Genomic DNA, 224,268 nt, shown 5'->3' with positions numbered 1-224,268 from the left:
AAGGCGCGTTGTCCCGAAGTTGAGACGCATCTTGCCGACCAGATCATCGGTTTCGTCCAAAAACTGCGCGAAGAAGAGCTGGAGAAAACGCCGGGTATTGCAGAGACGCTCGATTTCGCAGCCGCTCTGATGGGCTTGGGTATTGCTGATCTGACGGACGACCCTGCGGTGTTACAGTCGACGTTGACGACATTGCTGAAGACCCAAAGCGATCAGGCGCATATCACGCCTGAGGTTACTGGGCGCATCGCGGGCAAAGCGGCATGAGCCGGATCACCAAATTTGCCGCCCGTGATCCTGGGCCATTGGCACGGGTCGCAGGCTTTGTCGCACATCTGCGCGAGAACGGGTTACGGCTGGGCGTGGCAGAGGCAGAGGTTGCCATGGCGGCCTTGGCCGAGGTAGAGGCCATTCACCCCGATGATAGCCGCCGGGCTTTACGGGCCGTCTGTACCGGGTGCAAAGACGAAGCAGAACGATTTGACGATTTGTTTGACAGCTATTGGATGGACATGGGCCGGGTCAGACAGAAGGTTGTACCGTCCCCATCAAGTACGATCAGTGATGACGTCCATTCATCGCGCGACGCCAAGGGCGAAGATGCGGGGGCATCTGGCAATGCAACTGCACCTGACACCGAAGAAGGGGCAGCAGACAGCGATGGCACTGGCAAACTGATCGCAACCCAGCAGCGTAATCTGACGCGCAAGGATCTGCGTGATCTGGTGCGTCCTGCGGAAATTGCAGAGGCCGAAGACGTGGCCCGCCGTATCGGTGCAGCCCTGCGTGACAAACGATCACGGCGCAGGATCGCCGCGCGCAAAGGCGACCGGCTGCATTTCCGCAAGATCATGCGTCAAAGCCTTGCAACAGGGGGCGAACCGCTGCGCCTGTTGCGCAAAAAACGCCCAGACCGGACACGTAAGATCGTAGCGTTGTGCGATGTATCGGGCTCCATGTCTGTCTACGCGCAGGTGTTTTTGGCCTTCCTTGCGGGACTGCTGCGTGCAGATACGGCAGCCGATGCATATCTGTTTCACACCCGTCTTGTGAGGATCACCGAAGCGCTGCGCGACAAAGACGCGATGCGTGCGATTGGGCGGATGTCGCTGATGGCCGATGGGTTTGGCGGTGGCTCAAAAATCGGGCCATCCCTGATGCGCTTTGCTGATACCTATGCCAAACGCTTTGTGGATGGGCGCAGTGTCGTGCTGATCCTGTCGGATGGGTATGATACCGAACCGCCTCAGATGATTGCAGCAGCGCTGGAAAAGCTGCGCAAACGGGGCTGCAAGGTGATCTGGCTCAACCCGCTTAAGGGCTGGGCGGACTATGCGCCGGTGGCCGAAGGAATGGCAGCGGCCTTACCCCATCTTGATGCATTCAAAGCGGCGAATACGCTGGCCGATTTGGCGGCACTGGAGCAGGAGTTGGCGACGTTATGACCTCTGCTGAAATCCTTTCTGACGATTTGGCCGAAGCGGTGCAAAAACTGCGCGCCAAAGATGAACCCTTTGCCTTTGCTACGATCGTACGCACTGCGGGGTCAACAGCAGCCAAGCCCGGCGCCAAGGCGTTGCTCAGTGCAGATGGCACGATCTTGCAAGGTTGGCTGGGCGGTGGGTGTACCAAAAGTGCGGTAAAACGTGCGGCGTTGGAAGCGCTGCAAAACCGGACCCCACAGCTTGTCTCGGTCGCACCAGAAGAGTTGCTGGCCGAGAAAGGTATCGCGGCTGGCGATGAGGTTGATGGGACCCGCTTTGCCCGGAACGGCTGCCCCTCGCGCGGCACCGTTGATATTTTCATAGAACCATGCTTGCCAACCCCGCAGCTGGTTGTGATGGGGGCTTCGCCTGTGGCCCAGGCGCTTGGCGCATTGGCGCCGCAGTTTCATTGGGCCGTTACGGCAAGCGCAAGTGCTGCAAAGCCGCATCAACAGCGTTTTATCGTGGTGGCCACCCAAGGGCAGGGCGACCTTGATGCGCTGAAAGCTGCACTTGCGGCAGAGCCCGACTATGTGGCCTTTGTGGGCAGCCGTCGTAAATATGCGGCGCTTGCGGACAAACTGGCAACGGCGGGAGTGGATGCGGCGAAGATTGCCGCTGTCCAAGCCCCGGCAGGTCTTGATTTGGGCGCCGTAACGCCAGAAGAAATCGCCCTGTCAATACTCGCGCAACTTGTGCAGGAACGGCGCGCCGCCGTCAAATCATCCGATGGCTGATGTTGCAGCAATCATATTGGCCGCAGGGCTGTCGCGCCGCATGGGCGCGCGTAATAAGCTGCTATTGCCCCTTGGGGGTGTCCCAATGATTCGCCATATGGTGGACGTCTATGCGCGGGCGACAACGCATCCTGTGCTTGTTGTGACTGGTCATCAAGCGGATGCGATCGAGGCGGCCATCGCAGGCAGTTTTGCCATAACGGTTTTCAACGCGGACTATGCGCAAGGGCAACCCACGTCTGTGGCTTGCGGTTTGCGCGCGGCGTGCGATGCTGCGACGATGCTGATCGGATTGGGTGACCAGCCCCTGCTGAAAAGCCACGACCTGCATCTTTTGCTCGAGACGCATCAGGCCGGTGATCAGACCCGCATCTCCATTCCAGTAAGGGATACGGACCGAGGCAATCCGATTGTCGTTCCCGCCAGCCTGCGCGCGCAGTTGTTAGAAGACCCCAAATCGCCGGGGTGCAAACAATTTACGCGCGCGCATCCCGAACACGTCGCATTTCTGACCCTTTCGGCTCCCGGATTTTATGCAGACGTTGACACCCCTGACGCTTACAGCGCTTTGATGCAGCATAAACTTGAGGAAACGTCATGAAAACGCTCAAGCAGATCATCATGCGCCTGCGCCGTAAAGCGGCGCTCACCCCCGAACAGGCCGAGATATTGGCCACCATCAAATTCCCCTGTTGCTAAAAGGACATCCCATGGAACTGGCAGACGAAATCATCATCAACGCATCCAAAGAACGGGTCTACGCTGCACTCAATGATCCTGAAATTTTGCAACAATGCATTCCCGGCTGCGAAGAATTGATCAAACACTCTGACACCGAACTGGAAGCCAAGGTCGTGCTGAAGGTGGGTCCGGTGAAGGCCAAGTTTAAGGGTGATGTGCAACTGGACACTGCCGGTGCGCCGGATGCGTTTTCGCTGACCGGACAAGGCAATGGCGGCGCTGCGGGGCACGCCAAAGGTGGGGCGGATGTGACACTGACGGCAGATGGCCCTGATACAACGATCCTGCGGTACGAGGCCAAGGCAGACATCGGCGGCAAGCTGGCGCAATTGGGCAGCCGGTTGATCCAAAGTACGGCAAAAAAACTGGCAGCCAAATTTTTCAAGTCTTTCGCTGATGTGGTCAATGAAGACGCCACTGCCTGAACGTCTGATTTATGCTGAACACGCATCTGATATTATTGCGCAAGGGGCCATGCTCGCGCGTGAGTCACAGCCTTTTGCGTTAGTGACGTCTCTCGCGATTGAAGGTGGCGCGGCGCGCGAGGTCGGCTCGCTTGCGCTGGTGGATGCACAGGGCGGGATGACAGGTTATCTTTCAAATGGATGTATTGACCGCGATATTCAGCATCACGCAATGGACGCCCTGCGCTTGGGGCAAAAAAAGCTGATCCGCTATGGCGATGGATCGCGGTTCGCTGATCTCAAGCTGCCTTGCGGTGGTGCTTTGACCGTCTTGATTGATCCTGAGCCAGATACAAGCGCTATCATTGATGCCTCTGCCAAGTTTGCAGCGCGTCAGCCTGTTTCATTGGCTTTCGATGGGCAGGATGAGATGGGTACGACGTTATCGCAGACGTTCACATATACCCCGCAGCACCGTTTGGTTCTGGCCGGTCGCGGCGCCATCTTTCGGTCCGTGGCGCAGATTGGTCATGCAACGGGCTATGACCTGCATCTGATGTCGCCCGAGACCGAAGACCTTGCCGCGATTGGACATCTGTCTCGTGCACCAGCAACGCATCTTACCTCACCAGAGAGTGACATATCGCTGGATATGCTTGATGCTTACGCGGCGTTTCTTACCCTGTTTCATGATCATGACTGGGAACCCGGTCTGCTGCGTGCTGCGTTGCAAACACCTGCGGGCTTTATCGGCAGTTTGGGTAGCCGCAGGACACATGCTATGCGACAAGAGGCGCTGCGAACGATGGGCTTGTCAGAAGGTGATTTGGCCCGGCTGCACGGGCCGATTGGTTTGGTGCCTTCGCTACGCGACGCATCGTCTATCGCGGTTTCGACCCTTGCCGAAATCGTGGCAGCATTTCAGGACAGCGCGCGACAGTAGGATGCGCTGTCCTTGGACGCCTATAAACACCCGGCAAGCGCTGTGGCCATATTCCTGATCAGTTGCGGATAAAGCGTGGGACCCGGTTCCAGATCAACGCCCAAGGGGTCAATCACTGCCGTTTTCGCTTCGGTCCCATCAAGGACAGTCGTGACCAGCCCTTCATTGAACTGGGGTTCAGACAGCACGCATGTGATGCCTTGGTCGCGGATACGCGCCTGGACCTCGGCGATCCTTGCGGGGCTTGGATCTGTCGCGTCGCTCAATGAGATGGCACCCGAAGCTGGGAAATCGAAATCGGTTTCAAAATACTGATAGGCGTCGTGGAAGACGACAAAGCTTTGACCGCGGACGGGGGCCAGTATCTCGGTCACTTCGGTTGACAGCGCCTCAATTTCGGTACCGGCTGCTGCGGCGTTGGCGAAATAAGTGCCTGCGTTGTCAGGGTCAACCGCCGATAATTCTGCTGCAATCAGGTTGAGCCATGTTGCCGCATTTGTGGGCGACAACCATGCGTGTGGGTCATGTGCGCCATGATCATGCCCGGCATGGTCATCGTCATCGTGCTCATCATGCGCGTGTTCTTCGTGGTCGTGATCGTCATGATCCTCATGCGCAGCTGCCTCGGCGTGATCATGTTCATCTTCAGCATGGTCGTCATGGTCAGCATGGTCGTCATGGTCATGTTCATCTTCCGCATGTTCATCATGATCGGCGTGGTCTTCATGATCATGCGCCTCAAACAATGCGTTCTCGCGGAACTCCAGCAGTGTGGTTTCTTCCTCCTCAAGCAATGTCATCACGCTGGCATTGGTGGCTAGTGTTGCGACGGCATCTTCCATCCAAGGGGCCAGATCTTCGCCCATCCACACCACGATATCAGCGTCCTGCAATGCCGTCGCCTCGGACGGGCGCAGGCTGTATTCGTGGGGCGACGCGCCGGGTGGCAGGATCAGGTCGGGCGTGCCGACGTCTTCCATCACGCGGGCGACAAGGGAATGCACCGGCGCGATATCGACGGCCACATTGGGGACGTCTGCGATGGCCGTGCCACCCATCAAAGTAGCAATAGCAGTAAGTGAAGCGCGTGTTCTGGACATCTGACCCTCTGTGTGATTTTATAACGTTACGGGTGTCATAAATGATATAGAATAACATGACAAGAGAGGCATGCGTCATGTCTGAAATAAATGCGGCCCCAGTTGGGTTCGAAAAGCATGATCACACTGCCTGCGTGGTGCAGGCGTTGACGGCGGCAGAGACCCGCTGCGCGGCCAAAGGACTGCGGTTGACACCTGTACGGCGCAAGGTGTTGGAGCTGCTGTTGCGCGAACATCGTGCGCTGGGGGCATACGCTATTCTTGATTTATTGCGCGACGCGGGCTTTGGCTCTCAGCCCCCCGTCGCCTATCGGGCGTTGGATTTTCTGGCAGAGAACGGCTTTGTTCACAAGATCGAGCGATTGAACGCATTTGTTGCCTGCGCCCATCCCGGTGAAAGCCATTCGCCTGCCTTCATGATTTGCAGGCGGTGCGATGCTGTGGTCGAGGCCCATTCAACCCCCGCCAAAGGTGCCTTGGGTGATGCTGCACGGGCAGCCGGGTTTCAGATCGAAAAGACTGTTGTTGAGGCCGAGGGTGTTTGTCCGGCTTGCGTCGATAAGGTTGACGCATGAACCTGATTGATGTGAAGAACCTGCATGTCGCCTATGGCGCGAACACCGTTTTGCGGCATGTGGACCTGCATCTGGAACAGGGTGAGATTGTCACGATTGTCGGACCGAATGGATCAGGCAAGACCAGCCTATTGCGTGCCATCATCGGGGCGACAAAGCCCGTGAGCGGAGATATCCACCTCAAGCCCGGCCTGAAAATCGGCTATGTGCCGCAGCGCCTGCATATCGACCCAACACTGCCAATCACGGTGGAACGGTTCATGCGGTTGACCGGTGGTGTGTCAAAGGCGGCTTGCCGAACAGCACTTGAAACGGCGGGTGTGCCCGATCTGCTGAAGCGGCAGATGACGAAGCTTTCGGGCGGCCAGTTTCAACGTGTCATGCTGGCACGCGCATTGATCAACCAACCCGATGTTTTGCTGTTGGATGAGGCTACGCAAGGCCTTGATCAACCTGGCTCTGCGGCGTTTTACCAGCAGATCGCACAGGTCCGGCAAGAAACGGGCTGTGCCGTTTTAATGATCAGCCACGAACTGCATGTGGTGATGAGCGCCTCTGACAGGGTGGTCTGTCTCAATGGGCATGTCTGTTGCGAAGGGGCACCGGCGATCGTGGCCTCGGCCCCGGAATACCGTGCACTGTTCGGCACGGGTACGGGCGGGGCCTTGGCACTTTATCGGCACGACCATGACCATGATCACACCCATAGCCATGAGGCCGCAGAATAATGCTTGATGACTTTATGACCCGCGCCATGCTGGCCGGGGTTGGGGTGGCCTTTGCCGCCGCCCCTTTGGGCTGTTTTGTGGTCTGGCGGCGCATGGCTTATTTTGGTGATGCGACAGCACATGCCGCTATTCTGGGGATCGCATTGGCGCTGGCGCTTGAGGTCTCGATCTTCGCCGGTGCGATGGTAGTTGCGCTGATCATGGCGCTGACGGTGACGTTTCTGACAGGGCGCGGCTATGCGATGGATACGATTTTGGGTGTGTTGGCGCACTCCGCGCTAGCCTTTGGACTGGTGGCGGTGTCGTTTCTGTCGGGCATCCGGATCGACCTGATGGCTTATCTGTTCGGTGATATCCTTGCGGTTTCCAAATCGGATCTGATTGTGATCTGGGGCGGGGCCACACTGGTGGTGGCACTGATCCTGTGGCGCTGGTCGGCGCTTTTGATGTCAACCCTGAACGAAGAACTGGCCTATGCCAGCGGTTTGCACCCCAAACGCGAACAGCTTGTCCTGACCATCTCATTGGCGATCACTGTTGCGGTGGCGATCAAGGTTGTCGGGGTGCTTCTGATTGCCGCAATGTTGATCATCCCAGCTGCGGCGGCACGAGGCCTTGCCCGCACACCGGAAGCCATGGCGGGGATCGCGGGGGCGATTGGGGCTGTTTCCGCAGTTGCCGGGCTTCAGGGTGCCTATGTGTTGGACACGCCCGCCGGTCCCTCAATTGTATGTGTAGCGGCAATACTCTTTGCGGGGCTTAATCTGGTTGGGTGGCGCAGCAAGAACGCGATGTGAGCCTGTGGGACAAGTTCGGATAGTATTGGCATCCTGGTGGAGGTAGGTCGCCTTGATTGTTGCGATCTGCGCTGGCGTCAGCCTCAATCTGTGTTCGTCAAACTTGCGATCAACCCTGACTGCTTCGATTCGCACCCTTCGAAGCGCTTCTGCATGATCGCGCGTCCTCAGGGAGAACGTCTCTTCCCGCTTTCCGTAGGTGGCAACGATATCTTGGGGAACGACAGCGCGGTGGTAGTAAACTGCTCCGCGACGATACAAGCGGGTGTGGCCAGACATCTTCTCAAGGGTCCTCACTGTAACACCTCAGCGTGACAGTCCCCTAAAAATACCAATCCAGATCAGTAACTTATTGTTATCGTTAGCATGTATGTGGGTTTGGTGGAGCCTAGGGGAGTCGAACCCCTGACCTCTTGCATGCCATGCAAGCGCTCTCCCAACTGAGCTAAGGCCCCATCCTGACAGCATTGCGCTGTCCAACGGCTGTCTATGCAGCGCGCCGGGCGAGATCAAGTGAAAATCGCGCCCGGTATATTGTTTTAATCGTCGTCGCTTGCGGGCACGTCGGCGAGTTCGTCCAATGAGACCGTATCATCGTCGTCGTCATCTTCCAGCACGTCATCGCCCAGATCAACGTCATCGCCGTCATCGTCATCGTCGAGAACCAGATCGTCTTCTTCCGTGCTCTCTTTGCTTTTGGTGGTCTGCGCGTCTTCGGCATCCGCAACCATGGTGCGGGTTTTGGACGTATCGACGGCGACTTCATTGCCGGTGTAGGGGCTAATGATTGGTGTCGCGTTCAGGTCGTAAAAGCGTTTGCCGGTTTCGGGGCAAAGGCGCTTTGTGCCCCACTCTTCCTTAGGCATAGGCTATCCCTTCAAAATCCTAGTCTTCCCTTGCGGGTGATCGGTGCCAACTGCCATAAGCAGGGGGGCGTGTCAAAGCCTTTGGCACATGAATGATAAGAAGTTGGATATGGGCCGTCATACACTTGAAGGCAACCCCCCCATAGACGTGATTTTGCGCCATTCGGCCCGCGCCAAGCGTTTGTCGCTGCGGATTTCGCGTCTGGACGGGCGCGTGACGCTGACATTGCCCCGCCGTGCGCCTGAAAGGGAAGGAATCGCCTTTCTACACACGAAAGAGGCTTGGTTGCGCAAGCACCTGCAAGACGTGAAGCCTGCAACCATTGTTGCCGTCGGTCAATCCGTTCCCCTTCGCGGGGTTCTGACGCCAATTTTGACCGGCAGCGACAAGCGGGCGCAGATCAACGCGGACCATATCGCCGTTTCTGAGGCATTACCGGCTGCACCGCAGATCAAGGCGTTGATGCGTCACGCGGCGCGCGATGCTTTGGCACGGGCATCCGACACATATGCAGCACGGCTTGGCAGGCATTATACGCGCTTGTCCATCCGTGATACCCGGTCACGCTGGGGATCTTGTTCAAGCGAGGGTGTTTTGATGTATTCATGGCGCCTTATCATGGCGCCACCTGCCGTACTCGATTACGTCGCTGCGCATGAGGTCGCGCATCTGGTGGAAATGAACCATCAACCCGCGTTTTGGGCGGTTGTTGCACAGCTATGCCCAGAGTTTGAAACGCACCGGCAGTGGTTGCGCAGGGAAGGGGATCAGTTGCACCGGATCGTCTTCGACGATTGACCACGGCGCATTTCGTGATCACAAAAGGGCCGATGATGATTCAGCCCCGCCCCCAAGACAGTACAACCGCCGCGCATGAGCGTGTGTACCGGGCGTTGCGGACCAAGATCATGCATGGAGAGATTGCGCCGGGTGAGGCGTTGACACTGCGCGGTATCGGCAAAACCTACAATGTGTCGATGACCCCCGCGCGCGAGGCTGTACGGCGTCTGGTCGCAGAGGGTGCATTGTTTTTGTCCTCCTCCGGGCGTGTGTCGACCCCTGCCTTGTCCAACGAGCGGATTGAAGAGCTTGCGACGCTCCGCGCGCTGCTAGAACCGGAACTGGCATCGCGCGCCCTGCCGCGGGCCCACTTTGCGTTAATTGACCGGTTGGAAGCCATCAATCAGGGCGTCAATCAGGTGATCGCCCGGCATGATGCAACTGGCTATATCCGCATGAACCTGGAATTCCACCGCACACTTTACCTGCGCGCGCAAGCACCTGCGATGTTGGCGATGGCTGAAACAGTTTGGTTACAACTCGGGCCGACGATGCGGGCGCTCTATGGGCGATTGAACCGGACGGAGCCACCTTATCATCACAAGCTGATCTTGTCGGCGCTAAAGGCTGGTGATGAGCCAGGCCTGCGGCTGGCGGTGCGGGCAGATGCCACCCAAGGGTTGCGGATGCTGAAAGGTTAGGCCGCCATTGGCTGATAGACATCAAGGTCTTCAAGCGACAGGCTCATCACCCGCCGGAAATCTTCGCCGGGCATCCCGATACCATGGGCAAGGTTTGTCAGGAATTCATATTCTGGCGGGATGATCCGACCGCTAGACAGTGCGACAAAGAAGGCACCACGCATCATGGCGTCTTTTTCAGAATCGCGCAGGCCCTTGCCGAAATCCAGAAAGTCCTGCGGTGTCAGGTCCATGTCAATGTGATCAGCAATCCGCACGACGTCGGTTGACAAAATGTTCTGGCGGGTCAGGCGGCTTGCCGCTTTGGTGATTATCGTAATCTCGTTCGATGCAACAATACCGTCGGCTTTAGCCATATAACACATCGCGGTCAAAATGCGCTGCGCTGCCTTTTTCCGCATCGGGGAAGAGGGGTCCAGACCCATCAACGACTTTACCCGGCGCATGATCACAGCCAGCAGGGCAAGGCAAAGCGCCACCCAAATCCCGTAATTCTGGATCGTCCGCTGCAAGCTATTGCTGGCTTCGGATGGTAAACTTGCATCAATCAGGCCAAGCGACTGCGCTGTTTCCATCTGTTGGGGGCTGAATGGGCGTTCTGCTTCGCCGGTACATTGATCGACGGCCAACACATAACCCGTGATGTTGCGCGACAGGTTGAACCCCAAAATACGCAGATCGCGTGTTTGGTGACATAGGGATAATGGCGCGCCGCTTGGGGCGGTGATTTCAGTATCTGCCACATATTCCAAGCCTGTGAACATACCTGAGTCGGCTGTGAACGCCAATGCCGGGCCAGAGGCCAATACACTTATTAATAAGGCAACTATGAAACGCTTCATTGCAATTTTCTCGGGTTGGATCATTAACGTTGTCGTCAAAAATACGCATAATCGTGGCACAACTATGATGATATGGCCGCCAATGGTGAAAATAGCGGGTTTTAAGCCAGACAATGTGTTGTTTTTACTACAACTGTTTTCAAGCGGTCACAAAGAATAAACGGCCTGTCATTCATGACAGGCCGTTTGGGATGACTGCGCACCAGCGATTTCGCAGGTTATGCGTGAATAGCGCCATCGCCACAGGCCAGTGCAGCTTCGCGGACGGCTTCGGAGTATGTCGGGTGGGCGTGACATGTGCGCGCAAGATCTTCGGCGGCGGCACCGAACTCCATCGCGACGCAAATTTCGTGGATCAGATCGCCTGCCATGGGGCCGATAATATGCGCGCCGAGGACCCGGTCTGTTGTTGCATCAACCAGGATTTTGACAAAACCGTCGCCCGCAAAATTTGCCTTGGCGCGGGCGTTGCCCATGAAGGGGAACTTGCCGACCTTATACTTACGGCCTTGTTCTTTCAGGGTTTCTTCGGTCTCGCCCACATTGGCGACTTCCGGGTGTGTGTAAATCACACCGGGGATCACGCCATAGTTCACATGTGGGTGCTGGCCTGCGATACCTTCGGCGACGGCCATGCCTTCGTCTTCGGCTTTATGTGCCAGCATTGGGCCCGCGATCGTGTCGCCAATGGCGTAGATGCCTGCGATATTGGTGACGTATTTGTCGTTCGTTTTGATCTGTCCACGCTCTGATATCTCAACGCCGAGGGCGTCAAGGCCAAGGCCATTTGTATAGGGTTTGCGGCCTGTTGCGACCAGAACGGTGTCAGCTTGCAGTGTATGTTCGCTGTCATCCTTGCGCATTTTATAGGTGACGGTTGCCTTGTTGCCCTTCACCGTGACGCCCTGCACGGCAGCCCCAAGGGTGAATTTAAGCCCCTGCTTTGTCAGCATTTTCTGGAACTGGCGCGCGATTTCCTTGTCCATGCCGGGGGTGATCGCGTCGAGGAATTCGATGACCTCAACCTCAGCCCCTAGGCGGGCATAGACCGAGCCCAGTTCCAACCCGATAACACCAGCGCCAATCACCGCAAGCTTCTTCGGTACCTTGCCCAATTCCAGCGCGCCGGTGGATGTGACAACTGTTTTCTCATCGACGTCGACACCGGGAAGGGACGATGCCTCGGACCCGGATGCGATCACGATGTGCTTGGCATCATGGACCTCATCACCGACTTTGACTTTGCCTGCTTCGGGGATGGATCCCCAGCCTTTCAGCCAATCTACCTTGTTCTTTTTAAAAAGAAATTCGATGCCGCCGGTGTTCTGGGCAATCGTTTCGTCCTTATACGTCAGCATCTGCTTCCAATCGACGGAAGGTGCTTTGCCTTTCAACCCCATGGTCGCGAAGTTATGTTCGGCCTCATGCAACATATGTGTCGCGTGCAGCATCGCCTTGGATGGAATGCAGCCCACGTTCAGGCAGGTGCCGCCCAGCGTTTCGCGGCCTTCCACGCAGGCCACTTTCATACCCAGTTGGGCGCAGCGGATCGCGCAGACATAGCCGCCGGGGCCGGCACCGATTACGATGACATCATAGCTGGACATGGGGTCTCCTTAAGCGAGCAATATTGCGTACATATTCTGTACAGAACCTGTACGTACGGGTTTGTCATATTACGGCTGACACTATCATCAGCATGGTTGAGAGAAACCCCACAAACCAGATTAGCGACCGCCAGGGCGTGAGGCCAAAATAATAGGCGGGGATATAGAGAATGCGGGCACCCAGATAGGTCCAAGCACAGGCGGCACTGAACCCGGTGCCTTTGTCGCCCAACGTGATGACAACGACGGCGATGGTAAAAAGGATTAGCGCCTCGAAATGGTTGTTCATCGCGCGGATCAGGCGGCCGGTCTTGTCGCTGACCTGTTCGACCATGGGTTTGCCCATCCGGCTGGTGTCGCGGGGGGACAGGGTTTTGCCAACGCCGAGTTCGATATTGGCAGGGATCGCCATGAGGCAGAACTGGATGCCTTGAAGGAGGGCTGCGAGAGCGAGGACTGTGAGTTCGGGGGTCATGCGCTGATACCAAAGACTGCGACTAAGTCCAACCTGGTGAAAACAATGAAGGCTGCCGCCATCATTAAGAACGTGTACTGCAGGTTACTAAATAGTTTACTTCGCCTAAGCATGTAATTGGAAAGAGCATCAGATCTACTGCGAAGCTCTTCTTGTGCGGAGGGCCCTTCATTTTGTGCGGCTTGCAATTGATTTGGCATCATCGAAAAGCTTCCCACAACTATCTTTAAATCAACTATCTTTTTGTGCCCAAATACAAAGCTAAGGGCCCAACAAACCAGGGACATAAGCAAGAGACGTGATTGTGTGATGGACATGTCAGGTTGCATTGTCGCTAGGGAGTAACCAATCCCGGCCCCTGCAGCACTCATCAAGTAATAAGTACGCTTCTCATCCATTCTCCAAATTTCGAAGATCGTTTCATCGTAGACACTCATTTATGGTGCCGCCCGGCTTGCCGGGCAGCGCCCGGACCTCCCCCATGGGGAGGGCGCTTTTGCAGCGTTTCAGATTGATCAATGGTCAGCATCTGTGTTGATCTTTTGCAAATATCGGGTGTCGCAGCGCCCGCCCCGAGGTCCGGGCGCTGCCCTGTGTTGGATTGGACTTGCATTGCCGCAATGTCGCGTATGCGCGTGGGTTTCGCCCACACTACGTGGGGCGTAATCCAAGCTAGATACTCTAATTGAGAGCAGGTCATACGCAATTTAGGCTTCCTTAGGTCGCGTCGGTATCATTCTTGATATGAACCAAACAATTGGGACAGTCAGCAACAACCCACCGGTGAACACATCAAGGCCGCCCCTGAATTCTGGGCATAGTGAAACCACAACAATCGATCCGGACAGTATAAACACGGTCCGGATCGGCCGCGTTAACAACTCAAAGTAAAGGCAGAAAAGCCCGCTTCCGACAAAAATTGCCCCAGCCAATAAGGAAATAGGCCACGCCACAAGCGCCACTATTGGGGCTATTCCGGTTACAAGTAGTACGACGCCAGAGACTGCGATAGACCAGCGAAGTCTTGTTACCAGACGTTTGTCTTCGTCATCCTCCAATGATCACAAATCCATCAACAACCGCCGTGGATCCTCGAGCGCTTCTTTCACCCGCACAAGGAACGTCACCGCCCCTTTGCCATCCACGATCCGGTGGTCGTAGGACAGCGCGAGATACATCATGGGCCGGATCACGACTTCGCCATTGATTGCCATCGGACGGTCCTGGATCTTGTGCATCCCAAGGATACCGGACTGTGGCGGGTTCAGGATGGGGGACGACATCAGCGAGCCGTAGACCCCACCGTTGGAGATGGTGAAGGTGCCGCCTTGCATTTCGGCCATGCTCAGCTTGCCGTCGCGCGCTTTGGCGCCTTTTTCGGCAATTGCTTTTTCGATGGTGGCGAAGGACATCTGATCGGCGTCGTTGATGACTGGCACCACAAGACCCGTTGGCGTACCCGCCGCGATCCCCATGTTGACGTAGTTTTTGTAGACCACATCGGTGCCGTCGATTTCGGCGTTGACCTCTGGCACTTCGTTCAGGGCGTGCACGCAGGCCTTGGTGAAGAAGGACATGAAGCCCAGCTTCACGCCATGTTTCTTCAGGAACAGGTCTTTGTATTCGTTGCGCAGCGCCATCACCTCGGTCATGTCGACCTCGTTATAGGTGGTCAGCATCGCGGCGGTGTTCTGGCTGTCTTTCAGACGCTTGGCGATGGTCTGCCTTAGCCTTGTCATCTTGACCCGTTCTTCGCGTTCGGCCTGATCAGCGGCAACCGGGGCCCGTGGGGCGGCAGCTGGTACAGGGGCGGGGGTGGCCAGCGCGTTCAACACATCTTCCTTCATGACGCGACCGTCTTTGCCGGTGCCTTGGACATCGGTCAGATTGTTTTCGGCCATCAGCTTTTTGGCGGATGGTGCGTCTTCGACGTCCTTGGCTGCGGCTGCAGGGGCCGCCTCTGCCTTTGGTTCTTCCTTCTTGGCCGCCGGTGCGGGGGCTGCATCGCCTTCGGTGATCTGTGCCAGCAGCGCATCAACGCCAACGGTTTCGCCTTCGGCGGCAACAATCTCGGACAATGTGCCAGCCACGGGGCTGGGCACTTCGACCGTCACCTTATCTGTTTCCAGCTCGCACAGCATTTCATCAACGGCAACGGCATCGCCGGGCTGTTTGAACCAGGTGGCGACAGTGGCCTCTGTCACGGATTCGCCAAGGGTCGGGACGCGGACTTCGGTGCTCATTACTTTGTTCCTTTGATGGTCAGCGCATCGTCAACGAGGGCTGCTTGTTCTGCTTTATGCTTGCTGGCCAGACCCGTGGCAGGCGAGGCGGAGGCGGCGCGCCCGGCGTAGACAGGTCGCGTGTGTTTGGCTTTGATCCGGGTGAGGACCCATTCGATGTTGGGTTCCATAAATGCCCAGGCACCCTGGTTTTTGGGTTCTTCCTGGCACCAGACCATTTCGGCGTTTTTGAACCGTTCCAATTCGTTCACCGCCGATTGGGCCGGGAACGGGTAGAACTGTTCAAAGCGCATAATGTATACGTCTTTGATCCCGCGTTCGTCGCGTTCTTCCAGCAGGTCGTAGTAGACCTTGCCGGAACACATCACGACCCGTTTGATCTTGCTGTCGGCCACCAGTTTGGTGTCGGAATTGCCCTGCTGGGCGTCATCCCACAGCACACGGTGGAAGGATGATCCGGTGGTGAATTCTTCCTTCGTCGACACGGCCATTTTATGGCGTAACAGCGATTTTGGCGTCATCAGGATCAGCGGTTTGCGGAAGGTCCGGTGTAGCTGACGCCGCAGCAGGTGGAAATAGTTCGCAGGTGTCGTGCAATTGGCCACGATCCAGTTGTCGCCGCCGCACATGGTCAGGAACCGTTCCAGACGTGCGGAGGAGTGTTCGGGCCCTTGCCCTTCGTACCCGTGCGGCAGCAGGCAGACGAGGCCGGACATGCGCAACCATTTGCTTTCGCCTGAGCTGATGAACTGGTCAAACATGATCTGCGCGCCATTGGCAAAGTCGCCAAACTGCGCCTCCCAAAGGGTCAGCGCGTTGGGTTCGGCCAGCGAATAGCCGTATTCAAAGCCCAGTACCGCATATTCCGACAGCATCGAGTCGATGACTTCGTAGTTCGCCTGACCTTCGCGGATATGGTTGAGCGGATAGTACCGATCTTCGTTGTCCTGATTGATCAGGCCAGAGTGGCGGTGGCTGAACGTGCCGCGCGTACAATCCTGGCCGGACAAGCGCACAGGGTAGCCTTCGGTCAAGAGCGAGCCGAATGCGAGTGCTTCGCCCGTCGCCCAGTCGATCCCTTCGCCGGTCTCGAACATCTTGGCTTTTGCGTCCAGCAAACGGCCCACGGTCTTGTGCAGCGGGAAGTTTTCTGGCGCTTTCGACAGCGCTTCTCCCACCGCATTAAAGGTCGCTTCTTCAATCGCAGTCACGCCGCGTTGATAATCTTCGTCCTTGCGGTCGAGGTGGGACCACTTGCCGTCCAGCCAATCGGCCTTGTTGGGTTTGAAGTTTTTGCCCGCTTCAAACTCTTCATTCAGATGCGCCTGGAACGCGGCCTTCATATCTTCGATTTCGCCTTCTGGGATCAGCCCGTCGCGGACCAGCCGTTCGGTATAAAGCGTCAGCGTGGTCTTCTGCTTTTTGATCTTCTTGTACATCACCGGGTTGGTGAACATCGGCTCGTCGCCTTCGTTATGCCCGAACCGGCGGTAGCAGATGATATCCAGCACCACGTCCTTGTGGAACTTCTGGCGGAACTCGGTCGCGACACGGGCGGCGTGCACAACCGCCTCGGGATCGTCGCCGTTCACGTGGAAGATCGGTGCCTCAACCATCAGCGCGATGTCTGTGGGGTAGGGGCTGGAGCGGCTGAAGTGCGGTGCGGTGGTAAAACCGATCTGGTTGTTCACGACGATATGCATGGTGCCGCCGGTTTTGTGACCTTTTAGACCGGACAGACCAAAGCCCTCGGCCACAACACCTTGGCCTGCAAAGGCAGCGTCGCCGTGCAGCAGCACACCCATGACGCGGGTGCGGTCTTCGTCATTCTTTTGGTCCTGCTTGGCGCGGACCTTGCCCAGAACGACGGGGTTCACTGCCTCTAGGTGGGAAGGGTTCGCCGTCAGTGACAGGTGCACGGTGTTGTCGTCAAAACTACGGTCCGAGGATGCGCCGAGGTGGTATTTCACATCGCCCGATCCATCGACATCTTCGGGCTTGAACGACCCGCCTTGGAATTCGTTAAAGATCGCGCGGTAGGGTTTTTCCATCACGTTCGCCAGCACCGACAAACGGCCACGGTGGGGCATGCCGATGATGATCTCATCAAGGCCCAGCTGACCGCCGCGCTTGATGATCTGCTCCATCGCGGGGATCAGGCTTTCGCCGCCATCAAGGCCGAAACGCTTGGTGCCCATGTATTTGACGTGCAGGAATTTTTCGAAACCCTCGGCCTCGACCAGGCTGTTCAGGATCGCTTTGCGCCCTTCTTTGGTGAAGGCGATTTCCTTGCCGTAGCCCTCAATCCGTTCTTTCAGCCAACCGGCCTCTTCCGGGTTGGAGATGTGCATGTATTGCAGCGCGAATGTGCCGCAGTAGGTGCGCTGCACGATGGCGATGATCTCGTTCATCGTCGCCATTTCAAGGCCAAGGACGTTATCGATGAAAATCGGGCGGTCCATGTCTTCGGGTGCGAAGCCATAGGACTTCGGGTCAAGCTCCGGGTGCGGCGTGTTCTCGCGCATCCCCAGCGGGTCAAGATCGGCAATCAGGTGGCCCCTGATCCGATAGGCGCGAATGATCATCAGCGCGCGGATAGAGTCGAGGACGGCGGCGCGAACCTGTGCTTCGCTTAGTTCCACGCCCTTCTCGGCGGCTTTTTCCTTGATCTTCTTGCCAGCGGCTTCCGGCTCGGCTGGCCACTGACCATCGAGGGCGGCAGTCAAATCATCGGCTGGGGCAGGGGGCCAATCGGCGCGTGCCCAAGAGGGGCCTGCGGCCTCTGCCTTGGCATCTAGGGGTGCATCGCCCAAAGACCGGAAGAACGTTTGCCAACTCTCATCGACCGCGCCGGGGTTATCGGCGTAGCGGGCGTAGAGTTGTTCGACATACTCCGCGTTATGCCCTTGCAGGAAGGAAGAGGCGTGGAAGACGTCGTTGGGGGAATGATCGTTCATGGATTTGCTCCTACTGACGCGGTGTAGAGATTAAGAGAGTTACGGGTTTGAAACGATGTGCCCAATCAGACTCTATTTCTCTTTTAAGATCTCCGGTCAGGGCTGCGACTAAAGGTTGGATGGAATCATCTCTGACATACAGTTGCACTTCCTGATCGCCGATAGACGTTTCAATCTTGCGTCTGACAGGCGAAAGAGAAGGCTGTGGTTCAATGCCAAGTCTTTGGGTGATAAGTTTTTCCAGTTCGGCAGGGCCGGAGAGAAGGCAATATTGTTGCATACTACCGTCAACGTATTTCAAGTTTATGTCTGAAACATAAGCATCCCTGTATGCAAATGCTGACTGATCAGGATCAATTTCTGAGAGTTCTACGACTCTCAATGTAGCATAGATGGTGGTTCCAAAAACGAATTCTGCGTGACGCTCGGAGTATTCAGATTCGTTGCCATACCAATAATTGCTGATGCGCCTAGAGAACCAAGTTGTAATCAATGCTTCTGAGTCGACTTGCCAATTGGTTTCAAGAAGTCCTTGAACCTCAGAAGTATTGTCGATTTCGGGATTCTGACAAAACTTGAGCGCAGTATCGACTTGCATCGAGTAGTCTGCGGCCTCGGCCTGCACACTATCCGGAAATAGAGTCAGCGCCAGAATTAGAGCCATCACTGCAAAACAGCCCCGTTCTTGTTCGGAAAAATCATTCCTGATGGCGTCAAGCGGTCCCATAGCGGGGTCCTGTTTGAGGTCCCGGATCAAACCCGGGACAGCGTTGCATTGTTTGCGAAGTCCCGGACTTGATCCAGGACCTCCACGTTTCGTTACCCAATCGCTTCCAGCACAGCTTCACCCAGCGTCGCGGGGCTGTCGGCTACCACGATCCCTGCGGACTTCATCGCCTCGATCTTGCTTTCCGCGTCACCTTTGCCGCCTGCGACAATCGCACCGGCGTGGCCCATGCGGCGGCCGGGAGGGGCGGTGCGGCCGGCGATGAAACCGGCTGTTGGCTTCCAGCGCCCTTTTTTCTTTTGGGCGGTCAGGAATTCGGCGGCTTCTTCCTCGGCGGATCCGCCGATTTCGCCGATCATGATCATGGAATGGGTTTCATCGTCATCAAGGAACATATCCAGCACGTCGATATGCTCGGTCCCCTTGATCGGGTCTCCGCCGATGCCCACGGCGGTGGATTGGCCCAGCCCGCTGTCGGATGTCTGCTTGACCGCCTCATAAGTCAGCGTGCCAGAGCGGGACACAACGCCGACTGACCCGCGCTTGTGGATATGGCCGGGCATGATGCCGATTTTGCATGCATCGGGCGTGATGATTCCCGGGCAGTTGGGCCCGATGAGGCGCGATGCAGAGCCTTCCAGCGCCTTTTTCACGCGCATCATGTCGAGGACAGGGATGCCTTCGGTGATGCAGATGATCAGTTCCATTTCGGCGTCGATGGCCTCCAGGATCGAATCCGCGGCGAAGGGCGGCGGCACGTAGATGACAGAGGCATTGGCCTCGGTCACGTGTTTCGCCTCATGCACCGAGTTGAAGATCGGCAGGTCCAGATGCGTCTGCCCGCCTTTGCCGGGGGTCACGCCGCCGACCATCTTGGTGCCATAGGCAATGGCCTGTTCGGAGTGGAATGTCCCCTGCGAGCCGGTGAGGCCTTGGCAGATGACGCGTGTGTTTTCGTTTACGAGAATGGCCATTTAGCCCTCTTTTTTTGAGTGTTTTGACTGAAGTCAGATCCGACTACTGGAAGTCGCTCCGTTGTTTTTGCTGATCAGCGATACAAACCGAGACCAGTTTTCCTTTGTATCGAATTGGTCTTCTGAAAGGGTGATGGGCGCCCATTGGCGGTTGTCAGCATCATCTTGCTCTGATGCGCCTCTAGCGCACCCAGCGAAATCAAGTGAGATATAGGTCTTACCCTTAAACTTTTGGGTGCGACAAACAACATCTTCCCAATGAATCTTCTTAGTGAATCTCCAAACGTCCTGAAATGTCTCAGTCGTGATTTTGTATCGATACAGGGGTTTGTAGAGAAGCTTGAATGAGTTCAACAGGACAAGTCCAATCCCAACGACAATGAAGAGGCCTGACCACAGATTGTCGAAGAAACCTAGGCCCATAGCATCCTTATAGAGAAGGCCCACGACCCCTGAGAAAGTAAAGAATACTCCCGTCGCTAGGCCAATCCAATAGAATGATCGGTCACCTTTGACATAGATGGGAGAGTGAAGAGGCCCTACATCCATACCAATTTCTTTCTTGTTTGGCTCATTACCCCTTCACCGCCTTCACGATTTTCTCGGCACCGTCCTTCAAATCATCAGCCGCAATCACATCAACGTCGCTTTCATTGATGATCCGCTTGCCTTCTTCGACGTTCGTCCCTTCGAGGCGGACGACGAGTGGTACTTGCAGGCCGACCTCTTTCACCGCGGACACAACGCCTTCGGCGATCACGTCGCAGCGCATGATGCCGCCGAAGATGTTTACAAGGATGCCTTTGACCTGCGGGTCAGAGGTGATGATTTTGAACGCCTCGGTTACTTTTTCTTTCGTTGCACCGCCGCCGACATCGAGGAAGTTGGCAGGTTCGGCCCCGTAAAGCTTGATGATGTCCATCGTCGCCATGGCAAGGCCCGCGCCGTTGACCATGCAGCCGATTTCACCGTCGAGCGCGATGTAGTTGAGGTCAAACTTCGATGCGGCGAGTTCCTTGGGGTCCTCTTCCGTTTCGTCGCGCAGGGCGGCGACATCGGCGTGGCGGTAGACCGCGTTGCCGTCGAAGGCGACCTTGGCGTCGAGCACTTTGAGGTCGCCACCATCAGTGACGATCAGCGGGTTAATCTCCAGCATCTCCATGTCTTTTTCGACGAAGGCTTGGTACAATTGGTCCATCAGTTTCACACATTGCTTGACCTGATTGCCGGTCAAGCCAAGCGCGAAGGCGACGCGGCGGCCGTGGAAAGGCTGGTAGCCTGTGGCGGGATCAACGGTGAAGTTGAGGATTTTCTCTGGCGTGTTCTCGGCCACTTCTTCGATGTCCATGCCGCCTTCGGTGGAGCAGACGAAACCGATGCGGCTGGTCTGACGGTCAACCAGCAGGGCGAGGTACATTTCTGTCTCGATGCCGGAGCCGTCTTCAATATAGATGCGGTTGACTTGCTTACCCGCAGGGCCGGTCTGGTGCGTGACCAATGTGCGGCCCAGCATACGCTTTGCTTCTGTCGCTGCCTCTTCAACCGATTTGGCCAGACGCACACCGCCTGCTTCACCGGCGTCGGCCTCTTTGAACTTGCCTTTGCCCCGGCCACCCGCGTGGATTTGCGCTTTGACCACCCAAAGGGGGCCGTCCATTTCGCCAGCGGCGGTTTTGGCGTCTTCGGCGCGGGTCACTGGGCGACCGTCTGAAACGGGCGCGCCATAGCTGCGCAACAAAGCTTTGGCCTGATATTCGTGAATGTTCATGGGGACATTTCCAATGTGGCTACGGTTGCGTCTAGCTAAACATGGAAAAAATCGGGTTTCTAAGGGAAAATCACCAAACCACCCGAAATTCGCACATTTGTGATCACAGAAATTTTGAGTGTGATCACAAAAAAGGAAATAGCGCCAACGCTATCAAGTTTAACTGGTTTTTTAAGATTCGCGAAGATGATAGCAAGGACAGTATGACGAAGAATACACCAACCTGGGCCGTGGTTGCGACGGTGGATGAACCGCCAGCATTGGTTCAGGCGTTTGTGGCCTGGTACCTATCCTTGGGGGCTGCCCGTATCTTTATCTACTGTGACAAACCTGGTGATCCTGTGGGGTCCGTGCTGCGTCATTTGCCGCAAGTGACTGTCTTGATGTGTGATGATGCGCACTGGCTGCGCGTCGGCAAAAGCCGACCGCGCCGACATCAGGTGCGGCAGGTGCGCAATGCGCGCGATGCTTACGCGCAGATGGAAGCCGACTGGCTGATCCATTGCGATGCGGATGAATTTCTTTGGCCACGCATGCCCGTGGCCGAAACATTGGCTGGCGTTGATGACGGGGTTGATGGCCTTGTTGTACAGGTGGCCGAGCGCGTGCATGCCGCGAGGTCGCCCACGCAGAACATCTTTGAAGGTGCCTTTCGCAGGCCCTTTCGGGAGCCTGCTGCGCGGGGTCGCCGAATTTTTGGCCTGGATTATGATCTGACGTATCGTGGTCTGACCGGGCATTCGCAGGGAAAGGCGTTTGTTCGCAAAGGGCGTGCGTTAAACATGTCGATCCATCGTCCGCGTCCGGTGCGATCCGATCAGGAGGTAGCCTTGGAAAGAGCGCATGTTGATGCGCTGGAATTACTGCATTTCGATGGTCTCACAACGGCATTCTGGACTTATAAGCTGGCCCGCATGGTGTACGCCTTGGAGAAACGCGATGGGATGCCGCCTTCGGATCATCGGCGCAAGCAGGCGGATGCTTTGATTGCTGATCCTGACGGGGCAGAGGCGCTTTATGATCGCTTGAAGCGACCGGATGCTGCGTTGATTGATTTGCTGAAAACTATGGGGCTGTGGGTGGAGCCATCATTTGACCCATCCGAGCCCATTGCACGATGGTTTCCTGATCAACCTGCCGATCTGCGACCTGATGTGTTGGATGCTTGGTTGCAGCGCAAGAAGGCACATGTGCTTAAGTTTTTGCGCGCATAAGTCGAAAGCGAAAGGGCCGTCCCCACGGACGGCCCTTTGTTTTTAGATACGGGGTGCGCCTTTAGGCAAGGCTATCGTCGATGCCTTTACACGCTTCAACGAGGCCCTTCACGGCGTCGACAGATTTGTCGAACATCGCTTGTTCTTCTTTGTTCATCTTGATCTCGACCACGCGCTCAATACCGCCCGCGCCGATCACGGTTGGGACGCCGACGTAGAAGCCGTTCAAGCCGTATGCCCCATCGACATGGGCCGCACATGGCAGCAGGCGCTTTTGGTCTTTGAGGTAGGCTTCTGCCATTTCAATGCCAGAGGTCGCGGGCGCATAGAAGGCCGAACCGGTCTTCAGCAGGCCCACGATTTCGGCGCCGCCATCGCGTGTGCGCTGTACGATCGCGTCGAGTTTTTCTTGCGTGGTCCATCCCATATCCACCAGATCCGGCAGAGGAATACCGGCCACTGTGGAGTAGCGCGTCAGTGGCACCATCGTATCGCCGTGGCCACCCAGAACGAAGGCGGTCACGTCGCGCATGGAGACGTCAAATTCTTCAGAAAGGAAATGACGGAAACGCGCGCTGTCCAGAACACCGGCCATGCCGCAAACCATATGGTGGGGCAGACCAGAAAATTCACGCAGTGCCCAAACCATCGCGTCCAGCGGGTTCGTGATGCAGATGACGAATGCGTTTGGCGCGTGAGCGGCGATGCCTTCGCCAACGGATTTCATGACTTTGAGGTTGATGCCCAGCAGATCATCGCGCGACATGCCCGGTTTGCGTGCGACACCGGCCGTGACGATGCAAACGTCCGCGCCAGCGATATCTTCATAGCTGTTGGCACCTTTGAAGCTGCCGTCGAATTTGGCTGCGGGGCCGCTTTCGGCGATATCAAGCGCCTTACCTTGGGGGATGCCTTCTGCGATATCGAAGAGAACAACATCGCCGAGTTCTTTGACGGCTGCGAGGTGTGCAAGCGTGCCGCCGATTTGTCCGGCGCCGATAAGAGCAATCTTGGGTCTGGCCATGAAACAGGTCCTTTGGTGATTTTGGCTTTCGGCGCTGTGGGTAAGGGTTTGCGGCCCGACGCGCAAGAGTGCCGCATCGCGGCATTGATCAAAGTGCTGTGGTCAAGCGGGCCTCAAACCGCTAACGAAAGGTGAATGAAGGACAAATCGGTACATCCAAGTGACTGAGTTCGGATGGCAATTTTTTGCAGTCGGCATCCCCGCGATCATCTTTGGCGGGATCTCAAAAGGTGGTTTTGGGTCTGGGGCTGCATTCGTTGCGGGTGCGATTCTGGCGCTTGTGGTGCCGCCGGGGACTGCTTTAGGGATTGTGCTGCCGCTCTTTATGTTGGTCGATGCGGCTGCATTAAAACCTTATTGGGGCAAGTGGCATTGGCCCTCTGCCAAGGGTTTGATGATCGGGGCCGTGCCGGGATGCATCATAGCGGCGTGGCTTTATGCAATTGTCGACGCTGATGTGTTTCGTCTTTTGATCGGTGTGATTTGTCTGGCGTTTGTCGCCTTCCAGTGGAGCCGGGCACGCGGTTGGCTGACGATCAAGGGGATGCCATTCCGTGCGCCTGTGGCATGGTTTGCGGGTATGGTCAGCGGTTTCACCAGCTTTGTCAGCCATGCCGGTGGGCCGCCTGCCGCAGTGTTTTTGTTGTCACAAGGCCTGAGCAAAACTGCGTATCAGGCGACCACTGTTGTTGCGTTCTGGGCGATCAACTGGATGAAGGCGGTGCCCTATGCATTTCTTGGTATTTTTAGCTGGGATACGGTGATGGGCAGTCTTGTCCTTGCACCTTTTGCGCTGTTGGGCGCGTGGATCGGTGTAAAGGCGCATCATTTGGTGCCAGAGCGGTTGTTCTTTGGGCTGACCTATATCCTGCTCGTCTTAACGGGTGTCCGGCTTATCTGGATTGCGCTGGTATAAGCCGGACTTTGACGTCAGCTTTGGCTGTCGAAGTTTGCCAGAGGTTCATTGAGGTATTGATAGGCTTGGCCTGCGGCGACCAAGCAGGTCGGCCCGCCGGGGCGGGTGACCGTGATGGTCCAAGAGCCTGTGTCCATTGAGGCAAAAACCTCTACCACCGCATTATCACTGCCCAAACCGATGGATTGGCGGCTTTCGCCGTAAGCTTGGGCCAACCGTTCGACAACGATGTCATGTTCCGCGCAATTGTTTGATTGCGCTTGCGTTTGTTGTGCCGCGATCATCATCGCGCCGATCCCGAAGGACATCAGAAAGAATGTGCGTTTCATTTGGTTCCCCTTTTCCGCTGGGCCACAGCGGAGGGCTGTGACCGTGCAAGTGGATCAAATTGTCCGACTAACTTCCGCGAAAATGGTTAACACACCGTAACGATGGCTCTGGTCGCTGCGTCGCGGCAATTTGGTCTTGAATGATCTGCTCAAATCTGGCGTTGTTTGCGCAACTTTATTGCGAGGAAGATTCGATGCATGACCGTCCTTACCGTTCCGCCCTCTATATTCCGGGGTCCAAGGACCGCGCATTGGACAAGGCGCGGGGGTTGCCTGTCGATGTGATCCTGTTTGATCTGGAGGATGCGGTTACGCCCGATGCCAAGGTCGCAGCGCGCGATACGCTTTATGCGGCTTTGGCTGAGAACGGCTATGGCGCGCGGTTGAAGATCGTACGGATCAATGGGCTGGATACGGAATGGGGGCGCGCAGATGCTGCAGCGGTTGCAGCGATGAATTGCGATGCAATCTTGTTACCCAAGGTGAATGGCCCCGCTGATGTGGATGCGTTGGCGGCTTTGGTGCCTGACCTGCCCATCTGGGCAATGATGGAAACGCCGCAGGGGATACTGAATGCCGAAAGCATCGCCGCCCACCCGCGCATTGCAGGATTTGTGCTGGGAACGAATGATCTGGCCAAGGACCTCAATTCGCGCAGCCGTGCGGCGCTTATGATGTCATTGCAGCACTGCATGTTGGCTGCGAAGGCTGCGAGGATTGTGGCGCTGGACGGTGTCTATAATGCCTTCAAGGACGAAGACGGCCTGCGTGCGGAATGTGAAGAGGGCCGCGATATGGGCTTTGACGGCAAGACGCTGATCCATCCGGCTCAGATTGCGATTGCGAATGCCGCTTTTGGTCCGACCGAAGCCGAGATTGATCTCGCCCGTCGTCAGATTGCGGCGTTCGAGGCAGCAGAAGCCGAAGGGCAGGGTGTTGCTGTCGTCGATGGGCGCATCGTTGAGAACTTGCATATTGTGACAGCCCGCGCGACCTTGGCGAAAGCTGACGCCATCGCCGCATTGGAGACGACATGACACTACTCATTGCAGGCGTTGTCCTTTGGTGGGCGGCGCATTTCTTTAAACGGGTGGCCCCTGGGCCACGGGCGAAACTGGGTGAGCCGGGCAAGGGGTTGGTCGCGGTTCTGATCGTTGCTTCCATCGTCTTGATGGTGCTGGGCTATCGTGCCGCCGATGGTGCGGTGTATTGGGGGCGCGAACCGATGTGGGTTGGGATCAACAACCTGTTGATGGTTCTGGCATTCTATTTCTATGCGGCCAGCGGCGCAAAGGGTGCGAAAATCTGGTTAGGGACCAAAATCCGGCATCCACAACTGACCGGGTTTTCGATCTGGGCTGTGGCGCATTTGCTGGTGAATGGTGATACGCCGTCGTTCATCTTGTTCGGCGGATTGCTGATCTGGGCAATCCTGGAAATCCTGTTGATCAATGCGCAGGACGGCGCGTGGGAGCGCCCGCCGCGGGCACCATTCAGGAAAGAGATCGTGGCGATTGTCATCACATTGGTTGTGGTCTGCGTTGTCATGGCGATCCACTATGCGCTGGGTGTGACACCTTGGGGGTAAGATCATGAAAATCTACAGAATGCTGACCGAAGATGATACTTCGCAGTTTTGCCATAAGGTATCTGAAGCGCTGTCCAAAGGCTGGGAGCTTTATGGCGACCCAACCTATGCCTTTGACCATGCCAATGGTGTTATGCGGTGCGGACAGGCGGTGACGAAAGAGATCAATCAAGCCTATTCCCCGGACATGAAGTTGGGACAGCAATGACCAAGACAAATGCTGGTCGGTTCTTTGAGGATTACGCCGTTGGCGATGTAATCACCCATGCAGTCCCGCGCACGATCAAGATGGGCGAGCGCGCCTTATATCACGCGCTTTATCCCGCACGCCATGCACTGCACTCGTCCGATCAGTTTGCCCAAAGCTGTGGTTTGCCTTTCAGCCCGTTGAACGACTTGGTGACGTTCCATACAGTATTTGGCAAAACCGTCCCGGACGTGTCGCTGAATGCGGTGGCTAATCTTGGGTATGCAGAGGGGCGGTGGATAACCCCGCTTTGGCCGGGTGATACCATCACCTCGACCTCTGAGGTGATTGGGGTCAAGCAGAACTCTAACGGGAAATCGGGTGTTGTCTGGGTGCGGACGACGGGGCGCAATCAGCATGATGAAGTGCTGATGTCCTATGTGCGCTGGGTGATGGTGCGCAAACGGGGCGATGGTGAGGCGCCTGAACCGATGATCCCGGAGTTGGCATCTGCAGTTTCGGCGAACGACTTGGTTATTCCGCAGGGGCTGAACTTCACAGGTTATGACTTTGCACTCGCAGGCGAGCCGCACCGCTTGGCCGACTATGCTGCGGGCGAGGTTATCGACCACGTTGATGGTGTCACGATCGAAGAGGCTGAGCATATGCTGGCTACGCGGCTTTGGCAGAACACCGCCAAGGTACACTTTGATGCAACGAACCGGCCTGATGGCAAGCGGTTGATCTATGGCGGGCATGTCATTTCCTTGGCGCGGGCGTTGTCTTTCAATGGCTTGGCGAATGCGCAGATGATTGTTGCACTTAATGGAGGCGCGCATGCCAACCCTTGTTTCGCAGGCGACACTGTGCGGGCGTGGTCTGAGGTGCTAGATCTGGCAGAGACCAGCGCACCGGGTGTTGGCGCAATCCGGCTGCGGTTGGTTGCGACCAAGGGGGCGGCCGGTGTCTTGCGTGGTGACGACGGCAAGTATCACCCTGATGTACTGCTTGATCTGGACTATTGGGCATTGATGCCACTTTAGACAGCATCGGCATCAGGTTTGTGATCACAGTTTTAAAAGCTGTGATCACATCTGCGTAAAACAATGTATATCGCGACCTTTTTTCACGGTCTGATCCGTCTGCGGTACGTGACTCTCACAAAATAATGGTGCAATAAGAGGTTAAAGGCGCCGTCTTGCCGGACGGCATGAAGCCAACGAAGGGAACAGTTATGGCCGACGTGAACCGGGGCAATCGCCCGCTTTCACCGCATTTGACGATCTATCGTCCGCAATGGACGTCGATGTCCTCAATTCTGGTTCGGATCACGGGAAACGCACTGATTGTCGCAGCGCTTATGATCGTCTGGTGGTTTGTTGCGGCGGCGGCTGGGCCAGATGCGTTTGCAACAGCGAACGGATTTGTCACGAGCTGGTTTGGTGATCTGGTTATGACATTATCAGTTCTTGGGCTTTGGTATCACCTGTTGGGCGGTCTGCGACATTTGGTTTGGGACAGCGGACGGATGCTTGATGTCGATAAGTCCGAATTAGCAGCGCAGATGATGATGGTTTTGGCAGTCTTGCTGACCATTTTCACTGTCATCGTTGTATAAGGGGCCCACACCATGGCATTTTTAACTGACCGTAAGCGCGCCTCGGGCATGGGTTCTGCAAAGACCGGGACCGAGCATCATTGGCAGATGATGGTGACCTCTGTTGCTTTGCTGATCCTGACACCGCTTTTTATCTTTACCTTTGGATCAATCCTTGGATCGTCCTATGACGAGGTGATCGCCTATTACCAACGCCCATTCCCCGCAGTGGTTGCGATCCTGACCATGTTGGTTGGCTTCTTTCATTACCGGTTAGGTGTACAAACCCTGATCGAGGATTATGTTCACGGGTTCGCACGCAAGGCGGCGATCATCGGCATGATCTGCGTGTCCTATGCAGCGGCGGCCTTTGCGATTTTCGCAATCATCCGCATCGCCCTTTAATTCTTCGGAGCAACCTCAAGATGGCAGCCTACGAATACGAAACACATACCTATGACGCGATTGTTGTAGGGGCTGGTGGCGCTGGGCTACGGGCCACTTTGGGTCTGGCCGAACAGGGCTTGCGCACCGCCTGTATCACCAAGGTTTTCCCGACCCGGTCTCACACTGTGGCCGCCCAAGGTGGCATCGCTGCATCGCTGGGCAACATGGGCCCGGATAGCTGGCAGTGGCATATGTATGACACGGTCAAGGGCTCTGACTGGTTGGGTGATACCGACGCGATGGAGTATCTGGCCCGCGAGGCGCCCAAGGCGGTTTATGAGCTGGAGCACTATGGCGTGCCGTTTTCGCGCACCGAAGAGGGCAAGATTTATCAGCGCCCGTTCGGCGGCCACACGACCGAGTTTGGTGAAGGTCCGCCTGTGCAACGCACCTGTGCCGCCGCCGACCGGACTGGCCACGCCATTTTGCACACACTCTATGGTCAGTCACTGAAGCAGCAGGCTGAGTTCTATATCGAATACTTCGCGCTTGATCTGATCATGTCGGACGATGGCATCTGCCAAGGTGTGATCGCGTGGAAGCTGGATGACGGCACCATGCATGTCTTCAATGCGAAGACTGTTGTTCTGGCGACAGGCGGTTATGGTCGTGCGTATTTCAGCGCCACCTCTGCCCACACTTGTACAGGTGATGGTGGCGGTATGGTGGCCCGTCAGGGTCTGCCGCTGCAGGATATGGAGTTCGTGCAGTTTCACCCCACTGGGATCTATGGTGCGGGTTGCTTGATTACCGAAGGCGCGCGTGGCGAGGGTGGTTATCTGACTAACTCTGAGGGTGAGCGGTTTATGGAGCGTTACGCGCCCAATTACAAAGACCTTGCCCCCCGCGACTACGTTAGCCGCTGTATGACGATGGAAATCCGCGAAGGCCGTGGCGTTGGTGCCAATGGCGACCATATCAGCCTGAACCTGAACCACCTGCCGAAAGAGGCTTTGGCCGAACGTCTGCCGGGTATTTCAGAAAGCGCGCGCATCTTTGCAGGTGTAGACGTGACAAAAGAGGCAATCCCGGTTCTGCCGACCGTGCACTACAACATGGGCGGTATTCCGACGAACTATTACGGTGAGGTGTTGAACCCGACCAAGAAGGACCCGAACGCCGTTGTGCCGGGTCTGATGGCTGTGGGTGAAGCAGGCTGTGCGTCTGTGCATGGCGCCAACCGCCTTGGGTCCAACAGCCTGATCGACCTTGTGGTCTTTGGTCGCGCCGCTGCGATCCGCGCGGGCGAGGTTGTGGACCGCGATGCACCGAACCCCACCTTGAACCAAGCCTCTGTCGATGCTTGCTTTGACCGCTTCGATGGGCTGCGCCACGCGAAAGGCACTGTTGGGACTGCGGAGTTGCGTCTTGAGATGCAAAAAGCGATGCAGGCTGATGCAGCCGTGTTCCGTACCGACAAGACGCTGGGCGAGGGCGTCAAGAAAATGACCGCCATTGCGGAAAAGATGGATGATCTCTCTGTCACTGACCGCAGCCTTGTCTGGAACAGCGACCTGATGGAAACGCTGGAACTGACCAACCTGATGCCAAATGCTTTGGCCACGATTGTAGGCGCCGAGGCACGCAAGGAAAGCCGTGGTGCGCATGCGCATGAGGACTATGCGACGCGTGACGATAAAAAGTGGCGTGTACATACGATCAGCCACGTTGATGCGGCGAAGGTGAAGCTGAGCTACCGTCCTGTGATCACCGAAGGGTTAACGACCGAAGCTGAAGGTGGGATTTCGGAAGCCAAAATCGCTCCGAAAGAAAGGACCTTCTGATGCGTGTGATCGTTTCTCTTTTTGCGGGGGCAATGGTGCTAGCCGGTTGTATGCAGGACATTGGCACGACGGGCGATGTTTTGGTGCGTGATACGGCCAAAGGCGTGGTGAACACCGCAGTTCAGGCCCGTTTCCCTGGTGTCGATGCGGAACCGTTTACCGATTGCATTATCGACAACGCATCCTCTGCCGAGATTATACAGATCGCCGAAAGCGCGATTGTTGGAACCAATGCGGCAACCACCAATCTGATCGCCGAGATCGCAGAACGCCCTGATACCGTGCGATGCGCGGTCAATAATTCACTGGGTCTGAATATATGACACGATTGACGGTCATATTGGGTGCTCTGCTGGTAAGCGCATGCACGCCAATGACGCCAGAGCGCGCCGCAGATATCTGCGAAGAGCGCGCGCAGGCGGCACAGGGCCCTGATGTGGGTGTGGCTGTTGGGGCCAATAGTAACACTGGTCCGTTTGCGAGTGCGGGGATCAGCATCAGCCTCGATGCGCTTCGTGGTCGGGACCCCGTTGCAGTTTATGACAGCTGCGTTTTGGATTTGACAGGCGAGGCGCCTATTCGGCCTGCGCGACTGCGGGCGATATAAAGATTGAAGGCGCGCGCCTTGAACGGAAGGAATGACAAATGGTACAACTGACACTTCCCAAGAACTCTCGCATGAAAGTGGGCAAGACCTGGCCCAAGCCGGAAGGGGCGACCAACCTGCGCAAGGTGCAGATATATCGTTGGAACCCGGATGATGGGCAAAACCCGCAGCTCGATACCTATTTCCTTGATATGGATACCTGTGGCCCGATGGTGTTGGATGCACTCATCAAGATCAAGAATGAGATTGATCCGACGCTGACCTTCCGCCGCTCTTGTCGCGAGGGGATTTGCGGATCCTGTGCGATGAACATTGACGGAATCAACACGCTGGCCTGCATCTATGGGATGGATGAGGTGAAGGGTGATGTGAAAATCTATCCTTTGCCGCATATGCCTGTGATCAAGGATTTGATCCCCGACCTAACGCATTTCTATGCCCAGCATGCCTCTGTCATGCCATGGCTTGAGACAAAGACCAACCGCCCTGCGAAAGAGTGGAAGCAATCGGTTGACGATCGTAAGAAACTTGATGGTCTTTATGAGTGCGTGATGTGCGCGTGTTGTTCGACATCTTGCCCATCGTATTGGTGGAACGGTGATCGGTATCTTGGACCCGCTGCGCTGTTGCACGCCTACCGCTGGATCATCGACAGCCGTGATGAGGCGACGGGTGAGCGTTTGGACGAATTGGAAGACCCATTCAAGCTATACCGCTGCCACACGATCATGAATTGCGCCAAGACCTGTCCGAAGGGGCTGAACCCCGCCAAGGCGATTGCGCATATCAAGGGGATGATGGTCGAGCGGGTTGTCTAAGTGACCGGCACACCAAAAGTATTTGTGATCGGGTTTAGCAAAACCGCGACAACAACGATCCACAAGTTCTTTGCGCAAAACGGATATAATTCTGTCCATTGGAGCTTACCAGATGGGCGGATGCTCGCTGGTGTATTGGTGACAAATGTCCTTAGTGGTCGCCCCATTCTGGCCTCGATCGACAATTTTGATGTTTACTCAGAATTTAGCTTTGCTGATGGTGCCCTTTACCTTGAAGCTAATTATTTCTTTCGTGAACTATATCATGCGTATCCCGATGCATATTTCCTGTTGAATACCAGAGATACAGACCGTTGGATTGAATCGCGCAACCGGCATTTCGGACGAAACGCAAAGGGTCGCGGATCGCTGGCCGAACGCATTCAGGGCGCATACAGAGCGACGCCCGTAGAAACAGAACAGATTTGGCGCGACTATCACGCTCCCTTTCACCAAGAGGTCAGAACGTTTTTTGCGTCTTATCCTGATGCACGGTTCCTTGAGTTTCCAATTGAGACTGGTTCTGCCGAGCAAATTGTCGATTGGGTGAAGGCAGATTACGATCTTGATCCGGCGCTTTGGGCTGCGGCGAATGTCACTGTTGAACGCGAGCAAAGCAGAAAGCGGCGGCGTAACCCGTTCACACGCGTATTCGACAAGCTGCGCAAAAACAGGCGTTAGGCAAACGCGGCCGTTAGCGCGATTTCAACCATGTCGCCAAAGGATCGTTCCCGGTCTTCCGCTGGTAAAGCTTCGTGTGTGATCAAGTGGTCACTGACGGTCAGCACCGCCAAGGCGCGTCGTCCGTGCCGGGCGGCGAGGTTGTAAAGCTCGGCTGCTTCCATCTCGACCCCGAGGATTCCATGCCGGATCATTTGCTCGTTCAGGTCGGGACGTTCGTCATAGAAGACGTCAGAGGAATAGATGCCGCCGACATGGGTTGGCACACCCTCTGCCTTGGCTGCGTTATGAGCTGCTGCCAATAGTCCGTAGTCAGCGCAGGGGGCAAAATTCAGCTCTTTGAAGATACCCCGCGATGGGGTTGAGAGCGTTGAAGCCGTCATCGCAAGGATCACATCGCGGATACCGACGTTTTCCTGCATACCCCCGCACGAGCCGATCCGGATCAGGGTTTGTACGTTATAGTCCTTGATCAACTCATTGGCGTAGATCGACAGCGACGGCATTCCCATTCCTGAGCCTTGGATCGTGACCGGATGCCCGTTCCATGTCCCGGTAAAGCCCAACATGCCACGCACTTCGTTGATGCAGCGCGCGTCTTTCAAGAAAGTCTCTGCCGCCCATTTCGCGCGATAGGGATCACCCGGCATCAAGACGGTTGGTGCAATGTCGCCCTTGTCGGCGCCGATATGGATTGTCATGGCTGGACCCCTCTTTGCGTTACACTCAGTTTAGGCGGTGTTCCGAAGGGGGGGAAGCTAGATTTCCATGGCGTCAGGGGACGTTCCAGATTTGATCGCGGCTTTGAACCAGTCTGGCTGACGCCCTTTGCCGGTCCAGGTTTGATCGGCGTTGGCCGGATTTTGGTACTTGGGCACCGAGGCAGTTTTTGGGCCCGCTTTCCGTTTGCGGACCGCCTTGGGTGCTGTATCGCCCGTCAACTCAGCCAAAGAGAACCCATGCGATGCTGCGGCTTTTTCGGCGGCGGCCCGTGCGGCCTTTTTCTCTTTCTCGGCCAATTTCACCAATGCTTTCTCAACATTGGTCTTCAGCTTTTCCAGCTCTTTACGTGTCATTGATTTCAGATCGGGTTTCATTTGCTCACTCCCAAGTAATTTAGGGGGCATAACACTGATCGAATTAATAATTCACCCCCTAACTCTTGCATGGCTGTACAAAAGCGCAGGATATCGCCGCCTATTCGGCAGCAACTAACCTTGGGTCAACCAATGTGACGATATCGCCCATGATTTTGTTCAATTCAAAATCTTTGGGTGTATAGACCCTTGCAACACCCATGGCGCGTAATTCATTTGCATCGTCATCGGGGATAATGCCACCTGCAATGACCGGGATATGAGCGATCCCTGCAGCGCGCAATCTGTGCATCACGTCTCGAACAAGTGGAATATGCGACCCCGAAAGAATAGAAAGCCCGATCACGTGGCAATCGCCATTCTGTGCGGCTGTGACGATTTCTTCTGGTGTCAGACGAATACCCTCGTAATCAATATCCATCCCGCAATCGCGTGCCCGTGCAGCGATTTGTTCGGCCCCGTTTGAATGTCCGTCCAGTCCCGGTTTGCCGACCAGGAACTTCAGGCGACGGCCGAGTGCCGTGCTGACCAAATCAACCTGTTCGCGCAGGTCTTCCAACCCTTCCGTGCGGTTGGATGGGTTGCTGCTAACGCCCGTGGGCGCGCGGTATTGTCCAAACACATTGCGAATGACGTCAGACCATTCGCCTGTTGTCACCCCGGCGCGCGCGCATGCAATTGAAGGCGGCATGATGTTGCTGCCATCTTGGGCGGCGGCGCGCAAAGCGGCAAGTACCTCTTTCACGGCGGTGTTATCACGGTTGGCCTTCCAGACGTTGAGGCGGTCAAGCTGGTCGGCTTCGGCTTGCGGATCAGCAACCATGATGGCGTCGTCACCGGCGGTTAGCGGTGAGGGTTCGCCAGTTTGCCATTTATTGACACCTACTACAGTGGTGTCGCCTTTCTCGATCCCAGCAATGCGTGCCGCATTGCTTTCGACCAAGCGCGACTTCATATAGGTAATCGCACCAACTGCGCCGCCCATGCCGTCAATTTGCGCGAGTTCGGCACGTGCGCCGTTTTTGAGTTCATTTACTTTGCGATCTATTGCCGGATTGCCATCGAAAAGATCGTCGAATTCCAACAAATCGGTTTCGTAAGCCAATATCTGTTGCATCCGGAGTGACCATTGTTGGTCCCAAGGACGGGGAAGGCCAAGCGCTTCATTCCATGCAGGTAATTGCACAGCGCGTGCGCGGGCGTTTTTGGAAAGCGTCACTGCGAGCGTTTCCAATAGAATACGATAGACGTTATTCTCAGGTTGCTGTTCGGTCAGCCCTAGTGAATTGACCTGTACCCCATAACGGAAGCGGCGGTATTTGGCGTCTTCGACGCCATAGCGGTCAGCACAAATCTCATCCCATAATTCGACGAACGCGCGCATTTTGCAGAGTTCAGTGACGAAACGGATACCGGCATTCACGAAAAATGAAATGCGCCCAACCATGGCCGGAAAATGCTCGGCCGGGACTTTTCCTTTGAGATCATCCAATACAGCGGTGGCCGTTGCCAACGCAAATGCCAGTTCTTCTTCCGGCGTCGCGCCTGCCTCTTGCAGGTGGTAGGAACACACGTTCATCGGGTTCCATTTGGGCAGGTGTTCGCGCGTGTAGGCAGCTACGTCGGTGATCATGCGCAAGGATGGTTCTGGTGGACAGATATAGGTCCCGCGCGAGAGGTACTCTTTAATGATGTCATTTTGCACGGTACCTTGCAGCGCGCTTATGTCCGCGCCCTGTTCCTCGGCCACCGCGATATAGAGGGATAGCAACCAAGGTGCAGTCGCGTTGATCGTCATCGACGTGTTCATCTGATCAAGCGGGATATCGTCAAAGAGTGCGCGCATGTCGCCAAGATGGCTGACGGGAACACCGACTTTGCCGACCTCGCCTTTGGCAAGTACATGATCGCTGTCATAGCCCGTTTGCGTGGGCAAATCGAAGGCGACGGAAAGACCGGTCTGCCCTTTGGCAAGGTTTCCACGATAGAGTGCGTTGGATGCCGCTGCAGTCGAGTGACCTGCATATGTGCGAAACAGCCAAGGGCGGTCTTTCTGCGGGTGCGGCATGGGCGGATCTCCTGAATCACTTTGCGTAATTTAATTACACGAATGGATGTCTATATGACATTTTATGGCGCTGTCAATTCGCTGCGTCGCGGCATGACGGGATTTACGCGAGATCTTTTCCCTGTCACGCTCTGGCCATGACGCAAACGATTTCAATGCCGATCTGGGTGTTCGTCCTTATGGTCCTGTTCGCCGCAGTGACCTTTGCATCGCATTTTCTGTTTCCATCCGTACGCTGGTTTTTCCGTAAGCGCGCTGAACGTGTGATCGCGCGGGTCAATGAACGGTTGCAGCGTCCAATCGAGCCATTCAAGCTCGCCCGCCGCTATGACATGATCCAACGGCTGATCTACGACCCGGAGGTGACGCAGGCGATTGTTGAGCATGCGCACAAGGAAAAGATCCCAGAGAATGTAGCCTTTGAACAAGCGCGTCGTTACGCGAGAGAGATTGTACCGGGGTTTTCTGCGACTGCTTATTTTAGCATTGGTATCCGCTTGGCGCGTTGGCTGTCGAAGTCACTTTACCGGATCAAGCTAGGCACGTTCGACCGTAAGCGTCTTGAAGAGATTGATCCTGATGCGGCCGTGGTTTTTGTGATCAATCACCGCAGCAACATGGACTATGTGCTGGTCACTTATCTGGCCGCCAATGCAGGTGCGCTGTCTTATGCTGTAGGTGAATGGGCACGGGTTTGGCCCTTGTCTGCAATCATTCGCGCAATGGGGGCCTATTTTATCCGTCGCAGGTCGCGGGGTGCGCTTTATCGTAAGGTTTTGGCGCGTTATGTGCAAATGGCGACGCGCGGTGGTGTCAGCCAAGCGGTGTTTCCTGAAGGCGGGTTAAGTCTGAATGGGTTGTTGGCCCCGCCGCGGATGGGATTGCTCAATTACATCGTTGACGATTTCGATCCTGAGGCACGCGAGGTGATCTTTGTTCCGGTCGCGGTCAATTATGATCGCGTTTTGGAAGACACGATCCTAATCGCCGCCGACAAATCGGGGACGCGCAAGTTTAAGCCGCCGCTGTTAGGTGTGCTCCTACGGGTTGCCCGCCATGTGGGTCTGCGGCTGACAGGCCGCTTTCGTGGCTTTGGTGTGGCCTCCGTTAGTTTCGGTGAACCGCTTGAGCTATCCAAATTCCATGCCGATGGTAGCGAAGACCTGACCGAGCAGATCGCCAATGAGCTGATGAAACGGATTGCGGATGTTACGCCCGTTGTTGGCGTGCCATTGGTCGCGCGGCACATTTTGCAAACGGCCCCGGTTAGCTTGCAGGCGTTGGAGGCATCGGTTGGTCGTTCAATCGCGTTGCTGAAAGATCGCGGGCTTCCTTCACCAAAGCGGGACGCGCACGATGTTGTTCATGATGCGTTGAGCCGGTTGCGGGCGCGCAACTTGGTGACAGCATCCGACGAAAATATTGCGGTCACCGCACTGGGACAGAATATCCTGACCTTCTATGCGAACTCCATTGCGCATCATTTCGATGCAGTTGCAGCAACAGAGAGCGATTTTTCTGCAGTTGCAGAGTAATTAAATTACAAAATATGACTTATTAAGGTTGCAAAGTTACTTTCATGTGGCGTATTCAATCTCCGACCCGACCGATTCTGCGGTGCGGCAACACTGGAACCTGAGTGATGGAGACTGAGATGGCCCTGGACCAAACGGCTTACACGGCACCTGAAAAAGACCTGTATGAAGTGGGAGAGATGCCACCAATGGGTCACGTACCCGCGCAGATGCACGCTTGGACTATTCGCCGCGAGCGGCATGGTGAGCCGGACAAAGCGTTTCAGTTAGAGGTTGTTGATGTACCAAAGCCGGACAGCAATGAGGTTCTGGTCCTCGTGATGGCCGCTGGCGTGAATTACAACGGTGTTTGGGCCGGGCTGGGCGTTCCGATCAGCCCCTTTGATGTTCATAAAGCCGAGTTCCATATTGCGGGGTCCGACGCGGCCGGCATCGTCTGGGCCGTGGGTGACAAGGTCAAACGCTGGAAGGTGGGCGATGAAGTTGTCATCCATTGCAACCAGGATGATGGCGACGATGAACACTGTAACGGTGGCGATCCGATGTATTCGGAAAGTCAGCGGATTTGGGGGTACGAGACACCTGATGGATCCTTTGCGCAGTTTACCTGCGTGCAATCCCAGCAGTTGATGCACCGTCCGCAGCACCTGACATGGGAAGAAAGTGCTTGTTATACGCTGACGCTTGCCACTGCATATCGCATGCTGTTCGGGCATGAGCCACATGACCTGAAGCCCGGTCAAAACGTTCTGGTCTGGGGCGCATCTGGCGGTCTGGGGTCTTACGCGATCCAATTGATCAACACGGCAGGCGCAAATGCGATTGGTGTAATCAGCGACGAAAGCAAGCGTGAGTTTGTCATGTCGCTGGGTGCTAAAGGTGTCATCAACCGCAACGATTTTGATTGCTGGGGCCAATTGCCTACAGTGAACACGCCTGAATACAACACATGGCTGAAAGAGGCGCGTAAGTTCGGCAAGGCGATTTGGGAGATTACCGGCAAAGGCGTCAACGTTGACATGGTGTTCGAACACCCCGGCGAGGCGACCTTTCCAGTTTCATCACTGGTCTGCAAAAAGGGCGGCATGGTTGTGATTTGTGCAGGCACCACCGGGTTCAACTGTACATTTGATGTTCGCTATATGTGGATGCATCAGAAACGCCTGCAAGGCAGCCACTTTGCCCATCTTGCGCAGGCCAGTGCCGCCAACAAGTTGATGCTTGAGCAGCGTCTAGATCCATGCATGTCCGAGTGTTTTGATTGGGGTGCTATCCCTGCGGCCCATACCAAGATGCGTCGGAACGAACATAAACCCGGCAATATGTCTGTGTTGGTGCAAGCTCCAAAGACAGGGTTACGCACGTTCGAAGATACGCTGGAGGCATCACGCGACCGGTAAAGCGCCGCAATCCCCAAGCACGGCGCGGTTGGGCACAACCGCGCCCTTTTTTATTGCGAAAAACACGAATTTTCGTTACACACGTATAGGTTGTTAAGCATTCTTTAAGGAAATATGGGGACGGTGGCGCATGGGACGAGATTGGATCATCGATGTGCTGGCCGATCTGCGCAGTTTTGCGCGTGACAATGATTTGCCGCTCCTCTCTGCGCAATTGGAAGAAGCGGGGCTTGTCGCAGAGGTCGAGATTGCCTCGCATTCTGATGCTTCTGTTTCGCAAAAGCGTGGTGAACAGGATAGCGTTCTTGGTATCCCGACCAAACTGGGCATGATCCGCCGCACCTGATACCGCGCCTGTTGCGAATGCGCTAGCGGCCCATGTGTCGTATAGATACAGTCGCAAGCATGAATGCACCCACTATCACATTTTCTGAAGATCAGGCCGAAGCCTGGGATACTGTTGCTATTGCCCTGCGCCAATCCGGTATTGATCTTGATGATAGCCTGCTGCAACCGCCGCAGTCTGATACGACATCTGTGATGGCGGTCATCGGCAAGGCGGGTTCCGGCAAGACGATGTTGCTGGCCAAGCTGTATCACGCGCTGGATCAGGCAGGTGTCGATGTCATTTCTGGCGATTGGGAAGGGCGCAAACGCAAGGACCGGCGGACCTTGGCGATTTTAGCACCGACCAATAAGGCGGCCAGCGTATTGCGCAACCATGGTGTGCCAGCGACGACGATCCACCGTATTCTTTATACGCCGGTCTATGATCCTGAATATGAAAAGGTTGCTGAATGGTTGGCCGGGCAGGGCGAAAAGCCCGAAATTGAGGGGCTGACTGAAATCGCCTTGGACCGGGCTTTTGCATCCTATCAGGCCAATAAGTCGGTGCCTGCCGCTCTGGCTGCGGCAGGGCTGCGGGGGAGCGATTTCATCACCGGCTGGAAACGGCGTGAAGAGCCGCTGGATATTGGTTTTGTCGATGAAAGCTCGATGCTGGATGAAAAACAGTTCGAGGATCTCAAAGAGATTTTTCCCACGCTTTTGTTGTTTGGTGATCCGGCACAATTGCCCCCCGTCCAATCATCAGGCGGCATGGTGTTTGAAACACTGCCTGCACCACGGGTCCTGACACTCAACCGCATTCACCGGCAGGATGCAGGCAACCCGATCCTTGATCTTGCCCATGCGCTGGCCGATCCGCAGCTGGATTTTTATGCCTTTGAGCGAATGGTAGAAGATGCATCGAAAGCCGACGAACGGGTCGTCATGGCCCAGCGGGTTGAGGCAGATTTGATGGCGCGTTCCCCTTGTCTGGTCTGGCGCAATGCCACCCGGATCAGATTAATCCATGCCTTTCGTGCTGCATTTGACGCGCCGGGGGATGAGTTGCTGACAGGTGAGCCGCTGATTTGTGACGGCATTGAGCTGCCGCTCAAGCACCGCAAAAAGCGGCTTGATCTTGAAGCGCGCGGACTGATCAAAGGCGCGCAGGTGATCTATCTTGGGCCGGGGCGTAAGCCGGGGTTTTCGCGGCTGCATGTGATGGGTGCCGAAGACCCGCAAGTAAGTGCGGCAAGCATTGTGAAGATTGAACAGGAGGGCGATGAAGAACCCTTTATCCCTTTCGCGGCAAGGATGGGTGCTACCTTTCTGCATGGAGCGGCGGTGACCATTCATAAAGCACAGGGATCGCAGTGGGACACTGTGCAGGTCTTTGCCCCGGATATCTATGCAGCGTCGCGTATGGGTCGGGTAGAGGCCGGGCAACCGCTCTGGAAGCGATTGGCTTATGTCGCGATCACGCGGGCGGAAACGCAGCTGCGTTGGGTTGTCCGAAACCGCCTTGCGCGTCCGCAGGGTGCGTTGCGTGTGGATGATCTCGAAGTGCCCGCAGCGCCGTTAGAATTGAAGAGCGAAGAGATATGAAATCAATCATTGTCACCGGTGCAAGCAGCGGCATTGGCCGCGTCACGGCGGAGTATTTTTTGACCCAAGGTTGGCGTGTTGGCCTCATCGCGCGGCGCGCAGATGCTTTGGCAGAGGTCACCCATGAGAATGCGGTCTTGATGCCTTGCGATGTGACGGATGAGCACGCAGTTGATAGGGCCTTTGCGGGTTTTGAGCATTTGGACGTGCTCTTTAACAATGCTGGCATGTTCGGTCCGCAGACAACAATTGATGAGGTTGCGCTGGATGATTGGAAGCAGGTTGTCGATGTGAACCTGACCGGTATGTTCCTTTGCGCCCGTGCCGCTTTTCGCCAGATGCGCAGGCAAAACCCGCAGGGTGGGCGGATCATCAACAACGGTTCGATTTCTGCGTTTACCCCACGTGAAGGCTCTGTCTGTTATACGGCGACAAAGCATGGTGTGAGTGGGCTGACCAAGACGCTGTCTCTGGATGGCCGCGCCTTTGATATCGCCTGCGGACAGATTGATATTGGCAATGCACGCACCGATCTGGTGTTGAACCTTGAAAAGACCCGCGCGGCCCAAGGGCTTGATCCGCTACCAAGCATGGCGGTTGAAGATGTGGCGCGATCTGTCTTTCACATGGCCACGCTGCCACCAGAGGCGAATGTCCAATCCATGATGGTGATGGCGACAAAGATGCCGCATATCGGGCGCGGTTAACGGCGGAACACACTAAACGCGGCAGAAGCACCCCAACCTGCTGCAATCGCGATCGACAGTGACATCAGACCGTAAAGAAACGGGTTGTCATGGGCGAGGTTATAGAGCCAGCGTTCCAATCCTACCTTTTGAACGGGGATATCGGTCACATAGAAATCGACGATCTCGCGCCCCCGTGTCAGGTAAATTTCGGCCTTGTAGTCGCCCTCAGTCAGGTTCGCGGGCAGTGGGATCAGCGTGCGAAACAAGGTGTCTTCCACAACTGATACGCCTGTCGGTAGGGTCTGATAGAGCCCCTGTTGTTCGCGAATGCGAATAAGGGCCTCGGTAAAGTTTTGCGCGCTATCTACGGTCGCACCCACGGACCGGATCGCGCGTGCGGTACTGATCCGGGTGTTCAGGTCTTCGGTGAAGGTTAGGATTTCCGACAATGGTCGGTTCGTGGCGACAGCATAGAAGGTGGGGGCCACATCAACGTCGACGGATGCGCTATTCACCCAGATGCCGAAACGCCGGTCTTTTTTGCGCACGGTCACTGGTTCATCGGGGCCGGCCACGGTGACAATGACGCCAAGATCCCCCTCTGCCTGAACCGGTCCGTCACGTTTGATCGCACCAAAGATCAGGATTTCAGAGCCCTCAAAGGTCGCGGTGATCGAAACCTGATCCCGGCTGAGGCCCAGCACGATCTCTTCGGCGCTGGCGGGCAGGGCAAGCATCACGAACAGGGCGATGAGGCGGATCATGAGTGGCCTCCTGTGCCCAGCGAATAGAGCTCGGATGGCATGACCAGCAAGTCAAAGGCGAGTTTGCCGCAAACCGCGAGAACCATAATCGCAAGCCAGATGCGCAGTTGTTCGGCCTTCATTTTGACGCCAATGCGTGTGCCGATCTGTGCGCCGATGACGCCACCCACCAGCAAAAGAACAGCAAGTACTACATCAACTGTGAAGTTGGTGGTCGCGTGCAGCATTGTGGTGAAGGCGGTCACGAAGATGATCTGAAACAGCGATGTACCGACAACCACTTTTGTTGGCATGCCCAGCAGGTAAATCATTGCAGGCACCATGATAAAGCCACCGCCAACACCCATGATCGCCGCCAGAACACCGACAAGGACACCAACCATAAGTGGCGGAATAACCGATATATAAAGACCCGACACCCGAAACTTCATCTTGAAGGGCAGGTTGTGTACCCAGTTGTGCTTGCGGCGCTTTGGGACGGAACCACCGGGTTTAGAGGCGTTGCGGATCGCCTTGAGGCTTTCGATGAACATCAAAGAGCCGATCATGCCCAAGAACACGACATAGCAAAGCTGTACCAGCAGTTCGACCTGCCCCAGCGATTTGAGGTAGTTGAAGAGGATAATACCAAGGCCAGAACCGATCAGACCACCTATCAACAGGACGGTTCCCATCCTGAGATCAACCGTCTTGCGCTTCAAATGGGCCAGCACACCGGAAAAGGACGAGGCTACAATCTGGTTCGCTTCGGTCGCAACAGCGACCGCTGGTGGAATGCCAATGAAGAACAAAAGCGGTGTCATCAAAAAGCCACCACCGACCCCGAACATGCCCGACAATATGCCCACGATTCCGCCCAACCCCAACAAAAGGAAAATATTCACCGAGATTTCGGCGATGGGGAGGTAAATCTGCATGAACTAAATCCGGGCGCTTGTGCCTCTGGCGTGCACCAAAAACCTATAAGGCGTTTATGTCAAATGATGTGAGGGGAAATATGCTGCGAACGCAGCATTTCCGCAACGTGGACTTATGGGTGCGAAAGCATTGGACTTACGAAATCGACCGCAGATAGTGTCGCAAGACCTTTTCCAGCTTGGCGGCCCCAATGGGGGCCATCGCTTTAGTGTGTTCGTGGCTGATCGACTCGTCACTCATACCAGCCGCCATATTGGTGATGGTTGAGATTGCGGCGGCCTTGAGGCCAAGGAACCGTGCAAGGATGACTTCGGGAACTGTGGACATGCCGACGGCATCTGCGCCTAGCATTTTGATTGCCCGGATTTCGGCCGGGGTTTCAAACGAAGGGCCGGAGTACCAAGCGTAAACGCCATCGGCCATATCAACATCGGCTGCTTTTGCGGCGGCACGTAGCCCTTTGCGGACCTCGGGATCGTATGCGTCTTTCATTGGCACAAAGCGCGCGTCCGTGAGTTCGCCGATCAGAGGATTCAGCCCTGAAAAGTTGATATGGTCAGACAGGCACATGATTGAGCCTGTTGGCATATCGGCCTGCAGGGATCCTGCAGCATTGGTTGCGATCATCGTATCAACGCCAAGTTCTTTCAGAACCTCTAGCGGCAGGCGCATCGCATCACCACGTCCGCTTTCGTAGTAATGTGACCGGCCTCCGAAGACGGCGACACTGACACCTTCAAGGTTACCAATCACGAGGTTTGGGTTGTGGCCAGATACGCCAGCGTGCGGGAAACCCGGCAGGTTATCATAAGGGATCGCCACACCATCGACTTCGTTCGCGATATGCCCAAGGCCAGAGCCGAGGATGAGGCCAATACGTACCGGAGCACCGCCAGTCGCTGCTCTGATCTGTGCCGCGAGGTTTTCAGCGTTCTTTGACATAAGGCTCGCCCCCGGCGCGTGGCGGGATCGCCTTGCCGACGAAACCGGCCAGAATGACGACGGTTAGGATGTAGGGCAGCACATCAAGGAACTGGCCGTTTACCTGGAAGCCTACAACGCCTTCGATCACGTCTGAGCGCAAGGACATGGCTTGCAGAAAACCAAAAAGCAGGCATGCGTAAAGCGCATACCACGGCCGCCACTTGGCGAAGATCAAGGCGGCGAGGGCAATAAAGCCGCGACCTGCGCTCATATCTTTCACAAAACCGGCTTGTAGCGCGGTGGCGAGGTAGGCGCCAGCAATGCCACAAAGGATGCCGCAGATACCGACGGCCGCGAAACGTAGCCAGATAACGGAAACACCTGCGGTATCAACGGCAGCTGGATTTTCACCCACAGCCCGCAGGCGCAGGCCAAACCGGGTCCGAAACAGAATCCACCATGTCAGCGGCACCATAAGAAGGGCGACATAGACAAGAATCGTATGCCCCGAAATCAGTTCGTAGTAGATCGGGCCAAGGATTGGCACGTCTTGCAACGTCTCGGCCAAGGGCAACTGGATGGGGTTGAAGCGGGCGTCGCCGGTCAACTGCGGTGTTCGCCCACCTTGAGCGAACCAGCTTTGTGCAATAACAACTGTCAAACCCGCCGCCAGAAAGTTAATCGCCACCCCAGAAATCAATTGATTGCCGCGGAAGGTGATTGAGGCCAGCCCGTGCACGGCGGACAGGATCATAGACGCGCCGATGCCCGCCAAAAGCCCCAGCCAGACGCTGCCAGACACGGCAGCGATGGCGGCTGATAAGAAGGCGGCTGCCAACATCTTACCCTCTAGCCCGATATCAAAGATACCGGCCCGCTCGGAATAGAGGCCTGCAAGGCAGGCCAGAAGAAGCGGGGTTGCCAGACGCAGGGTTGCGTCCAGCATCTGCAAAAGGGTTGCGAAGTCCATTTAGGCAGCTTTCTCCGACAGAAATGGGAAGAGGGTAAAGAAGCGATCCGCAACCTCTGGATTGCGGTTGAGGGCTGCTTCGGCCTCTGCTTGGGTGATATCAACAGCCTGCGTACGATCGTTACGCAGGAAAAACTGCAAACCCAGCATCGCATCAAACCGCTCATCCGTGATGAAAGGGTCGTGTGGAACCCTGGCCATCACGTTTTCGGCGGGCATCAGCACGCTGGTTGGTTTTTGTAACGCCAGTAGTGCGACAAGATGCGGTGGTACATCGCCTGCTGGAGCCTGATCAATGACATGATGCACCCATTGGTGCAGTTCTTCCATTGTGATCATGCCGAGTGCCAGACAACTGAGCACAAAGCCCAGGTCTGCGCCGGTGTCATCTTCGACACCCACTTTATACTGTCCTGCCATCATTTTTTGCTCTCCTCAATGATAGAAAAAGCCGCTCAAGCGGCATGCGCACCATATTGTCCAGTGCGCCCGTGAAGAGGATTACCAATGCCTGTATTACGATAATCAGCTCACGGGGGATCGACGTCCATAGGGCGAGTTCTGCGCCGCCTTGATATAGAAAGCCGAAAAGAAGGGCCGCCAGTAACACCCCGAAAGGATGGCTGCGCCCCATCAGTGCGACGGCGATGCCGATAAAGCCCGCCCCCTCCACTGCGTTCAGGACCAGCCGTTCGGCCTCGCCCTGTACGTTGTTGATGGCCATCATGCCGGCAAGAGCGCCTGAGATAAGCATGGCAACCATGATAATTTTAGTCGGGCTGATGCCCGCGTATTTGGCGGCTGTTTCCGAATGCCCGAAGGATCGGATTTCATAGCCAAGTCGCGTTTTCCAGATCAGCGCCCAGAGGGCGACGCATGCGGCCAGTGCGACAAAAAAAGTGATGTTGGCGGGTGCGCCACGAAAGAACGTGGTTTCGCCGAAATTGAACATATCCTGAAAGGACGGAAGATGCGTGGCCTCGGGGAATTTAGCCGTTGCAGGCTCCATCCCCGGGGCTTTAAGCGCGCCGATGAGGAAGTAGTTTAGGACAGCGGCTGCAATGAAATTGAACATGATCGTGGTAATCACGACGTGGCTACCGCGCTTGGCTTGCAGGAAGGCGGGGATGGCGGCCCATGCTGCGCCAAAAAGTGCAGCGCCAATGGCAGCACCAAGCAATGCAAACGTCCAGTGCGGCCACGGGATGAAAAGGCAGATGATTGCAACGCCTAGGCCGCCGATCAATGCTTGCCCTTCGCCACCAATGTTGAACAGGCGCGCATGAAAGGCGATAGCCACGGCCAAGCCCGTAAAGATGAAGTTTGTTGCGTAATAAAGCGTATAGCCCCAGCCGTAGGTCGAGCCCAAGGCCCCGTCTACCATCAGCTTGAGCGCCTCCCAAGGGTTTTCACCAATGGCGAGGATCACAAGCGCCGATAAGATCGCAGCTAGCAGGATAGAAATCACAGGGATCAGGACAACATCGGCCCACTTTGGCATTACGTCCATGACCTACACCTCTTTGCCGGCATCACCGCCAGCATGCGCAAGCTGTGCCTCGACAGCCTCGTGCAGGAGCCCACGCGGTTCGGTCGTCATACCCGCCATGAGAAGCCCGAGCTCTTTTTCGTCTGTTTTATCAGGCATACGCTCGCCCATTATTTTTCCGTCAAACATAACGGCAATGCGGTCCGAGAGCGACAAAATTTCTTCTAACTCCACGGAAACTAACAAAATAGCTTTGCCCTGATCCCTAAGTGCAACAATCTGCTGGTGGATAAATTCGATCGCGCCGATGTCCACACCGCGTGTTGGTTGACCGATCAAGAGCAAATCCGGGTTCTGTTCAATCTCCCGTGCAAGCACGATTTTCTGTTGGTTTCCGCCGGAAAAGCTTTTTGCTTCTAGTGTGGGGTCGGGCGGGCGCACGTCGAAACGGGCCATCTTTTCTTCGGTATCCTTGCGGATCGCTGCGTTGTTCATGAACAGTTTAGAACGCTGGTACTCTGCGTCATGGTGATATCCAAACGCGGTGTTTTCCCACGCGTGGAAATCCATAATCAAACCCTCGCGTTGACGGTCCTCTGGCACATGGCTGATCCCGCGCGCGCGGCGGCTCTGCCCGTCTGACTTGGCGCCGGTCAGGTCAATCTCTTCACCGTTGATCTTGACCAAGCCGGTGGCCCTTTCGTACCCACCCAGCACTTCCAGCAGTTCGGATTGCCCGTTCCCTGCCACGCCCGCGATCCCCAAAATCTCGCCTGCATGCACGTCAAAACTGACGCCTTTCAGGCGATGCACGCCCTTGTCGTCGGTGACGTTTAGGTCTTTGACTTCAAGAATTTTCCGGCCGATCTGTGCGGGCACTTTATCGACGCGTAGCAGCACCTTGCGGCCCACCATCAGCTCGGCCAGTTCAGGTGGGCTAGTCTCTGACGTTTTGACGGTCGCGGTCATCTCTCCGCGTCGCATCACACTGACGGTATCGGTGATTTCCATGATCTCGCGCAGCTTATGCGTGATCAGGATGATGGTTTTGCCTTCGCGTTTGAGGTTCTCCAAAATACGGAACAGGTGGTCGGCCTCAGCTGGCGTCAGTACGCCTGTCGGCTCATCAAGGATCAGGATATCGGCTTTGCGGTAAAGCGCTTTGAGAATCTCAACGCGCTGTTGCATGCCCACGCCGACCTCTTCAATCAGGGCGTCAGGATCAACGTTGAGCTCGTATTCCTCAGCAAGGTTTTTCAGTTCGCGCCGCGCGCGTGACAGGGAGGGGCGTAGCAATCCGCTGTCCTCGGCCCCTAGAATAACGTTTTCGAGAACCGTGAAGTTTTCAACCAGTTTGAAGTGCTGGAACACCATTCCAATGCCTGCCGCAATCGCGGCCTGGCTATCAGGAATTGCAGTTTTGCGACCAGAAATGAAGATTTCGCCAGCGTCAGCCTTATAAAACCCGTATAAAATCGACATCAGGGTCGATTTGCCCGCCCCATTCTCTCCGATGATCCCGTGGATCGTGCCGGGCATCACGCGGATGGAGATATCTTTGTTCGCTTGAACAGGGCCGAAGGCTTTGGAAATGCCTTTGAGTTCAATGGCGGGGGCTACGTCGGACATTGGGACACCTGTTGCTTTTATGCAAAAGGCCGCGCGGATTTCTCAGCGCGGCCCTCTATCATGTTGGCCTTAGCGTTGTTTTAGAAGCTGAGCGCTGGGCAGGTTTCGTCGGATGTGTAGTCGTGGACGGCCAGCGTACCCGCCGCCATTTCCGCCGCCGCTGCGTCAACGGTTGCTTTCATCTCATCGGGGACAAGCTCTGCGTTGAATTCGTCAAGCGCATAGCCCACACCTTCGTTCGCAACGCCCATGACGTTAAAGCCGACCTCAAGGTCTTCGCCTTGCGACATGGCTTCATAAACCGCGTTATCCACGCGTTTCATCATGGATGTCAGCACCTCACCCGGGTGCAGGTAGTTTTGGTTGGCGTCCACACCAATCGACAAAATGTCCTGATCCGCTGCCGTTTGCAGAACGCCAACACCTGTACCGCCAGCCGCCGCAAACACAACGTCAGAACCCTGGCTGATCTGTGCTAGCGTCAGTTCGGACCCTTTCACTGGATCGTTCCAAGCGGCAGGCGTTGTGCCTGTCATATTCGCGATTACGGTGACATCTGGGTTCACTGCCATCGCACCTTGGGCGTAGCCACATGCGAATTTGCGGATCAGTGGGATGTCCATGCCGCCGACGAAAGAGACTGTCCCGCTTTCGGATGCCATCGCCGCCATCATACCAACAAGGTAAGAGCCTTCATGCTCGTTAAACACAACAGATCGGACGTTTGGCGCCTCAACAACCATGTCGATGATTGCGAATTTGGTGTCAGGATAGTCGGCTGCGACCTCTGCCAGTGGTGTGGCCCATGAAAAGCCTGCCATGACGATTGGGTTTGCACCAGATTCAGCAAAGCGGCGGATCGCCTGCTCGCGCTGTGCGTCGGATTGGATTTCAACTTCAGCGTAAGAACCGCCAGTTTCTTCGGCCCAACGCTGGGCCCCGTTATAGGCGCTTTCGTTGAAGGATTTGTCGAACTTGCCGCCAAGATCGAACAGGATGGCAGGATCTGCAACGGCAGTTCCGGCTGTCAGCGCCAGTGCGGCAGATGCGCCAAGGAATTTGTGCATAAGTGTCATTGATATTTCTCCCAGGTCGTTACGCGAGGTCTTTTGCGGGCGATACAGGCCCCCTCAGTTAAGGTCTGAGCCGATCTTAGGTCGGTCATCAATTGATAAGGCCTTGCCTTGCAGGGAAGATCAACTGCTTTTTGGCCATAATCGTTTGCCCAGCGGCCAAAATGCAGTGTTATCCACAACCTGACGCAGGGTCAGGTTGTTGTAAGTGACTTGGCGAAGACCAAAGCGGCAATAGGTGCCCCATCTTTGGGCATATAGTAACCCGGACGGCGCCCGATTTGTGCATAGCCGGTGGATGTATAGAGGCTGATGGCGCTTGTGTTGTCCTCGGCCACTTCTAGGAAAACCTTTGTAGCGCCTTGCGATTTCGACTGTGCTTCGCTTTCGGACAGCGTTTTGCGCGCCAATCCCTGCCGCCGTTTTGTAGGGTGTGTTGCAATCGTCAGTATTTCAGCTTCGTCCAGAACGATGCGGAGTAGGGCAAAGCATTGACAATCTCCCTTCACGAGGGTGCCGGGGTGGGCGAGGAGATCGTTGAATTCTGCTGCTGACCAAGCCCGTGTTGTGCTGAATGCAACGGCATGCAGGGCGGCCATATCATCGGGTGTCATGGGAGCAGTACAGGGGCTGGATCACGCGGCGGTGCGGCATCTGCGCTGCGGATGTAGAGCGGGGCGGGGCGCGCGGCTTCATCTTTCAGGCGTGATGCGGCGATGCGGGCGACGGCTGCGATGAGGTTGGCCGCAGGTTTCTGGAGGCCTGCCGGTTGGTCTATCTGCGCAGGGTCCGCTGTGTCGTCTGCCTGAAATGCCTGAACGTAGGATTGGTCACGCGGTGCTGGAATCGTTGCCGTAAACGGCAGGTCTTCACCCAATGCTCGCGCCTCAAATCCATTCACACCGATCGCTGGTTTGCCAAGCCCGAGGGCCAGTCCGCGTGCTGCGGATACCGCAATGCGGATGCCGGTGAAGTTGCCGGGACCGACACCGACGCCGATCCCATCGAGGTCGCGCCATGTCAGATTTTCACCTGCCAACATCTCTTCCAACATGGGCATCAGGTGTTCGGCTTGCCCCTTGGCCATTTCGTCTACGCGGGTCACAACACGGTCGCCCAACAGCAAAGCGGCGGCGCAATGCGCCGCCGATGTATCAAATGCCAGGACGGTTGGTTTAGGCTGCAACGGGCCGCACCTCGACCACCTCTGGGATGTAGTGGCGCAGCAGGTTTTCGATCCCCATTTTCAGGGTTAGCGTGGATGATGGGCAACCAGCACATGCGCCTTGCATGTGCAGATAGACGATGCCGCGCTCGAATCCGTGGAATGTGATATCGCCACCATCTTGCGCCACCGCAGGGCGTACGCGTGTGTCGAGCAGTTCTTTGATCTGGCCCACGATCTCACCGTCTTCGCCGGTATGTTCTGCATGGCCGCTGGCGGGCTTATGATCTTCTGCCATGACCGATTGGCCCGACTGATAATGCTCCATAATCGCGCCCAGAATGCCGGGTTTGATGTGGTCCCATTCTACGTCATCTGCCTTTGTGACCGTCACAAAATCGATGCCGAAGAAAACACCAGTCACACCGCCAGCCGCGAAAACGCGCTTTGCAAGGGGTGAGCTTTCTGCGGCTTCAAGGCTTGGGAAATCAGCCGTGCCGACCTCCAACACGTTCTGGCCGGGCAGAAATTTGAGCGTTGCAGGGTTTGGTGTTGATTCAGTCTGGATGAACATGGGGCCAACCTTTTTTGTCAGGCTTTAGATATGCGCCTCGCGCGCCCAAGTGTCAAGGGTTTGGAATGATTCTAAACTGTATGCACAGCTTAGGTAATTGCTTCGAGCCGTTCTTTCGATAGATCACCGGGTACAATCGTGACCGGGATCGGCAGGCTGCCGGATTGCTTGCTCAGTTGGGTGACCAGTGGGCCCGGCCCCTTGTTGTCATCGCTTGCGCCAAGAACAAGAACGCCGATTTCGGGGTCTTCATTCACATGGGAAATGATTTCGTTCAGCGGTTCACCTTCGCGGATGATCAGCTCTGGATCGACGTTTTGTTTGTCACGCATCCACTTGGCGAAGACTTCGAAGTGCACTTCAATGCGTTCGCGCGCCTCGGCGCGCATAATCTCGCCCACACCGATCCAGTGGTTGAATTCATCCGGTGGAATAATGGCCAGAACGGCCACGCCACCGCCTGTATGCGACGCGCGCATTGCGGCAAAGCGCATGGCGTTCAAGCACTCGCGGCTATCGTCCAATACGACCATGAATTTACGCATATTGGTCTCCCTCTGGCCCAAGTGTGGCGCATCGCCGGGGCCGTGGCAACGACAGATTGTCGCGCAGCTTTGCTGCGGTTCCTAAGCGGTGCTTGCTGCCCAATCCCAATACATCTCGCGCACCTTTCGCGTGACGGGTCCTACCTGATATTGGCGATCCTCAAAGGCGGTGACGGGCGTGACCTTGGACATGTTGCCAGAGAGGAACACCTCATCCGCGCCGCAAAAGTCGTCAAAGCTCAGCACAGTTTCGTGCACCGTAACTCCATCGGTCTTGAGGTTTGCGATGTGGCGCGCGCGGGTAATCCCTGACAGGAATGTGCCGTTCGGGATGGGCGTGAAGACTTCGCCGTCCTTGACCATAAAGACGTTCGCCGTCGCCGTTTCAGCCACATTGCCCATGGCATCCGCAACCAGCGCGTTGCCGAAACCTCGCGCCCGGACCTCTGCCAGCATGCGGGCGTTATTGGGGTAAAGACAGCCTGCCTTTGCATTGACGACGGCATCGTCGATCACAGGACGGCGGAATTTGGTCCGCCCCAAGGTGGTTGATGCCGTATCGGGGGCAAGTGGGATTTCTTCAAGGCAGATTGCAAATCCGGTGGCTTCAGGACTGGGCACGATGGCTGTGGGGTCGCCGTGGATTGCCCAATACATTGGGCGTATATAGACGGCAGCCCCTTGCGGGTACTTGGCCAGACCCTCTTTGGTGATCGCGATCATGTCTTCGGTGCTGACCGTGGGCTTGATCATCAGCGCCTCGGCGGAGCGGTTCACGCGGGCGCAATGCAGGTCCAGATCGGGCATCAAACCATTCACAAAGCGCGCACCATCAAAGACGGTTGTTCCTAGCCACGAACCGTGATCCGCCGCGCGCATCACAGGTACGTCGCCATCGTGCCAAGCGCCTTCGAAATAGGTGCGGATGTTTGTCCCGGTGGCCATAACGTGCCCTCCCTTTGCGCAAACAGTAGGCGCGCGTTTTGACAAGGTAAAGAAGGAGCGACGTCCGATGCCGGGGAACATCGGACGCCAGGGTATGCCAAGGTGACGAGTGGGACGAAGACCACCGTGGCTGGCTGGCAGAGCGAATCTATGCCGCGCACCCAAATCGTTTCACCTAAGGGATTCAGTTTTGTGACGGTGGCTTGGCCCGCACAGAGTAATTTATCGTAAGCTGATAGGACCTAAGACCGCAGTAACCCCACAATATCATAGGTGTCGTGCAGGATTGGGTCGGCGATGGCCCGCGCTTTTTCGGCACCGGCACCCAAGATACGGTCAATCTCTGCCGGGTCTGCCATGAAACGCGCCATTTCATCCGAGATAGGGGCAAGTTTTGCGACGGCTAAATCAGCCAATGCAGGTTTGAACGTGCCCCAACCAGCACCGGGATAAGCGGCGATCACGGCCTCTGGCGTCATGTCGGACAGGGCTGCGTAGATTTCGACCAGATTGCGCGCCTCTGGTCGGCCTGCCAGCCCTTCGACAGTTTCAGGAAGCGGTTCAGGATCTGTTTTGGCCTTCTTGAACTTCTTGGCGATCTTATCGGCATCATCGGTCATGTTGATGCGTTCCATGTCGCTTTCACCCGATTTTGACATCTTCTTGGTGCCATCGCGCAGGTTCATGATGCGCATGGCGGGGCCTTCGATGACCGGTTCGGTCAGCGGGAAGAAATCGGACTTGAAGTCATGGTTGAACTTGGCCGCGATATCGCGCGTCAGTTCAACGTGCTGTTTCTGATCTTCACCCACAGGGACGTGGGTCGCGTGATAGAGCAGGATATCGGCTGCCATCAGGGCCGGGTATGCGTAAAGGCCCAGCGACACTTTCTCAGCATTGCTACCTGCCTTGTCTTTGAACTGGGTCATACGGTTCATCCAGCCGACGCGCGCGACGCAATTGAAAATCCAACCCAGTTCAGCATGGGCTGCAACCTGGCTTTGGTTGAACAGGATCGACTTGGCAGGATCGAGGCCTGCTGCCAGATAGCCTGCGGCCACTTCCCGCGTCATATTTGCCAGCTCTTTGGGGTCCTGCCAGACAGTGATCGCGTGCATGTCGACGACGCAATAGACGGTCTCCATCTGGCCTTGCATGCCAACAAAGCGCTTGATGGCACCCAGATAGTTGCCCAGCGTCAGTCCGCCAGAGGGTTTGATCCCTGAGAAAACGCGCGGTGTGAAAGATGTCTGGCTCATGGTGCAATGTCCGGGGTGGATTTCGGGGCAGGCGTCGCATACCCATGCCAGACAGACTGGTCAACTTCAACTATACAACGAGACGAACATGAAGCCTGAAAGCCCGTTTAACGCTTTGCCGCCGGTCGTGGTGATGCTGACCCTGTTGATCGTCGGGATCGAAGTAGTCTTTCAATTGGCGAACTACGGGATCATCGGCGGCCCGCGCGGGGTTGGATGGCGGGTCTCGGCCATTAACGCCTATGGGTATTCGCCGGCTATTTTAGACCGTGTGCTGGTCAACGGAGACTATTCCTTTGATATGCTCAAACGGTTTGTGACCTATACGTTCATCAATGGGCAGCTGACGCAGGTCGCCTTTTGCGGGGCGCTGACTTTGGCTTTGGGTAAGTTCACGGCAGAGTATTACGGATCGCTCAAAGTGATGTTTCTTTATCTGGCCACCAGCGTCGCAGGGGCAATCGTTTTTGGTCTTTTTGTTGAAAGCCACTATCCGCTGATTGGTGGGTTCACCCCCGTATACGGGCTGATCGGGGCCTATACATATGCGCTATGGTTGCGGTTGGGTGAGGCAGGCGAAAATCAGATCATGGCATTTCGACTGATTGGATTTTTGTTGATGCTACAACTGGCGTTCGGGCTGATTTTTGGCGGCAACAATCAGTGGATCGCAGAGTTGACGGGCTTTGTGACAGGCTTCTTGCTGGCCGTTGTTCTGGCACCCGGTGGGTGGAACAGCCTTGTTTCGCGCATGCGAGAGCGGTCCTAGCCGCGGCGCAGGTTGCGGCGGAACTCCGACAGTTTGAACGCGCCAATCAGGTGGCCAATCCCAAAGTAGCTGACAATGCCGATGATCACGAGGATCAGCAAAGCCAGATAGCGTTGTATGCCGGTGCCAAAGAAGGGTGTCATTGCGGTTGCAGTGAGCGTGAGGATTACCCCCATCCCACATGACGCCAGAACGATCCGGCCTAAACGCTGCTTGAAACGGCTGTCGAATTTGCCTGCATCGCCCATGGTGCGCGCGCCGCGTAGCAGCATCAGCACCATCGCCCAGCCAGTGAGCGATGTGCCGATTGCGGCAGCAGCAAAGCCGATAACCGGCGAAAGCCCAATAGCAAGGGCGGCATTCAGCACCATCGCGATGAGCGCATAGTAGAATGGCCGCTTGGTGTCTTCGCGGGCAAAGAACAGTGGCTGCAGCGTCTTTTGCAATACAAAGGCAGGCAGCCCCAACCCGTAGATCGCAACAGCAAGTGCAGTGGCTGCGGTATCATCGCTGGTAAAGGCCCCCCGCTCGAACAGCACGCTGACAAGCGGGAGCGGGATTGCGAGGAGAGCGACCGAGGCCGGGACGGTAAGCGCGAGGCTGATCTCGGAGGCGCGGTTGAAGGCATCACGCCCGCCACTTTCATCACCCGCCCGTAAGCGGCGCGACAGGTCGGGCAGTAAGACGACGCCAATTGCGATGCCGACCACGCCCAAAGGCAGCTGATAGAGCCTGTCGGCATAGCTGAGCCAAGCAACCGCGCCATCAAAGAAACTGGCCACTTGCCTTCCAACAAGCAAATTGATCTGCACAACTCCACCCGCAAGGGCGGCAGGGGCTGCAATAATAGCCAGCCGTTTAAGTTCTGGTGTGATCTTGGGCATACCGATGCGCAGCGCATATCCGGCCCGTTTTGCTGCGATCCAGACCACCGCGAGCTGAGCGAGACCGGCCACGGGCACGGCATAGGCCAACGATTGGCCGATGGTGGTCTGCCCCTCTGGCCCTGCGCATTCACAGGTTAATCCGGCGATGATCAGCGTTGCAACAAAGATGACGTTCAAAAGGATCGGGGCGGCGGCTGCGGCGGTAAAGCGCCCTGTGGCGTTCAAAACGCCCGATAGCAGTGCTGTCAGCGAGATAAACAGAATATAGGGAAAGGCGATGCGGCCGTAATAGACGGCAAGATCAAAGCGCTCGGTTCCGATAAACCCACTGGCCATGATTGTGACCAGCGCGGGCATAAAAATAATGCCCACGACTGTAAAGACTGTCAGAATGCCCCCCAGCCCGACAAAGGCGTCCTGGGCAAAGCGGTGCGGGTCGTCATCGCCTTCCACCTTTTTGGAAAACATCGGCACGAAGGCCATGTTGAACGCCCCTTCGGCAAAGAACCGGCGAAAAAGGTTGGGGAGCGAAAAGGCGACCAGAAATGCCTCTGCCACGGGGCCTGTACCGAGATATGCCGCGATCATGATGTCGCGCACAAAGCCCATGACGCGGCTGAGTAGCGTCCAGAGGCCCACTGTGAAAAAACCGGACATGAGGCGGATGGGTTTCATGCGCAGCGTCCCAAAGTTTTTAAAAACTTTGGCCCAATTTTTTCGAAAAAATTGGCACGCAGCATCGTGGTCACCCCGCAACCGCGCGTTCGGCGCCTTGCGTAATCGCTTCGCGTAGTTTGCGTTCCAGCCCGGCGCGCTTGCTTTCGGAGAAATACTTCAGACCGACGATATCCTTGACGTAGAACGTATCTACCACCTGCTCTCCATATGTCGCGATAACGGCTGAGGCGATGTAAACGTGACTATCAGCAAGAGTTCGTGTCAAATCGTAGAGAAGTCCAGGACGGTCGCGCGTGTCGACCTCGATGATGGTGTAAATTTCGGACCCTTCGTTGTCGAAACTGATGTTCGTTGGCACCTTAAATGCGCGTTCGCGTTTCTTGATCTTATCCTTATCTTTCAGTGCTTCTTTGGCGACCACTTCGCCGCGTAGCGTCCGCGCGATCATCTTGCGCAGGCGCGGCAGCCGCGCGGCCTCGTAAGGATTGCCATCATTGTCCTGTATCCAGAACACAGCCGTCGCATAGCCATCGTTTGAGGTATAGGTCCGGGCGTCCACCACATTCGCCCCCACCAGCGCAAGCGCGCCGGTCATACGGCTAAAGAGCCCGGCATGATCAACCACCGCAAAGCAAGCCCGTGTTGCGTCGCGGTCTTCGTCCAGCATCAGGTCGATCTTGATCTCATCATCTGCAATATCGCGCAGCAGTTTGGCAAACACGGTCTGCGCGGCCAGCGGGAGCCCCTGCCAGTACGGGCCGTAATGCCGGCCCAATTCAGTTTTGAGCGCCTTGTTGTCCCAGTCGGACAACGCTGCGCGCAATGCACGTTTTGCCTCTGCTTCGCGTGTTTCGCGGTTGAGGTCTTCCAGACCGGTCTCGAGCGCTGATTTCGTGGCCTTGTAGAGGTCGCGGATCAGTACAGCTTTCCAATTGTTCCACGTCCCCGGACCAACGCCGCGGATATCGCAAACGGTCAGGGCGGTCAGCAAGTCCAGACGTTCGGTGGATTTCACAGCCTTGGCAAAACCACGTACCGTGCGTGGTTCTGCAATATCGCGCTTTTGCGCCACATCCGACATCAGCAGGTGATAGCGGATAAGCCATTCAACGGTGTCGCAATCTTTCTTGTTCAGTCCCAGACGCGGGGCGACTTTGCGGGCAATCTGCGCACCAAGGATTGAGTGATCCTCATCGCGCCCTTTTCCGATGTCATGCAAAAGCAGCGCCACATAAAGCACCTTGCGGTTCACCCCGCGTTCCAGAATGCCGGACACGACAGGCAGTTCTTCGATCAGTTCCTTGCGTTCGATCTGAGCGAGGTTGCTGATGCACTGGATCGTATGTTCGTCCACGGTATAGTGGTGGTACATATTGAACTGCATCATCGCGACGATCGGTGCGAATTCGGGGATGAACGCAGAGAGCACCCCAAGTTCGTTCATTCGCCGTAAAGCCCGATCCGGGTTGCCATGTTTCAACAGCAAATCAAGGAAAATCCGTTGTGCTTCCTTGTCCTCACGCATCTCGGCATCGATTTGATCAAGATTGGCCGAAATCAGACGCATCGCATCGGGGTGCAGCAAGGTGCCAGTGCGCAGCGCCTCTTCAAATAGGCGCAGGATGTTCAGCTTGTCCGCCAGAAACGCTTTTTCATTGGCAACCGTCAGCCGGTTTTGTTTAATCGCATAGGGTGGCTTTGCCTTTTTGCGCCGTTTGAGCAGGCGCACCAGCATTGGGTCTTGCTTGGTATGGTTCGCCTCAAGTGCGGTGAGAACAATGCGGGTCAATTCGCCAACATGAGTGGCTTGCCGGAAAAAGGCTTGCATGAAATGTTCCACCCCGCGCCGGCCGCCGCGATCCGTATAGCCCATAGCCGCGGCCACTTCGACCTGCATGTCAAAGGTCAGCTGATCTGTTGCCCTGCCCGCAATCAGATGGATGTGACAGCGTACGGCCCATAGAAAATCCTCTGCTGTAACGAAGGTTTCGAACTCTTCTGGTGTAAAGACGCCCAGATTGACCAGCTCGGCCGTATCTTTGACCCCATGCACATATTTGCTGATCCAAAACAGAGATTGCAGATCACGCAGCCCGCCTTTGCCTTCTTTGACATTGGGTTCGACCACATAACGCTGCCCGCCTTGCTTGCGGTGCCTTGTTTCACGTTCGGCCAGCTTTGCTTCGATAAAGTCGCTTGCGGTGGATTTGAACAGGTCCGACCAAAGCCGCCCCCCCAGATCGTCTGCCAGTGCCGCATCGCCTGCTAAATGGCGGTATTCCACCAGCGACGTGCGAATGGTGTAGTCGTCCTTTGCCAACCGCAGGCAATCTTTGACAGTGCGGCTTGCGTGCCCGACTTTCAGCTTCAGGTCCCACAGCATGTACAGCATGGATTCGATCACGCTTTCCGCCCAAGGGGTGATTTTGTAGGGCGTCAAAAACAATAAATCGACGTCGGACTGTGGTGCCATTTCTCCGCGGCCATACCCGCCGACAGCGATCAGAGAAAGCCGTTCACCTTCGGTTGGGTTGGGCAGCGGGTGCAGATGTTTGATTGCCACATCGAGGACAGTTTTAACAATCTGATCTGTCAGCCAGCTATAGGCCCGTGTCGTCGGGCGCGCGGCGAAAGGTTGCGCCTGAAATGCGGCAGCGATCCGTGCCATGCCTGCGCTTCGTGCTTGCGCCAAGGCCGCAACGGTTGCCGCCCTGATCGCCTTTTCTGATGATGCCTCCGCAATGGCGACATTGATGCGCGCGGTGACAGCCTGCGCGTCAAAAATAGCAGACGCCGGACAGATCAAACCGTCCGGCGTGCCATCGTCCTGCGGTGAGCTGCGGTCAGAGGCCGGGGCCACCAAAGCTTCTTGGGGCTTGTTCAAGGATCACAACCTGTTTGTTTTGAATGGTGGCAACGGCAAGCGCGCGCTGGTTAAGGCCGTTTGGCAGCAGGCGGAAGACGCCCGATGTTCCACGAAAGCCCTCTGGCTGGGTGAGGGCTGATTTGGTCAGGGCTTGTGTATTGCCTGAAGCGGCAAGCGCGCCGATTGCCGCGATCGCGTCATAGGCTAAGCCAGCCAGCGGGTGTGGTGCCCCGCCATAAGTTGCAGCATAGCGGTTGGCAAATAGTGCTGATGTACCCGGATCAGGCAGTGCAAAAAGCCCACCGTCAAGCCCGGGCAGTGCTGCGATTTGTGGTAGTGCGTCCCAGCGGGTCAGACCGACAAACCGACTGCGGTTGATGTCCATCCCGGCATCTGGCAGGGCCGTTGCGATGATCGGCAAATCGGCATTTGCGCTGGCTGTCGTGAACACTGCTTGCGCCCCGGAGTTGCGGACACTTGAAAGGATGCGGTTGGTCGCACTGAAAATGCCCTGCTGCGATGCTGGATAGCTTTCGACAGCAGCAACTTCGCCGCCGTTGCCTTGCACGGCAGAGGTGATTGCATCCCGCCCTACGCGACCAGACAGATTGTCGGCATGCACAACGACGTAGCGGTTCACCCCTTGGCGTGCCCCAAACCGGACAAGGCGCTCCGCGGTATTGTCGAAGGTCGAACCAAGAATAAAGACGTTCCCCCCCGCAAAGGCACGGTTGTTGGTAAAGGCCAATACATTGACGTTGCGCCCGGCGACGGCCACGCCAGCTGCGTTTGCCGCCTCTCCGAAAAGCGGGCCAATGATGATTTTGGCCCCTTCATTCACGGCTTGTGTTGCGACGGCTGCGGCTTGCTGCGGATTTCCGCCTACGGTGTTGTAAACCCTTAGATTAATCGTGACACCGTCAAGATCAGCAATAGCAAGGCGCGCTGCATTTTCAAAGTTTTGCGCAAGCTGATTATCATTTGCCTGCGCCGATCCGCCCGGCACCAACAGGGCAACTTCGATAGGTTCAGTCGGGTCAATCTGGTCGCCGACATTGGCATCTGGCGCAAGCGGTACGGTGCAGGCGGCAAGCCACAATAGTGCGGTAAACGCGAAAAAAGGAGCCAGCGGCTTGCGGGCATTGCTGAAACAAGCAAACATAAGTGGTATCCCTCCTGTTTCGCGGTTTGAACAGTTGGCACAGTCCCGACGTTCCCCCGCGATGTCGAGAGGCATCATAAAGCAGGGGGCGGGCGGGTCCAGAGATGAATTTCACAAGCAAATCGTTGTCCGCTGGCCTTTATTTCGTGGCGACACCGATCGGGTCTGCGCGGGACATAACATTGCGGGGCCTTGATGTACTCGCATCCGCTGACCTGATCGCAGCAGAAGATACACGCACAGCACGTAAACTGATGGAAATCCATGGCATTGCGTTGGACGGGCGCAAGGTGGTGGCGTTTCACGATCACAGTGGTGAGGGTGCCGTCGCGCGGTTGGTTGCGAATATGAAGGATGGCAAATCAGTGGCTTATGTCTCTGAGGCGGGAACGCCCTTGGTGGCTGATCCCGGTTATGAGTTGGGACGAGCGGCAATCGCAGAGGGGCTTTCCGTGACATCTGCGCCGGGCGCATCGGCGGTGCTGGCAGCGCTGACAGTTTCGGGGCTTGCCACAGATCGTTTTGCCTTTATCGGGTTTTTGCCGGCGGCCAAAAAACAACGCGAGAGCGAGATCGCAGCGCTGCGGGATGTGCCCTTTACGCTGGTTTTTTATGAAAGCCCAAAACGCGTTAGGGAAATGTTAGGCGACTTGCGTGATATTTTGGGAGCAGCGCGGGAAGCTGTTGTTTGTCGTGAGCTGACAAAGAAGTTTGAAGAGGTGACACGCGGCACACTTGGGGATCTTGCCACTGATTTTCAGGGACGGTCCGTGAAAGGTGAAATCGTTGTTTTGGTTGGACGTGCTGGAGCGGTCGAGGTTGCGACAGATGATATTGATACAGCATTGCGCGAGGCGATGAAAACGATGCGCGTGAAGGATGCTGCGACTGTTGTTGCCGGTGCGTTGGGCCTGCCGCGCAGGCAGGTTTATCAGATCGCCCTGCGTTTAGGAGATTCAGAATGAGCGGAACCGTCGGATATTATGCAGGGCTTGCCGCCGAGGATATTGTTGCCAATGACTATATCAAACGCGACCATGAAATTGCGGCACGCCGGTGGCGCAGTGAGGCCGGTGAAATTGATCTGATCGCGCGCGAAGGCGACACGGTTGTTTTTGTCGAGGTCAAGAAAAGTCACAGTTTTGCAAAGGCAGCGACGCGTCTGGGCCGCAGGCAAATGGACCGTATTGTGGCAAGTGCGGGTGAATTTTTGGCAGGCGAACCGCTGGGCCAATTGACGGACGTGCGTTTTGATCTGGCGGTTGTGAACGCCATGGGTGGGCTAAACGTGATCGAGAATGCATTTATGGAAATGTGACGGCCCATTGCACATAGGCCAGTGCTGGGCCATCTAGTGGCAGAGTATTCTATGCACGAGGCCTGTTATGTCGCTCAAGATCGCTTTCCAGATGGACCCCATTGGGCCGATAGATATTGATGCCGATAGCACCTTTCGGATTGCGGAAGAGGCGCAGGCGCGCGGGCATGCGCTGTTTTATTACACGCCCGATAAGCTCGCCTATGATCAGGGCCGCGTAACAGCCAAGGGTTGGCCACTGACCGTGCAGCGGGTGAAAGGCGATCATTTTCGCCTTGGCGCAGAGCAAATCGTCGATCTGGCTGATTTTGATGTGGTTTGGCTACGTCAGGACCCGCCCTTTGACATGGGCTATATCACGACCACGCATATTCTGGATATGGTGCATCCTGAAACGCTGGTGGTGAATGATCCTTTCTGGGTCCGAAATTATCCCGAAAAGCTCTTGGTGCTAAACTTTCCCAATCTCACGCCGCCAACGATGATTGCCCGTGATCTTGAAACGCTCAAGACATTTCGTGCGCAGCATGGTGATGTGATCCTCAAGCCGCTTTATGGCAATGGCGGCGCCGGTGTGTTCAAGCTGAAAGCCGGCGACAGCAACCTTGCCTCGCTGCATGAATTATTTGCGGGCATCAACCGGGAGCCGCTGATCATGCAGCAATTCCTGCCTGATGTTTCGAAGGGCGACAAACGGGTCATTCTTGTTGATGGAGAGCCTGTTGGCGCTATCAACCGTGTTCCTGCTGCGGGTGAAACCCGTTCAAACATGCATGTGGGTGGGCGCCCTGAGAAAGTGGCGCTGACAAAGCGCGATCGTGAGATTTGCGCGCACATCGGGCCGCTTCTGCGCGAGAAAGGCCAGATATTTGTGGGCATTGATGTGATCGGTGACTGGTTGACCGAAATTAACGTCACCTCACCCACAGGCATTCAAGAGCTTGAGCGCTTTGACGGCGTGAATATCGCCGAAAAGATCTGGCAGGCGATTGAGGCGCGGCGCTAGGATCCTGACCCTAGACCTCTTTCGCCATGGCAAGCCGGTAGCTGACCGCTTCGGCGACGTGGGGGTGGCGCACCTCTGCCGCCCCTTCGAGGTCCGCGATAGTGCGGGCGACGCGCAAAACCCGGTGATAGCCCCGCGCGGAGAGCCCGAACCGTTCGGCGACTTTCACCAAAAGTGCGCGTCCGTCACTGTCGGGCGTTGCGATTTCTTCCAGTAGATGACCTTCCATATCCGCGTTCACACGGGCTTGGGGATGATCGGTGAAGCGTTTGGCTTGCATCTCGCGCGCCTGATGCACGCGGTTCGCCACATTGGCAGAGCTTTCCCCTGCCTCGGGTAGGTCGAGGTCGGTGAAGGCGACGGGAGGCACCTCAACGCGCAGATCGAACCGGTCCATCAGGGGCCCGGAAATGCGGCCCATATAGTCTTCGCCGCAAATGGGTACGCGTGCGCAGGCCCGCGCCGGGTCTGCAAGGTAGCCGCATTTGCATGGGTTTGCGGCGGCAACAAGCATGAACCGGCATGGATAACGCACATGCGCATTGGCGCGCGCGACAACGACTTCGCCAGTTTCAATAGGTTGGCGCAAGGTTTCAAGAACGGTACGCGGAAATTCGGGGAATTCATCCATGAAAAGCACACCGTTATGCGCAAGACTAATTTCGCCGGGTTTGGCGTTCCGCCCGCCACCCACAATAGCGGCCATGGAGGCCGTGTGATGTGGCTCGCGGAAAGGACGTTCGCAGTTGATCCCGCCTTCATCCAGCAGCCCTGACAGCGAATGGATCATGGATGTTTCAAGCGCCTCGGTTGGTGTCAATTGCGGCAAGATGCCGGGAATGCGCGCGGCCAGCATTGATTTGCCTGATCCGGGGGAGCCGACCAAAAGCAGGTGGTGCCGTCCGGCGGCTGCGATTTCCAGCGCGCGTTTTGCGCGTTCTTGGCCTTTGACCTCGGACAGATCGCGTGCGCCGGCATGCCCCACGACCTCACCGGGTTCTGCCGGTGTCAGGACCGATTGTCCGGTGAAGTGTCGTACCATATCAGCCAGCGTACGCGGTGCGATTACATTGACTGCGCCGACCCAAGCGGCCTCGGCCCCGCAGGCCTGCGGGCACAAGAGTGTGCGGTCTTCCTGTGCGGCAGCCATGGCCGCTGGCAAGGCCCCGACAACGGGGACGAGCGTGCCGTCCAAAGACAGTTCACCCAATGCGACGGTTTGGGCGGCTTCGTCATGCGGGATGATTTCGAGTGCGGCCAAAAGCGCTAGCGCGATGGGCAGATCAAAATGTGACCCTTCTTTGGGCAAGTCTGCTGGCGATAGGTTTACCGTGATCCGCTTGGACGGCAGCGCAATGGCCATCGCCGTCAGCGCTGCGCGCACCCTTTCCCGCGCCTCCGAGACTGCCTTGTCTGGCAGTCCCACGATAGAGAACGCTGGGATGCCCGGCGTCACCGCACATTGGACTTCCACCAAGCGCGCCTCGATCCCTTCAAATGCAACTGTATAGGCCAGCGCGACCATTGCGATCCCCCGTTTATGGTTAACGGGTAGGGTGCGGGTCTTTAAGAAAGGTTAATTTTCGTCACCGGGCCATGGTCGTTTATCCAGCGATGGCTGTTGATAGGGGAAAGGGTCATGCACCTCCTCCAACGCGGCCTTGCGCCATGCCAGAAATGCAGGGTCATTCAGATGGGTGTCTACATAGGCACGCGATTGATCACTGACCTGCAAATTGTAGGCCGTGATGCGCATAGCCACAGGCGCGTAGAACGCGTCAGCCAGCGAGTAGTCGCCAAAGAGCCATGGGTCATTTACGCCGTGCCGCGCACGGGCAAGGTGCCAAAGTTCTTCGATCCTTTGCAGGTCATCTTTGACCGCTTGCGTGGGCGTGAACCCGTCCCAACAAAACCCCAGCATCATGGGACAGGCACCGCGCAGGCCGTGAAACCCGCTATGCATCTCTGCTGTGATAGAGCGGGCAAGTGCGCGTGCCGCCGGATCAGTGGGGTAGAGGCCCGCATCGGGGTGATTCTCTGTCAATGTTTCTGCCATGGCCAGGCTGTCGGTCAACACGTGACCTTGCGCGGTTTGCATCGCGGGCACCGTTTTGGCTGGCGCAAGATGTGCCAAATCTTCCTGCATCGTGCCGGAATAAAGCCCAACCATATGCGCCCGATAGGGCAGCCCAAATTTTTCCAGCATCAGCCAGCCACGCAAGGACCAGCTGCTGAAGGTACGATCACCGATATAGAGGTTATAAGTCATGCTTAGCCTCTTATCTGATCATGGTTCCAACATGCTAACGATCATCTGTGACGCGGCCCATCATGGGTTGTGATTGATATGCTCTACCGTCCAGCCGTCGGTATCGAGGAGTGTAACGGAGAGGTTATCGATACGGTGGCTGAAGGCCTCATATGCTCCAATGCCAAGCGCGCGCTGCACTTGGGTCAGGATCACGCCAAAATGCGCTACGATAATCAGGTCCTTATCGTTGTTGGTCAGATGCCGTTCGATTGCGCGATCAACACGTTGCCGCACAGCATTCCAGCTTTCACCATTGGGTGGGGCCACATGGCCGGGGGTTTCCCAATAGGCGCGAATGCGGTCGGGGTCTTCTGCCTCAACCTCGCTGAATGTGCGCAGTTCCCAGTCACCGAAATTGATCTCACGCAGGTTCGGGTCGTGTGGCAGCCGTATTTTCGGATTGAGCGCATCGGCAGTACCTGCCGCACGGATAAGGTCAGATGATACCACCGGCGCATCAGGCAAGAAATCCCGTAAGCGGCTGATCGCTGCGGTGTCGGACAGATCGGCGGGGATATCCGACCACCCCACCATGGATTTCGCATGGGTTGGGCCATGGCGTACCAGCCATAGCTTGGTCACGCGAGGCTGCCTTTGAGCGTGAGGGGCAGTCCGGCCATGACGGCCACGACCAGATCAGCCTGAGCCGCGAGCCTTTGGTTCAGCCGTCCCTGCGCATTGCGGAACCTGCGCGACAAAGCGTTGTCGGGCACGATGCCTTGGCCAACTTCGTTTGAGACGATCATGACCGGCCCATTGCAATGCGCCAATGCCGTGATGAGGGCGTCAGTCCGTGCAACGACATCATGTTCCCCCAGTATCAGATTGGTCAGCCAGAGCGTTGCGCAATCAATCAGGACAGGCTGACCCTTTGCGACCTGTGCGAGTACCCCTGTAAAATCGACCGGTTCCTCTATTGTATGCCACCCCGTTCCACGCATTTCGCGATGTTTTGCAACTTTATCTGCCATCTCATCATCAAAAATCTGTGCAGTGGCGATATAGATCGGTGTGCCGTTCCCGCCTTGCAAAACAAGGTGTTCGGCGAAGGCAGATTTGCCCGATGCCGCGCCGCCTAGGATAAGAGTGAGCTTGGGCAATGCCATATCAGTAACTTTTTGTGATCCATTTTGTTTAACCCTGCGTACCCATTTCAGACAACAAAGTTAATGCATCACAGTGCAACCTAGGAGAAATACAATGGGCGTTACCGGTTTTTCTGATCAAACTTTGTCTCGGACGGCGATGAAGGCGGAACTGCTGGATGCCGAGACTGAGCTGGCGCTTGCTTACGCCTGGCGTGATGAGCGTGATGAACAGGCTTTGCACCGTTTGATTACAGCCTATATGCGCCTGGCGATTTCGATGGCGTCCAAGTTCAAGCGCTATGGTGCGCCGATGAACGACCTTATTCAGGAAGCGTCTGTCGGTTTAATGAAGGCCGCTGACAAGTTTGACCCAGATCGCGGTGTTCGTTTTTCCACCTATGCAGTGTGGTGGATCAAGGCATCGATCCAAGACTACGTTATGCGCAACTGGTCCATGGTGCGTACTGGATCTACCTCCTCACAAAAGTCATTGTTCTTTAACATGCGCCGCGTGCAGGCCCGGTTGGAGCGTGAAGCGGCCGCAGAGGGTCGGGTGATGGATAAGCATGAGATGCGCGAGTTGATCGCCATCGAAGTCGGCGTGCCGCTGCATGATGTTGAAATGATGGAAGGTCGCCTGTCGGGCTCTGATTTTTCACTGAATGCGACCCAATCGGTCGAAGACGAAGGCCGCGAATGGATTGACGCGCTGGAAGATGACGGCCCGCAGGCGGCTGAAACAGTTGAGCATACACATGACAATGACACGTTGCGCCAGTGGTTGTTGACAGCACTGTCAGGCCTGAATGATCGTGAGCAGTTCATCGTGCGGGAACGCAAACTGCGCGAGGACCCACGCACTTTAGAAAGCCTTGGCACAGAGCTGGGCCTTTCAAAGGAACGTGTCCGTCAGTTGGAAGCTGCGGCCTTTGGTAAAATGCGCAAAAGCCTGGAGTCTCAAAGCTCTGAGGTGCATGCATTCTTTGCATAGCTACTGGCGTTGTCTTTCCGGTCTGATCTGACCTAGTGTCAGACCACTATGGCCGGGGAAAGCGCATGCTCACAAATAAGCATATTCTCTTGATTGTTGGAGGCGGCATTGCCGCCTTCAAGGCGTTGGACCTTGTGCGCAGGTTGCGCGAACAGGGCGCGCAAGTGACGCCCGTTTTAACCACGGCAGGGGTAGAATTTGTAACACCATTGAGCCTGTCGGCTTTATCGGCATCCAAAGTCTACCAAGACCTCTTTAACCTCACAGATGAGGCAGAGATGGGGCATATCGAGTTGTCCCGCGCTGCCGATCTGATTGTTGTGGCTCCTGCCACGGCTGATTTGATGGCGAAAATGGCTTGTGGCCTCGCCAATGACCTTGCCTCAACCTTGCTTTTGGCCACTGACAAGCGCGTTTTGATTGCGCCGTCGATGAATGTACGGATGTGGGAACATCCGGCGACCCAGCGCAATCTTGCGATATTGCGGGGCGACGGTATTTTGGTGGTTGGCCCGAATGAGGGCGACATGGCCTGCGGGGAATACGGACCGGGCCGTATGGCTGAAGTGCCAGAAATTGTCGCGGCTGTAGATGCCGCTTTGGCTGACGGCCCGCTGAAGGGTCGCCGTGTTTTGGTGACCTCCGGCCCGACACATGAACCCATTGATCCGGTGCGCTATATCGCGAACCGATCCTCTGGCGCGCAGGGGACCGCGATTGCGCGGGCCTTGGCTGCGCTGGGCGCGGATGTGACCTTTGTAACCGGGCCTGCAGATGTGCCGCCGCCGATGGGTGTGACCACGGTGAAGGTCCAAACGGCGCAAGAGATGCGAGAGGCCGTACATGCCGCAGGTTCCGTCGAGGCTGCTGTTTTTGCCGCGGCTGTCGCGGATTGGCATGTGGCGAATGCAGGGAACAGTAAGATTAAGAAGGACGGATCTGGCTTGCCGCAACTGACTTTCGCCGAGAACCCTGACATCCTTGCAACTGTTGCACAGATGGATGTGGGACGCCCAAAGCTTGTGGTCGGTTTTGCCGCCGAAACCGATGATGTGATCGCCAATGCAACGGCGAAACGCGAACGCAAGCAATGCGACTGGATCGTGGCCAATGATGTGTCGCCTGAAACTGGGATCATGGGTGGATCAGAGAACGCGGTGACGTTGATCACGGCGACAGGCGCGGAAAGCTGGCCACGTATGTCGAAAGACGCGGTCGCGCGCATGTTGGCCCAACGTATTGCCGAGGCGCTGACGTAACGGTGGTGATCCAGTTTCATCTTGCTTACCGGATACTCACACCTAGACTACCCTAAATTCCTTTGAATGTGAGCGGTATGTCCGAATCTGCTAATCAAGACCTTCCCCAAATCCTTGAACGGGTATCACAGGTGATCGATACCGCCAGTGGACAGCTTGTCGAACGCCGCCTGTTGTTTGAACTGGTGGTTCTGGGCATTGTCACGAAAGAACATGTCCTGTTTGTCGGCCCGCCAGGCACGGGTAAGTCTGCCGCAGTCAAGGCCGCGGCACAGCAGTTTTCAGGCAAATATTTTGAATATCTGATTGGTCGCTTCACAGAGCCGAGCGAGCTGTTTGGCGCTTTGGATCTTGCTGCCCTCAAGGATGGCAAAGTTCGGCCTGTGGTACAAAACATGCTGCCCGAGGCAAACATTGCTTTTCTTGACGAAATATTTTTGGGTTCCACCGCGATTTTGAATACTCTCTTGGGTGTCTTGAATGAACGGATTTATCGGCGCGGCACATTTGAATGTGATGTCCCACTTTGGAGCTGTGTTGCTGCCTCAAACGCGCTGCCTGATGACCCTATGCTACAGGCCTTTGCCGACCGGTTTTTGCTGACCAGCTTTGTCGCGCCTGTCAGCGAAGAAAGCCTGACGGCGTTGTTATCGGCGGGATGGCAGCAGGCGAAATCCGAACTGCAATCAGCGTCTGATACTGCCCCAGCAAAGCTTTCGGCGGCTGATTTACAAATGTTGACCAAAGCCGTCTCTGATGTGGATTTGACCCAAACGCTGGAACCCTACGTACATATCGTGCGCAAGCTGCGGGTAGGTGGTTTGGCGATGTCGGACCGTCGCTTGGTCAAAGGTCAAAAACTGATTGCCGCGGCGGCTTTGTTGGGTGGCCGGACCCAAGCAACCCTCGCGGATATGTGGCCTATTATTTACATGGTGCAAGACCCTGCGCTGCAAGCCGAAGTAAAGGATCTATTGGCAGCTGAATTGTCCAAAGGTGAAAACACTTTGCTGCGCGAAAGCGTTAAGCAAAGCAGTTTTGGCCCACAAGCACTTGCCGTGGATCTGGTGAACTATGGCCAAGAGTTGCTGTCGCAGAAACCTGCGCTGGCCTCTGATCCGGGGTTTGAGGTCTGGCAAGTCAAACTTGAGTCATTGCTGACCCGCATTGATGGGGGTTTTTCGGTGGATGATATGCCACCCACGTTGTCAGTTCTGCGCACCGGGCTTGTTGCTGCAGTTTCATCGGACGATACGCCTCGCCCAGAGGTATCGGACCAAACCTAGATGCCAGCGTTTGCTTTGCACCCAACGCAAACGCGCGCCGCTGTCGCTGCCCTTTTTGTGCGCGGGGCCTGCCAACGGGCTCTTTTCGCAAAGCTGCAGGCGCGTGTCGTGCATTATGACCAGATGTCTTTGGCCGTGGGTGATGATTGGTCGGTACTGTTTCCAGACGATGACATCGAAGACCCCAGCCTGCCATGGTTAGACGACAAACCCGTCTTCTTGTATCAATTGGGTCGCGGGTGTTTGTGCGAAATGGGTTATTATCCCAATGTGCCGTCTCCACTTATCGATGGGTTCATCGCCAAGCTGCGACAAACCTATGATATTCGGGGCGCTGTGGCTTTGTTGTCAGGTCAGCCTGACGCCCAGGTGTTGGATCTGTCGCAGGCACGCAAGCTTGCGCAAATCGATCTGGGAGGTCTGTCATGACAGACAAAAAGATCGCACGGATGCCGAAAGCCTATGATGCCTTTGGACCCCTTTTTGCGCAAATGGATGCGCCCTTGGTGCGGGTCATTGGCGGTGTATTGCGCGCGCTACCAGCCAGATTGGAAACGGCCGGTATCTTTGACAACCAGCCTGTTGGTGACTTTGTTGGATATGACGGTTTGGAAAACCAAGGTGCGCTGTCACAGCTGCTTGAAACAGAGTGGTTACTACGCGAACTGGACCCGGACGATTTCGTCCGCCGGATCGCTGAAGGCGAGGTGCTGTTTCGCAAACGTAATTTTCAGGACGCAGGTAAGCGCAACACTTTGGCCGTCATCCTAGATTCTGGCCCTTGGATGTTGGGACGTAACCGGCTTGTTGGACTGGCCGCCCTGTTTCATCTGGCGGTCAGGGCCGAACGGATGAAGGCCGATCTGGTTTGGATCGTGCCTGGTTCGCAAGATCGGGGCTGGCGCGAAGGTTTGAGCCGTAAAACCATTCAGCGCTATCTGAGCCAAATTGTGCAAAAGCCGCTTGAACAGGATAAAATCGATGACGTTCTGGCGCGCCTTGATGTCAGCGGACGGCTGGATTGCTGGTATGTCGGTTCACATCAAACCGCGCATATGGCAGCGCATCCTGATGTGGCCGGGGCGATGATCGTCAGGTCACATCATGGTGCAACGCAGACCAATACTGCTGAGATTGCCATTAAACATCGCAACCGCACGCTTGGCCGCGCTGAGATCACTTTTGAGGACGATAACACCTGTGTGACAGCCCTGCGGCGGCCCTTCAAGCCAGAGGTCAGGGCCAAAAGACCTAGTAGCGCACGTGCCGGTGATGACGGTGTTTTAACGACGTCGCCGTTTCAAACCGGTTGGTTGTTTGACCGGCTCAATCAGGCTGCACAAATTCACACGGATGAAGGCGTGTTGTGGCAACCGCTGCTTCCTTCACAGCACGCGACGGGTATCTGGCTCCCGGTCAAGGGTGATGATGTATTGCTTGGTCTGCAGGTCGATGCGAAGAAGCGCTTGTCTGCGATGATCGCCACCCCGTCAAAGCCGAACAAACAAGGTCCGCAACTATGCGAGACGGCCTTGTATGAGGTTGATCTTAGTCGCGGCTCCACTGCGCCGAAGGCGCGTGCCAGAGGTGTTGTCACGATTGATCCTCTGCGCTTTGCCGGGCATCCGGTTGGCAATCTGCATGTGTCACCGCAAGTGTCCATCGTCCGCAACGACGGTACGCGTAACATATTCGAAATCACCGATGAAGGCAGATTGAACGGCCCCAGACGCGTTGATCACCGCGTTTTGCTGACCAATGAAACCTACCGCGTTCAAATCGAAAGATCTGCCCGGCCGAAGATCGAGGTTATCAGCATCAATCGCGACAACCTGATGATGCATGCGCCTTTGATCAATGCTGACAGGCACCTCACAAAGGCGCCGCGGCATGTCCTTTATGCGCCGCATACGAAGGTGGTGGCGATGTCTTTTGATGGGCAGGACTACGAAGTTTACGGTTTGGGGAAACCCTTCAATCAAACCATCCCTGATGGTCTGACGCTTTTGTATCTGGACAATGCGTCACAAGCGCTTGCCTGGAATGCTGAACATGCCGAACTGATCAGACTTTCGTTTCATCAGGGCAAAATACGGCAGAATGCGGTAAAGCAATATCACGGCCCGCGCACGCAGGTGCCACGGCATTGCGCGATGACCGGCGTGACCATTGCCCTTCAGACAGACGAAAACGGACGGCCAGAATATGTTGTCCCGATCCACGCCAAAAAGGGGTGGCGCAATGTAACGCCTTTGAAGATCAATGATGCGATCGAAAGGGCGCGGACGGTATGGTTAGACAGTTAAGGCCAAGCCCCCTTCCGGAGCGGGTCATCCCGCCAGCCCCGCTGCGCCACTGGCTGTGGGCGGAAAAACGGCCGTATGACGGGGTTTTGGTCCCCCGTGACAAGCCGGACGCCTTACTGCCATATTTGCAGCACAAAGGCATGTTGCGCCAAATCAATGACCTGTATTGCTTTGCCTTTGACGCGCCTGTCACGCTGGACCCCGCACTTTTAGGGCCAGTGTTGCCTTTGCGGGCGGTCGGACAAACGACGCTGGCCAGCTATGATCTGAGCCACATCGTCCCTGCTGATCGTGGTATGAACCGCCTGCATGTTGTTCGACATGGGCAGCCGGTATCATATGACTTATACGCCGCCATGCCGGTGGACCCGCTTGTGTTCTGGGACTTCGAAGGGCTGGGTTTTTTACGCTCAATGCCATTGCCGAAGCCTGCCACCGTGCCACCGTTCACGCCAAAACCGCAGCCTCAGACGCCACGCGAAAGCGCTGTGTTGCAAGAAATCAAACAAGCAGAGCCGATTTACGGGGATATTCGCGATGCGGTTGATGCAGCCAAATCCTATGACGTTATGGATTACGTCCGACGCGGCGGCAGGGCTTTGCGTGGTTTGGCAGCCACCCTTTTGCTGATTTGCCTTGGCATGATCATCGCCTTCGGCAGTTTGGGCGTGCTCACCCTTGGGGCAACAAGTGGTTTGTTTGGCCTATTCGTCGCATGCTGCATCGTGTACGGGTTATGGCTGCTATTTACTGGCTCCCAAGTCATCGGCGGTAAGGGGAGCAACCGCGCGACCAGTGCCCGCGCCACCAACCGAAGTGCTGTCCCACCAAGGTATCGCGGGCCTGGTATGTTTGACCGGCTTAAGTCATGGGCATTGTGGAACACCCACTTGGGCGACAAATTACGTGCAGACCTTTCTCGGCACATCAATGAAGTCAGCCGGATGATTGAAAACGGTGAGATTGACCGCGCCCTCAAACGTGCTTTGGCGCTTGGTGCAGAGCAGGCTGCCAAGGACAACAGGCGCAACCATGGTCCTGCGTCACTACCCAAACCACGCGCGACGTTGGACATGGATTTGTCCGGCCTCGCGCGCCCGACCGCGTCCATTCTGAACGATCGGTCTTTTATTCAGATGGCCGCACAGTACCGCGATCTTGCGCAGAAACTATCGGCTGATGGTGATCATCGGCGTGCCGCGTTTATCTATTCAGAGCTTCTTAAAGATATCCCCAAAGCACTGTCAGAGCTTGAAAGGCTGAAGGCCTTTGAAGATGCGGCGAAATTGGCGACGGCACGCAAAAGCCCCGGACATATCACAGCGCGCCTTTGGTTTTTAGCGGGTAAGAAAGAGATCGCTTTGGCTTTGGCAAAACGTCATGATGCGATGGAATACATCGCAAATATCTCAGAAAAGAGTGATCCGGAGTTTGCGGCTTTTGTGCGGGGACATTGGATCAAAGATCTTATTACGGCGGGTGATCTGTCCGGCGCGGTGATGCAGAGTGCGGGCAGGCCGGCCTTGAAAACGTTGCATATTGCTGTGACGAAACAAGCTGTTCTGGCTGGCCTTCTGAGTGAAGCGCCGGTCTTGGTTGCTGCGACCATCGCGCTTGATTGGCGACCCGTTGCGCTGAACGATGATTTTATCGGCACGGCCGAGAACAGCATAGAAATACTGGAAACCTACCTGCACGACCTGATTCATGGCGCTGACCCGGTAGACGCCCCGGCACGACGGGCCTTGCTTGCGGGGCTTGTCGAACAAAAGCCCAAAAAACAATCTGGCACCGATCCGTTTTGGATAGAGCGCGCGCCGCTGCTTGGCGATGCTGTCATTCGCGCGACGCTTGCCTATGATGCGGACCACCCCGCTGCGGCACCGCTGGCAGAGCTGCGGCGGGCTGCAAAGGAAATGAACGTCACCGTGCTGGCCGAGGATTTGCGTCAAGTCGTACGGTCAAAACCTAAAACAACACCGCAAAGGCGCAGTTTCGCACTGCCCTCTGCCGCGCTGACGGTGCAGCCGCACTGGACCATGATCGCATGTGTTGGCAATGGTCACACGCTGGTTGGCGCAAAGACCGGTGAGTTGACGCTTCTGGATGCAAACGGCAAACGTCGTTGGACCGATCAGATGACTGGATTGGTGGGGATCGTCCCGATTGGGCCGGGTAGACTGGTGATTCTGATACAAGCGGATGGTGCTGAAAAACAGCTTACACTCTTGGATACGGCGCTCCACTCTTACCGCGCATTGGGACGCATCGCGCTGGTTGCCTGGCATCAGAATATGAGTGCAGCGGCATGGGTGGTTCAGACGCCACAGGCAATTGGTGCGTTTGATGTATCTGTCCTTTTGGATGATGTGCCACGCTTTGATTTCCTGTGGTCAATCACGCAGACCGTTCCCATTGTTGTTCTTGGGTTTCACGTAGGCAAAAACAGGGTCCAATGGGTGTCGCAGCGTGTCAATGGCGGCGCACCCGGCCTGATCGAAACCTGGTGGTTGAGCTTTACGAATGAGAACCTGAACGTCAGCATCGTTGATCCTGCAGGTGAGGAGGCGCGACTGGTGTATCAGACACGGCATCTATGGACCGCGGCAAACCAATTCTGGCCTGCAACACAGGCGATTTCGCCGCAATGGCAACCAAAGGGCCGGGCGCTGCGGTTGGTTCCTTATGACTTTGCGGAAGAACAAGAAGTGATGTCCAACAATGCTGCATTTTTTGACACCCTCACAGATTTTGCGCAGGTGATCGGCGTACCGGAAGAGGGTGCCTGCGTGATCAACAGCGACGCCTCAGGCGCGCCGCGTTTCGTGATGTGGCAACAGAAAAAGCAGCCCTTTGCCATACTGGAGGGCGCGACATGCGCCATGTCATCCAATCATAGCGGCAACCGCAGGCTGGCTTTGATTGACGACCATCAACGTGTCATCATTTGTGACTTCGATCTGGCAACCGTCACATTTGGGCTGCTTTAGTGATTGTCCACAAAACGTAGGACGAAAACGACGCGTTTAGTCCAAACCCGTTGACCCAAAGCCGCCAGCGCCGCGGTCGGTTTCGGTCAGCGCAGTCACTTCGATGACCTTGGGGCGGAGAACGGGTGCAATGACTGCTTGCGCAATCCGTTCACCATGCGACACCGTGAATGGATCATGGCCGTAGTTCAACAAAGCGATTTTCACTTCGCCTCTATAGTCGCAATCAACGGTTCCCGGGCTGTTTGGCACCAGAATTGACGCACGCGTTGCCAACCCGGATCGCGGTCTTATCTGCAGTTCCGTGTCTGCGGGGAGTTCAATCTGAAAACCAGTGGGCACCGCGACGGTCGTGCCGGGTGCAATGATCATTGGCCCTTCTGGAAGGCAGGCCCGCAGATCCATGCCGGCAGCACCAGGTGTTTCATATGCGGGCAGGGGCAGATCATTTTTCGGCAAACGCAAGAATTTCAAGATCATTTCTGTAACCCTGTCCATGTTGTTCATTCTATTAATGCCGTGCCTGAGTAGACCCGTCACAGTTTGATGCAACTCTTTTGATTGCACAATAAAGCTGGCTAATAAGCATTGGAGGTCGTCGTTTGACATGGGCGGGGCAATGAATAACCGTATTGGCCTTTTCATCAGGGATGGGTGACGTAGATATATAGTGAACAAAGCAGCCACGCCCTGTCACAGAAAGAAGTTTGAGTTATGTTCAGTATGACGCGAAGGGGCGTTACTTATCATCAGATCCAACAAAGCACCCCGTTGGGGCGGGCCACACTTGGGGCGATCAGCCAATGATTATGGTGGGCACCATGGCCATCACCCTTTGGGTGATTGGGTGGCTGATGAAAGCACCCTATGCAGTGCGCTGGAACATGATGGCGATACTTTTGGTTGGCGTTATGATGATTCATGTGATCTTGCCCAATGGTCATCCTTTACGCATGGCAACAGGCGGGGATGCGCGGCTTTGGGCGATTTTCTTTGGATTTGGTGTTCTGGTGTGGCTTTACCGCAAGTTTTTGGGCGTGCTGAAAGCGCGGGTCAGACAACCGCAAACGCCGCCTGTCAAATCCGAGAGCTTTTCCCCGACCGAGCTTGACCGCTACGCCCGCCATATCATCCTGCGCGAGGTTGGTGGTCCGGGCCAGAAGGCACTGCGCGATGCGAACGTCTTGGTTGTCGGGGCAGGGGGCTTGGGTGCGCCTGCGTTGGAGTATCTGGCCGCTGCAGGCGTTGGCACAATCGGTGTCGTTGATGACGATGTGGTCGAGAATGCGAACCTGCAACGTCAAGTGATCCACCTTGATCGTAACATCGGGATGCCCAAGGTCCATTCCGCGGCCGAGGCGATGAAGGCCCAGAACCCCTTTGTCACGGTGCGCCCCTATGCACGCAGACTTGAAGCGGACATCGCGGCGGATCTTTTTGCTGATTACGATCTGATCCTTGATGGCAGTGATAATTTCGAAACCCGCTATCTGGTGAACGCACAAGCGGTCGCGGCGGAAAAGCCGTTGATTGCCGCGGCTCTCACCCAGTGGGAAGGGCAGATCAGTGTTTACGATCCGGCCAAAGGCACACCTTGCTACGCTTGTGTCTTCCCGCAGGCACCTGATCCTGCCTTGGTCCCCAGCTGCGCCGAAGCCGGCGTTATCGGACCCTTGCCTGGCGTGATTGGGGCGATGATGGCGGTGGAAGCGGTGAAGCTGATCACCGGTGCGGGCGAAAGCCTCGGCGGGCGTTTGCTGATCTATGACGCGCTTTATGCCCAAACGCGTACGATTGCTGTAAAATCGGATGGGAGTTGTAAGGTCTGCAAGGGCAAGGGCTTGCGCTAGGCCTCTGGTGTTTCCGCCATCATACACTACCTATCCCTCAAAGGAGACTTGCCATGACAAACCCGCTGCTTGCTGACTGGACCACACCCTTTGGGTTGCCGCCCTTTGATTTGATCTCGGATGATGATTTTGCCCCTGCGGTTGATGCTGCATTGGTGGAATCACGGGTGAATATTGCCGCTATTGCCGACAACCCTGATGCGCCGGATTTCGTAAATACGATTGAAGCCTTAGAGCGTGCGGATGAGACGTTGGGCCGCGTGCTAGGCGCTTTTTATAACGTTGCAGGTGCTGACAGTAACCCTAAGCGCGAAGCATTGCAGCGCGATTTTGCGCCGCTGTTGAGCGCCTATGGCTCTGAGGTATCTGAGAACAAGGCGCTGTTCGCACGGGTCGAGGCGGTTTGGGAAAAGCGTGATCAATTGGATCTTACGGACGAGCAACAGCGCGTGTTGATGCTGACGCGCCGCGGCTTTGTCCGTTCCGGTGCGCAGCTGGAAGGGAAAGCGGCAGAGGATTTACGCGCCGTGAAATCGCGGCTGTCGGTTCTGGGCACGGAGTTTACGCAAAATCTGCTGGCCGATGAACGGGAATGGTTCATGAAACTGGATAAGGATGATCTGATAGGCTTGCCTGATTTCGTGGTGGCGACAGCCAAGGCCGCTGGTGAAGAGAAAGAGGCGGACGGTCCGGTTGTCACCTTGTCCCGGTCCCTGATCGTACCGTTTTTGCAGTTTTCAGAGCGGCGCGATTTGCGCAAGAAAGCCTATGAAGCCTGGGGTGCGCGTGGTGCCAATGGCGGCGCGACTGATAACCGCGGCATTGCGGCCGAGACCCTAAAACTGCGTGAAGAACGTGCCAATCTGCTGGGCTACGACACTTTTGCGGACTTCAAGCTTGAAACCGAAATGGCCGGCGCACCGAGTGCGGTGCGAGATCTTCTTATGAAAGTGTGGAAGCCTGCGAAGGCTGCGGCCGAGAATGATGCTGCCGTCCTCGAACGTATGCTGCATGCCGAAGGATTTGATGGCCCTTTGGAGCCGTGGGATTGGCGTTTCTATGCGGAAAAGCGACGCAAGGAGTTGCATGATCTCGATGAGGCAGAGCTAAAGCCATACCTACAACTGGACCGTATGATCGAGGCCGCCTTTGCCTGCGCCAACCGCTTGTTTGGGCTTGAGTTCGCGGCCATCGAAGGACCGGCCTATCACCCTGATGTGCGCCTGTGGGATGTCACCCGCGATGGCGTGCATGTGGCGGTGTTTATGGGTGACTATTTTGCGCGCGGGTCCAAACGGTCGGGTGCTTGGTGCTCTGCCATGCGATCGCAACAGCGATTGAGCGGCGATATTCGTCCGCATGTGGTGAACGTTTGCAATTTCGCAAAACCCGAGGCGGGGAAACCTGCGCTTTTGTCCTATGATGATGCGCGCACGTTGTTTCATGAGTTTGGTCATGCCCTGCATCAAATGCTGTCTGATGTGACTTACGAAAGCATTTCAGGCACCTCCGTTGCCCGTGATTTTGTTGAACTGCCAAGCCAGCTTTATGAGCACTGGCTTGAGGTGCCGGAAGTGCTGGCAGAGTTTGCGACGCATGCCGAAACGGGCGAGCCGATGCCAGAGGATTTGTTGCAACGGATGCTGGGCGCCGCGACTTATGACATGGGGTTTCAGACCGTCGAATATGTCGCCTCAGCCCTCGTTGACCTAGGTTTTCATGATGGCCCGGCCCCGTCCGATCCAATGCAACGGCAAGCGGAAATCCTTGAAGAGATCGGGATGCCACACGCCATTCGTATGCGCCATGCAACACCGCATTTCGCGCATGTCTTTGCGGGGGACGGGTATTCCAGCGGATACTACAGCTATATGTGGTCCGAGGTCATGGATGCAGACGCATTTGCCGCCTTTGAAGAGGCTGGAAATCCCTTTGATGCGGACACAGCCAAACGGTTGGAAGAAACCGTTCTTTCATCTGGTGGATCCGTTGATGCAGCGGACCTCTATACTGCTTTTCGTGGTCGTTTACCGGGTGTCGAAGCGCTGCTGAAGGGGCGCGGTTTGGACAAGGCCGCCTAGTCGCGGATTTCGGCGTTCGATACGCCCCATAACGCGGTTTTAAGCGCCCAACCTTTGTAGCCGCCCGCAGTCAGTTGGCACCATTCGGGATTGCAATCACCCAGCCGGGCAACGACGCCCGGCTCCAACATTGCATTTTCGAGTGCGCCCGGTTCGGGGCGGCTGCGCAGAACGGTTTCTGGTTCTTCAATCACAACTGTGCGCGCGCCAGAGAGCATGCGGTAATGCACCCAGCCACCTTGCCCATCGCGGTCGATGACCCGCCGCCAATGGCCGTATTCAGCGATCACTTGCAGTGGCATACTTTGGCGTTGAAAGACCCAATCGATCCGATGAGACAAGGATGGGCCACGACGGACGTTCGCCTCACTCGCGCGCAGCGAGACATAGCGCGGCAGGGGCAGGTTGGTTTCAGGGCCGATGGCAGGGCCTTCGTCGCCTTGCTGCGCGTACATTGCGCCCGCACCAATCATGACCGCGAAGGCTGCGATGTTAAAAAACCGAAACCAAAGTGCAACTGCACCCATTGTTGACCCTTACTGCTCTTTTTGCTGCGCGCGGTTCTTGTGCTGCGCGTCCCTTTCGCGCAACCTGCCATGACAGGCTTCATTTGAAAACCCGTGGGAGGGGATTGCATGTCAGGTAAGCAGCTAAGTGTTGTCGTGACGCGACGGTTACCTGAGGTGGTGGAAACCCGCCTGAAAGAGCTTTTCGATGTCGAATTGCGCGAAGACGACACGCCGATGACGACCGAGCAATTGGCCGAAGCGATGGGGCGCGCCGATGTTCTGGTTTGTACGATCACTGATCAGATTGACGCGAAGCTATTGGGTCGCGCGGGTGATCAGCTCAAACTGATTGCCAATTTTGGCGCGGGTGTGGACCACATTGATGTGGCGACCGCCCGTCAACGCGGCATCCATGTATCCAATACGCCGGGCGTGGTGACAGAAGATACAGCTGATATGGTTATGGCTTTGATTTTGGGTGTCACCCGCCGGATGGCCGAAGGGTTCCGCGTGGCCCAATCTGATAGCTGGGGTGGCTGGGCACCCACCGCTATGCTGGGCGGGCGGATCAAAGGCCGCCGTCTTGGCATTCTGGGTATGGGCCGGATCGGTCAGGCCGTGGCGCGGCGTGCTGCGGCATTTGGCATGCAGGTACACTATCACAACCGCAAACGGCTACGTCCCGAGATCGAGGCAGAGTTGGACGCGACATATTGGGAAAGCCTTGATCAGATGGTGGCGCGCGTTGATATCCTGTCGATCAACTGTCCGCACACACCTTCGACGTTTCATTTGATGAACGCCCGGCGGCTCAAGCTGATGAAGCCCGAAGCAGTGATCGTGAATACCTCACGGGGTGAGGTGATCGACGAAAACGCGCTGACACGGATGCTGCGCGCAGGTGAAATAGCGGGTGCTGGTCTGGATGTGTTCGAGCGCGGACATGAGATTAACCCGCGTTTGCAAGCGCTCCCCAATGCGATTTTGCTGCCACATATGGGATCTGCCACCCTCGAAGGCCGGATCGAAATGGGCGAGAAGGTGATCGTGAATATCAAGACTTTTGCCGATGGGCACAGGCCGCCTGATCTGGTGGTCCCGGCGATGCTTTAACCACCCCAGGTTTCGGGCAAGGTTTTGAATTTATTGTCCTCTTCGATGATGTCGATGTAGTGCCGCATCGAATGCGCGAAAAGCGTTTGATGCTTTGCTGATTTGAACAGTTTTGTTTGGCCCATGTGGTGATAGGTTGAGGGCACCTTTGGCACGGGATCGTCGGTGCGGTTCACCAAAAGGCAGCGCCCATCTCGAACAACGCCGTGTTTGCTCCACTTTGGGCGTGGGGCGGCAAAGCCGATGGCGGGGGCGTTGTAGGTCTTGGACAAAATTTGCGCGGCAGCCGCACCAAGTGAATGCCCTATGATATAGTTTGGACCCACGTTCTCTGTCTTCAGCCACTCAAAAATCTCAACTGCATAGCGCAAGAAGCCCTGATGCCATTTCGTGCCAGACGCCCCTTTTTCGCTGTCGGTCGCGTGCTTTAGCACAAACTGCTGACCACCTAACCGCAGTGGGCGGAGGTTGAATTTCACGTAGTCCCGTACCGAATTTGATCCGGGCAACAGTAAGATATTGCCGTCCAGCAGATGGGCTTGCACATCGTCGTGGTCCAGAGACTTGATGACGCGGGGGCTTACAATCCGCCCCGCTTTGTAGCTGGCTTCGGCCAGCGTTGCGGCATCTTTCAGTCTGTAAATCGTCATCACAATACCTCCAAATGGTAAAAGCGAACCATGATTGGTGCTTTCTGCCCAGTCGGGAAACCCTGACCCTTGTCGGTTTTGCGCCGTATCCGGTCGGCTGGTTCTTTCTCTCGGCGGCGGTTTCGCGCAAATTAGCGCCAAGGATGCCAAGGGGAATCGTCATCATGAAAACGCAAGTCAAAGCATTGGTCGTCGGTGGTGGCGCTGTTGGCACATCGATTGCCTACCATCTGGCCAAGGCAGGCTGGGACGATGTGATGCTGCTTGAACGGGATGAGCTGACGTCTGGTTCGACTTGGCACGCGGCGGGCCTGCTCCCCTTGTTCAACATGTCCTTTGCAACGACACATATCCACAAATACTCGGTCGATTTTTACAAGTCGCTTGAGGAAGAAACGGGTCTGAACGCCGGTTTTGCCGTGGTTGGCAATCTGCGCATGGCGCAGACACAGGAACGGATGGATGAATATATGCTTTATGCTTCCACAGCCGAGACCTGCGATGTGCCTTACGTCTGGATGACACCGGATGAGATTAAGGCGAAATGGCCTTTGATCCGCACAGAGGATTTGAAGGGCGCGCTTTACCACCATACTGACGGCTACATTAACCCTGCAGATGTCACGCAGGCCATGGCCAAGGGCGCGCGCCAGCGTGGTGTTATGATTGAGCGGAAATGGCAGGCGGATGCCTTTGAATGGACCGGTGAGGCTTGGGAAGTCACCTGCACGAAGATGGTCGAGAAGGGCGGCAACCTTGTGCCCTCGGATGAGCAGATTGTCATCACCGCAGAGCATGTTGTGACCGCATCGGGCAACCATGCGCAGACGACTGCCAAGAAGCTTGGCATAAAGATCCCCGCGATCCCGGTGGAACACCAGTTTATCGTCATGGACAAAGACCCCGCGCTGGAAGCGTTCCGCGCTGCCGGCAATGTGGAACATCCTGTTGTGCGCGATGCTGATGCACAGTCTTACGTGCGCGAGGAACGTGGTGGTTGGATTTTGGGTGTTTATGAAAAGGGCGCGCCAGCGGTCTTTGAATATGGTGTGCCTGATAGTTTCCGTGCTGATCTCTTTCCGCTCGATCTGGAGCGGATTGAAGAGCAATATATGGCGATGATCCACCGCATTCCCTCTTGCGAGGACAGCGGGCTGAAGGACGATTTCAACGGTCCAATTTGCTACACGCCCGATGGTAATCCACTTGTTGGCCCGGCACCGGGGCTTAAGAACATGTGGCTGGCCGAAGGTTTTTCCTTTGGAATCACTGCGGCGGGCGGTACAGGCTATTACCTCGCCCAGATGATGGTTGATGGTGAAGCAGAGATCGACATGGCGTCGCTTGACCCCAAGCGTTACGGCGATTGGATGACAACCGAGTTTGCAGCGCGCAAGAATGAAGAATGCTACGACCACGTCTATGTCCTGCACCATCCGGATGAAGAGCGGCCAGCCTGCCGCCCTTTGCGCACGTCGCCTGCTTATGACCGGCAGAAAGAACGCGGGGCGCAGTTTGGATTTGTGAACGGGTGGGAGCGGCCGAACTACTTTGCCCCGGCCGAATTTGACGACAAGGCAAGCCGGTCTTTCCGTCGTGGTGGCTGGTGGCAATATGCGGTGGAGGAGGCCAAGGCTATTCGTCAGGGCGTTGGTCTGATCGACGCCACAGCCTTTGCCAAACACCGCATCAGCGGGCCGGGGGCGACGGCGTTTCTGGATTGGTTTACGACAAACAAATTGCCGCGTGTGGGGCGTATCAATCTGACCTATGCGTTGACCGATCATGGGACGACCAGGACCGAGTTCACCATCGTCCGATTGGCCGAGGATGATTATTACCTCGTGTCGGCCGGTGGCTGGCACGCTTATGATCAGGATTTCCTTTACAAGGCTGTGATGGAGAAGGAAGAAGAGTTCGGGCGCATCAACGAGCAGGATGTCACGACGCAATGGGGGGTCTTTGCGATTGCTGGCCCCAAGTCGCGCGACGTGCTGAACGCGGTGATCAAGGATGCGGACCCCGCCACGGCGCTATCCAACAAGCGCTTCCCGTGGTTATCTGCCAAGCCGATTGAGCTGGGCATGTGCCCGGTCAATGCGATCCGTGTTGCCTATACCGGTGAATTGGGGTGGGAATTGCATCACCCCATTGAGATGCAAAACTACCTCTTTGATCTTCTTGAAAAAGCGGGCCAACCATATGGCATGAAGCTGGTCGGTGCACGGGCGCAAAACTGGCTGCGGCAAGAGAAGTCTTACCGCGCCTTTGGGACGGAACTGGGGCGTGATGCGACGCCGCTGGAGGCCGATCTGCCGCGATTTGTGGACTTGTCTAAGGACTTCAACGGGAAGGCGGCGATGGAAGCGACCGGCATCCGCTCCAAATGTGTGACACTGCTGATTGATGGACCGACAGATGCCGATCCTTGGGGGCGCGAGGCGCTTTATGGGGTGGATGGCACGCGCGTGGGGCGTCTGACCTCGGGGGGGTATTCGGTGGTTTTCGAGAAGTCGATTGGTATGGGGTATGTGAAGCCGGAACTGGCAGAGGTGGGCACAAAGCTGCAGGTCAAGATGCTGGATCAGTTGTGGAATGCCGAGATTGTCGAGGACAGTCCCTACGATCCGAAAAACACTACGATCCGCGTGGATGGTTAACAGATGCGGCGATGTAAGGTGGGTTTAAACCCACCTTACTTTTCGGCAAGGCGGTTCCGCTTTCGCTTTGTTTAATCTGGTCTGGCAATGCACGCCTGAAGTGATGCCCGCTGTCGGCCGTGGGCGTCAAAGTTCGCCGGATTAAGCCATGCTTCATATCCCCTTTGCAGCGCAGGCCAATCACGATCAAGGATTGAAAACCAAGCCGTATCGCGGTTGCGCCCTTTGTAAACCCGCGCTTGTTTGAACAGCCCATCATATTGAAATCCCAGCCGCGCTGCCGCCGCCCGGGATGGCGCATTCAGCGCATCGCATTTCCATTCGTAACGGCGATAGCCTAACTCACCCATAACGCGTTTCATCATCAGATACATTGCCTCGGTCGCCATGACGGTCCGTTGCAGCGCGGGGGCAAAGGTGATGTAGCCCACCTCTGCCACACCGTTTTCAGGTTGGATGCGCAAGAAGCTGGCGACGCCAACGGCCTGACCGTTTGATTTACCGATGATCGCGAAAAAGAGTGGGTCTTGACTGTCGGCCGCCTGCGCGACCCAAGCCGCATAGTCGCTCTCGGATTGGAACGGGCCGGTCGGCATGTAAGTCCAAAGTGCCCCGCTTTCGTCTTGAGAAAAGGCGGTATGCAGTGCGGCGCTATGCTGTCTTTCAAGCGGAACCACGTCGCAACTGCTCCCGTGCATTGGTGTGCGCGGGATCGGGTCACATCCGGTCCAGTCGGAAACTGGGGCGCCAATAGGCTGGCCGTGCGCGTTGAAGTGATCGGTCATGCAAACCTCTGTGGTGATAGCGCCGCAATCGTGTCTTCGGGAAGCTCTGATCGGGCTCCGCTTACCAGATCAGCAAGCAGTTGGCTGGCGCCGGGTGCCGATTGCATCCCATATCCACCCTGTCCCGCACACCAGATGAAACTGGGATCGCGTGGATCAGGGCCTAGAACAAGGGTCCGGTCTGGTGAAAATGTGCGCAGCCCGGCCCAGGAACTCAACAGGCGCGTGACCGGTTCTGTGACATGCGCCTCATAGCGCGCCAAGCCTTCTGCGAGTACGATGTCATCGGCGTAAGCGTCATGCGGCGTTGTCGGGTCTTCTTCGGCGGGCGACACGATCAGCGCGCCTGCGTCGGGTTTGGCGTACCAGTTTTCTCCGGGGCCAAACAGCATCGGCCATATGCTGACGTTATGTGCGCCGGGTGCAGGGATACGCGCCATGGACCGGCGCAGCGGGGTAAAGCCAAGTGGCGCAATACCCGCCATTTCAGCGATGGGATCGACCCACCCCCCTGCCGCATTCACCAGATTGCGGACCTTAAATTCTGTGTCCCCGGCGCTGACCACCCAGCCGGTATTGATCCGTCTGATCCCATCAACACATGTCTTTGTATGGATTGTTGCACCGTTGGCGCGGGCGCTGCGCGCGAAGGTTTGGATCAGCTTATCGGTATCAATGTCCCATGCGGATGCATGGTATGCAGCGCGATCAACAAGCCCCGTATCAAGGATCGGCAGCATGTCTCTGGCGTCTTGCAGGCTGATCGGGTCAAGTTGCATATCTTTTTGGTCAGCATCAAAGGCATCGGCTGTGGCCGCGGTCCCGATCAGCATCAAGCCACGCGGGCTCAAGACATCCGCCTTTTCATGAAATGCTTGGCTGGCTTTGTTCAGCATGACCGTGGACGGCTTGCCGTAGTTTTGCTCAAACATCGCAGCGGACCGGCCGGACGCATGATAGGCCAGCGCGTCCTCCCCTTCCAGCAGCGTGACGCTCCCAAGCTGAGACAGGCGCGCTGCGGCAGAGACGCCTGCAATGCCGCCGCCGATAATCAGAAAATCGATCATTGCTCTTCAAGCCTGTCTGTCGCGGGGGGCGGTGTGATGCTGAGCGCCGTGATTTGATCGTAAAGGTCCGGTGTCATTTCGAACGACATTGCGGCGAGTGATGGTGCCAATTGTGCCGCTGAGCGTGCCGAAATGATGGGAAGCGGATGCACGGCATGCCCTGCCGCCCAAGCAACAGCAAGCGTGGCGGGGTTGATGCCCAGATCAGCGCCCAATGCATCCAGTCTTCCGGCCGTTTCATGCATCCAGTCTTGGTCATAGCGCGCCTTATAGCGTGGGTCTTCGGTCAGGCGTCCTGTGCCGCCTTGGGTATATTTGCCAGTTAAAAGCCCGCCGCCCAAGGGCGAATAGGGGGCGACGGTGATGCCTTGGTCGGCGGCCATCGGGAACAGTTCAACCTCGCTTTGCCGTTTGACAAGATTGTACATGGGCTGGATCACGTCGATTTTGGTATCAAAGGACTGAGCCACCGCCTGCGCCTTCATCACCTGCCATGCGGCATAGTTCGACACGCCGATGTGCCGGATCATCCCTTGGGATTGCAGTTCTGCCAAGGTGTGAAACGTGTCTTCAAGTGGGGTGTCATTGTCAAAGCGGTGCATGTAAAGCAGATCGACCGCATCCTCATTCAGGCGCGTGCGGGATGTATCGAAATGCGAAAGGATGTTGGCACGAGAGGCGCCCCCTGCATAGCCTGCCTTTGTTGCAAGATAGATGTCGTCGCGCATAGGCTTGATCAGGTCACCCAAGATCGTCTCGGATGCGCCATCAGTATAGATGACGGCCGTATCAAAGTGATTGACGCCGCTGTTATATGCGGCCTCAAACATCGCCGTGCTTTCGGTCCGGTTGGCCTTGCCGCCAAACTGCATCGCACCGAAGGTGAGCCTTGAAAGCGGGGCGCCATTGCGCGTTGTCAAATCGGTCATTTCAGAACTTTGGCATGGCTGTGATATGATGAAAAGACGTGGTGATATTGGAGAGCACGATGGGACGTGAAACGGTCGCAGTCTGTTATTGGGAGGGTCATGTAGCTGAGGCAAAATTACATTTGGATTCCATATCTTTACGACTTCGTGGTGCGATGAGGATTGATATTCCACGGGGGCAGATTACGGGTGTCACCCTCGTGGATGAGGGAGTGTGCGTGGCGATAGATGGCCCTGAATTGATGATAGAAATGGGGTTGCCCGAAGCGGCGCGCTGGCAAAAGGCGTTGTTGAAAAAACCGCCGACCTTGGCCGAGAAGCTTGGGGTGTCTTCGCAAGACCCGGCCTATGTGTCGGGCGCATATGAGGACGCGCCATTGCAAGATGCCTTGGCCGACGCCACCGTGAACGAACCGCAGCAGGCTTCTATACTGATTGCAGTCCTGACGGAGGTACCTGATTTGGAGGCCGCTAGTAATCTTGCGCTTGCTCATCCTGATAAGCATGTCTGGATGATAAACCCCAAAGGCAAAGCTGCCACCGTTGGCGATACAATGATCCGTACCCATATGCGTGGGCGCGGGTTTATTGATAGCAAAACCAGCGCAGTTTCTGATCAGCTGACCGCGACACGTTATCGTCTCAGAGCCAAATAGCACGGGACGCATTGACAGTCCTGGCATTGGAATGGCTACTACGGAGCAAATGAAACCAAGCTTTAGTCAAATAATGCCGATACCATTTTTTCCTGCCATTCATCTCAAGCCGAATTTTCCATGACCGCTGCATTTCCAGTTGCGCGGTTTGGTCAGGTGATTGGCCTTTTGGGTGGGTCTTTTGATCCGCCACATGCGGGCCATGTACATATTTCAAAGGTTGCATTGAAGCGGTTTGGTTTGGATCGGCTGTGGTGGCTGGTGTCACCCGGTAATCCGTTAAAGGCAAATGGCCCCGCTCCTTTGGCAGACCGTATGCAGGCGGCCCGTGCGATAATGCAGCACCCGCGTGTGACCATCACGGATATCGAGGCACGGATAGGCACCCGGTACACCGCTGAAACGCTTGTCGCATTGCAACAGCACTATCCCGGTGTGCGGTTTGTCTGGCTGATGGGTGCGGATAATCTGGCGCAGTTCCATCTTTGGCAGGATTGGCGTTGGATTATGGAAAATGTGCCGATTGGCGTGGTTGCGCGCCCCGGTGACCGGATATCGGCCCGTATGTCGAAGGCGGCAAGAGTTTATGCGCAATCGCGCCTGCCCGGACGTGCAGCGCATATTTTGGGGCGGGCTGAAGCGCCGGCTTGGACCTTCGTGAATTTGCCGCTGTCGGATCAGTCTTCCAGCGCTATCCGCAAGCGAGGTGAATGGTGATGCGTTTATCACGCCGTGCAATGCTGTCAGGTGCAGCTTCCACAATTGCAACGACCGCATTTGCAGAGGCGCCATTGACGTCGCTTCGCCCGATCGCACGCACGCCCGCAAAGGATGCTATTGCCAGACTTGTGGCGAACAAGGGCTTTTCGGGTGACTTTGGCGTTGTGGTCGCAGACCTGCAAACGGGGGAGGTGCTGGAGGATCTAGACAGCAGCAAGCCACAACCACCAGCGAGTGTGACCAAGGCGTTTACAGCACTTTATGCAGTGGAGGCGTTGGGTGCAGGCCATGTATTTGAGACACGCATATTTGCTGAAGGCCGTATTGAGAACGGAATTTTAGATGGTAATTTGATTTTGGCTGGCGGAGGTGATCCGAACCTGGTCACTGATCAAATCGCGGAACTTGCACGGCGCTTGAAAGAAACCGGGTTGCGCGAAGTCAGGGGTGACTTCCTTGTGTGGGACAACGCATTGGTCAATCAAGATGAGATTGATGAGACCCAATTTGACCACCTTGGATATAATCCGACGATCACGGGTCTGAACCTTAACTTCAATCGTGTCCATTTTGAATGGAAACGCGAGGGCACCAATTACGTCACCACAATGGATGCGCGGAGTGCGAATTATCGCCCTGAGGTTACGATGGCACAGATCAGGGTTGTTGATCGCACGTTGCCTGTCTTCACATATAGGGATCTGGGCAACACCGACCAATGGACGGTTGCGGGCTCTGCCTTGAACAATGCAGGGTCGCGCTGGCTGCCTGTGCGGCATCCGGCCCTTTACGCCGGTGAGGTGTTTGCCATCTTTGCGCGCAGTCATGGGATTGTTCTGAAAGTTCCCAAAGAGACGCCGGTTGCGCCCAGCGGCACGCCGCTTGCCAGCTTTGAGAGTGCTTCCTTGCGTGATGTCATGCGCGGTATGCTGCGGTTTTCAACGAACCTGACGGCAGAGGCGGCGGGGATGGCGGCGACAGCCGCAAGGGCGGGGGTGCCGCGTGGTTTGCGCACGTCTGCTTTGGGCATGTCACGTTGGGCCAATGCGCGCGCAGGTGGGATTTTGCCGTCATTTGTTGATCATTCAGGACTGGGTGATCAGTCGCGCGTGTCGCCAAGCGATATCGTGCAGTTGTTGCGCGCACCGGATGTGATGCAGGTGCTGCGTCCGATCATGCGCGACATTGATTTGGTTGGGGAGGATCGGCAGGTGATCAACGATCCCGCCGTTTCAGTGAAAGCCAAGACAGGCACGTTGAACTTTGTCTCATCTTTGTCGGGATATCTGCGCACCAAAAATGGCCGCGATTTGGCCTTTGCTTTCTTCGCCTCTGACTTGGATGCGCGGGAGGCTGGAAAGCGCAGCGGGGCAGAAAGCCCGCCGGGCGCGCGGGGATGGAACCGCCGGGCGCGGCAGTTACAGCAGGATATCCTGCGACATCTGGCGTTCAGGCTGACCTGATCACAGTGTCATATGGCGGGCGCGCGAGCCGCGTTCGATTGCCGCGGCGTGCAGACGATCAAGATTCAATTCGTCGCGAATCTCTTCCAGCATCCGCACCTCTGGCCCTGCCACGTTGCCGTCGGCGGCGGCGACATCGCAGGACAGGGCATAGGCAGTTTCATATAAATGTTCCGGCAAGGCATCACGGATCAGCCCGAAAAGAGCTTCAAGCCCGTCTTCCTGTTCTAGCAGATCAAACACCATTTTGGACATCCGCGGCAGTCGCTCTGCATCATAGCCTGCAAAAACGGGTAGGTTGTTGATCGAGTTGCTTATTTTTACAAGCTCTGCCGTGCGGATATGCTCGTCCGACGCAGACATCGCGATCATCAGGGCGGCAAGCGCATCTTGCGCAGTCATCGGGGCGTCTTCGAGCATCATCATATCCTTTGCGTTCGCGACTACATTTATTGACGCCTTGCCTGTCTCGCAATAGGGAGTGCGCGTTGCGGCGATCACAATGATGGCCCCTGATAATGTGAGATGACCCAATGAGCACTATGCGTGAAGCAGCGATGACGTCGAAGGCCTGGCCCTTTGTAGAGGCGCGCGCATTGCTCAAACGGTATGAAAACAAGGCGCCTGAGAAGGGCTATGTCTTGTTTGAAACGGGTTATGGCCCGTCCGGCCTACCGCATATCGGCACCTTTGGTGAGGTTTTGCGCACGACGATGATCCGCCGCGCTTTTGAGGTGATTTCCGACATCCCCACCAAGCTGATCTGCTTTTCCGACGATCTGGATGGGATGCGCAAGGTGCCGGGTAATGTGCCCCAGCAAGAGATGCTGGCTGAACATATGCACAAGCCGCTGACGACCGTGCCTGATCCGTTTGGCACGCATGAAAGCTTTGGCCATCACAACAATGCGATGCTACGGCGGTTCCTCGATACCTTTGGGTTCGAGTATGAGTTCTATTCGGCCCGTGAATTTTATCAGACGGGTCAGTTTGATGAAATCCTGCTACGCGCCGCTACACGCTATGACGACATCATGGCTGTGATGCTGAAATCCCTGCGGGAAGAACGGCAGGGGACATACTCCATCTTTCTGCCAATCCATCCAGAGACGGGCCGCGTCCTCTATGTGCCGATGAAGCATGTGGACGGTGAAAAGGGCGAGATCACCTTTGATGACCCCGACGGTCGCGAATGGACATTGCCTGTGACTGGCGGCAACGTAAAATTGCAATGGAAGCCGGATTTTGGCGCGCGCTGGGCCGCACTTGACGTTGATTTCGAGATGTACGGCAAGGAACATGCGACAAATACCGCGATCTACGACCGGATTTGCGAGATTTTGGGTGGCAAGAAGCCAAACCATTTTTCCTACGAGCTGTTCCTGGATGAGAACGGTCAGAAGATTTCGAAGTCCTCCGGCAATGGGATTTCGATTGATGAATGGCTGACATACGCTTCGACTGAATCACTAAGCTATTTCATGTATCTCAAGCCTAAAACGGCCAAGCGCATGCATTTCGATGTGATCCCGAAGGCGGTCGATGAGTATCACCAGCAATTGCGCGCCTATGCGGATCAAGATGATGCTGGGCGGGCCAACAACCCGGTGTTCCACATCCACGGACATAATGTGCCGGCTTCTGATATGGTTGTGCCTTTTGCGATGCTTCTGAACCTCGCCTCTGTCTCCGGGGCTGAGGACAAGGACACGCTTTGGGGCTTTATCCAGCGTTATGCGCCGGATGCATCTGCCGCAAAAAACCCGCAGATGGATCAGGCCGCAGGCTTTGCCGTGCGGTACTACAATGACTTTGTGAAGCCTACGAAAGTATATCGCGCGCCGACGGATCAAGAACGCGCTGCGCTGACCGATCTGGCCGAGCGGCTTAAGGCGTGGGATGGCGGTTTGGATGCGGAAGAACTGCAAACGATGGTCTTTGCTGTCGGCAAAGAGCATGGGTTTGACCCGCTGCGCGCTTGGTTCACGGCCCTTTATGAGGTGCTCTTGGGCGCATCACAGGGGCCGCGCTTTGGCGGGTTCATCGCACTTTACGGTGTGGATGAGACGATTGCGCTGATCGAACAGCAGTTGGCGAGCTAGGCACTTCAAAAGAAATCAAACTATTCGGTGTTTCCCTGCGTATCCACTAAGAACGGATATGACAGGGAGGCATCAATCATGCGCGTTTTGGCATTTATATTTGGCTTTTGGCTGGCTGCGACTGCGTCGTTTGCGCAGGATGCGGATGCAATTGAAAGTGTCATCGGCAATCAATTGGACGCCTTCAATGACCGTGATGTTTCAGAGGCTTGGCAATATGCCAGCCCAAATATCAAGCGCTTGTTTGGCACCCCCGATAACTTTGGCATGATGGTCCAGCAAGGTTATCCGATGGTCTGGGACAATGCCGATGTACGGTTCTTGGAGTTGCGCGATGTGGCAGGGAACCTTTGGCAAAAGGTGATGGTGCGTGACGCACAGGGTGGGCTGCATATCCTTGATTATCAGATGGTTGAAACCGCCGAGGGCTGGCAGATCAACGGAGTACAGCTGCTGCCCGCCCCTGATGTTGGGGCCTAGGGTGTTGCGACGCTGACCGTGACGGTGCCGTCAGCCGCTCTTTAGATCATACAGGTACCCCTGAAGGCAGGTGGCCCGGCTGCGCGCTGGGCCTTTTGCGTTCTCAAGCTTCAGGGGCTCTTTTCATGAACAAAGCTATTACCGATGGTCTCGTTTTCGACCCACTCCCGTTTTCTGCGGGGCTTTCGCTGTGGTCCAGCGAGGATGGCACACCGGGATCGGACACATATGCAGGCAGCGGGTCGGGTGTCTTCGTTGCCGCTGATCAGGATTTTGCGGGGTGTCTGGAACTGCTCAAAACTGATGCGACCCAGCAGGTGCGCTATAAAGGTGAGACACCGATTTTGCCGGGGTGTTATCTGCAGATTACTGCGCGGGTCAAGGCTGTTGCAGGGGCACTGCCTGCCGTCAGCATTGCCGGTTACGCAGGTGCGGGGGGTGGTGTCCAACTGACCGGTGTGATCGAGGCGGGGCCATCGGTGCAGTTGACGACCTATGGTGAGGTCGTTGAGGTCACGGCGATTGTGGCAACCGCTGATCGCAGCGGTGTCGATCTGGTCTGGACGGATGCGGCCTATGGTCACTTTGGTATTGATCTAACCGGGCCAACGGGCGGCGTTGTGCGTCTTGATGATATCACGATTACGGATGTGTCATCCGCCTTTACTGTTGATCTGTCGGGGTTGGTCGATGTGCGCGATTACGGTGCAAAGGGCGATGGCGTGACCGATGACAGCGCCGCATTCAATGCCGCAGATGCAGCGGCTGACGGTCGGACAGTGATAGTGCCCGAAGGGGATTATCTGCTGGAAGGCAACGTCACAATGGATAACCCGGTGCGCTTTGTCGGGCGTATTGTGCAAGAGCCTGAATTTCGGTTCATCTTGCAACAAGACTATGACTACGACAGTTATCTGTCGGCCTTTCAGGACGAAGAACTGGCTTTCAAAAAGGCCTATCAGGCGCTTATCAATTTCGCTGATCATGACAGTCTGGATCTGTGCGGCCGCCGTGTGTTGCTAACCGAACCGGTTGATATGCAAGCCGCTGACCCCAGCCGCACCCGGTTTGAAACCCGCCGTGTTATTCGCAACGGTCAGTTTCAACCCGCTGATGGTGCCGCTTGGGACACGGTCGAGGTGACATCCTCTGCCACTTATTCCGCCAGTGATGACAACAGCCTGACGAATGTTGCCAATATTGCATCCATCGCTGTCGGATCGCTAGTGCAGGGCAATGGTGTGGGGCGCGAGATTTATGTCACCTCAGTGAACGAAGCGGCACAGACGCTGGAACTCAGCCGTCCCCTTTTTGATGCCGAAGGCACGCAGGTTTTCACCTTCTCACGCTTTCAATACATGCTGGATTTTTCCGGCTATGAGAAGCTGAGCCAGTTCATTCTTGACGATATCGAGTTTCAGGGCCGTGGGATCGCCAGCGGGATCATGATGGCACCCGATGGTTTTACCTTTCACGTGCGCGATTGCTTTGTGAACAGTCCCAAGGATCGTGGTATTACCTCGCCCGGCTTGGGCTGTCAGGGGATGATGCTGGACCGGTGCCAATTGATTTCAGATGAGCAAAGCGTGCCAGCGCAGAATCGCGTCAGCATCGGGTTCAATGCCAATGCGAACGATGTGAAAATCAGGGATAATCGGGTCAGCCGGTTCAGGCATTTCTGCGTGCTTGCGGGTTCGGGCAATCTGATCACCGGCAACCATTGGTTTCATGGCGACGATCAGACAAATGGCTTGCGTCTGGGAGGTATCGTCATAACCCTGCCAAACCCAAAGAGCATCTTTACCGGCAATTATGTCGACAACAATTTCATCGAGTGGACGAACGAGCATGATGCCACCCCCGCCCTAGGCACTCAGTTTTCCTTTGGTGGGCTGACGATCACAGGCAATATGTTCACGGTCAATGATGTGACGGATGCGTTCAATTTCATCGTGATCAAACCTTACGGCCCCAACCATTTTATCAACGGGTTTTCGGTGATCGGGAACGTGTTTCGGTCACTTAATGGTCGGATCGACCGGGTTGAGAATGTGGATACAAGTTTTGCTGATCTCGATTACAACCGCACGCGGAGTTTTGAATTCACCGGTAATACGTTCCACAATGTGAATGAGCCTGTTTCTAACCCGGTCAATTTGACTCATAACCAAGCGACAGAGGCAACGACATGGGTCATGCCAACCGGGACGACCTTGCCGTTTGATGGGCGCGCCTTGACCGTTGAAAGCGTAATGCCTGACGGGGCCATCACGAATGTGGGCAACACAGCAGTGCACGACCTGCCGTGGGCGGAGGGCGAGCAGGGCAGCAACTTGCGCGATGTACATCTAAACTGGAGTGCGCCGGTTAAAGGTCAGGTGCGCTATGTTGTCAGGATGGACCAGACGACAACGTAATCGTCTATGGTTTGACGACCCCAAGGGCACCCAGCGCGGTGCCCTTTTGCTTTCTGTGCTGCCCTTTTGCAGCGAGTCCAAGGGGTTATGCTGCAATGCAGAAAAATGCTGCGCCGCCGAAAGAATTGCGCTATGATTGTATAGGAATTTGGTTGATTAAAAGGGGAATGGCATGACGCCCGCATTCACACTCTCACTCACCGCGCAAGGCATGCAGGTTGCTAGCGCCGTTATTGGTCAACAAATGCGTTTCGCAGATGCGTTGATCGATCAAACCTCCGCAGCACAGCGCGCATTGATCGCACCCTACTATGCGCCGTCAAAAAGCAAAGCGCCTGCCGCCAAAAAGGCCGCTGTCAAGAAAGCCTTCGTTGCAAAGAAAAAACCGACTGCCGCGAAAAAACCAACGGCCGCCAAAGCCAAAGCGCCCGTTGCTGTGACAACGAAATCCGTGGTTGAGAAGAAAGTGGCAACGTCAAAGCCTGCCGCGCCTAAGACAAAACCTGTTGCAACCGCAAAAGCCACGGCAGCAAAGGTGGCAGCAGCTGCTGTTCCACCTGAGCCGAAAGCGGAGCCAAAGCCGAAAATAGCGATACAGAAAGCGCCAGCTGAACCCGCAGTAAAAAAGGCACCTGCCAAGGCACAGACTAAAACCGCTGCGCCAAAAAAGGCACCGCCGACCGCGAAAGCCAGCAAAGCCGCACCAAAGAAAACGACCGCCAAAAAGGCAACAGCTAAGCCCAAACCAACGGTGCCCGCGTCAAAAGCTGAAGTGACAGCGACCAAGGCGCCCAAGCGCGCGAAAACGGTCACTGTTGCGGATACCCCTTGGGACGGCAAAACAGCGCAAGCGTCGTTTTCTTAACCACAAGATTACGCTCTGACTGAATCCCACCATGCACCACATGCATGGTGGGATTGCATTTTGATGCGTTGTTGCGAGCGTGGACCCGCATTAGCTTTGTAAGTGGGAGGACAGTTTTACACCTACGAGGTTCAATATGTCGCTCCGCCCTGACAACACTTTGATTTCTAACCGCGAAATGCTGGCTGAGTTGCTGGCCATGCCTTTTCGCATGACCGCTGGCTTGCTCAAGAACTTTGCCACAAACACTGCCCGCGCGCAGGCATTGCGCGAAATCGCAGCAATTCCTGAAGAAACATTGCGCGCCAAAGGTCTGACCCGCGCCGATCTGATCACGATGACCTTTCGTCACGACGGCTAGAAGTAAATTATTGACTGTTTCCAAGACGATCACTGTTCTGGGCTTTACAAAATTTACAAGCGGGCGCAGTGATCTCTTGGATTCGGCAAAGTTTTCGCCATGATGGCCTCTGAAAGTATACCATCAGGGGGGAATTGCCGTGACAGATCAACCAGCCGGAACCTATGCGCCGTCGGCGGATATGGCCGCAAATGCGCATGCTGACAAAGCAACATATGAAAAAATGTACGCTGCATCCATCAACGATCCAGAAACATTCTGGGGTGAACATGGGAAGCGGCTGGACTGGATCAAGCCCTATACACGCGTCAAGAATACCAGCTTTGCGCCGGGTAATGTTGATATTAAGTGGTTCGACGATGGCACGCTAAACGTCAGTGCCAACTGTATTGACCGTCACCTCGCAACACGCGGCGATCAGACCGCAATCATTTGGGAACCCGACAGTCCAGATGATGAAGCACTGCATATTACCTATAATATGCTGCACGAGAAAACGTCCCTTATGGCCAATGTGCTGAAAGAAATGGGCGTTGGCAAAGGCGATCGTGTGGTTCTTTATCTGCCCATGATCCCCGAAGCCGCCTATGCGATGCTGGCCTGCGCCCGGATCGGGGCGATCCATTCGATTGTGTTTGCAGGTTTCTCTGCCGAGGCGCTGGGCGCGCGCGTCAATGCCTGCGACGCTAAAGTTGTGATCACCGCAGATGGCGCACAACGTGGTGGTCGTGTGACTAACCTAAAGGACAGCGTGAACCAAGCACTGTTGAACGACTTTGACGAGGTGAAATGCCTTCTGGTCAAGCGCACCGGCCAGCAGATCGCATGGCGCGATGGGCTGGATTACTGGCTGCATGAGATGGAAGAAAAAGTCAGCGCTGACTGCCCTGCGGAGGAAATGAGTGCCGAAGATCCGCTGTTCATTCTGTATACCTCAGGCTCTACCGGTCAGCCAAAGGGTGTTGTCCATTCTACCGGTGGTTATCTGGTTTATGCCGCGATGACGCAGCAATACACTTTCGATTATCACGACGGCGATATCTTTTGGTGTACCGCAGATGTGGGCTGGGTGACTGGCCACAGCTATATCGTCTATGGACCGCTGGCGAATGGGGCCACGACGATCATGTTTGAGGGTGTCCCGACTTACCCCGATGCGGGTCGTTTCTGGGCGGTGTGCGAAAAGCACAAGGTCAACCAGTTCTACACCGCCCCGACGGCCATTCGCGCACTGATGGCGCAGGGCAATGATTATGTTACCAAATACGATCTGTCCGACATCAAAGTGCTGGGCACGGTAGGTGAACCGATCAACCCTGAAGCCTGGAACTGGTACAATGATATCGTTGGCAAGGGAAATTGCCCCATTGTCGATACATGGTGGCAGACCGAAACCGGGGGGCACTTGCTGACCCCGCTGCCGGGCGCAACCGCGACCAAGCCGGGGTCTGCTACGTTGCCGTTCTTTGGTATTCAGCCAGTGATTTTAGAGCCAACATCCGGTGAAGAAATTCATGACACCGCTGCCGAAGGTGTGCTGTGCATCAAAGATAGCTGGCCGGCCCAGATGCGTACCGTTTGGGGTGATCACGAACGATTTGAGAAGACGTATTTCAGCGACTACAAAAATTACTACTTCACTGGTGACGGCTGTAAGCGCGATGAAGACGGGTATTACTGGATCACCGGTCGCGTTGATGATGTAATCAACGTTTCAGGTCACCGGATGGGGACGGCAGAGGTCGAAAGCGCGCTCGTGGCGCACGCCAAAGTCGCAGAGGCCGCGGTTGTCGGCTATCCCCACGACATCAAAGGGCAGGGTATCTATGCCTATGTGACGCTGATGAACGGCGAAGAACCATCGGATGAGCTGCGTAAGGAACTCGAAGTTTGGGTACGGTCTGAAATCGGGCCAATTGCCAAGCCAGACCTTCTGCAATGGGCGCCCGGTCTGCCGAAGACACGTTCAGGTAAGATCATGCGCCGTATCCTGCGCAAGATTGCCGAGGATGATTTTGGCGCGCTAGGCGATACGTCAACACTGGCTGATCCATCCGTGGTGGACGATCTGATCGAGAACCGGATGAACAAAGCCTGATATCCGTTGGGATAAGTGGAAAAAGGCCGTGCAGATATCTGCACGGCCTTTGTTGTTAGCTGCGACTGGTCAGCAACTTCAACCCGGCGATTGCAAAGAATGTGCCAAGGACACCTTGGATGACCCTGCGCGCTTTGCCGTAAAGCCGCACCATGAACGGCGTCGAGAACGCCAGCGCATAAAGCAGGTGACAGATGATCGATAGAATGAATGTCCCGATGACAATCACAGCCGCAACCCACAAGGGCGCGTCGTCCTGTAATCCAAGCGAGATGATAGCAATCCATGATAGAGCGGCCTTGGGATTGGTCATCTGGATAATATAGCCGCGGCGCAGGTAGCCAAATGCTGTGCGCCGCCCGCCCTGCAACTCTTTGGCTTCGATGTCATGACGGGATGCGGCAGATTTGAATGCCTTATAGGCTAGCCAAAGCAGGTAGGCCCCGCCGAATAGCTTGATGATAAGCAAGGCTGACGCGTAAGTCGCCAAAAGTGCAGACAGGCCGAAAGCTGTGAGCATGGCCCAAGTGAAAGAGCCTATCGCAACCCCCATTGCTAATGCGATACCAGAGGCGCGCCCAACGCTCATGGATGTGCCCATAACAGCCAGAACATTTGGCCCTGGACTCGCGATCCCTAAAAGAAATGCGGAATAAGCAAGGAGAATACCCGGAAGGTAAAGCGAGACATCTTGCATGGCGTAGCCTTTCAAAGGAACATTATGTTCTTATAATGTTCCTTTTCAGCAAATATAGCAATCGCCTTGATAACACGGTGGCGATTTTCAGGAATCGTGGTCGCGTTCGGCATAAGCTTTGTAGTCATCTAACAGATGATCCAGTTCAGCCAACTCAACCTCAAGATCATGAAAAACCTCGGTTTTTTGTGCCTCGTTCAGAGTGCCACCATCAACCAGAGTCTGTGTGTTCTCGGAAATTACGTCCCAGCGAGAAATAAGGGACTCCAGATCAGCAAGGATTACATCATTCGGGGCTGGTCTGATGCCCACGGCAGGCATCCCGTCGCGTAGCGCAAAGAGAGAGTTTTCGAAGATTTCTATCGTCTCTTTCAGGTCCACGACGGCTTCGTCGGCGTGATAGCCTGTCCAGATTTCGCAAGCGTCTTTTGCCATCTTCTGTGTCAGCATGCGCTGGCGTCCGGCGAATTCAATCAAAAGCGCGTCTGCGGCGGAAATCTCATAAGGGTGGGCATATTGCCCGGTAATATCTGACGCCAATTGCGTGGTCAGATCAAGAAGACGCAGGTTGTGATCGTCAATGATATGTGCGCTATCCACATCGTGGCCGTCGGCCAATACGTTTTCAATGGCTGTATGGATCGACATCCATTCTTGCTCTACCTCATCCAAATCGTGAAGGGTCCGGCGGTTTGTCTCGGGTCCCATAATGCCAAGCGTTTCGTCGCCAACCCGAAGTGCCACGATGATAGTGTCGAATTCGGCCGTGGCATGGGCAAGAATGTCGTGCGCTTCTTCGACGTCTATGTCAGAGGTCAAAGAACATGATGCGGCGGCAACCTGTTGCGTTAACGTGCGTAGCTGGCCAGCGTGGCGGATCCGCTCTGCGCCGTCGGATATAATATCATATCCAACCTCGGCTTCTTCTGAGGTTTGTGCGAGGTTATCTGCGTTAACAGGTATAGCAAAGTTGGTGAACGCGAGCGCCAGCGCAGAGACATATGGCAGCCGGCTGTATTTCGTATCAAGAGACATCATCGTTAATCCACTGTACACAATAGGTTACATCTTACAGTGTCACGATTTCTTGCAAATTGGGCAAAACTAAGGCGCGTCAATGATCAAATTTGTCGCCCTCGTCTAACAGTTTCACCTCACGTTGCGGGAATGGAATGCTGATACCCTGTGCTTTGAACGCATCCCAGAGTGCCAGATAGACGTGACCACGAATATTGGTCAGCCCGCCTGTTGGGTCACTGATCCAGAACCGCAGCAAGTAATCGACAGAGCTGTCGCCAAACCCCACGATGTGACAAACGGTTGGTCTGTTGCTCAACACGCGGTCCACGCTTTGGGCGGCTTCAATCGCGATGCGCCGCACCTCATGGGGGTTATCGTGATATGCCGTCCCAAATTCGATATCAAGGCGGACGAAATCATTTGAGTGCGACCAGTTCACCACTTGTCCTGTGATCAGGTCTTCGTTTGGGATCAGATATTCGCGGCCATCGCGGGTGACCACGGACACATAGCGCGCGCCGAGTGAATTGATCCAACCAAAGGTCTCGCCAAGGCTGATCACATCGCCCGGTTTGATCGATTTATCGAGCAGAATGATCACACCGGACACAAGGTTTGACACAACCTTTTGCAAACCAAAACCAAGGCCAACACCAATGGCCCCCGACAGTACTGCAAGCCCGGTCAGATCAATCCCTAACGCGCGCACCCCCAGAAAGAACGCCGCGCCATAAAAGGCAATCTGCACACCTTTGACGATCAAAACCTGCATTGAAGGGCTGATATCTTCGTTGGACCTGATGCGGTTTGAGGTTGTTTTGGTCAAGAACCGCGCAAGTGTGATCAACACGCCTAGAATGACCAGCCCCTGTATCAGCAATAAAAGCGAGAACCTGATCTCGCCAATACTAAAGCCGATGCTGTCCAACAGGCGCTCTGCCACCTCCAACAGTCCAAGAATTTGCAATGTCGCCCATGTCCATGCGCCGTAACGGACAAATTTGCGCAATGTCGGGCTTTTGATCAGCCGCGTCGCAAAGACGATCAATAACCATGCAAGTGCCAAGGTGCCAATCACGCCAAGCAGATAGCTGCGACTGGGCCATGTCGCCTCTCGCATATAAAAGACCACGGCCCAGATCAGCGCGACAAAAAAGATCGGGCGCAATCGTTGATGCACGACGACCAGAATACGCATCCGCCATTTCGGCCAGTTTTCACGCGATCCCATCCAGGTACGAATGCGGGGGCCCAATGTTGCACGCAATATATGTGCGACCGCGAAAAGGGCCACTGCGATAAATATCTGATACAGGTTCCATGTCCGAAACATGGAATCGACAAAGACCTGTCCTTGTAACAGCAGGTCGCGGCCAATCATCATCAATTCTTCCAAGGGGGCTTCGGCCTGGCCGTCGCTGACCGGAACAGTTGGTGATAATTCGTGTAGAGCCATGTTTGTGCAACCGCTGTTTTGCCTAAAATCAGGGTGGCATGGGCATGCAAAGCAAGCAAGCGGCGCGTTTTTCACGCGTTATCCTGTCTTGCCGGGTGCTGTGCGGCAGGCTACCGTCGGTTAACCTATTCTGACGACAGGACCTCTTGATGGATATTATGCTGACCATGCTTCTCCTTGCCGCTGGCTTGGCCGTGATCCCGCTGATTGCCGATGGCGATGGCGATGACGATGAAGATGAGGACGAAATTCGCGGCACCCTTGAAGATGATACCTTGGACGGCACCGAAGGCGACGATGTGATCCGCGGGTTTCAGGGGGATGACACCATCAATGGCAATGGTGGCCTTGATCAGATTTTTGGCGGCTTTGGCGAAGATACGATCACAGGTGGTGCTGACCGTGATGTGATTTTTGGTGGTGCGGATGATGATGAAATCTTTGGCCTTGGTGGTGATGATACAATCGAAGGCGGCGGCGGTGCGGACTTTATTGACGCCGGTGAAGGCAATGACATTGTGCGCGCTGGCGGGGGCAATGATGTCGTTTTGGGAAATACTGGTACCGATACGATCCGTGGCGAGGACGATGATGATGATCTGTTCTTGTGGGGTAATGGCGGTCAGGCCTTTGGCGGGGATGGCGATGACGATCTGATCATGGTGACAGGGCGTGGCATCTTGGACGGTGTTGCAGGTACGAACACCTACTACGCGCTTGCCAATGATGATGACGACCAACAGACGGTTGCGATTATCGAGGAACTCGGCACCGGTGATGAAATTGTCATGACCATTGATACAAATGATGCGACAGTCGTAAATGACGACCTGATTGTCACAGTCACTGAAGGCACGATTAACGGCATCGACGGATATAATATCGAAGTGGCTTTCGAAAACGAGGCTGATGAGCCAGCTGAGTTTGAGACCTCGCGCGCCTTTGTCTTGGGTCGGAGTGTGCCGATCGAGACTGTTGTGGCGTCGGTGACAGTTGATGTTACCGTTAATGCCGAATTGACAGTAGATGGTGCACTGGCGACATTTGCTGGTCTGGTACCTGAAGCGCCAAATTCGACTGATCCGACGACGTGAGCTAACCTACTCGATAATTCGGCATAGTGCCCGTCCGGGGTGCACGTTGCAAAACCCAATGCGGCAGCCCTTGCAGCATTGGGTCTGCCTGTGTATTTGAACATCTATGAAACAGGTTTTTGATATGGATGATCGCGCGCGACTGCCTTGGCGGTTCTTTGGCGCGCGTGGCACAATCTTGGCCCGCGGATAACCCCGCGCCATTTCCGCACGCCTGACGACCACTGACATTTTGATACGGGAGAGGACAATGTCCCCCAAAACGCTCTATGATAAAATCTGGGATGCGCATGTTGCCCATGAAGCTGAAGATGGCACTTGCCTGCTGTATATCGACCGCCATCTGGTCCACGAAGTGACCAGCCCGCAAGCCTTTGAAGGGCTGCGCATGGCTGGTCGCAAGGTACGCGCGCCAGAGAAAACAATCGCTGTGCCTGACCACAACGTGCCCACAACGGCAGGCCGCGATGACCCCAAGAACATGACCGAGGATAGCGCAATTCAGGTGGCCGCCCTTGATAGCAACGCCAAAGAATTTGGCATCCACTATTACCCTGTGTCTGATGTCCGTCAGGGTATCGTGCATATCGTCGGGCCAGAGCAGGGCTGGACTCTGCCAGGCATGACTGTGGTGTGTGGCGATAGCCACACCGCGACACACGGCGCATTCGGTGCGCTGGCCCACGGCATTGGGACATCTGAGGTGGAGCATGTTCTGGCGACGCAAACGCTGATCCAGAAGAAATCCAAGAATATGAAGGTCGAGATCACCGGCAAGCTGCGCCCCGGCGTGACGGCCAAGGACATCACCTTGTCTGTTATTGGCGCCACAGGCACCGCAGGCGGCACAGGCTATGTGATCGAGTATTGCGGCGAAGCGATCCGCGATTTGTCGATGGAAGGCCGCATGACGGTTTGCAACATGGCCATTGAAGGCGGCGCGCGCGCCGGTCTGATTGCGCCAGATGAAAAGACCTATGAATATTGCAAAGGTCGCCCGCATGCGCCGAAAGGTGCGGCTTGGGAAGCGGCCGAAGCCTATTGGCGTACGCTCTATACTGATGAGGGTGCGCATTTCGATAAGGTGATTACGCTGAAAGGCGAAGATATTGCGCCTGTTGTCACATGGGGGACCTCGCCCGAGGATGTGCTGCCGATCACGGCGGCTGTGCCTGCCGCCGATGATTTTGAAGGCGGCAAGGTCGGTGCAGCGCAACGCTCACTCGACTATATGGACCTGAAGCCTGGCACACCGCTGTCTGAGATTGAGATTGATACCGTCTTTATCGGATCTTGCACCAACGGCCGGATCGAGGATTTGCGCGCTGCCGCCGCGATCCTGAAAGGTAAAAAGAAGAAGGACGGGTTGCGGGCGATGGTCGTACCCGGCTCTGGTCTTGTGCGCGCGCAGGCTGAAGAAGAAGGTCTTGCCGATATCTTCAAAGAGGCTGGCTTTGAATGGCGCCTTGCGGGCTGTTCTATGTGCCTGGCAATGAACCCAGACCAACTGGCACCGGGTGAACGCTGTGCTGCCACATCCAACCGGAATTTCGAAGGACGGCAGGGAAGGGGCGGACGTACCCACCTGATGTCACCACAGATGGCGGCAGCGGCAGCAATCACAGGCAAACTGACCGACGTGCGGGAGATGATGTAATGCAGAAATTCACAAAACTCAGCGGCATTGCCGCACCCCTGCCATTGGTCAATATCGACACCGATATGATCATCCCCAAGCAGTTCCTGAAAACGATCAAACGTTCTGGTCTTGGCGTGAATCTCTTTGATGAGATGCGCTATGATGACGACGGCAACGAAATTCCTGATTTCGTCCTCAACAAACCGCAGTACCGTGAAGCGCAGATTATCGTCGCTGGCGATAACTTTGGCTGCGGGTCGTCACGCGAACACGCGCCGTGGGCCATCGCCGATTTCGGTATCACCTGTGTGATCGCGCCAAGCTATGCCGATATTTTCTACAACAACTGCTTCAAAAACGGCATCTTGCCGATTGCCCTGCCACAAGAGCAGGTTGATGTACTGATGAAGGACGCCGAAAAGGGATCGAACGCGCGGATCGAGATTGATCTGGAAGCGCAGACCGTTACATCGTCGGATGGTGAAACCTTCAGCTTTGAGGTGGACCCTTTCAAGAAACACTGCCTGATGAATGGCCTGGACGACATCGGTCTGACTATGGAAAAGGCCGCATCGATAGATACCTTTGAAGCCGAAGCCAGCGCTGCGCGCCCTTGGGTTTAGTACAACAGGCAAATGCGGCATAACGCTGCGGTTGGGTTGCATTCGCGCATCACTTTGAGGCGAATGTGGCCCTTCTGGCCTGTTTCGCCTCTGCTGTGGTTGATGCAAAGGGCTGGATTTGTTCAGCATTATTTCAATAATAATGCCGCGTATTGCGGGCCAGCTGAACAATATATGCAAACATGCTGGTGCCCAGTAGAGGAAGAAATGCAGTGCTAGCGCGATTGCCCTCCGCATTGGTCAGAGCTGTCATGGTGATCATCTTGATCATCATGCCTTACGCGCTGCTGCCTAGTGCAGAGACGGACAACGCCCAGATCATCGTTCTTGTGGCGATCTTTGGTGCGCTTTTCACGATTGTGGAATACAGTTCCAGCAGCCCCAGTCTGGTTGAGTTTCGCGACGCACCCCCATTTAACCGCGTCCGGTTTTCGGCGTTATTTGCGACGGTGTTCTGTTTGTCGATGATCTTTAAAGGCGTCGATTCACCCGGCGTCTTGTCGGAATATTTTCAGAACAGTGGCAGTGTTATCGGCGAGGCGATTGATTTTCCATATTCGCCGGTGCGTTTGATGGTGATCATGATGCCTGACGGCACCGACCCGGTGGTGATCCAACATCTGCGTGATGCAGCGGGGCTGAGCTATCTTGTCTCGGTCTTCTCGGTCATATGGTTTGTTATCCTGCTGCGCCTTTACCGCTGGCCGCGCCGTGCAGGCGCGTTCAACGTGTGGATCAACCTGCCCACATTTGACCCGACCGCCGGTGGCGACGTTGTCAAACGCCTCCAACGTGATGGGCGCGTTAACGTTATATTAGGCTTCTTGCTGCCCTTCTTGGTGCCAGCGGTGGTGAAATTGGTGGCGGCCTTGGGGACGCCCATCAACCTTGATAATCCGCAAACGTTGATTTGGACGGTTTCTGCATGGGCTTTCTTGCCAGCCAGTATTCTGATGCGTGGCGTCGCTCTCAGCCGGGTGGCGCAGATGATCGAGGTGCAGCGCCGCAAAGCTTACGACCGTACCGGACCTACGCACAGCTCTATCTACTGATCAGCTTCGGTCTGGCCAGCCCGGCACAGGCAGAGACATACCGCATTGCAACCTATGCAGCGCCGCTTAGTCGTGATGGTCCGGGTTTGCTCTTGCGCGATATCCAGCGGGGCGAAGACGACCAGATTGCCGCGATCCGTGATGTCATTGCGCGTATTGCCCCAGATGTACTGTTATTGACCGACTTCGACTTTGATCATGATGGCCTCGCGCTTGCGGGTTTTGCCGTGCAGTTTGATCCGGGCTATTCCTATCACTTTGCCTTGCAGCCCAATGCTGGTGTAGCCACCGGACTTGATCTGGACGGTAACGGGCGGCTGGGCGACGCGCGCGATGCGCAGGGTTATGGGCGTTTTGCAGGGGATGGCGGCTTGGCGATCTTGTCGCGCTTTCCAATTCAGGCAGGGCAGGCGACAGACCTGTCAGCCGTCTTGTGGAAAGACCTGCCCGGCGCTGTTTTACCGCAGGCGGCAGGCGCCCCGTTCCTAAGCAACGCGGCGTTGGACATTTTGCGCCTGTCGTCAACCGGACATTGGATTGTTCCTGTCAGCTTACCTGATGGGAAACCGCTTTCCGTCATGGCCTTCTCGGCCACGCCACCCGTCTTTGATGGCCCCGAGGATATGAACGGGCTGCGCAACCGCGATGAATTGCGTTTATGGGAGGCGGTGCTTGATGGCGATTTCGGGCCCGTGCCATCGCAGTTTGTGATTGCAGGAAACGCCAATCTAGACCCGCAGGCTGGTGATGGGTTCTCGGATGCGATGGCATCTTTCCTGCGCGATCCACGCTTGCAGGATCCGCTGCCGGATCAAGACACGGCTGATTGGCCAGACGATGGCCCCGGCAATTTGCGTGTCAGCTATGTTCTGCCTGCGGCTGATTGGACAGTAAAAGACGCGGGCGTCTTTTGGCCCGCGCCGGACGATCCCGACCGTGCCCTATTGGGCGATGATGGCTTGGCCGCTGGTCCGCACCATCTTGTCTGGGTTGATATCGCGCGGTAACCCCGCCAACATCACCTCTTCCAGATCGGTTGGTTCAAATCCCGGCACCAGCTGGTCGAACTTGGTCGACCCGATCTTATGCGGCATGGCATAGAGGTAACGCATTTCGCGCATCTCGCGGGCCAGTTCCCAAAATGGACCGAGCAGTGTCATAGCCCACCAAGGGAAGCGGTTTATCTTGATGTCCTGACCCGTATGGCGTGCGATGCAGCGCTGTAATTCCGCCGTTGTAAAGGCGTGTCCGGGAAATGGGATATCCTCGAACAGGGACAGAGCTGCGCGTTTGTTGGCCAATTTGACTGCGGCCCGAGCCCAATCGGGAACGTAAGCATAGGCTAGCAGGGTTTCGGGATCACCAGCAGCGGTGATTTTTCCCTTTTTGATCTCGCGCATCATCAACATGCGCATGATGTCTTTATTGCCTGCCGGATCAATGAAATTGCCCGCACGCAGGATAATGGTTTGGACACCTGCAGCGCGATAGCTTTCCTCCATCGCGATGCGTATACGGCCTTTCCTGGTTGTCGCGGTCTGAGGGGTGTTTTCGTCCAGAACACCTGGCTGGTCGCCATAGTTGTAGATATTGCCGGGGATGATCACGGTTGCCCTGCTGGCCTTTGCTGCGGCAATGACCTGAGAAGTGATTGCAGGAATACTGCGTTCCCAGTTGTGATAAGCGGGTGGGTTCAGGCCATTGACGATCACATCGGCACCTTGGGCTGCCTTCACCATGTCACCGCTCTTGCGGTCATACTGGCGGATCTCCCAGCCTGCGTCCCAAAAGGCGTCTGTTGCGTGGCTCCCGATCTTGCCAGAGCCGCCAAGGATAAGAACTGTCTGTTTCATATCGCATCTCTTATTCGGTTATGTCGGATAGGATGTGCTATTCATTTGGGAAAATAAATTGTCTGAATGCGCAGATCATGTATTCAGTATTGAATGGATAAAACACTCGGATCATTGGACTGGTCGCTTGTGCAGGCCTTCCTTGCGGTGGCGGAAACCGGCAGCCTGTCGGCAGCGGCGCGGCGGCTTGGCACAAGTCAACCCACGCTTGGCCGTCAGATCAAAGCGATCGAAGCACAGTTAGGGGCAGAGTTGTTTCACCGCCAACCGCGGGGCTTTGCGCTCACACAGATCGGCAGTGACCTCGTGGAACCTGCCACCACCATGCGCGATGCGATAAGTCAGATTGCCCTCAGGGCTGCAGGCCAGCAGGCCCGGTTGGACGGCACCGTGCGCATTACAGCTAGCGTCGCGACCTCGGCCATGCATCTGCCCTCGATCATCGCGAAGATTCGCGCGTTAGAGCCACAGATCGCCATCGAACTGGTGCCCAGCAATGACACCCATAACCTGCTGTATCGTGAAGCTGACATTGCCGTACGCATGTACCGACCGACCCAGCTTGATCTGATCACCGAGCATCTTGGCGAAGTTCCCTTGGGCGTTTTCGCAGCGCGCTCTTATCTGGCAGAGCGGGGCGCACCCGTGTCAATCGCTGATCTCTGGGCCCATGATTTTGTGGGTTACGACAGCAATACGGATATTATCGAAGGGTTTGCCCAGATCGGTGTGAACATTGACCGCGATTTCTTTAAAATCCGCTGTGACGATCACATTGCCTATTGGGAACTGGTGCGTGCGGGATGCGGCATCGGGTTTGCGCAGGCTGATGTGGGTCATAACGATCCACTGGTCGCAGAAATTGACCTTGGGCTGCCCTTGCCAACCCTGCCAATCTGGCTGACCGCGCATGAGGCGATGCGCCAAACCCCCCGTATCCGCCGTGTGTGGGAGCTGTTGGCGGACGGGTTGCGGCCCTTGGTATCTTGAACCTGCCGTCCCTTCGCGCTAGGGCCTTTGCAACCAACTCTAGTAAGGACCTGACCTATGGCAAACCCTTCCCTTTTGATCCTCGCCGGTGACGGCATTGGTCCCGAAGTTATGGACGAAGTGAAGCGGGTGATCGGCTGGTTCGGCGACAAACGCGATCTGAATTTTGATGTCTCTGAGGACCTTGTGGGTGGGGCTGCCTATGACGCCCATGGCGTGCCACTGCACGATGATACGATGGCCAAGGCGCAGGAGGTGGATGCGGTTCTGCTGGGCGCCGTTGGTGGGCCGAAGTATGATGACCTCGACTTCAGCGTGAAGCCAGAGCGTGGCCTGCTGCGTCTGCGCAAGGAGATGGATCTTTTCGCCAACCTGCGCCCCGCGCAATGTTTTGATGCTCTTGCTGATTTCTCATCCTTGAAAAAAGATGTGGTAGCTGGCCTTGATATCATGATCGTGCGCGAACTGACCTCTGGTGTCTATTTTGGCGAACCACGCGGCATTCACATCGAAGATAACATGCGCGTCGGGGTGAATACTCAGCGCTACACTGAGGCCGAGATTGAGCGTGCCGCACGTGCAGCATTTGACCTGGCCATGAAGCGGGGCAAAAAAGTCTGCTCGATGGAAAAAGCCAACGTGATGGAAAGCGGCATCCTGTGGCGCGACGTTGTGACGGAAGTGCACGCGGATTACCCCGAAGTTGAGCTGAGCCATATGTACGCCGACAATGGTGCCATGCAGCTGGTGCGCGCACCCAAGCAGTTTGACGTGATCCTGACCGACAACTTGTTCGGCGATATCCTGTCGGATTGCGCGGCCATGCTGACCGGATCACTGGGCATGTTACCGTCTGCATCGCTGGGTTTACCAATGGCAAATGGGCGTCCCAAGGCGATGTATGAACCCGTGCACGGCTCAGCCCCCGACATCACAGGCCAAGGTAAGGCAAACCCCATCGCTTGTATCCTGAGCTTTGCAATGGCACTGCGGTATTCCTTCGACGAAGGGGCCGAAGCGGACCGTCTGGAAGCGGCTATTGAAAAAGTACTCGCTGACGGCGCGCGTACCGGCGATCTGATGGGACCAGAAGGCGGTACGCCGCTAAGTACCACGCAGATGGGTGATGTGATCTTGGCGGCTCTTGACGAAAGCCTGTGATACAGATCCGGCCTTATGCTCCGGCAGGTGCGGATGATTTTCTGACGTTGAACCGTGCCTTGTTGGTGCACTATGACATCCCGCCAGCGACCTCAGCAGAGGAAACGAAGCTGATGAGCCTGCTCGACCAAGGCCGCTATCTGTCATGCGAAATCGCCTACGTCAGTGAAACGCCTGCCGCTTTTGCCACATGGGCCTTGGTTTTTCCTGCAGGTGCCGGGATGGCTTTGTTTATGAAGGAACTTTTCGTTGCCCCCGCGTTTCAGGGGCAAGGCGTTGGGCGTGCGATGATGGCGCATCTGACCCAGATTGCGATACGCGAAGGGTGCAAACGGATTGATTGGCAAACAGACGCTGATAATTTAGGCGCGCGGACGTTTTATAACAATATTGGTGCGTCCGTTATTGATAAAGTAAGTTACCGTGTGACAGCGTCAGAATATGATCGGTTGTTGAAAGATGGTGTCGGCAAAGACTGACAGCTGCATAAAGGAATTTCCTGATGTCCCCGAATGCCAAAGGTGCATTGCTGGCGCTTCTGGCCTTCGGCATCTTCTCGACCCATGATGTTGTGGTGAAGATCCTGGGCGGTATCTATTCACCGTTTCAGATCGTGTTCTTTAGCGTGTTGCTCAGTTTTCCATTGGCGATGGTGATGCTGATGCGGGATGTGACACCGGGCACTTTGGTGCCGGTTCATCCTTGGTGGCTGGCGCTACGCACAGTGGCGGCGGTGGTGACGGGTGTTTCGGCATTCTATGCGTTTTCTGTCCTGCCGTTGGCGCAAACCTATGCAATCCTTTTTGCATCGCCCTTGCTGATCACCATCCTTGCCATCCCGGTTCTTGGTGAAAAAGTGCGCCTGCGCCGTTGGGTCGCTGTGCTGGTGGGTTTGGGCGGCGTCATGGTTGTGCTGCGCCCCGGACAAACCGAACTGTCGCTTGGGCATCTTGCTGCACTTGCTGCGGCCATTGGCGGATCGCTTGCCTCGATCATTGTGCGCAAGATCGGATCAGAAGAACGGCCCGTGGTCATGCTGCTTTATCCGATGATGGTGAACTTTGTTGTCATGGCTTGCGCCCTGCCTTTCGTCTACGAACCCATGCCGATTGAGCATTTGGGGCTATTGGCCATCATCGCTGCCTTCGCATGGACCGCCAGCCGCCTTGTCATCACGGCCTATCAGGCCGGTGAGGCAGCGATCATTGCGCCCATGCAATACAGCCAAATCATTTGGGCGACCCTTTTTGGATATCTCTTTTTTGAGGAAACCATCGATCAGCCCACAGCAATTGGTGCGGGGATCATCATTGCCAGTGGTCTTTATATTGTGCTGCGCGAAAGCCGGAGTGGGACGTCGGAAAATACGCCAGTGCTGCGTACCCGCTCGCGTGCAGAAACAGGCACAACACCTCGGATGTCACTGATGATGCGCGTGGCGGGACGCGCCCCGCCACGGCAAGACCGGGGCTAGAGCTAAAAGCTTAGGTCATCGAGCGAACCAACGGTGAAACCTGCATCGGTGACTTCTGTCGCCTCCCAGATTGAAAAGCCTGCAATCTTGGCGTTTTGAACCTCAGCACTGGTTGAAATAGTCAGCGCCCCATCAGTGACCTCAACTTGCCCGACCAAATCGAAAGCTGTGGCAAAGCCGGCTTCGTCAGAAATATCCAAGTTGTCAAAGATCAGTTCGTCTTCGACATAGATGTCAAAGACGCGCACGCCGGCATCGATAGCACCACCCCAAATTTCAGCGAAGTTCAGTTCGACATCATAGGTGCCGTTTGCCACGGCGATGTCGTAAGTGAAGTCACCGGAAAGTTCTGATCGCTCTGATTGATAAAGGGTATCATCGGTCGTGCCTGCAATCGCTGCTGACGTTGTCCATGACCGGACATTTGCCAGATCATCGGCCTGATAAACAACACCGTTTTCGGCGGTGTATTCATCACCACCTGCGTTCAGCGCATAAACCAGAACAGGATCGGTCGGGGCTTCGGTCTCCCACAATGAAAATGCGGACAGTTTGGCGTTCTGGACTTCGCCGTCAGCTTCGATGGTCAGCGAACCGTCTGACACCGTCACCTCTGTCATGATATCAAGCGCGGCCAGATATCCGGCGTCATCTGAAATATCCAGATCGTCGATCACCAAGTTACCTTCGACATAGATATCCATCACGCGCACGCCTGTATTCTGCGCACCGTTCCAAATCTCTGCGAAATTCAGTTCCAGATCATAAGTTCCATTTTCAACCGCGATTTCATAGGTAAATCCGCCTGACAGTTCTGATCGCTCTGATTGGTAAAGCGTGTCGTCTTCGGTCCCGGAAATGGCGTTGGATGTTGTCCATGACCGGATGTTTGCCAGGTCGTCAGCAGCATAAGTGACCCCATTTGACGCAGTGTATTCGCCGCCACCGGCATTCAGGGCATAAACCAGCCCGTCGGGCTGTTCGGCAGGTTCACTATCACCGTCTTCCAGCGCAAAATTATAAAGTTGGATCGAACCATCAGCCCTATCGGAAAGTCCGAAATCCAATGTCCCATCGGCGGGATCATGGCCGGTGCCAATATCAATGGTAAAGATGTTTTCCATTGTGTCGCGCGAGTAGATGTAAGAGCCATCGGGGTTGCGCGGGCCATCATCAGCATGAATTTCGATAGGGTATGCGTTGCCTTCAAAAGTGACCGCATCAATATGTCGGGCATTGCCCCAGTTGCCATCGGTATTCAACAACTTGTCCCAGTCGAATTCCAGATACAGTGCACCCGTCGTAGGGTCATAGGTGGCGACGGCGAGGGGGGAACTTTCTCCCACGGTCAATTCGTACATTGGCACAGCTCCTATTCGTTCAAACGCTTGACCAGCAAGTGGTCTTTCCTAGTTCCGACATATTTCAAACTATGCGTCAAACGGCCACTGCCGTTTGGACACCGGATGGCGGAGGACCGCCGCTCAGCAGCGCTATCGGGGCATAAGCCGCCGATAATTCAATATAATGTGGTTGTATACGCTATAAGGCGACGGCCTCTGGCGGGGCGAAGCTATGCGCATTGGCGCGCGCCCAGCGTTCGCGATAGATCGGATTGTCGTCCCCATTATCAAGCAGGAAACCTTCGCGCAGGTAGGTGTAAACATCCGCGGCTTCGGTCATTTGCCCATCGCCTTTGCGTGTCATGAAATGGTAAGGCAGAAAGCCGCAGGGGTTTTCCAGACCGGCTGCACCGGCCATTTCACCCAGGGCCTTGAGCGTATTTTCATGGAACCGTGCCACACGTTTGCTTTTGTCATTCACATTCAATGCCGCCTGGCGGACCGGGTCTTGTGTTGTCACGCCGACCGGGCAGTGGTTGGTATGGCAGGCCTGCGCTTGAATGCAGCCAATCGCAAACATATAACCACGGGCCGAATTGCACCAATCAGCACCAATTGAGAGCGCACGGGCAATATCGAACGCACTGACGACCTTGCCCGCCGCCCCAATCTTGACCTGATCGCGAATACCCGCCCCGCGCAATGTGTTGTGCACGAATGTCAGACCTTCGATCATGGGCATGCCGACGTGGTTGGCGAATTCCAACGGGGCTGCGCCAGTGCCGCCTTCGGTGCCATCGACAACGATAAAATCTGGGATAATGCCGGTTTCCAGCATCGCCTTCACCATGCACATGAATTCGCGTCGGTGGCCGATACAAAGCTTGAAGCCAACAGGTTTACCGTCTGAGAGCTCACGCAGCTGGCCGACAAATTGCATCAGTTCCATCGGGCCGGAAAAGGCGCTGTGGGCGGCGGGCGACACGCAGTCAACGCCCATAGGGATATCGCGGGCCTCTGCAATCTCGGGCGTGATCTTGGCGGCAGGAAGCATACCGCCATGGCCCGGTTTGGCCCCTTGGCTGAGTTTAATCTCGATCATTTTGACCTGATCATTGGCCGCTTGTTTGGCGAACTTGTCGGGGTTGAAAGTACCATCGTCATTGCGGCAGCCAAAATAGCCTGAGCCGATTTCATAAATCAGATCGCCCCCGCCCTCACGGTGATAACGGCTGATCCCGCCTTCGCCGGTGTCATGGGCAAAGCCGCCCATCTTGGCCCCTTTGTTCAGTGCCGATATCGCGTTGGCGGACAGCGAGCCGAAACTCATCGCAGAGATGTTGTAAAGCGATGCGTTGTAAGGTTGCTTGCACTTGTCTCCGCCGACTGGGACGCGGAAATCCGTGTCATCAAAATGCGTTGGCTGGACAGAGTGGGTGAGCCAAGAATAGCCTGCCTCATAGACCCGTTCGTGGCTTCCGAAAGGCCGTTTGTCCTCGGCCCCCTTGGCCCGTTGATAAACCAACGAACGCTGTTCGCGGCTGAATGGTTGCTCTTCCTGATCACCCTCGATCAAATATTGCCGAATTTCGGGTCGGATTTTCTCAAACAGGAACCTGATGTGACCCAGCACAGGGTAGTTACGGACCACCGCATGGCGGGTTTGTCTGACATCATGAATACCCAGCGCCGTGAGGGCTGCAAAGATGAGGAACGGAATAAAGGCCCATGTCGCCCAAAAACCTGCGATAAAGCATATGACCGTCAATACGGCGACCAAAACGAACGTCGTGTAACGCTGTAACGAGATCAGTTCACGCACAACACACCCTCCTTGTTTAAGGGTACACTAGGCCGCTGATCTCATTAACGAAAGGCTGATGTGATGAAGTTTTCATCACAAAAGGAAAATGATCGTTTCAGAAATCTGCCGTCACCCCCGGAAGGTCCAGTGCCTTGATCAATTCGCGCAACTCCTGACGTGCAGCCACGTTTGAGATATTCATCCCCTTCACGCCGATATCGCGCAAGTCGAGCAAGGTCAGACCACGCGGAAAAAGCTCTCGGAAAATGACCCGTTCGTTAAAGCCGGGGGCCGTACGAAACCCGATCCGTTTGGCAAGCTTGGCAATCGCGCGTTCCATCTTGAGCTTGTTGAGCATGGCCTGCGCCCCCATGCGGTTGCGCACGACAATCCAGTCGATAGGTTTCAGCCCGGCCTGACTACGCAGTTGCCGCGCGTTCCAGACCATTTCGGAATAGACGGACGGACCGGTGATATCCTCACCATCGCTATCGACATGGGCGAGCAAATCAAAATCGATGAAACTGTCGTTTAGGGGTGTGATCAGCGTATCGGCCAGTGAATGGGCAACTTGGCTCAGGCGCGTATGCGATCCAGGGCAATCGATCAGGATGAAATCTGCGTCCGTCTCCATCCGCGCGACGGCCATCGATAGCCGGTGGTCAAACGCGTTTTCGCCGGGTTTCAGCGCGTCTTGATCAATTTCCGGGAGGTCATGATAGGTCGGTGTCGGCAGGTCCAGACCCTTCTTTTGCAAAAACGTGCGGCGGTTCAGAACGTATCGCCCCAGCGTCTTTTGCCGCAGATCAAGGTCAAGCGTGCCGACCTTATGCCCCATCCGGGCCAGTGCCGTTGCAACATGCATCGAGACTGTTGATTTGCCCGCGCCGCCCTTTTCATTGCCGACCACGATAATATGCGCCACTGCCCGATTCCCCATCGTTTTGTGCTTTTCGGTACTATATGATGTGGCCCGTGCAAGGGAAAGCACATGCAACACCACCCGGTGCTTTTTCAGCAGCCCTTGACAGCAGCCACGCAAAGCATCATGTGCCAATTAACCGACGCAAGCTGCCGCGTGAGCAGAGCGAGACCGGCAAAGGTCTACCCGCAAGGCGTCGCTTACACTTCAGGTTCCCACATCACGCAGGGGTCCCGCGCCACATCGGCGCCCGGACAATGCGGTCTTGGCTGTCAGCATATTGGCGCAACCTTGCTAGAGGTTCATCGCATGTTGCGATGGGCCAAATGATATGGGCGGGCCGAATGCCCGCGAGAAAAAATAGGATATCCATTTATGGATTTTGACATGCTGGGCCTTGCGCCCCGATTGATAAACGTACTCAAAGACCAAGGGATCACTGATCCCACCCCGATCCAGACCCAAGCCATCCCGCACGCCATGAATGGCCGCGATGTGATGGGGTTGGCCCAAACCGGCAGTGGTAAGACAGCCGCCTTCGGCTTACCAATGATCCACGCGCTGATGAAAGCGGGTGTGAAACCGAACCCCAAGACCGCACGCGGTCTGATCCTCGCGCCGACGCGTGAGTTGGCCAAACAGATCGCTGACAATCTGACTTCATATACCAAAGGCAGCCATCTGAAAGTGGCGCTGGTCGTTGGCGGGGCGGGGATTGTCGCCCAGACCAAACGTCTGGCGGGCGGTGTCGATCTGCTGGTCGCGACCCCCGGTCGTTTGATCGACCTGCTGGACCGACGCGCTGTGCGCCTAGACGAAACTATCTATCTGGTTCTCGATGAGGCCGACCAGATGCTCGATATGGGCTTTATCCACGCGCTCCGCCGTATCGCCCCGCTTTTGGCCAAAGACCGCCAGACGATGATGTTCTCGGCCACGATGCCAAAACTGATGGGCGAGTTGGCGAACACCTATCTGACCGACGCCGTCCGCGTGCAGGTGAACCCTCCAGGGCAAGCGGTTAAGAAGATCAACCAGTCGGTACATTTCGTGGCACAGGCCGCCAAGACAGACCTGTTGATCGAACTGCTGGACAAGCACCGCGATGAATTAGCGATTGTCTTTGGGCGTACCAAACACGGCTGTGAAAAGCTTTACAAAGTGCTTGAGAAAAAGGGTTTTGCTGCGGCCTCTATCCACGGCAACAAATCCCAAGGGCAGCGCCAACGCGCGCTTGAGGCCTTCAAAGCCGGCAAAACCCGCGTCTTGGTGGCGACGGACGTGGCCGCACGCGGTCTCGATATTCCCGATGTACGCTTTGTCTATAACTACGATCTGCCGAATGTGGCCGAAAACTATGTGCACCGCATTGGGCGAACAGCGCGGGCGGGTGCCGATGGGTCTGCTGTTGCTTTGGTCGCGCCAGATGAGATGATCGAGTTGCAAGACATCGAAAAGGCGATGAAGGAAAGCATTCCTGTGGCTTCCGGTCGTCCGTGGGAAATCCAACCGGGTCAGAAAAAGCGGCCCAACGGCGGCGGTGGGCGGCGTGGCGGCGGTGGTAACCGCGGCGGTGGCCCACGTGCAGGCGGCAAGCCCGGCGGTGGTCAGGGCAAACCCGGTGGGCGTCGTCGTAATGGCGGCGGTGGAAACCGGTCGCGGAGTCAGTCAGCGGCTTAGACCGCGCTCGAAACTAAGAGTACTGCGAAATGCCACCTGACTTTTTCGGTGGCATTTCGTTTTTGGTGGATGTCTGCCTCGAGCCCAAAACTACCCAATGCTGCGTTGCAAAATTGCTGATAGGCTTTCACTGCACGTCCAATGAACGGCCAACCAACCCATTGCCGTTGCGGCTTCCACGTTTGGCAAAGTGTCGTCAACCATGATGAGTTCGCTTGGCCGATAACCGGTCATCTTTTCCGCAAATGAATAAAACTCGGCATCTGGTTTCTTGTACCCAGCTCTCGCCGAATAGACTATCCCATCAACTTCATGTCGCAGCCCTAAGTTGTTCATCAAATAGTCTGCTCTGGTGTGATCTTGATTTGTTGCCAGGTACACAGGGGTTCCCTTTTGTCGTGCCTTGCGCAGGTCTGAAAGAACAGGCTGAACGATGCGAGAACTCATTTCAAACCAATAGGCGATAAGATTTTCAGCAAATACAGATGGGGCGATTTCATCCAAAGCACGTTGTAGCGCCGGCAAGAGTTCGGCTCTTCCCACGACGACATCGTTCCATTCAGCCCTGAAGAAACGATTGGCGAGTTCACGGGGAGGTACTCCCAAGTCATCTTCCAGCCCGACCATCCAGTGTTGACCGTCGCGTGGACGTCCAAAGACCAACACACCATCGACATCAAGCATCAGGCATTTAGCCGTCATTGCTCTGGCTCTCTAACATCTCCGGCAGCACCTTGGGGCTGCAGACCGATATTGCAGGGAGACAAAAAAACCTAATGATCTCGACCATCATAGATCCACATCGACACCACGGCATCGGTTTTCTTGAAACCGACGCGTTCATAGAAACCGGCCGCGCCAGACACAGCCAGAAGTGTTTGTTGGTGAAAATCGCCATACTTTTTAAACATACGAGACATCAACTTTCTGCCGATGCCGGTTCCTTGCTGATCAGGGTGGATTAGTAAATGCGGATAGTAGACCACTAAATTTCCGTCGGAAATTGCATTTGCGAGGCCAACCAAGTTCTCTCCATGAAAGGCGCATTCGATGTGGTCTGAGCCAGCGAGGGCAGCCATTAAGCGGTCTGGTTCGTTTGCGGAACTCCATCTATTTACCGCATAGAGAGAAATTACCTGAGACCGTTCTGGGACGACGCCACTTTGATATTCGATCATGATACTCAGTTTTCATTAGGTGAGTCTTGATGATAACCAAGAATATGAATGGCGGCAAAGTCCGCACAGCTGTCAATCAAAACAACGAAAAACGCCGCACCAAACTGGAGCGGCGTCTATATTGCATCAGGTCTGCAAAACCAAACAGCGGTCTTAGAAACCAAGACCAGCGTATTTGTTCTTAAACTTGGACACACGGCCACCAGCGTCCATCAGACGGGTGGAGCCACCGTTCCATGCAGGGTGCACGGATGGGTCAATATCCAGCGCCATTGTGTCGCCTTCCTTGCCCCATGTGGATTTCATCTGCACCACGGTGCCATCGGTCATTTTGACGTCGATGATGTGGTAGTCGGGATGCGTATCTTTTTTCATGATGGCAATCCTTATGCTTCTGCGCCCTTGGGCGCTTTGTAGTTGGTGACCTCTGCAATACGTGCGGACTTACCGCGACGCGAACGCAGATAGTACAGCTTGGCGCGACGCACGCGACCACGGCGAACCACGGTGATGCTGTCGATGTTGGTGGAATGCAGCGGGAAAACACGCTCCACACCTTCGCCAAAAGAAATCTTGCGCACTGTGAAAGACCCGGCAATGCCTTTGCCGTTCTTGCGGGCGATGCACACGCCTTCATAGTTCTGCACACGGCTGCGTGTGCCTTCGGTCACTTTGTAACCGACGCGGATGGTGTCACCCGCTTTGAAGTCAGGAATATTCGCGCCAAGGGCTGCGACTTGTTCCGCTTCGAGTTCTGCGATCAGGTCCATCTGAAACGCTCCTTTAAAATGCTTGCGGTTATCCGCAATGTTTGTTCGCGTGGCCCAGAGCTCTGTGTCGTTATCGGGTCCAGTCACCTGCCCGCCAGAGATGCGTCATCATTTCTTTGTTGTGGTTGTCCGGCCTGTCTGGTGAGTACTGCACCAACGAAGGTGCTCTCATGATCCAGATGGTTCCATAGACCAACACCCGGAATCAGCATAGCCGACCGGGAATGCCGTCGTATAGGCGGGTAGACCCCGCGGATCAAGGGGTTTTGGGGCGCTTCACAGGGCGATTGTTGGGGGTGACCTGAGAAAGCACGCCATCGCCATAAGACTTCACAACTTCCGAGATCACGACGTGAAACCCGCCATACCATTTCTGATACTGCTTCTTGGCCTGAAGGTGCAGCGGATGGGTCGAAAACGCCCGCAACGCCGCCTGATCCTGCCAATAGTAGATCGAGTTCTTCTTTGCCCCATCAGGCGTTACCCAATTCTCCTTGCCTAAAAACCCTGGCGTCGCTTCCGCGGCTTCAGCGATCAACCCATCCAGACGAAAGAACTCCTCATCCAAATCGGTTTCCGTAAATATGAAACTGGCACTCAGCATCACGACACCTCAATCGTCTTTCTATGTCCAATCAAACTTCGGGGTGAGGCGAAGCCGAGGGGCAGCGCCCCTATTTCTTCTGGTGCCTGTCCCACAAATCAGGCCTGCGGTCCCGCGTGATCTTCTCTGCCATCTTGCGGCGCCATTCTGCAATCTTCGCATGATTGCCCGACAAAAGCACCTCAGGAATCGGCAGCCCCTGCCATTTGGCTGGCTTGGTGAACTGCGGATGTTCCAATAACCCAGAAGAGAAACTTTCTTCCACCGCGCTTTCGGCGTTCCCCAGAACGCCGGGTAGCAAACGCACAGTTGCATCAATCATCGCCTGCGTTGCAATCTCGCCTCCGGTCATGACAAAATCACCAAGGCTGACTTCCTGAATGCCAAAGTGGTGCAACACACGCTCATCCACGCCTTCAAAACGACCGCAGAGCATTGTGACGCCATCCATACGCGCCCAATCGCGGGCCATGGCCTGATCAAACGGGCGTCCGCGCGGGGAAAGATAGATCAGTGGCGCCGTCCCTTTGGCGCCGCGCCGCGCATCCATAATGGCTTTCTCCAGTACATCTGCGCGCAACACCATACCCGCGCCACCACCGGCAGGTGTGTCATCGACGTTGCGATGCTTGCCGATGCCATAGTCACGCAGATCATAGGTCTGTAGTTGCCAAAGGCCGTCTTGTAGGGCCTTGCCTGTCAGGCTCTCTCCTAGAACCCCAGGAAAGGCCCGCGGAAAGAGTGTAATGATCTGGGCGGTCCAAGACCCGGCGATATCGGGGCTGTCGGTCATCAATTCGCGCGGTTTCAACGTCGGGCGCACGGCAATGCGGCCTGCGGATTTTGGTGTTTTCTTAGTCATCGGAGGGAAACAACCCGTCAGGCGGGTCAGCCACGATGCGTTTCGCTGTCAGATCGACGGTTGGAACGGCGGCTTGGGTGAACGGCAGCAGGATAGTATCGCTGGCGCCCGGCACGATCACTTCCAGCAGATCGCCTGCGCCATGGTCCATGACATTCTTGACCGTGCCCAAAGTCACGCCGCCGGTATCGACGACAGTCAGGCCAATCAGATCAGCATAGTAATATTCATCATCGGGCAAGGACGGCATCACCGTCCGTTCCGCATAAAGGTTCACATTGCGTAGCGCATCGGCGTCTTCCTTGGTGACGACGCCATCCATTCGCGCGGTAAAACCGTTCTTGAGCTGGCCCGTCAGCACGACCTGCGCAAAACTGCGTCCGTCTTCTGTATGAAGCGGTGTATAATCCGCAATCGCCTGCGGATCAGCGCAATAGGACTTCAGGCGCACTTCGCCCTGAACACCAAATGCGCCACCAATAGCACCAACGATGACACGATCGCTCATCAATTCAACTCCGATCCGACGCAGATATTTTCGATCCATAATCCACCGCCGTCTTCGCAGATATCTTGGCTGCCCTGACGTTCAAACAGCATGCCTGCAACGAAAGCAAACATCACCAATATGATCGTGCGCAACAAGCGGAACATGTCTCGTGATCTCAAAAGGGGAAGGGGGTTGCCCCGGCGGGTGCCGGGGCAAAAGCCAGAGTTTTACTCTTCTGCAGCAGCTTCTTCGGCTGGCGCTTCCTCTGCGGGTGCTTCTTCCGCAGGGGCGTTTGCAGCCTCTTCAGCAGCCGCAACCTTGGCCGCCTTTTCTTCAGCGCGCGCCTGAGCGGCTTTGCCAGGTGTACCCTTCTTGGGGTTGCTGCGGTCTTTCTTGGGCAGCTCGCCAGCGGCTTCCAGCATACGGGAGATGCGGTCCGTTGGCTGTGCGCCTTCGCCCAACCAGTATTTCACGCGCTCCATGTTCATTTTCACGCGCTCTTCGCTGTCTTTGGGCAGCATGGGGTTATATGTGCCCAGCTTTTCGATGAAGCGGCCATCGCGCGGCATGCGGCTGTCAGCAGCCACAATTGCGTAAAATGGACGTTTCTTTGAGCCGCCACGGGCCAAACGGATTTTCATAGCCATCAGATAGTCTCCTTAAAGATGATGCTTGTAAGGTGGATCATGATCCACCTTACGATTGGTGTTGTTTGTGGTGTTGGATGACTTCCTCAATAATGAAGTTGAGGAATTTCTTGGCAAATTCCGGGTCCAGATCGGCCCGGTTTGCAAGGTCGGTGAGCCGCGCGATTTGTGTTTCTTCACGCGCGGGATCGGATGGGGGTAGGTCGTGTTCAGCTTTCAGCTGACCCACGGCCTGTGTGTGCTTGAACCGCTCGCCCAATGTGTAGACGAGGATGGCATCAAGCCGGTCGATACTTTCGCGATGTCCTTTGAGGATCTCAGCGGCACGGGTTGCGGTGTCGGTCATTGGACAGGTCCTTGTGCGAAATTTGGGGTCGTCATGCGATGGCTCCTGCGGCTTGGGTGACGGCGCGGCTGTCGTTATAGCTGAGGTGACGAAAGACGATGCATTTCTCGCCATCCACCACATCGCGCCGTTCCTCTGTCGCGCCAAGCCGTGTTGCCAGCGCGATTGAACGTGTATTTTCAGGCGCAATCAACGATATCAGCGGCTCTAGCCCCAATGTCCGTCCGGCCCAGTCACGCACGGCACAGGCAGCCTCAAACGCATAGGATCGTCCTTCAAACCCGTCAAACATGTGCCATGCCATTTCTGGCTGTGGCCATTCGATGTGGTTGACGATCCCGACGCGCCCTGTTGCAATCCCGCTGTCGCGTTCGGTCACGGTGAAAAAACCGTATCCATGCCACTGCCAGTGTCCGATGCCTGCGATAAACCCACGCCAGGCGTCGCGCTCTGTCCCTGCTCCGCCCACGGCATCCATGCGTGCAGATTGCGTCACCCAGGCGGTGAACGCCGCAAGGTCGCGCTTTTGCGGGCCGCGCAGAACAAGCCGTGCTGTTGTGAGGGTGGGTGCGGGGGTCATTTTGCCTCAGACGATTGTGTTTGGCGCTGAGGGCAGTATGCCTCCGGCGGAAGTTTGATTGGACGAAGAAAGAATGGGGCTTTGGGTCATTTCTTCTTTCCAAAACCGGATAGGCCGGGGGGCAGTTGCATGCCACCACCCAGACCGGGCAGACCGCCGGGAGGCATTTTGCCTTGCAGCGCTTTTGCGGCTTCGGCCATCGCCTTGGGGTCGTTCATATCGGGCATGCCGCCTTCCGGCATTCCGCCACCCTTGCCGAACATGCCTTTCATGGCCTGTTTCAGCATGCCGCCTTTGCCCATCTTCTTCATCATGTCTGACATCTGGCGGTGTTGTTTGACGAGTTTGTTGAGTTCGGACACTTCAAGACCGGCGCCTTTGGCGATCCGCTTTTTGCGGGACGCGGCCAAAAGATCGGGGTTGGCGCGTTCTTTCTTGGTCATGGAGTTGATCAGAGCGATTTGCCGCTTAAGGATGCTGTCATCCATCCCAGCCGCCGCCATCTGTTTTCCCATCTTCGCGGCACCGGGCATCATCCCCATCATACCTTCCATGCCGCCCATTTTCATCATCTGCTCAAGCTGCATCTTGAGGTCGTTCATATTGAAGCGGCCCTTTTGGAAGCGCTTCATCATCCGCTCAGCCTGTTCGGCCTCAATCGTTTCCTGGGCCTTCTCGACGAGGGCGACAATGTCACCCATGCCGAGGATACGGCCTGCGATGCGTTCTGGTTCGAACGTTTCAATCGCATCCATCTTTTCGCCCAAGCCGACGAAACGGATGGGCTTGCCGGTGACGGCCCGCATGGACAGGGCTGCACCACCGCGCCCGTCCCCGTCCATCCGGGTCAGGACAACGCCGGTCACACCGATCTTATCGTCGAATTCCTGGGCAACGTTCACCGCGTCCTGACCGGTCAGACCATCAACAACCAGCAGCGTTTCGCGGGGGTTCGCCACATCGCGCACGGCGGCGGCCTGCGCAATCAGTTCCTGATCGATGTGCAAACGGCCTGCGGTGTCGAGCATATAGACGTCATAGCCGCCGAGGCTGGCTTGCGTCTTGGCGCGTTTGGCGATGGAGACGGGGTCTTCGCCCTTCACGATGGGCAGTGTGTCGACGCCAATCTGCCCGCCCAAGATCGCCAGCTGTTCCATCGCGGCCGGGCGGTTGGTGTCGAGGGACGCCATAAGGACGCGCTTGCCCTCTTTTTCTTTCAAGCGTTTTGCGAGTTTCGCTGTCGTCGTTGTTTTACCGGAACCCTGCAAACCAACCATCAGGATTGGCGCGGGTGGGTTGTCGATTTTCAGCGCACCGGGGTCTTCATCACCCGTCAGTACATGTTGCAGTTCGTCATGTACGATTTTGACGACCTGCTGGCCCGGTGTGATCGACTTGGTCACGGCCTGACCGGTGGCTTTCTCCTGCACTGCCTTGATGAAATCGCGCGCAACTGGCAGCGAGACATCAGCCTCAAGCAGCGCCACACGTACTTCGCGTAGCGCCGTTTTGACGTCATCATCCGTCAGCGCACCTTGCTTGGTCAGCTTGTCAAAGACACCTGATAGGCGTTCGGATAGATTTTCAAACATTGGCCAAGGCCCTCGTCATTTTTTCGGTTGCCACGCGTATATAGGAACGCAAGGCATAAAGCAGTAGCGCCCCCGTGGGCGCGACGCGCTGACGGAGGGCGATCCCCTAACATCGGGGACCGGAAAGCTGATGCTATCCGGATGTTGGGGCGTGTTTACGCTTGTGACTGGTGTGAGTCAACATACTGGGCCAACCAATCATTGATTGCCTCCACCCCCCGCTTTGCCCCGTTCCCGCTTGCATACACAGGTGTCACCGGATGCGTCCCCGCATCCATCCCACCATCCAACACCAGTGCGATCCGATAGGTCGTACTGCCTTTGTTGCTGCGGCTGCTTTGCAGCTTGGCCCGGTGCAGGTGTTCCAGCTTGTGCTGCACGCGGGTCCGCCCCCGAAAGGTGGAATGCCTGAGCTCCAACAGGTTGAGGTTGCGGTCAAGGATCAGGTCGTCACGGCGTACGAAGATAACAAGGAAGATCGACACGAACAACGGGATCGCAAAAAGGCCCCAGAACGTATCTGCAAGATCACCTTCAAACAGCGCATTCAATCCAAAGGCAATAACACCAAGCAGCATTGCACTCAGCATGATGGCAATGATCCAGGGCACTGACCTGAGGACCAACTGTTCTGGCGTGTTGCGGACGATTTTCATGTCACCACGTTAGGGACCGGTCCTTAGCTGATCAACCCGACGATCTGATCGCGATACCCGTAAGCCACGGTGCCCGTGCCGACTATCAACATCAGCATATGCCAATAAGGTGGTCCAACCCATATGAGCAGCGCACTCAGACCCACAATCATTGTGCCCAGCAGCAAAAGCCCTGCAAGGCCCTCCCATCCGCGCATCCAAAGCAAGCCTGCGCCGATGACTTCGATGGACCCGGTGATGTAGCGGGGGAATTGGCCAAAGCCGATGGCGTCATAGATCGCTACGTCCGTGCTGAAGCTACCCAGCTTGCGCAGGCCAAAGTAGAGAAAGGCCAGTGTGAGGGCTGCGCGCAGGGTGGTCATGAGGTGCGATGATTTGATCATGCCTCGGGACATAGCGCGCGAGGCATGATGTCCAGTCAGGCGGCGGCTTGGGCGACCACCTCTTTGGCTGTATGGACGGTGATATCGTCGATGCCGATAAATCTGAGCACCTGCTCCATATGGGGTGTTGCAAAATCCATGGGTGCGCCTACCGGCACACCGCCAGAGGCCACGGCCACAATAGCTTTCTTTCCGTTTATCAGGCCGACGGGGCCATTTTCTGTGTATGCGAAGGTCACCTTGGGCCGTGCGATCAGGTCGATCCATGCTTTGAGCGCTGCTGGCATGCCAAAATTATAAATTGGCATTCCGATGAGAATGATATCGGCGGCTTCGATCTCGGCGATCAAAGTGTCAGAAAGGGCCAGCACCGCGTGGTCAACCTCTGTTTGTTCTGTTTCAGGGAGCAGGCGCGTGGTGATCCATGTCTTGTCGATCTGTGGCAGCGGTGTTTCCGCCAGATCGCGGGTGATGACCCGTGTTGGGGCCAATCCGCGCAGCAGGTGTTCGGTTGCTGCACGGCTGACCGATCCATTAAGGGTGCCGGAGGCGTTGATGTGAAGAACAGTTGTCATGCGAAAGCTCCTGTTGTCGCGTTGGTCATCACTTAGCCTCTTGCATTGGCGAACGATATATCTGAATTTCAACACGATATGTTTATCAGTGCACAGGATTGCAAATGGATAACTGGGATGAAATCAGAACCGCCTTTCAGGTCGCGCGCAAAGGTACGGTCAGCGGTGCCGCCGATGAGTTGGGCGTCCATCATGCAACGGTGATCCGCCACATAGACGCCTTGGAACAGCGCCTTGGTGTGAAGCTGTTTCAGCGCCATGCGCGGGGGTACACGGCGACGGAAGCCGGACAGGATTTGTTGCAGGTCGCCCAAGCCACCGATGATCAGTTCACCCAACTGGCGGGCCGGATCAAAGGGCAGGGCGAAGGAGTGTCGGGCGATTTGGTGGTAACATCATTGGGTATGGCATCGCGGATGCTGACGCCCATTCTGGTTGATTTTCAGGCGCAGCATCCAGAGGTGCGGGTGCGCTACCGGACAGGTGACCGTCTATTTCGGTTAGAATATGGTGAAGCCCATGTGGCGATCAGGGCTGGCACGATGCCGGAAGAACCGGATAATGTGGTGCAGCCTTTCATGCAGCAGCAGATGGCTTTGGTGGCATCCGAGGCCTATATCGCGCGCCATGGGATGCCGACAAAGGAAAGTGATCTGCAGGACCATTTCTTTGTCACCCATGACGATGAAAAAAGCCGCGCACCCTTTACCCGCTGGCTGCGCGAGATGGTGAGCGAAGATAAGTTTATCTATCGGGCAACCGAGAACCGGAATATGCAGGATGCCATTCTGGCGGGTGCTGGCATTGGATTTGTCTTGGCGCATGAACTCAAAAGCCATCCCGAGTTGAAAGAAGTGATCCCGCGCCGCGAAGAATGGGCCGCCCCCTTGTGGATCGTGACCCATGTTGATCTGCACCGAACCACAAAAGTGCAATCCTTCCTGCGGTTCCTGAAGGATCGTATCAAGACGCTGGAGTGTTGATGGCCGGGCCACGGGCAGGGCATCTGGCGATGCTCTTGTTTTCGCTACTGGTGGCGGGGTCGTTTGCGCTGGGATCACTGGCCGCGAATGAGATGGCGCCCAGTGCGCTGAATGCGGTACGGTTCTGGATCGCAACGGTGATTATCGGTGCAGCGGTTTTGGCGACGCGGGGCATGTCGCATGCCGCACTTGAGGCCCCTTGGCGCTACGCGGTACTGGCGGTGTTCTTTACAACTTATTTTGTTTTGATGTTCGAAGGGCTCAAGACGGCACCACCGGTCAGTGCGGCAGCGGTCTTTACACTGACGCCGATCCTGACAGCGGGCTTTGGTTGGCTTTTGCTGCGCCAGGTGCTGACCCCACGGATGGCGGCAGCTTTGGTGATCGGTGCGCTGGGAGCGATCTGGGTCATTTTCCGCGCGGATTTTGCCGCGATCCTGAGGTTTGAGGTCGGACAGGGTGAAGCAATCTATTTCTGGGGATGTATGGCCCATGCGGTTTATACCCCGCTGGTGCGCAAACTGAACCGAGGCGAGACGGCAGTGGTGTTTTCATTTGGGGTTCTGCTAGCGGGATCGGTGATCCTGACCGCTTGGGGGTGGCGCGATCTTTGGATAACGGATTGGGTGGCTTTGCCGGGTATTGTTTGGATCACGATCCTTTATACTGCGGTTTTTGCAAGTGCGGCAACATTTGTGTTGTTGCAATTTGCAACGCTCAGATTGCCCAGTTCAAAGGTGATGGCTTACACCTATCTTGTGCCGTCATGGGTGATTGTGTGGGACTTGGTCTTGGGTGGTGCGCCGCCGCCCGCGTTGGTCTGCGTGGGTGTGTTGCTGACAATCACGGCGTTGGTCCTTTTGCTGCGCGAGGCGTGATGTAAGGTGGATGATGATCCACCTTACCCTCTGAGCTCCTGTGCGAGAAAACTCTCGAAAGCGTCCAGATCAATCGCATCCATCTGCCCAAACGCCTGCATCCATACCGAGGCTTCGTGCAACGCGTCCGGTTCCAGTTTGCACCACTTCACCCGCCCACGCTTTTCCTGAGAAATCAGACCAGCCGCCGTCAGCACGCCCAAATGCTTGGAAATCGCCGCCAGTGACATCTCGAAAGGCTCTGCCACGTCCGTCACCGCCATATCATCCTCTAGCAGCATCGCGAGGATAGTGCGTCGGGTCGGGTCGGCCAGAGCTGCAAAAATGGTATCAAGCGGTTGGGTCATGCGCCCACGTCCTAGCAATCAATGCACTGCTACACCAGTGTTTCATAAGAGCGGTCGGTCTTTGGAGTCGGATGGCCAAATAAAGCGATGCCGTTCCAATTCAGCCTTTGTCATGCCAATATCGCGTGCAATATGATCACTTATTGAATGAGGCAGTTTAGTGCGGTCGTGGCTAATCCATTTGGCAAAGCGTGACCATATGCCTGCCAGCGCAGTCATGATTTTCATGGCATTTTCTAACCCGATGTGATGTGTTTGTTAGAATGATGCGACACTGCTGGCGCGATATCAAAGTCAATTCCTTGACATGATATGTGCAAAAAAGGCACGCTTTATGCATGCCGCGCGCCTTACCCCCGCTTAATGCCTTGCGTGCTTTTGAAGCCGCAGGACGCCACCAAAGCTTTTCCGGTGCCGCCGAAGAGTTGGGCGTGAGCCATTCCGCCATCAGCCGTCACGTACGTGGGTTGGAAGACAGGTTGGGCGCGCAGCTTTTCCGCGATCTTCCCCGTGGTGTGGCGCTGACCCAAGCAGGTGCGCGTTATCTCGCCGCACTTAGCCCGTCGTTTGATCGGATTGCTGAGGCTTCGGAGGTCTTTGATCAACGCCCTACTGGACAGGTGACTGTAGATGCAGAGCCGCTGTTCGCGATGAAATGGCTGATCCCGCGGTTAGGGGATTTTTATCGGCGCTTCCCGGATATCGAATTGCGGCTGCAGGCAAGCAGCGCAATCGCCGATCTGGACCGTTACGAAGCTGACCTTGCATTGCGGTTTTTCCATGCAGGCCCCGAAGGCCAATCTGCGCCACTTTTAAGTAACGCGCCGTTGTACCCCTTTGCCGCACCAAATGTCGTGGCGGGGATGCTGCCGGCAGAACAGATACTCAAGCTGCCATTGCTGCGTGATCGTCACGAAGACACATGGCGCAAATGGGCCGGGTTGGCCGGCTGCCCGCCACCTGCCGGTGCCCCGTCGGATTGGCGGATGCGGGCGCGATTGGCCTATGAGACGGCATTGGCCGGTCACGGCGTGCTATTGGTGTCAAGCGAGATAGCCGAGGTGGATGCGGCGTCTGGGCGTTTGGTGCGATGCTCTGATATCGGATTTCGGATGGGGAGCTATCATCTTGTCTCAGCTGAGGGTGTGATGCGGCGTAGTGCAGTGCGCCTGTTCCGCGACTGGTTGCTGGATCAAAGTGCAGGGCTGCGGTCAGTCAATCGTTAATCAACCATTTGGTTGAACATTGGTTTAGCCGGTTTAGGCGCGGAATGTCCTGATTTTGGTGAGCGGCATTAATTATAAGGCATTGAAAATAATGCAATAATATGACTCGTACGCCTGCTTGACTCTAAAGAGGGCAGATCATAGACCATGCGCAACCTTGTGAGGGGTGTAAACCGATGTCCGACCCGCATGATGCTGACCGCCTGAAGGCGCTTGAAGCAAAGATTGCGGCGCTCAAAGAGCCGGAAATCGAAAAGCATCATTCGGAAGAACATTATTCTCAGGCCCAACTGGCCTGGCGGATGGTGATAGAGCTTGTAGCCGGTCTTGGGATTGGCTTTGGCATCGGATACGGGCTGGATACCCTGCTGGGAACCACGCCGATTTTTCTGGTGCTGTTTATATTTTTTGGCCTCGCAGCCGGTGTTTTGACCATGATGCGATCCGCCAAAGAGGTGCAAAGAAAGCAGCTTGAGGCTGCGAAAGAAGAGGGCGACGCACGTGGCTGAAGAAAAAGCAGAAGGTGGTTTGGTATTTCACCCACTGGATCAGTTTATCGTCAAGCCACTGTTTGGCGATGGCCCGGTGCACTGGTACACGGTGACAAACCTGACGCTATGGATGGCGCTCGCGTTGCTCGCGATTGTTGGTGTCTTCGTTCTTGGCAGCCGCGGTCGCGCCGTGATCCCAACGCGTTTGCAGTCCATTGGTGAGCTGATTTACGGCTTTATTTATAAAATGGTCGAAGATGTCTGTGGTAAGGATGGCGTGAGGTACTTCCCGTACATTATGACGCTCTTCCTGTTCATTCTATTCTCGAACTACCTTGCCCTTATCCCGATGTCGTATTCGCCGACCTCCATGATTGCTGTCACTGCGATACTAGGTTTTGGCGTGTTTTTTGCCGTCACGATCCTTGGCTTTGTCAAAAACGGTCCAGCCTTTCTTGGTCTGTTCTGGATGTCTGACGCCCCGGCGATCCTGCGCCCGATCATCGCTGTGATCGAGGTCATCTCTTATTTCGTGCGTCCGGTCAGCCACTCTATTCGTTTGGCAGGCAACATCATGGCTGGCCACGCGGTTCTGAAGGTGTTTGCTGGCTTTGCCGCGCTGACACTGGTGAGCCCGGTCGCCATTTTCGGCATCGTTGCAATCTACGGTCTTGAGGTGCTGGTTTGCGGCATTCAGGCCTACGTATTCACCATTCTGACGTGCGTTTATCTCAAAGACGCGCTTCACCCGGCACACTAACAACGGCGGGGTTCCCCGCCAATCTACTCAACTTCCAATCGTAAGGAGAATTCACATGGAAGGCGAACTCGCACACATCGGCGCTGGTCTGGCTGCAATCGGTTCCGGCGCTGCCGCAATCGGTGTTGGTACAGTTGCAGGTAACTACCTGGCAGGCGCACTGCGCAACCCATCTGCCGCTGCTGGTCAAACAGCAACATTGTTCATCGGTCTGGCATTCGCCGAAGCTCTGGGGATCTTCGCATTCCTCGTGTCGCTTCTGCTGATGTTCGCAGTCTAAGAACGACCCATATCCTTACGGCTGACTGACGCGGACCGCCCGCGTCAGTCAGTAAACATTCAAGGTATTCGGGGGCCATCATGGCAACAGAAACAACAGACGCCGCAGGAGTATGCGTTGATGCAGGGGGTTCCGCCCTTGGCATGCCGCAGCTTTGCGCCGATTGGATGCCCAACCAGATTTTCTGGCTGCTGGTTACGCTGATCGCACTTTACTTTGTGATGTCACGCATCGCACTGCCCCGTATTGGTGCAGTTCTGGCAGAACGCTCTGGCACAATAACCAATGATATTGCAGCAGCCGAAGAGTTGAAGAACAAAGCGGCCGAAGCAGAAGCTGCCTATGACCAAGCACTGCTTGATGCCCGCGCGGAAGCCCATAAGATTGTGGCTGAAGCTAAAGCAGAGATTCAGGCGGAACTGGACGTTGAGCTGCAAAGAGCTGACGCACAGATTGCCGCCAAGACAGCCGAAAGCGAGGTCGCCATTGGCGAAATCCGCGCCGGTGCTGTCAAAAGCGTCACAGCTGTCGCCAAAGACACGGCCAAGGAATTGGTTGCGGCCATGGGTGGTACAGCTGATGCGAAAACAATTACCGCTGCGGTGACCGCACGGATGAAAGGGTAGATTATGAGACTGACACTCACCGCCCTTTTCGCCCTTGCTGCTAGCCCTGCGCTGGCTGCGGGTGACAAGCCGTTTTTCTCGCTCGCAAACACAGACTTTGTCGTTCTGATCGCTTTTGTGATCTTTCTCGGCATCCTCGTCTACTTCAACGTCCCCGGCCTTGTCGGTGGTATGCTAGACAAGCGTGCCAACAGTATCAAAGCTGAGTTGGATGAAGCGAAAGCGCTGCGCGAAGAAGCCCAGTCATTGCTCGCCAGCTATGAGCGCAAGCAAAAAGAAGTGCAGGAGCAATCTGCGCGCATCGTTGCTGCCGCCAAGGAAGAGGCGACCAATGCGGCAACTGCTGCCAAGGATGATATCGCCAAGTCGATTACACGCCGTCTGGCCGCTGCCGAAGAGCAGATTGCGAGTGCAGAGGCCTCTGCCGTGAAAGAAGTTCGCGATCAGGCGATTGCCGTGGCTGTTGGTGCAGCCAAAGACGTGATGGCCAAGCAAATGGATGCGAAATCTGCTGGCGCAATGATTGATACTTCAATCGCGACGGTCGCTGAAAAGCTGCATTAAGCTGCGTCCGATGCCAAGATTGAAAGCCCGGTTGCGTAAAGCGCGACCGGGCTTTTTCGTTGACAGAGGCAGGGTGGTCTTTGACACTGCAACACAGGGGGCGAGCAGCGGGAGTTTTGACGATGCCTAGCCTCCGGCTTGGGATATCGGCGACGGCGATATATGCCGCGATTATTGCGGCGGCGACGTTCTATTTCTTTCATAGGCAGGGCGCACCGTCTGACATCGGCGGTGTTTTGTTGATCCTGCTGCCGATCCAATTGGTCGCTGCAGTGCTTTGTGTGATCGTTGTCACCCGCCTTGCAGGCTGGCGTGCCGTGGGGTTTGGCCGTTTTCACCTATCGGGAATGATGTGGTTTTTGCCTGCGTGGTTTGTACTGGCAGGGATGGTTTGGGACTTGATCCCCTTGGATTTGCAGGCCTTTGGCATCATCGGGCTTGTGACCTTGATATTCACAACATTCCTGATTGCATTCGGCGAAGAGGTCATCTTTCGCGGGCTTCTTTTGCGCGGAGCAATGACGCGGCTTTCGCTGCCAATGGCCATGCTGCTTAGCACCACGCTCTTCGGGTTGTTTCATCTCATTAACGGGTTGGCAGGGCAGGGTGCGGGACAGACCGCCCAGCAGGTGCTTTTTGCATTGCTGGTCGGTTTCTTTCTTGCCCCGATTGCCATCCGCCTTGGCAATCTGTGGCCGCTGATCATTTGGCATTGGGTCTGGAACATTGCCGTCATTCTTGGACAAACCGCGGGGGTAATGCACCCTCTTGCGCTGGCTGGGATTGCTGTTCAGGCTGTGGTGTCCATATGGCTTTGGGCTGCGCATATCCGTGCCTGGCGCACTGGTTAGCGGCCCGCTTCGTGTTCAAGCCGTTTTTGTGCGAAGGCTTCATTTCGGTCAGATTTTTGCTGATCTGAAAGTGCGATTTCGACAAAGTTCAGATGTGCCTCAACCGCCTTACGCGCACCTTCGGGGTCGCGGTTTTGCAGCGCGTCATTGATCACACGATGCTGGTCAAGCAGCGTGTCGCGCGTCGTCCGTTGTTTGAACATGATTGTGCGGTTGTAGAACACACCTTCGCGCAGCAATTCATACATCGACCGCATCATGTGGAGCATGATGATGTTATGGCTGGCCTCGATGATGGATAGATGAAAGTCGGCGTCCAGATGGGCCTCATCTGCTGGATTCCGCTTTTGATGGGCAGTTTCCATTTTTTCAAAGATCGTGTTGATGACCTTCAGGTCGGTATCGCTGGCCAAACGTGCGGCACGCTCTGCGGCCAGCCCCTCCATATCGCGCCGAAAACTGATGTAGTCGAAGACGGCCTCATCATGGGTGGCGAAAAGCGTGACCAAGGCAGGTGCAAAAGCCGAGCCGAGAACATCGGCAATGTAAACGCCTGCCCCTGCCTTCGAGGTCAGCAGGCCGCGTTCTTGCAAATCGCTCAGTGCCTCTCTGAGAGATGGCCGTGAGACGCTCATCCGTTCGCTGAGTTCGCGTTCTGAAGGGAGCCTTTCGCCCGGACGCAGGATGCCACGCAGGATCAACCCTTCGATCTGGCGGATAACGCCATGCGATAGTTTTTCTTGCTGGACGGGTTCAAATGGCATGGGACGGATCGCCTTATATTGGTCAAATGATATGACCAAATTGGGCGTTTCACAACAAAAAAGGGGCTGCATTTCTGCAACCCCTTTCAGGTTTGATAAAGCGATCAGCCTTAGTTTGGCGTGATGACAATTTCGACCCGGCGGTTCGCCTGACGACCAGCGGCATTCAGGTTTGACGCAATCGGGTTGTTTTCCCCTGCGCCGATAGACCGGATCCGCGTGGCAGAAACACCGCCCCCAATCAGAATGGATGAAACGGCTGAAGCACGCTGTTCGGATAGACCCTGGTTATAAGAGGCTTCGCCGACGTTATCGGTGTGGCCGATCACGTTCACGGTTGTGTCGGGATATTGCTGCAAAGAGCTTGCGACAATCCGAAGCTCATTTTGTGCTGTACCGGAAAGCTGCGTGCTGTTGGTCGCAAAAAGCAGATCCTCGCTCAGGACCACAACAAGGTTATTGCCGTTGTTAGACACGCCAACATCGTTGCGCAACTGACGGCGTAGTTCTTCGGCTTGACGATCCAGTGAGTTACCGACACCGGCCCCAACGCCAGCGCCAAGTGCGGCACCGATCAGTGCTGCCTGGTTGCGTTCACGCACGGAACCGTCGTTGTTTGTGATTGCGCCAAGTACGGCACCAGCGCCAGCGCCGATCAAAGCGCCTTGCTGCGTGTTTTCATATTGGTTCGGGCCTGTGGGGTCACATGCGGCGACAAACGTCAGTGATGCAGCAGCGAGCACGAGGGGGAATTTCGTAAATGTCATGGTCATGGTTCCATTATGTATGAGCGCGACAATTGCGCCTGTTCGATGGGGCAACTTATGCCTATTCCGCCATGATATCCAATAACGCCGCCTAGACCAGCAGGGTTTTGCCGAATTTACGCTTGTTCAGGCTGTGCATCTGTGCGGGCAGACTCCCATGCCAGCATCGCGCGTTTGACTGGTAGCCCCCAGTGATACCCCCCCAATGCACCCGATTTACGCAAGGCCCGATGGCAGGGGATCAGCCAGCTGACAGGGTTACGCCCCACCGCCGTGCCAACGGCGCGCACCGCCTTGGGTTTCCCGATGGATTGCGCAATTTCGGAGTAGGTGGTGACATGACCTGAGGGAATGGTCAGCAAGGCTTCCCATACCTTTAACTGAAAAGGCGCGCCGATCATATGCAGCTTGGCTTCTCCGCTCATGCCGAGGGCGGCTTGCGCCCAAGGGCGCAAGAAAGCTGGGTCCTCTACGAAGTTCGCCTTGGGCCAGCGCGATTTGAGGTCGGCCATAGCTGGTTCTGGCCCGGCTTCGGCGGCGAAGGCCAAACCGCAGATACCGCGATCCGTGCCCATGACCAAGGCGGGTCCGAAATGGCTTTCAAACCAGCCCCAAAAAATCGTGAGGTCAGCGCCATCGCGGGCATAGTCGCCGGGGCTCATTGCCTCCCACCGCACAAAAAGATCATGCAGGCGCCCGCTGCCCGACAACCCAACGGTATGCGCTGTTTCAAGCGTCGTAAACCTTTCGCGCAGCAGTGTCTTGGCGTGCGCCAATGTCAGGTATTGCCGATACCGTTTGGGTGATACGCCCACCCATGACGAAAAGAGCCGCTGAAAATGCGCGGGGCTCATGTTCATGTCAGCGGCCAGATCGGCCAGCGTTTGTGGCTCATCGCCTGCGGCATCAATGGCTTCGATGGCGCGGCGCATGATTTGGTAATGGTATGTCTCTGTCTGTTCCATGCGCTTTAAACTAGGGATAACGACCGGTTCATGCGACCCGGAAATTGCGCATCTGACGCTTGCCCCCTTGAGCCCATCAAGGCATACCGGACGGCATGGCAAAACAACTTGACTATCATACCATCCGCGCGATTTTTGAGCGGTTCCATGCGGCAGAGCCTGAACCTAAAGGCGAGCTGGAGCATGTGAATGTCTATACGCTTGTCGTCGCAGTGGCCTTGTCCGCGCAGGCGACAGACGCGGGCGTGAACAAGGCCACGCGTGCGCTGTTCAAGATTGCTGATACGCCCCAAAAGATGCTTGATCTGGGGCTTGAGGGTGTGACTGAACATATCAAGACGATTGGCCTTTTCCGCCAAAAGGCTAAGAACGTCATCAAGATGAGCCAGATTCTTGTTGATCAGTACGATGGCGTCGTTCCCAATTCCCGCGCGGCCCTGCAATCGTTGCCGGGCGTGGGGCGCAAGACGGCCAATGTTGTGCTCAATATGTGGTGGGGCCAGCCCGCCCAGGCCGTCGATACCCATATTTTCCGTTTTGGTAACCGCAGTGGTGTAGCACCCGGCAAGGATGTTGATGCGGTCGAACGCGCGATTGAGGATCATATTCCGGCTGACTTTCAACTCCATGCCCATCATTGGATGATCTTGCATGGCCGCTACGTTTGTGTGGCGCGAAAACCTAAATGTGCGGCTTGTCTGATCCGCGATCTATGTATGTTTGAGGATAAAAACCTATGAGTAACTATGACGTCATCGGGATCGGCAATGCGATTGTCGATGTGATCGGCCATGCCGCTGATACATTTCTGGACCATATGGGGATCGACAAGGGCATCATGCAACTGGTCGAACGGGACCGGGCCGAGGTGCTTTATGGCGCAATGACGGACCGGACCGAGACGCCGGGTGGGTCTGTGGCGAATACCGTGGCAGGATTGGGCAGCCTGGGCCTGTCGACTGCATTCATTGGCAAGGTCAAGGATGACGCCTTAGGCCGGTTCTATGCGAAGGGGATGGAAGATGCTGGAACTGCTTTTCCCAACCCTCCGTCATCCACGGCTGAAGCCCCGACTTCGCGGTCGATGATCTTTGTCTCACCTGATGGTGAGCGATCGATGAATACTTACTTGGGTGCTGGCGCCGATCTGGGCCAGAACGATGTGTCAGATGCTCTATTTCAGGGTGGTAAGGTCCTGTTTCTTGAAGGCTATTTATTTGACAAGGACGACGGCAAAACGGCCTTTACGGCTGCTGCCCAATCGATGCGCGCGGCTGGTGGGCGTGCAGGAATTACACTTTCTGATCCGTTTTGTGCGGATCGGCATCGTGCCGACTTTCAGCGGTTGGTCGCGGAAGATATGGATTTCGTCATCGGCAATGCTGCCGAATGGACAACGCTTTATGAAACGGATGATCTTTCGGCGGCTTTGGCGCAGGCCAATGCGGTTTGCGAAACAGTTGTCTGCACCTGTTCCGGTGATCCGGTGATCCTGTTTCAGGGCGACAAGCGGGTCGAAGTGCCGGTACAAAAGGTCGTGCCCGTTGATGCGACCGGCGCAGGTGATCAGTTCGCGGCGGGTTTCCTTTATGGTTTCACAACAGGCCAATCGCTTGAAACCTGCGGGCGCATGGGTGTTGTGGCTGCGGCAGAGGTGATCGGCCATATCGGGCCACGCCCCAAAGCGGACCTTAAGACCCTGTTTGCAGCGGAAGGGTTGATTTAAGCCAAAGCGCGTCCAGCGCATCAATAGCGGCTGTGTCAAAGCGGCTTTCTTCTTTCCAGTACTTGCCGGATGGCACGTAATAGCCGAGGCGGGCTTCTTCCGCGAGAGCCGCTTCGATCGCCTTTTGATCTAATGCCTGAGGGCGTGCATTCGCGATATCTGCCGCAGTTGACCTGGGAAAGACCAAGCGGCTTTCGTCTGTGGACAGATTTACCATCGCGCAGTTCTGCCGCGCGGCCATCGCCATCAGGCGTGCTGATTTCGCTTCAAGCGAGCGCAGAGTGACGTCCTTGCGCAAGGGATCAGCGGTCCCTGTGCCATAGAAATGCGTGTTGCTGGCCCCGGCATAGACCATATCGCACCCCAGAACTGCAATGACACGCGGTTTCAGCGCGGCTAAAGCCCAGTAGCTTGCCGTAAACGCCATGGTTCCCCCGGCATAGACGAACCCGCCCAAGGTATTCTGCAAAGGCACATATTCCGATGCGCGGATGATGCGCTGCTCTGAACTGACATCCAGCGGCATGCGTTCAACCGGGAAGTCATCGGGATGAATTAGATCATCCCAATCGGGGCGCACGGCCCAAGCATTATTGATTGCTACGATCCGATCAAACGGAGCCTTCGGCCAATCGCGGCAGGTTACGACATTCGGGCCGCTGCCAAGGATCAATACGACAGACATGGATGATTTCCCTTTACGCCAATGCGTTAGCACCTAGCGCGCGTTGAGGAATGTCGAGCTGTATCTTCCTGTGTTCAAGGTGGATAAGGCCGACGGGTCAGGCAGCCCCTTTGCGGCCGCGCTTCGGGCGTAGCACCTAACCGAGCTTCGCGTGGACCTCATCAAGATCAATCTCACCTATTGGCATCTTATTGGCGGGGTTTTCAAAGTCATACTTGAAGATGCGAAAATCGCGTTTGTACATCTCGTAAACGATATGCATCGACAGATCGTCGAAATAATCGCTGACTGGATGGGCGCGTTTGGGCCCATGCCCCTCGCTTTCATTGAACCGGGGGATTTGCGCCAGATCGACAGGATGCGCTGTCTCGATCCCATTCAGAACCTCTTGCATCCCGTCATTAAACTTCTCGGTCCAGAAGATTTTGTCGTAGCGCCCGCCGTTTACAATGAAGGTCGAGATGTGGCCGGATTGCGCGGACCAGTGAATGTCAGGCTCCATCGGACGACGCCAGCGTATCGTGTCGCGGGCGAACAGCAGAAAGCGGCGGAAGCTTTTGATCTGGTCGAATGCAAAACCGTTCTCTGGGTCGCCCACCTCGATCCCGTATTTCTGGATAAGTAGTGGTACAAGATTACCGCGATAGTATTTGCCATTGCGCTGCACGCCGCAAATTTTGTCAAAGAACGACGACAGGATGCGGGTGTAGGGATTACGTACGCAGGTAAAGGCATAGCTTTGGTGCGCTTTGACGTTTGCTTCGATTACAGGTTTGCTGTCATCGAACGTCCATTTGTGGATGCCTGTCTTGGCGTCGTGAATATCGCCATCAAAGAATTCACCGTGGTCGGAATAATACATGATCTGGCCGATGCTCGAACAAGCGCATTTGGGCACGACGCGGTAGACCACGCTTTCGCTTTGGGTCATCCATGTTCCGGGAAATTGCGCCACGCGTGCTCTCCTGCCTGTTCTTGGCCACCTTCAAAGCAAAGAAACCCTGTCACTTCAATGTCTGTTCGCGCTATGACGGTTTTGAACGCAACGAAGGTTACTTGAATACACATGGCACGTGTCGCCTTTATCCTGCTTTGTCACAAGAACCCCGCTGTTATCATTCAGCAGGCCGAACAATTGACTGCCGCGGGTGACTATATCGCGATCCATTTTGATGCGTCGGCGTCGGTACAGGATTATCAGACCGTTCAGGCCAGCCTGAAGGATAATCCAAGCGTCACCTTCGCCGGGCGCCGCGTCAAATGCGGCTGGGGTGAATGGAGCCTTGTGCAAGCAACCTTGCATGCGGTTGAAGCGGCTTTGGCTGCATTTCCACGCGCTACGCATTTCTATATGGTTTCGGGTGATTGCATGCCGATCAAATCGGCAGATTTTGCGCATCAAATGCTGGATGAGAACGATGTGGACTACATCGAAAGTCATGACTTTTTTGAAAGCAATTGGATCAAGACCGGATTTCGCGAAGAGCGCCTGATCTATCGCCATTTCTTTAACGAACGCACCCAGAAACGCCGGTTTTATACCGTGTTGGAGCTGCAGAAGCGCTTCAAGATGACCCGCAAGATCCCGAATGATCTCCAGATCATGATCGGCAGTCAATGGTGGTGCCTGCGTCGTCAAACGGTCGAAACGGTGCTGGAGTTTGCCTATGCCCGCCGTGATGTGATGCGTTTCTTCCGTACCACGTGGATCCCGGACGAGACGTTCTTTCAAACCCTCGTCCGCCATCTGGTGCCCGCCCGCGAGATTGAAAACCGGACGCTAACGTTTTTGATGTTCACTGACTATGGGATGCCGGTGACGTTTTATAACGACCACTATGATCTGCTCTTGGGGCAAGGGTCACTCTTTGCACGCAAGATCAGTGCAGAAGCCGGGGACTTGCGGACGCGCCTTGGTGCGCTTTATGCCAGCGACAGAACGGACTTTGTGATCTCGGACGAGGGGCGCAATCTGTTTGCGTTTCTTACTGGGCGGGGCCGCATTGGCCGCCGCTTTGCGCAACGGTTTTGGGAGAATGAAACGACACTGGGCCGAAGCCGCGAGTTGATGATTATTGCCTGCAAGAAATGGCATGTGGCCAAACGGTTGGTCGCTGCAATCCAGCACCATACCAATGTACCTGCGATTGAGTATCTCTTTAACGAAGACGACACCAACTTGCCTGATCTGGGGGGAATCGAGAGCACCTTGCAAAAGCGTGGTCGTCATCGGCGGGCATTGATGCGGATGCTCTTTGATCATTATGATAGTGACCGGTTGGTGATTTGCCTCGATACATCCAGCCTTGATCTGATGGCTGATTTCTTTGCGGATCGGGCAACAGTGCGGATGCTGGAGATCGAGTGCAGTTTTGATGATGACTATCTAGTGGGTCATGCGAGGCGTGTCGGTCTGGCAGGCCCGCAGACCAGCAACACCACGCTTGAGCGCCTATTGCCAACGATCCGCCACGATATGATTTACGAGCGCGATGCGATCCGTGACGCGCAATTTGCGCATACAACCCGTATCAAGGAAAGCGCTACATCGGATGAAAACGCCCATGCGATTGCGCAGTTTCTGAGCGTTTCATCAGATGTCGCCCGCACCCTTGCCGATACCCCCCATCTTTTTGTTGATTGAGGACTGACATGGAATACGCCTACGACGACCAGAACATCTTTGCCAAAATTCTGCGCGGGGAGATCCCCAATAAGACTGTTTATGAAAACGACTATGCGCTGGCCTTTGAAGATATCGCACCGCAGGCGCCGGTGCATGTGCTGATTATTCCCAAAGGGGCCTATGTCAGCCTTGATCACTTTGCGCGAGACGCTTCGGCGGAAGAACAGGTAGGATTTATGCAGGCCGTGGCCGAGGTGTGCCAGATTACGGATGTCAAAGACGGTTTCCGCAGCATTGCCAACACCCGCACGCACGGCGTGCAGGATGTACCACATTACCACATGCATATTCTGGGCGGGCGTCAGCTGGGGCGGATGCTGCAAGATTAATCAAAATTGAAGAAATTTTGATGCCTCCGGCGGAAGTTTGAATGGACGAAGAAAGTCAGGGGTCAGCGTGATGACGTCAGCGACAGGAAGACGTCTTCGAGGTCCGCTTCCTCTGTTCTGACGTCTTTGATTGTGATCCCGGCATCGCGGACCAGTGACAGTATTTGATCTGCGGGGGTCGCGCCGCTTTTGTAGGTAAATGCAAGTGTGCCGTCGGTATGTTTCTGGCCGGTGATTGTATCGGGCAGGACAGGTAAGTCTGTGTCAGCTTCCGGAGTGATAACCAGTGTTTTGCTGTCCAGACGCCCCAGCAGATTGGCCGTGCTATCTTTGATGATCACCTCACCATGGTTGATGATAGCGATATCGTCGCAAATCTCTTCCGCCTCTTCGAGGTAGTGGGTCGTCAGGATGATCGTCATACCCTCATCATTCAGCCTGCGCACGTTTTGCCACAGCATATTACGGAGTTCGATGTCGACGCCTGCGGTGGGTTCATCCAGAACAAGGATTTGGGGTGAATGAACCAGTGCCTTGCCCAACAGGAGCCTGCGCCGCATGCCACCAGAAAGGGAGCGGGCATAGGCGTCAGCCTTGTCAGTCAGTCCTATCAGTTCGAGGATCTCTGCTGTTTTGCGCTGCGCTTTCGGCACGCCGTAAAGCCCTGCTTGCACGTCCAAAGACCCGGCTGGGGTAAAGAACGGATCAAGATGCGGCTCTTGCGGCATCACCCCGATGGCGGCGCGTGATTGCCGGGGATTTTTATCCTGATCAAAGCCCCAGATTTTGACAGTCCCCGCGGATTTCACGACCAGCCCCGCAAGGATATTGATCAATGTTGATTTGCCCGCCCCGTTTGGCCCCAACAGCCCGAAAATAGACCCGCGCGGAATGGTAAGGTCAATCCCCTTCAGCGCCTCTTTTGCGGGGCTGCGCCCGGTGGCGACATAGGTCTTTTTCAACCCATGAATTTCTATCGCGTTGTCGCTCATGCCGTCTTTCCCTTGCGCCGCTGCTGCGGTATCTGTTGCACAGACTTAAGGCCGGGCGTGCCCTGCCGCAACCAGATGAGAGTGATCATGTCCACACCTGCACCCGAAACAAAGATTGTACATGACTGGCGTGTGGCCTGTGACGGTGGCGAAGGTGCGCTGGGCCATCCCCGCGTTTGGCTGCAAATCCCGCAGGAACATGGTTGGATCGAATGCCCTTATTGCGATGCCAAGCTGGTGCATAAAGACTTTGAAGGCAAAGTCTAACTCATCGGGATAGGCCCGCTCATGCAGGGCAGGCGTGCGCTGACTTCGCCTTCGGGTGTGAGGAATTCCAGTACGTTTTCACCTGACCAGATTTGAACCGGCTGGCCAAGGCTGTCACTGCCGCTTCCAATCACCGTGCCGGTTTCATTGTCCTGCGTGTGGTAGATCACCCCGATATCGACACCATCTTCGCATGTCATTTGACCCATGCCGGCCCCAAAGGGACCGTCGGCGGTCCAGGTGCCTGTGCAAGTCACACCGTTTGAAATCAGGCCGCTTGCGGGGCCCTCGTCCCAACCGCGCGCTTCGCCATCGAAGTAGAGCCCTTGATCGCCGATGCATGCCAAGACCCGCACGCAGTTTTCCTGACTATAAGGCACGTTTTCGCAGGTTTCGGCACCAAGTGGTGCTGCAAAGCAGATGGTCACTGGAAGGATGAGACGGATCATGGCAAAACCTTACGCAAGCAATGTGGGGATGACTTCAGATGGAAACGAAATTCGGCAAAGGCTGTCACCTGCATCTTATTGACGGCTCGGCCTTCATCTTTCGCGCCTATCATGCGCTTCCCCCGCTGACGCGCAAGTCCGATGGCCTGCCAGTGGGCGCGGTGAGCGGATTTGTGAACATGTTGCAGCGTTATGTTGAGGGGAATAATGGCGCTGATGCAGCGACCCATGTCGCGGTGATCTTTGACAAAGGCAGCCATACGTTTCGCAATGATATGTATGATCAATACAAGGCCAACCGCGAGGCAATGCCAGAGGATTTACGCCCGCAGATACCTCTGACCCGTGTCGCCACCAAGGCGTTCAATATAGCGTGCGAAGAGATGGAGGGGTTTGAGGCGGATGATATCATAGCGACCCTTGCCCATCAGGCGCGCGATGCGGGGGGGCGGGTGACGATTGTGTCGTCGGATAAGGACCTGATGCAGTTGATTGGGGATGGGGTCGAAATGCTCGACCCTATGAAGAACAAGCGCATCGATGGTGACGGTGTAGTTGAGAAATTTGGCGTCGGGCCGGAGCGCGTGGTGGATGTGCAGGCCTTGGCTGGTGATAGCGTGGACAACGTGCCGGGTGCGCCGGGGATCGGGATCAAGACCGCGGCACTTTTGATCAACGAATATGGTGATCTGGAAAGCCTGCTGGACCGCGCAGGTGAGATTAAGCAGCCCAAGCGCCGTGAGACGTTGATTGAGAACCGCGCGCAGATTGAATTGTCGAAAAAGCTGGTGCAACTCGATTGCGATATGACGCTGGAATTCGGCCTTGATGATCTTGAGGTGCAGGACCCAGACCCAGATGTCTTGATGGGCTTTCTGGCTGAAATGGAATTCCGCACGGTCACCAAGAGGATTGCCGACAAGCTGGGTGTTGAGGCTCCTGCGATAGAAGCGGCAGCGCCTGCTGCAAGCGAAGTCGCGGCGCCAGAGGCTGTCGGCTTTGATCCTGACGCTTACGAATGTGTCAGCGATGCCGCCGCGTTACAGGTCTGGATCGACCGCATTCGAGAGCGTGGGTATGTGGCCGTCGATACTGAAACAACAGGCCTGAACGAAATGATCGCCGATTTGGTTGGCATTTCGCTTTGCGTTGAGGCCGGGCAGGCCTGTTACATCCCGCTGGCCCACAAGTCTGCCGCGTCGGATGATCTTTTCGGGTCGGACGAGATGGCCGAAGGGCAAATGGATATCGCGGAATGTCTGGCCATGCTCAAACCGGTTTTGGAGGACCCAGCGGTCATCAAAATCGGTCAGAACATGAAGTATGACACCAAGATATTCGCCCGGTTGGATATCGACGTGACCCCGATTGATGACACGATGCTGATGTCCTACGCGATGAATGCCGGCAAGCATAATCATGGGATGGATACGCTGTCGGAGCGGTATCTGGGGCATACGCCCATTCCGATCAAGCCTTTGTTAGGCAGCGGAAAATCAGCGATCACCTTTGACCGTGTGCCCGTCGATGATGCTGTGAAATACGCAGCCGAGGATGCCGATATCACCCTGCGCCTATGGCAGCAGTTCAAGCCCCAATTACATGTGAACCGGGTGACCACCGTTTATGAAACGATGGAACGCCCGCTTGTGCCTGTGCTGGCGCAGATGGAACGGCACGGCATCAAGGTTGACCGCGATACGCTGAGCCGGATGTCGAATGCTTTCGCGCAGAAAATGGCAGGGTTGGAGGATGAGATACAACAGATGGCCGGGCGACCTTTCAACGTGGGCTCGCCCAAGCAGTTGGGTGAGATTCTGTTCGATGAAATGGGGCTGGAAATGCCAGATGGCAAAAAGCCATCAACCGGCAAAACCGGGGCCTATTCCACCGGGGCTGACGTGTTGGAAGACCTTGCCACGCTGCACGACATGCCCCGCCGCATCCTGGATTGGCGGCAACTGTCAAAGCTGAAATCCACCTATACGGATGCGCTGCAAGAGCACATCAATGCAGAGACAGGGCGTGTGCATACGTCTTACTCCATTGCCGGTGCAAACACCGGACGTTTGGCATCCACCGATCCGAATTTGCAGAACATCCCAGTCCGGTCCGAGGAAGGGCGGCGCATCAGAGAGGCTTTTGTAGCAGAAGAGGGCAAAGTGATTGTCAGCCTCGACTATTCTCAGATCGAGCTGCGCATTCTGGCCCATATCGCGGGGATTGATGCGCTGAAGCAGGCGTTTCTGGACGGGATCGATATTCATGCGATGACGGCGTCGGAGATGTTCGATGTGCCACTGGACGAGATGACGCCGGACATTCGGCGGCAGGCCAAGGCGATCAACTTTGGTGTGATCTACGGCATTTCCGGCTTTGGTCTGGCGCGCAATCTGCGCATTCCGCGCGGCGAAGCGCAGGGGTTCATCGACCGCTATTTCGAACGCTTCCCGGGGATTCGTAAGTACATGGATGACACTATCGCCTTCGCGAAAGAGAATAACTACGTCCAGACGCTCTTTGGCCGCAAGATCAACACGCCAGAGATCAATGCCAAAGGCCCGCATGCAGGCTTTGCCAAACGGGCGGCGATCAACGCACCCATCCAAGGGACAGCGGCAGACGTGATCCGGCGGGCGATGATCAGAATGCCTGCGGCGATAGAAGGGCTGCCCGCAAAGATGCTGCTACAGGTGCATGATGAACTGATCTTTGAGGTCGAAGAAGGGGCGGTCGATGACCTGGTCGGCGCAGCGCGCGACGTGATGGAGAATGCGAGCGACCCGGCGGTGAAACTGGATGTAAAGCTGTCCGTGGATGCAGGGCAGGGTGCGAACTGGGCCGAGGCGCATTAGGCGTTTAAAATGGCTATTTGCAGAGGGCAGCTATGCGGGACTTAACCGCCGTTCTCTATATCTACTCGAATGTCAGCTTGTAAAACACGTCTTGCCCTTCGGCATGGGTGCGGCGGAAGCCTAGTCTTTCAAGCAGTGCCTGAGAGCGCGTGTTGTGAGCCTCAGTGTCTGCGACAATCTCAACTACTGATGTCCGATCTTTAATATCTGCAAGCGTGAGGACACATGCGGCATACGCAACTGATCGTCCCCATACGCGTGGCGATAGCACATAGGCCAAACTCGCAGTGCCGTCCTTCTGGATCGTTGCTTGCGTATAACCGACGACTGTATCAGCCTCGGTAACTGTCCAGTTCATCCAAATCTCACCACTCGACGCAGGTGCACCGAGGAGAAGCCGTTCAATACGTTCGCGAACCGCTTCAACTGATTTTGGCGGTGCCTCATCGAGGAATTTGTATATCCGCTCATCACGAAGAGCATCATACAAACCGTCAGCGTGCGCCGCTATTTGAGCCTCAATCTTAACTGTCATAATACTGTTGATACGTGTGGGCAATGAGTAGCGCCACCTGTCAAAGCCGTCATTCATGGTTGGTGCAGCATCAAACAAAGTGGGCTCAAAGCTACCATTGAAGTATCCTTACCAAAGAGGAACGCGCCATCCTCGCGGATGGCGCGCTATCTATCGAGATGGTTATTGCTTAGTTCACTGACTTCGCTTCAACCAAATTTGCATCCGTCTTGCCAGCAGACGTAATCTCAATCCGGCGTGGCTTCAGTGCTTCAGGCACTTCGCGCGCGAGATCAATGTGCAGCATGCCGTTTTCATGGGCAGCCCCTGTTACGCGGACGTGGTCGGCCAGGTGGAAACGACGCTCGAAGGCGCGGGTGGCGATGCCGCGGTGCAGGTAGTTGCGCTCGGTCTCATCAGCGGCTTTCCGGCCTGTGACTTGCAATGAGCGGTCTTTTACCTCAATCGCGAGGTCGTCGTCGGAAAAGCCAGCGACCGCGATGGAAATGCGCCATGCGTCGTCATCGGTTTTTTCGATATTGTAAGGGGGATAGCTGTTTTGGCCGACGTCATTGGCAAGGGCGCGATCCATCAGATCAGCAACTTGGTCAAAGCCAACAGTGGCACGGTAGAGGGGTGTCAGGTCAAACGCACGCATTTGGGTCATCCTTTTCTTAAGCGATAACAATGTTGTAGCTTTCCCATAGGGACAAGCCGGTTTGTCGAGGACCCATCATCGGCGTCCCCGTCCATATTATTTGGGAATATCATTCCTGGCTTTCAAGGGGGTCAGGGGCGAACGAATTTCGCCCCGGTATCGTTGCGCTCATCTACGTTGATCAGGCGCTGTGTGCCGCCGGGACGGGCAGGTCCGAGTGTGGCAAAATGGCTGAGCAGAGCGTTTAGCGGACCTTCAAGGGAGGTGCCGAGCGATACTTTTTGTCCGTTGACATGCGCCATGGCGGACACCACGGATGCGATCCGCTTCTCCCCTTCGCTCATCATGAAGACCGGTGATCCGCTTGAGCCGTATTCAACATCGCAGGTCATCACGATGACCCCGGTTTGTCGCCCCAGTACATTGCAAACCTGTTGCAGACTAGGTGCATCTTCGCGTCCGCGTCCGTAGGAGACCACGCCAACCTGATCGCCACTGATAGGGCGCTGGGCAATTTGATAGGGTCGCATGCGGGTGCTGCGGATCGGGCGATCCAGTTCCAGCACGGCGATATCAATAGCGACTTCGCGTGCATTCGCGGCCTCACCACTATGGGTATAGTCAGGGTGTGCGACGGCGCGACTGACCGACCGTGTGGCCTGTGCCAGCCCATCCCGCAGCCCGGCTTGAAAGGAGAAGCGGCGTGGATCGATCAACGTACCGTCAATGTCATAAAGACAATGAGCAGCGGTCAAAATCAGCCGATCACGGATCAGCGCAGCGGTGCAAAACCCCTTACCGCGGATGTCTAAACGGCCGACGGCTTCCCAGCCCTGGCTGTCCTGACGGGTTTCGAGGGTAACGAGATCTGTTTCTTGCGCTGTCGTGGACACAGACATTCCAAGCGAAATGATCGCTGCGAACACCAGTCGTTGTATTGTTTTTACCTTCTCCATGCGACAAGTGTCGCCGACAGTTGAGGCATCATTATGACATTATCGCAGCATTGGGATTTGCGGCTCGCGTTTTCCCGGCGCCGTTAGGGCCGGTGGCTGTGGTCCACCCGTTGCCCAATCCAGCAACTCGACCGTATGGACGATAGGCACTTCGGTTCCACCACCGATTTGCATCATGCAGCCAATGTTACCCGCTGAAATGATATCGGGTGTGAGCGCTTCCAGCGTTTGGACTTTGCGCTCTTTGAGTTGCTTAGAGATTTCCGGCTGCATCAGATTGTAGGTTCCCGCGGAACCACAGCAAAGATGGCTGTCGGCCGGCTCCAGTACTGTGAAACCTGCCTTTTTGAGCAGGTCCTTCGGGAAGGTCTTGATTTGTTGACCATGCTGGAGAGAGCAGGCGGCGTGATATGCAACTTTGGTCGCTTTGTCTTCGCCTTCGGGCATGTCCAGCTTCATTAGGATTTCAGAAACATCCATTGCGATGGCAGAGACCCGTGCTGCGTCGTCGGCCAGCGCGTCATTGCGGAACATATGACCGTAATCCTTCACCGTCGTCCCGCAGCCAGAGGTGTTAATGACGATAGCATCCAGTCCGTCGTTATCCATTTCTTTGGCCCAGGCGCGAATGTTCTTGGCCGCTGTTGCGTGGCTTTCGTCTTCCTTACCCATGTGGTGGGTCAGCGCACCACAGCAGCCTGCACCTTCGGCCACTACGACTTCTGCGCCCAACCGCGTCAGCAGGCGAATGGTTGCATCGTTGATATCAGTATTCAGCGCTTTTTGGGCACACCCCGTCATCAGGGCGACCCGCATCTTTTTGTCCTTGGCGGGGAAGGTTTGCGGGTCGTCGTTGCGACTGACCGGTGGGATTGTTTTTGGGGCCATTTCCAGCATGGCCCGTAGGCGGGCATCCGGCATCAGCCGCGCAAAGGGGCGGCCGATTTTGGCGCCCAGCAGCGCAACCCGGAACCGCATGGGGTAGGGTAGAATGCGGGCGAGGATCCAGCGCAAGGCACGGTCGGAAAACGGGCGATCATAGTTCTTTTCGATGTAAGCACGCGCATGGTCGACAAGGTGCATGTAATGCACGCCAGAGGGACAGGTCGTCATGCAGGCAAGGCAAGACAGGCAGCGGTCAATATGCTTGACCGTCTTTTCATCCGGCTTGCGTTCGTTTTCGAGCATGTCCTTGATGAGGTAAATTCGCCCGCGCGGGCTGTCGAGTTCATCGCCCAGCACCTGATAGGTCGGGCAAGTAGCGGTGCAAAAGCCGCAGTGTACGCAAGAGCGTAGAATTTCGTTGGACCGCCTAATTGCGGGATCGGTGAGTTGTTCGGGCGTAAAGGTCGTTTGCATCAGCTCATGATCCCGGAATTCAGAATACCGCGGGGGTCGAATTTGGCGCGCAGGCCGGTTGTTATCGCGGCCAAGGCGGGTACTTCGGGGTGGAATGTTGGTACATCTGCCGTACCCCGGATCAAGGTCGCATGGCCGTCGAAGGTGCCCAAGGCAGATCGTAGGTCGCGGCCTTCATCGGTAAGCGCCCAAATAAGGCCGCCGCCCCAGTCGTATTGAACTGCCTTTGCGTCGATGCGCGAAACGAGTTCTGCAGCGTCTGACGGTTTGGTTGAGATACGCCAGACGTTGCCGGGCTGATCGGCAAATGTGGTGACGTCGCGTACGTCGGTCCATGCTGCTCCGTCATCGACAGTCATCTCGGCGTCGCCGTAGGGCTTCAGTAAGCTGGTGAGCTTCCCGGCACGGTAGTTCACCGAGTCCTCGAAACCTTCGATCCGAAGCATCGTGACTGGATCACCGGCCGGACCTTTGGGAAAATGCGCAGCCCCCGTTGCCTCAAACGGTGAGCCAAGTGCCGCGGATAACGCCTGAATCGCCTGCGCATCGGTCAGCCCATGCAGCCGCAATGTGCCCACGCAGTCAACGTTAGGCAGCACTTTCAGGGATACTTCCGTTAGCACACCTAATGTGCCGTAAGACCCTGTCATCAGCTTGACCAAGTCATAGCCGGTGACGTTTTTCATCACCCGTCCCCCGTTCTTGATGATGTTGCCAGCGCCGTCAACGAACCGCACGCCCAGCATGAAATCACGACAGGCCCCGACAGAAATACGGCGTGGACCAGAGACATTGGCAGCCGCCATGCCACCCAACGTCGGTTCGCCTTTGGTGCCCAGCAAGGCGCGGTGATCCATCGGTTCAAACGCGATACGCTGGTTTTCAGCCGCCAATACCTTCTCGACCTCAGCCAACGGTGTACCGGCGCCCGCGACAATCGTCAGTGCGCCTGGTTCATAGAGGCTGATCCCGCTCATCGCGGAGGTGTTCAATGCGTCGCCTTCGCAATGGCCAATAGCCCGCGTGCCGCCCCCTTTGATACGCAAGGGACCATTGGCGCCGGCAATCATCTGAGCCAGCTCTGTTTCGGTTTTGGGCGTCATCTTGATCTACTTTTCGAAAATACTGATGGTATCACGCGGCGCGACGTGTTTCGGATGTGTTCAGCGGGAATACTTTTGCCGCGTTCAGCAACCATGCAGGATCAAAGATATCCTTGATCGCCATCTGTGCTTCCAGATCAGCAGGATCATATTGCACGTTCATCAGATCACGCTTTTCGATGCCAACGCCATGTTCGCCGGTCAGGCAGCCGCCGACCTCGACACAAAGTTTCAGGATTTCGGCACCGAAATCTTCGCAAAGCTCCAGATCGCCGGGTTTGTTTGCATCAAACAGGATCAGCGGGTGCATATTGCCGTCGCCTGCGTGAAAAACGTTGCCCACATCAAGACCAAACTCCTTGGACATTTCGCCGATACGCTTGAGGACGAAAGGTAGAGAAGACACAGGAATCGTGCCGTCAAGGCACATATAGTCGTTGATCTGGCCCATCGCGCCAAAAGCGGACTTACGGCCCAGCCAAATACGGCCCGCCTCATCAGCGTCTTTGGCCTCGCGTAGCTCAACCGGGTTATGCTTGGCGGCAATCTCCATGATCAGCTTTAACTGCGCGTCGATTTCCGCGTCTGAGCCTTCGACTTCAACGATCAAAAGCGCCTCGCACATGGGGTAGCCTGCCTTCGCAAAAGCCTCGGTCGCTTCGATGCAAGGACGGTCCATGAATTCGATAGCTACGGGCAGAATGCCTGCCTTGATGATGTCGGTCACAACTTGCCCGGCCACTTCCGAGCTGTCGTAACCCATCAAAACGGGGCGCGCGCCTTCGGGTTTGTGCAGGATCCGCAGGGTGGCTTCAGTGACAACGCCAAGCTGCCCTTCGGACCCGCAGATCACACCAAGAATATCCAAACCGCCTGCATCCAGATGTGCGCCACCGATCTGGACCACGGTGCCGTCCATCAGGACCATGGTGACACCCATCAGGTTGTTTGTGGTCACACCATATTTCAGGCAATGCGCCCCGCCTGAGTTCATCGCGATATTGCCTGCAATCGCACAGGCCAATTGGCTGGAGGGGTCGGGGGCGTAGAAGAAGCCGTTGGTTTCGACAGCGCCAGTTACTGAAAGGTTAGTGCGACCAGTTTGCACACGGATGTAACGATCATCGTAGTTCGTCTCGATCACGTCATTCATCTTGGCTACGCCAAGAATCACGCAATCAGCCGTGGGCAATGCGCCACCGGCAAGTGAAGTGCCAGAGCCGCGCGGCACGACCGGCACGCCCATTTCATGGCAGATGCGTAAGACATCAGAGACCTGTTTTGTGTTTGCTGGCAGCACAGCACAGAGCGGCGGACATTTGTATGCCGTTAACGCGTCACATTCGTAGGCCCGCGTCTCGCGTTCATCCGAGATGACAGCATCACGGGGCAGCACTTCGGACAAGCGTTCCACGATCTGTGCTTTGCGTGACATGACGCTTGCGTCTGGTGTTGGCATTTCCATCTGGCGACTCCCTTTTGGGTATTATTGGTAAAAATATATTACCAATTTTGCAATATAGCAAGTCTCAACTGTAGAGTGTACATAAAAGCTCATGCAAATATTGGATCATCTTACGCTTGTTTCGCCTCTTGATTGGGCCGCAGCGGGCGCAATTGTTATCGTCTGGATCGTCATTGGATGGGTGATTGAGCATCCCAGCGCCAAACGCCCCTCGGTGACTATTTTGATGTCGGAACGACGGCGCGGCTGGATGAAGGTCTTTGTGACCAGAGAACCGCGCATTTTTGATAGCCAGATTTTGGCTAGCCTGCGTCAGGGGACATCATTTTTCGCGTCAACCTGCCTGCTGGCAATCGGTGGTGTTCTGGCCCTTGCCGGGAACACGGAGCCTTTGCGGGGTGTGGCCGCGGAAGTCACCGAAATGGCGATACCGGTTTTGATCTTCCAACTGAAGCTGGGGCTTGTGGCGCTGTTTTTGACCAATGCTTTCCTCAAATTTGTCTGGGCAAATCGTGTTTTCGGATATTGTGCCGTGATGATGGCCGCAGTCCCAAATGATCCCGCAGATCCGGCCGCCTATCCGCGCGCGGCACAGGCGGCAGAGTTGAATATCCGTGCGGCAATCAACTTTAACCGCGGCTTGCGTGCGATGTATTTCGCGCTGGGCGCGCTTGCCTGGTTATTGGGTCCTGTCGCATTGATGATTGCGACGATTGTGGTGGTCTGGATTGTCTGGTCACGGGAATTTGCATCACTGCCACGCCGTATTCTGCTAGAGGAAAATACATGAAGTATACATCTGTCTTTGCCTTGCTTGCCGCCCCTGTCTTTGCAGATGGCCCGGTTGTTGAAAACGTTACCGTTGATGGGGATCGGTTCAGTGTTACACTGTCCCACCCTGATACGGGCTGGGACCATTATGCCGATGGGTGGGAGGTGTTGGATGCCGATGGCAATAGCCTTGGCATCCGAGAGCTTTTGCATCCTCATGAGACAGAACAACCTTTCACGCGGTCGCTATCAGGTGTCATCGTGCCGGAAGAGGCCACCGTTGTTTACGTCCGGGCGCGTTGCAATGTGGATGGCTGGTCGGATGAATTGTTTGAGGTTGTTCTGACAGAGTAGCGTTCACTGCTGTGTTGCAGCAGCCACTGCCACCCTATCTCATAAGATACGGCTCTTACTATTGCCGCATTCATTTGTCAGGAGCCGTGTGACGTCCTGACCCGGTGAGAAGATGACTGATGACTAAACCCCAACAAGATGAAGATTGCGTATCAAAGAGACCATGGCGCGAGGTATTAAGCCGTTCGCTCAAACTCTTTACCTTTAATGCCGCCAAAGAAGGCGGCAAATCGTTTGGACGTGTTATCTTTTTCGTGCTGCTGGCCATCATTGTGCTGTTCGTTTTGACTTACGTAGTCGATAGTTTCACGGGTTGGTTCAGCAGCTGGTTCGATTTTTGGCCTTTCAATCGTGCCGTGGAACCGGTTGTGGAGCCGGAAGCGGGAAAAGGTTGGTGGCCTTGGGGGCAAGAGACTGAAACCGAAGTCGATGTTAGTGATGATGAGGTGAAGTGGTATTGTCGTTGGAACCCCTTTTGCTGACGCGCCACTTTAGTCGCCGAGCCGGTAGTCTGCGACAACAGGATAGTGGTCAGTTGGCCATTCGTCTGCGAATTTTTGACGTAACACGACAGGCGGGTTGGCAAGCTGGGCATTGCCGGCGCTCGCAATATGGTCGATTGCCCCGAACAGGTTGATGCCACGATTGAAATGGAAGGTTGATCCCTTCACAGGTGCGAAATCCAAACCTTCGTCTACAAGGATGTCGATGACGGTATCGCCAATCCGCCCATTAAAGTCGCCGATCACAAAGAGGGTTTCATTATCACCGATCCAAGGTGCAATCCGCTCGGCCACCAGTTCAATAGACTGGATGCGGTTGGAACGGCTGGCATAGTCGGTGTGCAGGTTGATAACGCGAAAGACTTCTCCATTGGCGTTGTCGCGAAATTGGGCCCAGGACGTGAAAGCGGGGAATGATCCGTTGAAGGTGCGCGAATAGATCACATCCGGCGTATCAGAGAAAAAGAACCAGCCTTGATCAAGCACCGTCAGGCGGTCGCGGCGGTAGAAGATCGGTTGCGTTGACGGAAATATAGACGGGTCACCGACAGCGGCGGCTGCATAACTAGGATTATTTGCCAACAACCAATCAAGTGTCAGGTTGACCCGTCCATTGCTTCCACGTGCAAAGCTTTCCATTTCCTGAAACCCGATGACGTCGGCACCGACAGCCTTGAATGCCAGATCAAGCGGCGTTTTGCGCCGCTCCCAATCGCCCACGGACCAATCCCCGGTGTCGCGTCCCAAAATGATGTAATGCACATTGTAGGTGGCGATCCGCAGTGTGCCGTCTATTGGGGCGGGCAACGGTTCTTGCCCTGAATTGCGGATTGTCTGGCAACCCACCAACGCGGTCAGTACGAGGGTGATCGCCCCCAATACTTTCAAGATTGTGGCGATCATTTCTTTATCGGCGCCCTTCACGTAGCCAGGCTCCGACCATCAAAAGTGCTGCCAGCAACAAAAACGCCCATGCAGGCAAAAGCGGCGTGATATTAATCTCGGCTGTGCGAAATGCATCGCGCGGCGTGATCCCGATCCAGCCGCGTCCGGCGGCGGGCCGCCCTTCGCGCACGGTACGGATGTCAATATTACCGGCAGAGATCGGGATAACGCCGCCGCGTGTGCTGTCCACCAGCGGGTCCAGTAAAACGCTGTCAGCGATGGTTTGCTCAAATTCGCGCGGTGCTGCAGGGCCAAGAGCGATGACGGCGCTTTCTTCCCCATCGTTCAGCCGGTAAAGACCAATTTCAGGGGCTTCCCACAAGGTTTCAAAGCGACCGGGGGACACTTCTTCAAGTCGTAAGGTGGTTTCTGTCCCGTCAGGATGGGTGACGGTCACATCGCCCATATCCAATGACAGCGTACGTCGGATAATGCGCATCGTTTGACCTGTGGGTTCGACCCAGAGTGCTTCTTCTTCCAGTTCGGGTTCTTTCATCATCCAGTGGGCCAAGCGGCGCAGCAGTTCCAATTGCGGCCCGCCGCCTTCATAGCCACGATCCCAGAGCCACGAATGATCCGAGGCGATCAGGGCCACCCGCCCTTCACCAACGCGGTTCAGCGTCAGAAGCGGGCGTTCATCCAAGCCTGACATCACAGTCATCGCATTTTCTGGCACTAACACATCAACCAGACGGAACCAGCGCCCCCAACCGGGGCCTTCGCCATCGGGGTTGGGCGATAGCTCATCCAGCCCTTCGGTCACCGGGTGGCGCGCGCCAAGATCGGTAATTTGTGGCACAAACCCTTCTTCAAACACCCGCGCCGTGGGCGCGCCCGGCAGGATTTGCCCCAGCGGTGAACGATAGATACTTTCGGCGGACCCATATTCAGGCCCTGATGAGATAAGGACCGCGCCGCCTTGTTCGACATAAGACCGTATATTGTCGAGATATGCACTGGGTAGGATGCCGCGTCTGCGGTAGCGGTCAAAGATGATCAGATCAAAGTCGTTGATCTTTTCAAGAAACAGCTCGCGCGTGGGGAATGCGATCAGGGAAAGTTCATTCACGGGCACGCCGTCTTGCTTTTCGGGGGGGCGCAGAATTGTGAAATGTACCAGATCGACCGATGAATCGGATTTCAGCAAATTGCGCCATGTGCGTTCGCCCGGATGCGGCTCACCCGATACCAGCAATACACGCAGGCGGTCACGCACACCGTTGATCTGCACAACGGCTGCATTGTTGCGGTTCGTCAACTCGCCCTCCACTTCGGGCACGCTGAATTGCAGTACGTTCATGCCGCCATGCGGCAGCGTGATAGGCAGCTGAATGTCTTCGCCCACGGGCACTTGCACGGTCAAAGGCGCATCGCCATCAATTGAAACCGACAAGGGTACCGATGTTGCCTCTGGTGCTGCGCCCTGGTCTTCGATCCGTAGGGTCAGGTTTACTTCTTCACCAAGGATCGCAAAGGCGGGCGCGTTTTCAACGATCAGACGTCGATCCCAATCATCGGGTTGGCCTGTCAGTAAGGTGTGCATCGGGGCGGGCAGCCTTGGTGTGCGTTCTATGTCGTGCAGCCGCCCGTCGGTCACAAGGATAATACCCGCAACGCGTGCTTGGGGTTCTTCGGCCAGTGCCTCTGACAGGGCTGTCATCAGGGTGGTGCCAAGATCACCTTCACCATCACCAAGCGTGACCGTGCGCAATTCGGTGTTGGGTTGGCGGGCGATTTCAGCTTCAATATTCGCAACAGCTTCGGCGTTTTGTGAAGACCGGTCGCCGATGCGCTGGCTGGCGCTTTCGTCCACCACCATCATCACAATATCGCTCAGCGGTTCGCGGTCTTCTTGCTGGATGCTGGGGTTAGCGATCGCCGCCAGCAAGGCGAGCCCCGCCAAGCCACGCAACCACCAGCCCGGCAACCGTCGCCAGACCGCAAGGATCAGAGATAGAAGCGCAAGGCCAGCCACGCCATAAAGCAGGACCAGCGGGATCAGCGGATCAAGAACGAGTGTGCCTGTCATATCACTGCCCCAATCGATCCAGCAGATCAGGCACATGTACCTGATCTGATTTATAATTGCCCGTCAGCACATGCATGATCACGTTCACGCCGAAACGCAGTGCGATCTCGCGCTGGCGTTCACCAGACATGCCGCGCCCCACGGGAAACATGCGCCGCCCGTTGGCATCGACCGCCCAGGCGCGCGCCCAGTCGTTGCCGCCGATGATCACCGGCGTCACACCGTCGTTCAGGTTGCGGAAAGGCATGCCGTCCACTTGTTCGGCATTGATAGGTGCGGCCTCGACCCAAACATCGCGGCTGGCATAGCGACCAGGGAAATCTTGTAGCAAATAAAAGGTGCGCGTCAGGACATGATCAGGTGGAATCTGCTCAATCCCCGGAATATCCAATGACCGGGCGATGGCCTGCAGGCGTTGCCCTTCGGGCGAGCCCGATCCAAAGCGTGCGCTATCTGCGTCACGGGTGTCGAACATGATCATCCCGCCGGAGCGCAGGTAACGGTTCAGCTTGGCATAGGCTTCGCGGCTGGGCAGGGGCTGATCGGCAGTGACCGGCCAGTAAAGAAAAGGAAAGAATGCCAATTCATCGTTTTCAAGATCAACGCCAATGGGGGCTGCGGGTTCAATGGATGTGCGTCGGAACAGGGTTTGCGACAGCCCCAGAAGCCCAGCTTGGGAAATCTCGTCAATCTCTGCGTCGCCTGTCAGAACATGTGCCAAGACAACCTCGGTTGTGGCGCGCAGGGCGAAGTCTTCGGCTGTTTGTGCCTGTGCGTCTGGCGTCCAAAGAAGCGCAACGGCCAATGCCGCAGCCACATCAGCGCGCGGCCCTCTGAGCCTGCCGCCAATGGCAAGCGAGGCGATCACGTCGATCAGCAAAAGCATCATGGTCGCACTCAGCAGCCAGCCCTTGAGGGCTGTTTCGCGCACAACGTCCATACCTTCGATAGCAATACGAGTGGGCCACCCAGCGACGTTCAGCACAGTGTCTTCTCCAATCACATTAATCGCCAGCTGGCGGTCACCGCCTGCATAAAGGCCGGGCAGCAGGTCAGGGCCGGGGATACCTTCGGCCAGCACTTCACCAGCCACACCGGGCAGCGCACTGCCATCTTCAAGGCTGCCATAACCATCCATCACCCGATTGGGCAGCCATGTTGTACCCGCAAGTTCGGCGGCGTCCGGTGTTGAGGGGCGGGTCGAGACGGCCAGCCGTTCCAGCATCTGCACAAAAAGGCCTGACAGCGGCAGGCTGGACCATTCAGCGTTGGCGGTGACATGCACCAAGACAATCTGCCCGTCCCCCGCAAGTGTACGTGTGACCAGCGGGGTGCCATCGGTCAGTTGCGCGATCACGCTGTCGGCGAGCGTGGGATCAGGCTGGGCCATGACCTGACTGGTCACGGTCACGTCATCAGGGATAGGCAGCCCAAAAAACGGGCTGTCTTCGGCAAAGGGGGCCAGCGTTTTCGGCTCTCCCCAGCTCATCGCGCCACCGACAGAGCGACCACCAGAGCGCAGACGAACCGGCAGGAGCGGATCAACAACGTTACGCCCTTGATCAGAGGCAGCAAGACGAGGGCCTGCAAAGCGCAAGAGCATACCGCCCCGTTCAACCCACTCCAGCACCGCCTCTGCTTCGGTCCCCGCGAGGTTGGCCACATCGGCAAAAATAATGACGTCGGGGTTAGCGAGCAGAATATCATCCAGCGTGCCGTCGATGATGTCGGCGGTCGGCTCCAGCGCCTCGCGCAGGTAGAATAAGGGCGAGAGCAGTTCCAGACCTTCGCGGTCGTCACGCCCAGCGATCAGCGCCACTTCGCGTCGTTTGAGCGCATCATCGGTCAGGCTGACAGCCCCGGCAGAGCGTCGTCCGGTGACTTCAAATCGCGTAATCCGGTTGCGCAACTCAGGCGGCAGCACCATCGCGGTCTCCGCCACGGCTTCACCGGGTTCAAAAATAAGCGGGACCGCAGCAAGTTGCCGTTCGACCCCAGCAGGATCAAGGCCAATGGCTGTGATCGTCGTTTCAAGCGGATTACCCACAGGGGAACGGGTGGCTGATACAATCACCTCGCCATCTTCAAAACGCGCGGGGCGCAGGCCCAGATTTTGACGTGGCGTTTGGAATACCGTAACACCGCCACGGGTTTCCAACGCGGCCAGCAGGTCTTCGCGCCCGTCCCAATCCAGCCCGTCAGAAATCCAATAGGTTTCAAAATTGCCTGTCGTTTCAGTGAACCATGCCGCAGGGTCAATGGGTTGCCATGGTTGGGGTTGGATGCCGGGCAGGCGGTTTTGCCAGTCGCCGGGTGCGGCGAAGGGGAGTTCTTCTGTCGCGGGTAGCGCGCTGAGATTAATGACTGCGGTGCGTCTGTCGGCCAAGGCGGCTTCGGTCAGAAGCGTATCCACGCGATCAATACGCGCCTGCCAGCTGGGTGCGCCAGCCCATGAGCCATCGAGGATGATGACAAGATCACCAGACCCTTCGCGCGCGTTTTGAGGGTTCAGAACGGGACCAGCAAAGCCAATGATCGCGGCTGCAACGGCGAGGATACGCAGCAGCAGTAACCACCACGGCGTGCGGTCGCTTTGGTTTTCGTCGTCTGTGAGGCCAAGGAGCAGCGCCACACCGGGAAAGCGGCGGCGGATGGGCGCGGGGGGGACCGCGCGTAGCAATATCCATAGGATCGGCAGCGCAATGAGGCCGAGCAGCAGCCAAGGGGCTGCGAAACCTATGGGGCCGATTAACCACATCAGCTGTGATGCTCCAACGCGCCATAGAGCCATAGCAACGCGTTCGTGGCACTTTCGCCGGTGTGGTGTGTCTGGAACTGCCAGCCAGTGACGCGGGCGAGGTTCTGGAGGTGGTCTTTGCGCTCTGCCAGCCGGTCGAGGTAGCGCGTTTTCAGATCACCAGCTTTGAGCGTTTCATGCTGTAGCGCACCGGTCATACTTTGGAAAATAGTCCGCCCATCGAAGGGGAATGCTTCCTCTTGTGGGTCCAGCACCTGCAAGAGGGCGCCACCAACGCCGCGATCGGCGGCCCGCAACAGAGCGTCTTCAATTGGTTTGATATCGCCCAGAAAGTCGCTGATGAACAAAGCACGCGAATGCGGCAACATGCCTTGCGCTTCGGGTGCACCATAGTCGGTGTCGTCTTCTTGACTAAGCAACTGCGCCATCTGCATCAGTTGCGCCTCGCCCCGGCGTGGTGGCAGGCGTAACCCGGTCAGGCCCACACGTTCACCGCCACGGATCAGCAGGATCGCACAGGCAAGGCCAAGCGTACGGGCGCGTTGCCCTTTTGTGGGAAGGTTTTCATCGGACCCGAATGACATCGACGCCGCCTGATCCACCCAGAGAATGATCGACTGCGCGATCTGCCATTCTTTGTCCTGGACGAAATTGGCGTCTGACCGGGCTGACCGCCGCCAGTCGATGCTGCGCGCCTCATCATGGGGTTGTGCGGGGCGGTATTGCCAGAAGGTGTCACCCGTGCCCGCCCGCCTGCGTCCGTGTTCGCCCAACAGAACCGCAGACGCCAAATGCTCTGCCTCCGCCAGAAGCGGGGGCAGCGGGGCGGCGAGCGCCTCGGCGTCGGATCTCAGGGCGAGGGGTTGTGTCATGCAGCGTCAGCCACTGTCGTGATTTGGTCGGCGACGGTGTTGATCACATGGTGGATGCTTTCGCCACGCGCGCGTGCTGCAAATGACAGCGCCATGCGGTGTTCCAAAACGGGTACGGCCATCGCGCGCACGTCTTCGGCAGATGGCGCGAGGCGCCCCTCAAGCAGCGCTTGCGCGCGGACGGTCAGCATCAACGCTTGTGCGGCACGCGGGCCTGGGCCCCAGCTGACGTTTTGGCGGATGATATCAGGTGCGTTTTCATCGTCGGGGCGGCAGGCGCGCACAAGATCAAGGATCATTTCGACGATGTTCTCACCGACGGGCATCCGGCGCAGCAAGGTTTGTGCGTCAAGGAGCTCCTGCGCCGTGAATACGGCTGTCGCTTCTGCCTCTTCGACGCCGGTTGTCGCGATCAGGATGTCTTTCTCTGTCTCGCGATCCGGGTATGGCACATCAATCTGTACCAAGAAACGGTCAAGCTGTGCTTCGGGCAGCGGGTACGTGCCTTCCTGCTCAATGGGGTTTTGCGTCGCAAGGACATGGAAGGGGACACCGAGGGGCCGATGCTCACCGGCGATGGTGACTTCTTTTTCCTGCATCGCCTGTAAGAGTGCAGATTGGGTGCGGGGGGAGGCGCGGTTGATCTCATCTGCCATCAGAAGCTGACAAAAGATCGGGCCTTCAATAAAGCGGAAACTGCGTGAGCCATCATTGGTGGTTTCAAGCACTTCAGAGCCCAGGATATCGGCGGGCATCAGATCAGGTGTAAACTGGATGCGATTGCCGTTCAGCCCCATCACGGTTGAAAGCGTATCCACCAGCCGTGTCTTACCCAAACCGGGCAGACCGATCAGTACCGCGTGCCCGCCACAAATCAACGCCGTCAGGGTCAGGTCCACAACACGTGGTTGGCCAATGAAACGGGCGGAAATGCTGCTCCGCGCTTCTGCCAGTTTTGCGCCCAGGTTTTCAATCTGAACGACGAGATCGGCATTGTTGGCCATGACTTTCCTCCGGTTGAACTATATGTTGCATCACAACAGATAATCCCATCACACCCAATGGCAAAAACAATGACCACACAAAAGATTGTGACACCATCGGCAGAAAGCATCGCAAGTAGCGCACGTGCTGCGCAAAAAGGCGGTTTACCGCCCGTTCACCTGTGGAACCCACCGCATTGTGGGCACATCGACATGCGGATCGCGCGAGATGGGACGTGGTTTTATATGGGTACGCCCATCGGGCGGCCGGAATTGGTGAAGCTGTTTTCAACGATTCTCCGGCGTGATGGCGATGATTATGTCCTTGTCACCCCGGTCGAGAAAGTGGGGATCACGGTTGACGATGCACCATTCGTCGCGGTCGATTTTAATCCGTGCCACGATGGGTTGGCGTTTGAAACCAATGTGGGTGACCGCATGATCGCAGGGCCCGATCATCCGATCCGCGTCGTGCGTGACCCTGAAACCGGAGAGCCGTCACCTTATGTGCTGGTGCGGGCCAATCTTGAGGCGCTGATAGATCGCAAGTCGTTCTACCGCCTTGTCGAGATTGGCGAGCATGCACCATATGAAGGCACGCAGTGGTTCGGTATTAGATCGCAAGGCGCATTTTTCCCGATCATCCCATCAGCTGAGTTGGATTAAAACGAACCATCGCTGGCCCAAAAGAACAGGAACAGCCCCCAAAGCACACCGGCGGCGATCATGGCAAGCCCCACCCATACCAGCATGGTCCAGTTGTTTGTTATACCCCAGCCGGTCAAGCTGCCGCCACCGCCGATTAGAATGATTGGCATCAGCAGTGTGACAACAAAGGCTATTAAACGTCTCATTTTGATCACCCCATCGTGCTACCCTATCTAACGAAATAGGCATTCTGCGTTCGACTTGCAAAAATCGATGAATTTCAGTCTTTTGCAGGGCGAATGCGCCAACAGCACTCAAGGATCTTTCATGCCCAAATTTTGCGCCAACCTGACCTGGCTTTTTACAGAGCTGCCCTTTCTGGAACGGTTTGAGGCCGCCAAAGAGGCAGGTTTTGAAGCGGTTGAGGTATTGTTTCCGTATGATGTGAACGCGCAGGATATCGTGAATGAACTGGGCAAGCATGAATTGCAGATGGCGCTGATCAACTGCCCGCCGCCAAATTACACCGGTGGCGATCAGGGTTTTGCCGCCGTGCCGGGTTTGGAAGAACGGTTCAAGAAGGATTTTGGCCGCGCGTTGCGCTACGCGCGGACTTTGGGCGCGCGGCATTTGCATATCATGTCAGGCGTCGCCGAGGGGCCTGAGGCGAAAGAAACCTATCTTAACAACCTGCGCTGGGCTGCAGCCGAGGCACCGACCCAAAGCCTGACCATCGAGCCAATTAACACTGAAACGATGCCGGGATATTTCCTGAATGATTTCGATCTGGGACGCGCGATTGTCACGGCGATTGATGCCCCCAACCTGCGTTTGCAATTTGATACCTTCCATGCTGCCAAGATCACTGGCGATGTTTTGGGCACATGGGCGGCGACGCGTGACATCACGACCCATGTGCAAATCGCCCAGATGCCCGACCGGGGTGAGCCGGATCAGGGTGAGATCGACTATCCGGCTTTCTTTGCTGATTTGGATGCCCAAGATTATCAAGGCTGGGTAGCAGGCGAGTACACGCCGCGCACGACTACGGTTGATGGTCTTGGCTGGATTACTGACACATAGCCGACGCCCTACTGAAATGATGCTGACACAACGCTGTCAGTAGGGGTATGATTAAAGATGTTCATCAACCTCAAACAAGGAGATGAAACATGAGCGATCGTACAATTATGGCCTGGGGCGAAATTCCGGTAACCGACATGGAGAAAGCCGTCGCGTTCTATAACGATGTCTTTGGGTATCAGTTAGAGATCGACAATTCTGGTCCGAACCCAATGGCCGTTCTGGGCGGTTCAGAGAACAGTGCAGGTGCGCATCTTTATCCGGGCAAGCCTGCGGCTGATGGCGGGAATACTATTCATCTTGCTATCGAAGAAAAGTTGGAAGTGGGTATTGATCGCTGCTGGAAGGCGGGCGGTCAGGTGGTTAGCCCACCAATCGAGATCCCTGCTGGCCGCTTTGCTTATGCCAAGGACCTTGACGGAAACTCCATCGGCCTCTTCGAGGCGGCAGCCTAGATGCGCCGCGCCGACCGCCTCTTCCAGATATTGCAGTTTCTGCGGGGCGGTCGGCTGACGACGGCAGCACAACTGGCCGAAAAGCTGGAGGTCACGCCGCGGACGATTTACCGCGACGTGGCCCATTTGATTGGCTCTGGCGTCCCGATTGAGGGCGAGGCGGGTGTTGGGTATCTGATGCGCGACGGCTACGATCTGCCGCCGCTGATGTTCACCCATGATGAGATTGTGGCGCTGGTGTCAGGTGCGCGAATCCTGCAAACATGGGGTGGCACCAAAATGGCCTCCGCTGCGCAAGAGGCCTTGGTCAAGATCGATGCCGTCTTGCCCGATGATGCGCGCAGGCAGGTCGGTCAAGTCAATGTGCACGTGATGGAAGGTGCCGAACAGCAAGGGCATTGGCGTGACTATCTTGACCGGTTCGAGGCTGCGTCAGAAGCGCATATCCGATTGGAAATGAACTATGCCGATGAGGTAGGCAACATGACGTCGCGCGTCGTGCGCCCCTTAGGTGTCTGGTTTTGGGGTAAGGTCTGGACGGCTGTGTGCTGGTGCGAGCTGCGCGCAGCATTTCGTATGTTCCGGCTGGATCGCATTTCAGACTTGCGCGAATTGGACCGGTATCGCCCCCAAAAAGGGCAAACTTTGCGCGAATTTTACGAAACGGCTGCCTATCGCCACTGACCGCGCGAAATTGTGAGTGGTGGGTTGGTGCGGATGATCTATCTTCACCACAAATAATCACGGTGGATTTGAGATGCAGATGAAACGCCGCGGTTTTCTTGCCGCCGGACTGGCCAGTTTAGCCACACCCATGCTGGCACAGACCGCCCCTTGGGCTGGCGTCACTGACGTTGCGCGCGGGTTTGACCAATGCCATGCGCTGATAATCCGACAATCGGGACAGACAGTGCTGGCCGAACACTATCGCGGACCGGGGCTGAACCGGGCGGTGCCGATCAAATCGGTTTCCAAAACCTTTGTGGCGGCGTTGACGGGGGCTGCGTTGAATCGGGATGAGTTGCCCGCATTGACGGCTACTTTGGGTGATGTGGCCCCGCGTCTGATCCCGTCGAACGCAGACCCGCGCGTTGCAGAGATCACGATGGAAAACCTTGTGACCATGCAAGCAGGGTTAGAGCGGACCTCGGGGCGGAACTATGGCGGTTGGGTGAGCAGCAGCAATTGGGTGGCCAATGCGCTGGGGCGGCCATTTGTGGCGGAACCGGGCGCTGGCATGCTGTATTCGACGGGGTCGTTCCACATTCTGGGCGCCGTTCTCAGTGAAGTATCCGGGCAGTCGCTATTGTCTTTGGCGCGCAGTCGGTTGGGCGATCCGTTGGGGTTCGAAATCCCTGCGTGGACCCGCGATCCGCAAGGGCGCTACCTCGGTGGCAATGAAATGGCGCTGACACCTGATGGGATGATCCGGTTTGGCGAGATGTACCGCTTGGGCGGGCAGTTTGGTGGCGCGCAGGTGTTGAGCGCTGACTGGGTCACGCGGTCGTTTGAGCGGCGCACACAATCTGCCTTTTCGGGGTTGGGCTATGGTTACGGCTGGTTTTTGGGGCAAGGGGCTGGTGTGGGATATGCTTTGGCACGCGGCTACGGCGGGCAGATTATTTGTGTCGCACCGGAGATTGAACTGACGTTGGCAATCACGTCTGATCCGCTGCGCCCGGCCCGCAGTGGTGGTTACTTCGGTGACCTGCAAGGGCTGATTGAGCGGCAAATCCTGCCGCTCGCCAAAACCTTGATCAGTTGACGCTAGCGAAAGAGTTTCGCGATCTCACCGCCCGCGTCGCTTGCGATTGATCTGGGTGACTGGCCGAATTCAGATATGATGTCAGGGTTGGCGCCAGCGGCCAATAGATGCGCCACGACCTTGGCATTTGCCTTGCGCACGGCAATATGAAGTGGCGTTTCCGACATATCGCCAACAGCGTCGACCTCGGCACCGGCGTCGATGAGGGAAACGGCGCCATAGGTATCACCGCGCCATAGCATGACATGCAACGCTGTGTCGCCTTCAACGTCCTTGCTGTCTATGTTGACGGGTGCGCGCCCCATCTTGTCGGGAAACAGCGTGTCTGAGCATGACGCCAGAATTTCATCCAGGCTTTGTCGGGTTTTAGGGCGCTTTGACATGGTGTTTTCCTTCAATGCACTCACCCTACCTAACTAGCTAAGGTGAGTGAAGGTGCGGTTTAACGTGATAGGCTTTGCGCCAGCCGCATCAATTGCACAGCCTCGGTGCGATAGCCAAAGGCATCATCGCCCCTGTTCGCATTAGCCAAGGCGATCGCCTGATCGTAACCCCAGTCACCCAAGTAAGCCTCATCGCGCAGCAATTGACCGAACCCGGCAATGGCTGCTGCAAAGTTCGCCTCAGTTCCGGGGATGCTGCTGCCGGTGATGGGCGTTTCGATCAACTGGCTGACAGCGTCGCCGGGTTCTTTGTAGCGTAGCTTCAGAAAGCCCAACTCATCCGAGGTCGCAGCAACGGTGTTTGGCGCATAGCGCAGCGGATCGCTCAATTGTGCGGGGCTGCCAACCGGGGTCACTTCGTAGATTGCGGTCACCGCATGCCCGGCGCCCAATTCACCCGCATCTACGGTATCATTGTTGAAATCTTCGCGGTTCAGCGCGCGGGTTTCATAGCCGATCAACCGGTATTCAGCGACTTGGGCGGGGTTAAACTCAACCTGCACCTTCACGTCACCTGCAATCGGGAAAAGCGCGCCGGAAAGCTGGTCAACCAGCACCTTCTGTGCCTCTGACAATGTGTCAATGTAGGCAGCTGTTCCATTTCCGTTTTGGGCCAAGGCCTGCATCGTTGCATCGTCCAGATTACCGTGCCCGAAACCAAGAACGCTGAGATAGGTCCCTGTGTCGCGTTTATCCGCGATGAAATCCTTGAGCGCATCAGGATTATTCAGCCCGACATTGAAATCACCGTCAGTCGCAAGGATCACACGGTTCACTTCACCATCAGCGCGCATTGTTTCCGCAACGCTATAGGCTTGCTCTAAACCGCCTTGGCCGTTGGTAGACCCACCCGCGCCAAGCGACTGGATCGCTTGCAGGATCGTTGTACGCTCGGACGCATTGGTCGGCGCCAACACCTCACCTGCGCTGCCTGCATATTCTACAATGGCCACCTGATCTTCGGGGCGCAACTGATCCAGCATAAGCCGGAATGATTGTTTGAGCAGTGGAAGTTTGGTCGGATCATCCATTGAGCCAGATGTGTCGATGAGGAAGACGAGGTTCAAAGGTGGCCGCTCTGCAATCTCGGGCATCTGGCCTTGTAGGGCGATATGGACCAATTGCGTATCCGCGTTCCATGGGGTCTGAAATGTCGTGACCGTGGGGCGGAAAGGGGCTTCGCCTGCATCGGGTGCCGGATAGTCGTAGGGGAAGTAGTTCATCAGCTCTTCTATGCGCACGGCTGCGGCGGGCGGTAGTTGGCCGCGCGACAGTGATGATCGGACGACAGCATAGGCGGCGGTATCGACGTCGATGGAGAAGGTTGAAACGGGGTCGTCTGCCGTAATCTTGAGCGGGTTATTGTCAGCTTGCGGGAAAGCTTCTGTGTCAGGCTCTGCAACCCCTAACGCATCGTCTATCAGGTCAAGTACGTCGGTACCAGGAACTCTAATCGTTTCCGCTTCTTGTAACTCTGTGGAAGGCGTCTGTTGTTCGCTACTTGGATAAAGTCCACCGCTTGAAAGCTGGCCAAAAGTGGCGCTACTTGATGGTGGTACGACTGTTTCACGCTCTGCGTCCACCTCAGGAGCAGTCGTTCCGGTGGTCGCGGGCGATGCCAAAGGCGCAGATAAGTTGTTTTCCGTCATACGTGACCGAACTTCCGGAAGGCTCTCTACAATCTCCGCCTCTTGCATCTGCGGAACAACTGCGTCGTCCCTCAGCTGAGGCAATACCCTGGGCGCTGCGTCTGACCGATCTGTGAAGTCGAGATCTTCCGTGGGAGTTTCTAGCGGACCCAGTAGTATCTGACCTTCCGCACCGCTTGGTGCCTCTTGAATGATCTCACTGCGTGACAACTCTTCGGCCGTCATAGGGCCATTTTCGAGCCGTGGCTGCATAGTTGTGCTGTCAAACTCTGTCATCGTGATCTGGGGTGCCGATGGGGGCCGCAGCAAATCCTGCCCTTGCGGCGTCAGCACCAAAAACCCGCAAGCGACCAGCGCGGTTGTTGCTGTCAGCCCACCTTTTGATGTCGCAAATATCATCGTCGTGTTCAGCATTGTCTTCACTCCTGTCCAAAGGCCCTTTGGCCCGGTTACAGCAGTGGGACGCACGTCCTGACGCGATCCTTGGAGATCATTAAAGTTTTTCTGCGCCAGTGCGATGTTTTCAGCCCGCCTGGCCGTATCGGGGCTCGGCGTTGCCTGATCCATTATCGCTTTGAGGTCATTCAGGTCGTCGGTCATACCATGTCCTCTTCTTGCTTGAATGTGCGGAGCGCTTTTTTCGCCTCTGAGATACGCCAGCTGATTGTGCCTTCGGACACGCCCAGAACCTCGGCGGCTTGTGCATGTGTCATGTCATCAAGCACAAGGGCCAGTGTGTCGCGTAGATCGTCAGAGAGTTGGCCCATCGCGGCAGTCAGCCAGTCCATTTTCGTAGCAGTGTCTTCGTTGGCGGCGTTCCGGTTTACTTCCCAATCGCCCCATCCAGTTGTCGCTTTGGCATAGCTGGTGCGTTTGCGGCGTCTGTCGTGTGCTGCATTGACGGCGACACGGTACAGCCATGTGGTGACTTTCGCCCGTCTTTGGTAACTGCCCAGCTTGGCGGGCAATGCGGCACATATATCCTGTGTGAGGTCTTCGGCCTCGCTACGCGATCCGGTGATGCGAAAGCAAAACGCAAAGAGCCTATCATAATGACGATCAAGCAAGCTGGCAAAGGCCGCGCCGTCACCGGCTGCGGCTGCTGTTGCTAGGTCCTCATCGCTTGTCATCATGCGCATCACGGTGGTTTGACGCGAGAGAGAGGTCAATCCTTGGAATTACTTTGAAATTTTTTGGATTTGTCTGGTCAGCCTGGTCGGTCGTTTTCTAAATACCGCTGTTCGCATAACCGCGACTTAATTTGCGTAGGATCATTTGGTTTATACGCATGTCTGGTTGTCGAAGGATGGTGCCGGCTTGAGCATACAAGAGATTGCAGCACCAAAAAACACTTGAATGCCTAGGCACTGGTTAGAGCCTAGGCAATTTTTTATCAGATCGTGTCTGCTTAGAAGCTAAACACTGTCCCGATGGTCAATGTTGTAAGATCTACGCCATCAATGTCTGCAAACGTTGCATCACCACGGATAGCAATAGTTGGCGAGACCGCGTACTGAGCCCCAGCACCGATAGCAACGCCTGAATCATCAGCGCTTGCAGATCCGCCGTCGCCATCCGCTTCAAAAGTGACATTCACAAAACCCAAGCGTGCATGCGCAGAGAATTCGGACGACAGCGGGAAAGATGCCTTTGCAAAAATACCAGCATAGTTGGTGCTTGCATCTACGGTGCCACCGTCAACGTCAATTTCGTCTTCTACAACGGCAAAGCTGAATTCACTTTCCACCGCAAATGTTTGATTGACCTCAAAGCCAATCAGAGCGTTCAAGTTTGTGCTCTGGACTTCTACATCATCAACGTCAAGTTCGACTGAACCAAGTGTTGCGCCTGCGTAAAACCCTTCAGCGACAGCCGCATTGGCTGATGCACAGATCGCGAGTGCAGAAACAAAAAACAACTTATTCATGTGTAACACCTCTTCCTTTATGATGCCTGCGTGATTTCCACGCTGTTTAGCTATGGTCAACTGAATTAAAGTAGTTCTGATACTGTTCGGCAAAAGTATCACACTGATATGTCCTTATTTGTGGCAGATTTAATTGGTCCTGACCCTGGGTCGCAAACTGGCGGGCCTCAGTTCTTGCATCATCTTTGCTGTTGCGGCCATTTAATACATGATCTGCAAGATGGTCCTGTATCTTGCAAGTTTTGAAGAAAGCAGGCCATCGATGTGATCACTACTGTTGCTAGGTCCGCACCGGCTTTTCATGCGTCACCCGGTTGGGCGCGTAAAGAAACCGTTGTCGGTGAAGACCTGACCGGGGAAGACCGTCGAGATGAGATCTTCCGGCATGCCGACATGGCGCACCATAATTTCTGCTGCAACATCGCGGTAATCGTTGATGACCGGCAGATACCGACGTGAGTTCAGATTTTCCTCTGACAGGTTCGCTACATCATCAGCCATGCCGCCTTGGGTTGGGCCACCAAAGGCGAACCACGACGACGCATCACCGTGATCGGTGCCGGTCCCGCTTTGGCGTACCGTGCGGCCAAATTCGGTGCAGACGAGCACGACAACATTGTCTAGCAGCGCACCCATATCGCGGAAAAACGTGACAAAGTTTCGCGCGCCGGCGGTCATGCCGCTGTGATAGGAAAAAGACTGGTCCGTAAATGGACGGCTCCCGCCCGCTGTCTGATTGGTATGGGTGTCCCACCCAATGTTCCAATCCAGCGCCGCAACTTCAAGCGGTACTTCGGCCTTGAGAAGCTGGGCAACAAGCTGGAGCCCGCGGCCCAGTGGGCTTCCGTCGTATTCCAGACCATCCGCATCGGTTGTATAACCTGCCGCAGCTTGCGTTACGCTGTCGATATTCGCCAAGGTCACCCGCTGCGCATCCCGCGCACGTGACGCAATCGAGTCGAAAGACGCGTCCTCGGTGGCTGCGATCTCGTTCATAATTTCAGTGAGCCTGTTGTCGGCGCAACCGCTTCCGAAGCAGAAATCATCGGTCTGAATATCAAACCCGGTGCCGTTGGCGATCACCGGTACGGTCATGCCGCCCCGCAGTTCGGTTGACATGCTCCCTTTGCCCAGAACAGCACCGCGCAGCGCTTCTGAACCTGTGTCCGTTTCCTGCAGGTAGCGGTTGAGATAGCCATCGATCAGGTTACTGCGCGCACCGTTGCCGATCCAGCGTTGCGCATCAAAATGCGACCGGTTGCCTGCTGGAAGGCCGCAGGCGGGCATCACCAGCATCCGACCTGAATCCCAGATTTCAGACAGTGCTGCAAGGTTGGGGTTCATCGCGCGGGCGAGCCCTGCGCCCAGGTCCACCGCGGACTCGCTGTCGCCATTGGGCGGTTCGATCGCGATGGTCCCGCGTGCATTGTAATAGTTCATATCGCTGACCTTGGGAAACAGATGCAAACCATCTGCCCCGCCGCGCATGAAGACCTTAACGAAGGTTTTGCCGCCTGCTTCTTGCGCAAAAGAAAAGCGGGGTGCGCCTGCACCGCCCGCAAGGGTTGCGGCAGCAGCGGCTGATTTGAGGAATTCGCGACGTGTTCTCATCATTATTATCCTTTGTCTGTACCGCTTACTGAGCGAGAAAGCTGGGTGAAACGAGCAAGAGCGTTGCAGCCCGGTTGATCGCATCGGTCTCATCAGAGAGCATGGGTTCGAAGATGCCGTCTTCGCCTTTCAGGACATTGACCATGGCTTCGTATTCATCCCGATAGAACCGGTCAGCAGTACCAACCGTAAGCAGGTAAGCTGCAACCTCTTCGGCGGTCTCAAGACCCGCATCGGCAATGTCGCCGGGCAGGTCGTGGCCGTAACGGCTCGGATCACCCGGAATGTCGGCCAGACCGTTATAGAGCGTAATCATAGGAGCCGAGTTCAGCCATGCGGATGACACTTCAGATATACCCGTCGGCGCTGCAAAATAATACGGGTCCCATCCGGCATTGGCGACAACTGTTGAGATATTGCGGATGTGGTTTGCTGCATTACCGCTGGGCTGAGCGCCAAGTGCACGCAAGTAAGATGCCGCGAATTCGATCGGGGTTTTTGCCATTGCCCGCTGGTACTCAACCGTTGTGATATAGGCTGGATCAAGCAGGATGGCGCGGAGCATCTCTCTGGATGACCCATTGCTTTGGGTCCAGGCTGTCGTACAAACTTCGATGAAATAGGCTGGTGGATCATCGGCCACGAATTTCTGGACAATCTTGCCGCACACAAACGCCTTCGTCCGGTCATCGGTCGAAAGGATCGAGATCACCTCTTCGCCTTCAAGAACCCCATCCGCACCGCTGCGTCCACTGATCGTCGTGTTAAGGAAAGGCAGGTCTTTGTCACCCTGAACATGGTTTTGCGCCCGGAACAGGAAACCATAGGTATCAGCAGCAGCACTTGGGACATCGGTCACTTTTTCCCAGCCCCAGCCAGAGAATATCTCGCTCATTGCGATGACGTCATCGTCACCATAGCCACCGTCAACACCGACCGTGTGCAGCTCAAGTATCTCTCGTGCGTAGTTTTCGTTCGGGCTATTGGCCGTGTTCACATCATTGTCGAGGTATTGCGACATCAAGGGGCTTTGTGCGGAATAGAGAAGCAGATCTTCAAAGTTGCCGAATGCGTTGGTTCTAAAGAAGTCGCGGTCGTCAAGGTTTGGCAGGTAGATGTTTGTTTCTTTGTTATTGGCATGGAAATGGTTCGACCAGAACGTCCCCATGACCTCGCGCAGTTGGGCTGTTGTAAGCGTTGCGCGTGCCATGTTGTTGTCTCTGTAAGAGCGCATGATCTCGGTGCGGCTGTTACCGCGCCCAAGCCCTGAAACGCGGTTCAGCGCCGTCTCATCAAGGCCGCTCAGAGCAAGCTGTTCTTCAACATAGGCCTGAAACCCGATCGCGCGCACGCGTGCGTAAAGGTCAGGAGTTGCGCCATAGGTAAGGCGCGACAGCGCCATTGCGATACCATCATTTGGGTAGGCCACATCAAAATTATAGCTGATGGTCGCAGGCGTCACAGCATCGTTCATGCTATTTGAAGCAGTCAATGTGACCGTTGTCGCCTCTGTCATGTCCTCAGCAAAGAGCCGGACGGCGAACTGGCCACGCATTGCACCGACATCGACGGTGGTTGTCCGGCCAGAGGGTGCGATGGTCGCAGTGACAATGTCATATGTCATCGGGTCCTGTACGGCACCGAACAGGGTTTGTCCCGTTGATGCCAGCAGGCCGTCGTCAGTTGCTGCGGACGTCAGTTGAATAGCCTGGGTGATGGCGACATCCGTTGGCGGAGACAAAGGGCTTGAAACGCTAGGGCCGAACGCCGGATTTTCAAAGGTACCTGGCGTTGTAGGTTGCGTCGGCGTCTCGGGTGTTTCTGATGACGGAACCCCCGAAGATTCAGCGATGGCATCCAAAATTGCGGATCGGAAGTCGCGGGAGGTCGTATCATCACCCGCTCCATTCTGATTAAAGACACTTGTGCTTGCGTTGGCCCTGTTATTGCTGCCGCTCATTTCAGATGCGGCCAATGCGCTGCTACTGGACTGCAAGCCGTCCACAGAGGAATTTTGTACCAGTGGGTCTGAAGAGGAAATGCTGCGTGTCGCTGTCGATGCGGCCGCTACCACATTCGCTGAAAGATTGTTTACATCGGCCGTTGCGGTTGTGGATGCGATGTCTGCCAAAGCAACGGGTTGTCCCCCATCGAAGGCGACTAAGACCGCGTCGGTCATATCGGTGCCGGGCTTTACGGATTCGACAGTTATGATGTGGTCACCTGCAGTTAGATCAACAACGGCTTGTATCGGCGTGCCCGCCGAAGAATTGAGATCTGTAAGTGCAAGGACAAGTGTGCCGTTTACTGAAACGTTAACCGGATCACGCGGCGCCACCACAATCATGACATTTCCGGCGCGCTCTATGTTGTAGGTAAAGCTTTGTTCGCTGTTCACCTCAATGACGTCATTGGACGATTCTGTGCCTCCGGCAGCGGCATTTTCGGAGCTATCCGCATTTGCAGGTTCTGCAAGTTGAACTAAGAGAACGGCAAGCGCAGTACTCGCCACAAAATATGTCATTTTTGCCATTACAAAGCCCCAGAATTTAGAATCGTTCAATATTTCGTTATCTATTCAGAAGACAAAAGGGCAAAAAATGTCCAAAATGTGGTGCAATTGAGGCGCAGCGTGTGAGAGACACACTGCCCTCAGTTTATCCACGCCATAAGATAAGCGGATATTTGCCTCATAGATATCCTGGAGGTGCAGAAAGCTTCGGTGGGCGTTGTCTGCACGACCCCCTGCGGATGATGTGACGCTTTGACGATCGCAAACCTGCCGTGCATCGCGACCAGCCACGCGCGTCATATCGCACTTACGATATCTGGTGCGTCGTGGCGTCCATCCGATCGATCAGGTACCGTAGGGACACCACCCTGGATCATGGCGGTGGCCTTACAAGTGGGAATGCCTAAACGCTCGTGCAGATGTATTTCATCTCAAGATAGTCTTCTATCCCGTGGCTGGATCCTTCCCGACCTAGGCCAGATTGTTTCACCCCGCCGAAAGGGGCGACTTCGGTTGAGATAATCCCGGTGTTTACCCCAACAATCCCATATTCGAGCGCCTCGGCCACCTTTGTGACCCTGCTCAGATCGCTCGCATAGAAATAGCAGGCCAACCCAAAGATCGTGTCATTGGCCTGTGCGATGACATCATCAGTGTCATCAAATTTGAACAGCGGTGCGAAGGGACCAAAGGTTTCATCCGTGCTGACCAACATCTCTTTGGTCGCATTCGTTACAATCGTGGGTTCAAAGAACTGCCCGCCCAGATCATGAGGTTTGCCGCCTGTCAGGATCTCAGCGCCCTTGGACAGGGCGTCTTCCAGATGGGACTGCACCTTGGTCACGGCCTTCGGTTCGATCAGCGGGCCTAGCGTAGTACCATCGCTCATCCCGTCTCCGATTTTAAGTGCCTCGACGGCTGTTTTGAACTTTGCAGCAAAAGCGTCATAGACACCGGCCTGCACATAGATGCGGTTCGCACAGACGCACGTTTGGCCATTGTTGCGGAATTTGCAGGCGATGGCGCCTTCGACCGCAGCATCCAGATCGGCGTCGTCAAAAACGATGAAGGGCGCATTGCCGCCCAGTTCCATCGAGCATTTGATCACCTGATCGGCGGCTTGGGCCAGCAGGATACGACCCACCTGGGTAGAGCCTGTGAAGGTCAGTTTGCGCACAGCCGGGTGTTCGCAGAACGCCTTTCCGACAGCTGCGGCATCTGATGATGTGATCACCGAGAAAAGCCCGTCTGGCACGCCTGCCTCTTGCGCCAGCTTGGCCATAGCGAGCGCGGAAAGCGGTGTGAGTTCGGACGGTTTGATGACAAAACCACAGCCCGCCGCAAGGGCAGGGGCGACTTTGCGCGCGATCATGGCGTTGGGAAAGTTCCACGGCGTGATGCCGACGGCCACACCTATGGGTTGCTTGATGACCGTGATGCGTTTGTCGGGCATGTGTCCGGGGATTGTTTCACCGTAGATGCGCTTGGCCTCTTCTGCGAACCATTCGACGAAAGATGCACCATAGGCGATTTCACCGCGCGCTTCGGCCAATGGTTTGCCTTGTTCGGCTGTCATGATGATGGCGAGATCTTCCTGATGCTTCATCATCAGGTCAAACCACTTGCGCAGCACGTTGCTGCGCTCTTTGGCGGCAAGTGCGGCCCATGGTTTGCGCGCGTCATCGGCCGCGGCAATGGCTTGTGCGACCTCATCGACCGACAGGTCTGGTACTTTTGCAATCACGTCGCCGCGTGCTGGGTTGGTGATATCAAAGGTATTGCCGCTGGCCGCCTGCACCCAGGCACCAGCGACGAGCGTGTCTTCGCAAACCAGATCAGGGCGCGCCAACATGGATTTGAGGTTCGTGGTTTCGTCAAGCATAGTGGCCTCCCTAGGGTTTCGGCGCTATCTGACCCAAGCAGGGCGGTGTCGTAAAGAGGGGAACATGATGGAATTGGATGATGCCTATGCGAATGCGGCCTATATTCCGGGCGCAGATGCATATCCGGACAAATGGGCGCAAGCGGCAGCGGCCTTTCGCGACACAACACTTTGCGAGCTGGACCTGGCTTATGGTGAGGGGCCACGACAGCGTTATGATCTGTTTCACCCGCAACGCTTGTCCAAAGGTTTGGTGGTGTTTGTACACGGCGGTTATTGGCTCAGGTTTGACAAATCCTTCTGGTCGCATCTGGCGGCTGGCCCCTTGGCGCAGGGGTGGAGCGTTGCAATGCCGTCTTATGATCTGTGCCCTGACGTACGCATCACCGATATCAGGCGTGAAATTATGGCCGCGATTGCAGCAATGTCTTTGCGCGTACCCGGCCCGATCCGTCTGAGCGGGCATTCGGCTGGTGGGCAGTTGGTCGCAATGGCCAGTGTGGCGACACCGGGTGCGCGCTGGCAGGACCGGCTTGTGCAGACCGTTGCGATATCGCCGGTTGCTGATCTGGCCCCGCTAATGCGCACATCAATGAACGCAGACCTGAGACTTGATGAACAACAGATTGTCAACGAAAGCCCGGTGCATCAACCTGTGCCCAAAAGCCCCGTGACCGTGTGGGTCGGCGCGGATGAACGACCGGTTTTTCTAGAGCAGGCCGAGGCATTGGCCCAAGCATGGCAATGCGCAAAAGTGGTTGACGCGGGTAAACACCATTTCAATGTGATTGAGGATCTCGCGAGCCCTGACAGCCCGTTGACCGCAGCCGTCCTTGGCTAAGTGTCATGGGCGCCTGTGTTGGTGGTGGACCTAAACCAAATCTCAACATACGGTAGGGATAGTTTGTAAATCACGCGAGTCGCGTCAGAGCGGATGGTAGTAAAAATGGGTTTTTCACGAGGTGTCATGATTGTCCTGGCAGCAGGTGTGCTGGTTGCCTGTGAACGGACGGGCGACAATAATGACGTGACAGATGGTGGCGTTGATGGTGGGTTCCTGCGCGATGGTGTGGCGAATGTCTGGGTTGATCCCGATGGGTGTCAGCATTGGTACATCGACGACGGGCTTGAAGGCTTTATGACGCCGCGCCTGAACCGGGATGGCACGCCCAAGTGTCAGGATACTCGTGGCGAAATCATCCTCAAGGACGGCAGTCGCGTACCCGCCGAAAATGAGCCGCGCGCATTCTGATCGGCAGAAGCGAAGCGTGATAATATGGTCCGAAAGGTCATCAGTGCTTCGGTGTATTTGATGTTTGTGACTTAACGCATCGGATCAAACTGCGCGTCCGTCATGCTGCAATCGCGGATCACGTCCTGTCCGCAGTCCCGGAAATCCAAGTCGCGGGTCAGGCAGATGCGCGCCTCTTGGATATAGCCGGATTTGCAGGTGATTGTGATCTGATCAGCTTCTAAGGTGGGGTTTTCCTCCAAGAAAGCCTCTTCGATCAATGATGCAGGCAGCGTGACTTCGCGGTTCAATGCGCGGAAAACGTCGGGCCGTGTGATGCGGGCATAAGCTTCGCGCGACAGGGCGTAGTAATCATCCGATGAGAGCCCGGAACAGACCCCATGCTTGCGCCATTGGTGCCACGCCAGCCCGGATGTTCCCATGATGTCGGCCATAGCGGCTGTATCACTGCGGCTGGGTGGGCGTTCACTTGTTGCGCAGTCTGCGGGATAGCCACGTTCGTATTGCGGCCAAAGCCCGTGCAATATCCAGCCAAACTCTGCCGCAGGATCGCATTGGGGTGAGTTGCGTGCGTCGCCTTCGAGCGCACACCAATTGGCCGACCACGACAGTGACATGACATAATAGTCAAATTCCCCCGCGCGGTCCTGTGCAGATAATGGTGTTGCCATTAGGCCTAGGAGAGCAAACAGGCGGTGCATTTTGATCTTTCCAATTTTCATATGCGCCATTATATACGCCTCAAGTTCCTCGACAATGCGAACCCGGCTGCCACCGCAGTCTGCCCAACTTAAGGGCGCGGGAGAGGCTTGTCCGCTGATAAGATGGAGATGAAAGATGTCCGATAGACCGATTATGGCCAAAGCCACCGCTGTTTGGCTGTGCGACAACACCACGCTGACCTTCAAGCAGATTGCTGACTTTTGCGGCTTTCACGAGCTGGAAGTGCAGGGCATCGCCGATGGAGATGTGGCCGCTGGCGTGAAGGGGTTTGACCCGATTGCCAACAACCAGCTGACGCAGGAAGAAATTGACAAGGCTGAAGCCAATCCGCTGCACAAGCTGAAGCTGAAGTTTTACGCCGCAGCTGCGGGTGAAGAAAAACGCCGTGGTCCGCGCTATACACCGCTGTCCAAACGTCAGGATCGTCCTGCGTCGATCTACTGGCTGGTGAAATTTCACCCCGAACTGACCGATGGTCAGATTTCCAAACTGGTCGGCACAACAAAGCCCACCATTCAGGCCATCCGCGAGCGGACCCATTGGAACATCAACAATATCGAACCGATTGACCCAGTTGCGCTGGGCCTGTGCAAGCAATCTGAGCTGGACGCGGCTGTGCAGAAAGCCAACGCGAAGAAGGAAAAAGAAGGGTCGGCTATGTCCGACGACGAACGGCGCAAACTGGTCGGCACCGAGCAATCGCTCTCTATGCCGGCCGAGCCCAAGATGCCAAGTGCGATGGCCGGTCTTGAGACATTCAGCCTTGCCGATCCGCGCGATGAAGAGGGCGAAGAAGAAGCCGCCGATGACCGCGATGTGGCGGATGCGGATAGCTTCTTTAATCTGCCTGATGACGATGAAAAGAAAGACTAGGCCAATCGCGTAGCCAAGATTGGGGCGTCCGCTCAGGGCGCCCTTTTTCGTTAAGCAGGGCGTCGCGCGACGATAAAGCGCGCCGATTTGTTTTTGCCGAAGTACCCGGTTTCGACGACCTCAAACCCGGCATCATGGAATGCGGCCTCAAGAGCAGGGGCATCAAAAAGCAAAACATCCGGCGCTTTGCCAAAGAGCCTCATCAGCTTGATCATGGGTGGGATCAACATGTTCATGTCACGCAGGCAAGCGGTCTTGGATATCACGTAACCGCCCGGTCTTAACTGACTGTAAAGGTGGGACAGCGTTGCGGCCAGATCATCGACCAGATGCAAGATGCTAAACGCGCAGATCGCGTCAAAGGGCGCATCGTTCAGGGGGTGCGTCGTCACAGATTGCTGAAAGCTGACGTTTGCCACGTTTTGGTTGGCGCGCTTGCTTTCGGCAATTTCGAGCATCTTGCCAGAGACGTCAGTCGCGGTGATGTGCCCGACCGATGCCGCAAGGGTCAGTGCGGTCGTCCCCGTGCCGCAACCGACCTCAAGCACATGATCGTCAGGTTGCAGGTAGTGCCGCGTGCGATCCAACGTCTCTTAATAGGCGGCCATATCCTTGATGGGTGACGCTGCATATTTCTTTGCGGCTTTGTCCCAGAATGATGCGTCTGCCATATCGCCCCCCGCTGCTTGTGATCCTTAACTTTGTTCCGCGAGCGCTGCCACCATATCTGCGAAGCTTGTGGTGTCGAACTGCGCTGAGTCTGCATAGACGGTGAATGCGGCTGTTGCCTCTATGCGCTGCGGGTTTGTGTTCGCGGGCAAAGCTTCCAGATCGGTGATCCACAACTCGTGCAGGTCAAATGTGACCTGCGTTACCACACAGTTGCCCAGTCGGTTGCGTAGCGCGTCACAGATAGACTGGGCCTGCTGTAGCATATCGATGCGCGTTGCCGCTTCGTTTGGCGGTCGCAGGTCGCCCGTGAACGGCAGCAATGCTGTCGTGCGCATCAATTCACCGTTTTCTGTGGTTTCCGGCGCTCCAAGATCGCCAGACGGGACAAAGGCTAGGCGACCATCCATCATCCATCGTCCATCGCGGGTTTCGTGAGCGTCGGCATAAACAACGTCACAAACGGTGCCGATCGTAGCAAGGATATCTGCGCAATAGGGCATCAACTGTGTCGGGGCGCGCGCTGCGGCGTAGAGTTCTTGCAAGCTCTCGTCAGGCTGTGCCTCACCTGCGGCAAGCAGGTCTGCGAGTGGCACGAGCGTTTCAATCTCGACATAGCGCGCTGGCGTCAGTTCATCGGGGATGAAAACATCGCGTAATGCGGGCCTGTCGCTAAGCCATTGGACCGGGTCATCCGGCTCAGCCTCTTCGGCAATGGCGGGTGCTTGCGGCGTGGGTGCTGTGGCCCGTTCAGTGATCAAGCTTGTAATCTCGGATCCGCCAAAGTTCAGGGCAATGACGGGCAACCCAAGAATAAGCAGGAAGATCAGGAGGGAAAAACCACGTCTCATTGGCTGTTCCTTTCCATCGCTGGTGGGTTCAGGGCGCTGATATCGCCACCGATGGCGGCGCCAAGCAACGCTTGCTGTAACTGTGTGATCGCGGTGCTTCGGGTTGCGAAATCACCTGTCATCAGGTGATCTGTTGCGACCATGTGAATATCTTGTCCGGCGAGCGGGGCGTAACCAAAAGGTGCATCCGGTCTTGGGCCAAGCAATACATGTGCCGCATCGCGCGCGGTCACTGTGTTTGCGGCGGCGTCTACCCCAAGTGTGGCCGTATACCAGCTGTTATAAGCGGCAAAACCCTTTGCGTAGGATGACATCTGGTTTTGGTAGGACAGGCTGCCTGCCTCGGATTTGCGCGACCCGATCCAGTCGGGTTGTGGTGTCCGCCATGGGCGGATCATGCAGTCGCGGGCCACGTCATCGGCCCCATATTGGTGTGGTGGCAGGAAGTCACTGACCAGCAGCGCCTCGACAGTGGCATCATTCGGGAGGTTGGCCACACCGGAAAAGTCTGACCCGATCAGCGCGACATGGGCAATCTCGACCTGTGGCGCCGCATGAAGGGTCCAGACGATGCCGGGGCCGATGTTTTGCAGCACAAGATAAAGCGGGGCGGATGTGTCTGTCACGAAGACGTCGAGGACGGTTTTCTCGCCGCTCAGCGCCATATCATCCAACGGGTCAGCACCATTCTGGGTGACGGTTTTGATATTCTGCAACGTCGTGTCAGTAAGTTGTGCATTGGAAAATACGTGCACAGGTGCAGGCAAAAGCGCATTCTCAATGCGTACACCCATCACTGTCTCACCCTGCGTCGGGCTGCGCAGCGTACATTGGGGATTGCGCACAACCGGTATGATGTTTCCGGTCGCAGTATCTATCGTGGGCAAGCTGACCTGCATCACCACATCTGTCAGCGCCAGCGGTTCAGTCCCGGTATGCAGCACAGCGGGAGAGGCAAGCGTAACCCCCTGATCGGACATCGTATCGGTTTCGGGAATATCCTCTGGCGCACGCGCGGTTGGATCTTCGCTGGATACGACACTGGCCAGCATATCTTTGAGGTCCTGGGGCATGGCGTTCCAGCCATAAAAGCCACCTACACCAGCGGCGGCGAGAACGACTATCCAGATAATACCGTTTCGGATCGGGTGTTTTTTTTGTGGTGCATTGTAATCGTAATCAGAGGTAACGCCTGTAGGCTCGCCAGCCCGCGGATCGACATCCACACCACGCTCTTTCGAGATGCGGCTAAGGCGTTGTGCAAAATCCTGTTGGCGTCTGTCGTTTGTCATCGTCCTCACAATCCCTCGTCATACTGTTCGCATAATGTGCGATTGGGGCAAGGCTTGTGCGAAGATATGGCAATATCTTGAACTGTAGTCCAGCACTCACAGCGCTTTGCGGGCGTTCAGCGCGGCGGTGATTGTGCCATCATCAAGATAATCCAACTCGCCGCCCACAGGGACGCCTTGCGCCAGTGATGTGACGGTGATGCCGGGCAATTGGTCAGCGATGTAATGCGCAGTGGTCTGCCCATCAATTGTGGCCCCCAATGCGAGGATCACCTCGGTGACGTTTTCGGTTTTGATCCGGTCGATCAGTTTAGGAATGCGCAGCTCATCCGGGCCAATAGCATCAAGAGCCGACAGGGTACCACCCAGCACATGATAACGGCCCTTGAACACCTGTGCGCGTTCCATCGCCCATAGATCGGCGACATCCTCGACCACCGCGATTTGACCTGTCGCGCGTTTATCGGCGCTGCAGATGTCACAGATATCAGCCGTGCAGACATTGCCGCAATTCAGGCACTCGCGCACGGTCGCGCCAACCTGCTGCATGGCGTCCGCCAGTGGCAGTAAAACCAGCGACCGTTTCTTGATCAGATGCAGAACCGCACGCCGTGCCGAGCGGGGCCCCAACCCTGGCAACTTGGCCATTAGCGCGATCAGATTGTCGAGGTCTTCGGTGCCGTTTGTCATCTTGCCCATGTGCAGTTCAACACGACCTAGTGCCTTAGAAAGGCAGGTTCATGCCCGGTGGTAGACCAAGACCTTCGGTCATCTTGCTCATTTCCTCTTGCGCACGTTCGGTGGCTTTGCTTTGCGCGTCCTTGATCGCAGCGAGGATCAGATCTTCCACGACTTCTTTGTCGTCGCCATTAAAGATCGAAGGATCAATGTCGAGGCCCTTCAACTCACCCTTGGCTGTCGCGGTTGCTTTGACCAAGCCGGCACCGCTGACACCTTCGACCATCATATTTTCAAGGTCTTCCTGCATCTGGGCCATCTTGCCCTGCATTTCCTGCGCCTGTTTCATCATCTTGGCCATATCGCCAAGCCCGCCTAATCCTTTGAGCATGTTCCCGATCTCCCGTTAGGTTTTGTCTCGTTTCAAAGGCGCAGTGTAGAGCACGACGCCGACACACACCAGTGCAGCAACGAGGATGAAGAGTGTTGCATTGCCCACGCACCCTTCGATCCTTGCAGCATCTCGTATGTCTCCATTTGCGCCCCATCCTGTTGCAAGAAAGGTCGACAGGCTCCATCCGATCACGACCACCAAACCACCCCATTCGCTGCGAAATCGGACAGCAAGGGCTGTTGCGACAATGAGCATAAGAACCACTGGTGTTTGCAGCAGATAGAGAAATTCACCAAATGCTGTAACCGGTTGACCGTCCCAAGCGGGGCGCAGGGCCGTGCAAACGTCTGCCCAAGCCGGAGCCGGGGCCAGCATTGCAAGACCCCAGATCAGTCCTCGTCGAATGGGTCCCATTCATCATCCACTTCGGGCAGCGCATCTTCCAGCGCGTGCTGTTCTTTCTCGGCCTCGGTCCGGATTTCGGTGATCCTGGCCTTGGGGAAGGCTGCGATGACCGCTTTAACCAGCGGATGTTCTTGCGCTTCCTGCAGCAAGGCGTTTTCAGCCGCGTCGCGCGTTTCGGCAATCGTCGGGCCACCACCTGTCGCGACGCTGATGGCCCAGCGGTTGCCTGTCCATGCTTGCAGGCGCGCACCCAGACGCCCGATCAGGTCGCGCGCGGCATCCGATGTCGGGTTCACCTCGATCCGGCCGGGTTGATAGCTAACAAGGCGCAAACCTGTTTCCACCTCAACCAACAGCTTTACATCGCGGTGGGTGCGGATCAGTTCGACAACATCCTCGAACCGCGCGTAATGTTGCAGGGCATCGGTTTCCAGCGCCACAGCCGTTTGCGCGCCAGACGCCGAGGGGCCGGTTGGGCCGGAATGTGTGGGTGCCGGTGCGTTGCTCGTCGTCGTGCTGCCACCACCCTGCGGGGCGGGTCTACCGCCTGTGGGCCCAGCGGGTGGCGGTGTGGCGTCTTGCAATTTGCGCACCAATTCGTCCGGGCTAGGCAGGTCGGCCACATGGGTGAGCCGGATCACGGCCATCTCGGCGGCCATCATGGCATTGGGGGCTTGCGCTACCTCTTCGAGTGCTTTCAGAAGCATCTGCCACATCCGTGACATCACCCGCATGGGCAGGTCAGCGGCCATGGCCTGCCCCCGGGTGCGTTCATCGGGGCTGATCGTGGGGTCGTCGGCAGCCTCTGGTGTGATCTTGATGACACTGATCCAATGGCAGACCTCGGCCAGATCACGCAGGACGGCCATCGGGTCAGCACCATCGGCGTATTGGCCGGAAATTTCGGTGAGGGCCGCGGCAGCTTCGCCTCGCAGGATCATGTCAAAAAGATCAAGGACACGTCCACGGTCTGCCAGCCCCAGCATGGCGCGGACCTGATCGGCTGTTGTCTCACCTGCGCCATGGCTGATCGCCTGATCAAGTAGCGATTGCGCATCGCGGGCCGAACCTTCGGCGGCGCGGGTGATCAGTGCCAGCGCCTCATCCGTGATTTCGGCACCTTCGGCGGTGGCGATTTTGCGCAGCAGCGCAATTTGGGTTTCCGGCTCAATCCGGCGCAGGTCAAAGCGCTGGCAGCGCGACAACACAGTCACCGGCACTTGCCTGATTTCGGTCGTCGCGAAGATGAATTTCACATGCTCAGGCGGTTCTTCTAGCGTCTTCAAGAGCGCATTAAAGGCGTTCTTCGACAGCATATGCACTTCGTCGATGATGTAGATCTTGAAGCGGGCAGAGGCCGCGCGATAATGCACGCTATCAATAATCTCGCGGATATCACCTACACCCGTACGCGAGGCGGCGTCCATTTCCATCACATCGACGTGGCGGCCTTCCATGATCGCCACACAATGCTCGCATTCGCCGCAAGGTTCGGTCGTAGGACCGCCTTTGCCATCAGGGCCGATGCAGTTCATTCCTTTTGCAATGATCCGCGCTGTCGTCGTTTTACCGGTGCCGCGGATGCCCGTCATGATAAAGGCTTGCGCTATCCGGTCGGCCTCGAACGCGTTTTTCAGCGTGCGCACCATCGCGTCCTGCCCGACCATATCAGCAAAGGTTTCGGGCCGGTATTTGCGGGCGAGCACTTGGTATTTGGGCTGGTCGGTCATGGCGGCCTTGGATTGAGATTCGGGCGTTGGGTCAGACTAGGGGCAGTGATGCCAGAGGTCTACCACATCAAAGCGACCAAAGAATGATGCCGGTGGCGACTGAGGCAAAACTCATGATGCTGGCAAGCAGTGTGTAGTTGCGCGCAGGTGTTGCCTCGATATCGCTCTTGTTGAGGCGGGCGAAGGTTTTACGGGCCTGATGACGGGCTGACCAGAAGATCGCGATCGCGACTGCGAGAAAGATGCTCGCGACGAGTTTGGCGGCCCACGTCGGCTCAAACGCGCCAAAGACGGCTTTGAGGCCGATTGCCACGCCGATGGCGCCCAATCCGGTGCCCACCCAGCTTGAGAAGGTGCGTTCATTGGCCATGATTGTGCGATCTTCGGCCCAGTCGGTTCGCTTTTGCGCTTGTTCGGTTTCTTGTGTCATGATTGAGAGCCTAGTCGATGTAGCCGCGATTGCGAGGCCATTCTGCCAGTGAAAGGTCAAGGAACATGCTCGAGTTCGTTATTCACAGCCTGCCCGTTGCAGGTGGCACGGTCGCGATTACGCCGATGCCAGGAAGAACACGTCACTACTACACTGATTGGTTGCGTCTTCTAGATTGGCAACTTGATCTGGTTCTGACGATGACGAGTCAAGCAGAATTGGAACGTAAGGGTGCTGGAACGTTAGGGCGTGATCTTGCCAATGAAGGGATTGATTGGCTGCATCTACCGGTGCCAGACTTTGGTGTGCCTCTGGATATTGACTGGCCGCAGGTGCGGGATAAGTCATTTGGTGTTTTGCGTCGCCATGGCCGTGTGTTGGTGCATTGCTTTGGTGGTTGCGGGCGGTCGGGTATGATGGTGCTGCGGTTGATGATTGCGGCAGGAGAAGACCCTGATGCGGCTTTGCTTCGGTTGCGGGCCGTGCGCCCTTGTGCGGTGGAGACGGATGAACAAATGCGCTGGGCGTGCCAAGGGTAAGGTGGATCATGATCCACCTTACATCATGCGCTACCTGCCCTTTTTCTTCACCGCTGAACGATACATCTTGCCCAATTTCCGAGAGCGGTCGCGGGCTTGTGCAATCGTCTCTGTCGCATGTTGATTCTCGCGTTTGAGTTTTTTGAACCGGGTCAGTCGGTCAGGGTCTACCTCGCCACGCGAGATGCCCGCCTGAACCGCACACCCCGGTTCCGTTTCATGTTCGCAATCGCGGAATTTGCAGGTCTCGGCCAACTCAGAAATCTCTGGGAAAGTCGCATCAATCCCATAAGCAACCTCGGCGACCCCAAGCCCACGCATGCCGGGCGTATCGATTAGCCAGCCGCCGCTTCCCATCCGGTGCAAAGATCGTCCAGTTGTCGTATGCCGCCCGCGCGCATCATCTTCGCGGATGGCTTGCGTTGCGGCATCCCCGCCGGTCAATGCGTTCGCAATCGTAGTTTTGCCCACGCCAGAAGATCCGGCTAACGCTACGGTCTCGCCTTTCCCGCACCAAGGTTCTAGCAATACAGCAACATCGTCGGTTTTGGCATCCATCGCGATCACTTCAAGATCACGCCCCAGCATACGCGCTTGATCAATGTAGGTGTCGGGGTCATCAGTTTGGTCAGCCTTGGTCAGCACAATCACTGGGGTAATCATCGCGTCATGGGCAAGCGCCAGATAACGCTCCAGACGGGCAGGATTAAAGTCGTTGTTGCAGGATGATGTGATAAAGAGCGTATCAAGGTTGGCTGCGATCAGTTGTTTCTCACCGGTATGATACTCGGTCCCGCGCGTCAGTTCTGTCTGCCGCTCCAACACACGGATCAGCCGATGTTGCGCGGGCGCGCAAAGCACCCAATCGCCCACACCAACCGCGGCGGTCGTGATGCCCGGATCAAGCGTCAACTCAAGCGGGCCGATTTCGGAGAACCCCACAACACGGTCGCGATGGACCGTGGCAATGCGGGCAGGGGTGAGGGTGTCCAACTCTTCCAGGTCGAGTTGCGACATGTAATAGGGCGACCAGCCAAGGGCGTCGCGTGTCAAATGCGTCAATGATCTGTCCTCGTCAAAGGGTATTGGGGCGCTGGCGTCAATGCGTCAGCGGGAACCGGACGAGGGGGCGGAAATAGCTTCAGCGCACCCGGACCGGGAGGGCGTTTGTTGCGACAATCATAAACATCCTCCTTTGCTGGATGATCTGCATACTCTTCAATCTGCGCAATAGATTGAAGGTGAGAGGCTGACAACGACCCAAGCGGGGCTCGTTATGGCTGCTTCCTTCCGGACCTGACCAGGTTGGCGAGGCGCTCGCCCGCGCCAACCTCTCAATGGTGCATATAGGCTGAGTCCGCTGTCTTCGCAAGATGTCAGAAGCGGATGCGGTACGTCTCGAACCCATCTGGTCGGGGTCCGACATGACTGAGAGGATCTTGCAAATGGTGCCGCGCTTGTGGTGCGCTGGCAAATATCGCGGATGTTTTCGGGATTGGCGTAAAGGACCATGTGGCATGAACGGGGTCGTTCACAGTATTTATGTTTTTGAGATAGGCGATCAGATGGTCCCGCACCGTGTGGGGCGACGTGCAAATGATGTCCTGAGGTGCAATTGCTGGAAAGCCGCCGCCGCTTTTGGCCCGAAAGCTGTTTGTTGCAACGATGAAAATGTCGTCATCGGCAACGGTCTTGCCTTGGTAACTCATGCGCTGGATGCGCGCAGTATCAGGATTCACCTCAACCCCATTGGTGTTGAACCGCGCAGGCTCCGTCAGGTCGATTTGATACGATAATCCGTAAATTGTATCGCAGTTATAACCTGCGCTTTGGGGGTTTATGAGCGGTTGATCCACGAGGCCAGGACGCATCTGATTGTAATGTGCCGCTGATCTTTCCAGCCAAAGGCGCAGCTGCTTGCCCGTGCGCCGCACCCCGCAGAGCGTGTCTGAGAAGGGAAAGATCGCCGCTGCGTCGCGTAGCGCAATAGGCCCCGGAGATATGTCGATATAATGCCCCAATCCGCTACGGCCGCCGAAACGAAAGGATGATTTTGCTGCCAGCACGGGAAGTGATGCGTGGTCTGTTTCTTTCAAGATGCCCTTCACGCTGTGTGCCATGGCGCGCGCCAAAATCTGTTGGCTGAGGTCGGGTTGCACCGTGGCAAAATAACTGACGATGGGCACATGTGTTTGCGCAATGGGCGCGCGCATTTTTTCCAGTGCTGCCTTATGTGAGGCTTGGACATGTTGGCGAAGCTTTTGACGCAAAGGCGTCTCCGTGCCTGCCGCTGACTGTGCTGTTTTCAAATACACGTTGTGGCCTGCGACGGTCCATCCATCTACGCCCCATGTCATGTCCAAATCGATGACGCCAAGAGATTTGCCGCAGAACGTTGCCATCACCGCCGGTTTGCCATGCAAAGATCCTGCCGCATAATCGGCCTGCGCCGTGGCAGGGCGTGTGGGGTCAGGCAGGGCCTCGTGCGTGTGGCCCAAGAGCAAAGCATCGATATCTTCGACCTGTGCCAGCGGTAGTGCCGCGTTTTCCATGCAGGGAACATAAGTGTCAGCCCCAATGCCCGAATGACACAGAGCGATGATCACATCCGCCCCGGCTGCTTTCATTTTGGGCACAACGTCCTTTGCCGCTGCCACGATATCATCAATTCTGACGTCACTATTGCCGAAATTGTCGTCCCAACCGGCGACTTGCGGTGGGGCAAAGCCAGTGATCCCGATCTTGATCGGCCGCGTCGTGCCATCATCGCAGGCAAGGCTACGATCCAGAATACAAAACGGCACAGCTAAACGATCGTCGCCACACGTAAGGTTTGCACTGACGATTGGAAAAGCGGCGTGGGCGAGGGTGTTGCGCAGGAAAGCCAGCCCATAATCGAACTCATGATTGCCCAGCGTCATGGCGTCATATTGCAGCGTGTTCAGTGCGGCGATTGTTGGATGGATTTCATCAGGCCGTGCGTGGGCTGCAATGTGGTCTGCCAGCGGATTGCCTTGCAGAAGGTCGCCGTTGTCGCAAAGCAGGCTTGTCACCCCGTCCTCATTGCGCAAGGCCGTGATGTGGTCGGCAAGACCAATCAGACCGATGCTGGTGTCGGTTTGATCCGAGAAATAATCATAGTCCAACAGCTGCATGTGCAGATCGGTTGTCTCGAGCACCCGTAACCGCCCCTTAGGCGCATCAGAAATCGGAGGTGAAGCATCCTGCATCTCACAACCTTAACGAGAAAATAATGGACCTGCCATGCCAAGTTGCTTGAAATAATTGCACTTACGCAAGGTCCATGGCATGCGGGCGCGATGAAAATTGCAGAAACAGTGACATTTGGTGGGTCAAGGCTTGATCGTGCGGCAGAAATGCGTGGGACGGCCGATGCTTTGAAGGCTCAGAACGATGCGCGTGCAGTGCTTTTGTGGCGTGGTAAACCGTTGATTTGCGGTGATGATCTGCTGCGCTTGCCACTGGATCATCCCGTAATGGCAGATGCGTCTGCTGCGACCATCTTTTTGGGCCGCGAAGACGGTGTGCCGGTATTTTCTGCCGATCTGTCCGAGTGGGAGCCAGAGGGGCTGGATGACGAGACGCTCAACAGTTTCCTTGATCCGTCAGAACAGCGGCACCCGGCCGTCCCGGACGCTGCTTTTGCTGAGTTGCGTGCAGTCATGACGCGCCTTTCGCCCCGTGATGCAGAACTGGCGGCAACTGCAAAGGCGGTGACCGAATGGCACCGCACGCACCGGTTTTGTGCCCGCTGTGGTGCTGAGAGTGCGATGGCGATGGGCGGGTGGCAGCGGGATTGTGCAGCTTGTGGAGGGCATCATTTTCCGCGCACCGATCCTGTGGTCATCATGCTGATCACACATGGCAACTCCGTGCTTGTGGGCCGGTCACCCGGCTGGCCAGAGGGGATGTATTCGCTTCTTGCAGGCTTTGTCGAACCCGGCGAAACCATCGAGGCCGCAGTGCGGCGCGAGGTGTTTGAGGAAGCAGGTGTGCGCGTCGGCGCAGTATCCTATCTGTCCAGCCAGCCCTGGCCCTTTCCAGCGTCTTTGATGTTTGGCTGTGCGGGTGAGGCGCTCACCACAAAGCTGACAATCGACCCAGAAGAGATCGAAGATGCCATATGGGTCACCCGCGAAGAGATGGCGGATGCCTTCGCCGGCAATCACCAGACCATTCTGCCTGCCCGCAAAGGTGCCATTGCGCATTTCTTGCTTGAGGCATGGTTGTCAGATCGCCTTGACTAGGGCCAAAAGCAAGGACCAACGCAAATGAAACTCAGCACCCGCGAAGATATCGAGGCGCCAATTTCATATGTCTATAACCGGGTGAGTGATTTTGCCGCCTTCGAACGGCGCGCGCTGCGGCAGGGGGTAGAAGTGCGCTGCGGAACCGAAGGCGCTGCGGCTTTAGGCACAACATGGGACATCGCGTTTGAATTTCGGGGTCGTGCGCGCAAGGTGAAGGCGGAGCTGATCAAATTGGCACCGGAAGAGGCGATAGAGATTGAAAGTCACTCGGACGGTCTGCTGGCATTGACCGAAGTGGAGGTTGTAGCGTTGTCCGCAACACGCACCCGTGTGTTGGTGGGCTTTGATATGCGCGCCAAGACGCTGACGGCGCGGTTGCTGCTCCAGTCCTTAAAGCTGGCAAAGGCAAAGATAACGTGCCGGTTCAAGGCACGGGTGTTGGATTTTGCCAAAGCTATAGAGGATGATTATCGGCGCGGGCATTAAAGGTTTGGGTCAGAGGCTGATCCAAATGAGACTGCCAGACCTTAGGGCGAAGAGACGGCGAAAGTCGAGTATGAGCCCATTTCGACCAATGCGACGCCATGCACGAATGAACGCTCCCCGTTAGTTTTCACCGATGTATTGCGACAACGCTTGCCTAAGACTGTCCGTCACATCCCCATCGATTGGACCGGAATAGAAGTCGTCGTCCCGGAGAATTGTCTGGATAGCCTGAACATAGACGTGCTGGTCTTCCGGGCGAACCGCTTGCAAGCCGTTTATTGGGTGAAACAGGCTATGTGCATTCCCGGTGGCTCTTGCAGACTTAAGAGCCCACTCTGCGGCAATGGCCAAATCCTTTTCTGCTCCTACACCATAGGCGTACATGCGTTGCAAATGGTTCATTCCGCCATGATCGCCCTCGTCAGCTAAATCCTTGAATACCTGGTAAGCGTCTTCATATCTTCCCATTTCATCAAGATACAAACTGCCCAAATATCGCCGTATGATCACATGGCCAGAACTGGCCCCCGCCAGAAAAAGTGCCTCGGCTCTATTGTGATCTGCCGGAACTTGAATGCCCAGCTTGTAGATTCTACCAAGAGCCAGCCTTGCGTCGTTATCACCTGCATCAGCTTCTTGCTGCAAAGATGCGCGTGCATTCTGCCGAACTATGTTTGCATCGTCCGGGTGAGAAGGAATGCCAACTCCATACCGAAAGGCCTCAGCCAAGAAAGACATCGCCCGAACATTGCCGGCGTTTGCAGCGCGTTGGAGCCAGTCCCGCGCCTCTGTGTTTTCATCCTCAGTCTTACCACGACCGCCGAGCGTGGCTCCCAGTACCATCATAGCATTCGGATGACCTGTTTCAGCAGCTTCGCGCAGCAACTCAATGCCGTGTTCGACGTCTTTGGGCACACCATGACCGTTGAGGTACATAAGACCAATATTGGTAACCGCTCTAGGTGAATTCCCCTTTTCCAAAGCTGCACGATAGCATTCTAGCGCCCGCGCATAGTCATGTTCTGCCTGTGCAATGCGACCGAGATTAGTCAATTCCTCTACCGACAATCGGTCCAAAGTTTCATCCGCAAAAGCCTTAGCACTGAAGCTTAAGAAAAACACTAAAAGCAACGCTCTAAACATATTGTTCTCAACTGATTTTATGGGTTCAACGGACAAAGCGATCTATAATGACAGTGCTTTTCAGCTAAACCAGGTTGCCCGATATCTAAGGCGCTGAACTAAAGTAAACGATGCGAAGCAGACATTGGTCAACTTTATTTAAAAGTACCCTTCAATCCAGCACCACAGCGGTTAATGACTGCCGCATCAAAGGCCCAGTTTGCGGTCAATATGCTTGACGTTCGGGTTAGAGTTGGATGGCGTGCGGGCGAGCTTGATCCAGAGAACCAAGCCCCCCGCCAGTGAGCGGATTGCGCGTTTCAAACTCTTTCGTGCCGCCGTGCTGCGGCAGGGTAGACGCCCATGACATGCAGGTGGTCGGTGAAATACCCCAATTCTTCCATCGCCAGCGTGACGTTGTGGTCGTCGGGATGCCCTTCGATTTCTGCATAAAACTGTGTTGCGGTGAATTCACCACCGACCATATAGCTTTCCAGTTTGGTCATGTTGATGCCATTGGTGGCGAAACCACCCATCGCCTTGTAAAGGGCGGCTGGGATGTTGCGTACCCGGAAGACAAAGCTGGTCATCATACCCGCGTCGCCACGCCGGGTATAATCCGGCTCTCGCGCCATGATCAGGAAACGCGTGGTGTTGCGGGCATGGTCTTCGATGTGGCGGGCCAGCACCTTGAGGCCGTAAATATCCGCTGCCAATTCAGAGGCCAGCGCCGCAACGCTGCGATCATCGCCCGAGGCGACTTCACGCGCGGCGCGTGCATTGTCAGAACTGGTGCGCCCTGTAATCCCATTGGTACGCAAAAATTCGCCGCATTGCGGCAAGATCACCGGGTGGCCATGCGCCTCTTTCACGTCAGTCAGGGCGGCATCCGGTTTGCCCAAGAGGTTGATATGCACGCGCACGAAAGTTTCATCAACAATATGTAAACCACTTTCCGGCAAGAGAGAGTGCACATCGGCAACACGGCCGTATGTGGAGTTTTCAACTGCAATCATGCCAAGATCAGCAGCACCATTGCGCACGGCTTCAATCGCGGCCTCGAATGTGGCGCTGGGCAGGGGGGTAAAATCCGGGCGTGCGGTGACACAGGCCTCGTGTCCATAAGCCCCCAATTCACCTTGAAAGGCGATTTTCCGCGACATCACCTGTGACCTCCGTGTTGTCACCCGTCAAAAATGGGCGTTAGGTCGCGGCAGTATACCTTGCAACCCGCTGTGGGAAGCGGATAGATAGCCGCAAAACTTTGAACTGAATGGAACGCGACATGTTCGACACAATGACAATGACCAAAGTGATCGGTGGTCTTTGCAGTACTTTCCTTGTTTTCTTGCTGGGTGCCTGGCTTGCGGAAGAGATTTATCATGCAGGTGGGCATGGCGACTATCATGATCAGGCCTATGTTATCGAAGTCGAAGGTGCCGAAGGCGAGGCTGAAGAGGCCGTCGAGGAAGAGCCCTTCTCGGTCGTGTTTGCATCTGCCAGCGCAGAAGAAGGCGAAGGCCTCTGGCGTGGGTGCCGGTCTTGCCATGCACTCGAATCCGGTCAGCATGGTACGGGTCCTGCACTATACGGTGTCGTGAACCGCCCTGTTCAGTTTTATGATGATTTTGGGTACTCGGGTGCCTTGGCAGAAGCCGCTGATGTCTGGACGCCGGAGAACCTGAACGCTTTCCTTGAGAACCCACGCGGCTACGCACCCGGTACCGCAATGAGCTATAACGGTATGCGCGATGTGGAAGACCGGGCAAATCTGATTGCTTATCTAGCGACAATCGGCGGATAATTCAAAAGATTCAGTTCAAAAGGGCCGTCCGTTGGGCGGCCTTTTTTGTTGTAGGTCACAATGAGTTCACACAAACTCAACTTGAATATTTGCGAAACAGATCATTTACTTCATGTATGCAATTTAAGACGTTTTTCAACCCGGAGCCCAGAATGCCAAATCGCCCTCGTTCCCCTGCCATCGCAGCCAAGCGTGACATGCGGACCAGCCTGTTCAAACAATGGGCGCTGGGATCGTTGATCGGCGTTGGTGCGATTTGGGCGGGATCCGAGATTTTCGCGGATGGCCATGAGGTGATTACTGAAAGTCACGGTTTCAATGAATTTGGTGAGTTGAAGTATGGGCCTGATTTTGAGCATTTGGAATATGTAAACCCCAACGCGCCGCTGGGCGGAGAAATCAGCGTCGCAACCACGGGCACCTTTGACAGTATGAATCCATACGCAACCCTGTCAGGGACGCCTGGTGCGCTGTCATCATCAGTTTGGGAAACGCTGATGACAGTGACCAGCGATGAGGTAGGCTCCGTCTATTGCTTGCTGTGCGAAACGATGGAATACCCTGAAGATAAGTCGTGGTTGATCCTCAATATGCGGGACAATATCCGCTTCTCGGATGGCACCGAGATGACGGCAGAAGATGTGAAGTTCACAATTGAATTATTGTTGGAACAAGGCACACCATCTGCTGCTGGCTCCATCCGCGCGATGGTCAATGACATTGAAGTCCTTGAAGATAATGCATTAAAAATCACCTTTAACGATGATGCGCCTATCAGAGGGCGCTTTTCCCAGATGGGTATTTTTCCAGTTATGTCGAAGGCTTGGTTTGAAGAAACCGGTGCGCGTTTGGATGAAGCATCCCTAGAGGTGTCCCCGGGAAGTGGTGAATACATGGTGCGATCAATTGATGTCGGACGATCGATTATCTACGAGAGGAATCCAGACTTTTGGGGCAAAGATCTGCCTATCAATGTCGGCCGGGGAAATTATGATACAATCCGCATTGAATACTTTGCGGATTCATCAGCTGCGTTCGAGGCATTCAAGGCTGGTGACTACACGTTTCGACAAGAAAGCAGCTCAATCAACTGGGCCACGGCCTATGACTTTCCGGCAATCGATAATGGTTGGGTTGTTCGCGAAGAGCTATCGGACGGTACATTGCCGGGTGCCACTGGCTTTATGTTCAACCTAGACCGCGAACAGCTTGCGGATCGTCGTGTACGCCGCGCTATCGGGCTGGTCTATAATTTCACATGGACAAATGAGAATCTGCAGTATGGGTTGTTTCAACAACGCGAGAGTTTTTGGGAAAATGACCGACTCAAGGCTGTAGGGTTACCCGAAGGCCGTGAACTCGAAATTCTAGAGTCGCTGCGCGACAAACTGCCGGAAGAGATTTTTACTCAAGACGCCCTGCTGCCACATATCTCTGGCACCCGCCCGCTTGATCGTGGAAACCTGCGTAGCGCGCTTGTGTTGATGGAGGGTGCAGGTTGGAGCACAAGCGATGATGGCCTGCTGCGCGACGCTGACGGTAACACGTTAGATATTGAGTTTTTGGAAACCCGGCAATCGTTTGATCGGATCATCAACCCTTACATTGAGAATCTGAAACGACTGGGTGTGAATGTCACATATAACCGCGTTGACCCATCGCAATATCAGGCGCGTCGGCAGGCCAAGGATTATGACATGATCTTCGGCGTCTATACCAATGGCCTGCAAGAAGGCAGGGGCTTTTCCCAAAGGTATGGCTGTGACGAAAAGGATGATATCTTTAACCCTGCCGCCTATTGTTCAGAAGCTATCGATATCATTGGTGACTTGTTGCCAGAGGCAGACAGCTATGATGAAATGGCTGCCCTGATCCGCGCCGCAGATCGCATTATGCGCTATGATTATTTTGTTGTACCTGTCTGGTATTTGGGCAGGAACTGGGCCGCCTATTACGACTTCTACGAATACCCTGAAAACCTGCCCGAGTTTGGCCTTGGTCATCTTGATTACTGGTGGGTCAATCAGGACAAATACAACGATCTGGTCGCCGCAGGCGCGTTTCAGTAAGCGACGCAGATGGGCGCCTATATCCTTCGACGTTTGCTGCTTGTGATCCCCACGCTGTTGGGCATCATGATCATCAACTTTGCTCTCACCCAGTTCGTGCCAGGTGGCCCGATTGAACAGATCCTTGCTAACCTTGAAGGGCAAGGCGATGTGTTTGAAGGGATATCTGGTGGCGGCGGTGATGCTGATGTTGGGCAAGGCTCGGACAGCGACTACATTGGGGGGCGTGGGCTACCACCTGAGTTTATCGCAGAACTTGAGCGCGAGTTTGGCTTCGATAAGCCCCCGCTTGAGCGGTTCCTGAATATGATGTGGAATTATATGCGCTTCGACTTCGGCGAAAGCTACTTCCGCTCCATCAGCGTGTTTGATCTGGTGATGGAAAAGATGCCGGTGTCGATTACCTTAGGCCTATGGTCCACGTTGATCGCCTATCTGGTATCGATCCCGCTGGGGATCAAAAAGGCCGTCAAGGATGGCACGCCCTTTGATACATGGACTTCTGGGGCAATCATTGTGGGTTATGCTATCCCGGGGTTCCTGTTTGCCATCTTGCTGATCGTGCTTTTTGCAGGTGGATCGTATTTCCGCATCTTCCCTCTGCGTGGTCTGACATCTGGTAATTTTGAGGATCTGTCGTTGATCGGGAAGATTTTGGATTACTTCTGGCACATCACGCTGCCGGTGCTGGCCTCGACCATCTCGGCCTTTGCGACACTGACCTTGCTGACCAAGAACAGCTTTCTTGATGAGATCAAGAAACAGTATGTCATCACCGCCCGTGCCAAAGGCCTGTCTGAACGGCGCGTGCTTTATGGGCATGTATTTCGCAACGCCATGCTGATTGTCATTTCCGGTTTCCCCGCGCTTTTCATCGGTGTATTCTTTGGGGGATCGCTGATTATCGAAACACTCTTCTCGCTGGATGGCCTTGGCCGCCTTGGGTTCGAGGCGGCGGTTGCGCGCGATTATCCGGTTGTTTTTGGTACGCTCTTTGCCTTTTCGCTGATTGGCCTTGTTGTCGGGATCCTGACCGACTTGACCTATGTGCTGATCGATCCGCGCATTGATTTTGAGGCGCGAAATTGATGGCCAAGCGTCCGTTCCTATCCCCCCTGAATCAGCGTCGCCTGCGTAATTTCCGCCGCAATCGGCGTGCTTATTGGTCGCTTGTTATCTTCAGCGTCCTGTTTGGCTTGTCACTTTTTGCCAAATTCATCGCCAATGACAAACCCATCGCCGTCAGCTACCGCGGTGAGATCATGATGCCGGTCTTCAGCTTCTATTCAGAGCGCGATTTCGGCGGCGATTTCCCGACCGAGGCAGGGTATGGCGAACCGGAAGTAGACTGTTTGATTGTCACCGGAGGTCTGGAAGAATGCTTCGATAATCCAGAAGAGCTGATCGCCGCAGTGGATGACGGCCAGACGCTTGATGGGGATTTTCAGGCCGGGTGGATGCTTTGGCCCATTATCCCCTATTCCTATAATACTATCGTTGACGTGTCCGGCGTCGCCCCCGCGCCACCAAGTCGGCAAAACTGGTTGGGCACCGATGACACCAAGCGCGATGTAACCGCGCGTGTGATTTATGGCTTCCAGTTATCGGTGACCTTTGCGCTGACAGTAACAGTTGCCGCCTCGATCATTGGGATCATGGCGGGTGCCGTGCAGGGCTATTTCGGGGGCTGGACTGATTTGATCTTTCAGCGCTTCATTGAAATCTGGACGGGCATGCCGTCGCTTTACGTCATCATTATTGTCTTTGCGATACTGGGGCGCAGTTACTGGCTCCTTGTGTTCCTCACCGTGCTGTTTGGATGGCCCGCCCTTGTAGGGGTCGTCAGGGCAGAATTCCTGCGCGCGCGTAATCTGGAATATGTACGCGCGGCCAAAGCGCTGGGTGTACGAGACCGGACCATTATGTTCCGCCATATGCTGCCGAACGCGATGGTGGCGACGCTGACGATGCTGCCTTTCCTTGTGACCGGGGCGATTGGCGGCTTGGCCTCGCTTGATTTCCTGGGCTTTGGTCTGCCGTCCTCGGCCCCGTCATTGGGCGAGATGACGTTGCAGGCCAAACAAAACCTGCAAGCCCCGTGGTTGGGTTTCACCGCCTTTTTTACCTTCGCGATCATGTTGTCGCTGCTGGTCTTCATCTTTGAAGGGGTCCGCGACGCCTTTGACCCACGCAAGACCTTTGTGGCCGACGGCAATGTCATCACGGATGAAACGGTCTTTGACACGGTGCCAGAAGCGACCGGAACGGATGGTCGATGAGTAATGTAGTTCTTGATGTGCAAAACCTGCGCGTTGCGTTTCGGCAGGATGGCGATACGACCCACGCGGTGAGGGGTGTATCGTTTCAGGTGCATAGGGGTGAAACCGTCGCCATTGTGGGCGAAAGCGGGTCGGGTAAATCGGTCACTGCACTGTCGACCGTGCAATTGCTGGGCGATAGTGCTGTCATGGCAGGCTCAATCAAATACGACGGCGAAGAGATGGTAGGCGCGGATGAACCTGCCCTGCGCCGCGTGCGCGGCAACGACATTAGCTTTATCTTTCAAGAGCCGATGACATCGCTTAACCCGCTGCACACCATTGAGAAGCAGTTGGCAGAGAGCATTGAGTTACACCAAGGGCTGCGCGGTGCAGCGGTGCGGGTACGTATCATTGAACTGCTTGAACGTGTCGGTATCCGCGATGCCGAAAGCCGCCTTGGATCCTACCCCCATCAACTCTCGGGCGGTCAGCGCCAGCGTGTGATGATCGCGATGGCCTTGGCGAACGGGCCAGAGCTGCTGATCGCAGATGAACCGACAACAGCGCTGGATGTGACCATTCAGGCGCAGATCCTTGATTTGCTGGCTGATCTGAAACGTGATGAGGGCATGTCGATGCTGTTCATCACGCATGACCTGACCATTGTACGCAAGATTGCCGATCGGGTTTGCGTCATGAAGGATGGTGAGATCGTGGAAACGGGGCCAACGGCTGCGCTTTTCGCCAACCCGCAGCATCCTTACACGCAGATGTTGCTGGCCGCGGAATCCAGCGGTGTGCCTGCACCTGTCCAATCTGATGCGCCGGTGATCTTGGAAACCGATAACGCAAAGATCTGGTTCCCGATCCAGCGCGGTCTGCTGAAGCGGACGGCGGGCTATGTGAAGGCCGTCAATCAGGCGACATTGACGGTGCGGGCAGGTGAGACGCTCGGTGTCGTGGGCGAAAGCGGGTCTGGCAAGACAACGCTTGCCCTGGCCGTGATGCGGCTAATCCGATCCGAAGGGCGGATCGCCTTTCAGGGCGCAGATATTCAGCACCTTAACCAACGTCAGATGCGCCCCCTGCGCAGTGACATGCAAATCGTGTTTCAAGACCCCTACGGATCGCTCAGCCCGCGTATGACGGTGGCCGAAATTGTCGCCGAAGGCCTTGGCGTACATGGCGTGGAACCGGGGCGCAACCGCCGCGATATGGTGGCAGCGATCTTGAACGAGGTGGGTCTTGATCCATCCTTGATGGACCGCTACCCGCATGAATTTTCCGGTGGCCAGCGCCAGCGAATCGCGATTGCACGTGCGATGATCCTGCAGCCCAAGCTGTTGATCCTGGATGAGCCGACATCGGCGCTTGATATGACTGTGCAGGTGCAGATCGTACAGTTGCTGCGTGATTTGCAGCAGCGGCATAAGCTGGCCTATCTGTTCATCAGTCACGACCTGAAGGTCGTGCGTGCGCTATCGCATAAGGTGATGGTGATGAAACAGGGTGATGTTGTCGAGGCAGGGGATGCCGATACGATTTTCGATGCACCACAAACCGAATATACGCGCGCCCTGATGGCCGCCGCGTTTGAAGGCAAGGTTGCCTAGCGTATCGGTACTGGACCGCGCGCCTTTGCCGTGCAAGCTTTGGTAAACACGCTCAGCTCAGGTATTGTCGTGACGTTCCTTCTTGATCTCGCCCCTATTGCACTTGCGTTTTTTGTTGTTGCGGTATCGCCCGGTCCGGCAAACATCGCCGTGGCAACGATTGCTATGCGGATGGGGCGCGGTGCTGCAATGCGATTTGGGATGGGGCTGGGTGTCGGTTTGGCTATCTGGGGTGGTGTTGCAGCAACCGGGATGGGCGCGATTTTGCAAAGCTCGGTTGTGCTTTTGACGGCGCTCAAGGTCTTTGGTGGTCTCTATCTGCTTTGGTTGGCATGGCAGTCGTGGCGGTCGGCCATGACACCGCAGTCTCAGGAGTTGGCAGCCGCTGCGCAAGGGCGCTGGTTTATCAAAGGGCTCATCTTGAACCTGTCCAATCCAAAGGCAGTCGTGGCTTGGATGGCAGCTTTGTCGATGGGTATGGGGGCAGAGGATACGATGAGCGGACTACTTGCTGCCACGCTTGTCTGCATGACACTTGGTTTCTTGAACTACGCAGCTCACGCTTTGGCGTTTTCATGGGCAGGGTTCATGCGCGGCTACCAGCGCGCAAGGCGTTGGATTGACGGCGCGGTTGCCGCCCTTCTTGCCGCTGCCGGATTGGGGTTGCTCAGGTCAGCTTTAGCGCGTGCGCCTTAACCGTCTGACCCGATCATGAAGCAAGTTGTGCCGCGCGCTTGCAAGCGACGGCACGCCAGATCGGCGCCGTCGCGGGTTAGACCCATGAAGTTGGCGTCAAACCCACCTGAACGCTGCACAACACGGCGCAAAGACCCATCAAGCGTGCTCATTTCGTTCAATGCGACGCGTAGCAAGACACGTTCAGCGTCATAGCGCGTGTTATAGCGCCCTACGTTCACGCCCCAATGGCGACCGCCAGAGGTCGAGATGCGCGTGACAACTTCGGGTCCGGTGTCTGTGACGGTCGTATCAGGAACCAGTGCTGCGACTTGTGTTTCTGTGACCGGTCGCGGGACCGGCGTGACGGCGGGCGGGGTGGCTGCGGCTACTTCTACGGGGGCAGGTGTTGGCGCAGGTGTCGGTGCGCTCAGTGCTTCTGCCAAGGCGGCGTTAACTGAATCTGCTATTGCGGCGTTGATCAGATCTGCATCGACAGCGGCGACAAGCACCTCTTCTTGCACAGGTGCTGCGGTCGGTCGCGCCGTTGGCCTGATGCTGCGCGAAATCAGGCCGCTGACGCGGACTATCTTGCCCGGATTGACCTGGCCTTGGCTGTTTGAACTGCTCAGCATGGCTGCAGGCGGGTTTGGACGGCGGATCGTGGCGCTCGATGGGGCACGGTTAAAGCCCATGTCCATCAGCTCTGTTATACGTGCGTTGCGTGCTGATGTGGATGACCCGCCAAAGACGGTTGCAATGATCCGCTCTTGCCCACGTTGAGCAGAGGCGACAAGGTTGAAACCTGCCGCCCGCGTATAGCCTGTTTTGATGCCGTCACCGCCAGAATAGCTATCGAGCCAACGGCGGTTGGTGTGGCGCACAGTTGCGATGCCCGCATCGGCCGAACGGCGCGAGAAGAGGTTATAATATTGCGGGAAGTCATAGATCACATGGCGACCCAGCACAGACATATCGCGCGCGGTCGACAGGTGACCGGATTGCGTCAGGCCATGTGCATTGCGAAAGTTCGTGTTCCGCATGCCCATTGCGCGGGCGGTGCGGTTCATCCGTGTGGCAAAGGCGTCTTCGGACCCTGATATCGCCTCACCAATGGCTGTGGCGGCATCGTTGGCCGATTTGACCGCCGCAGCGCGCAGCAAAAAGCGCAGGCGGATCGTCTGACCCGCGCGCAGACCCAGCTTTGAAGGCGGCTCTGATGCGGCAAGGCTGCTGATACGTACCGGCGTATCCAGCGTAATCTCGCCCCGTTGGATGGCTTGGAAGGCCACGTAAAGCGTCATCATTTTGGTCAGCGATGCTGGATGCAACTGGGTGTCGGCATTGCGTGAATGCAAGACCTCGCCCGTCCGTGCGTCCATCACCATGGCCGCATAGGGTGCTGCAGTCGCGCGCATTGGCCCGACAAGCAAAGATACCAAAAGTACACATAGAAATAGCCCGTGAAGGGCCCACTGTCCCGGACGACTTGTCACGTCGCTTGCCTCTTTTTCTGCCTCAGTGGCCCCGAATTTTTCCGGTGACCTTATTGTTATGCGGAAACGCTAGCATAAGTCGGGTTTTCAGAAAATACCCTAAATTCAAAGACTTTTGATGCGTTCATCATAGGTATTATCAACATTTAGTTGCGAGCGGGGCGAGACCCGCAATATGGGTGTATTTCAACCGTCTCACATATCACAACGATTGTGATTTCATGGGGTTTTCATGTAAGGACTGTGCCTTATATATAACGCCAACCCAACAAGGCAGACCGAATGCGCGCAGAGTTTCAGATGATGGCGGATAAAAAGGATGATGACGACGGTGACGTCGGCGTCGTGCTTGAGACGAAGCCAAAAACAAAACGCCCGCCGATGTACAAGGTGCTGATCCTGAACGATGATTTCACACCGATGGAATTTGTTGTGCATGTGTTGGAGCGGTTTTTTGGATTGTCCCACGCCCAAGCGTTCGAATTGATGCTGACTGTTCATAAGAAGGGTGTCGCGGTTGTTGGCGTTTTCAGTCACGAGATTGCCGAGACGAAAGTGGCGCAAGTGATGGATTTTGCGCAGCGGCACCAGCACCCGCTCCAATGCACGATGGAGAAAGAATAGCGCGCCGTCGCTGTTCGCCCTTTGATGTCCCAATCCCGTTTAAGCACCGCCCTTGATGACGGCCTGATCACGTTGCCCGTGGGCAACATTGCCTTGATGCGACCACCTGCGACCTATGATGTGTCCGCATTACCGCGCGCAGATGTGCAGATTGTGCATGGTTTCTTTCCTGATGTGGCAGCTTGGCAAGGTGCAGGCTATCCCGTTGCACAAGAGCTGGCCAAAGTGTCTGTCGCCGTGGTGATCGTACCGCGCGCCAAGGCACTGGCGCGTGCGATGGTGGCTGATGCTTGCGCCAAGGCTGATCTGGTTATCGTTGATGGGCAAAAGACAGATGGCGTGGATAGTCTGTTTAAGGTGTGCCGCAAGGCGCTTGGTGATGTCCCATCCCTGACCAAAGGGCATGGGCGCATCTTCTGGTTTACTGCCATGGATGCTTTCGCCGATTGGTCAGCGCCACCACCGGAAAAAGCGGCGCATGGGTATTTCACCACCGCTGGTGTGTTTTCTGATGGTGCAATCGACGCAGGTTCTGCGCTTATGGCGGAGGCTTTGCCCAAGAAATTACCCGCACGAATGGCCGATCTGGGGGCCGGGTGGGGGTATCTTGCCGCCCCGGTACTGGCGCGCGATGGGGTTAAATCGCTGGATTTGATTGAGGCCGAAGCCTTGTCGATTGCCTGCGCGAAATTGAATGTCGATGATCCGCGCGTCTTTTTTCATTGGACAGATGCGACGCGCCATGACGCCGCCGCCTATGATGGCATCGTGATGAACCCGCCATTTCACACGGGCCGTACCGCTGATCCCAGCCTAGGCCGGGGTTTCATTCAGGCAGCGGCCCGCCTGCTTGCCCCACACGGCAAGCTGTGGATGGTCGCAAACCGCCATTTGCCATATGAGGCGACACTGACTGAATGTTTCCGCAATGTAGACATGATCGCCAGTAATAACGCGTTCAAAGTGTTCCACGCCAACCGGCCGCACCGCTAAGCTGCCGAAAGGAGAGGTCTGATGTCATTTTCCATTTCCGGAAAGACTGCGATTGTTACGGGTGCCGCCAATGGTGTTGGCCTTGCCATAGGGCGCCACTTTGTGAAGATGGGGGCGAATGTGGTCTTTGCCGACATGGACGAAAAGGCGCTGTGCCATGAGATTGGCGAAGAAGCCGACAAGGCAGAGAACATCCGTGTGTTTGCAGGCGATCTGCGCAAGAAGCTGACGATTGCAAATCTGCTGTCCGCTACCATAGACGCGTTTGAGCGGGTTGATATTTTGGTCAATGCCTCGCGGCAGGTGATGGAAACCGATCCGCTTGATCCCGATGACAACTCGGTCGAGGAATTGTTGCAGCAAAACGCGATGACGGCCCTGCGTGTCAGCCAAGCGGTCGCACGCCGGATGATCAAACAGGCGGATGGGACAACGGGCGAAGCGATCGGTTCTATCGTGAACCTTAGCTCAATTGCCGCACGCCGGACCCATCCGGATTTGCTTGCCTATTCGGTCAGTTCTGCTGCATCTGATCAAATGACCCGATCATTGGCCGTTGCACTGGCTTCTCATGGTATCCGGGTCAATGCGGTTGCCTTTGGCAGTGTGATGAGTGCCAGCTTGCAAGGATCACTCAAGGATCAGGACGACATGCGCGAGGCCATTGTCGACAATACGCCATTGCAGCGTATTGCGAGCCCTGGCGAAGTGTCAGACGCGGTGCAATATCTGGCATCAGATGCCGCAGCCTTTGTAACCGGTCAGATCATCACGGTCGATGGCGGGCGTACTTTGCTGGATCCGGCTGCTGTTTCGGCCCACTGATTACTCTGGATGCACTGCAATACACTGTGCAACCGCCTGATTAGAAGCCGCTTGCGATTGGGCAAAGCGTTCTTCGAGTGAGGCGAGCTTTTCACGTTCGGCGTTCAGATCGATGGCAACAGGAACAACCGTCGTCACCGTGCGCGTTTCATCGCAGCGGAACCGAAAAACTTCACCATCGTCATCACGCGCCCGGCAGGTTTTCGGCACAGAGCGCACGTTCTGCTGCCGATCAAGCGCATAGCCACGCTCCAGATTGCCACGCACCTCATTGATCAGGCTGCTCATCACGCGGGTGTCGCGTGTGACGTCACTGATGCATTGCTCGCGCGGTGTGGCACAGGCGGCAAGAAGGGCGAAGGGCAGGACGATTAGGGCAGGGCGCATGGCTCTCTCCGGTTTTGATCTGGATCATCGTTGCATGATGACTATGGTGCATAAAGACAAAGATAACATGTTATTCAATATCAGGGGAAATAGGCCAGTAATGTCAGACGGTTTTGAGGCGGAAAAAAGCAAAGCATCAACATGGTTCCGCACATTGCGCGACGAGATTGTGACCGCTTTCGAAGGGTTGGAAGACAGCGACAAAGGCGAGGCGGCGGCGGGCCGGTTTGAAGTCACCGGAACAAAGCGGACGTCTGATGATGGATCTGATGCAGGCGGTGGTTTGATGTCGGTGATGCGCGGGGGGCGTGTCTTTGAAAAGGTCGGCGTGAACGTTTCAACTGTATATGGCCAATTGGGTGCATCCGCGCAAAAGGCAATGGCCGCCCGTGGTGTCCCCGGCATGGAAGATGATCCGCGATTTTGGGCGTCAGGCATTTCGCTGGTGGCACATATGCAGAACCCACATGCGCCCGCCGTGCACATGAACACCCGCATGTTCTGGACGCCACATGCGTGGTGGTTTGGCGGTGGCTCTGACCTGAACCCTTGTATTGAATATGATGAGGATACTGCGCATTTCCATGCAACCCAGAAAGCGCATCTGGATCCGCATGGGGAAGCGCATTACCCCGAGCTCAAGAAATGGGCGGACGAGTATTTCTATATCCCGCACCGTAATCGCGCGCGTGGCGTGGGGGGCATCTTCATGGATGACTATTGCACGGGCGATTGGGAGGCAGATTTCTTGCTGACCCAGGATATCGGCAAGGCCTTTCTACCAGCCTATGTTCCCCTGGTTGAAAAACGCCGCGATACGCCGTGGTCGGATGCAGATAAGGACACGCAGCTGGTGCACCGTGGGCTCTATGCCGAATATAACCTTGTCTATGACCGGGGCACAAAGTTCGGCCTTGCCACCGGGCATGATGCCAATGCCGTCTTGATGAGCCTGCCGCCCATGGCGAAATGGGTTTGACTAGTCAACCGTAATAAAGCGCGGGCCTTCGATATCGCGGTCACTTTCGAGAACGGGCATGCCGTTCCCGCGGGTTGATGCAGGCATGACATTTCCCGCCGCAATTTGCGTAAAGGCAACCCGTACCATCAATGGAGATATATCGCGGCGCAAGCCCATGGCAATCAGGTCATAGGCGCGCGGTGGTGCTACGGCCACGACAACTTTCGCCACGCGCATCATGCGCAAACCGGCCGGGTATGTCGCGCCGTCACGGGCGCCGAGGGCGGTTGTTTCTGATGCAGAAGCCGGGATCAGGAAAACCCACGCCAGAAAAAACAGTAGGCCCGCGCGCACTGTCGCGCGGAAACCATGGTAGGCCAGTCGCAATGTGAGCGGTATTTTCACGGCATGCTCCTCGTTCACATGCCTCACGTTATCTGCGCATTACGGCAAATCTAGGACCCGCGCACCGTGTCGATCATCAGCTGAACGTTTTCGGGGTCCGCATCGGGCGTGATCCCGTGACCAAGGTTAAAGATATGTGGCCCACCGGACAGGGCGTCGCAGATGCGCCGTGTCTCGCTGACCAAAGCATCGCCGCCCGTGACCATATGCGATGATTTCAGATTGCCTTGCACGCAACCATCTTTTTGGACGTTGTCAGCAACCCAAGCCGCATCAACACCATCATCGACAGCCACGCAATCCGCGCCTGTAGCGCCGTGAACACCCGCATATTGCGTGCCTGCGCCGCGTGGGAAGGCGATGACGGGAATGCCGGGATGTTTTTCCTTTAGCGCGCTCGTGATCCGCTGCATTGGCTTGATGGAATAGTTCAGGAAGTCGTCTTCTTGTAGCGAACCTGCCCAACTATCGAAAAGCTTCACACATTCGGCACCAGCCTCAATCTGTTTGGATAGATAAGCAATGGTGCCTTCTGTCAACCGGTTCATGATCCCGTCAAAGACCTCCCGGTTCTCGGCCTTGAGCGCATGGGCGGGCCCTTGGTCTGGTGTGCCTTGGCCTGCGATCATATAGGTGGCCACAGTCCATGGGGCACCAGCAAAACCGATCAGCGTTGTTTCATCCGGCAATTCGCGGGAAAGGATTTTCACGGTCTCATAAACGGGGTTCAGCGTATCGTGGATTGCCTCGGTCGGTTTGAGTTTGGCAAGTTCATCTGCAGATGTGATTGTGGACAGGCGCGGGCCTTCGCCGGTGACGAACCACAGGTCAGCGCCCAATGCCTGCGGTAGCAACAGGATATCGGCAAAAAGAATAGCCGCATCAAAGCCATAGCGGCGGATGGGCTGCAATGTGACCTCTGCTGCTAACTCGGGATTATAGCACAGTGACAGGAAGTCCCCGGCCTGCGCCCGCGTTGCTTTATATTCTGGCAAATATCGGCCTGCTTGGCGCATCATCCAGATCGGCGGGGTAGGAAGTGTTTCGCCCGCGAGGGCCTGGAGGATGGTTTTTTGCTGCGCCATGAGGTGTCCTTTTTTATCGTCCCTGTGGTCCCAATTGCAGAAGATGTTGTCAAGGGAGTTGTCAGGCTAGGTTGACACGTCTAACAATCCAGACATGACACTTGATTTGCCCACCCCCGCCACGCCTTTCAACATCGGAACCCGCGGTTCACCGCTTGCGCTGGCACAAGCGCATGAGACGCGCGCGCGCCTGATGGCCGCCTTTGATCTGCCCGAAGAGGCCTTTGCGATTTGCGTGATCAAAGTGACGGGTGATGCCATTCAGGACCGTCCTTTGAAAGAGATTGGCGGCAAAGGCCTGTTCACCCGCGAAATTGAAGAGGCGCTGTTGGATGGGTCCATTGATATCGCAGTACATTCGATGAAGGACATGCCGGTCGAACAGCCCGGTGGGTTGCTTTTAGACACATATCTGCCGCGCGAAGATGTTCGTGATGCGTTTGTATCTCTCAATGCAAAGGGGCTTGATGATCTGGCTCACGGGGCCACGGTTGGCACGTCATCCCTGCGGCGTCGGTCACAGTTGCTGGCTAAACGACCTGACCTGAACATCGTTGAATTTCGTGGCAATGTGCAGACACGCCTGAAAAAGCTGGGCGAGGGTGTGGCGGAAGCGACGTTTCTTGCCATGGCTGGTTTGAACCGCCTGCATATGAGTGATGTGCCGCGCACGGCGGTCGCACCCGACGAGATGCTGCCTGCTGTGGCGCAGGGTGCTATCGGCATTGAACGCCGTGGCGATGATAACCGTGCCGCCCAGATGCTTGAGGCGATCCATGATGGCCCAACGGGCCAGCGTTTGGCTGCAGAACGTATGTTTCTGACACATCTGGATGGGTCGTGTGAAACGCCAATTGGCGGCTTGGCGGAACTGGATGGCGGATCAATCCGCCTGCGCGGTGAGATATTGCGGACCGATGGCACCGAGGTTTATGCCGATGACATGAGCGGTGCGATTGAAGACGGGGCCGAGATGGGCCGCGCGATGGCTGCAAAGCTGCTGGAGCAGGCGGGGCCTGATTTCTTTTAAGCGGTTGGAATGACCTTGCCGGGGTTGAGGATATTGTTGGGGTCAAGTGCCGCCTTGATCGCGCGCATCGCATCAAGTGCGACCGGATCTTTGCGCCGCTTCATGGTTTCCAGCTTGGACACACCAATCCCATGTTCAGCGCTGAAAGATCCGCCCAATTCCTGCACTACATCCTCGACTGCTTCTGTCATCGCATCAATCACGCCGGGATCGTTCCGGGTGATATAGCTGGTGTGGTGGATATTGCCGTCACCCAGATGGGCAACGATCACTTCTTCTGCCTCTGGATCAATGGCTTTGATCCTTGGTGTGAGCGCTTTTTCAAAAGCCTCCACCTTGTCGAGCGGTACAGCGACATCAGTGTTCACAAAGACCCCGCCAAAAAATGCCACTTCGCCTGCATCTTCGCGCCGCTTCCATATTTCGCTGCGTTGGTTGTCGTTTTGGGCGATGACAGCGTCCAGCACTGTGCCGTTTTCCAGCATCGCGCCGAGTGTTTCTTCCAATGCACTGACAACGGGCAGGCTGCCATCGTCTTGCGGTCGGGCGTCCTTGGCCCGAGTGGCTGCAACCTCGATCATGACATTGATGTCATAAATTGCCTCAAAAGGTCCGGTGACGTCTGGAAACAGCTGCATATGTTTGTCGATATAGCTACGCGGCATATATTCGAAAGCCTCGACTCCGCCACCTGTTTCATCCTGAAGCCTGTGCAGCAGATCAAGCGCATCAGGGAGCGAGGGGACAGCCACCATCGCCGTGGCATAGGCTTGGGGTTTGGGTTTCAGTTTCAGAACGGCGGCAGTGATGATCCCAAGCGTACCTTCGGCCCCTATGATGAGATTGCGCAGGTCCAGACCAGAGTTGTCTTTATGCAGTGCGCTCATCAGGTTCATGATGCGTCCGTCTGCCATGACCACCTCCAGCCCCAGACACAGGCCGCGTGTGCTGCCATAGCGCACGACGTTTGAGCCGCCTGCGTTGGTGGACAAAAGCCCGCCGATCATGGCGGACCCGCGTGCGCCCAAGGTGAGCGGAAAGATCAGGCCGTGTTCCTCTGCCACGTCATGCAGGTTGGACAGGATCACGCCCGCGCCAACGGTGGCGGTGCGCCCGGCGACATTGATCTCTGTTATTTCATTCAACCGCTCGACAGACAGCATTAACGCGCCTTCGGCAAGCGTTGCACCTGTCAGCCCGGTACGACCGGACGCGGGGACAATAGGGGTCTTGGTGGCATGCGCGATTTTGAGAATGGCGGCGACCTCTGCTGTGTTTGCAGGTCGTAGGACTGCCATGGGCGTTGATGTATAAGCCCCGGTCCAGTCTTTACCATATGGTGCTGCATCTACACCTGTCAGGATGCGGTCAGTGCCGATGGCGTCAGCGATTTGGTCAAGGACAGTCATGTTGCACCTATAGCTCTGCGTCGCACTGTAGCGGGCGCTAGCAAGAGGTAAAGACTTCTCCGTGCCTAGCGCCAAAGTCAGCGCGGTGCAGGACATACGTCGTGCAGTCTTCATCGTAGTGCGTTTCAATGCCGCGGAACGTCATCCCGATGCGCTGCATGACTTTATGCGATGCGGTATTGTCAGGATGCGCCACGGCGACCACATGATCGACACCGATCACCTCAAACGCATAGCGGGCGGCGGCGCGGCCTGCTTCGGTTGCAAAACCCTTACCAGTGGCCGCGGTGGCCAAGCGCCAGCCGATCTCGATCTCTGCTTCGGGCTTGCGGGCGACATGCTGAGCGCAGGCAGCACCGATCACCTGTTCGGTTGATCTGTCGCTGATGGCCCACCAGCTGTAGCCCAGCTTGGCCCAGGCATCCCGGACCCTTGCGATGGCGTCTTGCGTCTTTTTCATGGTCTCTGGCACGCCTTCGCTGAGAAACTCCATAACCGCTGGTTCATTGTTGATCGCATTCAGGGCGTTCGCATGCGCAGGTGCGAATGGTTCAAGGCGCAAGCGTTCCGTGGTGACGGTTGTATGGGGTGGTAGATCGGTCATTGGCACAGTGTGCCATAGGATCGGGGCTGGTGAACAGCAAACAACACCAACCTTGCTTAAGGCTGTATGTTTTTCGCAAATTTTGTGGGCGTGGTGGTGGCGTGGGGGAGATTTGAACTCCCGCACTCAGGGTGGCTTGGCGCAGCCAAACGCCCGTAAGTCGGGTCCTCAGATGCCCGGTAAGGTCTGAACGTCAGCTAGGGAATTGGAATGGTGGTGGTGGCGTGGGGGAGATTTGAACTCCCGACCTAACGATTATGAGTCGTTCGCTCTAACCAACTGAGCTACCGCGCCATTCCACGAGCGACGAGTTACGCAATGGGGGCTGGGGTGTCAAACCGATTCTATGGGGAATGTGGGTTAAAACCCACCTTACGCTTTGCAATGGTCCCGCTCCGTAAGGTGGGTCTTGACCCACCCACCCCTAATCATAGCGCAGTTCGGTCGCCTTGCCGCGGAAAATCACATAAGAGAGAACCGTATATCCCATAATTGTGGGCAGAACGATGCAGGTCCCGATGAGTATGATAAACAAGCTCTCTGGCGCGCTTGCTGCGTCGTAAATTGTGAGCTGTTCGGGTACGACGTAGGGATAAAAGCTATATGCCATCCCCCCGAACGCCATGACCCACAGCGCTGTTGCTGCGGCAAAGGGTTGCCATGACCGGCGGTCTTCTGGGTGCGGCATGCGTCGCAGCATTGACCAAAGCCAAAATACCAAGATCGCCGACAGGATCGGCAATGGTGCGAGGTAAAGTGCCTCGGGCCAGCTGAACCATTTGTCAAAGATGCGCGCGCTGACAAAGGGTGTCGCAAGCGAGATTGCCGCAATCCCCAGCACCAGCCCCCAAATACCACCCTTTGCCCATTCAACCGCCTTAATTTGCAACGCCTCCGACGTCTTGTGGATCACCCATGTCGCCCCGATAAAGCTGTAGCCGACGGTCAGAAAAACAGCCGTCAGTAAGGCGAAGGCCACATTCAGCCACGTCCACTCCAAACCCATGACATACATGCCGAGCATGAAACCCTGACTGAGCGACGTCATCAGCGAACCTGCGAAAAACGCGTTGTTCCACAGGCGTTTGTGTGGGGCGGGCGCCTTCGCGCGGAATTCAAAGGCAACGCCGCGCAGGATCAGCCCGATCAGCATGATCGCTACGGGCAGGTAGAGGGCGGTCAGAATGGTCCCATGGGCCGATGGAAAGGCCACCAAAAGCAAGCCCACAGCCAGAACCAGCCAGGTTTCGTTTGCGTCCCAGAATGGCCCTATCGAGGCAATCATGCGGTCTTTCTCATCATCCTCGGCCAAGGGGAACAGAACCCCGACACCAAGGTCGAACCCATCCAGAACGACGTAGATCAGGATCGAGACGCCCATCAGCGCTGCAAAGACAAAGGGCAGCCAGATAGCTGGATCGCCAAAATAATGCATGATGCTACTCCGCCGGCATTGCTTTGGGGGCTGCCGCTGGTGATGGCGCGACGCGGGTACCTATTTCTTCTCCGCGCGCGGCCTTGCGCGCCAGATAGAAGATCACAAAAATATAGGCCAATAGTAGTGCCGCATAAACCGCAAGATATGCAATCAGCGTTGATAGCACCAATGGTGCAGGCACATCTGCGACGGCCTCTTTGGTGGATAACACGCCGTGGACGAGCCAGGGTTGCCGCCCGATCTCTGTCGTGTACCAACCTGCCAGCGTGGCCAGCCATCCGCTAAAGCTCATGCCAACGAGCGCATAGAGCATCGGCTTAGGCAGCCCTTCGACTCCACGCTTGCGGCGCATGATCATGTAGGTTGCCGTCCAGCTGACCAGCAGCATCAACAGCCCGGTGCCGACCATGACCCGGAACGACCAGAACACTGGCGATACGCGGGGGTGAAGTACCTCGCCATCTTCGGTCACAAAATCATTCAGCCCTTTCACTTCGCCATTCCAGTCATGGGTCAGGATGAACGAGGCGAGTTTGGGAATACCGATCTCAAATCGGTTTTCGCGCGCTTCTTCATCAGGGATCGCGAACAAGACCAGCGGCACGCCGGTATCTGTTTCCCAGTTCCCTTCCATCGCGGCCACTTTGGCGGGCTGATACTCCTTAGTGTTCAGGCCGTGCATATCGCCTACGAAGATCTGTACGGGGATCAGCAGGGCAGCACCAATAACTGCTGTTTTCAGCGCAACGCGCACCCCTTCGGTCCGTCCGCCGATCAGCCAGCGGAAGGCGCTGACGCCTGCGATCAGGAAGCTGACGGTCAGGAAGCTGGCCAACACCATATGCGTAAAGCGATAGGGCATTGAGGGATTAAAGATAATGGCAGACCAATCGGTCGCATGCGCGACACCATCAATCATCTCAAATCCTTGGGGCGTGTGCATCCATGAGTTCAAAACGATAATCCAGAACGCTGACATCATGGTTCCAAATGCCACAAGGAAGGTCGCCAGCGTATGCAGCCAATTCGGCACACGGCTAAATCCAAACAGCATGATGCCAAGGAAGACCGCCTCGAGGAAAAACGCCGTCATGATCTCATAGGCAAGCAACGGCCCTGCGATATTGCCCACTTTTTCCATGAATCCGGGCCAGTTGGTGCCAAATTGGAACGACATCGTGATGCCGGACACCACGCCCATCGCAAAGGAGAGAGCAAAGATTTTCACCCAAAAGCGGTATGCTTCCATCCAGCGCTCTTCGCCCGTGCGGTTGTAGCGTAGTTTGAAGAACAACAGCACCCAGCCCAAGGCGATGGTGATCGTCGGGAAAAGGATGTGGAAAGAGATGTTTGCCGCAAATTGAATGCGTGACAGAAGTAAGGTTTCAAGTTCCATTTCGCGCCTCAGTGTCAGGGGCATCTTGCCATTGACCCTAATATAGCTGCATTGCAGCATATCGCATGGGGGTGCGACAGCAGAGCGCGGTACAATCGGCGTCTGATGGCCGAGCGCGAAAGGATATCTCGCATTCGCATATCGATACGCAATGAGTGGAAAGATCAGGCCGCGCTAGCGCTCAAACCGCCAGCTTGTTACTTGGGTGTAAGGCTGATCTGTCGTGACGATGATCGACCCAAAATCGCGATGGTTTGGCGTATCGGGCCATGCTTGTGGTTCAATCACGATGCCCTCATAGCAAGATCTGCCGGGCCGGTGTGATCCAGCCGCATCATGGATTTGCAGGCCCTTTTCGGTCGTGGCAAGGGTCATTTTGACACCAGATTGCCCGGTCAACCATAAGACATCCCTTAAAGCTTGCCGTTCGTCAGACAGGCAAAAGTTATGATCAAGTGCAGGTGCACCGCGGCCCGGCTGGCAGGGTTTGCGAAAATCCATCACTGTGCCAGCGACGGGGGCAATCTCGCCTGTGGGACACGTCCGATCATCAATCGGCAGGTAGTGACCCGCTGCAATCGCGAGTTCATGCCCCTCCCATGTCGCGGTCCCATCTAGGTTCCAATAGATATGGCTGGCAAAGTTTATGCAGGTGGTCGTGTCGGTCGAGGCATCAATTGTCATGGTCAAGGTGGCGGGTGCGCTGACCTGATAGGTCACCCGAATATCGCGTCGTCCGGGCAGGCCCGCGACGCCATCGGCCAGTGCCAGCGCAAGCGTGACACGATCTGAACTCCGCGAGGCGACTTGCCATATATTGCGGTGTACACCTTCTGATCCAGAGTGCAGGTGGACCGCACCATTCTCATTGCGTTCCAACTCATACATCATACCATCCAGCCGCACGCGCGCATTGCTGATCCGGTTGGCTATTGGGCCGACAATAGACCCAAAGTACCCCATGGTGGTTTCATAGTCGTTGAGCAGGTCTGATCCGAGCGCCAACCCATGCGACACGCCCTCCAACCGCACGTCCTGCACGATCGCACCGAAGGTCAGGACGTTGACCGACAGGTTGCCCGCACAGATGGTGATGTTTGCAACGTCTTCGCCATTCTGAGTTGTGCCGAAATGCGCCATTATAAAGGCTCCCAATGGACGCCTGCGGCAGGGATTGTCGTACCTTGCCAGTTTTTCGCGGCGTTCGCATAGTTAAAGACAAAGCGATGCGTTTGCGTATCGCGGATGCGCAGACCCTCCGGAAGGGTCTGTGTTTCGATATCCAGTTCCGTGCAAATCGCCCGCACAGTACTGTCGAAGGTCTGATCGTCCGGCCAACCGGCAAGGTAGCGCAGGTGGTGCGAACCCATGATCGCGGGCCGCCCATCTGATGTTTCGGCCAACACATTTGCGCCACCTTCCAGATGCTCAAACCAATGCATCAACTGCCCAACGCCTTGCAGGGGGATGGCATCATCGGGTGGCATGCTTTCGGTCAGACTGACGGTAACGTCGACATCCGGCAGGTTGGGGCCAAGCGGGGTGGGGATGCTCAATTCATCCGTCTTGGTGTCGGTGCGTGGACCGATCAGGGCGATGCCTTTGAAGGCTGCGAGCGCCTGTCGGAGCGGATCAGAGAGTTTCATGATCCCCGGTGCCAAGACAAGTTTGTACGCAGATAAGTCGGTTGCGTCCGGAGGCAGAATGTCGATGTTCAAACCGGTCCGACGTAGCGCACGGTAGGCGGCAAAGGCCAAGCGGAACATCTCAAAATCAGCGCCTTGCGGTTGGGCCTCCCAGCCCCAGGCGCTTTCATAGTCAAAGACAAGTGCCGTTTGCGCTTGGGCCGTGCTCACGCTTGCCAGCGTTTCGATCTCGTCTGCGACCTGACGCGCCTCTGCCAAAGCGGGCGCAGGCGCGCTGTCAGGGCGCAAGAGCCCCGCATGCATCTGTTCTTGCGCGAAAGGGGCCTGTCGCCAGCGGAAATAGCAGACGGTTTCGGCGCCATGGGCAAAAGCCTCCCACGCCCAAAGGCGCGCCATACCGGGCAAAGGGGCTGGGTTGTAGGGAGCCCAATTTACCGGGCCGGGCTGCTGTTCCATCACCCACATGCGCCCCTTGCCTATCGCACGGTAAAGGTCGTGGTGGAAGGCTTGCATATCCGGGTGGCCTTGGCGCAGAAATTCATGCTTGAATGCGGGGCTACCTTCGAGTCTATCCGATAGGAAGCCAATCGGATAACTATCCCATGACGCGATATCGAGGTCTGCGCCCACCTTCCAGTGATCAAACGTCGTGATCCGACCCATGTAGTTGTGGATCAATGGGGCGTCCGTATATTTGCGCAATACTTCTGCCTGCGCCTTGTTGAAGGCCACGACCTGATCAGAACTATAGCGGCGAAAGGCCAGTTGATGCGCGGGGTTGGATTCGGTCACTGTCAGGTTGGGCAGGTCGATTTGATCAAAATTGTCATAGTCCATGGACCAAAAGACATTCCCCCATGCCCGGTTTAGCGCGTCGGTCGACTGATATTTCCGTGCCAGCCAATCCTGAAAGCCTTGCCGCGCCACGTTCGAGTAACTCAACGTCGTGTCGTGGCAATCATATTCGTTGTCGATCTGCCATGCGGCGATATGCGGGTTCGTTCCATAACGCGCGCCCATCAAACCTGCGATGCGACGGCATTCGTCGCGATAACCCAAATGGCTGAAGTCATAATGACGGCGCGACCCAAATTTGCGCGGGCGTCCTTCGGCATCGACGGCCAGCATGTCGGGGTGTTTGTCGATCATCCAACGCGGGGGGGTCGCCGTTGGTGTACCAAGGATGATTTTGAGCCCCGCGTTCCCCAGTACCTCAATCGCATGATCAAGCCAATCCCACGTGAGTGTATCTGGTGAAGGCTCCATCCGACTCCAGCCAAATTCGCCGATCCGTACCCATGTCAGGCCAGCAGCGACCATTTGGGCTGCGTCAGCTGTCCACTGCGCCTCGGGCCAGTGTTCGGGGTAATAACAAACGCCAAGCGTGCGTTTCATGGCTGGGCCCTTTTGAGTATATTGACCAAGATGAAAGGAGCGGTCGGTCAAAGAACGACCCGGTGCTCTGACTGGCCGGTGTAGTGTGTTGGTGTGGCAAATGTCTTGCCCTGCTGGTCACCCGTACGCCCTACCGCAGCACTGGTGCAGAACAGTGTTTTTAGATCATCGCCACCGAAGGCAGGGCAGGATGTTTGAAATGCGTCAAAGGCGAAGCTTTCGATGAATTTGCCGTCCGGGGTATATCCGGCGGCGCGGCCAACGCCCCATTGTGCGTTCCATAGGTTGCCTACTGCATCCACCACGGCACCATCCGGGCGGAAGTCCGTGCCGTGCAGGTCGATGTGCAGGGCGGGTGCGTCCGCAGGCCATCCTTCGGCGTCGAGTGCGACACGCATGATTTGCTGTGTTGGTGTGTCGGTGAAATAGGCGGTCTTGCCGTCGGGTGCAAAGCAGATCGCATTTGAGATCGTGATCGGCGCAAAAAGCTGGCGGAGTTCACCTTTGTAGTAGCGATAGATGGCACCTGCGCCATCCTCGGCGTTGATCCCCATGGTTCCGATCCAAAAGCCACCCTGCGGGTCCGCCCGCCCGTCGTTAGAGCGGGTTACGTTGTTGTCTGCCTCAAGCGGGGTGATGACATGATGGTCCCCGGTTGTGATATCGAAGTGCCGTAGCGCGTCACTTGTCGCGACCATCAAGGTCGTTTCAGAGGTCCACCCAGCGGCGCTGACGTAGTCATCAAATTGCCAGTGTTGGCCTTTTGTGTGCAGGCGTTTTCCCAGAATATCGAACCAGAACAATTGCTTGCGCAATGGGTGCCAGAGCGGCCCTTCGCCCAATTGGCATTGCGTATCATCAAAAATCATAACGCGGCCTCATCAAAGGCGGCAACGATATCGCGGGTGCGCGCCGCGACCTCGGCGACGGAAAGTCCCGGTTTGTAAAGGGCAGACCCGATCCCGAACCCATCTGCAGTGGCCGCCATCCACGCCGCAAAATTATCCGCGCCCGCGCCGCCCACGGCATAGACCTGAGTGTCAGGCGGCAGAACCGCACGGATGGCCTTGATCCCGTCAGGGCCAATCAGGCTGGCAGGAAAAATTTTTAGACCGTCCGCGCCTGCTTTGAGGGCTGTAAAACACTCAGTCGGTGTCATCACGCCCGGCCAGCTTTCCATTCCGGCCGTCTTGGTTGCGACAATCACGCGTTGGTCGCAGTTTGGCGACACGATCAACTTACCACCGGCTTGTGCCACGCGTCCGACATCATCGGTGGACAGAACAGTACCTGCACCAATCAGTGCATCCGTGCCGTGTGCATCGGCCATTGCCATAATGCTACTGAATGGATCAGGTGAATTCAGCGGAACCTCGATCTTGGTGATGCCCGCGTCGATCAGGGCTGCGGCCATTGGCGCAGCTTCCGTTGGCGTAACACCGCGCAAAATGGCGATCAATGGACGGTCCATGGTTTATCCTTTCAGGCGCTTGTAGGCGGCCGTAAGCCCGGCAAGCGTTGTCGCAGCGGCGTTCACCTGCGTTGCAGGTACGGCTTGGGATGCGAGGGCTTTGATGTAAAGCGTTGATAGCCTGCTCTCACCAATCACGGCAATCTGCTGGCCCAGCCAATAGGGTTTCGCCGCGACCAGTTCTGCCCCGATAAGAAGGCCAGACAGTTGCGCGCGAGCGGCATCACCTGAGAGCCCATTGAGCAGGCTATTGGCCCGCAGGGAAAACAGCCGTGCTGCCAACCGTTCGGGGCGTGACAGGCTCTGGTCTAGCCCTTCTGCAAAGGCGGCATCATCCCATCCGTCTGCGGCAATGGCGTGGCGTAGCACTGTTTGCTTGGAGATTGTGTCGAACAATTCGCCGGTCATGAATGTTTGAAAGCTGACCACCTCATCTGCACTGATATGCACCCATTTGGTGTGGGTGCCGGGCAGGCAGATGACGCCGTCCCAACCCGGATTGCGCGCCAAAAAGCCGCTGATCTGGGTTTCTTCGCCGCGCATCACATCAGCGGGTTGGGTCTGCTTGATGCCAGGAATGACGTGGACGGTCAGATCAGGATGGGTTGTCGGGGCGATCACCAAACGCTCTGGCAAGGTCGTGCAAGGTACGGAGGCATATGGTGCTTCAATCCAACCCTGCCGAGAGCCGACCATGCCGCAAGCGATCACCGTTGTGGGCCCCGCGATCCAATCGCCGATAGCCGCCAAAAGAGCCGGTTCAAATGCGTCTGGCGACAGCTGCCCCATGCCTTGATCCGATCTAGCCTCGGCCAATACCGTGCCTGATGCTGACATGGCCCAAGCGCGCATGTTGCTAGTGCCCCAATCGACGGCGATCCAGCCAGCTTTGATGTTCGTATCCGTCATCCTGTGCCCACCACGCCTGCATCTATTGCGATGGTCTGCCCTGTGATCATTGCCGATGCCGAGGACGCCAGAAACAGCGTTCCACCGACCATATCATCTGGTTGCATGAACTCTTGCAGGCACTGTTTTTGCAAGAAGGCTGCTTTGGCTTCGGGCGTCGCCCACATCTTTTCCTGTTTTTCCGTCAGTACCCAGCCCGGGGCGATCGCATTGACGCGGATGCCCTTTGGGCCCCACTCACGCGCCAGCGCGCGGGTCATACCCATGATCCCGGCGTTGGCGCTGACATAGGGTGTCATCCCTGCGAGTCCCATCATATAGGTGATTGAGGAATAGTTGATGATAGACCCCTTGGGTGCCATGACCTCTGCTGCTTTTTGGCAGGCAAAGAAATAGGCTTTGAAGTTAATGGCTTGCTGGGCATCCCAGATGTCTTCGGTGATGTCCACTGCGTCATAGCGCATATCGTTTGCGGCGTTGTTGACCAACACGTTCAGTGGGCCATGCGCATCGGCTGCCTGCGTGATAGCCGCTTGCAGTGTCTTGGTGTCAGTGATGTCACCTTGGATGAACAGCGGGGCTGTGCCGTGTTTTGTTTCCATTTCTGTCACAAGCGCCGCAGCGTCCAACTTGTCGACAAAGGCGACTTTAGCACCTTGCGCGACGAACCCTTCGGTCAGTGCAGCGCCGATGCCGCTCCCCCCACCAGTAATAAAGACTGAGGCCCCGTTGAGATCATGAAAGGTTGCGTTCATAGACGTGTCCCCTCTAACACCCACATCCGTTCCGGGAAGGACCACGGTAGCGTGACACCGTGGTGCATCAGGTAGTTGCCCGACAGCTCCAGCGCGTCTTCTTTCAACGCAGTGATGCCGCGTGACAGGTGGTGCAGGGACGCGCGGTTGATCAGGTCAATCCGATAGGTTGCCGCCTGTTCCAGCCCGGTCAGGCGTAACGGCCTTGGCACGATTTGTGCGCTGGTGGCGGCCTTGCCTGCGAAGACAACAAAGCGATCCTTATCGCGTGCCAATTGCTGTTCTGCAATCACCGCCGGGTCTGCGCTATCAAGACGCAGGATGTCGGCAGTCTGCATCCAGTCGCGGTTGTGTTTCCACCAGCTTGTGACCTCTTTCAGCGTTGCAGCCTCTGTTTCATCCAGTTCACGCGGATCCATTTCGAACCCCATGTGGCGCTGGGCTGCAACCCATGCGCGGAACGACATATCAAGCGTGCGGCCAGAGGTGTGGCAATGACGCGGCCCGACATGGCTGCCGGTCACCGAGAGGGGCAGGAAAAGGGCAGCATCATGTTGAATGCGCAGCCGCTCGAGCGCGTCATTGCTGTCCGAAAGCCAGACCCGCTGCGTGCGCCCTAGGATGCCGAAATCAATGCGGCCCCCGCCTGACGCGCAGCTTTCGATTTCCACATGCGGGAAATCAGCACGCAGTCGGTCGATCAATGCGTATGAGCCGCGTGTTTGCGATGCATCCGGCATGGGTAACACGCGGTTGTGGTCCCACTTGATATAGTCGACATGATGGTCGCGCAAGATCGCAGACATGCGTTCATAAAGGAAATCACGGACCTCGGGCAGCGCCATATTCAGCGCCTTTTGCTGGCGGCCCAGCGTTTGATCTTCGGCGCCAAATACCCAATGCGGGTTGGCCCGGTGAATGTCGCTGTCTTCGTTAATCATCTCTGGCTCGAACCAGATGCCAAAGGTCATGCCCAGCCCATGTACATGCTCGATCAGCGGGTGCAAGCCATCGGGGTATTTTCGTGGGTCGACGGTCCAATCCGACAGGCTGCGGGTGTCGTCGTCACGATTGCCGAACCAGCCGTCGTCGAGCACAAAGCGTTCTGCTCCGAGCGCTGCAGCGCGATCTGCGATGTCTTGGAGAACGGGCAGTTTATGATCGAAATAGACCGCTTCCCAACAATTATAGTGCACTGGGCGGGGCGCATTAGGTTTGGGCCATGTCACGATCCGGTCGCGCAGGTGGCGCTGGAATGCGACAGCACAACCATTCAGGCCAGTGTTCGAGTATGAGATATAAAGTGGTGCTGTCTTGAACTGGGTTGCGGCTTCCGTTTCCATCCGCGCGGCATGCCCCCATTGGATTTGGCGGCGACCATCTTGAAGTTCTTCAGCGATCATTTTGTGACCACCAGACCAGCCATAGTGGAAGGCATAAGCTTCGCCTTCGGTGTTGGTGGCTCCGCGACAGGGGACAATCAAGCCCGGAAAATGTTCATGCCCCGTGCGTCCCGTGCGGTTTTCGCGGTAGCGCATGCCGGGGGCCCAAGCGGTACGCGACAGCTGGAATTCACCACACCATCGGCCTGAAACATCAATCATCTCGTCCGATTGCTGCGGTCCCGGAAGCACGGGTGCGGCAAGCCAATGCAGGTGCACGGGACGGGTTGCGTCTAATGTCGTTTGGCAGGTGATGATGTGCGTGTCAGGGTCACTGATGAAACTGACTGTGAGGGTCAGCCCGTTGTCTTTGTCCGCGTATGTCAGTTCCAGCGTACCGTTCTGTTCAAAGCTCTCAAAACAGAACTTCGGTAAGAGCGGTGTGCCGTCGTTGTCGCGCACGATCAGCCCGGGTTGGCCGGGAAAGCTGCGCGTGGCCTCGGGACAAACTGACAGGTCTGGATTTTCGTCCAGCATCCCGCCTGTCACGTCAATTGCATGTGCGGCATACAACGTGTCGAGGTTCTCATCCTCCTGCAGCAGCGCGCCCCAATACACCACCTCCGGCAGACGGTCATTGCGTGCCGCCAAAACAAGGGTCTGGCGGCCATCGTCGATACGATAGGTTCTGTTCATGGTCGTCTACTTTACAGCTCCGAGGGTGAGGCCCGCGATAAAGTGTTTCTGCATCAAAAAGAACATGATGACCGGCGGTAAGGCTGCGACGATCGATCCTGCGCTCATCAGGTGATAGGCGGCGCGGAACTGCGAGTTAAACTCGGTGATCCCGGCGGTGACAGGTTGCGCATCTGGTCCTTGGGTTAAGACAACGGCCCAGAAGTAATCGTTCCAGATGAACGTAAAAATCAGCACAGCGAGGGCGGCCAATGCGGGCTTCATCAAGGGCAATACGACATAAAGGAAGATACGCCACTCCGCGATGCCCTCAACCCGGGCCGCCTCGATCAACGGGAAGGGCAGAGCACGGATGAAGTTGCGCATGAACAGCGTGCAAAACCCGGTTTGGAAGGCGATATGGAAAAGGACCAACCCGGTCTTCGTGTCATAAAGGTTCATGCTAACGGTCAGATCACGCACCGGCACCATGAGGATCTGGAAGGGTACAAAGTTACCGGCAATGAAGATGAAAAAGATCAGCAAATTGCCTTTGAACTTGTAAACGCCCAGTGCAAACCCCGCCATGCAGGATAAAGCAACAGCACCAATGACGGTCGGGATTGTGATCAGCAAAGAGTTAAACAGATAACGCGGCATATTCGATTCAAAGAACACCTTCCCGTAGTTCGAGATAGCGTCGAAACTACTGGGGATACCCCAGTAGTTTCCGTTGACGAAATCGGCCTCTGGCTTGACTGAGAAGTTGGCCACAGCAAGCAGCGGTAACAGCCAGATTAACATAACCAAGGGTACGAGGATTTGATAAGAGATTTGCCAGGTTCGTGAGGTCTTTGCGATAGGTGTCGGAAACATTAATGCGCTCCCTTTTCTTCACGGTACATCGCGTAGAGAAAGTAGGTGATAAACCCGAGCATGATGAAGAACAGGACCACGGCGATGGCCGCGCCAAAACCCATGCGAAAACCAAACTCCGACAGAGACTCTTCGAACATATAGAATGATAAGACGCGGGTTGACCCGAACGGCCCCCCGTTGGTCATTACGCTGATCAGGTCAAAGGATCGCAATGCGCCGATGATGGTCACCACGAAAGCGATGAAGGTTGCAGGCTTGAGTTGCGGCAGGATGACGTACCACAGCATTTTGTGGCCCTTTGCACCATCCAGACGCGCCGCCTCTACCTGTTCGGGGTCAACTGCGTTCAGGCCAGTGAGATAGAGGATCATGCAATATGCGGTCTGCGGCCATAGGCCCGCTGCGATGATCCCGTAAGTGGCCAGTGTCGGATCGCCCAAGATGTTCACAGGACCCGCGCCGAATACGCCGAGAATAGCATTCAATAAGCCTTCGCGCGGCAGGTAGAACCAGCTGAACACCAACCCAACAACGACTTGGCTGATCACGAAGGGGAAGAAGAACATCGACTTGTAAAAGCGGATGCCCGTCACCGTTTGATTTAGGAACAGCGCAATAAATAGCCCAGCAGGGATGGCCAGCAGATAGAGCACCAGCCATTTGAGGTTGTTCCAGAAGGAGACCTGAAACTTGCGATCCATGTTCTGATCGCCCCAGCCGAGCAGGCGCTCGTAGTTGGCCGTGCCGACCCAAGTTTTTTCGCCTAAGCCATCCCATTCGTGGAACGAAATCCAGAACGACTGCCCGATTGGGATGATGACGTAGACCGCAAAGAAAATCATCGCGGGTAACAAGAACAGCCACGGTGTGACAGCAATCTCGTTGCGTTTGTACCAGCTTCGGTTGGTATCGGCAGATGCCATGACCTTCTTGTCTCCTGCGGACAGCACATGCGAAAATCTCAGGTCAGATTTGCGGATGGGCTGTGGGTCGTGTTGCCCACCCGCGGTACGGATAGGCATGTAAGGTGGGTTTTAACCCACCTTACTGTTTGGGTTATTGATAGATACGCTGACGTGTCTCTTCGAGGCGCGCCAGGATGTCGTCCAGATTGTCCGGGAACACCATGAACTCTTGCAGGCCTTCCATGCCGACGGACGCCATTTCTGCATCAAAATCACGGTCAAAGAACTGCATGATGCCGCCGCCTGCATTGTTCGACAGCATGTCAAACCCCTGCGCAAGGAACTTATCGTCATCAATAGATGCATTGGCGTTTACAGGCAGTTGACCCAAGGCATCGCCGCCGTTGATCGCTGTTTGCACTTCAGCGGATGTCACGAAACGCAGGAACTCTTTCGCGGCGTCCATGTTTTGTGCGCCAGATGCGATATGGAACGTATCTGTTGGTGCGTCTTCCGCAAAATCAACGTCTGCGTTGATGACCGGGAACTGATAGAAGTCCAATTGATCGTCGGTCAAACCACCGTCACGCATGGCGGCGACCGCGAAGTTACCCATCAGGTACGAAGCAGCTTCGCCATTGACCATGAATGGTAACGCTTCCTGCCAGCTGTACGTCTGGTGGTCGTCAATGAACGCACCCATGTCGATCAGCTGACGCCAGTTGGCGAAGGTCTGACGCACGCGGTCATCGGTCCACTCAACTTCGCCACGGGCCAAGGCGATGTGGAAGTCATAGCCGTTTGTGCGCGAGTTGATGTAGTCAAACCAGCCACCTGCCGTCCAAAGGAACTTGGTACCGATCGTGTAGCACTTTACGCCGTTGTCCAGCAGGGTCTGGCAGTTCGCCAGTTCTTCTTCCCAGTTGGAAGGCTCGGTCAGACCATATTGGTCAAAGATGTCTTTGCGGTAGTAAACGCCCCATTGGTAGTATGTATACGGCACACCCCACTGCGCATCGTCCAGCGTCATCGCACCTTTGGTTGAAGCCAGCGCTTCGAACTCTGGTTCGGCCCAGAGATCAGAAATATCGGCGAAAAGGCCAGCGTCAACATAAGGACGCATGCGGTTGGCCGCATACCAGTTCACAACATCCGGTGGGTTTGCACCCAGCGCGTTGCGGATCTGTGTCTTCCAGGCTTCGCGGTCCACGATTGTCAGGTTGACCTCAAGATCGGGGTGCAACGCATCAAAGTCAGCGGCAAGCCCTTCCATCACGGCGCGTGGCGCAGGGTTTGACATGTCAGAGATAATGTTGAGCTCGCCCGATAGATCTTGGGCAGCAGCGGATGACGCGGTAACGCCAGCAGCAACCAACGCCGCAAGCGACGTCTTCAAAATGGAATGCATGGTTTCCTCCCAGTATGCTTCCGTTTGTAAACCGGTCTCATTATTTGAAACTTGGTTTTGGATGTTGATACTAAACCGCGAACCGGCTAGCCTTGTCAACATCTCAAAGCGGCACCGTTGAGGAGATCGGTGTCGAAGCACGTTCGAGATGAGGGAGGACAGATGGCACGCGTGACCGGTGACGGCACAGTCGGCAAGGCACTTGAAGTGCTGGATCAGGTGGCAGCCTTTGGGCGGCCTGTACGCTTTGGTGAGCTTCTGGCGGAATCGTCGTTTCCCAAGCCAACGCTGTACCGGTTTGTCCAGACGCTGACCAACCAGCAGATGCTTGCCTATGACCCAGAGCGGCAAACCTACAGCCCTGGTGTACGTCTTGTCCGTTTGGCCCATGCTGCTTGGGAACAGTCAACGCTTGCCCCCGTTGCCCGCCCGCATGTTGACGCGTTAAGCAAGGCGGTAGGTGAGACAGTGCATCTTGCTCAGTTGGACAATGCGCAGGTTCTTTACATCGACAAACGCAATGCAGGCCAGCCGGTTCAGATGTACAGTCAGGCAGGCAAGGTCGGCCCGGCTTATTGCACCGGCGTCGGCAAGGTGATGCTGGCCTTTCTGGATGACAGCACGGCTGCGCACGTTATCGAACAACAGTCATTTCATGTTTTCACGGAACACACGCTTGATAGCGCCGATGCGCTGCGGGCTGAATTGGCCGACATTCGCCAGAACGGTTATGGTTTTGACCGTGAAGAACATGAACCCGGTATTATCTGTGTCGCGATGCCCATCCTGACCGATGCCGGCCGCGTGCTGGGCGCTTTATCGGTCACCAGTACAACCAGCCGCACAAACCTTGCGGGGCTCGAAGCCTTCGTGCCGATCCTGAAAGCGACGGCAAACAAAATTACGCGGGACGCCCAGAACTGGAGCTTTCCGGACTACAACACAAAAGAAAAAACGGGGATCTAGGCCATGTCAGGTGTTACACTGAATAAGGTTATCAAGCGCTATGGCGATGTGCAGGTCATCCACGGTGTCGATCTGGACATCGCCGATGGCGAATTCTGCGTCTTTGTCGGCCCGTCGGGCTGTGGCAAATCCACGTTGCTGCGAATGGTTGCCGGTCTTGAGGAAACGACCGAAGGATCGATCCATATCGGTGATCGCGACGTCACCCGGATGGATCCGTCCGAACGTGGCGTGGCAATGGTGTTTCAGACCTACGCGCTCTATCCGCATATGACGGTGAAGGATAACATGGGGTTCGGCCTCAAGATGAATGGCCATCCCAAGAATGAGATCGAGAGCAAGGTGGCCGAGGCGACCCGCATTCTCAAGCTTGAACCTTATCTGGATCGCAAACCATCAGCCTTGTCGGGTGGGCAGCGCCAACGTGTGTCCATTGGCCGTGCTATTGTCCGTGGGCCCGAGGTGTTTTTGTTTGATGAACCACTTTCCAACCTTGACGCGGAACTGCGGGTTGAGATGCGGGTCGAGATCGCCCGCCTGCACAAGGAAATCGGTGCCACGATGATCTATGTCACCCATGATCAGGTCGAGGCGATGACGCTGGCCGATAAGATCGTGGTGCTGCGCCTTGGTGTGATCGAACAGGTCGGCGCGCCGATGGACCTTTATCGTGATCCAGACAACAAATTCGTGGCAGGGTTTATCGGCTCACCTGCCATGAATTTTGTGAACGGCACGGTAAAGGGCGGTAATGTCGAGGCTCCGGGCCTGGCAGCCCGCTACGAAGGGCTGATCAATACGGCCTTTGAAGGCAAGGCGGTCAGCGTCGGTGCGCGCCCTGAACATATCACAATTGATCCGGCCGGGGACACGCATACTGTAGAACTAACAGAGAGCCTTGGCGGCGTGTCGTTCGCCTATCTGACTAGCGAAACGGGTGAGCGGGTAATTGTAGAGGAACGTGGCGATATTCGATCCGAAGAGGGCGCGACCGTCGGTATTCATATCGATGCAAACCGGATCTATCTGTTTGACGCAAAAACAGAAGACCGAATACGTAGCTGATAGTTTGGCTTCGTTGACAAATTATTAACCCCTTGCCACACATATATCTTGTGCTTGTGTGTACGGCAAAACGTCTATTGAGGGAGGGCTGTACCGGTGTCTTTGCTTCCGATCACCCCGTTTGAAACACTCCGGGTTTCCAACCCTGTTCTCAAAGGTATCATGGTGGTCGTCATGAAAGTGGCGGACATGTTTGGTTTTTGGAAAGTACCGCGCAAAGGTGCGGCAAGTGATCTGCCGGAAATGGGTTTACTTGATAATTTGTACTGGGTGTATAAATCCCAAAATCTTGTTTCCCTCCCCGAAAGCGGCCTTGATACATCGGCATTTATGGACAGCACTCATGTGCAGCTTGCGCCAGATGCCACTGACGGATCAAAGCTGACGATAAGTTTTGCGGGGGATATCCTGCGCACCCATCGGGCCGAGCCGGTAAAAAACGAAATTTACGGAT

At 56.0% G+C, this 224,268-nt stretch carries 229 protein-coding genes, 2 tRNA genes, 1 other RNA gene and 1 pseudogene (2 of these 233 running past the window's edge); 104 read left to right on the top strand and 129 right to left on the bottom strand.

Going from position 1 to position 224,268, the window contains the following annotated elements; translation table 11 throughout:
* The 6 genes from BC777_RS16545 to BC777_RS16520 all read left to right on the top strand — a co-directional run.
* Positions 1–267, top strand: partial view of an AAA family ATPase gene (locus tag BC777_RS16545; RefSeq protein ID WP_100369296.1) — the end only. Its footprint begins 609 nt before the window's first position; the window shows 267 of its 876 coding nt (coding positions 610–876); the start codon falls outside the window, past its left edge; the stop codon is at positions 265–267.
* Entirely contained in the window at positions 264–1,445 is a 1,182-nt protein-coding gene (locus BC777_RS16540) for a vWA domain-containing protein (protein ID WP_100369295.1), read from the top strand. Before BC777_RS16545 ends, BC777_RS16540 begins: the two co-directional genes overlap by 4 nt.
* A complete protein-coding gene (locus tag BC777_RS16535; RefSeq protein ID WP_100369294.1) occupies positions 1,442–2,221 on the top strand; it encodes an XdhC family protein in 780 nt (259 codons plus the stop codon). Before BC777_RS16540 ends, BC777_RS16535 begins: the two co-directional genes overlap by 4 nt.
* On the top strand, positions 2,214–2,822 hold the full coding sequence (locus tag BC777_RS16530) for a nucleotidyltransferase family protein (protein ID WP_100369293.1): 609 nt from the start codon (positions 2,214–2,216) through the stop codon (positions 2,820–2,822). The genes BC777_RS16535 and BC777_RS16530 overlap by 8 nt, the downstream gene beginning before the upstream one ends.
* Positions 2,823–2,931: 109 nt before the next feature.
* Positions 2,932–3,387, top strand: a complete 456-nt coding sequence (locus tag BC777_RS16525; RefSeq protein ID WP_100369292.1) for an SRPBCC family protein — start codon at positions 2,932–2,934, stop codon at positions 3,385–3,387.
* Positions 3,368–4,309 (top strand): XdhC family protein, encoded by a 942-nt coding sequence (locus BC777_RS16520; protein ID WP_245834414.1) that lies wholly within the window; start codon positions 3,368–3,370, stop codon positions 4,307–4,309. Before BC777_RS16525 ends, BC777_RS16520 begins: the two co-directional genes overlap by 20 nt.
* Before the next feature lie 20 nt (positions 4,310–4,329).
* Here BC777_RS16520 and BC777_RS16515 read toward each other — a convergent pair whose 3' ends face one another.
* Positions 4,330–5,409 (bottom strand): zinc ABC transporter substrate-binding protein, encoded by a 1,080-nt coding sequence (locus BC777_RS16515; RefSeq protein WP_100369291.1) that lies wholly within the window; start codon positions 5,407–5,409, stop codon positions 4,330–4,332.
* A 77-nt stretch (positions 5,410–5,486) separates the two neighbouring features.
* On the opposite strand from BC777_RS16515, the gene BC777_RS16510 reads away from it, so the two are divergent.
* The 3 genes from BC777_RS16510 to BC777_RS16500 are packed head-to-tail and all read left to right on the top strand — an operon-like array spanning position 5,487 to position 7,509.
* Positions 5,487–5,984, top strand: coding sequence for a transcriptional repressor (locus BC777_RS16510; protein ID WP_100369290.1), 498 nt, complete (start codon positions 5,487–5,489; stop codon positions 5,982–5,984).
* Complete coding sequence (locus BC777_RS16505) at positions 5,981–6,712, top strand: metal ABC transporter ATP-binding protein (protein ID WP_100369289.1); 732 nt, start codon at positions 5,981–5,983, stop codon at positions 6,710–6,712. The genes BC777_RS16510 and BC777_RS16505 overlap by 4 nt, the downstream gene beginning before the upstream one ends.
* Positions 6,712–7,509 (top strand): metal ABC transporter permease, encoded by a 798-nt coding sequence (locus BC777_RS16500; protein WP_100369288.1) that lies wholly within the window; start codon positions 6,712–6,714, stop codon positions 7,507–7,509. The genes BC777_RS16505 and BC777_RS16500 overlap by 1 nt, the downstream gene beginning before the upstream one ends.
* Here BC777_RS16500 and BC777_RS19715 read toward each other — a convergent pair.
* From BC777_RS19715 to BC777_RS16485, 3 genes are all read right to left on the bottom strand, one after another.
* Positions 7,435–7,788 (bottom strand): DUF6538 domain-containing protein, encoded by a 354-nt coding sequence (locus BC777_RS19715; protein ID WP_375342427.1) that lies wholly within the window; start codon positions 7,786–7,788, stop codon positions 7,435–7,437. The two genes, BC777_RS16500 and BC777_RS19715, sit on opposite strands and share 75 nt — an antisense overlap.
* A gap of 100 nt (positions 7,789–7,888) precedes the next feature.
* A tRNA-Ala gene (locus tag BC777_RS16490) sits at positions 7,889–7,964 on the bottom strand.
* Between the two features lie 84 nt (positions 7,965–8,048).
* Entirely contained in the window at positions 8,049–8,375 is a 327-nt protein-coding gene (locus tag BC777_RS16485) for a TIGR02300 family protein (RefSeq protein ID WP_100369287.1), read from the bottom strand.
* Positions 8,376–8,463: 88 nt separating this feature from the next.
* On the opposite strand from BC777_RS16485, the gene BC777_RS16480 reads away from it, so the two are divergent.
* Positions 8,464–9,174, top strand: coding sequence for a M48 family metallopeptidase (locus BC777_RS16480; protein ID WP_100369286.1), 711 nt, complete (start codon positions 8,464–8,466; stop codon positions 9,172–9,174).
* Positions 9,175–9,206: 32 nt separating this feature from the next.
* A complete protein-coding gene (locus BC777_RS16475; RefSeq protein WP_100369365.1) occupies positions 9,207–9,857 on the top strand; it encodes a GntR family transcriptional regulator in 651 nt (216 codons plus the stop codon).
* On the opposite strand, the gene BC777_RS16470 is transcribed toward BC777_RS16475, so the two are convergent.
* The 9 genes from BC777_RS16470 to sucC form a co-directional block, all read right to left on the bottom strand.
* Entirely contained in the window at positions 9,854–10,699 is an 846-nt protein-coding gene (locus tag BC777_RS16470; protein WP_100369285.1) for a tellurite resistance TerB family protein, read from the bottom strand. The genes BC777_RS16475 and BC777_RS16470 overlap by 4 nt on opposite strands.
* Before the next feature lie 218 nt (positions 10,700–10,917).
* Entirely contained in the window at positions 10,918–12,306 is a 1,389-nt protein-coding gene (lpdA, locus tag BC777_RS16465) for a dihydrolipoyl dehydrogenase (protein WP_100369284.1), read from the bottom strand.
* Between the two features lie 64 nt (positions 12,307–12,370).
* Positions 12,371–12,781 carry an MAPEG family protein gene (locus BC777_RS16460; protein WP_100369283.1) on the bottom strand — a complete coding sequence of 137 codons (411 nt, stop codon included), beginning with the start codon at positions 12,779–12,781 and terminating at the stop codon, positions 12,371–12,373.
* Positions 12,778–13,218: a hypothetical protein gene (locus BC777_RS16455; RefSeq protein WP_100369282.1), complete on the bottom strand. Its 441-nt coding sequence runs from the start codon at positions 13,216–13,218 to the stop codon at positions 12,778–12,780. Before BC777_RS16455 ends, BC777_RS16460 begins: the two co-directional genes overlap by 4 nt.
* 624 nt (positions 13,219–13,842) lie before the next feature.
* Positions 13,843–15,024: a 2-oxoglutarate dehydrogenase complex dihydrolipoyllysine-residue succinyltransferase gene (gene odhB, locus BC777_RS16445; RefSeq protein WP_100369280.1), complete on the bottom strand. Its 1,182-nt coding sequence runs from the start codon at positions 15,022–15,024 to the stop codon at positions 13,843–13,845.
* Complete coding sequence (locus BC777_RS16440) at positions 15,024–17,981, bottom strand: 2-oxoglutarate dehydrogenase E1 component (RefSeq protein ID WP_100369279.1); 2,958 nt, start codon at positions 17,979–17,981, stop codon at positions 15,024–15,026. Before BC777_RS16440 ends, odhB begins: the two co-directional genes overlap by 1 nt.
* Before the next feature lie 10 nt (positions 17,982–17,991).
* A complete protein-coding gene (locus tag BC777_RS16435; protein WP_100369278.1) occupies positions 17,992–18,708 on the bottom strand; it encodes a hypothetical protein in 717 nt (238 codons plus the stop codon).
* 92 nt (positions 18,709–18,800) lie between these two features.
* On the bottom strand, positions 18,801–19,682 hold the full coding sequence (sucD, locus tag BC777_RS16430; RefSeq protein WP_100369277.1) for a succinate--CoA ligase subunit alpha: 882 nt from the start codon (positions 19,680–19,682) through the stop codon (positions 18,801–18,803).
* Positions 19,683–20,256: 574 nt separating this feature from the next.
* Positions 20,257–21,450: an ADP-forming succinate--CoA ligase subunit beta gene (sucC, locus tag BC777_RS16420; RefSeq protein WP_100369275.1), complete on the bottom strand. Its 1,194-nt coding sequence runs from the start codon at positions 21,448–21,450 to the stop codon at positions 20,257–20,259.
* A gap of 203 nt (positions 21,451–21,653) precedes the next feature.
* On the opposite strand from sucC, the gene BC777_RS16415 reads away from it, so the two are divergent.
* Positions 21,654–22,664: a glycosyltransferase family 2 protein gene (locus BC777_RS16415; RefSeq protein WP_168769194.1), complete on the top strand. Its 1,011-nt coding sequence runs from the start codon at positions 21,654–21,656 to the stop codon at positions 22,662–22,664.
* A 61-nt stretch (positions 22,665–22,725) separates the two neighbouring features.
* On the opposite strand, the gene mdh is transcribed toward BC777_RS16415, so the two are convergent.
* Positions 22,726–23,688 (bottom strand): malate dehydrogenase, encoded by a 963-nt coding sequence (gene mdh / locus BC777_RS16410; RefSeq protein WP_100369273.1) that lies wholly within the window; start codon positions 23,686–23,688, stop codon positions 22,726–22,728.
* 160 nt (positions 23,689–23,848) lie between these two features.
* Here mdh and BC777_RS16405 point away from each other — a divergent pair, with 160 nt between their 5' ends.
* Positions 23,849–24,604 carry a sulfite exporter TauE/SafE family protein gene (locus BC777_RS16405; RefSeq protein WP_100369272.1) on the top strand — a complete coding sequence of 252 codons (756 nt, stop codon included), beginning with the start codon at positions 23,849–23,851 and terminating at the stop codon, positions 24,602–24,604.
* A gap of 14 nt (positions 24,605–24,618) precedes the next feature.
* On the opposite strand, the gene BC777_RS16400 is transcribed toward BC777_RS16405, so the two are convergent.
* A complete protein-coding gene (locus tag BC777_RS16400; protein WP_100369271.1) occupies positions 24,619–24,933 on the bottom strand; it encodes a hypothetical protein in 315 nt (104 codons plus the stop codon).
* A 194-nt stretch (positions 24,934–25,127) separates the two neighbouring features.
* Here BC777_RS16400 and BC777_RS16395 point away from each other — a divergent pair, with 194 nt between their 5' ends.
* From BC777_RS16395 to BC777_RS16345, 11 genes are all read left to right on the top strand, one after another.
* Positions 25,128–25,970: an HpcH/HpaI aldolase/citrate lyase family protein gene (locus BC777_RS16395; RefSeq protein WP_100369364.1), complete on the top strand. Its 843-nt coding sequence runs from the start codon at positions 25,128–25,130 to the stop codon at positions 25,968–25,970.
* The gene (locus BC777_RS16390) at positions 25,967–26,521 is read left to right on the top strand and encodes an NnrU family protein (RefSeq protein WP_100369270.1); all 555 of its coding nucleotides are present in this window, start codon (positions 25,967–25,969) and stop codon (positions 26,519–26,521) included. The genes BC777_RS16395 and BC777_RS16390 overlap by 4 nt, the downstream gene beginning before the upstream one ends.
* A gap of 4 nt (positions 26,522–26,525) precedes the next feature.
* The gene (locus BC777_RS16385) at positions 26,526–26,729 is read left to right on the top strand and encodes a DUF1737 domain-containing protein (protein ID WP_100369269.1); all 204 of its coding nucleotides are present in this window, start codon (positions 26,526–26,528) and stop codon (positions 26,727–26,729) included.
* Positions 26,726–27,751 carry a MaoC family dehydratase gene (locus BC777_RS16380; RefSeq protein ID WP_100369268.1) on the top strand — a complete coding sequence of 342 codons (1,026 nt, stop codon included), beginning with the start codon at positions 26,726–26,728 and terminating at the stop codon, positions 27,749–27,751. Before BC777_RS16385 ends, BC777_RS16380 begins: the two co-directional genes overlap by 4 nt.
* A gap of 191 nt (positions 27,752–27,942) precedes the next feature.
* Positions 27,943–28,326 carry a succinate dehydrogenase, cytochrome b556 subunit gene (gene sdhC, locus BC777_RS16375; protein WP_100369267.1) on the top strand — a complete coding sequence of 128 codons (384 nt, stop codon included), beginning with the start codon at positions 27,943–27,945 and terminating at the stop codon, positions 28,324–28,326.
* Between the two features lie 12 nt (positions 28,327–28,338).
* Positions 28,339–28,710, top strand: coding sequence for a succinate dehydrogenase, hydrophobic membrane anchor protein (sdhD, locus tag BC777_RS16370; RefSeq protein ID WP_100369266.1), 372 nt, complete (start codon positions 28,339–28,341; stop codon positions 28,708–28,710).
* 20 nt (positions 28,711–28,730) lie between these two features.
* The gene (gene sdhA, locus BC777_RS16365) at positions 28,731–30,536 is read left to right on the top strand and encodes a succinate dehydrogenase flavoprotein subunit (RefSeq protein ID WP_100369265.1); all 1,806 of its coding nucleotides are present in this window, start codon (positions 28,731–28,733) and stop codon (positions 30,534–30,536) included.
* Positions 30,536–30,859 carry a succinate dehydrogenase gene (locus BC777_RS16360; protein ID WP_100369264.1) on the top strand — a complete coding sequence of 108 codons (324 nt, stop codon included), beginning with the start codon at positions 30,536–30,538 and terminating at the stop codon, positions 30,857–30,859. Before sdhA ends, BC777_RS16360 begins: the two co-directional genes overlap by 1 nt.
* Entirely contained in the window at positions 30,856–31,143 is a 288-nt protein-coding gene (locus tag BC777_RS16355; protein ID WP_100369263.1) for a hypothetical protein, read from the top strand. Before BC777_RS16360 ends, BC777_RS16355 begins: the two co-directional genes overlap by 4 nt.
* Positions 31,144–31,181: 38 nt before the next feature.
* Positions 31,182–31,961 (top strand): succinate dehydrogenase iron-sulfur subunit, encoded by a 780-nt coding sequence (locus BC777_RS16350; protein WP_100369262.1) that lies wholly within the window; start codon positions 31,182–31,184, stop codon positions 31,959–31,961.
* Positions 31,962–32,642, top strand: coding sequence for a sulfotransferase (locus tag BC777_RS16345; protein WP_100369261.1), 681 nt, complete (start codon positions 31,962–31,964; stop codon positions 32,640–32,642).
* Here BC777_RS16345 and deoD read toward each other — a convergent pair.
* From deoD to BC777_RS16330, 3 genes are all read right to left on the bottom strand, one after another.
* Entirely contained in the window at positions 32,639–33,343 is a 705-nt protein-coding gene (deoD, locus tag BC777_RS16340; RefSeq protein WP_100369260.1) for a purine-nucleoside phosphorylase, read from the bottom strand. The genes BC777_RS16345 and deoD overlap by 4 nt on opposite strands.
* Before the next feature lie 57 nt (positions 33,344–33,400).
* Entirely contained in the window at positions 33,401–33,739 is a 339-nt protein-coding gene (locus BC777_RS16335) for an H-NS histone family protein (protein ID WP_100369259.1), read from the bottom strand.
* Between the two features lie 100 nt (positions 33,740–33,839).
* Entirely contained in the window at positions 33,840–35,807 is a 1,968-nt protein-coding gene (locus tag BC777_RS16330; RefSeq protein WP_100369258.1) for an ethylmalonyl-CoA mutase, read from the bottom strand.
* A gap of 137 nt (positions 35,808–35,944) precedes the next feature.
* Between BC777_RS16330 and BC777_RS16325 the strand changes: the two genes are divergently transcribed.
* The 5 genes from BC777_RS16325 to BC777_RS16305 all read left to right on the top strand — a co-directional run bounded on the left by BC777_RS16325 (position 35,945) and on the right by BC777_RS16305 (position 41,381).
* Complete coding sequence (locus BC777_RS16325) at positions 35,945–37,342, top strand: 1-acyl-sn-glycerol-3-phosphate acyltransferase (RefSeq protein WP_100369257.1); 1,398 nt, start codon at positions 35,945–35,947, stop codon at positions 37,340–37,342.
* 107 nt (positions 37,343–37,449) lie between these two features.
* Entirely contained in the window at positions 37,450–38,742 is a 1,293-nt protein-coding gene (gene ccrA, locus BC777_RS16320; protein WP_375342426.1) for a crotonyl-CoA carboxylase/reductase, read from the top strand.
* A gap of 130 nt (positions 38,743–38,872) precedes the next feature.
* On the top strand, positions 38,873–39,088 hold the full coding sequence (locus tag BC777_RS16315; RefSeq protein WP_100369256.1) for a hypothetical protein: 216 nt from the start codon (positions 38,873–38,875) through the stop codon (positions 39,086–39,088).
* 59 nt (positions 39,089–39,147) lie between these two features.
* A complete protein-coding gene (locus BC777_RS16310) occupies positions 39,148–40,674 on the top strand; it encodes an ATP-dependent DNA helicase (RefSeq protein ID WP_100369255.1) in 1,527 nt (508 codons plus the stop codon).
* Entirely contained in the window at positions 40,671–41,381 is a 711-nt protein-coding gene (locus tag BC777_RS16305) for an SDR family oxidoreductase (protein ID WP_100369254.1), read from the top strand. The genes BC777_RS16310 and BC777_RS16305 overlap by 4 nt, the downstream gene beginning before the upstream one ends.
* Here the strand turns inward: BC777_RS16305 and BC777_RS16300 are convergent.
* From BC777_RS16300 to trpS, 14 genes are all read right to left on the bottom strand, one after another.
* The gene (locus tag BC777_RS16300; RefSeq protein ID WP_100369253.1) at positions 41,378–42,127 is read right to left on the bottom strand and encodes a TIGR02186 family protein; all 750 of its coding nucleotides are present in this window, start codon (positions 42,125–42,127) and stop codon (positions 41,378–41,380) included. The genes BC777_RS16305 and BC777_RS16300 overlap by 4 nt on opposite strands.
* The gene (locus tag BC777_RS16295) at positions 42,124–43,044 is read right to left on the bottom strand and encodes a sulfite exporter TauE/SafE family protein (protein ID WP_100369252.1); all 921 of its coding nucleotides are present in this window, start codon (positions 43,042–43,044) and stop codon (positions 42,124–42,126) included. Before BC777_RS16295 ends, BC777_RS16300 begins: the two co-directional genes overlap by 4 nt.
* Before the next feature lie 136 nt (positions 43,045–43,180).
* Positions 43,181–43,987: a purine-nucleoside phosphorylase gene (locus BC777_RS16290; protein WP_100369251.1), complete on the bottom strand. Its 807-nt coding sequence runs from the start codon at positions 43,985–43,987 to the stop codon at positions 43,181–43,183.
* Complete coding sequence (locus BC777_RS16285; RefSeq protein WP_100369250.1) at positions 43,971–44,939, bottom strand: ABC transporter permease; 969 nt, start codon at positions 44,937–44,939, stop codon at positions 43,971–43,973. Before BC777_RS16285 ends, BC777_RS16290 begins: the two co-directional genes overlap by 17 nt.
* Positions 44,940–45,362, bottom strand: coding sequence for a hypothetical protein (locus BC777_RS16280; protein ID WP_168769193.1), 423 nt, complete (start codon positions 45,360–45,362; stop codon positions 44,940–44,942).
* A complete protein-coding gene (locus tag BC777_RS16275; RefSeq protein WP_100369249.1) occupies positions 45,343–46,449 on the bottom strand; it encodes an ABC transporter permease in 1,107 nt (368 codons plus the stop codon). Before BC777_RS16275 ends, BC777_RS16280 begins: the two co-directional genes overlap by 20 nt.
* Before the next feature lie 3 nt (positions 46,450–46,452).
* Positions 46,453–48,057 (bottom strand): ABC transporter ATP-binding protein, encoded by a 1,605-nt coding sequence (locus tag BC777_RS16270; RefSeq protein WP_100369248.1) that lies wholly within the window; start codon positions 48,055–48,057, stop codon positions 46,453–46,455.
* Positions 48,058–48,137: 80 nt separating this feature from the next.
* On the bottom strand, positions 48,138–49,133 hold the full coding sequence (locus BC777_RS16265; RefSeq protein WP_100369247.1) for a BMP family lipoprotein: 996 nt from the start codon (positions 49,131–49,133) through the stop codon (positions 48,138–48,140).
* Between the two features lie 191 nt (positions 49,134–49,324).
* Positions 49,325–49,744, bottom strand: coding sequence for a GNAT family N-acetyltransferase (locus BC777_RS16260; protein ID WP_100369246.1), 420 nt, complete (start codon positions 49,742–49,744; stop codon positions 49,325–49,327).
* On the bottom strand, positions 49,741–50,316 hold the full coding sequence (tsaB, locus tag BC777_RS16255; RefSeq protein ID WP_100369245.1) for a tRNA (adenosine(37)-N6)-threonylcarbamoyltransferase complex dimerization subunit type 1 TsaB: 576 nt from the start codon (positions 50,314–50,316) through the stop codon (positions 49,741–49,743). The genes BC777_RS16260 and tsaB overlap by 4 nt, the downstream gene beginning before the upstream one ends.
* A complete protein-coding gene (locus BC777_RS16250; RefSeq protein WP_100369244.1) occupies positions 50,306–50,869 on the bottom strand; it encodes a NifU family protein in 564 nt (187 codons plus the stop codon). Before BC777_RS16250 ends, tsaB begins: the two co-directional genes overlap by 11 nt.
* An 89-nt stretch (positions 50,870–50,958) precedes the next feature.
* Positions 50,959–51,414 carry a universal stress protein gene (locus tag BC777_RS16245; RefSeq protein ID WP_100369243.1) on the bottom strand — a complete coding sequence of 152 codons (456 nt, stop codon included), beginning with the start codon at positions 51,412–51,414 and terminating at the stop codon, positions 50,959–50,961.
* Between the two features lie 81 nt (positions 51,415–51,495).
* The gene (locus BC777_RS16240; RefSeq protein ID WP_100369242.1) at positions 51,496–52,359 is read right to left on the bottom strand and encodes a branched-chain amino acid aminotransferase; all 864 of its coding nucleotides are present in this window, start codon (positions 52,357–52,359) and stop codon (positions 51,496–51,498) included.
* Between the two features lie 242 nt (positions 52,360–52,601).
* Complete coding sequence (gene trpS / locus BC777_RS16235; protein ID WP_100369241.1) at positions 52,602–53,618, bottom strand: tryptophan--tRNA ligase; 1,017 nt, start codon at positions 53,616–53,618, stop codon at positions 52,602–52,604.
* Positions 53,619–53,706: 88 nt separating this feature from the next.
* Here trpS and BC777_RS16230 point away from each other — a divergent pair, with 88 nt between their 5' ends.
* Positions 53,707–54,387, top strand: a complete 681-nt coding sequence (locus BC777_RS16230) for a rhomboid family intramembrane serine protease (protein ID WP_100369361.1) — start codon at positions 53,707–53,709, stop codon at positions 54,385–54,387.
* On the opposite strand, the gene murJ is transcribed toward BC777_RS16230, so the two are convergent.
* The 3 genes from murJ to BC777_RS16215 form a co-directional block, all read right to left on the bottom strand.
* A complete protein-coding gene (gene murJ, locus BC777_RS16225) occupies positions 54,384–55,949 on the bottom strand; it encodes a murein biosynthesis integral membrane protein MurJ (RefSeq protein ID WP_100369360.1) in 1,566 nt (521 codons plus the stop codon). The genes BC777_RS16230 and murJ overlap by 4 nt on opposite strands.
* Before the next feature lie 70 nt (positions 55,950–56,019).
* Positions 56,020–58,815 carry a [protein-PII] uridylyltransferase gene (locus BC777_RS16220; RefSeq protein WP_100369359.1) on the bottom strand — a complete coding sequence of 932 codons (2,796 nt, stop codon included), beginning with the start codon at positions 58,813–58,815 and terminating at the stop codon, positions 56,020–56,022.
* Positions 58,796–59,980, bottom strand: coding sequence for a penicillin-binding protein activator (locus BC777_RS16215; protein WP_100369240.1), 1,185 nt, complete (start codon positions 59,978–59,980; stop codon positions 58,796–58,798). The genes BC777_RS16220 and BC777_RS16215 overlap by 20 nt, the downstream gene beginning before the upstream one ends.
* Positions 59,981–60,084: 104 nt before the next feature.
* On the opposite strand from BC777_RS16215, the gene rsmI reads away from it, so the two are divergent.
* The 3 genes from rsmI (at position 60,085) to gshB (ending at position 62,304) form a co-directional block, all read left to right on the top strand.
* On the top strand, positions 60,085–60,945 hold the full coding sequence (rsmI, locus tag BC777_RS16210; protein WP_100369239.1) for a 16S rRNA (cytidine(1402)-2'-O)-methyltransferase: 861 nt from the start codon (positions 60,085–60,087) through the stop codon (positions 60,943–60,945).
* Entirely contained in the window at positions 60,942–61,298 is a 357-nt protein-coding gene (locus BC777_RS16205; protein ID WP_100369238.1) for a YraN family protein, read from the top strand. The genes rsmI and BC777_RS16205 overlap by 4 nt, the downstream gene beginning before the upstream one ends.
* 67 nt (positions 61,299–61,365) lie before the next feature.
* The gene (gshB, locus tag BC777_RS16200; RefSeq protein WP_100369237.1) at positions 61,366–62,304 is read left to right on the top strand and encodes a glutathione synthase; all 939 of its coding nucleotides are present in this window, start codon (positions 61,366–61,368) and stop codon (positions 62,302–62,304) included.
* A gap of 10 nt (positions 62,305–62,314) precedes the next feature.
* On the opposite strand, the gene BC777_RS16195 is transcribed toward gshB, so the two are convergent.
* The 4 genes from BC777_RS16195 to cobU are packed head-to-tail and all read right to left on the bottom strand — an operon-like array spanning position 62,315 to position 65,721.
* Entirely contained in the window at positions 62,315–63,829 is a 1,515-nt protein-coding gene (locus BC777_RS16195) for a YifB family Mg chelatase-like AAA ATPase (protein ID WP_100369236.1), read from the bottom strand.
* 51 nt (positions 63,830–63,880) lie between these two features.
* Positions 63,881–64,573, bottom strand: coding sequence for a glutathione S-transferase (locus BC777_RS16190; protein WP_100369235.1), 693 nt, complete (start codon positions 64,571–64,573; stop codon positions 63,881–63,883).
* A 60-nt stretch (positions 64,574–64,633) separates the two neighbouring features.
* Positions 64,634–65,197, bottom strand: a complete 564-nt coding sequence (locus tag BC777_RS16185; RefSeq protein ID WP_100369234.1) for a histidine phosphatase family protein — start codon at positions 65,195–65,197, stop codon at positions 64,634–64,636.
* Positions 65,194–65,721: a bifunctional adenosylcobinamide kinase/adenosylcobinamide-phosphate guanylyltransferase gene (gene cobU, locus BC777_RS16180; protein ID WP_100369233.1), complete on the bottom strand. Its 528-nt coding sequence runs from the start codon at positions 65,719–65,721 to the stop codon at positions 65,194–65,196. The genes BC777_RS16185 and cobU overlap by 4 nt, the downstream gene beginning before the upstream one ends.
* 94 nt (positions 65,722–65,815) lie before the next feature.
* Here cobU and BC777_RS16175 point away from each other — a divergent pair, with 94 nt between their 5' ends.
* From BC777_RS16175 to BC777_RS16150, 6 genes are all read left to right on the top strand, one after another.
* On the top strand, positions 65,816–66,694 hold the full coding sequence (locus BC777_RS16175; RefSeq protein ID WP_100369232.1) for an RNA polymerase factor sigma-32: 879 nt from the start codon (positions 65,816–65,818) through the stop codon (positions 66,692–66,694).
* A gap of 65 nt (positions 66,695–66,759) precedes the next feature.
* Complete coding sequence (gene coaBC / locus BC777_RS16170; protein ID WP_100369231.1) at positions 66,760–67,953, top strand: bifunctional phosphopantothenoylcysteine decarboxylase/phosphopantothenate--cysteine ligase CoaBC; 1,194 nt, start codon at positions 66,760–66,762, stop codon at positions 67,951–67,953.
* A 77-nt stretch (positions 67,954–68,030) separates the two neighbouring features.
* Entirely contained in the window at positions 68,031–69,239 is a 1,209-nt protein-coding gene (locus tag BC777_RS16165) for an AAA family ATPase (protein ID WP_100369230.1), read from the top strand.
* Positions 69,240–69,668, top strand: a complete 429-nt coding sequence (locus tag BC777_RS16160; protein ID WP_100369229.1) for a hypothetical protein — start codon at positions 69,240–69,242, stop codon at positions 69,666–69,668.
* Positions 69,665–71,545 carry a hypothetical protein gene (locus BC777_RS16155; protein WP_100369228.1) on the top strand — a complete coding sequence of 627 codons (1,881 nt, stop codon included), beginning with the start codon at positions 69,665–69,667 and terminating at the stop codon, positions 71,543–71,545. The genes BC777_RS16160 and BC777_RS16155 overlap by 4 nt, the downstream gene beginning before the upstream one ends.
* A gap of 140 nt (positions 71,546–71,685) precedes the next feature.
* Positions 71,686–74,535: a hypothetical protein gene (locus BC777_RS16150; protein ID WP_100369227.1), complete on the top strand. Its 2,850-nt coding sequence runs from the start codon at positions 71,686–71,688 to the stop codon at positions 74,533–74,535.
* A gap of 36 nt (positions 74,536–74,571) precedes the next feature.
* On the opposite strand, the gene dut is transcribed toward BC777_RS16150, so the two are convergent.
* Entirely contained in the window at positions 74,572–75,015 is a 444-nt protein-coding gene (gene dut / locus BC777_RS16145) for a dUTP diphosphatase (RefSeq protein WP_211095390.1), read from the bottom strand.
* 323 nt (positions 75,016–75,338) lie between these two features.
* Between dut and BC777_RS16140 the strand changes: the two genes are divergently transcribed.
* Entirely contained in the window at positions 75,339–76,385 is a 1,047-nt protein-coding gene (locus BC777_RS16140) for a HesA/MoeB/ThiF family protein (protein ID WP_100369225.1), read from the top strand.
* A gap of 53 nt (positions 76,386–76,438) precedes the next feature.
* The gene (locus tag BC777_RS16135; RefSeq protein WP_100369224.1) at positions 76,439–78,466 is read left to right on the top strand and encodes a M3 family metallopeptidase; all 2,028 of its coding nucleotides are present in this window, start codon (positions 76,439–76,441) and stop codon (positions 78,464–78,466) included.
* Here BC777_RS16135 and BC777_RS16130 read toward each other — a convergent pair.
* The gene (locus tag BC777_RS16130; protein ID WP_100369223.1) at positions 78,463–78,993 is read right to left on the bottom strand and encodes an SH3 domain-containing protein; all 531 of its coding nucleotides are present in this window, start codon (positions 78,991–78,993) and stop codon (positions 78,463–78,465) included. The two genes, BC777_RS16135 and BC777_RS16130, sit on opposite strands and share 4 nt — an antisense overlap.
* Before the next feature lie 108 nt (positions 78,994–79,101).
* Between BC777_RS16130 and BC777_RS16125 the strand changes: the two genes are divergently transcribed.
* Positions 79,102–80,088, top strand: coding sequence for a 2-hydroxyacid dehydrogenase (locus BC777_RS16125; protein WP_100369222.1), 987 nt, complete (start codon positions 79,102–79,104; stop codon positions 80,086–80,088).
* Here BC777_RS16125 and BC777_RS16120 read toward each other — a convergent pair.
* Positions 80,085–80,738, bottom strand: a complete 654-nt coding sequence (locus tag BC777_RS16120) for an alpha/beta hydrolase family protein (protein WP_100369221.1) — start codon at positions 80,736–80,738, stop codon at positions 80,085–80,087. The two genes, BC777_RS16125 and BC777_RS16120, sit on opposite strands and share 4 nt — an antisense overlap.
* 164 nt (positions 80,739–80,902) lie before the next feature.
* Between BC777_RS16120 and BC777_RS16115 the strand changes: the two genes are divergently transcribed.
* Positions 80,903–83,398: a GcvT family protein gene (locus BC777_RS16115; protein WP_100369220.1), complete on the top strand. Its 2,496-nt coding sequence runs from the start codon at positions 80,903–80,905 to the stop codon at positions 83,396–83,398.
* Between the two features lie 71 nt (positions 83,399–83,469).
* Here the strand turns inward: BC777_RS16115 and BC777_RS16110 are convergent, their stop codons facing one another.
* The 3 genes from BC777_RS16110 to BC777_RS16100 are packed head-to-tail and all read right to left on the bottom strand — an operon-like array spanning position 83,470 to position 86,179.
* On the bottom strand, positions 83,470–84,183 hold the full coding sequence (locus BC777_RS16110; RefSeq protein WP_100369219.1) for a GNAT family N-acetyltransferase: 714 nt from the start codon (positions 84,181–84,183) through the stop codon (positions 83,470–83,472).
* Positions 84,180–85,250, bottom strand: a complete 1,071-nt coding sequence (locus tag BC777_RS16105; RefSeq protein WP_100369218.1) for an NAD(P)/FAD-dependent oxidoreductase — start codon at positions 85,248–85,250, stop codon at positions 84,180–84,182. Before BC777_RS16105 ends, BC777_RS16110 begins: the two co-directional genes overlap by 4 nt.
* Positions 85,247–86,179, bottom strand: a complete 933-nt coding sequence (locus BC777_RS16100; protein ID WP_100369217.1) for an aldo/keto reductase — start codon at positions 86,177–86,179, stop codon at positions 85,247–85,249. The genes BC777_RS16105 and BC777_RS16100 overlap by 4 nt, the downstream gene beginning before the upstream one ends.
* Positions 86,180–86,397: 218 nt before the next feature.
* On the opposite strand from BC777_RS16100, the gene BC777_RS16095 reads away from it, so the two are divergent.
* The 3 genes from BC777_RS16095 (at position 86,398) to dacB (ending at position 89,018) form a co-directional block, all read left to right on the top strand.
* On the top strand, positions 86,398–86,835 hold the full coding sequence (locus BC777_RS16095; RefSeq protein WP_168769192.1) for a hypothetical protein: 438 nt from the start codon (positions 86,398–86,400) through the stop codon (positions 86,833–86,835).
* 120 nt (positions 86,836–86,955) lie between these two features.
* Positions 86,956–87,552 carry a nicotinate-nucleotide adenylyltransferase gene (locus BC777_RS16090; RefSeq protein ID WP_100369215.1) on the top strand — a complete coding sequence of 199 codons (597 nt, stop codon included), beginning with the start codon at positions 86,956–86,958 and terminating at the stop codon, positions 87,550–87,552.
* Positions 87,552–89,018, top strand: coding sequence for a D-alanyl-D-alanine carboxypeptidase/D-alanyl-D-alanine endopeptidase (gene dacB, locus BC777_RS16085; protein ID WP_311135477.1), 1,467 nt, complete (start codon positions 87,552–87,554; stop codon positions 89,016–89,018). Before BC777_RS16090 ends, dacB begins: the two co-directional genes overlap by 1 nt.
* On the opposite strand, the gene BC777_RS16080 is transcribed toward dacB, so the two are convergent.
* Positions 89,019–89,444 (bottom strand): tellurite resistance TerB family protein, encoded by a 426-nt coding sequence (locus BC777_RS16080; RefSeq protein ID WP_375342425.1) that lies wholly within the window; start codon positions 89,442–89,444, stop codon positions 89,019–89,021. It lies immediately after the preceding gene.
* A 107-nt stretch (positions 89,445–89,551) separates the two neighbouring features.
* Here BC777_RS16080 and BC777_RS16075 point away from each other — a divergent pair, with 107 nt between their 5' ends.
* The 3 genes from BC777_RS16075 to BC777_RS16065 all read left to right on the top strand — a co-directional run bounded on the left by BC777_RS16075 (position 89,552) and on the right by BC777_RS16065 (position 94,017).
* Positions 89,552–91,120, top strand: coding sequence for a lysine--tRNA ligase (locus BC777_RS16075; protein ID WP_100369213.1), 1,569 nt, complete (start codon positions 89,552–89,554; stop codon positions 91,118–91,120).
* Positions 91,121–91,198: 78 nt separating this feature from the next.
* Entirely contained in the window at positions 91,199–91,600 is a 402-nt protein-coding gene (locus BC777_RS16070) for a DUF4864 domain-containing protein (RefSeq protein ID WP_100369212.1), read from the top strand.
* 125 nt (positions 91,601–91,725) lie between these two features.
* The gene (locus tag BC777_RS16065; RefSeq protein WP_100369211.1) at positions 91,726–94,017 is read left to right on the top strand and encodes a glycosyl hydrolase family 28-related protein; all 2,292 of its coding nucleotides are present in this window, start codon (positions 91,726–91,728) and stop codon (positions 94,015–94,017) included.
* Positions 94,018–94,326: 309 nt separating this feature from the next.
* Here the strand turns inward: BC777_RS16065 and BC777_RS19255 are convergent, their stop codons facing one another.
* Positions 94,327–94,830, bottom strand: coding sequence for a hypothetical protein (locus BC777_RS19255; RefSeq protein WP_133122580.1), 504 nt, complete (start codon positions 94,828–94,830; stop codon positions 94,327–94,329).
* A gap of 188 nt (positions 94,831–95,018) precedes the next feature.
* Between BC777_RS19255 and BC777_RS16055 the strand changes: the two genes are divergently transcribed.
* Positions 95,019–95,243 (top strand): DUF1127 domain-containing protein, encoded by a 225-nt coding sequence (locus BC777_RS16055; RefSeq protein ID WP_100369210.1) that lies wholly within the window; start codon positions 95,019–95,021, stop codon positions 95,241–95,243.
* A gap of 139 nt (positions 95,244–95,382) precedes the next feature.
* Positions 95,383–97,341: an acetate--CoA ligase gene (acs, locus tag BC777_RS16050; protein ID WP_281251813.1), complete on the top strand. Its 1,959-nt coding sequence runs from the start codon at positions 95,383–95,385 to the stop codon at positions 97,339–97,341.
* 55 nt (positions 97,342–97,396) lie between these two features.
* On the opposite strand, the gene BC777_RS16045 is transcribed toward acs, so the two are convergent.
* From BC777_RS16045 to BC777_RS16035, 3 genes are all read right to left on the bottom strand, one after another.
* Positions 97,397–98,038 (bottom strand): LysE family translocator, encoded by a 642-nt coding sequence (locus tag BC777_RS16045; RefSeq protein ID WP_100369209.1) that lies wholly within the window; start codon positions 98,036–98,038, stop codon positions 97,397–97,399.
* An 87-nt stretch (positions 98,039–98,125) separates the two neighbouring features.
* Positions 98,126–99,076, bottom strand: coding sequence for a type IV pili methyl-accepting chemotaxis transducer N-terminal domain-containing protein (locus BC777_RS16040; protein WP_100369208.1), 951 nt, complete (start codon positions 99,074–99,076; stop codon positions 98,126–98,128).
* A gap of 76 nt (positions 99,077–99,152) precedes the next feature.
* Complete coding sequence (locus BC777_RS16035; RefSeq protein ID WP_100369207.1) at positions 99,153–100,514, bottom strand: mechanosensitive ion channel family protein; 1,362 nt, start codon at positions 100,512–100,514, stop codon at positions 99,153–99,155.
* A 149-nt stretch (positions 100,515–100,663) separates the two neighbouring features.
* Here BC777_RS16035 and BC777_RS16030 point away from each other — a divergent pair, with 149 nt between their 5' ends.
* The 5 genes from BC777_RS16030 (at position 100,664) to BC777_RS16010 (ending at position 105,929) form a co-directional block, all read left to right on the top strand.
* The gene (locus BC777_RS16030) at positions 100,664–101,608 is read left to right on the top strand and encodes a calcium-binding protein (protein WP_100369206.1); all 945 of its coding nucleotides are present in this window, start codon (positions 100,664–100,666) and stop codon (positions 101,606–101,608) included.
* 250 nt (positions 101,609–101,858) lie between these two features.
* Positions 101,859–103,265 carry a 3-isopropylmalate dehydratase large subunit gene (gene leuC / locus BC777_RS16025; RefSeq protein ID WP_100369205.1) on the top strand — a complete coding sequence of 469 codons (1,407 nt, stop codon included), beginning with the start codon at positions 101,859–101,861 and terminating at the stop codon, positions 103,263–103,265.
* Positions 103,265–103,870: a 3-isopropylmalate dehydratase small subunit gene (gene leuD, locus BC777_RS16020; protein ID WP_100369204.1), complete on the top strand. Its 606-nt coding sequence runs from the start codon at positions 103,265–103,267 to the stop codon at positions 103,868–103,870. The genes leuC and leuD overlap by 1 nt, the downstream gene beginning before the upstream one ends.
* A gap of 251 nt (positions 103,871–104,121) precedes the next feature.
* Positions 104,122–104,922 (top strand): hypothetical protein, encoded by an 801-nt coding sequence (locus BC777_RS16015; protein WP_100369203.1) that lies wholly within the window; start codon positions 104,122–104,124, stop codon positions 104,920–104,922.
* On the top strand, positions 104,919–105,929 hold the full coding sequence (locus BC777_RS16010; protein ID WP_375342429.1) for an endonuclease/exonuclease/phosphatase family protein: 1,011 nt from the start codon (positions 104,919–104,921) through the stop codon (positions 105,927–105,929). Before BC777_RS16015 ends, BC777_RS16010 begins: the two co-directional genes overlap by 4 nt.
* Here BC777_RS16010 and BC777_RS16005 read toward each other — a convergent pair.
* On the bottom strand, positions 105,864–106,775 hold the full coding sequence (locus BC777_RS16005) for a Rossmann-fold NAD(P)-binding domain-containing protein (protein WP_100369202.1): 912 nt from the start codon (positions 106,773–106,775) through the stop codon (positions 105,864–105,866). The two genes, BC777_RS16010 and BC777_RS16005, sit on opposite strands and share 66 nt — an antisense overlap.
* 93 nt (positions 106,776–106,868) lie before the next feature.
* On the opposite strand from BC777_RS16005, the gene BC777_RS16000 reads away from it, so the two are divergent.
* The 4 genes from BC777_RS16000 to BC777_RS15985 are packed head-to-tail and all read left to right on the top strand — an operon-like array spanning position 106,869 to position 110,400.
* Entirely contained in the window at positions 106,869–107,765 is an 897-nt protein-coding gene (locus BC777_RS16000; RefSeq protein ID WP_100369201.1) for a LysR family transcriptional regulator, read from the top strand.
* A 57-nt stretch (positions 107,766–107,822) separates the two neighbouring features.
* A complete protein-coding gene (gene leuB, locus BC777_RS15995) occupies positions 107,823–108,926 on the top strand; it encodes a 3-isopropylmalate dehydrogenase (RefSeq protein ID WP_100369200.1) in 1,104 nt (367 codons plus the stop codon).
* Positions 108,923–109,405 (top strand): GNAT family N-acetyltransferase, encoded by a 483-nt coding sequence (locus BC777_RS15990; protein ID WP_100369199.1) that lies wholly within the window; start codon positions 108,923–108,925, stop codon positions 109,403–109,405. Before leuB ends, BC777_RS15990 begins: the two co-directional genes overlap by 4 nt.
* A 23-nt stretch (positions 109,406–109,428) precedes the next feature.
* Positions 109,429–110,400 carry a DMT family transporter gene (locus BC777_RS15985; RefSeq protein WP_100369198.1) on the top strand — a complete coding sequence of 324 codons (972 nt, stop codon included), beginning with the start codon at positions 109,429–109,431 and terminating at the stop codon, positions 110,398–110,400.
* Between the two features lie 2 nt (positions 110,401–110,402).
* On the opposite strand, the gene BC777_RS15980 is transcribed toward BC777_RS15985, so the two are convergent.
* From BC777_RS15980 to BC777_RS15970, 3 genes are all read right to left on the bottom strand, one after another.
* Entirely contained in the window at positions 110,403–111,761 is a 1,359-nt protein-coding gene (locus BC777_RS15980; RefSeq protein ID WP_100369197.1) for a malectin domain-containing carbohydrate-binding protein, read from the bottom strand.
* A gap of 181 nt (positions 111,762–111,942) precedes the next feature.
* Positions 111,943–113,565: an FMN-binding glutamate synthase family protein gene (locus BC777_RS15975; protein WP_100369196.1), complete on the bottom strand. Its 1,623-nt coding sequence runs from the start codon at positions 113,563–113,565 to the stop codon at positions 111,943–111,945.
* Positions 113,566–113,662: 97 nt separating this feature from the next.
* Positions 113,663–114,472 carry a division plane positioning ATPase MipZ gene (locus tag BC777_RS15970; protein WP_100369355.1) on the bottom strand — a complete coding sequence of 270 codons (810 nt, stop codon included), beginning with the start codon at positions 114,470–114,472 and terminating at the stop codon, positions 113,663–113,665.
* Between the two features lie 372 nt (positions 114,473–114,844).
* On the opposite strand from BC777_RS15970, the gene BC777_RS15965 reads away from it, so the two are divergent.
* Complete coding sequence (locus BC777_RS15965; RefSeq protein WP_100369195.1) at positions 114,845–116,149, top strand: DEAD/DEAH box helicase; 1,305 nt, start codon at positions 114,845–114,847, stop codon at positions 116,147–116,149.
* 90 nt (positions 116,150–116,239) lie between these two features.
* On the opposite strand, the gene BC777_RS15960 is transcribed toward BC777_RS15965, so the two are convergent.
* The 15 genes from BC777_RS15960 to BC777_RS15895 all read right to left on the bottom strand — a co-directional run bounded on the left by BC777_RS15960 (position 116,240) and on the right by BC777_RS15895 (position 124,832).
* Positions 116,240–116,833, bottom strand: a complete 594-nt coding sequence (locus BC777_RS15960) for an HAD family hydrolase (protein ID WP_168769191.1) — start codon at positions 116,831–116,833, stop codon at positions 116,240–116,242.
* An 89-nt stretch (positions 116,834–116,922) separates the two neighbouring features.
* Positions 116,923–117,327 (bottom strand): GNAT family N-acetyltransferase, encoded by a 405-nt coding sequence (locus tag BC777_RS15955; RefSeq protein WP_100369193.1) that lies wholly within the window; start codon positions 117,325–117,327, stop codon positions 116,923–116,925.
* Positions 117,328–117,480: 153 nt separating this feature from the next.
* Positions 117,481–117,702, bottom strand: a complete 222-nt coding sequence (gene rpmE / locus BC777_RS15950) for a 50S ribosomal protein L31 (RefSeq protein ID WP_100369192.1) — start codon at positions 117,700–117,702, stop codon at positions 117,481–117,483.
* 11 nt (positions 117,703–117,713) lie between these two features.
* Complete coding sequence (gene rplS, locus BC777_RS15945) at positions 117,714–118,097, bottom strand: 50S ribosomal protein L19 (protein WP_100369191.1); 384 nt, start codon at positions 118,095–118,097, stop codon at positions 117,714–117,716.
* Positions 118,098–118,353: 256 nt separating this feature from the next.
* Positions 118,354–118,701 (bottom strand): antibiotic biosynthesis monooxygenase family protein, encoded by a 348-nt coding sequence (locus BC777_RS15940; protein ID WP_100369190.1) that lies wholly within the window; start codon positions 118,699–118,701, stop codon positions 118,354–118,356.
* A gap of 70 nt (positions 118,702–118,771) precedes the next feature.
* Positions 118,772–119,563, bottom strand: a complete 792-nt coding sequence (gene trmD, locus BC777_RS15935) for a tRNA (guanosine(37)-N1)-methyltransferase TrmD (protein ID WP_100369189.1) — start codon at positions 119,561–119,563, stop codon at positions 118,772–118,774.
* Positions 119,556–120,071, bottom strand: a complete 516-nt coding sequence (gene rimM, locus BC777_RS15930; protein WP_100369188.1) for a ribosome maturation factor RimM — start codon at positions 120,069–120,071, stop codon at positions 119,556–119,558. Before rimM ends, trmD begins: the two co-directional genes overlap by 8 nt.
* The gene (locus tag BC777_RS19395; RefSeq protein WP_168769190.1) at positions 120,071–120,217 is read right to left on the bottom strand and encodes a hypothetical protein; all 147 of its coding nucleotides are present in this window, start codon (positions 120,215–120,217) and stop codon (positions 120,071–120,073) included. Before BC777_RS19395 ends, rimM begins: the two co-directional genes overlap by 1 nt.
* Before the next feature lie 63 nt (positions 120,218–120,280).
* A complete protein-coding gene (rpsP, locus tag BC777_RS15925; RefSeq protein WP_100369187.1) occupies positions 120,281–120,700 on the bottom strand; it encodes a 30S ribosomal protein S16 in 420 nt (139 codons plus the stop codon).
* A gap of 49 nt (positions 120,701–120,749) precedes the next feature.
* On the bottom strand, positions 120,750–121,046 hold the full coding sequence (locus BC777_RS15920; RefSeq protein WP_100369186.1) for a chorismate mutase: 297 nt from the start codon (positions 121,044–121,046) through the stop codon (positions 120,750–120,752).
* A 31-nt stretch (positions 121,047–121,077) separates the two neighbouring features.
* The gene (locus BC777_RS15915) at positions 121,078–121,626 is read right to left on the bottom strand and encodes a GNAT family N-acetyltransferase (protein ID WP_100369185.1); all 549 of its coding nucleotides are present in this window, start codon (positions 121,624–121,626) and stop codon (positions 121,078–121,080) included.
* An 86-nt stretch (positions 121,627–121,712) separates the two neighbouring features.
* Positions 121,713–123,218 carry a signal recognition particle protein gene (gene ffh, locus BC777_RS15910; RefSeq protein WP_100369184.1) on the bottom strand — a complete coding sequence of 502 codons (1,506 nt, stop codon included), beginning with the start codon at positions 123,216–123,218 and terminating at the stop codon, positions 121,713–121,715.
* A gap of 155 nt (positions 123,219–123,373) precedes the next feature.
* Complete coding sequence (locus BC777_RS15905; protein ID WP_100369183.1) at positions 123,374–123,874, bottom strand: hypothetical protein; 501 nt, start codon at positions 123,872–123,874, stop codon at positions 123,374–123,376.
* A 23-nt stretch (positions 123,875–123,897) separates the two neighbouring features.
* Entirely contained in the window at positions 123,898–124,236 is a 339-nt protein-coding gene (locus BC777_RS15900; protein WP_245834409.1) for a hypothetical protein, read from the bottom strand.
* Positions 124,237–124,292: 56 nt separating this feature from the next.
* Positions 124,293–124,832, bottom strand: a complete 540-nt coding sequence (locus BC777_RS15895; protein WP_100369181.1) for an FMN-dependent NADH-azoreductase — start codon at positions 124,830–124,832, stop codon at positions 124,293–124,295.
* Positions 124,833–124,936: 104 nt separating this feature from the next.
* Here BC777_RS15895 and BC777_RS15890 point away from each other — a divergent pair, with 104 nt between their 5' ends.
* Together BC777_RS15890 and BC777_RS15885 are read left to right on the top strand one after the other, a co-directional pair.
* The gene (locus tag BC777_RS15890) at positions 124,937–125,815 is read left to right on the top strand and encodes a LysR family transcriptional regulator (RefSeq protein WP_100369180.1); all 879 of its coding nucleotides are present in this window, start codon (positions 124,937–124,939) and stop codon (positions 125,813–125,815) included.
* The gene (locus BC777_RS15885) at positions 125,815–126,693 is read left to right on the top strand and encodes a DMT family transporter (protein ID WP_100369179.1); all 879 of its coding nucleotides are present in this window, start codon (positions 125,815–125,817) and stop codon (positions 126,691–126,693) included. The genes BC777_RS15890 and BC777_RS15885 overlap by 1 nt, the downstream gene beginning before the upstream one ends.
* A gap of 23 nt (positions 126,694–126,716) precedes the next feature.
* Here BC777_RS15885 and BC777_RS15880 read toward each other — a convergent pair whose 3' ends face one another.
* Entirely contained in the window at positions 126,717–127,040 is a 324-nt protein-coding gene (locus tag BC777_RS15880) for an ArsR/SmtB family transcription factor (protein ID WP_100369178.1), read from the bottom strand.
* 338 nt (positions 127,041–127,378) lie between these two features.
* On the opposite strand from BC777_RS15880, the gene BC777_RS15870 reads away from it, so the two are divergent.
* The 7 genes from BC777_RS15870 (at position 127,379) to BC777_RS15840 (ending at position 131,838) form a co-directional block, all read left to right on the top strand.
* Positions 127,379–128,266 (top strand): LysR substrate-binding domain-containing protein, encoded by an 888-nt coding sequence (locus BC777_RS15870; protein WP_100369176.1) that lies wholly within the window; start codon positions 127,379–127,381, stop codon positions 128,264–128,266.
* A 176-nt stretch (positions 128,267–128,442) separates the two neighbouring features.
* Positions 128,443–128,775: an AtpZ/AtpI family protein gene (locus BC777_RS15865; RefSeq protein WP_100369175.1), complete on the top strand. Its 333-nt coding sequence runs from the start codon at positions 128,443–128,445 to the stop codon at positions 128,773–128,775.
* Complete coding sequence (locus tag BC777_RS15860) at positions 128,768–129,517, top strand: F0F1 ATP synthase subunit A (protein WP_100369174.1); 750 nt, start codon at positions 128,768–128,770, stop codon at positions 129,515–129,517. The genes BC777_RS15865 and BC777_RS15860 overlap by 8 nt, the downstream gene beginning before the upstream one ends.
* A gap of 55 nt (positions 129,518–129,572) precedes the next feature.
* Positions 129,573–129,797: a F0F1 ATP synthase subunit C gene (locus tag BC777_RS15855; protein ID WP_008233394.1), complete on the top strand. Its 225-nt coding sequence runs from the start codon at positions 129,573–129,575 to the stop codon at positions 129,795–129,797.
* An 80-nt stretch (positions 129,798–129,877) separates the two neighbouring features.
* Positions 129,878–130,423, top strand: coding sequence for a F0F1 ATP synthase subunit B' (locus tag BC777_RS15850; protein WP_100369173.1), 546 nt, complete (start codon positions 129,878–129,880; stop codon positions 130,421–130,423).
* Between the two features lie 3 nt (positions 130,424–130,426).
* Entirely contained in the window at positions 130,427–130,987 is a 561-nt protein-coding gene (locus BC777_RS15845) for a F0F1 ATP synthase subunit B (protein ID WP_100369172.1), read from the top strand.
* A gap of 122 nt (positions 130,988–131,109) precedes the next feature.
* Positions 131,110–131,838, top strand: a complete 729-nt coding sequence (locus BC777_RS15840; RefSeq protein WP_100369171.1) for a CPBP family intramembrane glutamic endopeptidase — start codon at positions 131,110–131,112, stop codon at positions 131,836–131,838.
* On the opposite strand, the gene BC777_RS15835 is transcribed toward BC777_RS15840, so the two are convergent.
* From BC777_RS15835 to BC777_RS15825, 3 genes are all read right to left on the bottom strand, one after another.
* The gene (locus BC777_RS15835) at positions 131,835–132,602 is read right to left on the bottom strand and encodes a FadR/GntR family transcriptional regulator (RefSeq protein ID WP_100369354.1); all 768 of its coding nucleotides are present in this window, start codon (positions 132,600–132,602) and stop codon (positions 131,835–131,837) included. The genes BC777_RS15840 and BC777_RS15835 overlap by 4 nt on opposite strands.
* Before the next feature lie 110 nt (positions 132,603–132,712).
* Positions 132,713–133,369 carry a YiaD family glycine zipper/OmpA-like lipoprotein gene (locus tag BC777_RS15830; RefSeq protein ID WP_168769189.1) on the bottom strand — a complete coding sequence of 219 codons (657 nt, stop codon included), beginning with the start codon at positions 133,367–133,369 and terminating at the stop codon, positions 132,713–132,715.
* Between the two features lie 116 nt (positions 133,370–133,485).
* Entirely contained in the window at positions 133,486–134,334 is an 849-nt protein-coding gene (locus tag BC777_RS15825; RefSeq protein ID WP_100369169.1) for a methylated-DNA--[protein]-cysteine S-methyltransferase, read from the bottom strand.
* Positions 134,335–134,429: 95 nt separating this feature from the next.
* Here BC777_RS15825 and nth point away from each other — a divergent pair, with 95 nt between their 5' ends.
* Both nth and BC777_RS15815 read left to right on the top strand, forming a co-directional pair.
* A complete protein-coding gene (nth, locus tag BC777_RS15820; protein ID WP_100369168.1) occupies positions 134,430–135,074 on the top strand; it encodes an endonuclease III in 645 nt (214 codons plus the stop codon).
* Positions 135,071–136,060: an adenosine kinase gene (locus BC777_RS15815; protein WP_100369167.1), complete on the top strand. Its 990-nt coding sequence runs from the start codon at positions 135,071–135,073 to the stop codon at positions 136,058–136,060. Before nth ends, BC777_RS15815 begins: the two co-directional genes overlap by 4 nt.
* On the opposite strand, the gene BC777_RS15810 is transcribed toward BC777_RS15815, so the two are convergent.
* Both BC777_RS15810 and BC777_RS15805 read right to left on the bottom strand, forming a co-directional pair.
* Positions 136,026–136,745, bottom strand: a complete 720-nt coding sequence (locus BC777_RS15810; RefSeq protein WP_100369166.1) for a hypothetical protein — start codon at positions 136,743–136,745, stop codon at positions 136,026–136,028. The genes BC777_RS15815 and BC777_RS15810 overlap by 35 nt on opposite strands.
* 136 nt (positions 136,746–136,881) lie before the next feature.
* Positions 136,882–137,676, bottom strand: a complete 795-nt coding sequence (locus tag BC777_RS15805) for a sulfotransferase family protein (protein WP_100369165.1) — start codon at positions 137,674–137,676, stop codon at positions 136,882–136,884.
* Positions 137,677–137,811: 135 nt separating this feature from the next.
* Here BC777_RS15805 and BC777_RS15800 point away from each other — a divergent pair, with 135 nt between their 5' ends.
* A complete protein-coding gene (locus BC777_RS15800) occupies positions 137,812–139,389 on the top strand; it encodes a DUF5928 domain-containing protein (RefSeq protein ID WP_100369164.1) in 1,578 nt (525 codons plus the stop codon).
* Positions 139,390–139,397: 8 nt separating this feature from the next.
* Positions 139,398–139,760, top strand: coding sequence for an HIT domain-containing protein (locus tag BC777_RS15795; protein ID WP_100369163.1), 363 nt, complete (start codon positions 139,398–139,400; stop codon positions 139,758–139,760).
* Between the two features lie 62 nt (positions 139,761–139,822).
* Here the strand turns inward: BC777_RS15795 and BC777_RS15790 are convergent, their stop codons facing one another.
* On the bottom strand, positions 139,823–140,752 hold the full coding sequence (locus tag BC777_RS15790; RefSeq protein WP_100369162.1) for an ABC transporter ATP-binding protein: 930 nt from the start codon (positions 140,750–140,752) through the stop codon (positions 139,823–139,825).
* An 87-nt stretch (positions 140,753–140,839) separates the two neighbouring features.
* Here BC777_RS15790 and BC777_RS15785 point away from each other — a divergent pair, with 87 nt between their 5' ends.
* Positions 140,840–141,019, top strand: a complete 180-nt coding sequence (locus BC777_RS15785) for a zinc-finger domain-containing protein (protein ID WP_100369161.1) — start codon at positions 140,840–140,842, stop codon at positions 141,017–141,019.
* Here the strand turns inward: BC777_RS15785 and BC777_RS15780 are convergent.
* On the bottom strand, positions 141,016–141,468 hold the full coding sequence (locus BC777_RS15780) for a hypothetical protein (protein ID WP_100369160.1): 453 nt from the start codon (positions 141,466–141,468) through the stop codon (positions 141,016–141,018). The two genes, BC777_RS15785 and BC777_RS15780, sit on opposite strands and share 4 nt — an antisense overlap.
* 38 nt (positions 141,469–141,506) lie before the next feature.
* On the opposite strand from BC777_RS15780, the gene polA reads away from it, so the two are divergent.
* On the top strand, positions 141,507–144,323 hold the full coding sequence (polA, locus tag BC777_RS15775) for a DNA polymerase I (protein ID WP_100369159.1): 2,817 nt from the start codon (positions 141,507–141,509) through the stop codon (positions 144,321–144,323).
* A gap of 61 nt (positions 144,324–144,384) precedes the next feature.
* On the opposite strand, the gene BC777_RS15770 is transcribed toward polA, so the two are convergent.
* From BC777_RS15770 to BC777_RS15745, 6 genes are all read right to left on the bottom strand, one after another.
* Positions 144,385–144,936, bottom strand: coding sequence for a GNAT family N-acetyltransferase (locus BC777_RS15770; protein ID WP_100369158.1), 552 nt, complete (start codon positions 144,934–144,936; stop codon positions 144,385–144,387).
* 91 nt (positions 144,937–145,027) lie between these two features.
* Complete coding sequence (locus BC777_RS15765) at positions 145,028–145,495, bottom strand: Hsp20 family protein (protein ID WP_168769188.1); 468 nt, start codon at positions 145,493–145,495, stop codon at positions 145,028–145,030.
* A 131-nt stretch (positions 145,496–145,626) separates the two neighbouring features.
* On the bottom strand, positions 145,627–146,394 hold the full coding sequence (locus BC777_RS15760) for a trypsin-like serine peptidase (RefSeq protein ID WP_245834426.1): 768 nt from the start codon (positions 146,392–146,394) through the stop codon (positions 145,627–145,629).
* 96 nt (positions 146,395–146,490) lie between these two features.
* Positions 146,491–147,810, bottom strand: a complete 1,320-nt coding sequence (gene glcF / locus BC777_RS15755) for a glycolate oxidase subunit GlcF (RefSeq protein WP_100369155.1) — start codon at positions 147,808–147,810, stop codon at positions 146,491–146,493.
* A complete protein-coding gene (locus BC777_RS15750) occupies positions 147,810–148,913 on the bottom strand; it encodes an FAD-binding protein (RefSeq protein WP_100369154.1) in 1,104 nt (367 codons plus the stop codon). The genes glcF and BC777_RS15750 overlap by 1 nt, the downstream gene beginning before the upstream one ends.
* Before the next feature lie 31 nt (positions 148,914–148,944).
* Positions 148,945–150,378 (bottom strand): FAD-linked oxidase C-terminal domain-containing protein, encoded by a 1,434-nt coding sequence (locus tag BC777_RS15745; protein WP_100369153.1) that lies wholly within the window; start codon positions 150,376–150,378, stop codon positions 148,945–148,947.
* 91 nt (positions 150,379–150,469) lie between these two features.
* Here BC777_RS15745 and BC777_RS15740 point away from each other — a divergent pair, with 91 nt between their 5' ends.
* From BC777_RS15740 to BC777_RS15730, 3 genes are all read left to right on the top strand, one after another.
* A complete protein-coding gene (locus BC777_RS15740; RefSeq protein WP_100369152.1) occupies positions 150,470–151,168 on the top strand; it encodes a DUF599 domain-containing protein in 699 nt (232 codons plus the stop codon).
* Positions 151,165–151,503 carry a hypothetical protein gene (locus BC777_RS15735; protein WP_100369151.1) on the top strand — a complete coding sequence of 113 codons (339 nt, stop codon included), beginning with the start codon at positions 151,165–151,167 and terminating at the stop codon, positions 151,501–151,503. Before BC777_RS15740 ends, BC777_RS15735 begins: the two co-directional genes overlap by 4 nt.
* Before the next feature lie 119 nt (positions 151,504–151,622).
* Positions 151,623–151,985: a hypothetical protein gene (locus BC777_RS15730; RefSeq protein WP_100369150.1), complete on the top strand. Its 363-nt coding sequence runs from the start codon at positions 151,623–151,625 to the stop codon at positions 151,983–151,985.
* A 9-nt stretch (positions 151,986–151,994) separates the two neighbouring features.
* On the opposite strand, the gene BC777_RS15725 is transcribed toward BC777_RS15730, so the two are convergent.
* From BC777_RS15725 to BC777_RS15705, 5 genes are read right to left on the bottom strand one after another with little or no spacing between them, the layout of a single operon-like run.
* The gene (locus BC777_RS15725; protein WP_100369353.1) at positions 151,995–152,909 is read right to left on the bottom strand and encodes an endonuclease/exonuclease/phosphatase family protein; all 915 of its coding nucleotides are present in this window, start codon (positions 152,907–152,909) and stop codon (positions 151,995–151,997) included.
* Between the two features lie 4 nt (positions 152,910–152,913).
* On the bottom strand, positions 152,914–154,980 hold the full coding sequence (locus BC777_RS15720) for a hypothetical protein (RefSeq protein ID WP_100369352.1): 2,067 nt from the start codon (positions 154,978–154,980) through the stop codon (positions 152,914–152,916).
* Position 154,981: 1 nt separating this feature from the next.
* On the bottom strand, positions 154,982–157,738 hold the full coding sequence (locus tag BC777_RS15715; protein ID WP_100369149.1) for a DUF4159 domain-containing protein: 2,757 nt from the start codon (positions 157,736–157,738) through the stop codon (positions 154,982–154,984).
* Positions 157,738–158,610 carry a DUF58 domain-containing protein gene (locus BC777_RS15710; protein ID WP_100369148.1) on the bottom strand — a complete coding sequence of 291 codons (873 nt, stop codon included), beginning with the start codon at positions 158,608–158,610 and terminating at the stop codon, positions 157,738–157,740. Before BC777_RS15710 ends, BC777_RS15715 begins: the two co-directional genes overlap by 1 nt.
* The gene (locus tag BC777_RS15705) at positions 158,607–159,614 is read right to left on the bottom strand and encodes an AAA family ATPase (protein WP_100369147.1); all 1,008 of its coding nucleotides are present in this window, start codon (positions 159,612–159,614) and stop codon (positions 158,607–158,609) included. Before BC777_RS15705 ends, BC777_RS15710 begins: the two co-directional genes overlap by 4 nt.
* Before the next feature lie 69 nt (positions 159,615–159,683).
* Between BC777_RS15705 and BC777_RS15700 the strand changes: the two genes are divergently transcribed.
* A complete protein-coding gene (locus tag BC777_RS15700) occupies positions 159,684–160,259 on the top strand; it encodes a DUF1285 domain-containing protein (RefSeq protein WP_100369146.1) in 576 nt (191 codons plus the stop codon).
* Here the strand turns inward: BC777_RS15700 and BC777_RS19250 are convergent.
* Entirely contained in the window at positions 160,256–160,447 is a 192-nt protein-coding gene (locus tag BC777_RS19250; RefSeq protein ID WP_133122578.1) for a hypothetical protein, read from the bottom strand. The two genes, BC777_RS15700 and BC777_RS19250, sit on opposite strands and share 4 nt — an antisense overlap.
* Positions 160,448–160,568: 121 nt before the next feature.
* On the opposite strand from BC777_RS19250, the gene BC777_RS15695 reads away from it, so the two are divergent.
* The 4 genes from BC777_RS15695 (at position 160,569) to BC777_RS15680 (ending at position 163,544) form a co-directional block, all read left to right on the top strand.
* Positions 160,569–161,324 (top strand): hydroxypyruvate isomerase family protein, encoded by a 756-nt coding sequence (locus BC777_RS15695; RefSeq protein ID WP_100369351.1) that lies wholly within the window; start codon positions 160,569–160,571, stop codon positions 161,322–161,324.
* An 89-nt stretch (positions 161,325–161,413) separates the two neighbouring features.
* On the top strand, positions 161,414–161,779 hold the full coding sequence (locus BC777_RS15690; protein WP_245834407.1) for a VOC family protein: 366 nt from the start codon (positions 161,414–161,416) through the stop codon (positions 161,777–161,779).
* Positions 161,780–162,463, top strand: coding sequence for a helix-turn-helix transcriptional regulator (locus BC777_RS15685; RefSeq protein ID WP_100369145.1), 684 nt, complete (start codon positions 161,780–161,782; stop codon positions 162,461–162,463).
* 73 nt (positions 162,464–162,536) lie between these two features.
* Positions 162,537–163,544, top strand: a complete 1,008-nt coding sequence (locus tag BC777_RS15680) for a serine hydrolase domain-containing protein (RefSeq protein ID WP_100369144.1) — start codon at positions 162,537–162,539, stop codon at positions 163,542–163,544.
* A 2-nt stretch (positions 163,545–163,546) separates the two neighbouring features.
* Here BC777_RS15680 and BC777_RS15675 read toward each other — a convergent pair whose 3' ends face one another.
* The 7 genes from BC777_RS15675 to BC777_RS15645 form a co-directional block, all read right to left on the bottom strand.
* Positions 163,547–163,927 carry an ankyrin repeat domain-containing protein gene (locus BC777_RS15675; protein ID WP_100369143.1) on the bottom strand — a complete coding sequence of 127 codons (381 nt, stop codon included), beginning with the start codon at positions 163,925–163,927 and terminating at the stop codon, positions 163,547–163,549.
* Between the two features lie 59 nt (positions 163,928–163,986).
* A complete protein-coding gene (locus BC777_RS15670) occupies positions 163,987–166,236 on the bottom strand; it encodes a vWA domain-containing protein (RefSeq protein WP_100369142.1) in 2,250 nt (749 codons plus the stop codon).
* A complete protein-coding gene (locus BC777_RS15665; protein ID WP_168769187.1) occupies positions 166,233–166,769 on the bottom strand; it encodes an RNA polymerase sigma factor in 537 nt (178 codons plus the stop codon). Before BC777_RS15665 ends, BC777_RS15670 begins: the two co-directional genes overlap by 4 nt.
* Before the next feature lie 275 nt (positions 166,770–167,044).
* Positions 167,045–167,665 carry a porin family protein gene (locus BC777_RS15660; RefSeq protein WP_133122577.1) on the bottom strand — a complete coding sequence of 207 codons (621 nt, stop codon included), beginning with the start codon at positions 167,663–167,665 and terminating at the stop codon, positions 167,045–167,047.
* A 204-nt stretch (positions 167,666–167,869) separates the two neighbouring features.
* Complete coding sequence (locus BC777_RS15655; protein WP_168769186.1) at positions 167,870–169,177, bottom strand: DUF1501 domain-containing protein; 1,308 nt, start codon at positions 169,175–169,177, stop codon at positions 167,870–167,872.
* A 22-nt stretch (positions 169,178–169,199) separates the two neighbouring features.
* Complete coding sequence (locus BC777_RS15650; protein WP_100369138.1) at positions 169,200–171,707, bottom strand: DUF1800 family protein; 2,508 nt, start codon at positions 171,705–171,707, stop codon at positions 169,200–169,202.
* 382 nt (positions 171,708–172,089) lie between these two features.
* Entirely contained in the window at positions 172,090–173,568 is a 1,479-nt protein-coding gene (locus tag BC777_RS15645; protein ID WP_100369137.1) for an NAD-dependent succinate-semialdehyde dehydrogenase, read from the bottom strand.
* A 67-nt stretch (positions 173,569–173,635) separates the two neighbouring features.
* On the opposite strand from BC777_RS15645, the gene BC777_RS15640 reads away from it, so the two are divergent.
* Together BC777_RS15640 and BC777_RS19470 are read left to right on the top strand one after the other, a co-directional pair.
* Positions 173,636–174,409 carry a hormone-sensitive lipase gene (locus BC777_RS15640; RefSeq protein WP_100369349.1) on the top strand — a complete coding sequence of 258 codons (774 nt, stop codon included), beginning with the start codon at positions 173,636–173,638 and terminating at the stop codon, positions 174,407–174,409.
* Positions 174,410–174,514: 105 nt separating this feature from the next.
* Positions 174,515–174,820 carry a hypothetical protein gene (locus BC777_RS19470; RefSeq protein ID WP_211095387.1) on the top strand — a complete coding sequence of 102 codons (306 nt, stop codon included), beginning with the start codon at positions 174,515–174,517 and terminating at the stop codon, positions 174,818–174,820.
* A 71-nt stretch (positions 174,821–174,891) separates the two neighbouring features.
* On the opposite strand, the gene BC777_RS15630 is transcribed toward BC777_RS19470, so the two are convergent.
* On the bottom strand, positions 174,892–175,542 hold the full coding sequence (locus BC777_RS15630) for a ribonuclease T2 family protein (protein ID WP_375342428.1): 651 nt from the start codon (positions 175,540–175,542) through the stop codon (positions 174,892–174,894).
* Between the two features lie 115 nt (positions 175,543–175,657).
* Between BC777_RS15630 and BC777_RS15625 the strand changes: the two genes are divergently transcribed.
* A complete protein-coding gene (locus tag BC777_RS15625) occupies positions 175,658–176,416 on the top strand; it encodes a DUF1013 domain-containing protein (RefSeq protein WP_100369136.1) in 759 nt (252 codons plus the stop codon).
* Between the two features lie 50 nt (positions 176,417–176,466).
* Here BC777_RS15625 and BC777_RS15620 read toward each other — a convergent pair whose 3' ends face one another.
* The 8 genes and pseudogenes from BC777_RS15620 to BC777_RS15585 all read right to left on the bottom strand — a co-directional run bounded on the left by BC777_RS15620 (position 176,467) and on the right by BC777_RS15585 (position 182,865).
* Positions 176,467–177,003, bottom strand: coding sequence for a class I SAM-dependent methyltransferase (locus BC777_RS15620; RefSeq protein WP_100369135.1), 537 nt, complete (start codon positions 177,001–177,003; stop codon positions 176,467–176,469).
* 108 nt (positions 177,004–177,111) lie between these two features.
* Positions 177,112–177,936: a hypothetical protein gene (locus BC777_RS15615; protein ID WP_100369134.1), complete on the bottom strand. Its 825-nt coding sequence runs from the start codon at positions 177,934–177,936 to the stop codon at positions 177,112–177,114.
* Entirely contained in the window at positions 177,933–179,228 is a 1,296-nt protein-coding gene (locus tag BC777_RS15610; RefSeq protein ID WP_100369133.1) for a hypothetical protein, read from the bottom strand. Before BC777_RS15610 ends, BC777_RS15615 begins: the two co-directional genes overlap by 4 nt.
* A 96-nt stretch (positions 179,229–179,324) precedes the next feature.
* The gene (recR, locus tag BC777_RS15605) at positions 179,325–179,918 is read right to left on the bottom strand and encodes a recombination mediator RecR (RefSeq protein WP_100369347.1); all 594 of its coding nucleotides are present in this window, start codon (positions 179,916–179,918) and stop codon (positions 179,325–179,327) included.
* Positions 179,919–179,952: 34 nt separating this feature from the next.
* A complete protein-coding gene (locus BC777_RS15600; protein ID WP_100369132.1) occupies positions 179,953–180,297 on the bottom strand; it encodes a YbaB/EbfC family nucleoid-associated protein in 345 nt (114 codons plus the stop codon).
* A 15-nt stretch (positions 180,298–180,312) separates the two neighbouring features.
* Entirely contained in the window at positions 180,313–180,675 is a 363-nt protein-coding gene (locus BC777_RS15595; RefSeq protein WP_100369131.1) for a hypothetical protein, read from the bottom strand.
* A 14-nt stretch (positions 180,676–180,689) separates the two neighbouring features.
* Positions 180,690–182,471: pseudogene (locus BC777_RS15590) on the bottom strand (DNA polymerase III subunit gamma/tau); the annotation flags it as partial.
* A gap of 31 nt (positions 182,472–182,502) precedes the next feature.
* Positions 182,503–182,865: a YidH family protein gene (locus BC777_RS15585; RefSeq protein WP_100369129.1), complete on the bottom strand. Its 363-nt coding sequence runs from the start codon at positions 182,863–182,865 to the stop codon at positions 182,503–182,505.
* Positions 182,866–182,930: 65 nt separating this feature from the next.
* On the opposite strand from BC777_RS15585, the gene BC777_RS15580 reads away from it, so the two are divergent.
* The gene (locus BC777_RS15580) at positions 182,931–183,404 is read left to right on the top strand and encodes a protein-tyrosine phosphatase family protein (RefSeq protein WP_100369128.1); all 474 of its coding nucleotides are present in this window, start codon (positions 182,931–182,933) and stop codon (positions 183,402–183,404) included.
* A gap of 30 nt (positions 183,405–183,434) precedes the next feature.
* Here the strand turns inward: BC777_RS15580 and rsgA are convergent, their stop codons facing one another.
* From rsgA to BC777_RS15565, 3 genes are all read right to left on the bottom strand, one after another.
* Entirely contained in the window at positions 183,435–184,466 is a 1,032-nt protein-coding gene (gene rsgA / locus BC777_RS15575; RefSeq protein WP_100369127.1) for a ribosome small subunit-dependent GTPase A, read from the bottom strand.
* A 177-nt stretch (positions 184,467–184,643) separates the two neighbouring features.
* An RNA gene (gene ffs, locus BC777_RS15570) (signal recognition particle sRNA small type) lies at positions 184,644–184,741 on the bottom strand.
* 39 nt (positions 184,742–184,780) lie between these two features.
* Positions 184,781–186,583: a bifunctional 2',3'-cyclic-nucleotide 2'-phosphodiesterase/3'-nucleotidase gene (locus BC777_RS15565; protein WP_168769185.1), complete on the bottom strand. Its 1,803-nt coding sequence runs from the start codon at positions 186,581–186,583 to the stop codon at positions 184,781–184,783.
* 141 nt (positions 186,584–186,724) lie between these two features.
* Between BC777_RS15565 and nudC the strand changes: the two genes are divergently transcribed.
* Together nudC and BC777_RS15555 are read left to right on the top strand one after the other, a co-directional pair.
* Positions 186,725–187,672, top strand: a complete 948-nt coding sequence (gene nudC, locus BC777_RS15560) for an NAD(+) diphosphatase (protein WP_100369346.1) — start codon at positions 186,725–186,727, stop codon at positions 187,670–187,672.
* Positions 187,673–187,696: 24 nt separating this feature from the next.
* Positions 187,697–188,161, top strand: coding sequence for an SRPBCC family protein (locus BC777_RS15555; RefSeq protein ID WP_100369125.1), 465 nt, complete (start codon positions 187,697–187,699; stop codon positions 188,159–188,161).
* 120 nt (positions 188,162–188,281) lie between these two features.
* On the opposite strand, the gene BC777_RS15550 is transcribed toward BC777_RS15555, so the two are convergent.
* Together BC777_RS15550 and BC777_RS15545 are read right to left on the bottom strand one after the other, a co-directional pair.
* On the bottom strand, positions 188,282–189,340 hold the full coding sequence (locus BC777_RS15550; RefSeq protein ID WP_168769184.1) for a tetratricopeptide repeat protein: 1,059 nt from the start codon (positions 189,338–189,340) through the stop codon (positions 188,282–188,284).
* Positions 189,341–189,603: 263 nt separating this feature from the next.
* A complete protein-coding gene (locus tag BC777_RS15545) occupies positions 189,604–190,446 on the bottom strand; it encodes a prephenate dehydratase (RefSeq protein WP_100369123.1) in 843 nt (280 codons plus the stop codon).
* A 122-nt stretch (positions 190,447–190,568) separates the two neighbouring features.
* Here BC777_RS15545 and BC777_RS15540 point away from each other — a divergent pair, with 122 nt between their 5' ends.
* The 6 genes from BC777_RS15540 to BC777_RS15515 all read left to right on the top strand — a co-directional run bounded on the left by BC777_RS15540 (position 190,569) and on the right by BC777_RS15515 (position 197,726).
* Positions 190,569–191,087: a c-type cytochrome gene (locus BC777_RS15540; protein WP_100369122.1), complete on the top strand. Its 519-nt coding sequence runs from the start codon at positions 190,569–190,571 to the stop codon at positions 191,085–191,087.
* 152 nt (positions 191,088–191,239) lie between these two features.
* The gene (locus tag BC777_RS15535) at positions 191,240–193,156 is read left to right on the top strand and encodes an extracellular solute-binding protein (protein WP_100369121.1); all 1,917 of its coding nucleotides are present in this window, start codon (positions 191,240–191,242) and stop codon (positions 193,154–193,156) included.
* Positions 193,157–193,165: 9 nt separating this feature from the next.
* On the top strand, positions 193,166–194,245 hold the full coding sequence (locus tag BC777_RS15530; RefSeq protein ID WP_100369120.1) for a microcin C ABC transporter permease YejB: 1,080 nt from the start codon (positions 193,166–193,168) through the stop codon (positions 194,243–194,245).
* Entirely contained in the window at positions 194,245–195,435 is a 1,191-nt protein-coding gene (locus tag BC777_RS15525; RefSeq protein WP_100369119.1) for an ABC transporter permease, read from the top strand. The genes BC777_RS15530 and BC777_RS15525 overlap by 1 nt, the downstream gene beginning before the upstream one ends.
* Complete coding sequence (locus tag BC777_RS15520; protein WP_100369118.1) at positions 195,432–197,030, top strand: ABC transporter ATP-binding protein; 1,599 nt, start codon at positions 195,432–195,434, stop codon at positions 197,028–197,030. The genes BC777_RS15525 and BC777_RS15520 overlap by 4 nt, the downstream gene beginning before the upstream one ends.
* A gap of 69 nt (positions 197,031–197,099) precedes the next feature.
* The gene (locus BC777_RS15515; protein WP_100369345.1) at positions 197,100–197,726 is read left to right on the top strand and encodes a LysE family translocator; all 627 of its coding nucleotides are present in this window, start codon (positions 197,100–197,102) and stop codon (positions 197,724–197,726) included.
* On the opposite strand, the gene BC777_RS15510 is transcribed toward BC777_RS15515, so the two are convergent.
* On the bottom strand, positions 197,723–199,123 hold the full coding sequence (locus tag BC777_RS15510) for a D-alanyl-D-alanine carboxypeptidase family protein (protein ID WP_100369117.1): 1,401 nt from the start codon (positions 199,121–199,123) through the stop codon (positions 197,723–197,725). The two genes, BC777_RS15515 and BC777_RS15510, sit on opposite strands and share 4 nt — an antisense overlap.
* Positions 199,124–199,483: 360 nt before the next feature.
* Between BC777_RS15510 and clpS the strand changes: the two genes are divergently transcribed.
* From clpS to BC777_RS15495, 3 genes are read left to right on the top strand one after another with little or no spacing between them, the layout of a single operon-like run.
* On the top strand, positions 199,484–199,825 hold the full coding sequence (gene clpS / locus BC777_RS15505; protein WP_100369116.1) for an ATP-dependent Clp protease adapter ClpS: 342 nt from the start codon (positions 199,484–199,486) through the stop codon (positions 199,823–199,825).
* A 24-nt stretch (positions 199,826–199,849) separates the two neighbouring features.
* The gene (locus tag BC777_RS15500) at positions 199,850–200,818 is read left to right on the top strand and encodes a class I SAM-dependent methyltransferase (RefSeq protein WP_100369115.1); all 969 of its coding nucleotides are present in this window, start codon (positions 199,850–199,852) and stop codon (positions 200,816–200,818) included.
* Between the two features lie 21 nt (positions 200,819–200,839).
* On the top strand, positions 200,840–201,643 hold the full coding sequence (locus tag BC777_RS15495) for an SDR family NAD(P)-dependent oxidoreductase (protein WP_100369114.1): 804 nt from the start codon (positions 200,840–200,842) through the stop codon (positions 201,641–201,643).
* On the opposite strand, the gene BC777_RS15490 is transcribed toward BC777_RS15495, so the two are convergent.
* Complete coding sequence (locus BC777_RS15490; RefSeq protein ID WP_100369113.1) at positions 201,644–202,030, bottom strand: hypothetical protein; 387 nt, start codon at positions 202,028–202,030, stop codon at positions 201,644–201,646.
* A 100-nt stretch (positions 202,031–202,130) separates the two neighbouring features.
* On the opposite strand from BC777_RS15490, the gene hemF reads away from it, so the two are divergent.
* A complete protein-coding gene (hemF, locus tag BC777_RS15485; protein WP_100369112.1) occupies positions 202,131–203,009 on the top strand; it encodes an oxygen-dependent coproporphyrinogen oxidase in 879 nt (292 codons plus the stop codon).
* On the opposite strand, the gene BC777_RS15480 is transcribed toward hemF, so the two are convergent.
* Both BC777_RS15480 and hemE read right to left on the bottom strand, forming a co-directional pair.
* A complete protein-coding gene (locus BC777_RS15480) occupies positions 203,010–203,396 on the bottom strand; it encodes a hypothetical protein (protein WP_133122576.1) in 387 nt (128 codons plus the stop codon).
* A 50-nt stretch (positions 203,397–203,446) separates the two neighbouring features.
* Positions 203,447–204,481, bottom strand: coding sequence for a uroporphyrinogen decarboxylase (gene hemE / locus BC777_RS15475; protein WP_100369110.1), 1,035 nt, complete (start codon positions 204,479–204,481; stop codon positions 203,447–203,449).
* A 94-nt stretch (positions 204,482–204,575) separates the two neighbouring features.
* On the opposite strand from hemE, the gene hemC reads away from it, so the two are divergent.
* Positions 204,576–205,511 carry a hydroxymethylbilane synthase gene (gene hemC, locus BC777_RS15470; RefSeq protein ID WP_100369109.1) on the top strand — a complete coding sequence of 312 codons (936 nt, stop codon included), beginning with the start codon at positions 204,576–204,578 and terminating at the stop codon, positions 205,509–205,511.
* Here the strand turns inward: hemC and BC777_RS15465 are convergent.
* The 15 genes from BC777_RS15465 to BC777_RS15395 form a co-directional block, all read right to left on the bottom strand.
* The gene (locus BC777_RS15465; RefSeq protein ID WP_100369108.1) at positions 205,508–206,920 is read right to left on the bottom strand and encodes an FAD-binding oxidoreductase; all 1,413 of its coding nucleotides are present in this window, start codon (positions 206,918–206,920) and stop codon (positions 205,508–205,510) included. The two genes, hemC and BC777_RS15465, sit on opposite strands and share 4 nt — an antisense overlap.
* A gap of 37 nt (positions 206,921–206,957) precedes the next feature.
* Positions 206,958–207,524 carry a GNAT family N-acetyltransferase gene (locus tag BC777_RS15460; protein ID WP_100369107.1) on the bottom strand — a complete coding sequence of 189 codons (567 nt, stop codon included), beginning with the start codon at positions 207,522–207,524 and terminating at the stop codon, positions 206,958–206,960.
* Between the two features lie 217 nt (positions 207,525–207,741).
* A tRNA-Met gene (locus tag BC777_RS15455) sits at positions 207,742–207,818 on the bottom strand.
* A 130-nt stretch (positions 207,819–207,948) separates the two neighbouring features.
* The gene (locus BC777_RS15450) at positions 207,949–208,959 is read right to left on the bottom strand and encodes a cytochrome d ubiquinol oxidase subunit II (RefSeq protein WP_100369106.1); all 1,011 of its coding nucleotides are present in this window, start codon (positions 208,957–208,959) and stop codon (positions 207,949–207,951) included.
* Between the two features lie 4 nt (positions 208,960–208,963).
* Positions 208,964–210,358 carry a cytochrome ubiquinol oxidase subunit I gene (locus tag BC777_RS15445; protein ID WP_100369105.1) on the bottom strand — a complete coding sequence of 465 codons (1,395 nt, stop codon included), beginning with the start codon at positions 210,356–210,358 and terminating at the stop codon, positions 208,964–208,966.
* 174 nt (positions 210,359–210,532) lie between these two features.
* Positions 210,533–211,498, bottom strand: a complete 966-nt coding sequence (locus BC777_RS15440) for an aldose epimerase family protein (protein WP_100369104.1) — start codon at positions 211,496–211,498, stop codon at positions 210,533–210,535.
* The gene (locus tag BC777_RS15435; protein ID WP_100369103.1) at positions 211,498–213,399 is read right to left on the bottom strand and encodes a beta-galactosidase; all 1,902 of its coding nucleotides are present in this window, start codon (positions 213,397–213,399) and stop codon (positions 211,498–211,500) included. Before BC777_RS15435 ends, BC777_RS15440 begins: the two co-directional genes overlap by 1 nt.
* A 47-nt stretch (positions 213,400–213,446) precedes the next feature.
* Complete coding sequence (locus tag BC777_RS15430; RefSeq protein WP_100369102.1) at positions 213,447–214,268, bottom strand: SMP-30/gluconolactonase/LRE family protein; 822 nt, start codon at positions 214,266–214,268, stop codon at positions 213,447–213,449.
* Complete coding sequence (locus tag BC777_RS15425) at positions 214,265–214,870, bottom strand: 2-dehydro-3-deoxy-6-phosphogalactonate aldolase (RefSeq protein ID WP_100369101.1); 606 nt, start codon at positions 214,868–214,870, stop codon at positions 214,265–214,267. The genes BC777_RS15430 and BC777_RS15425 overlap by 4 nt, the downstream gene beginning before the upstream one ends.
* Positions 214,871–214,873: 3 nt before the next feature.
* Positions 214,874–215,779, bottom strand: a complete 906-nt coding sequence (locus tag BC777_RS15420) for a 2-dehydro-3-deoxygalactonokinase (RefSeq protein ID WP_100369100.1) — start codon at positions 215,777–215,779, stop codon at positions 214,874–214,876.
* Entirely contained in the window at positions 215,776–216,534 is a 759-nt protein-coding gene (locus tag BC777_RS15415; protein ID WP_100369099.1) for an SDR family NAD(P)-dependent oxidoreductase, read from the bottom strand. Before BC777_RS15415 ends, BC777_RS15420 begins: the two co-directional genes overlap by 4 nt.
* Positions 216,531–218,612 (bottom strand): alpha-galactosidase, encoded by a 2,082-nt coding sequence (locus tag BC777_RS15410; protein WP_100369098.1) that lies wholly within the window; start codon positions 218,610–218,612, stop codon positions 216,531–216,533. The genes BC777_RS15415 and BC777_RS15410 overlap by 4 nt, the downstream gene beginning before the upstream one ends.
* Before the next feature lie 6 nt (positions 218,613–218,618).
* Complete coding sequence (locus tag BC777_RS15405; protein ID WP_100369097.1) at positions 218,619–219,467, bottom strand: carbohydrate ABC transporter permease; 849 nt, start codon at positions 219,465–219,467, stop codon at positions 218,619–218,621.
* Complete coding sequence (locus BC777_RS15400) at positions 219,467–220,393, bottom strand: carbohydrate ABC transporter permease (RefSeq protein WP_100369344.1); 927 nt, start codon at positions 220,391–220,393, stop codon at positions 219,467–219,469. The genes BC777_RS15405 and BC777_RS15400 overlap by 1 nt, the downstream gene beginning before the upstream one ends.
* 133 nt (positions 220,394–220,526) lie before the next feature.
* Positions 220,527–221,783 (bottom strand): ABC transporter substrate-binding protein, encoded by a 1,257-nt coding sequence (locus tag BC777_RS15395; protein WP_100369096.1) that lies wholly within the window; start codon positions 221,781–221,783, stop codon positions 220,527–220,529.
* Positions 221,784–221,954: 171 nt separating this feature from the next.
* On the opposite strand from BC777_RS15395, the gene BC777_RS15390 reads away from it, so the two are divergent.
* The 3 genes from BC777_RS15390 to BC777_RS15380 form a co-directional block, all read left to right on the top strand.
* Entirely contained in the window at positions 221,955–222,749 is a 795-nt protein-coding gene (locus BC777_RS15390; protein ID WP_100369343.1) for an IclR family transcriptional regulator, read from the top strand.
* Between the two features lie 3 nt (positions 222,750–222,752).
* Complete coding sequence (locus BC777_RS15385; RefSeq protein ID WP_100369095.1) at positions 222,753–223,814, top strand: ABC transporter ATP-binding protein; 1,062 nt, start codon at positions 222,753–222,755, stop codon at positions 223,812–223,814.
* A gap of 96 nt (positions 223,815–223,910) precedes the next feature.
* Positions 223,911–224,268: the beginning of a CapA family protein gene (locus tag BC777_RS15380; protein WP_100369094.1), read on the top strand. The gene runs 860 nt beyond the window's last position; only the first 358 of its 1,218 coding nucleotides appear in the window; the start codon lies at positions 223,911–223,913; the stop codon falls past the right edge of the window.

Source organism: Yoonia maricola, from assembly GCF_002797915.1.
GTDB classification, from domain to species: Bacteria; Pseudomonadota; Alphaproteobacteria; order Rhodobacterales; family Rhodobacteraceae; genus Yoonia; species Yoonia maricola.
This window is presented reverse-complemented; position numbering and strand designations above follow the sequence as displayed.

What these genes read in the sequence shown, in the direction of transcription:
- BC777_RS16310 (WP_100369255.1), top strand. Translation starts at nt 39,148, where the DNA reads ATGAATGCACCCACTATCACATTTTCTGAAGATCAGGCCGAAGCCTGG.
- BC777_RS15520 (WP_100369118.1), top strand. Translation starts at nt 195,432, where the DNA reads ATGAGTAATGTAGTTCTTGATGTGCAAAACCTGCGCGTTGCGTTTCGG.
- lpdA (WP_100369284.1), bottom strand. Translation starts at nt 12,306, where the DNA reads ATGTCCAGCTATGATGTCATCGTAATCGGTGCCGGCCCCGGCGGCTAT.
- leuB (WP_100369200.1), top strand. Translation starts at nt 107,823, where the DNA reads ATGGCAAACCCTTCCCTTTTGATCCTCGCCGGTGACGGCATTGGTCCC.
- BC777_RS15490 (WP_100369113.1), bottom strand. Translation starts at nt 202,030, where the DNA reads ATGCGCCCTGCCCTAATCGTCCTGCCCTTCGCCCTTCTTGCCGCCTGT.
- BC777_RS15960 (WP_168769191.1), bottom strand. Translation starts at nt 116,833, where the DNA reads ATGCTTGATGTCGATGGTGTGTTGGTCTTTGGACGTCCACGCGACGGT.
- BC777_RS15585 (WP_100369129.1), bottom strand. Translation starts at nt 182,865, where the DNA reads ATGACACAAGAAACCGAACAAGCGCAAAAGCGAACCGACTGGGCCGAA.
- BC777_RS16075 (WP_100369213.1), top strand. Translation starts at nt 89,552, where the DNA reads ATGAGCACTATGCGTGAAGCAGCGATGACGTCGAAGGCCTGGCCCTTT.
- BC777_RS15865 (WP_100369175.1), top strand. Translation starts at nt 128,443, where the DNA reads ATGTCCGACCCGCATGATGCTGACCGCCTGAAGGCGCTTGAAGCAAAG.
- rpsP (WP_100369187.1), bottom strand. Translation starts at nt 120,700, where the DNA reads ATGGCTATGAAAATCCGTTTGGCCCGTGGCGGCTCAAAGAAACGTCCA.
- BC777_RS15830 (WP_168769189.1), bottom strand. Translation starts at nt 133,369, where the DNA reads ATGACATTTACGAAATTCCCCCTCGTGCTCGCTGCTGCATCACTGACG.
- BC777_RS15420 (WP_100369100.1), bottom strand. Translation starts at nt 215,779, where the DNA reads ATGACGGATACGAACATCAAAGCTGGCTGGATCGCCGTCGATTGGGGC.
- BC777_RS16300 (WP_100369253.1), bottom strand. Translation starts at nt 42,127, where the DNA reads ATGATCCGCCTCATCGCCCTGTTCGTGATGCTTGCCCTGCCCGCCAGC.
- murJ (WP_100369360.1), bottom strand. Translation starts at nt 55,949, where the DNA reads ATGAAACCCATCCGCCTCATGTCCGGTTTTTTCACAGTGGGCCTCTGG.
- BC777_RS16475 (WP_100369365.1), top strand. Translation starts at nt 9,207, where the DNA reads ATGATGATTCAGCCCCGCCCCCAAGACAGTACAACCGCCGCGCATGAG.
- BC777_RS16355 (WP_100369263.1), top strand. Translation starts at nt 30,856, where the DNA reads ATGACACGATTGACGGTCATATTGGGTGCTCTGCTGGTAAGCGCATGC.
- dut (WP_211095390.1), bottom strand. Translation starts at nt 75,015, where the DNA reads ATGATCTTGAAATTCTTGCGTTTGCCGAAAAATGATCTGCCCCTGCCC.
- recR (WP_100369347.1), bottom strand. Translation starts at nt 179,918, where the DNA reads ATGACAAACGGCACCGAAGACCTCGACAATCTGATCGCGCTAATGGCC.
- BC777_RS15630 (WP_375342428.1), bottom strand. Translation starts at nt 175,542, where the DNA reads ATGAAAATTGGAAAGATCAAAATGCACCGCCTGTTTGCTCTCCTAGGC.
- BC777_RS15720 (WP_100369352.1), bottom strand. Translation starts at nt 154,980, where the DNA reads ATGACAGGCACACTCGTTCTTGATCCGCTGATCCCGCTGGTCCTGCTT.
- BC777_RS16155 (WP_100369228.1), top strand. Translation starts at nt 69,665, where the DNA reads ATGACAGACAAAAAGATCGCACGGATGCCGAAAGCCTATGATGCCTTT.
- BC777_RS19395 (WP_168769190.1), bottom strand. Translation starts at nt 120,217, where the DNA reads ATGTTCCGCTTGTTGCGCACGATCATATTGGTGATGTTTGCTTTCGTT.
- BC777_RS16035 (WP_100369207.1), bottom strand. Translation starts at nt 100,514, where the DNA reads ATGGCTCTACACGAATTATCACCAACTGTTCCGGTCAGCGACGGCCAG.
- BC777_RS16470 (WP_100369285.1), bottom strand. Translation starts at nt 10,699, where the DNA reads ATGAAGCGTTTCATAGTTGCCTTATTAATAAGTGTATTGGCCTCTGGC.
- BC777_RS15625 (WP_100369136.1), top strand. Translation starts at nt 175,658, where the DNA reads ATGTCCGATAGACCGATTATGGCCAAAGCCACCGCTGTTTGGCTGTGC.
- BC777_RS16335 (WP_100369259.1), bottom strand. Translation starts at nt 33,739, where the DNA reads ATGAAACCCGATCTGAAATCAATGACACGTAAAGAGCTGGAAAAGCTG.
- BC777_RS16295 (WP_100369252.1), bottom strand. Translation starts at nt 43,044, where the DNA reads ATGCAGATTTACCTCCCCATCGCCGAAATCTCGGTGAATATTTTCCTT.
- BC777_RS19250 (WP_133122578.1), bottom strand. Translation starts at nt 160,447, where the DNA reads ATGAGACGTTTAATAGCCTTTGTTGTCACACTGCTGATGCCAATCATT.
- BC777_RS16100 (WP_100369217.1), bottom strand. Translation starts at nt 86,179, where the DNA reads ATGACCGATTTGACAACGCGCAATGGCGCCCCGCTTTCAAGGCTCACC.
- BC777_RS15440 (WP_100369104.1), bottom strand. Translation starts at nt 211,498, where the DNA reads ATGGCGCATTTCGGCACAACTCAGAATGGCGAAGACGTTGCAAACATC.
- BC777_RS15435 (WP_100369103.1), bottom strand. Translation starts at nt 213,399, where the DNA reads ATGAAACGCACGCTTGGCGTTTGTTATTACCCCGAACACTGGCCCGAG.
- BC777_RS16520 (WP_245834414.1), top strand. Translation starts at nt 3,368, where the DNA reads ATGAAGACGCCACTGCCTGAACGTCTGATTTATGCTGAACACGCATCT.
- clpS (WP_100369116.1), top strand. Translation starts at nt 199,484, where the DNA reads ATGCGCGCAGAGTTTCAGATGATGGCGGATAAAAAGGATGATGACGAC.
- BC777_RS16455 (WP_100369282.1), bottom strand. Translation starts at nt 13,218, where the DNA reads ATGAGTGTCTACGATGAAACGATCTTCGAAATTTGGAGAATGGATGAG.
- hemC (WP_100369109.1), top strand. Translation starts at nt 204,576, where the DNA reads ATGACACTTGATTTGCCCACCCCCGCCACGCCTTTCAACATCGGAACC.
- BC777_RS16120 (WP_100369221.1), bottom strand. Translation starts at nt 80,738, where the DNA reads ATGACGATTTACAGACTGAAAGATGCCGCAACGCTGGCCGAAGCCAGC.
- BC777_RS15800 (WP_100369164.1), top strand. Translation starts at nt 137,812, where the DNA reads ATGGCACGTGTCGCCTTTATCCTGCTTTGTCACAAGAACCCCGCTGTT.
- BC777_RS15705 (WP_100369147.1), bottom strand. Translation starts at nt 159,614, where the DNA reads ATGGCCAACAATGCCGATCTCGTCGTTCAGATTGAAAACCTGGGCGCA.
- BC777_RS16205 (WP_100369238.1), top strand. Translation starts at nt 60,942, where the DNA reads ATGAGCGGAACCGTCGGATATTATGCAGGGCTTGCCGCCGAGGATATT.
- BC777_RS16230 (WP_100369361.1), top strand. Translation starts at nt 53,707, where the DNA reads ATGAAGCCTGAAAGCCCGTTTAACGCTTTGCCGCCGGTCGTGGTGATG.
- BC777_RS15750 (WP_100369154.1), bottom strand. Translation starts at nt 148,913, where the DNA reads ATGACGCCCAAAACCGAAACAGAGCTGGCTCAGATGATTGCCGGCGCC.
- BC777_RS16130 (WP_100369223.1), bottom strand. Translation starts at nt 78,993, where the DNA reads ATGGGTGCAGTTGCACTTTGGTTTCGGTTTTTTAACATCGCAGCCTTC.
- BC777_RS15545 (WP_100369123.1), bottom strand. Translation starts at nt 190,446, where the DNA reads ATGTCGCGGAAAATCGCCTTTCAAGGTGAATTGGGGGCTTATGGACAC.
- BC777_RS16485 (WP_100369287.1), bottom strand. Translation starts at nt 8,375, where the DNA reads ATGCCTAAGGAAGAGTGGGGCACAAAGCGCCTTTGCCCCGAAACCGGC.
- BC777_RS15410 (WP_100369098.1), bottom strand. Translation starts at nt 218,612, where the DNA reads ATGAACAGAACCTATCGTATCGACGATGGCCGCCAGACCCTTGTTTTG.
- BC777_RS16515 (WP_100369291.1), bottom strand. Translation starts at nt 5,409, where the DNA reads ATGTCCAGAACACGCGCTTCACTTACTGCTATTGCTACTTTGATGGGT.
- BC777_RS15615 (WP_100369134.1), bottom strand. Translation starts at nt 177,936, where the DNA reads ATGAGACGTGGTTTTTCCCTCCTGATCTTCCTGCTTATTCTTGGGTTG.
- BC777_RS15385 (WP_100369095.1), top strand. Translation starts at nt 222,753, where the DNA reads ATGTCAGGTGTTACACTGAATAAGGTTATCAAGCGCTATGGCGATGTG.
- leuD (WP_100369204.1), top strand. Translation starts at nt 103,265, where the DNA reads ATGCAGAAATTCACAAAACTCAGCGGCATTGCCGCACCCCTGCCATTG.
- nth (WP_100369168.1), top strand. Translation starts at nt 134,430, where the DNA reads ATGGCAAAACAACTTGACTATCATACCATCCGCGCGATTTTTGAGCGG.
- hemF (WP_100369112.1), top strand. Translation starts at nt 202,131, where the DNA reads ATGTCAGACGGTTTTGAGGCGGAAAAAAGCAAAGCATCAACATGGTTC.
- BC777_RS15785 (WP_100369161.1), top strand. Translation starts at nt 140,840, where the DNA reads ATGTCCACACCTGCACCCGAAACAAAGATTGTACATGACTGGCGTGTG.
- BC777_RS15815 (WP_100369167.1), top strand. Translation starts at nt 135,071, where the DNA reads ATGAGTAACTATGACGTCATCGGGATCGGCAATGCGATTGTCGATGTG.
- BC777_RS16110 (WP_100369219.1), bottom strand. Translation starts at nt 84,183, where the DNA reads ATGACCGATCACTTCAACGCGCACGGCCAGCCTATTGGCGCCCCAGTT.
- BC777_RS16240 (WP_100369242.1), bottom strand. Translation starts at nt 52,359, where the DNA reads ATGGCCACCGGGACAAACATCCGCACCTATTTCGAAGGCGCTTGGCAC.
- BC777_RS15955 (WP_100369193.1), bottom strand. Translation starts at nt 117,327, where the DNA reads ATGATCGAATATCAAAGTGGCGTCGTCCCAGAACGGTCTCAGGTAATT.
- BC777_RS16305 (WP_100369254.1), top strand. Translation starts at nt 40,671, where the DNA reads ATGAAATCAATCATTGTCACCGGTGCAAGCAGCGGCATTGGCCGCGTC.
- BC777_RS15730 (WP_100369150.1), top strand. Translation starts at nt 151,623, where the DNA reads ATGACTAAACCCCAACAAGATGAAGATTGCGTATCAAAGAGACCATGG.
- BC777_RS15395 (WP_100369096.1), bottom strand. Translation starts at nt 221,783, where the DNA reads ATGCATTCCATTTTGAAGACGTCGCTTGCGGCGTTGGTTGCTGCTGGC.
- BC777_RS16385 (WP_100369269.1), top strand. Translation starts at nt 26,526, where the DNA reads ATGAAAATCTACAGAATGCTGACCGAAGATGATACTTCGCAGTTTTGC.
- sucD (WP_100369277.1), bottom strand. Translation starts at nt 19,682, where the DNA reads ATGGCCATTCTCGTAAACGAAAACACACGCGTCATCTGCCAAGGCCTC.
- BC777_RS15915 (WP_100369185.1), bottom strand. Translation starts at nt 121,626, where the DNA reads ATGACCCCCGCACCCACCCTCACAACAGCACGGCTTGTTCTGCGCGGC.
- rpmE (WP_100369192.1), bottom strand. Translation starts at nt 117,702, where the DNA reads ATGAAAAAAGATACGCATCCCGACTACCACATCATCGACGTCAAAATG.
- sdhD (WP_100369266.1), top strand. Translation starts at nt 28,339, where the DNA reads ATGGCATTTTTAACTGACCGTAAGCGCGCCTCGGGCATGGGTTCTGCA.
- BC777_RS15425 (WP_100369101.1), bottom strand. Translation starts at nt 214,870, where the DNA reads ATGGACCGTCCATTGATCGCCATTTTGCGCGGTGTTACGCCAACGGAA.
- BC777_RS16395 (WP_100369364.1), top strand. Translation starts at nt 25,128, where the DNA reads ATGCATGACCGTCCTTACCGTTCCGCCCTCTATATTCCGGGGTCCAAG.
- BC777_RS16000 (WP_100369201.1), top strand. Translation starts at nt 106,869, where the DNA reads ATGGATAAAACACTCGGATCATTGGACTGGTCGCTTGTGCAGGCCTTC.
- BC777_RS16090 (WP_100369215.1), top strand. Translation starts at nt 86,956, where the DNA reads ATGACCGCTGCATTTCCAGTTGCGCGGTTTGGTCAGGTGATTGGCCTT.
- BC777_RS15890 (WP_100369180.1), top strand. Translation starts at nt 124,937, where the DNA reads ATGGATAACTGGGATGAAATCAGAACCGCCTTTCAGGTCGCGCGCAAA.
- BC777_RS15985 (WP_100369198.1), top strand. Translation starts at nt 109,429, where the DNA reads ATGTCCCCGAATGCCAAAGGTGCATTGCTGGCGCTTCTGGCCTTCGGC.
- BC777_RS16045 (WP_100369209.1), bottom strand. Translation starts at nt 98,038, where the DNA reads ATGCAAGATGTCTCGCTTTACCTTCCGGGTATTCTCCTTGCTTATTCC.
- BC777_RS15665 (WP_168769187.1), bottom strand. Translation starts at nt 166,769, where the DNA reads ATGATGACAAGCGATGAGGACCTAGCAACAGCAGCCGCAGCCGGTGAC.
- BC777_RS16195 (WP_100369236.1), bottom strand. Translation starts at nt 63,829, where the DNA reads ATGGTCGCGCTGGCCTATACAGTTGCATTTGAAGGGATCGAGGCGCGC.
- BC777_RS16055 (WP_100369210.1), top strand. Translation starts at nt 95,019, where the DNA reads ATGTCGCTCCGCCCTGACAACACTTTGATTTCTAACCGCGAAATGCTG.
- BC777_RS15810 (WP_100369166.1), bottom strand. Translation starts at nt 136,745, where the DNA reads ATGTCTGTCGTATTGATCCTTGGCAGCGGCCCGAATGTCGTAACCTGC.
- BC777_RS15695 (WP_100369351.1), top strand. Translation starts at nt 160,569, where the DNA reads ATGCCCAAATTTTGCGCCAACCTGACCTGGCTTTTTACAGAGCTGCCC.
- BC777_RS15765 (WP_168769188.1), bottom strand. Translation starts at nt 145,495, where the DNA reads ATGCGTGCGTTTGACCTGACACCCCTCTACCGTGCCACTGTTGGCTTT.
- BC777_RS15465 (WP_100369108.1), bottom strand. Translation starts at nt 206,920, where the DNA reads ATGACTGTCCTTGACCAAATCGCTGACGCCATCGGCACTGACCGCATC.
- BC777_RS16535 (WP_100369294.1), top strand. Translation starts at nt 1,442, where the DNA reads ATGACCTCTGCTGAAATCCTTTCTGACGATTTGGCCGAAGCGGTGCAA.
- BC777_RS15610 (WP_100369133.1), bottom strand. Translation starts at nt 179,228, where the DNA reads ATGACAAACGACAGACGCCAACAGGATTTTGCACAACGCCTTAGCCGC.
- BC777_RS15980 (WP_100369197.1), bottom strand. Translation starts at nt 111,761, where the DNA reads ATGTACGAATTGACCGTGGGAGAAAGTTCCCCCCTCGCCGTCGCCACC.
- BC777_RS16105 (WP_100369218.1), bottom strand. Translation starts at nt 85,250, where the DNA reads ATGATCGATTTTCTGATTATCGGCGGCGGCATTGCAGGCGTCTCTGCC.
- BC777_RS16415 (WP_168769194.1), top strand. Translation starts at nt 21,654, where the DNA reads ATGACGAAGAATACACCAACCTGGGCCGTGGTTGCGACGGTGGATGAA.
- BC777_RS15855 (WP_008233394.1), top strand. Translation starts at nt 129,573, where the DNA reads ATGGAAGGCGAACTCGCACACATCGGCGCTGGTCTGGCTGCAATCGGT.
- coaBC (WP_100369231.1), top strand. Translation starts at nt 66,760, where the DNA reads ATGCTCACAAATAAGCATATTCTCTTGATTGTTGGAGGCGGCATTGCC.
- cobU (WP_100369233.1), bottom strand. Translation starts at nt 65,721, where the DNA reads ATGGCATTGCCCAAGCTCACTCTTATCCTAGGCGGCGCGGCATCGGGC.
- BC777_RS15400 (WP_100369344.1), bottom strand. Translation starts at nt 220,393, where the DNA reads ATGGCATCTGCCGATACCAACCGAAGCTGGTACAAACGCAACGAGATT.
- BC777_RS16080 (WP_375342425.1), bottom strand. Translation starts at nt 89,444, where the DNA reads ATGATGATGCTCGAAGACGCCCCGATGACTGCGCAAGATGCGCTTGCC.
- BC777_RS15525 (WP_100369119.1), top strand. Translation starts at nt 194,245, where the DNA reads ATGGCCAAGCGTCCGTTCCTATCCCCCCTGAATCAGCGTCGCCTGCGT.
- BC777_RS15450 (WP_100369106.1), bottom strand. Translation starts at nt 208,959, where the DNA reads ATGCATTATTTTGGCGATCCAGCTATCTGGCTGCCCTTTGTCTTTGCA.
- rplS (WP_100369191.1), bottom strand. Translation starts at nt 118,097, where the DNA reads ATGGACCTGATCGCAGAACTCGAAGCGGAACAAGTCGCAGCCCTTGGC.
- BC777_RS15680 (WP_100369144.1), top strand. Translation starts at nt 162,537, where the DNA reads ATGCAGATGAAACGCCGCGGTTTTCTTGCCGCCGGACTGGCCAGTTTA.
- BC777_RS15510 (WP_100369117.1), bottom strand. Translation starts at nt 199,123, where the DNA reads ATGCGCGCGACTGCAGCACCCTATGCGGCCATGGTGATGGACGCACGG.
- BC777_RS16460 (WP_100369283.1), bottom strand. Translation starts at nt 12,781, where the DNA reads ATGACCCCCGAACTCACAGTCCTCGCTCTCGCAGCCCTCCTTCAAGGC.
- BC777_RS16260 (WP_100369246.1), bottom strand. Translation starts at nt 49,744, where the DNA reads ATGACACCCGATGATATGGCCGCCCTGCATGCCGTTGCATTCAGCACA.
- BC777_RS16175 (WP_100369232.1), top strand. Translation starts at nt 65,816, where the DNA reads ATGGGCGTTACCGGTTTTTCTGATCAAACTTTGTCTCGGACGGCGATG.
- BC777_RS15540 (WP_100369122.1), top strand. Translation starts at nt 190,569, where the DNA reads ATGTTCGACACAATGACAATGACCAAAGTGATCGGTGGTCTTTGCAGT.
- nudC (WP_100369346.1), top strand. Translation starts at nt 186,725, where the DNA reads ATGAAAATTGCAGAAACAGTGACATTTGGTGGGTCAAGGCTTGATCGT.
- BC777_RS15530 (WP_100369120.1), top strand. Translation starts at nt 193,166, where the DNA reads ATGGGCGCCTATATCCTTCGACGTTTGCTGCTTGTGATCCCCACGCTG.
- BC777_RS15845 (WP_100369172.1), top strand. Translation starts at nt 130,427, where the DNA reads ATGAGACTGACACTCACCGCCCTTTTCGCCCTTGCTGCTAGCCCTGCG.
- BC777_RS16160 (WP_100369229.1), top strand. Translation starts at nt 69,240, where the DNA reads ATGCCAGCGTTTGCTTTGCACCCAACGCAAACGCGCGCCGCTGTCGCT.
- BC777_RS15870 (WP_100369176.1), top strand. Translation starts at nt 127,379, where the DNA reads ATGCCGCGCGCCTTACCCCCGCTTAATGCCTTGCGTGCTTTTGAAGCC.
- BC777_RS15795 (WP_100369163.1), top strand. Translation starts at nt 139,398, where the DNA reads ATGGAATACGCCTACGACGACCAGAACATCTTTGCCAAAATTCTGCGC.
- odhB (WP_100369280.1), bottom strand. Translation starts at nt 15,024, where the DNA reads ATGAGCACCGAAGTCCGCGTCCCGACCCTTGGCGAATCCGTGACAGAG.
- glcF (WP_100369155.1), bottom strand. Translation starts at nt 147,810, where the DNA reads ATGCAAACGACCTTTACGCCCGAACAACTCACCGATCCCGCAATTAGG.
- BC777_RS15880 (WP_100369178.1), bottom strand. Translation starts at nt 127,040, where the DNA reads ATGACCCAACCGCTTGATACCATTTTTGCAGCTCTGGCCGACCCGACC.
- BC777_RS15645 (WP_100369137.1), bottom strand. Translation starts at nt 173,568, where the DNA reads ATGCTTGACGAAACCACGAACCTCAAATCCATGTTGGCGCGCCCTGAT.
- trmD (WP_100369189.1), bottom strand. Translation starts at nt 119,563, where the DNA reads ATGACTAAGAAAACACCAAAATCCGCAGGCCGCATTGCCGTGCGCCCG.
- BC777_RS16190 (WP_100369235.1), bottom strand. Translation starts at nt 64,573, where the DNA reads ATGACTTATAACCTCTATATCGGTGATCGTACCTTCAGCAGCTGGTCC.
- ffh (WP_100369184.1), bottom strand. Translation starts at nt 123,218, where the DNA reads ATGTTTGAAAATCTATCCGAACGCCTATCAGGTGTCTTTGACAAGCTG.
- BC777_RS16285 (WP_100369250.1), bottom strand. Translation starts at nt 44,939, where the DNA reads ATGGACTTCGCAACCCTTTTGCAGATGCTGGACGCAACCCTGCGTCTG.
- mdh (WP_100369273.1), bottom strand. Translation starts at nt 23,688, where the DNA reads ATGGCCAGACCCAAGATTGCTCTTATCGGCGCCGGACAAATCGGCGGC.
- BC777_RS15965 (WP_100369195.1), top strand. Translation starts at nt 114,845, where the DNA reads ATGGATTTTGACATGCTGGGCCTTGCGCCCCGATTGATAAACGTACTC.
- sucC (WP_100369275.1), bottom strand. Translation starts at nt 21,450, where the DNA reads ATGAACATTCACGAATATCAGGCCAAAGCTTTGTTGCGCAGCTATGGC.
- BC777_RS16030 (WP_100369206.1), top strand. Translation starts at nt 100,664, where the DNA reads ATGGATATTATGCTGACCATGCTTCTCCTTGCCGCTGGCTTGGCCGTG.
- sdhC (WP_100369267.1), top strand. Translation starts at nt 27,943, where the DNA reads ATGGCCGACGTGAACCGGGGCAATCGCCCGCTTTCACCGCATTTGACG.
- BC777_RS15825 (WP_100369169.1), bottom strand. Translation starts at nt 134,334, where the DNA reads ATGGAACAGACAGAGACATACCATTACCAAATCATGCGCCGCGCCATC.
- BC777_RS16290 (WP_100369251.1), bottom strand. Translation starts at nt 43,987, where the DNA reads ATGTCAAAGAACGCTGAAAACCTCGCGGCACAGATCAGAGCAGCGACT.
- BC777_RS16150 (WP_100369227.1), top strand. Translation starts at nt 71,686, where the DNA reads ATGTTGCGCCAAATCAATGACCTGTATTGCTTTGCCTTTGACGCGCCT.
- BC777_RS16360 (WP_100369264.1), top strand. Translation starts at nt 30,536, where the DNA reads ATGCGTGTGATCGTTTCTCTTTTTGCGGGGGCAATGGTGCTAGCCGGT.
- BC777_RS16540 (WP_100369295.1), top strand. Translation starts at nt 264, where the DNA reads ATGAGCCGGATCACCAAATTTGCCGCCCGTGATCCTGGGCCATTGGCA.
- BC777_RS15600 (WP_100369132.1), bottom strand. Translation starts at nt 180,297, where the DNA reads ATGCTCAAAGGATTAGGCGGGCTTGGCGATATGGCCAAGATGATGAAA.
- BC777_RS15745 (WP_100369153.1), bottom strand. Translation starts at nt 150,378, where the DNA reads ATGGAAATGCCAACACCAGACGCAAGCGTCATGTCACGCAAAGCACAG.
- BC777_RS15840 (WP_100369171.1), top strand. Translation starts at nt 131,110, where the DNA reads ATGCCTAGCCTCCGGCTTGGGATATCGGCGACGGCGATATATGCCGCG.
- dacB (WP_311135477.1), top strand. Translation starts at nt 87,552, where the DNA reads ATGCGTTTATCACGCCGTGCAATGCTGTCAGGTGCAGCTTCCACAATT.
- BC777_RS15685 (WP_100369145.1), top strand. Translation starts at nt 161,780, where the DNA reads ATGCGCCGCGCCGACCGCCTCTTCCAGATATTGCAGTTTCTGCGGGGC.
- BC777_RS15905 (WP_100369183.1), bottom strand. Translation starts at nt 123,874, where the DNA reads ATGAAAATCGTCCGCAACACGCCAGAACAGTTGGTCCTCAGGTCAGTG.
- BC777_RS16510 (WP_100369290.1), top strand. Translation starts at nt 5,487, where the DNA reads ATGTCTGAAATAAATGCGGCCCCAGTTGGGTTCGAAAAGCATGATCAC.
- BC777_RS19470 (WP_211095387.1), top strand. Translation starts at nt 174,515, where the DNA reads ATGGGTTTTTCACGAGGTGTCATGATTGTCCTGGCAGCAGGTGTGCTG.
- BC777_RS16115 (WP_100369220.1), top strand. Translation starts at nt 80,903, where the DNA reads ATGAAAACGCAAGTCAAAGCATTGGTCGTCGGTGGTGGCGCTGTTGGC.
- BC777_RS15690 (WP_245834407.1), top strand. Translation starts at nt 161,414, where the DNA reads ATGAGCGATCGTACAATTATGGCCTGGGGCGAAATTCCGGTAACCGAC.
- BC777_RS16245 (WP_100369243.1), bottom strand. Translation starts at nt 51,414, where the DNA reads ATGCGTAAATTCATGGTCGTATTGGACGATAGCCGCGAGTGCTTGAAC.
- BC777_RS15650 (WP_100369138.1), bottom strand. Translation starts at nt 171,707, where the DNA reads ATGGCAAAAATGACATATTTTGTGGCGAGTACTGCGCTTGCCGTTCTC.
- BC777_RS15460 (WP_100369107.1), bottom strand. Translation starts at nt 207,524, where the DNA reads ATGACCGATCTACCACCCCATACAACCGTCACCACGGAACGCTTGCGC.
- BC777_RS15725 (WP_100369353.1), bottom strand. Translation starts at nt 152,909, where the DNA reads ATGATCGCCACAATCTTGAAAGTATTGGGGGCGATCACCCTCGTACTG.
- BC777_RS15500 (WP_100369115.1), top strand. Translation starts at nt 199,850, where the DNA reads ATGTCCCAATCCCGTTTAAGCACCGCCCTTGATGACGGCCTGATCACG.
- BC777_RS15760 (WP_245834426.1), bottom strand. Translation starts at nt 146,394, where the DNA reads ATGTCTGTGTCCACGACAGCGCAAGAAACAGATCTCGTTACCCTCGAA.
- trpS (WP_100369241.1), bottom strand. Translation starts at nt 53,618, where the DNA reads ATGAGCCAGACATCTTTCACACCGCGCGTTTTCTCAGGGATCAAACCC.
- BC777_RS16265 (WP_100369247.1), bottom strand. Translation starts at nt 49,133, where the DNA reads ATGACACTTATGCACAAATTCCTTGGCGCATCTGCCGCACTGGCGCTG.
- BC777_RS15670 (WP_100369142.1), bottom strand. Translation starts at nt 166,236, where the DNA reads ATGACCGACGACCTGAATGACCTCAAAGCGATAATGGATCAGGCAACG.
- BC777_RS16325 (WP_100369257.1), top strand. Translation starts at nt 35,945, where the DNA reads ATGACGCAAACGATTTCAATGCCGATCTGGGTGTTCGTCCTTATGGTC.
- BC777_RS16040 (WP_100369208.1), bottom strand. Translation starts at nt 99,076, where the DNA reads ATGATGTCTCTTGATACGAAATACAGCCGGCTGCCATATGTCTCTGCG.
- BC777_RS15555 (WP_100369125.1), top strand. Translation starts at nt 187,697, where the DNA reads ATGAAACTCAGCACCCGCGAAGATATCGAGGCGCCAATTTCATATGTC.
- BC777_RS16505 (WP_100369289.1), top strand. Translation starts at nt 5,981, where the DNA reads ATGAACCTGATTGATGTGAAGAACCTGCATGTCGCCTATGGCGCGAAC.
- BC777_RS15535 (WP_100369121.1), top strand. Translation starts at nt 191,240, where the DNA reads ATGCCAAATCGCCCTCGTTCCCCTGCCATCGCAGCCAAGCGTGACATG.
- BC777_RS15835 (WP_100369354.1), bottom strand. Translation starts at nt 132,602, where the DNA reads ATGCCATTTGAACCCGTCCAGCAAGAAAAACTATCGCATGGCGTTATC.
- BC777_RS16330 (WP_100369258.1), bottom strand. Translation starts at nt 35,807, where the DNA reads ATGCCGCACCCGCAGAAAGACCGCCCTTGGCTGTTTCGCACATATGCA.
- BC777_RS15790 (WP_100369162.1), bottom strand. Translation starts at nt 140,752, where the DNA reads ATGAGCGACAACGCGATAGAAATTCATGGGTTGAAAAAGACCTATGTC.
- ccrA (WP_375342426.1), top strand. Translation starts at nt 37,450, where the DNA reads ATGGAGACTGAGATGGCCCTGGACCAAACGGCTTACACGGCACCTGAA.
- BC777_RS15885 (WP_100369179.1), top strand. Translation starts at nt 125,815, where the DNA reads ATGGCCGGGCCACGGGCAGGGCATCTGGCGATGCTCTTGTTTTCGCTA.
- BC777_RS16165 (WP_100369230.1), top strand. Translation starts at nt 68,031, where the DNA reads ATGTCCGAATCTGCTAATCAAGACCTTCCCCAAATCCTTGAACGGGTA.
- BC777_RS15595 (WP_100369131.1), bottom strand. Translation starts at nt 180,675, where the DNA reads ATGCTGGCCCCGGCTCCGGCTTGGGCAGACGTTTGCACGGCCCTGCGC.
- BC777_RS15895 (WP_100369181.1), bottom strand. Translation starts at nt 124,832, where the DNA reads ATGACAACTGTTCTTCACATCAACGCCTCCGGCACCCTTAATGGATCG.
- BC777_RS15805 (WP_100369165.1), bottom strand. Translation starts at nt 137,676, where the DNA reads ATGACCCAAAGCGAAAGCGTGGTCTACCGCGTCGTGCCCAAATGCGCT.
- BC777_RS15710 (WP_100369148.1), bottom strand. Translation starts at nt 158,610, where the DNA reads ATGACACAACCCCTCGCCCTGAGATCCGACGCCGAGGCGCTCGCCGCC.
- BC777_RS16015 (WP_100369203.1), top strand. Translation starts at nt 104,122, where the DNA reads ATGGTGATCATCTTGATCATCATGCCTTACGCGCTGCTGCCTAGTGCA.
- BC777_RS15940 (WP_100369190.1), bottom strand. Translation starts at nt 118,701, where the DNA reads ATGCTGAGTGCCAGTTTCATATTTACGGAAACCGATTTGGATGAGGAG.
- BC777_RS16440 (WP_100369279.1), bottom strand. Translation starts at nt 17,981, where the DNA reads ATGAACGATCATTCCCCCAACGACGTCTTCCACGCCTCTTCCTTCCTG.
- BC777_RS15445 (WP_100369105.1), bottom strand. Translation starts at nt 210,358, where the DNA reads ATGGAACTTGAAACCTTACTTCTGTCACGCATTCAATTTGCGGCAAAC.
- gshB (WP_100369237.1), top strand. Translation starts at nt 61,366, where the DNA reads ATGTCGCTCAAGATCGCTTTCCAGATGGACCCCATTGGGCCGATAGAT.
- BC777_RS19715 (WP_375342427.1), bottom strand. Translation starts at nt 7,788, where the DNA reads ATGTCTGGCCACACCCGCTTGTATCGTCGCGGAGCAGTTTACTACCAC.
- BC777_RS15405 (WP_100369097.1), bottom strand. Translation starts at nt 219,467, where the DNA reads ATGTTTCCGACACCTATCGCAAAGACCTCACGAACCTGGCAAATCTCT.
- BC777_RS15735 (WP_100369151.1), top strand. Translation starts at nt 151,165, where the DNA reads ATGAAGTATACATCTGTCTTTGCCTTGCTTGCCGCCCCTGTCTTTGCA.
- BC777_RS15850 (WP_100369173.1), top strand. Translation starts at nt 129,878, where the DNA reads ATGGCAACAGAAACAACAGACGCCGCAGGAGTATGCGTTGATGCAGGG.
- BC777_RS16315 (WP_100369256.1), top strand. Translation starts at nt 38,873, where the DNA reads ATGGGACGAGATTGGATCATCGATGTGCTGGCCGATCTGCGCAGTTTT.
- rimM (WP_100369188.1), bottom strand. Translation starts at nt 120,071, where the DNA reads ATGAGCGATCGTGTCATCGTTGGTGCTATTGGTGGCGCATTTGGTGTT.
- BC777_RS15640 (WP_100369349.1), top strand. Translation starts at nt 173,636, where the DNA reads ATGGAATTGGATGATGCCTATGCGAATGCGGCCTATATTCCGGGCGCA.
- sdhA (WP_100369265.1), top strand. Translation starts at nt 28,731, where the DNA reads ATGGCAGCCTACGAATACGAAACACATACCTATGACGCGATTGTTGTA.
- leuC (WP_100369205.1), top strand. Translation starts at nt 101,859, where the DNA reads ATGTCCCCCAAAACGCTCTATGATAAAATCTGGGATGCGCATGTTGCC.
- BC777_RS16125 (WP_100369222.1), top strand. Translation starts at nt 79,102, where the DNA reads ATGTCAGGTAAGCAGCTAAGTGTTGTCGTGACGCGACGGTTACCTGAG.
- BC777_RS16380 (WP_100369268.1), top strand. Translation starts at nt 26,726, where the DNA reads ATGACCAAGACAAATGCTGGTCGGTTCTTTGAGGATTACGCCGTTGGC.
- BC777_RS16435 (WP_100369278.1), bottom strand. Translation starts at nt 18,708, where the DNA reads ATGGGACCGCTTGACGCCATCAGGAATGATTTTTCCGAACAAGAACGG.
- BC777_RS16280 (WP_168769193.1), bottom strand. Translation starts at nt 45,362, where the DNA reads ATGATGGCAGGACAGTATAAAGTGGGTGTCGAAGATGACACCGGCGCA.
- BC777_RS15655 (WP_168769186.1), bottom strand. Translation starts at nt 169,177, where the DNA reads ATGATGAGAACACGTCGCGAATTCCTCAAATCAGCCGCTGCTGCCGCA.
- BC777_RS16275 (WP_100369249.1), bottom strand. Translation starts at nt 46,449, where the DNA reads ATGGACGTAATGCCAAAGTGGGCCGATGTTGTCCTGATCCCTGTGATT.
- BC777_RS16350 (WP_100369262.1), top strand. Translation starts at nt 31,182, where the DNA reads ATGGTACAACTGACACTTCCCAAGAACTCTCGCATGAAAGTGGGCAAG.
- BC777_RS16500 (WP_100369288.1), top strand. Translation starts at nt 6,712, where the DNA reads ATGCTTGATGACTTTATGACCCGCGCCATGCTGGCCGGGGTTGGGGTG.
- BC777_RS16530 (WP_100369293.1), top strand. Translation starts at nt 2,214, where the DNA reads ATGGCTGATGTTGCAGCAATCATATTGGCCGCAGGGCTGTCGCGCCGC.
- BC777_RS16135 (WP_100369224.1), top strand. Translation starts at nt 76,439, where the DNA reads ATGACAAACCCGCTGCTTGCTGACTGGACCACACCCTTTGGGTTGCCG.
- BC777_RS15430 (WP_100369102.1), bottom strand. Translation starts at nt 214,268, where the DNA reads ATGATTTTTGATGATACGCAATGCCAATTGGGCGAAGGGCCGCTCTGG.
- BC777_RS16480 (WP_100369286.1), top strand. Translation starts at nt 8,464, where the DNA reads ATGAATGATAAGAAGTTGGATATGGGCCGTCATACACTTGAAGGCAAC.
- BC777_RS16215 (WP_100369240.1), bottom strand. Translation starts at nt 59,980, where the DNA reads ATGTTTGCTTGTTTCAGCAATGCCCGCAAGCCGCTGGCTCCTTTTTTC.
- BC777_RS16250 (WP_100369244.1), bottom strand. Translation starts at nt 50,869, where the DNA reads ATGTTCATCCAGACTGAATCAACACCAAACCCTGCAACGCTCAAATTT.
- hemE (WP_100369110.1), bottom strand. Translation starts at nt 204,481, where the DNA reads ATGGCGCAGCAAAAAACCATCCTCCAGGCCCTCGCGGGCGAAACACTT.
- rsmI (WP_100369239.1), top strand. Translation starts at nt 60,085, where the DNA reads ATGAATTTCACAAGCAAATCGTTGTCCGCTGGCCTTTATTTCGTGGCG.
- BC777_RS15715 (WP_100369149.1), bottom strand. Translation starts at nt 157,738, where the DNA reads ATGTGGTTAATCGGCCCCATAGGTTTCGCAGCCCCTTGGCTGCTGCTC.
- BC777_RS15675 (WP_100369143.1), bottom strand. Translation starts at nt 163,927, where the DNA reads ATGTCAAAGCGCCCTAAAACCCGACAAAGCCTGGATGAAATTCTGGCG.
- polA (WP_100369159.1), top strand. Translation starts at nt 141,507, where the DNA reads ATGGAAACGAAATTCGGCAAAGGCTGTCACCTGCATCTTATTGACGGC.
- BC777_RS16065 (WP_100369211.1), top strand. Translation starts at nt 91,726, where the DNA reads ATGAACAAAGCTATTACCGATGGTCTCGTTTTCGACCCACTCCCGTTT.
- BC777_RS16525 (WP_100369292.1), top strand. Translation starts at nt 2,932, where the DNA reads ATGGAACTGGCAGACGAAATCATCATCAACGCATCCAAAGAACGGGTC.
- BC777_RS15780 (WP_100369160.1), bottom strand. Translation starts at nt 141,468, where the DNA reads ATGATCCGTCTCATCCTTCCAGTGACCATCTGCTTTGCAGCACCACTT.
- BC777_RS16400 (WP_100369271.1), bottom strand. Translation starts at nt 24,933, where the DNA reads ATGAAACGCACATTCTTTCTGATGTCCTTCGGGATCGGCGCGATGATG.
- BC777_RS15415 (WP_100369099.1), bottom strand. Translation starts at nt 216,534, where the DNA reads ATGAACGCAACCTTTCATGATCTCAACGGGGCCTCAGTCTTTATTACT.
- BC777_RS15495 (WP_100369114.1), top strand. Translation starts at nt 200,840, where the DNA reads ATGTCATTTTCCATTTCCGGAAAGACTGCGATTGTTACGGGTGCCGCC.
- BC777_RS16390 (WP_100369270.1), top strand. Translation starts at nt 25,967, where the DNA reads ATGACACTACTCATTGCAGGCGTTGTCCTTTGGTGGGCGGCGCATTTC.
- deoD (WP_100369260.1), bottom strand. Translation starts at nt 33,343, where the DNA reads ATGACAATCCATATCGGCGCCGACAAGGGCGACATTGCACCAACCGTC.
- BC777_RS16005 (WP_100369202.1), bottom strand. Translation starts at nt 106,775, where the DNA reads ATGAAACAGACAGTTCTTATCCTTGGCGGCTCTGGCAAGATCGGGAGC.
- BC777_RS15580 (WP_100369128.1), top strand. Translation starts at nt 182,931, where the DNA reads ATGCTCGAGTTCGTTATTCACAGCCTGCCCGTTGCAGGTGGCACGGTC.
- BC777_RS15900 (WP_245834409.1), bottom strand. Translation starts at nt 124,236, where the DNA reads ATGACCACCCTGCGCGCAGCCCTCACACTGGCCTTTCTCTACTTTGGC.
- BC777_RS15700 (WP_100369146.1), top strand. Translation starts at nt 159,684, where the DNA reads ATGACCACACAAAAGATTGTGACACCATCGGCAGAAAGCATCGCAAGT.
- BC777_RS16270 (WP_100369248.1), bottom strand. Translation starts at nt 48,057, where the DNA reads ATGTCCGACGTAGCCCCCGCCATTGAACTCAAAGGCATTTCCAAAGCC.
- BC777_RS15740 (WP_100369152.1), top strand. Translation starts at nt 150,470, where the DNA reads ATGCAAATATTGGATCATCTTACGCTTGTTTCGCCTCTTGATTGGGCC.
- BC777_RS15920 (WP_100369186.1), bottom strand. Translation starts at nt 121,046, where the DNA reads ATGACCGACACCGCAACCCGTGCCGCTGAGATCCTCAAAGGACATCGC.
- BC777_RS16140 (WP_100369225.1), top strand. Translation starts at nt 75,339, where the DNA reads ATGATTATGGTGGGCACCATGGCCATCACCCTTTGGGTGATTGGGTGG.
- BC777_RS16070 (WP_100369212.1), top strand. Translation starts at nt 91,199, where the DNA reads ATGCGCGTTTTGGCATTTATATTTGGCTTTTGGCTGGCTGCGACTGCG.